Raw genomic sequence first — 229,635 nt, 5'->3', positions numbered from 1 at the left:
CCGGCTCGGGATCGACGGTGGTCAGGACGCCGTCGTGCCGCATGCCCTGGAGCAGATAGATCCCGGAGACGCCTGTCCCCGTACCGATCTCCGCGACCGCCTTCGCGTCGGCGGTGGCAGCGAGCAGGCGCAGCGCTGCGCCGGTGCCTGGCGACACCGAGGCGAGCCCTGACTCCCGGGACCGGTCACGGGCCCAGCGCAGTGCGTCGTCCTCGGCGACAAAGGCGTCGGCGAACGCCCAGCTCGTCTGCCGGTTGGCGGTAATGACCCTCTCCTGTCCCCGTAGTTGGCGCGACGCTGACTGTATCCGTTGCGCCCGGGAACCCGCTGATGGGACCGGGCGTTATGAAGGCGGGGGGAGTACATGGACCAGGGTCGGAAGCAGCACCCAAATTCGCGTAAAGATTCTTATCCGGAGCTAACGGGCGAGGTGGCTATGGTAGGGGCTCCGCTGGACACCACCAGAGCCGACAGGGGAGGTGCGGCTGCACCTGCGGATCGGAGAGGAGTGCTGAAGCGCTTCCTCAGGTCACCGGGTGAGCCGAGATCCGTGACCGACATTGCTGACCGTTCTCGCACAGCCGACTCCGCAACTACAGCGACCTTCGCATCGGATGCGGAATCGCAGGCGTGGACGCCTCCCACGTGGGAGGAGATCGTCAGCACGCACAGCGGTCGCGTCTACCGTCTCGCGTACCGCCTCACGGGCAACCAGCACGACGCCGAGGACCTCACACAGGAGGTCTTCGTCCGTGTCTTCCGCTCGCTGTCGACGTACACGCCGGGCACCTTCGAGGGCTGGCTGCACCGCATCACCACGAACCTCTTCCTGGACATGGTCCGCAGGAAGCAGCGCATCCGCTTCGACGCGCTCGGCGACGACGCGGCCGAGCGGCTGCCCAGCCGTGAGCCGTCCCCGCAGCAGGTCTTCAACGACACGCACTTCGACGCCGACGTCCAGCAGGCGCTGGACACCCTCGCACCCGAGTTCCGTGCCGCCGTGGTCCTGTGCGACATCGAGGGTCTGTCCTACGAGGAGATCGCCGCGACCCTGGGCGTCAAGCTCGGCACGGTCCGCAGCCGGATCCACCGTGGGCGCTCGCATCTGCGCAAGGCACTTCAGCACCGTTCCCCCGAGGCCCGTGCCGAACAGCGGACGCTGACGGCCGCGGTCGGTCTGGTAGGGGAGGTCGGAACGGCGTGAGTGGCTCCAGCCCGACCCCTGCAGAGCAGCACCTGGGGGACCGGCTCGCCGCGCTTGTCGACGGTGAGCTGAAACACGACGCCCGGGACCGTGTGCTCGCCCACCTGGCGACCTGCCCCAAGTGCAAGGCCGAAGCCGACGCCCAGCGACGGCTGAAGGACGTCTTCGCCCACACCGCACCACCGCCGCCCTCCGAGGGGCTGCTGGCGCGGCTCCAGGGCCTGCCCGCCGGACCGTCCGACGGTGACGACGGCAGGGACGGCCCGTTCGGCGGCGGACGCATGACCGAAGCCGTGTTCGGAGCGCTGAGTCCGTCCGCGGGTAGAACCGGCGACCCCCGCTCGGAGACGTTCGGATACGTCCCCGAGGGCGCGCATGCCGCGTTCCTCCCCGGAGGATCGAGCGGTTTCCGTATCCATGAAGTAGGACGTCAGGAAGCCGAACGCTCCCCTTGGCGCGGCCGCAGGTTCGCGTTCGCGGCGGCGAGTGCTGTCTCCTTCGCCGCGATCGCCCTCGGCGGCTCGCTGCCGCTGGACTCCTCCGTCCAGGCGAACCCCAGGGGAGGCGGCGCCGGGAACAGCGTGACGCCGCTGCGTGCCACCGCCGGCTCCGGCACGACGGGCGGCGGCACCTCGTCGACGTCCGCGCCCGGATCCGTCAGGAGCACGGAGTACGATCGCCGCCGCGCCGGGAGCAACGCCCAGGCCAGGTCCGAGAACCGTCCCATCGGCCTCTCGGATCCCGACATGGGGACCGCGACGGCCGCCCCGGACCCCGCCCTCGCCGTTCCGGCCGTGGTGAACTCCCTGTTCACAGCACCGTCGTTGATACGTCCGACGGGCTCGGCCTTCCAGCTCGCGTCCGCCGTCGGCATCCAGGCGAACGCAACACCGGCTCCCACGCACCTCATTGCCCCCACGCAGCCCGCGCAGTCCCTGACGACCCGGCGCTGACCGGGCACTGCGCGCGGATTCGCAAACCTGGTTGAATCTTCCGAGGGGTACCGCACAGGGGTGCCGCCGTGGTCGGCAGTTTGCGGGGAGAGCATGGACGACGGGAAGCCCACCGGACCCAAGGCGAAGTGGTGGAGCCGGCCCAGCGCGGGACGTGCCGCTCATGGCGAATCCGAGACGCAGCACCTCGCGCCGGTGCCGGTCGCGGCTTCCGGAACGGTCGCGGCATCCTCAGTGGGCGCGCAGTCGCAGACGGCGGCCGATCCCGTCGGCGCCGAGGCACCCGAGACCGGCGCCGGACCCGTCGCCGAACCCGCCGTCGCTCCGGTTGCCGAGCCCGTCACCGCACCGGTGCCCGAGCAGCAGCGTCCGCAGCCGCTGCACGAGCCGGACGTCTACAGCACGCCGCCGTACGGCGGACCGGGCCCCTGGGCGCCCGCCCCGCCCGTCCAGCGGCCTGCGCCGACTCCCGCGCAGGGCACGTCCGTACCTCCGCAGTACACGGCACCGCACGGCGCGGGGCAGGCCGCCGAGGGCGGTGCCTTCGCCCCGCCGGCGCACCAGCAGACGCCTCCCCCCGCGCCTGCGCACGCCCAGCCCGATGCGCCTGCGCAGGCCCCAGGTGCTCACCACCCGCACCCGCACGCCCAGCCCGATGCGCACCACCCGCAGTCGCAGACCCACGTCCCGCATCACCCGCAGCCGCAGGCTCACGGCACGCACCACGCGCAGGCCCAGCCCCAGGGTGCGCACCAGCAGCCCTCGTTGTGGCTCCAGTACGACCCGTGGAGCGCCCCCGGCGCCGCCCCGCTCAGCCACCCCGGTGAGCCCGCGAAGAAGCGCAGCCGTCGTGGTTCGCTGCTGGTGGGCGCCCTCGTCGTGGCGCTGCTCGCCGGCGGCATAGGCGGCGGGATCGGCGCGTACATCGAGCGCAACGGCGGTATCACCCAGGTCGAGTTGCAGCAGGCTCCCCGGGACAACGGCGACCGCGCGCCCGACAGCGTGGCCGGTATCGCCTCCAGCGCCCTGCCCAGTGTCGTCACCCTCCATGTGAGCGGCGGCGGCGAACAGGGCACCGGCACCGGCTTCGTCCTGGACGAGCAGGGCCACATCCTCACCAACAACCATGTCGTCGACCCGGCGGGCGCCGCCGGTGAGATCTCCGTCACGTTCAGCGGGGGCGAGACGGCCAAGGCGACCCTCGTCGGCAAGGACAGCGGCTACGACCTCGCCGTCGTCAAGGTCGCGGGTGTCTCCGGGCTCAAGCCCCTGCCGCTCGGCAACTCCGACAGCGTCCAGGTCGGCGACCCGGTCGTGGCCATCGGCGCCCCCTTCGACCTCCAGAACACGGTCACCTCCGGGATCATCAGCGCCAAGGAACGGCCGATCACCGCGGGCGGGGAGAAGGGCGACGGCAGTGACGTCAGCTATGTCGACGCCCTCCAGACCGACGCCCCCATAAATCCGGGCAACTCCGGCGGCCCGCTGGTGGACACCAAGGCCCGCGTCATCGGCATCAACAGCGCGATCCGCGCCGCCGACACGGCGGGCGCGGAAGGCGGCCAGGCCGGATCGATCGGCCTCGGCTTCGCCATCCCGATCAATCAGGGCAAGCGCGTCGCCGAGGAGCTGATCAACACCGGCAAGGCCACCCACCCGGTGATCGGCGTGAGCCTCGACATGAAGTACAGCGGCGACGGCGCGCGCGTGGGCGAGAAGGGCAAGGACGGTTCCGGGTCGGTCTCGGCCGGCGGTCCCGCGGCCAAGGCCGGCATCAAGGCCGGTGACGTGATCACCAAGGTCGACGGCCAGCGGGTGCACAGCGGCGAGGAGCTGATCGTCAAGATCCGTTCCCACCGCCCGGGCGACCGTCTGGAGCTGACCGTGGTCCGCGCCGGGAAGGAACGGACGATGACACTGACCCTCGGCTCCGCCGACGGCGCGTGACGCACGGAAGTTCCGCCGGGTACCGTGGTTCGGGCCCGGCACCCATCCGATCTGCGGGCCACAGAGAACACGAGGAGCAGCAGGGTGTTCAATGACATAGGCGCACTGGAGCTGGTCACGATCATCGTGCTCGCCGTGCTCGTCTTCGGACCCGACAAGCTGCCCAAGGTCATTCAGGACGTCACCCGCTTCATCCGCAAGATCCGCGAGTTCTCCGAGAGCGCCAAGGAGGACATCCGCACCGAACTGGGGCCGGAGTTCAAGGACTTCGAATTCGAGGACCTCAACCCGAAGACGTTCATCCGCAAGCAGCTGAACGAGAACGAGGACCTGAAGGAGCTCAAGGAGCTCCGCAGCTCCTTCGATCTCAAGAAAGAGATGAATGACGTCGCGGACGCGGTGAACGGCTCCGGCGCGGACCGTTCCGTGCCGGCCGCGGTCTCCCACGCCGACGGCTCCACGGGGGCCTCCTCCGGCACCCCCGACCTGCTGAAGAAGAGCGAAAAGGTCGATCAGGACGAGCGGCCGCCCTTCGACGCAGACGCCACCTGAGTACCGTCAATCCCTGCGAGCCGGGACAGGGTGGCTATTCTCTCCATCTGTCAGGACGCGAGGACGCCCGAGGGGGGCGGGTCCGCTCCGGACCTCGGACACAGAGGAGGCGGCCGGGTAGATGGAGACGACAAGTCGACCAGCGGCTCAGAGCACGGTCAGCGATTCCCCCGCTCCCGGTGCGCAGCGTACGACGGCACCGGAGGGCAAGGCGGGTGCCGCGGCCCGGCGCACGGTCGACGGATATCTGAAGGCACCGTTCCCCTGGTACGGACTGGACGAGGCCTTCACGGGCCCGCGTTGGCTGATGCAGGTCGGCGCGGCCGCTGACGGTACGGTCCAGCACGGCGCGATGGGGCACGGCGACGAGCCGTCGATACGCTCGGAGGCGGCCGGTACGGAGAAGGAACGCTTCGCGGTGGTCATCACCGTCGCGGCGAGCCCCGTACGCCGCAGCGGTGACGGCACGGGCGTCCTGGACGCCACCACGGTTTCCTCCGCGGCCTGGCTGGCCGGCTCGGGACTGCTGGCCCACACCTGGCCCGCCCAGCTGGACCACTCGCTGCGTGACGACTGGCTGGACCAGCAGACCGAGACCGCCTTCGAGCTGGCCGACGACATGAGCGGACCGGCCTGGTCCGCGCTCTCGCTGCCGGTCGACGGTGAGCCGACGCCCTTCCACTACCGCGAGTCGGAGTTCGGCTGGGTGCTGGCCGGTTCCACCCGGACAGGGGTGCACATCGGCGCGTACGGGCGCGGGATGAGCGCCTACGGTCTCGGCTTCTCGGCGGTCGGGGACCTGGCCTCGTACATCCCGTCCTGACGGCACCGGACGGGCTTGACAATCAAGCCCGTCCGGACGCGGGACCACGGGGCTCAGGCACCTCCCGCGGCGGGTGGGCCCGCCGTGGGACCACCCGGCGCCGGACGGCTCAGAACTTGTTCCGCGGGGTGATCCCCAGCGACATGCCCGACAGACCGCGCTGGCGGCCGCCCAGCTTGCCCGCGATCGCGCGCAGGGCGGAGCCCGCGGGGGAGTCGGGGTCGGTGAGCACGACGGGCTTGCCCTCGTCGCCGCCCTCACGCAGGCGCACGTCGATCGGAATCGAACCCAGCACCGGCACGGTCGCGCCCGTGGTCTTCGTCAGGCCCTCGGCGACCCGCTGGCCACCGCCGCTGCCGAAGACGTCGACCATCTCGTCGCAGTGCGGGCACGGCAGGCCCGACATGTTCTCGACGACGCCGACGATCTTCTGGTGGGTCTGGACGGCGATCGAGCCGGCCCGCTCGGCGACCTCCGCCGCGGCCTGCTGGGGGGTCGTCACCACCAGGATCTCCGCGTTCGGTACCAGCTGCGCCACCGAGATCGCGATGTCGCCGGTGCCCGGGGGCAGGTCGAGCAGCAGGACGTCCAGGTCGCCCCAGTACACGTCGGCGAGGAACTGCTGGAGCGCGCGGTGCAGCATCGGGCCGCGCCACACCACCGGGGCGTTGCCCGGGGTGAACATGCCGATCGAGATGACCTTCACGCCGTTCGCGGACGGCGGCATGATCATGTTCTCGACCTGGGTGGGACGGCCGTCGGCACCCAGCATCCGGGGCACCGAGTGACCGTAGATGTCGGCGTCCACGACACCGACCTTCAGGCCGTCGGCGGCCATCGCGGCCGCGAGGTTCACCGTCACGGAGGACTTGCCGACCCCGCCCTTGCCGGAGGCGACCGCGTACACCCTGGTCAGCGAGCCGGGCTGGGCGAACGGCACCTCACGCTCGGCCGTACCGCCGCGCAGCGACGACGCGAGATCGCGCCGCTGCTCGTCGCTCATCACATCCAGCGTGACGTCGACGCGCGTGACGCCGTCGAGGCGGGCGACCGCGTCCGTCACGTTCTTGGTGATCGTCTCGCGCATCGGGCAGCCGGAGACGGTGAGGTACACCGTGACCGCGACCGCGCCGTCCGCCTCGATCCCGACTGATTTGACCATGCCGAGTTCGGTGATCGGTCGGTTGATCTCGGGGTCGTTCACCGTCGCCAGTGCCTCAAGCACCGCGTCTTCCGTAGCCATACCGATGATGGTACGGCGCTGACCACCACCGCCGGTAAGGCCGTCAGCGGTCGCTTTCGTCACGCCCCGAGGCGCGCTCGTACGGGAATACGGCGCGATGCTCCTCCATCTCCTTCACGAGGTCCTGGAGTTCCGAGCGGATCCAGTCGCGGGTGGCCACCTCGCCGAGGCCCATGCGCAGCGCGGCGATCTCCCGGGTGAGGTACTCGGTGTCCGCGATCGACCGCTCGTTCTGCTTGCGGTCCTGCTCGTGGGTGACCCGGTCACGGTCGTCCTGGCGGTTCTGCGCCAGCAGGATCAGGGGAGCGGCGTACGACGCCTGGAGCGACAGCATCAGGGTCAGGAAGATGAAGGGGTACTCGTCGAAGCGCAGACCGGCGGGCGCGCTGACGTTCCACACCACCCACATGATGATGATCACCGTCATCCAGACGATGAACCGTCCCGTGCCCAGGAAGCGGGCGATCCGCTCGGAGAACCGGCCGAAGGCCTCCGGGTCGTACTCCGGCAGCAGAGTGCGCCGCGGCGCGCGGGGCTGATCGAGCCGGACCCGCGGGCGGGGCGCGGCGCTCGCTCCCGACGGCAGCCGCTCCCTCGTGTCGCCGCGCTCTCCCGGACCGCTCTCGCCGCCGCTACCCATGGGCGGACTCCTCGAACTCCGTCTCCCGCCAGTCCTCCGGCAGCAGATGGTCCAGGACGTCGTCGACGGTCACCGCTCCGAGCAGCGAGCCGCCCTCGTCGACGACCGGCGCCGCGACCATGTTGTACGCCGCGAGATAGCTGGTGACCGCCGGCAGCGGGGTGCCCGGCGAGAGCGGCGGCAGATCGCTGTCGACGAGGGAACTGACCAGGGTGAACGGCGGGTCCCGCAGCAGCCGCTGGAAGTGGACGGTGCCGAGGTACTTGCCCGTCGGCGTCTCGTCCGGCGGGCGGCACACATACACCTGCGCGGCGAGCGCGGGGGAGAGGTCCTGCTGGCGTACCCGCGCCAGGGCGTCGGCGACCGTCGCGTCCGGCCGCAGCACGATCGGTTCCGTGGTCATCAGACCGCCGGCCGTGTGCTCCTCGTACGACAGCAGGCGGCGCACATCGGCGGCGTCGTCCGGCCGCATCAGGGTGAGCAGGCGCTCCTGGTCCTCCTCGGGCAGCTCGGAGAGCAGGTCGGCCGCGTCGTCCGGGTCCATGGCCTCCAGCACGTCGGCGGCCCGCTCCTCCTTGAGCTTGCCGAGGATCTCGATCTGGTCGTCGTCCGGCAGCTCCTCCAGCACGTCGGCCAGCCGGTCGTCGTCGAGGGCGGCGGCGACCTCCGCGCGCCGTTTCGGCGACAGGTGGTGCAGCACATTGGCGAGGTCGGCCGGGCGCATCCGCTCGAAGGTGGCGACCAGGCTCTCGGCGCCCTGCGCGTCCTCGTCGAGCGAGAAGCCGGTCACCGCCGACCACTCGACGGTCAGGGTCTCACCCCTGCGCCGCAGTGCCCCCGCCCTGCCCCTGCGGACGAACGCCTTGTCGATCTCCCAGTCGCGGCGGGCCGGCAGCTGCTGGATCGAGACGTCGAGGACGGTGACCTCCTCGCCGCTGTCCACCAGCTGTACGCGGCGGTCGAGCAGTTCACCGAGCACCAGCCGCTCCGTGGGCCGCTGCTCGAACCGGCGCACGTTCAGTACGCCGGTGGTGATGACCTGGCCCGACTCCACACCGGTGACGCGGGTCATCGGGAGGAAGATCCGGCGGCGGCTGAGCACCTCGACGACCAGACCGAGCAGCCGCGGCGGCCGCCGCCCCACCCGCAGCATCGCGACGAGGTCGCGCACCCGGCCCACCTGGTCGCCCTGCGGGTCGAAGACGGGCACACCCGCGAGATGGGACACGAAGATCCGAGGGGCGCCTGCCACCGTCTCCGCCCTCCTCACTCGCCGGATTTTGCCGGGAATTGCCGCTGATCGTGGGCTTCAGGCTAGCCCGTACCGATGCGTGCCGCCCCTGGCCGACGTCCGTACGGCTCCCTGCGGAGCGGCCCGCTCCGCACGGGTACGCTGCCGTCTGCCACCCATGACAAGCAGATGAGAGGCAGTGCGCCGGTGACTCTTCTCCCCCCGGTTCCTCAGGCTCGCAGGGCCGCGCTCGCCGTGGCGATGTGCGCCGGACTGGCCGTGGCGCTCACGGCATGTGGAGGCGAGGACCCGGACGCGGGGACCAACGGAATCGGCAAGCTCTCCGCCGCCGAGATCGAGACAAAGGCGAAGACCGCGGCCGACGCCGCGACGGCCGTACGGCTGTCGGGCACCCTCGTCAGCAAGGGCGGCACCTACAAGCTGAACATGCGGCTCAAGCACGACGGCGGCACCGGCTCCGTCACCTCGAAGGACAACACCTTCGAACTGCTGCGGATCGGCAAGGCGCTCTATCTGAAGGCCGACGCGGGTTTCTGGAACCCCGAGGACGGCAAGGGAGACGCGAAGCCGGGCGAGAGTGACGACGAGGCGGCGGACAAGCTCGACGACAAGTATGTGAAGGTCCCCGAGGGCGACCCCGCGTACAACCAGTTCCGCGGCTTCACGGACATGGACGTCCTGCTGGATGGGCTGCTCGGCATGCAGGGCGAGCTGAGCAAGGGCGACCGTACGAAGGTCGGCGGTGTCCGCGCGATCAAGGTGACGGCGGGGGAGGGCGCGGGCGGCACGCTCGACGTCTCCCTGGAGGGCGAGCCCTATCCCCTTCAGTTCGCGCGGGCCGGCGGGGCCGGTGTGCTGACGCTCGGGGACTGGGGCAAGGACTTCACGCTGAAGGCGCCGTCGAAGGAGGAGACGGTCGACTACGGCGGCCAGCTCCCGAAGACGAACAGCCAGTCGGGATCGTCCGGCGGCTGAGGCCGGGACGGCCGGCGGCCGGGCCCCGAGCCGCTGGGGCTCAGGCAGCCGGGGGCAGGGCTTCAGCGGGACGGATGCGGCCCCGGCGCCCCCAGCAGCTCTCAGCCGCGCTTCTTCTTACGGCCGACCAGCAGTCGCGGAAGTCCGGCAGGCGCCGGACGGCGGGTCGTCGCCGGCGTGGGGAGCGGCGGCTCGGCCAGCGAGGTGGACCCCAGGTCCGTGGTCGCGGCACGCGGTTCGAGTCGCAGGACACGGCACTCGCGCGCCCACCGCTCCGTCATCACCTCCGCGTCCGGCGCGTTCAGCCGCTTGCCCTTGAGCTCGGCGACCGCCGCTTCCCACGCCGGCGCGTGCGGCTCCAGCTCGGACACCGCGGCCGTCCACACGACGAGCCGTCCGCCCTTGTCCTTGCTGCGCACGGTGACCTCGGCCATACCGCCGTCCACCAGTTGCGGCAGCGGCTGCTCGCCGGGCCCGTCGCCCACGAGATGCAGGGCGCCCTCGTGCCACACGTGCCAGAGCGCCCGCGCGGGACCTCCGCCCCGGACCCAGACGAGGCCCGACTTCTTGGTGGCTTCCTCGACGAGCGCCTGGTCGGGGAGTGCGACGTCCCCGGTGGAGCGGGCGGAAGGTTCGGTCATGCGCGCAGCCTATCTACAGCCAGCCGTTGCGCTTCAGGGTGCGGTGGATGACGAGACAGACGCCGATGATGCCCGTCATCACCATCGCGTAGCCGTACTTCCAGTGCAGCTCCGGCATGTGGTCGAAGTTCATGCCGTACACCCCGCAGACCGCCGTCGGCACGGCGATGATCGCCGCCCATGAGGTGATCTTGCGCATGTCCTCGTTCTGGGCGACCGTCGCCTGCGCCAGATTGGCCTGGAGGATCGAGTTGAGCAGCTCGTCGAAGCCGATGACCTCTTCCTGCACCCGGGCGAGGTGGTCGGCGACGTCACGGAAGTACTTCTGGATGTCCGGGTCGATCAGCCGCATCGGCCGCTCGCTGAGCAGCTGCATCGGCCGCAGCAGCGGCGACACGGCCCTCTTGAACTCCAGCACCTCGCGCTTGAGCTGGTAGATCCGTCCCGGGTCGCTGCCGCGCGGGCTGCCCTTGTCGGGAGCCGAGAAGACATCGATCTCGACCTCGTCGATGTCGTCCTGCATCGCGCCCGCGACCGCGATGTACCCGTCGACGACATGGTCGGCGATGGCGTGCAGCACCGACGAGGGGCCCTTCGCCAGCAGCTCGGCGTCCTTCTGAAGACCGTGGCGCAGCGCCCGCAGCGAGCCCTTGCCGCCGTGCCGGACGGTGATGACGAAGTCCCGGCCGGTGAAGCACATGACCTCGCCGGTCTCCACGACCTCGCTGGTCGCGGTGAGTTCGGCGTGCTCGACGTAGTGGATCGTCTTGAAGACGGTGAAGAGCGTGTCGTCGTACCGCTCCAGCTTGGGCCGCTGGTGGGCGTGGACCGCGTCCTCGACGGCGAGGGGGTGCAGTCCGAACTCGGCCGCGATACCGGCGAATTCGGCCTCGGTCGGCTCGTGCAGCCCGATCCAGGCGAAGCCGCCGCCCTCCCGCACACGGAGCATGGCCTCGTGCGGCGTCTGGCAGGCGTCGGTCTCCAGCCGCCTCCCGTCGCGGTAGACCGCGCAGTCGACCACGGCGCTGGAGGCGGAGGGGTCCCGCGTGGTGTCGTACGTGTTGTACGGGGCGTTGCTCTTGCGCAGGGACGGACGGACCGCGGCGCGCAGGTCACGGATCATCGACATGGCTTGCTCCTTCACGGAGAGGCCGTCGGCGAGTGGCGTGGCACAGCCCGGAATGGGGACGTGATGCGTACGTCCGCAAAGCGGGCGGCACCGCGTGGTCGCGGTGACGGCGTTCGCTACAGACAGGCAAAAACGAAGTGCTCTTCCGTCGTGCGAAGTGCCGTGGGGCCGCTGCGGTGAGGCCTCAGATCACCCAGGAGACGCTGGTCGCCGGGGAGACACACGGTGCGGAAGGGCGGTTGGTACTGCACGATCGACTTCGATCCACCGCAGCCCCACCTCCTCCGGCCGGTCCCCCGTGAGGGACAGTCATGACGTCGGGGACTGGAGAGCACGCTTCTGCGTGCCGTCCCTGACCAGCGGCCAAGACTAGCAGTCACCTCAGGGTCAATCCCTGGTTTTGCCCGTTCCATACGCGCTTTATGCTCGCCGCATGGGAGAAGTTCTTGATCTGGTCGAGGCCCGGTTGCGTACGGCACTCGGTGAGCCGGACGCCCGCGCGGCGGTGACGTTCCTGGGTACGGACCGAATCGAGGTGCTGAGGTTCCGGAGCGAGGACCACGACGGAGGGGACGTCGTGCGATACGCCACACTCGGCATGTCCGCCCATCCGATGACCGATCCCACGGCCGCGCTGGCCGACCCGGTGAAGGGTCCGCGCGCCGAGTTGATCCTCTCCGTCAGGGCCGGGCTCGCCGACGCCGACAAGGCCCTGCGGCCCCTCGCTGTGCTCGCCGCGTCCCCCCAGGTCGAGGGCGTCGTCGTGGCGCCCGGCGCCTCGCTGGACGTCGGTGAACCGCTGTGGACCTCGGCGGCCTTCAGCTCGGTGCTGGTGGCCGAGCCCGGGGGGCTCGTCGAGGATCTCGAACTGGCCGACCCCATGGACCCGGTGCGTTTCCTGCCGCTGCTGCCGATGACCTCGAACGAGGCGGCCTGGAAGCGGGTGCACGGGGCGCAGGAACTCCAGGAGCGGTGGCTGACGCACGGTACGGACCTGCGCGATCCGCTGCGCAGGTCCGTACCGCTGGACTGAACCCCGCTACCGCACACCCTTTCTGAGTTGCTGTCAGGCAGGGTGTTCCGGGAGCCGGACGATGTCGGCCGTCAGTTGGCGAAGACCGTGACGCCGTCCTGGGTGGCGTGCACCGGCTGGAGTTCCTCCGCCGTGTGGCTGAGGGACGTGCGCCGCACCCACACGATGCCCGCGCCGATCACCGCCGAGACCGCGGCCACCACGAACGGGATGTGGATGTCGGTCCATTCCTCGATCTTGGGCGCGAAGTAGGGCGCCGCGGCCGCGGCGAACCAGCGGACGAAGTTGTATCCGGCGCTGGCCACCGGTCGCGGCGCGTCCGAGACACCGAGCGCCAGCTCGGTGAAGACGGTGTTGTTCAGGCCGATGAAGGCACCGGAGACGATCGTGCCGACGACGGCCGCGGTGTGGCTGCCGTATCCGAGCATCACGAGGTCCGCGGCGAGCAGCAGCAGCGAGCCGCCCAGCACCTTGAGCGAGCCGAAGCGCCGCTGGAGCCGCGGCGCGACCAGCACCGAGAAGACCGCGAGCAGCACGCCCCAGGCGAAGAACACCCCTCCGGACTTGTACGGGCTCATGTTCAGCACGAACGGCGTGAAGGCCAGCACCGTGAAGAACGCGTAGTTGTAGAAGAACGCCGACGCCGCGGCGGACGCGAGCCCGCCGTGGCCGAGTGCCTTGACGGGGTCGAGCAGCGATGTCTTGCGGGCCGGTATGGGCTGCTCCTTCAGGAACGCCGCGATGCACAGGAATCCGACGGCCATCAGGGCGGCGGTGCCGAAGAACGGGTAGCGCCAGCTGGCGTCGCCGAGCACCGCTCCGAGCAGCGGTCCGCAGGCCATGCCGAGGCCGAGCGCCGACTCGTACAGCAGGATCGCCGCCGCGCTGCCGCCGGCGGCGGCACCGACGATGACGGCGAGCGAGGTCGAGACGAAGAGGGCGTTGCCGAGCCCCCAGCCGGCCCGGAAGCCGACCAGTTCGCCGACCGTACCGGAGGTCCCGGACAGGGCGGCGAAGACGATGACGAGCGTCAGCCCCGCGAGCAGGGTCTTGCGGCCGCCGATACGGCTGGAGACGAAACCGGTCACCAGCATGGCGACGGCGGTGATGAGGAAGTATGAGGTGAACAGGAGCGACACCTGGCTGGGCGTCGCCTCCAGGCCCTTGGCGATGGACGGCAGGATCGGGTCCACCAGGCCGATGCCCATGAAGGCCACCACCGATGCGCCCGCCGTCGCCCAGACGGCCTTGGGCTGGCGCAGGATGCTGGGCGCTCCCTCGTCGAACGGATCCTCTCCACGCATGGACAGCTCCTCTGCAAGCTTCTCGAGTAGATCGTTGTGCAGTACACATAATAGGTTAGCCAGCCTAATGAATGCAAGATGCATCTACTTTTACCGGGTGGAAGCTCACGCCGAGCCGGTGATCGTCCTTGACGGCAGGTCTGCCGGGTAGGACCGTTGGGCTGTATGAGGGGCGAACCCAGTTGCCCGAAGTGCGGTGGCCGGGTCAGGGCGCCCGGTCTCTTCGCCGACTCCTGGCAGTGCGATGTGCACGGCACGGTGCACCCGCTGCAGCCGGTGATACCGCCCAGTGTCGAGGCCCTGGGTGTGGTGGTGCACCGTGCGAAGGTCCCCGTCTGGATGCCGTGGCCGTTGCCCGTCGGCTGGCTCTTCAGCGGCGTGGCCTACGCCGGCGACGACCGCAGCGGAGGGCGGGCAACCGCCGTCGCCTGTTCCGGACCGGGCCCGCTCGGGGGGCTGGGTGAACTGATCCTCGTCGCCGAGGAGTTGGGCGTCGGACTCGGAGCGCGCTACGCCGGGGTCGACGGTCCCGACCCGGGCCACTACATCAGCGTGGAGAAGCCCCCGCAGGCCAAGGTGCTCGCTGCCGGACGGCCGACGCCGCTGTGGCACGTCGCCGGGGCGCCCGACGACCGGGCCGTCTTCGCGGGCGAGGCGCGGGGGCTGTGGCTCTGGGCGATCGTCTGGCCGGAGCAGACCGGGCTGCTGATGTACGACGAGTTGGTCCTCACCGATCTGCGGGACGCGGGCGCGGAAGTGGAACTGCTGCCGTGCGGTGCCCTGTCGCCGCGGCTTCTGTCGTGAACCCGTGGGTCGTGGGAGCGCGGCCCGCGGAAGGCTGACGCCGGGGTGCGGGCCGCCCCGCACCCGTCCTGAGGCTGTTCGTCTGCCCGATACACTGGACCGTCCCCTGTCCGCCCACCGCCCCTGGAGCCTCGCGTCGTGCGCATCGATCTGCACACCCACTCCACGGCGTCGGACGGCACGGACACCCCGGCCGAACTGGTCCGCAAGGCCGCTGCCGCCGGACTGGACGTGGTCGCACTCACCGACCACGACAGCACCCGCGGGCACGCCGAGGCGATCGCCGCGCTCCACGCGCTCCCCGAGGCGGGGCTGACCCTGGTCACCGGCGCCGAGATCTCCTGCGCCCTCGACGGGGTCAGCCTGCATCTGCTGGCGTACCTCTTCGACCCGGACGAGCCGGATCTGCTGCGCGAGCGCGAGCTCGTACGCGACGACCGGGTGCCGCGTGCCCGGGCGATGGTCACCAAGCTCCAGGAGCTCGGCGTACCCGTCGAGTGGGATCTCGTGGCGCGGATCGCCGGAGAGGGTTCCGTCGGGCGACCGCACATCGCCTCCGCGCTCGTCGAACTCGGTGTCGTGCCGACCGTCTCGGACGCCTTCACCCCCGAGTGGATCGCCGACGGCGGCCGTGCGCACATCACCAAGCACGAACTGGACCCCTTCAGGGCGATCCGGCTGGTCAAGGCCGCCGGGGGAGTGGCCGTCTTCGCGCACCCCGCAGCCGCCCAGCGCGGCCGTACGGTGCCGGAGAAGGCGATAGCCGAACTGGCCGCCGCCGGTCTCGACGGCATCGAGGTCGACCACATGGACCACGACGAGCCCACGCGCGTACGGCTGCGCGGTCTCGCCGCCGAGCTGGGGCTGCTGACCACCGGATCGAGCGACTACCACGGCAGCCGCAAGACCTGCGAGCTCGGCGAGTTCACGACCGACCCGGAGATCTACGGCGAGATCACCCGGCGGGCGACCGGTGCTTTCCCCGTGCCCGGCACCGGCGGAGTGCGCCTCTAGGCTCTGCCGCTCTTCGTCGTCTTCTGTCGCACGGAGTGTGCTGCGCCGCGCGCGCCGACCGGCTCGCCCCGCGCAGACCTCTCCCTGCCTTCCCTTCTGTTCCACCCCTCTTCCCGCTAGGCCTCACCGTGTTCGACGTTGCCGTTTTCGGCTCCCTCTTCCTGACCCTCTTCGTGATCATGGATCCCCCCGGGATCACCCCGATCTTCCTCGCCCTCACCTCCGGGCGGCCCGCCAAGGTCCAGCGCCGGATGGCGTGGCAGGCGGTCGCCGTGGCCTTCGGTGTGATCACCGTCTTCGGCATCCTGGGGCAGCAGATCCTGGACTATCTGCATGTCTCCGTTCCCGCGCTGATGATCGCGGGCGGTCTGCTCCTGCTGCTCATCGCGCTCGACCTGCTGACCGGGAAGACGGACGAACCGCAGCAGACCAAGGACGTCAATGTCGCGCTCGTACCGCTCGGCATGCCGCTGCTGGCCGGGCCCGGCGCGATCGTCTCGGTGATTCTCGCCGTGCAGCACGCGAACGGGGCGTCCCAGCAGGTCTCGGTGTGGGCGGCCATTGTCGCCATGCACGTGGTGCTGTGGCTGACCATGCGCTACTCGCTGGTGATCATCCGGCTGATCAAGGACGGCGGTGTCGTCCTGGTGACGCGGCTGGCGGGCATGATGCTCTCCGCGATCGCCGTGCAGCAGATCATCAACGGCATCACCCAGGTCATCCAGAGCTCCTGAGGCGCCCCCGCACGCACCGTGCACCGGCAGCCCCCGGACACACCTGCGCCCCCGTACGGATCATCCGTACGGGGGCGCTGCGTCGTCGGTACTGCTCCGGCCCTGCTGTCGGTCTTACAGGGCCGCGGTTTCTGCCGGGCGGATGTAGATGCGCTGACCAGTTGCTGCGGCCTGCTGCACGATCCGGTTGACGGAGGCGGCGTCCACGACGGTGCTGTCCACGGCGGTGCCGGTGACGTCGTCGAGTCGCATGATTTCGAAGCGCATGGCTTCTCCCTTCGTCTGATCCTCCTGCTGGAGAACTACTGGCGACGGATACCCGTCTGTGTTCGTTCGTGTTCTGTACGTCTACAACCATCGTGCACCCTTCAAACATTCCCTACGCTAAGGAAAATTTTCGGATGCCTAACTACTGGCAGGTACGGGCGGGCCCACGGACAATGAGTCCCGTATGAACGACGCAGAGATCAACGAGATCGGCGCCCGCCTGGAGCGCACCAACGAGCTGCTCCTTCGCATGCTCGCCGAGGTCGCCAAGACCCCGTCCACACATGCCATCTTCGTCGACGCGGGTTACGTCTATGCTGCGGCCGGGTTGCTTGTGGCGGGCACCGAGGACCGGCGCTCCTTCGACCTGGACGCGGAAGGGCTCATCGAGGCCTTCATCGACAAGGCCCGCACGATCTTCGCCGACAGCCGGCTGCTGCGCGTCTACTGGTACGACGGCGCCCGCAGACGGATCCACACCGCGGAGCAGCAGTCGATCGCCGAGCTCCCGGACGTCAAGGTGCGGCTGGGCAATCTCAACGCCAACAACCAGCAGAAGGGCGTCGACTCCCTCATCCGTACGGACCTGGAGTCGCTCGCACGCCACCGCGCGATCAGTGACGCGGCCCTGGTGGGCGGTGACGAGGACCTCGTGTCGGCGGTCGAAGCGGCGCAGGGCTACGGCGCACGCGTTCATCTGTGGGGTATCGAGGCCTCCGACGGACGCAATCAGGCCGAGCCGCTGCTCTGGGAGGTGGACAGTCAGCGGACCTTCGATCTGGACTTCTGCCGGCCCTACATCACCCGCCGCCCCGTCACGACGTACGAGAACGAAGGGGCGCCGCCGCCCTCACGCGACGAGGTGCGGTTCGTCGGGGCCCAGATCGCGGCGACCTGGCTGGCCGAACGCGGCCGGGAGCCCATGGCCGAGCTGCTGCCGGGCCACCCCTATCTGCCCGGCCCCGTGGACCAGGACCTGCTGATCGAGGCCGAGCGGGTGCTCCAGCGGTCGCTGCGTGGGCATGCGGTGCTGAGGCGGGCGCTGCGGGACGGGTTCTGGCAGCACCTTCAGTCCCAGTACTGAAGCCGCGGGCCGCGGTCCTTTCAGTACCGACTCCTCTCGGCACCGAGTCCCCTCAGTACCGAGTCCTTCAGTACCGGGTCCCCTCAGCACCGGGTTCCCTCAGTGCCGGTCCCAGAAGGCCCTGATCGCCGCCGCGGTCTCCTGCGGGCGGTCGGTGTTGGGGGAGTGATCGGCCCCCGCGATGACCGTCCGGTGCGCGCCGAGCCGCTCCGCCATCGCGTCGAGGAGGAGTACGGGCCAGGCGTCGTCGGTCTCCCCGCTCAGCACATGCTTGGGGAGCGTTCGCAGGGCGGCCAGTTCGTCCACCCGGTCGGGCTCACCGGTCAGCTGACCACCCGTGGCGATCAGTTGCAGCGGGTTGTTGCTCAGCCAGCGGTGTCGCAGGTCCTCGCCGTTCTTCGGGTCGGTGTCCGTGTCGACCGGAGGGTCGAGCGTCCGCATCGCCTCCCAGACCTCCTCCATCCGCATGACCGCGAGCGCGTCGCTGAGCAGCTTCACCCGTTCCCGCTGCCCGGAGCTGATCCGCGCGGGCCCGGAGGACATCAGCGTGAGGGTGCGGAAGGGGGAGGGGTCCAGCAGCACGGCGGCCCGGGCGATCTGTCCGCCGAGCGAGTGGCCGAGGAGATGCAGGGAGCCGTCGCCGGCGTCCCCGTCGCGGACGGCCTCCGCCTGGGCGAGCACATCGCGCGCCAGTGCCTCCTGTGCGTAGGCCTCCTGCTCGGCGGGCCCCTCGCTCTCGTACTGGCCGCGGCCGTCGACGGAGACCACGCGGTAGCCGGCGGAGGTGAGGGGCTCCAGAAGGACGATGAAGTCCTCCTTGCTCCCCGTGAAGCCGGGCAGCAGGAGAGCCGTGCCCTTGACCGTGTCGCCGTCCGGCCGGGCGTCGAGGACGGCGAAGTCCCCGCGGGAGGTGGCGAGGACGGTGGACCGGGCGCAGGGCGGCGGGACGAAAGTGGGGGGCCGGCTCATGCGACGAGGTTAACTGCGGCGGGTGCCGGGCGCGTTGCGGGGGCATATCGGCCGGCTTCCGCGCGGACGACCGGAGAACGCCGACGGCCCGGCCCCCTCAAGGGGCCGGGCCGTACGGAGCGGGCTGGGTCAGCTCTCGGGCTGAGCGGCCTTCCGGGTGCGGGTGCGACGGCGCGGGGCCGCGGCCTCCTCGACCGGAGCCTCGGCCGCGACGGCGGTCGCCTTCGCCGCACGGGTGCGGCGGGGCTTGACCTCGGCCTCGGCCGTCTCCACGGCTGCCGCCGTGTCCACGGCCTTCGCCGCGCGGGTGCGACGCCGCGGCTTGGCCTCGGCCTCAGGCGCCGCGGCGGTCGCGACGTCCTCGACGGCGGTGGCCTTCGCCGCACGGGTGCGGCGGGGCTTGACCTCGGCCTCGGTCGTCTCCACGGCCTCGACCGTGTCCACCGCCTTCACGGCGCGGGAGCGGCGGCGACGCGGCTTGGTCTCCGCCTCGGCCTCCGGCTGGGCCTCGGGGACCGTGGTGACCGGCGTGAGGACCTGCTCGACGGACTCCGCCGGCGCGCCCACACGGGTACGACGACGACGCCTCGGGGTGCGGGCCTCCGTGGACTGCTCCGAGGGAGCCGCCGCCGGAGCCGACGCGGAGAGGGCCTCGTCCGCCGTCGCGGGCTCGCCGGCCCTCGTACGACGGCGCTGGCGCGGGGTCCGGGTGCGCGGCGGGCGCTCCTCGGTGACCGTGGCCGTCGCGGCGGACCTGCGGGAACGCCCGCCGGTCTCGCCCAGGTCCTCGACCTCTTCCGCCGCGAGACCGGCGCGGGTGCGCTCGGCGCGGGGGAGGACGCCCTTCGTGCCCGCCGGAATACCCAGCTCCTCGAACAGGTGCGGGGACGTGGAGTACGTCTCCGGCGGGTCCGGGAACCCCAGGTCCAGCGCCTTGTTGATCAGCTGCCAGCGGGGGATGTCGTCCCAGTCCACGAGCGTGACGGCCGTACCCTTCGCGCCCGCGCGGCCGGTGCGGCCGATGCGGTGGAGGTAGGTCTTCTCGTCCTCGGGCGACTGGTAGTTGATGACATGCGTCACGCCCTCGACGTCGATACCGCGAGCGGCGACGTCGGTGCAGACGAGGACGTCCACCTTGCCGTTGCGGAACGCCCGGAGCGCCTGCTCACGCGCGCCCTGACCCAGGTCGCCGTGGACCGCGCCGGAGGCGAAGCCACGACGGGCCAGCTGCTCGGCGATGTCCGCGGCCGTGCGCTTGGTGCGGCAGAAGATCATCGCCAGACCCCGGCCGTCGGCCTGGAGGATCCGGGAGACGAGCTCCGGCTTGTCCATGGAGTGCGCGCGGTAGATCCGCTGCGTGGTGTTCGCCACGGTCGCGCCCGCGTCGTCCGGCGAGGTGGCGCTGATGTGGGTGGGCTGCGACATGTAGCGACGGGCGAGACCGATGACCGCACCCGGCATGGTCGCCGAGAACAGCATCGTCTGGCGCTTCGCCGGCAGCTGCTGGATGATCTTCTCGACGTCGGGCAGGAAGCCCAGGTCGAGCATCTCGTCGGCCTCGTCGAGCACGAGCGCCCGTACGTGGGAGAGATCGAGCTTCTTCTGGCCGGCCAGGTCGAGCAGCCGTCCGGGGGTGCCGACGATCACGTCGACGCCCTTCCTGAGGGCCTCGACCTGCGGCTCGTAGGCACGGCCGCCGTAGATGGCGAGAACGCGGACGTTACGCACCTTGCCGGCGGTCAGCAGGTCGTTCGTGACCTGCGTGCACAGCTCGCGGGTGGGAACCACCACGAGCGCCTGGGGGGCGTCGGTGAGCTGCTCGGGCTTCGCCCGGCCGGCCTCGACGTCCGCGGGGACGGTGACGCGCTCCAGCAGCGGCAGGCCGAAACCGAGCGTCTTGCCGGTGCCGGTCTTGGCCTGGCCGATGACGTCGGTGCCGGAGAGCGCGACGGGGAGCGTCATCTCCTGGATGGGGAACGGGGACAGGATGCCGACGGCTTCGAGGGCCTCGGCGGTCTCGGGAAGGATCCCAAGATCCCGGAAAGTCGTAGTCAGGGTGCTGCCTCTTCTGTGAGACGCGGCGCGAGGCGAACGAAGGGGGTCGTACCGCACCGGGGTACTGGGCCGGCCGTGGGTTGGCCGGATGGTGCGGGACCACTGCCATCGCTCGAGCGTCGTACCGCTGAGGGGGCCCCTCATCTGCGGTCATGCGCGATTCTGCGCACGGTCCGCGCGGAGGGCGGTCGGTTCGGAGCCGATCGTGCCACCGACCGGGCATCCACAAGGGGTCAGAGGGAAGTGAAACCCTCAGTCAAACACTGCGATCGCCCACCGAGTACGCAAAACGCTCAGCAGGCGCATTACCACTGTACCCCGGATTCGCGCATGTGTGTTGGGTGAATTCACGGGAACCGGGATCGCGGCATGGCTGACCAGCCCCTTACGCCCCTTGTGGGGCGGGCTATTGTGCGCTCCATGGAGACGCCTGACAACGCCACTGAACACACCGGAATCGCCGCCCAGGACTGGGCCACGGCGTCCGCCGACCCGCAGTACCGCGCCGCCGTGGTGGATCTGCTCGGAGCGCTCGCGTACGGCGAGCTCGCGGCCTTCGAGCGGCTTGCCGAGGACGCGAAGCTCGCGCCCACGCTCGGCGACAAGGCGGAGCTGGCGAAGATGGCGTCCGCGGAGTTCCACCACTTCGAGCAGCTGCGTGGCCGGCTGACGGCCGTCGAGGCCGAGCCGACCGCGGCCATGGAGCCCTTCGCCCAGGCCCTGGACGACTTCCACCGCCAGACGGCACCGTCCGACTGGCTGGAAGGCCTGGTCAAGGCGTACGTCGGCGACTCGATCGCCTCCGACTTCTACCGGGAGGTCGCGGCCCACCTGGACTCCGACACCCGCGCGCTCGTGCTCGCCGTCCTCGACGACACGGGCCACGGCAACTTCGCCGTCGAGAAGGTGCGTGCCGCCATCGAGGCCGATCCCCGCGTCGGCGGCCGGCTCGCGCTGTGGGCGCGGCGTCTGATGGGGGAGGCGCTCTCGCAGGCGCAGCGAGTGGTGGCGGACCGCGACGCGCTCTCCACGATGCTCGTCGGCGGTGTCGCGGACGGCTTCGATCTGGCGGCGGTGGGCGAGATGTTCTCCCGGATCACCAAGGCGCACACCAAGCGGATGGCGGCGCTGGGTCTCGCGGCCTGACGTGTCGGACATCACCGCTTCCGGGGCGGCCGGCCGGATCCGGCCGCCCGCCCGCGTTCCCTCAGAGAGGGAAAGCGCGACGAAGCCTTCGTCCTGACGGCCGGATCAGCAGCGAGAGCAGTACGGCCGCGATCAGCACGGAGCCGACGAGGGTGGCCGGCAGATGGCCGGGGCCGAGCGCGGCGTGCGTCACATAGGCACCGAAGAGGGCGCCGAGCGGACCCGAGGTGAAGACCACGCGGCGGGCCGGAAGGCGGTCGGACAGATGACGGTCGGCGGCCCACGCGAGGGCGAGTCCGAGCAGAACCGAACCGAGCGCTTCCATCAACACTGCTGATCACCTCGCGGACGTCGGTACGGGCTACGCGGTCGTAGCCCGTCCTACCCGGCGACCATGTGGAACAACCCTCCGCGAGGGGCTGATGAGCAGGCAGTGGGAAGGGCCCGGCGGGAATCCCGCCGGGCCCTTCCCACTCGTCCTGCCGGTGGACGGCGACGCTCTAGAGCGCGCCGAACCCCACCCGCCGTGCCGCCGGTTCGCCGATCTCGACGTAGGCGATACGGTCGGCCGGCACCAGGACCTTGCGACCCTTGTCGTCCGAGAGGCTGAGCAGCTGCGCCTTGCCGGCCAGCGCGTCTCCCACGGCGCGCTCGACGTCCTCGGCGGACTGCCCGCTCTCCAGAACGATCTCCCGGGGCGCGTGCTGCACGCCGATCTTGACCTCCACGGCTATGTCCCTCCGAACGGTCAGTGAGGTGCGCGGTCAGCCGCGCCGTACGCAGCACACACTAGCCCGGCGAGCGGACCGGGCAGACGCCGTCGGTGAACGCCAGGAGCGAACACCCTCCGTCCGCCTGCCGGTGGCGCTCCGCGCTCAGTGCTGCTCCGCGCCGTGCAGCGGGAATCCCGCGATGCCGCGCCAGGCCAGTGAGGTCAGCAGCTGCACCGCCGTGTCCCGCGGGATGTCGGACGCGCTGGCGAGCCAGTACCGGGCCACGACCTGCGAGACACCGCCGAGGCCGACGGCGAGCAGCATCGACTCGTCCTTCGACAGACCGGTGTCCTCGGCGATCACGTCCGAGATGGCCTCGGCGCACTGGAGCGAGACGCGCTCGACGCGCTCACGCACCGCGGGCTCGTTGGTCAGGTCCGATTCGAAGACCAGCCGGAAGGCGCCGCCCTCGTCCTCGACGTAGGCGAAGTAGGCGTCCATGGTGGCCGCGACGCGCTGCTTGTTGTCCGACGTCGACGCGAGCGCCGTACGGACCGCGAGCAGCAGCGATTCGCAGTGCTGGTCGAGCAGCGCGAGATAGAGCTCGAGCTTGCCCGGGAAGTGCTGGTAGAGCACGGGCTTGCTGACGCCCGCCCGCTCGGCGATGTCGTCCATGGCGGCCGCGTGGTAGCCCTGGGCGACGAAAACTTCCTGGGCGGCGCCCAGGAGCTGGTTCCTGCGGGCTCGGCGTGGCAGACGCGTGCCTCGCGGGCGCGCCGCCTCTGTCTGCTCGATGGCTGTCACGCCGCCTCCCAAAATCGTTCCGTGCGCGCTGTGCGCCGCGCCGCCATCGTACTTTTGGGTAACCCGGCTGTGCGTGCTGCGGACGCAGAATTTCACGGACCGGACAGTCGCGGTAGCTCCCTATTCGGGGGCAAAGAGGGTCACCTCACCGGTAGTCGTCCTCGTCGAGGGGGACGACACGGGCCTGTTCCGCCGCATCGGCCTCGTTCACCTCCTCCACCGGGCCCAGCCCGGGGCGCGGCAGTGGATCATCGGTGTCATCGGTGTCATCTGGGTTCACCGGCGTGTACTGCTCCGCTGCGTCGGCCTCGGGGACCTCCTCGTCCAGTTCCGGAACCTCGTCGTCTCCGAACGTTTCCGGTTCGGTCGGGTCGTCGGACATGGGGCACCGCTTTCCCTGGAGAGGTGCTTTCCTACGAGCCTAGGAGTTACTTCTGGGCAGCGCTATGCGGTGTGTGACGCCGAACACATGAACCACGGTGTGATCGTCTCGTAACATTGCCCGCATGTCTTCGACCGAGCTTCCGGGCGTTCAGGCCGTCGCAGCCGCGGCGGACCCCAAGGTCGCGGCCGTGCGGGTGGCGGACGGGGAGAAACTCCGCTCCGTCTCCCTGCCCGGGCTCACCCTCACCGTGAGATCCCGGCCGCCGGCGCGCACCGGGCTGCCGCCTGCCCTGTACGTGCACGGGCTGGGCGGCTCCTCGCAGAACTGGTCGGGCCTGATGCCGCTGCTCGAGGACGTCGTGGACGGCGAGGCGCTCGACCTGCCCGGCTTCGGGGACTCACCGCCGCCGGACGACGGCAACTACTCGGTGACCGGGCATGCCCGCGCGGTCATCCGCCACCTCGACGCCTCCGCCCGGGGCCCGGTGCACCTCATCGGCAATTCACTCGGCGGAGCGGTCTCCACCCGCGTCGCGGCCGTGCGACCCGACCTTGTGCGCACCCTCACACTCGTCTCGCCCGCGCTGCCCGAACTGCGGGTGCAGCGCTCCGCGGTGCCCACCGCCCTGCTCGCCCTGCCGGGCGTGGCGGGGCTGTTCAGGCGCCTGTCGAAGGACTGGACGGCCGAACAGCGCACCAGGGGTGTGATGGCGCTCTGCTACGGAGACCCCACCCGCGTCTCCGACGAAGCGCTGCACAACGCGGTGGAGGAGATGGAGCGCCGCGTACAACTGCCGTACTTCTGGGACGCGATGGCCCGCTCGGCGCGCGGTATCGTCGACGCCTACACGCTCGGCGGCCAGCACGGACTGTGGCGGCAGGCGGAGCGGGTCCTCGCGCCGACCCTTCTGGTGTACGGCGGACGGGACCAGCTCGTGTCCTACCGCATGGCCCGCAGGGCGGCGGCGGCTTTCCGCGACTCCCGGCTGCTGACTCTGCCGGACGCGGGACACGTTGCCATGATGGAGTACCCGGAGACGGTCGCCCAGGCCGTTCGGGAACTGCTCGACGACTGCGGTAGGAGCTGATCCGGGGCCGTGGGACGACACAGCCGTAAGGGCCCCGCACCCAAGGGCTCAGGTCCGGACCGCGGGTCCGGCGCATACGACAGCGGTGCCTACGACACCGGCGAACTGGAGCCCGTGCCATCGGGTCCCGGCGGCGGACGGCGCAGGCGTAGCCTGTCCGGGACCGACCACGCGCCCGCGGGCCACGGGTCGGCGCAGACGCGCGGCGGACACCCCGAGCAGCGTGAGGCCGGCGGCGGCTGGGGCGGCCCGCAGGACTACGGCACCCGGCAGGGCGCTGCCGGCGCGCAGCGCCCGCAGTCCTTTCCGCGTACGGCGACGGCCGCCCGCATCCCCGGCCCGCGCCGGGACTTCGTCGAGGCCTTCGACGAGCCGCAGCACGGCGGGAGCCAGGACGCCTACGCCTCCGTCACCACCTGGGGCGACGCGTACGACCAGGACACCGGGGCGGGGCCGGTGGACGCCGGGACCCCCGACGAGGAGCGGCCCAAGGGCGGCAAGGGGCGCACCTTCACCGGGATCGCCGCGGCCGCGGTGACCACGGTCCTCGCCGTGGTGGTGGCCGGCCAGGTCGCCTCCGACGGGTCCGACAAGGCCGGTGCCGCCGCCTCCGGTGAGCAGCGGGACGACGACGGCCCGGCCTCGCGCTCCCAGAACCGGCAACTGCCGCCGCCCGCCGAGCAGGCGAAGCCCGCGGCGCCCGTCACGTACGCGCAGTTGATGGCCACGCAATTCCAGATGGACCCGAAGCTCACCGCCGACGGCTCGTTCGAGGCGGTGCCGGGCCTCCAGAAGGCGCCCGGCAAGGGGCGCAAGATCCGCTATCGGGTGGACATCGAGAAGGGACTCGGCCTGGACGGCGCGCTGTTCGCCGGAGCGGTGCAGCGGACCCTGAACGACAAGCGGAGCTGGGCGCACGGCGGCGCGATGACCTTCGAGCGGATCTCGTCCGGCAAGCCGGACTTCGTCATCACCCTCGCGAGCCCGGGCACCACCGACGTCTGGTGCGCCAAGTCGGATCTGGACACCTCGGTCGACAACGTCAGCTGCGACTCGGCCTCGACCGAGCGCGTGATGATCAATGCCTACCGGTGGGCGCAGGGTTCGTCGACGTACGGCGCGAAGGCGATGTTCCCGTATCGCCAGATGCTCATCAATCACGAGGTCGGACACCGCCTCGGACACGGCCATGTGAACTGCCGGACCGCCGGAGAGCTCGCGCCGGTGATGCAGCAGCAGACCAAGTCGCTGAATGTCGACGGGGTCAAGTGCCGGCCCAACCCCTGGGTGCATCCCGGCGGTTGAGCGCGCGGCGGCCGTGGCACGCCCGGCGCCCCGCGGTGAGAGCTGGCCGCAGCCTGACTCTCGGTTATGGAAAGCCCTTGTAGCGCGACGGAACGCTACCGGGGTGTGAAAGTTACGTGTATTCACCCCTTCCAGTGGCGCGACGGACAACCGTCCGTCGCGCCACCCGCATACCGGCTTACCGTCGTCCCGCTGTGAGTCGCCGTACCAACGGCGGCCGCCCACAAGGGAGATCGGGGGTGCGTTCGTGCGGATCGGACTGCTTACGGACGGTGGTTATCCGTATGCGACGGGTGAGTCCAGGCTGTGGTGCGACCGGCTCGTGCGCGGGCTCGCACAGCACGACTTCGACGTCTACGCCCTCAGCCGCAGCGCCCAGCAGGTGGAACAGGGCTGGATCCAGCTCCCTCCCCAGGTGCGGCGGGTCCGCACCGCCCCGCTGTGGGCCCCCGAGGACGACGGGCACACCTATGGACGCCGTGACCGGCGGCGCTTCCTCGGCCACTTCAAGGAGCTCGCCGCCGCCGTCTGCGCGGACGGCGACGATCACCGCGAGGCCTTCGCCGAAGGGCTGTACGGCCTGGCCGACCTCGCCCGCGAGCGCGGCGGACTCTATTCGGCCCTCCGCTCGGAGGTCGCCGTGCGCGTCCTCGAATCCGCCTGCCGCGCGCCCGGCGCACGCCGTACCGTGCACGCCGCCACCGTGCCCGACTACCTCATGTTCGCCGACGAGCTGGAGCGCACCCTGCGCCCGCTCTCCCTCGACTGGTACGGCGACGACGGCCTTGGAACCGTCGACCTCTGCCACGCCGCGTCCGGCGGATCCGCGGCCCTGCCCGGCCTGTTGGCCAAACGCTTCTTCGGGGTTCCGCTGCTGGTCACCGAGTACGGCGTCCATCTGCGCGCGCACTATCTTTCCGCCGACGGCGCCGAACTGAGCGCCCCCGTACGCGCCCTGCTCGCCGCGTTCCAGCGACGGCTCGCCGCCGAGGTATACGCCCAGGCCTCCGTGATCACCCCCGGCAACGCCCACGCCCGGCGCTGGCAGGAGAAGTGCGGCGCCGACCGGGCCAGGCTGCGCACCGTCCATCCCGGTATGGAGGCGGACCGGTTCGCCGCCGTGGGGGAGGGGGCCGACAGCGGCGACCCGCACACCCTCGTGTGGATCGGCCGTATCGAGCCCGCCAAGGACCTCATCGCGCTGCTGCACGCCTTCGCCGAGGTGCGCAAGGCCGAACCGCAGGCGCGGCTGCGGCTGTTCGGGGCGCCGGTGCACGGAGCCGAGGCCGCCACCTATCTCGCCCACTGCCAGGCCCTGGCCGCGCAGCTGTTCCCCGACGAGGCGGCCGACGCGCACGCCGTCGGCGACAACCCCGTCTCCTTCGAGGAGATCGGCGGACCCGAGGCGCCGGAACTCGCCGACGCCTATGCGACCGGCGGCGTGGTCGTGCTCTCCAGCGTCGTCGAGGGCTTTCCGATCAGCCTGGTCGAGGCGATGTTCTGCGGGCGGGCGACCGTCTCCACCGACGTCGGTGCGGTCGTCGAAGTCATCGGCGGCACCGGCCTGGTGGTGCCGCCGCGCAACCCGAGGGCGCTCGCGGACGCCTGTATCGCGCTGCTGCGCGACCCGGAGCGCAGGGAGCGGCTGGGCGCCGCGGCGCGCGCCCGGGCGCTGGAGCTCTTCACCGTCGAGCAGAACCTCGCGGCATTTCGCGGCATTTACCTGGAGCTCATCTCCCACTCGCCGGTCCGGCGCGAGGCCGTCGACGAGGACGGCGCACCCGTCCCCTTCGGCCACCCCGCCGAGGCACATATGCAGGGCCGATGGACCGGCCGGGCGGCAGGACCCGGCACCGCGTCGGGCCCGGAATCCGGCACCGCGTCCCGCTCCGCAGCGGACGGCCGCACCGCTCCCGGCGCCGCGCACCGCAAGGCGCCCCGGTGGGCCGACGGCCCGAGGACCGGTCATGTCGCCCCGGCGGCCGCCGACATCCCCACCCCCGCGAAGGAGGCACGCGCATGACCACCCCCCGCGTCACCGACAGCGCGCACGCCGAAGACCCCTCCCCACTGGACGGACTCGCCTTCGACGACCCCCGTACACCCGCCGACGCCGACGGCTGGGACACCACGTCCGACGCGCTGCTCAGCCGGCCCGCGGTCTGGGAGGACGAGCCGGCGAAAACGGCTCCGCGCACCCCGGCCACCCCGCGCCGGGGACCCGCGGATCCGGTGAAGGCCCTCATGCACCGGCACCGGGAGCTCTGCGAGCGGGCCGTCGACCCGCTGGAGATCGCCGCCGGTCTCGAGGCGCACGGCGTCACCGACCGCACCGCCGCCCGGTTCCGACACCGTGACGTCTTCTCGCTCGCCGAGGAGCTGTACGCACGGGTCCCCAGGGGCGAGGCACAGACACCGGCCCGTCCCGGACGCGGCCTGCCCCGCCCGGCCGCCGCGGGCTTCTCCCTCGTCCTGCTCACCCTGCTGCCGGGCGCCCTGTGTGCACTGGCCGTCGCCGGTCTGCGACCTCTGGAGGGCGCCCCGCGGACCGCGGCCACCGTCACCGGCGCGGTCGCGGTCACCGTCGCCCTCTCCCTCTGTCTGCGGCGCGGCCCGCTGCGCGCCCAGCGGCGCACGGTCCCGGCCCTGCGCCTGTGGACCCTCTGGCTGCTGGCCTACGCCGCCTACGGGGCGGACCTCCCGACGAGGATCATGAACGGCGGTGGCGAGGCGGCACCGGCCCTGAGCGCGGGCCCCCTCGTCGGCCTCGCCCTCGCCGTCGCCCCCGCGGCCTGGTGCGCGCACCTCTTCTCCGTCCAGGCGCGGCGCCGGCTCGACGGCAGCCGGGGCCTGGAGGAGTTCGCTGCCGGAGTGCGGCCCCTGCTGCTCGGCGTCGTCGCGCTGTACGCCGGCGCTCTGACCGCGCTGCTCGCCGTCACCCGCCTCGCCCTCCCGTACGACGATCTCGCCGCCGCGGTCGCACTCGGCATCCTGCTGTTCCTGGCCCGGCTGCTCGTCGTCCACCACTTTCCCGCAGCGGCAGCCACCGGACTCGCGGCGGCCTGTGCCGTCGAGGCCGCCGCGATCCTGCTCCTGCTCGCCGGGCGGCTGCCCGGCTGCGGCTTCCTGGCGACCCCGGTCGAGGCGGCCGTGACCGCCTGGGGCGCTTCCGCCGTACCGGCCGCGGCCTGCGCGGCGGCCGCGGCCGGACTGCTGGCCCACGCCACCGCGGCCCTGTCCCGGGCATCCGCCCACACCGCATGACAGACCTCCCGGCCTCCCGCGGCGCCGACACCACGGGCGTATCCAGCACCCTCAGCGACAGCAACACCTCGAAGGAGAACCCGACATGACCCCCCAACCCCCAGTCCCGGCCCGTCGGCACAGAAAGGCCGCGCGATGAGGGTGCTGCTGCTCGGAGCCAACGGATTCCTCGGCCGCTTCGTCGCCGACCGGCTGCTCGCCGACCCCGCCGTCCATCTCACCGCGCTCGGCCGCGGGGACGACGCCGATGTGCGCTTCGACCTCGCCGGAGGCAGCCCGGGCGCCCTGACCCGCTTCCTGGGCGCGGTCCACCCCGGCGTCGTCATCAACTGCGCCGGCGCCACCCGCGGCGGTGCCCGCGATCTGACCCGGTACAACACCGTCGCCGTGGCCACCGTCTGCGAGGCCCTGCGCCGCAGCGGCTGCGGGGCCCGGCTCGTCCAGCTCGGCTGCGCCTCCGAGTACGGGCCCTCTCAGCAGGGGTCCTCGACCGCCGAGGACGCGATTCCGCGGCCCGGCGGCCCCTACGGCGTGAGCAAGCTCGCCGCCACCGAACTGGTCCTGGGTGCCGGTCTGGACGCCGTCGTGCTGCGCGTCTTCTCACCCGTCGGGCCCGGCACCCCGGCGGGTTCCCCGCTCGGCCGTCTCGCCGAGGCGATGCGCCGTGCCATGCAGTCCGGCGACGGGGAGCTCAAGCTCAGCGGCCTCGGCGTGCAGCGCGACTTCGTCGACGTGCGGGACGTGGCACGGGCCGTGCACGCGGCCTCCCTCTCGGCCGCGCAGGGCATCGTCAACATCGGCACGGGCCGCTCCGTACGGCTGCGCGACGCGGCCGCCGTGCTGGCCAGGGTCGCGGGATACAGCGGTGCGCTGCACGAGCTCGACGCCCCCACCGGCCGGCCGGGCATCGGGGCGCCGCGTTCCGAGGCGATGATGGATCACCTCTCCGCCCCCGTGCCGTATCCGGACGGTTGTGGCAGCTGGCAGCAGGCGGACGTCCGCACGGCCCGCGACCGGCTCGGCTGGCGCCCCCGTATCAATCTCGAGGAATCGCTCGCCGACATCTGGATGGAGGCGGCATGTCGCATCTGACGACCACCGGCTCCCAGCTCTCGGCCACCGGCGCGGAGAGACTCGGCGTCGGTGTCCCCGGCTACGCCCACCCCCTGCTCGCTCCCGCCGAGTGGGCCGAACTGACCCGGCCCGGAGCCCCCTTGCACTGGGTCGTGCTCAATGTCGCCAACGGGCCGGGCTCCCGTCCCGACCCGCACTGCCTCGCGGCCGCGGGCCGGCTGAACAACGCCGGTGTGCGCGTTCTCGGCCATCTCGACATGGCCCACGGCTCGCGCGCCTTCGGTGATCTCGTCGCGGACGCGCACCACTACCTCGAGTGGTACCGCGTCGGCGGCTTCATCCTGGACCGCTGCCCGACGGACCGCGCCGACCTGCTCCAGGTCAGGCGGACGACCGCGACACTGGAGGCGGTGCTCGACGGCGGACACCTGGTCCTCGGGCACGGCGCGCACCCGCACCCGGGATACGCGGATGCGGCCGATCAGCTGGTCACCTTCAGCGGGCCGTGGACGGACTACCGCTGGTCACAGGTGGCGGAGTGGACGGCGGACCACCCGCCGGAGCGCTTCGTCCACTTCGTCCACGGTGTGCCGCGCACCCATCTGGAGGAGGCCACCCGGATCGCCCGCTGGCAGGGCGCGGGGACGATCTTCTTCACCGACAGGACGGATCGCGTCGTCCCCTCCGACGGTGCGCACCGCGGCGAACGCAAGGGGCAGATCGGTCCATTCGAGACACTGCCCGGTTACTGGGACGAAATCGTCTCGCAGATCGGACGTGGTGTCTCGGAATGAGAAGGCGCGTGGCAGTGTTACGGGGAGAACAACCGTACTGACTCAACGACGCAACGGAGTCCCCGTGTCGCTGCCACCCCTGGTCGAGCCAGCTGCTGAGCTCACCGTCGACGAGGTCCGCAGGTACTCCCGCCACCTGATCATCCCGGATGTCGGGATGGACGGGCAGAAGCGGCTGAAGAACGCCAAGGTGCTGTGTGTCGGCGCCGGCGGCCTGGGCTCGCCGGCCCTGATGTACCTGGCCGCGGCCGGTGTCGGCACGCTCGGCATCGTGGAGTTCGACGAGGTCGACGAGTCGAACCTGCAGCGTCAGATCATCCACAGCCAGGCGGACATCGGCCGCTCCAAGGCCGTGTCCGCGAAGGACACCGTCCTCGGCATCAACCCGTACGTGAACGTGATCCTCCACGAAGAGCGGCTCGAGGCCGAGAACGTGATGGACATCTTCAGCCAGTACGACCTGATCGTCGACGGCACCGACAACTTCGCGACCCGGTACCTGGTCAACGACGCGTGCGTCCTGCTGAACAAGCCGTACGTCTGGGGCTCCATCTACCGTTTCGACGGCCAGGCCTCCGTCTTCTGGTCCGAGCACGGACCCTGCTACCGCTGCCTCTACCCCGAGCCCCCGCCGCCGGGCATGGTCCCGAGCTGCGCCGAGGGCGGCGTGCTGGGCGTCCTGTGCGCGTCCATCGGGTCCATCCAGGTCAACGAGGCAATCAAGCTTCTCGCCGGCATCGGTGAGCCGCTCGTCGGCCGGCTGATGATCTACGACGCGCTGGAGATGCAGTACCGCCAGGTCAAGGTCCGCAAGGACCCGGACTGCGCGGTCTGCGGCGAGAACCCCACCGTCACCGAGCTCATCGACTACGAGGCCTTCTGCGGTGTCGTGTCCGAGGAGGCGCAGGAAGCGGCTGCCGGTTCGACGATCACTCCCAAGCAGCTCAAGGAGTGGATCGACGACGGTGAGAGCATCGAGATCATCGACGTTCGTGAGGTCAACGAGTACGAGATCGTCTCGATCCCGGGCGCGAAGCTGATCCCGAAGAACGAGTTCCTGATGGGTACCGCGCTGGAGAGCCTGCCGCAGGACAAGAAGATCGTCCTGCATTGCAAGACAGGTGTCCGCAGTGCGGAAGTTCTCGCCGTTCTCAAGTCCGCGGGCTTCGCGGACGCGGTGCACGTGGGCGGCGGCGTGATCGGCTGGGTCAACCAGATCGAGCCGGACAAGCCCGTCTACTGACAGTGCTTCGCAGGGCCCCGGACCGGCAACGGTCCGGGGCTTTGTCGTGTGCCACGGAGGGCGGCCCGGGGCCCGGGCTCAGGAGCAGGTCTTGCCGTTCGCCGGCACCGTGCCCTCCAGGAGATAGGCGTCGATCGTGTCCGTCACGCACGCCCCGTTGCCGTACGCGCCGTGCCCCTCGCCCTTGTTGGTGACCAGCACGCCGACGCCCGCACCGAGCTCGTCCGCCATGCGCTGCGCCCCCTCGTACGGGGTCGCCGGGTCGCCCGTGGTGCCGACGACCAGGATCGGGGCCGCCCCCTTCGCCGCGACCTCCGGCGTCTCGGACTCGCCCGCCACCGGCCAGTCCGCGCACCAGCCCGCCAGATCCCACGCCAGATACGGCCCGAACACCGGTGACACGGCAGTGAATTCGGCGAGATGACGGGACCTGACCTCGGCGGCGGTCGCCCGGCCCGTGGTGTCGGCGCACGATATGGCGCGCTGCGCATGGTCCTGCGCGGTGTACGACCCGTCCGCGTCCCGGCCGTTGTACGACTCGGCCAGAGCCAGCAGCCGGGTGCCGTCACCGCTCTCCGCGTCGTTCAACGCCTGCGTCAGCGACGGCCACTGCTCCTCGGAGTACAGCGGCAGGATGATGCCGGTGAGCGCGAGACCTTCGGTGAGGGTGCGGCCCTTGTCGGTGGGCAGCGGCTCGCGGTCCAGCTCGGCCAGCAGTCGCACCACCCGCGCGGTGCCCTCCTTCGTGCCTGTGCCGCGGCTGGTGAAGTAGTTGTCCAGGGCGCGCTGGAAGCCGAGCGTCTGGTTGCGGGCATGCCCCACATAGTCGGCGGCGGGGTCCACGACGGCGTCGAGGACGAGCCGTCCGACCCGGGAGGGGAACAAGTGGGCGTAGACGCCTCCGAGTTCGGTGCCGTACGAGAAGCCGAGGTAGTGCAGCTTGTCGTCGCCGAGCACCTGGCGGATCAGATCCATGTCGCGCGCGGCGTTGGCCGTGCCGACATGCGGCAGCACCGTGCCCGACCTCTTGGCGCAGCCCGCGCCGAAGGCGGTCGAGTCCGCGATGAACGCCTTCTCCTCGGCGGCGGTGTCCGGGGTGGAGTCCATCCGGAACGCGGCCTCAGCCTGCTTGCTGTCCCGGCAGATCACGGCGGAGCTCTCCGCGACCCCGCGCGGATCGAAGCCGACCAGGTCGTAGCGCTCGTGCAGAGTCCCGAAACCTGCCGCCGCCTTCGGCAGCGCGGCCACGCCCGAGCCGCCGGGGCCGCCGAAGTTGAACAGCAGCGAGCCGATCCGTCGCGAGGAGTGCTTCGCCTCGGAGCGGATCACGGCGATGCCGATGGTGGCGCCTGCCGGCTTCCGGTAGTCGAGCGGTGCTTTGAGAGTGGCGCACTTCCACTCGCCGCCCGGAGCCTGCGCCGCGCTGCCGTCCGCCTGTCTCGGGGCCTTGCACCTCTTCCAGTCCGGCCTCTGGCCGGTGAGCGAGGCGGGCAGGCCGGCTCTCCCGGGGTCCGAGGCGGCCGGTGCGTCCGCGGACGGCCGCGCACCGTTCTTCCCGTCCGTCTTCCCGTCGCCCTCGCCCGAACCGCTGCCGCAGCCCGCAGCTGTCACGGCCAGCAGCAGCACCGCGGCGACCAGGGCCCCCACCCGTACCCGTTCGATCATGCGTGCCCCCCAGGCTCCGACGACGGATTTCGCCATCCTAGGCGGCGGCCCGCCGGCCCACGCGGGCCTGTGGACAACCCCGGAGGCCGCCGGTCCGGGGCGCTCCTGGTGGGGTCCTAGCTGCACACCGTCCCTGAGGCGGGCGCCTTCCCCTGGAGGAGATAGGCGTCCACGGCCTTCTTCACACATGCGCTGTTGCTGTTGTACGCGCCGTGCCCCTCGCCCCGGTACGTCAGCTCGATGCCCACGCCCTTGCCCAGCGCGTTCACCATCGCCCGCGCACCTTCGTACGGGGTGGCCGGGTCGCCGGTGTTGCCGATGACGACGATGGGTGCGGAACCGGGTGCGGAGACGTCCGGGTGGGTCCACTGGCCGGGCACCGGCCACTCGGTGCAGGCCATCATTCCCCAGCCCAGATAGTCACCGAACACGGCGGACGCCGTGCGGAACTCCGGCAGTGCGGCCTTCGTCCGGTCCAACGAGTAACGCTCCTTGGAGTCCACGCAGTTGATGGCCGCGTTGGCCGCCTGGATGTTGCTGTAGTGGCCGTCGTCGCTGCGGCCGTTCATGGCGTCCGACAGTGCGAGCAGCAGCGCGCCGTCACCACCGTCGGCCTCGTCGAGCCCTTGTTCCAGCAGCTCCCAGTACTCCTTGGAGTACAGCGCCTGCGCGATGCCGTTCGTGGCCTGCGACTGCGTCAGCATCCGGTCCCCGCTGCCCGGAATCGGCTTCTTGTCGAGCCGCTGCTGCAATTGAATGATCCCGTCCTCGACCTCTTTCACGGTCGAGCCGGGCAGCAGGCACTCGTCGCCGCGGTCCACACAGTTCTTGGCGAAGTTGTCGAGCGCGAGCTGGAAACCCTTGGCCTGGCCGAGCGAGCTCTGCTGCGAGTCCTTGGTCGGGTCGACCACGGCGTCGAAGACCGCCCGCCCGACGTTCTTGGGGAACAGGTGCGCGTACACGCCGCCGAGTTCGGTGCCGTACGAGATCCCGAAGTAGTGCAGCTTGGCGTCGCCGAGCACCTGGCGCATCAGGTCCATGTCGCGCGCGGCGTTGACGGTGCCGACGTGGGGGAGTTCGTCGCCGGAGTTCTTCTCGCAGGCGCCCGCGAAGGATTTCAGGTTGTCCGTGAACGCTGTCACCTCGGCCGGGTCGTCGGGCGTCGAGTCCGAGGCGAAGTACGCGTCGAGCTGCTTGTCGTCCTCGCACTCCACGGGCACGCTGCGGCCGACGCCGCGCGGGTCGAAACTCACCAGGTCGTAGCGGGTGCGCAGACTTGCGTAGTCCGTGGACGCGGGCGGCAGGGTGGCGACACCGGAACCTCCGGGGCCACCGAAGTTGAAGATCAGGGAGCCGATGCGGTTGTTCTGGTCGAGCGCGGTGGCACGGATCAGGGCGATCTCGATGGTCTCGCCGTCCGGCTCGGCGTAGTCGAGGGGCGCGTCCATGAAGGAGCACTCCCAGTTCGTGCCCCCGGGCAGCGGCGACGGCGCGGGTCCACCGCCCTCGGCCTCGGAGGGGGCAGGGCACTTCTGCCAGTCCAGCGTCTGGGAGGCGAGGTCCTTCGCCCCGGAGGAGCCGGTGTCCTTCTCCTTGTCACCGCCGTCGGAACAGCCGGCGACGAACAGCACGGCGAGGGACGCTGCGAGGGCGGCGGCGCGCAGGCCGGAAGAAGAGGTCGGCATGCGGCCATGGTGCTCCGCAACCCCCCACGCCGCCCGTGCGCAGGCCCAAGCGGGTGATTTTTCCGGGGAGGACGTGATGGCGACGATCGGGGGGTCACTTTTCACGGGTGCGCAGCCTTGCGGCCCTCACCCGTCGGGACTGACGCGCGCGAAGCGGGGCCACTCTCAGGCTCGGCGCCGTGAGGGGCTGATGCTCGCGAACGAGGCCAATTCCAGCCCGTCCGGCGTTTGCACCGTATGCGACCGGCAGGCGCATACGGACCTTGCCCGTCGGGGGCTGATGCTCGCGAACGAGGCCAATTCCAGCCTGTCCGGCGTTTGAGGACACGGCCCGCGACCGGCTGGGCGCGTCCCACCCCTGCTCGTCAGGGGCTGACGCCTGCGAACAGGGCCAATCCCAGCCCGTCCGGCGCTTGAGGACACGGCCGCAGGCCGTGCCCCGTCCGCGACCGGCAGGCGCATACGGACCTTGCCCGTCAGGGGCTGACGCGCGCGAAGCGGGGCCAATCTCAGCCCGTCCGGCGCTTGAGGACACGGCCGCAGGCCGTGCCCCGCCCGCCACCGGCAGGCGCATACGGACCTTGCCCGTCAGGGGCTGACGCGCGCGAAGCGGGGCCAATCTCAGCCCGTCCGGCGCTTGAGGACACGGCCGCAGGCCGTGCCCCGCCCGCCACCGGCAGGCGCATACGGCCCTCGCCCGTCGGCGCTGACACATGCGAACGAGCGCAACCAACCCACCCGGCCGTCCGCCCAGGACAGCACCGGCCGCCGGACGCCCCCGGCCTACAACGCTCCCTTGCGGGTCAGGTGGTTGAACGCGAACCACCCCGGCAGCACCGGCAACCACAGCGTCAGCATCCGGTACAGCAGCACCGCCGGTGCCGCGACCTCCTTCGGGACGCCCGCCACGATCAGACCGAAGGTGAGCGCGCCCTCGACCGCGCCGACACCGCCGGGCGTCGGCGCCGCCGACCCGAGCGCGTTGCCCGCGAGGAACACGACGGCGATGCTCGCGTAGCTCAGCGGCTGCGCGCCGTTGCCGAAGGCCCGGATCGACGCGTCCAGGCACATCACGAACACACCGGTCAGCAGCAGCATCCCGCCGATGCCGGTGATCAGCTTCATCGGCCGCTGGAGTACGTCGAGCATGCGCGGCACCACGCCCGCGAACAGCGACCGCAGCCGCGTCGAGACGAACTTCCGCAGGAACGGGATCGCGGTCACCACCAGCACCAGCACGGCGACCGTCAGCAGGCCCGCGATCACCGTCCTGGACGGGCTGAGCGAGGCCGTCTTTTCCGTGCCGGTGAGGTAGCCGAAGGACAGCAGCAGCAGGATGTGCGCACCGAGCCCGAACAGCTGGGACGCGCCGACACTCGCCACCGCGAGCCCCGGACGTACCCCCGAGCGCTGGAGGAAGCGGGTGTTCAGCGCGACGCCGCCGACCGCCGCCGGAGCGACGATCTTGACGAACGAACCGGCGACCTGGGCGACCACGGTCCGCAGGAAGGGCACCCGCTCGGGCACGAAGCCCAGCAGGCTCATCGCCGCAGCGATGTAGCTGAGGGCGGAGAAGGCGACCGCGGCCGCCACCCAGCCCCAGTGCGCCCGGCCGAACACGGTGCCGAAGTCGATGCCGGCGAGCTGCGAGAGCAGGAAGTACGCGGCCACCGCGCCGGCGATCATGCTGACGAGGGTGCGCGGCCGGATGCGTTCGAGGCGTACCGGTTCGACCGGCGCCTGCGGCCTGATCAGCAGCACCTGGCGGCGGATCTGGGAGAGCAGGTCCTCCTCGCGCACCTCGTCCATGGCTTCGTCCATGGCCCGCTTGTCGGCCTGCTTCTCGGCCCGCTCGGTCTTGCGCACCGCCTTGCGGTCGTCGGCCGCCGGCCCCTCGGCCGCTTCGGTACGGGCTCGTTTGGCGGCCGCGGAGGCCTCCAGCACGGCGTCCCGCTCCCGCTGCGAGCGCTCCCGCGCGAGTCTGCGCAGCGTCGCCCGGGTCGAGCGGCTCAGGGCGATCGGCTGGAGCAGCGGCAGACAGTCGGCGACCGTGTCGGGACCGAGGATCTCGACGGCGGTGGCCACCGCGCGCTCGGCACCCACCCGCAGTCCGATGGTGGTCAGCAACTGCGCGATGTCCATGCGCAGCACCATGTCGCCCGCCGCGATCTCGCCGCCGCGCAGATCGGTGATGATCACCTTGCCGGAACGATCCACCAGAATGGCGTCGCCGGTGAGCCTGCGGTGCGCGATACGGCGCGACATGAGCGCCTTCACCTGCCGCCAGGCGCCGCGCGCCACGTCGTCGGTGATCTCGTCGTCGTCCATGGCGTCCAGTGAGCGGCCGCCCAGGTGCTCGTACACGAGCATCACGGCATCGGGACCGAGCTCGGACGTGGCGATCAGCTTGGGGGCGTTGGCTCCGGCGGCGATGGCGGCGTAGGCGAGCAGCGCCTCCTGCTCCAGTGCCTGGCGCAGCGACGGGTTCGAGCGGCGGGTGGTGATGGAACGCAGTGTCAGCCGCCGCCACACCCGGTAGAAGAAGCCCTGTGCCTGCTGCTCGCGGTCGACGACGGTGACGTCGAGCGGCGCGCCCTCCTCCAGGGTCACCAGATACCGGCGGCCGCGGTCGCCCTGCTCGGCGGGGCTGCCGCCGATGGGACGCAGGGGGGAGGAGTCGGGGACGTCCTCGGCCCGCATCGCGTTGACCGGGCGGAAACCGACATGGCGTAGACCGGCCATCAACGTCTGGCCGGTCGGGCGGACGTTCGGTGAGCCGACCGCGTAGAGCGTTCCGTACGCGACGGTCCAGCCGAGCAGGACGGTCAGGATGATCGAGAACGGGGTGGTGTACCCGGCGACCAGCATCGCGAAGGCGTCGAGCAGCAGCACCACCCACAGCACGACACGCCATCTGGGTCTGCGCGACATGCCGACCGCGGTCATGTACGCGATGACGGGGGCGAGATACCCGTGCACCGGGTCGGTGAGCCCGCCGTCCGTCTGTGTCTGGGTGAGGGCGTCCTGGAGCGTGCCCGGCGCGCCCCGGGCGACCCAGAGGTCCGTGGCGAGCGTGACGCCGTGCGCGAGGACGGCCGCGAGGACACCGTCGGCGATCCGCAGTCCGTCCCGTTTGATCAGGCGCTCGATCGCGAAGGCGACCGGCACCAGCAGGACGGCGATGCTGGAGACGAGTCCGGCGATCTTGACCAGCAGGTCGGGTGCCTGGCCGGTGCCCTTGTTGATGTCCTGTTCGAGACCGGACGTGGTGCCGTGGGCGAAGGCGGCGACGGCGAGCACCACGGCGATCAGGAGGATGCCGATGAGTAGGCGCATCAGGTCGGAGGGGCGGTGCACACGGGCGGCGAGCAGCGGTTCGTCGCCGGAGACCCGGTCGATGCTGGCGACGTCGGTGACATCGCCGGCGGCGTCCGCCTTCGTCGGCGCGGTCTTCGCGCCCTCGGCGGTCTTCGCGCCCTCGGCGGTCTTCGCGCCGTCCGCGGTCTTCGCGCCGTCCGTGGTCTTCGAGGTTTCCTTCGCGCCTGCGGCGGACGACCCGCCCGCGGACCCGGTGGTGGCCTTGTCGCCGGCGGTCCGGCCGGAGTCCTGCGAGGCGGGCGGAACGGGTGCGTCCGGGCGCGACCCGGCATCAGGGGTGCTTGCTGCCTTGCCAGGCTGCACGCCCTGCTCCTCGGTCGTCTCGGTCTCTTCTTGATCTCGTATCACCAGTCACCGCCCGCACGATGGTGGCACGCCCCGCCGACAGAGGGGGGCATCAGGGTGTATTGCGGGGTCGGGAGGTGCGTGAGATACGTCCCTTTGCCGCCTGAAACACGCTCGGCACCCCATGCGCCCCTCGGCCTCCGCGCCCTGCGTTGTCGGTGGGGTGCGGCAGGATGGACCGGATGGAAGAGCTGCCGGAGTACGCGGAGCGGGTCCTGGAGGTCGCCGAGCTGATCCCGCCGGGCCGGGTCATGACGTACGGCGATGTCGCCGAGTGGCTCGGCGAGGGTGGCCCCCGCCAGGTCGGCAGGGTCATGGCGCTGTACGGCGGATCCGTGCCCTGGTGGCGTGTGGTCCGTGCCGACGGCATGCTGCTGCCCGGCCACGAGCTGCGCGCTCTCGCGCAGTACCGGACCGAGGGCACACCGCTCCGGGAAGCCCCACGCAGCGCCGAGGGGCATGTGCCGCGCCTCGACATGAGGCGCGCGCGGTGGGACGGCGGCGATGGCGACGGCGCTCACATATGACAGCTTCCGCCATCCGGCGTCCGGACGTGCGGTCCAAGGACTGTCCGGAGTACGTCGCGCACGGGGAGTATGCGCCGAATCCGGCGTTCTTCCGGTACACGCCGGACTCGCTGCGTCGCCGCCGCGCGCTGGCGTAGCGTCTCCAGGGCGCGGCACGAACCGCTCCATCAGCACCAGCACACCCACCAGGACCGGCGATCCACGTGAGCTCCTCCTCCACCACCGGGCGTACGCCGTACCCGCAACAGGTACGGCAGGGGGTCCCCCCACGCCCGCAGGGGCTCAGGGGGAGGACCCCGGGCGCCTACCGACTGGTGCGTACCCCGCCGGGCGCCGCGGATCCCCCTCTCCTGGACGCAACCCAGCGGGCCGTGGTTGACCACGATCACGGTCCGCTGCTCGTTCTCGCTGGTCCGGGGACCGGAAAGACCACGACCCTGGTCGAGGCGGTCGCCGCGCGGGTGGCCAAGGGAGCCGACCCGGAACGCATCCTGGTGCTCACCTTCAGCCGCAGGGCCGCGGTCGAACTGCGGGACAGGATGGCGGTGCGGCTCGGCGGCGCACAGGGTCCGCAGGCCACGACGTTCCACTCCTTCTGCTACGCCCTGGTCCGCGCGCACCAGGACGCCGACCTGTTCTCCGAGCCGCTGCGCCTGCTGTCGGGTCCCGAACAGGACGTCGCCGTGCGCGAGCTGCTGGCGGGCCAGATCGACCTGGAGGGGGAGGGCCTGGCGCGGCATCAGTGGCCGGACGATCTGCGGGCGTGCCTGACGACGCGCGGCTTCGCCGACGAGGTCCGCGCGGTGCTGGCCCGCAGCCGCGAACTGGGCCTCGGACCGGACTCCCTGGCCCGCTTCGCCGCGCGCACCGGACGGCCCGACTGGCGGGCGGCGGCGTCCTTCCTCGCCGAGTACCTCGACGTCCTCGATATGCAGGGCGTCCTCGACTACGCGGAACTGGTGCACAGGGCGGTGCTGCTCGCGGAACGGACCGCCTCTCCGTACGACTTCCCGTACGACGCCGTGTTCGTCGACGAGTACCAGGACACCGACCCGTCCCAGGTGCGGCTGTTGCAGGCGCTGGCGGGCGGCGGCCGGACGCTGGTCGCGTTCGGCGACCCGGACCAGTCGATCTACGCGTTCCGCGGCGCGGACGTGAACGGCATCCTCGACTTCCCGGACGCGTTCCGGCACGCGGACGCCGGCCCCGCGGGGGTCGCGGTCCTCACGACCTCCCGCCGCAGCGGTGAGTCGCTGCTGGAGGCGACCCGGCTGCTGACCCGCCGGATGCCGCTGACGAGGCTGCCCTCCGACAAGGTGCGGGCGCACCGCGATCTGTCCGCCGTCCGTGAGGGCGGGACGGTGGAGGCGTACACCTTCCCGACGGCGTCCACGGAAGTGGAGAACATCGCGGACATCCTCCGCCGTGCCCATCTGGAGGACGGCGTCCCCTGGTCCGACATGGCGGTGCTGGTCCGTGCCGGTGACCGCACGATCCCCTCGATCCGGCGTGCCCTGACGTCGGCGGGCGTGCCTCTGGAAGTCGACGGCGCGGACGTCCCGCTGCGCCACGAGCCGGCGGTGTCGCCGCTGCTGACGGCACTGAGGGCGGTGGCGACGGCGGCCACCGCGCATCCGGCGGCGCGGCCCTCCGCCGGGACGGAGGCCGAGCAGTCGGAGGCGACGGGGGCGGTGACCCCGGAGGACGCCCCGGATGCGGCGGCAACGTCGGTGACCCCGGAGGACGCCCCGGATGCGGCGGCCACGCCGGCGAACCCGGAGGACGGCCCGGACGCAGCAGACGCGATCACGCCCCCGGACGACGCCGACTCCGCCGACGCCCCTGATGACGCGGTCCCCGAGAGCTCGAGCGCCGCCCCCGCCCCCTGGCTCGACACCGAGACCGCCCTCACCCTTCTCGCCTCTCCCCTCGGCGGCATGGACGCCGCCGACCTCCGACGGCTCGGACGAGCCCTGCGGGACGAGGAGCGCGCCGCCGGGAACAAGCTTCCACCTCCCTCCGACCTCCTCCTCGCCCGCGCACTCGCCGAGCCGGAACGCCTCGTCGCCCACGACCCCTCGTACGCCCGCGGTGCCCAGCGTCTCGGCGGTCTCCTGCGCACCGCGCGTGAGCTGCTCGAAGGCGGCGGCACCGCCGAAGAGGCCCTCTGGGAGCTGTGGGACGGCACCCCCTGGCCCCAGCGTCTCGAACGCGCCGCCCTGCGCGGCGGTCCCGGCGGCCGCAACGCCGATCGCGACCTCGACGCCGTGTGCGCGCTCTTCGACACCGCGGCACGCGCCGAGGAACGCACCGGCGGCCGCGGCGCCCTCAACTTCATCGAGGAGATCGAGGCCCAGGACATAGCGGCCGACACGCTCTCGAAACGGGAAGTGCGGCCCGATGCCGTCCGTCTGATGACCGCGCACCGTTCCAAGGGCCTCGAATGGAGCCTCGTCGTCGTGGCCGGCGTCCAGGAGGGACTGTGGCCGGACCTCCGCCGCCGTGGCTCGCTCCTGGAGGCGGACCGCATCGGACGGGACGGTCTCGCCGAGCCGCTGACGCCGGGCGCCCTCCTCGCCGAGGAGCGCCGGCTCTTCTACGTGGCCGCCACCCGGGCCCGCGACCGGCTCGTCGTCACGGCGGTCAAGGCGCCCGCCGACGACGGAGATCAGCCCTCCCGGTTCCTGACCGAGCTCGGAGCCGAGCCGAAGGATGTCACCGGCCGTCCCCGCCGTCCCCTCGCCGTCTCCGCGCTCGTCGCCGAACTGCGTGCCACGACCGTCGACCCCGACGCGTCCCCCGCGCTGAGGGACGCCGCGGCCCGCAGGCTCGCCCGCCTCGCCGCCCTCGCCGACGACGAGGGGCAGCCGCTCGTCCCCGCCGCTCACCCCTACCGCTGGTGGGGCCTGTACGAGCCCACCCACAGCCGCCTCCCCCTGCGCGACCGCAACGAGCCGGTCACGCTCTCCGGAAGTGCCCTGGACCAGCTCGCCAACACCTGTGCCCTCCAGTGGTTCCTGGGCCGTGAGGTGAAGGCGGACGCTCCCGCCACCGCCGCCCAGGGATTCGGCAACGTCGTCCACGTACTCGCCGACGAGGTGGCCTCCGGGCGTACCCCCGCCGACCTCGCCGTCCTGATGGAGCGGCTCGATTCGGTCTGGGACGCGCTCGTCTTCGACGCACCCTGGAAGTCGCAGCAGGAGAAGCAGCACGCGCGCGTGGCCCTCGAACGGTTCCTGCGCTGGCATGTGATGGACCGCGGCGGCCGCGTCCCCGCCGCGACGGAACACGACTTCGACGTGACGCTGGAGGCCGGTGAGTACGAGGTACGCATCCGCGGTTCCATGGACCGCGTGGAGCAGGACGCCGAAGGGCGTGCGTACGTCGTCGACTTCAAGACCGGCAAGCAGACGCCCACCAAGGACGAGGTCGCCCACCACCCCCAACTCGCCGTGTACCAGCTCGCCGTGCGGGAGGGGGCGCTCGACGACGCCTTCGACGGCCGCCGACCCGAGCCCGGCGGTGCCGAACTCGTCCAGCTGCGGCAGGCGGCACCCAAGAAGGAGGGCGGCGAGGCCCTGCCCAGAATCCAGGCGCAGGAAGCGCTGACGGGGGAGTGGGTCGGCGACCTGCTCGCCACGGCCGCGGGCCGCGTCCTCGACGAGCGCTTCACCCCGTCCGCCGGGCAGCACTGCACCCACTGCGCGTTCCGCGCCTCGTGCAGCGCGCAGCCGGAAGGCCGCCAGACAGTCGAATGACGGGGTGTTGTGGCCCATGCCACACGATCCGCGTGCATCCATTGGCTGTCGGCAGGTGTCGCCCAAGGGGCGAGACATCAACGGGGTTCAGAGGAGAAGCAGATGGCGGCACGACGTACGTTCCTGGTTTCGGTAGCGGTCTGCGCGACCGTGATCGCCGGGCTGACGGGCTGTTCGAAGGACGGCGACGGCAAGAGCGACGGCAACTCGGGCGCGAAGAAGGAAGCCGCGGCCACGCCGAAGGCTCCGGCGGACCCCTTCGTCGGGCTCACCGCCGACAAGATCAGCGACAAGGCGATCGCCGCGACGAAGGCCGCCGGCTCGCTGCGCATGGCCGGGCGGGTCAAGAGCGACGGTGAGGAAGGGGACATCGACGTCACGGCCGACTCCCAGGGCTCCTGCAAGGGCACGATGGGCCCTGACGGCAACTCTCTCGAGCTCGTCCAGCTGAACGAGGTCCTGTACATGAAGGGCGACGAGGACTTCTACCGGGCGCAGTTGACCGGGAGCGAGATGCCGAAGGCCGAGGCCGACGCCGCGGTGGAGCTGATGAAGGGCCGCTGGCTGAAGATGCCCGCGGAGTCCGCCGGCGAGATGGGGGGCGCCTGCGATGTGAAGACCATGATCAGCGACATGGACGAGGAGAAGTCGGACCGACAGGGCATGACCAAGGGCCCTGACGCCGACGTGAACGGCGTGCCCGCCGTGACCCTCGTGAAGAAGAAGACCGGCGGCGAGACGCTCACGATGTACGTGGCCAAGGAGGGCAAGCCCTACCTTCTCAAGGTCGTGGTGGTCGGTGGAGACGAGCCCGGCACGATGACGTTCTCCGACTACGACAAGCCGGTGAAGGTCACGGCCCCGCCGGCCGACCAGGTCGTCGACCTGGACAAGCTGGACAAGCTGGGCTGAGCGGACGCGGGCACCGGAGTCGGCTCCGGTCCGGCCGCTGAGACTCGACGCCTGCGCGGCGCCCGGCAGGGGCCCGAGGTCAGGAACGCCGATGCCTGACGGCTGATGCCTGATGCCTGATGCCTGATGCCTGATGCCTGACGGCTCCGGGCACGGACGCCCGAGCCCGCGGAGAGCCGGTGGGGACCACTGCTGTCAGTGGTCCCCACTAGCCTCTCTGGAGTGAACGCCCGCATCACCGATCCCGAGCAGCTCAAGGAGCTCCTCGGCATCCCCTTCACCCCGGAGCAGACGGCCTGCATCACGGCACCGCCCGCCCCGCAGGTCATCGTGGCCGGAGCCGGGTCGGGGAAGACGACGGTGATGGCCGCCCGGGTGGTGTGGCTCGTGGGCACCGGCCAGGTCGCGCCGGAGCAGGTCCTCGGCCTCACGTTCACGAACAAGGCGGCGGGGGAGCTCGCCGAGCGGGTCCGTACCGCTCTCGTACGGGCAGGGGTGACCGACCCCGACGTCATCGACCCGGACCACCCCCCGGGCGAGCCGCGCATCTCCACCTACCATGCCTTCGCCGGACAGCTCCTGGCCGACCACGGGCTGCGGATAGGCCTGGAGCCGACCGCCCGACTGCTCGCCGACGCCACCCGCTACCAACTCGCCGCCCGCGTACTGCGCGAGGCGCCCGGTCCCTACCCCTCGCTGACCCGGTCGTTCCCCTCGCTGGTCAGCGATCTGCTGGCGCTCGACGCGGAGCTCGCGGAGCATCTGGTGCCTCCGGAACAGCTCGGTTCGTACGACTCCGAGCTGCTGCGCACCCTCGACGGCGTCCGGCTGAGCAACGCCGAGCTGCGCAAGGTGCCCGAGGCCGCGGCCGCGCGCCGTGAACTGCTCGACCTCACCGTCCGCTACCGGGAGGCCAAGCGCTCCCGTGAGCTGCTCGACTTCGGCGACCAGATCGCCCTCTCGGCCGAGCTCGCCCTCACCCGCCCCGAGGTGGGTGCGATCCTGCGGGACGAGTTCCGGGTCGTCCTGCTCGACGAGTACCAGGACACCTCCGTCGCCCAACGGCTGCTGCTGTCCGGACTGTTCGGCCAGGGCACCGGTCATGCCGTGACCGCGGTCGGCGACCCCTGCCAGGCCATCTACGGATGGCGCGGAGCGTCGGTGGCCAACCTCGACGACTTCCCCTCCCACTTCGCGCACGCCGACTCCCGTCCCGCCACGCGGTTCTCGCTCAGCGAGAACCGCCGCAGCGGCGGCCGGCTGCTGCACCTGGCCAACAATCTGGCGACGCCGCTGCGCGCCATGCACGAGGGCGTCGAGGCGCTGCGGGCCGCGCCCGGTGCCGAGCGCGACGGCATGGTGCGCTGTGCACTGCTGGCGACCCACGAGGAGGAGATCGCGTGGCTCGCCGACTCGATCGCCCACCTCGTGCGTACGGGCAAGGAGCCCGGTGAGATCGCCGTCCTGTGCCGGACCGCGGGCGACTTCCCCGAGATCCAGGCCGCGCTGGTCGCACGCGACGTCCCCGTCGAGGTCGTCGGCCTGTCCGGGCTGCTCCATCTGCCCGAGGTGGCCGACCTGGTCGCGGTGTGCGAAGTCCTCCAGGACCCGGGGGCGAACGCCTCGCTGGTACGGCTGCTCACGGGCCCCCGCTGGCGGATCGGCCCCCGGGACCTGGCTCTGCTGGGCCGCCGGGCCCGGCTGCTCGTGCACCGTGCCCGCGCCGACGGGACGGACCCGGACGAGCGGCTGGCGGCGGCGGTCGAGGGCACGGACCCGGCCGAGGTCATCTCGCTCGCGGACGCCCTGGACACGTTCCTCGAATCGGCCGACGGCGACGACGAGCTGGCCTTCTCCGCCGAGGCACGGGTCCGCTTCGCCCGTCTCGCGACCGAACTGCGCGATCTGCGGCGCTCGTTGGCCGACCCCCTGATGGACGTCCTGCACCGCGTCCTCGGCACGACCGGCCTCGAGGTCGAACTGTCCGCGTCCCCGCACGCCCTGGCCGCCCGGCGCCGCGAGACCCTCTCCAACTTCCTCGACACAGCGGCACGTTTCGCGGCTCTGGACGGGGAGGCCTCCCTGCTGGCCTTTCTCGCCTTCCTGCGTACGGCCGTGCAGTACGAGAAGGGCCTGGACAACGCCCTGCCGGGCGGCGAGAACACCGTCAAGGTCCTGACCGCGCACAAGTCCAAGGGGCTGGAATGGGACGTCGTCGCGGTCCCCGGCCTGACCGCCAAGCACTTCCCGAACGACCAGGCGCGGGAGGCGTGGACCTCCCAGTCCAAGGTCCTGCCGCACGCCCTGCGCGGTGACGCGGACACCCTCCCGGACATCACGAGCTGGGACGCGGGTGGGCTGAAGGCATTCAAGGACGCCATGAAGGACCACCAGCACACCGAGGAACTGCGCCTCGGATACGTCACCTTCACCCGCCCCCGCACGATGCTGCTGGGCTCCGGCCACTGGTGGGGCCCGACGCAGAAGCGCCGGCGCGGCCCGTCGGCGTTCCTGCGGGCACTGCACGACCACTGCACCGAGGGCTTCGGCGAGATCGAGGTCTGGGCCGACGAACCGCCCGAGGACGCGGAGAACCCCTGCCTCGACACGACCGGGCCCGAGCGGGCCTGGCCCCTTCCGCTGGACCCCACGTCCCTGGCCCGGCGCCGGGCCGCGGCCGAGACGGTGCTGGCCCACCTCGACGCCGGACCGGAGCCCGAGCCCGAACCGGCCCCCGAGTCCTCCGACGACGAGTGGGCGCTGTGGGACGACGAGGAGGCGCCGTTCGACGACCCGGAGGACGAGCCGCACGCTCCCGAAGACTCGTACGCCCCCGACGACCCCTACGTCACGGACCACGCGTACGACCCGGACCACCGCGGTTCCGCCACGGCCCGCCCGCCCGCCGCACAGGAACCACCGGCGCCGTCCAAAGCCTCCGCAGCCGCGGCGGGTGCCCGCGGACCGGAGCTCTCACGAGCCGTGCCGCACCAGGCCGGCCCGCCGCCCGAGCGGCACGAGGACGCCGCCCGTCGCCCCTCCGATGACGTCCTCACCCCCGAGGACGCCCGCGCGGTCGCGTCCTGGGACCGCGACCTCGACGCACTCGCCGGGGAGCTCCGCCGCAGCCGCACCGGTGTGCGGGCGGTGCCCGTGCCCCCGTCGCTCACCGCATCCCAGCTCATGCGTCTGGCCGCCGACCCCGACGGCTTCGCTCAGGAGCTGGCCCGCCCCATGCCGCGTCCGCCCCAGCCCGCGGCCCGCAGGGGCACCCGGTTCCACGCCTGGGTGGAGTCCCGCTTCGAGGAGCTCCCGCTGCCCATGCTCGGCCCGGACGAACTCACGGGCGACGACACCGAGACACCGGAGATCGCGGACGAGCGCGACCTGGAAGCGCTCAAGGATGCCTTCGAGCGCACCCCGTACGCCCACCGCACGCCCTACCGCGTGGAGTCCCCGTTCCAGATCACCCTGGCCGGCCGCGTGATCAGGGGCCGTATCGACGCCGTCTACCGGCCCACCGGGACCGGCACCGACCACGCGTACGAGATCGTCGACTGGAAGACCAGCCGCAGCGGCACCGCCGACCCCCTCCAGCTGGCCGTCTACCGGCTGGCCTGGGCCGAGCAGCACGACCTGCCGCTGGAGGCGGTCGACGCCGCGTTCGTCTTCGTGCGCAGCGGCGAGGTCGTCCGGCCGCCGGACCTCCCGGACCGCGCGGCTCTGGAACGCATCCTGCTGGGCGAGACGGCGGAGGAACCGGCGGCCGAGGCCCGTTAGGCTCACCAGCATGAGCGACACCCCGGACAGCGTCGTCCGTACGTACATCCAGCAGCACCGCGCCGCCTTCCTCGACGACCTCGCGGAGTGGCTGCGCATCCCCTCCGTGTCGGCACAGCCCGACCGTGCCGCCGATGTACGACGCAGTGCCGACTGGCTCGCCGCCAAGCTCCTGGGGACCGGCTTCCCGGTCGCCGAGGTCTGGCCGACGGCCGGTGCACCCGCGGTGTTCGCCGAGTGGCCCGCCGGCGACCCGGACGCCCCGACCGTCCTCGTCTACGGACACCACGACGTCCAGCCCGCCACCCGCGAGGACGGCTGGCACTCCGATCCCTTCGAGCCGGTGACCGTCGACGGCCGGCTGTACGCACGCGGCGCGGCGGACGACAAGGGCCAGGTCTTCTTCCACACCCTGGGCGTCCGCGCCCACCTCGCCGCCACCGGACGCACCGCGCCCGCCGTCAACCTCAAGCTGCTGATCGAGGGTGAGGAGGAGTCGGGCTCCCCGCACTTCCGCGAGCTCGTGGAGGCCGAGGCCGCCCGCCTCGCCGCCGATGTCGTGATCGTCTCGGACACCGGAATGTGGTCCGAGGCCACCCCCACCGTCTGCACCGGCATGCGCGGCCTCGCGGACTGCGAGATCGAGCTGTACGGCCCCGACCAGGACATCCACTCCGGGTCGTTCGGCGGAGCGGTGCCCAACCCGGCGACGGTCGCTGCGCGGCTCGTGGCCGCGCTGCACGACGCCGACGAGCGGGTCACCGTGCCGGGCTTCTACGACGACATCACGCCCCTGACCGACGCCGAGCGGGAGCTCTTCGCCGAGCTGCCCTTCGACGAGGCGGCCTGGCTGAGGACGGCCAAGTCCCACGGCACGCTCGGCGAGGCCGGCTACTCCACCCTGGAACGCATCTGGGCCCGGCCGACCGCCGAGGTCAACGGCATCGGCGGCGGCTACCAGGGCCCCGGCGGCAAGACGATCATCCCCGCGTCGGCGCAGCTGAAGCTCACCTTCCGGCTGGTCGCGGGCCAGGATCCGGACAAGATCGAGGTGGCGGTCAGCCAGTGGCTCGCGTCCCAGGTCCCCGCCGGCATCCGCTACGACGTCACCTTCGGGGCATCGACCCGCCCCTGCCTCACCCCGCTGGACCACCCCGCCCTTCAGTCCGTCGCACGGGCCATGAGCCGGGCCTTCGACGGGCAGAAGATCCTCTTCACCCGTGAAGGCGGCTCGGGACCGGCGGCCGACCTCCAGGACGTCCTGGAGGCGCCCGTGCTCTTCCTGGGCATCTCCGTACCCTCCGACGGCTGGCACGCGCCCGACGAGAAGGTCGAGATCGACCTGCTGCTCAAGGGTGTGGAGACCACCGCGCACCTGTGGGGCGACCTCGCCGCCGCCCTCCGCTAACTGACACCCAATCCACTCGGGGGAGTTGGAAGAACCGTGAGCACCAACACTTTCGCCGGCGCCGGGGACCTGCCCATCGGTCTCACCGCACCGAGCGGCATCGACCGCGAGGCGCACCACCGTCTCGACGAGGCATGGCTGGCGGCGGCCTGGAGCCACCCGTCGACGCGTGTCTTCGTGGTCTCGGGCGGCCAGGTCCTGATCGACGAACGCGCGGACGGGCGTACCGAACTGGTGATGACCCCGGCCTTCGAGGCCCCCGTCACCGAGACCCACCGCTATTTCCTCGGTACCGACGAGGACGGCGTGAGCTACTTCGCGCTCCAGAAGGACGCGTTGCCGGGCCGGATCGACCAGTCGGCCCGGCCCGCCGGCCTGCGGGAGGCCGGTCTGCTGCTCTCCCCGCGGGACGCCGGTCTGATGGTCCACGCCGTCGCGCTGGAGAACTGGCAGCGGCTGCACCGGTTCTGCTCCCGCTGCGGCGAACGCACGGTCATCGCGGCCGCGGGCCACATCCGCCGCTGCCCGGCCTGCGGCGCCGAGCACTACCCGCGTACGGACCCGGCCGTGATCATGCTGGTCACGGACGAGGAGGACCGCGCTCTGCTCGGCCGCCAGGTGCACTGGCCGGAAGGCCGCTTCTCGACGCTCGCGGGGTTCGTGGAGCCGGGGGAGTCGATCGAGCAGTCGGTGCGCCGCGAGGTCTGGGAGGAGGCCGGCGTGACGGTCGGCGACGTCGAGTACATCGCCAGCCAGCCCTGGCCGTTCCCGTCGAGCCTGATGCTCGGCTTCATGGCCCGGGCGACCTCGTCCGAGATCAATGTCGACGGTGAGGAGATCCACGAGGCGCGCTGGTTCTCCCGCGAGGACCTGCGGGCCGCGTTCGAGTCCGGCGAGGTGCTGCCGCCGTACGGGATCTCCATCGCCGCCCGCCTGATCGAGCTCTGGTACGGCAAGCCGCTGCCGAAGCCGGGCAGCGCCAACTGAGGTGCCGCCGGGATCCCCGATCCCGGCGGCGGTCACCGTTGCCCGCGGTCCTCGCGCTTCTCACGGTCCTCAAGGTCCCGGCATGGCGACGCCCCCGCCCGACATCGTCGAGCGGGGGCGCGCACAGGCGTGTGCGGTCAGGCGCCGATCTTCTGCTTGACCTGCGCCAGCGAGGGGTTGGTCAGCGTCGAGCCGTCCGGGAAGAGCACGGTCGGCACCGTCTGGTTGCCGCCGTTGGCCTTCTCGACGAAGGCCGCGGAATCCGGGTCCTGCTCGATGTTGATCTCGGTGTAAGCGATGCCCTCACGGTCCATCTGGCCCTTGAGTCGACGGCAGTATCCGCACCACGTGGTGCTGTACATCGTCACAGTGCCCGGCATGGTCTCTCGCGCTCCTCTGTCTCGCTGACTGCGTCCCACTCACTGCGGTGCGTGGTCGCACGGCACTAGAACGTACGTGACCGGCCCGCCATTCCCGTATTAGTACGACCACGTCCGCTCCCCTGTGGACAAGCGCCGCACCCGCCTCTGCAGACCTGGCAGCATGGCGGGGTGACAGCAGCAACGCACTCCTCCCTTTTCCCGCAGGTGCCCGAGTCGGCCGACGCGGTGCTCGCCGGGCTCGACCCCGAGCAGCGCGAAGTGGCGACCTCCCTGCACGGCCCGGTGTGCGTGCTGGCAGGCGCCGGCACGGGCAAGACGCGCGCGATCACCCACCGCATCGCGTACGGGGTGCGCGCGGGCATTCTCCAGCCCGCGAGCGTGCTGGCCGTCACCTTCACCAACCGCGCAGCGGGCGAGATGCGGGGCCGGCTGCGCCAGCTCGGCGCCGGCGGGGTCCAGGCCCGCACCTTCCACTCCGCCGCCCTGCGCCAGCTCCAGTACTTCTGGCCCAAGGCGGTCGGCGGTGACATGCCACGGCTGCTGGACCGCAAGATCCAGCTGGTCGCCGAGGCGGCCGCGCGCTGCCGCATCCGGCTGGACCGCAACGAACTGCGCGACGTGACGAGCGAGATCGAGTGGGCGAAGGTCACCCAGACCGTCCCCGCGGACTATCCGGCCGCCGTCACGAAGTCCGTCCGCGACGCCCCCCGGGACCCGGCCGAAATCAGCCAGATCTACGCGATGTACGAGCAGCTCAAGCGTGACCGCTCGGCGATGGACTTCGAGGACGTCCTGCTGCTCACGGTCGGCATCCTCCAGGACCGCCACGACATCGCCGACCAGATCCGCCGCCAGTACCAGAACTTCGTGGTCGACGAGTACCAGGACGTCAGTCCGCTCCAGCAGCGGCTCCTCGACCTGTGGCTCGGCGAGCGGGACAGCCTGTGCGTGGTGGGAGACGCCAGCCAGACGATCTACTCCTTCACCGGGGCCACCCCGGACCACCTGCTGAACTTCCGCACCCGCCACCCCGGCGCGACCATGGTCAAACTGGTCCGCGACTACCGCTCGACTCCTCAGGTCGTCCACCTCGCCAACGGTCTGCTGAGCCAGGCCCGCGGCCGCGCCGCCGAGCACCGGCTCGAACTGATCTCCCAGCGCGAGACCGGCCCCGACCCGGCCTACGTGGAGTACGCGGACGAACCGGCCGAGGCCGAAGGCACCGCCCGCCGCATCCGCGACCTGATCGCCGCGGGCGTCCCGGCCGGCGAGATCGCGGTTCTCTACCGCGTCAACTCCCAGTCCGAGGTCTACGAACAGGCACTCGCCGACGCGGGCGTCCCCTACCAGCTGCGCGGCGCGGAGCGGTTCTTCGAGCGCCAGGAGGTCCGCGAAGCGGGTATCGCCCTGCGCGGCGCGGCACGCGCCGGCGGCAACGACTCCCTGCTCGACGACGCCGGGGACCTCCCCTCGCAGGTCAGGGCGGTGCTCTCGACCAAGAACTGGACGAGCGAACCACCCGCGGGCTCGGGCGCGGTGCGCGACCGCTGGGAGTCCCTGGCCGCCCTGGTCCGTCTTGCCGAGGACTACGTACGGGTGAAGCCGGAGGCGACACTCTCCGACCTGGTGACGGAACTGGACGAGCGGGCGGCCGCCCAGCACGCCCCCACCGTCCAGGGCGTGACCCTGGCCTCGCTGCACTCCGCCAAGGGCCTGGAGTGGGACGCGGTGTTCCTCGTCGGCCTCACCGAGGGCATGATGCCGATCACCTACGCCAAGACCGACGAACAGGTCGAGGAGGAGCGCCGGCTGCTCTACGTCGGGGTCACCCGTGCGCGGCTGCATCTGTCCCTGTCCTGGGCGCTCTCCCGGTCGCCCGGCGGCAGGGCCTCCCGTCGCCCGACCCGTTTCCTGAACGGCATGCGTCCGGGGTCGGTGGCCCCGGGTGCCCGCAGCGCGGGTGGCGGGGCCGGCGTCGAGCGCGGCGCGGGAGGCCGGCGCAAGCGGCGTGGTCCCGTGCTGTGCCGGGTGTGCGGCAAGACGCTCACCGATGCGGGCGAGATGAAGCTGATGCGTTGCGAGGACTGCCCCTCCGACATGGACGAGGCGCTGTACGAGCGGCTGCGCGAGTGGCGCTCGGACCAGGCGAAGGAGCTGGGCCAGCCGGCCTACTGCGTGTTCACCGACAAGACGCTGATGGCGATCGCCGAGGCCGTGCCGGGCGACGAGGGGGAGCTGGCCGGTATCTCCGGTGTCGGCGGACGCAAGCTGGAGCGTTTCGGCGCCGATGTCCTCGCCATCTGTGCAGGTCAAGAGCTTGGAGGAGTCGACGAGGAGGACTGATACAAACTCGTCGAAAAAATAGTTTGCGCGGGCCCCGGCAGGCCCCATAGGTTCTTAACCACGGGAACAGCGACTTCTCTGAAGCCCTGTTGTCGTGCTGTACTTATCCGAATACGCGTGATCGGCCCCGGCCGGTCCCCAAAACGCCGAGAGGAGGCGAATCCAGTGATCAGCATCGAGACCAGCTTCATCAGCACCGCCAAAATGACCGATCGCTCGGCCGCCTCCGCCTGCTCGCTCGGCTTCTCCGCGTCGTTCAACGGCACCGGTGTGTCCGGCTCCTCGGCCGCGCTTCCGGTGATCGGTCTGGGCGGAATCGCTCTGGGCGGACTCCCTGTCCGGGACCGCAATGAGCGACCGACCAAGGCACTGGCAGCAGATGTAGCAGCGGTGAAGGCCCAGGCCTATGCCTTTGCGGCGACCAGTGCCGAAACCAAGAAGCAGACGCAGCACCACACGATGTGGGCCTTCCGTGGGCTCGAACCCTGGAGTGATCCAGCCTGATTCAGATCAGGCCGGCGCCTTCAGGGCCGCGGAACCCCACCCGGGATCCGCGGCCCTTCTGTTTTCCCCGAACGGGGGAGCCGGAGCGAAGGGGCCTCGGGAACAGCAGCACCCGGTACCAGCCCCCCGGACCGAACCGGGGGACCGCCAACCGGCCAACAGGCCGGACCGACAAGACGAGGAACGACACCACCGTGCAACTCGAAGCGCACGCCCCGTCCGTACCGCCTTCCGAGATGATCCCCCCGCCCGCCCTCACGGAGGACTCCACCTTGACTCCGCTCACTGCGCTCACCGCGCTCGACGACGCCATCGAGAACCTCGGCGTACCCGTCCCCTGCCGTTCCTACGACCCGGAGGTCTTCTTCGCCGAGTCCCCCGCGGACGTCGAGTACGCCAAGTCCCTCTGCCGTACCTGCCCGCTGGTCGAGGCCTGCCTCGCCGGCGCCAAGGAGCGGCGTGAGCCGTGGGGCGTCTGGGGCGGCGAGCTGTTCATCCAGGGCGTCGTCGTGGCCCGCAAGCGGCCGCGTGGCCGCCCGCGCAAGAACCCGGTTGCGGCATGAACATCACCGGAACCATCGATCGCCCCCTGACGCACGATCCCCAGAAGCTGGCCCCCATGACCTCTTCCACGAGCGAGCCGTCCGGCTCCGCCACCCCAGACGTCACCACCATCGGCGCGACCGCCTCGCGTCAGAACAGGACCCGTGAGATGCAACTCATCCCAGAAGCCATGGCCCGTGCGCATATGCACGAGCGCCTGCTCGAAGCCGAGTCGGAACGCCAGGCCGTGCGCCTGGTCGCCGCCCGGCGGATGCAGCGCCGCGCCGAGCGCGTCTCGATGCGCGCCCGCCGTGCGCTCGCCATGGCCGTCATGCAGTGACAGCTGTCGGCACGTCACACCGTGACACCCACTGACCCGCGGGGGCCGGTCCGAACGGACCGGCCCCCGCGGTGCGTTCTTCCTGCGGCGGCTTCCGCACGGGGTTATCGTCACGTGGTGGACCAGCAGCAGACTCCGCAGCCGCAACAGCCGGGTGCCGAGAGCATCGAGTGTTCCCACTGCGGCAAGACCGCCGAGGGAACACCGCTCACCTGGACCTGCTCCGTGGAGAACGGTGTCCGTCGCTACTTCTGCGACGACTGCGCGCGCTCCCACCTCCGCGCGATCGAGGGCAGACTCGACTCCGAGTGGTGGTGAGACCGCCGCCGGGCCGCCCGCCGCCCACGTGCCGGCGCCGCCCACGTGCCTGCCGCCGCCGGGCCACCACCGTTCTGCCTCCCGCCGCCTACCGGTCGCTCAGGCCGGCGCCTCGATCGCGGCGCTGTCCTCGTCGTCCTCGGGAAGGAACCCCGGCAGCCAGGACTCCAGTTCGTCCCGCAGCCGCACGGTGGCGTTCAGCTGGCACAGCACACCGATGGTGCTCAGCGTCACCCGGTGTATCAGCAAGTAGGACGGCGGCAGATTGAGTTGCTTGCCCAGCTGGTGTGCGGGGGAGCGGATGTCGGCGATCCGCGCGGCCTGAGTTCGCATCCAGCTCCGGGTGAAGGTGAACTCCTCCGCCTCCGCGGGCTCGATGATCGGCACCAGATACTCGTGGACCGCTTCCGGGTCGAGCTCGATCTCGTCCTTGACGAAGCCCTCCGAGCGCAGCAGGTCGTACACCGCGTCGGCCTCGCCCTCCAGCGTCATCCGCAGGCAGTCGCCGATGGTCTGGGGCAGCCCGCCGGGCAGCCGGTCCACCGTGCCGAAGTCCAGCACGCCGAGCCGCCAGGTATCGCCCTCCTCGTCGGGGAGCAGCCGGAAGTTCCCCGGGTGCGGATCCGCGTGCAGCAGACCGGTGCGTGCCGGACCCGAGAACAGGAAACGCGCCAGCAGCTGTCCGGCCCGGTCCCGCTGCTCCTCCGTGCCGTTCGTGATCACTTCGGCCAGCGGGATGCCGTCGATCCACTCCGTCACCAGCACCTGGTCGGACTGGTGCACCACATCGGGCACGAGCACATCGGGATCGTCCGCGAACTCCGCCGCGTGCTCGCTCTGCGCCTGCGCCTCCAGCTCGTAGTCGAGTTCCTCGGAGACCCGGTCGCGCAGCTCGGTGATCAGGGGCTTGATGTCCATCCCCGGGATGAGCGGTCCGAGCAGCCGGGCAAACCGGCTGAGCTGTGTGAGATCGGAGAGCAGCGCTTCACCCGCTCCCGGGTACTGCACCTTCACCGCGACCTCACGGCCGTCGTGCCACACCGCGCGGTGCACCTGTCCGATCGACGCCGCGGCGGCGGGCTTGTCCTCGAAACTCAGGAAGAAGTCCCGCCAGTCCTCCCCGAGCCGCTCGGCGAGAACCGCGTGGACGGTGCGCGTCGGCATGGGCGGCGCGGCGTCCTGGAGCTTGGTGAGCGCCGCGCGGTAGGGGCCGGCGATGTCCTCGGGCAGCGCGGACTCGAAGACGGACATGGCCTGCCCGAACTTCATCGCCCCGCCCTTGAGCTCACCGAGCACCTTGAACAGCTGCTCCGCGGTGCGCTGTTGCAGCTCCTTGGCGACGATCTCGGCGGACTTGCCGCCGATCCGCTTTCCCAGGCCCCATGTGGCACGGCCGGCGAACCCCAGTGGTAGTGCCGCCAACTTGGCCGTCCGGGTGACCGCCTTACGCGGAAGATCAGACATGCGCCCCTCCAATTCCCCGACAGCAGCCGAGCCGCGTACGGCGGTTACCCGGCCATTGTCTCGTGCGACGGCCCGAAGTCCGAGGTGTGCTCCCTCTCACTCTTCCCATGTGCACCGCAGACGCAGTCGATGTGCGGCGAGATCCTCTCCGATCGCCAGTCCAGCAGCGGCAGCGAGGTCTCCCAGCGCGCTCCTGTACTGGTGGGCAGTTCTCCGTCGAGGAAGGACAGCGCATGCGCCGCCGTTGTCCCCGCCACCAGTGTGGCGAGTGCGACGTCACATGCCGGCACCGCCCCACTGCGACGGCCCGCCGAACGCCACTGTGCCAGGAGCCGTCGCCATCCGGGGTCATGGTCCGCCCGGTCCAGTTCGAGACATCCGGCACATGCCGTGCCGCCGGGCAGCACCAACGGCCCGACCACACCGGTCGCCTCGATCACACCGGCGTACAGATGCGGAGTGCCCGTGGCGATCCAGTCGGCGGCCCCGGCGGGGTCGGGTGCGTAGGCGGCGAGACCGTCGCGTAGGCACACGACGACCAGCGACAGGCCGGGCTCGGCGCCCCTGCCTCCTGCCGCGGAGTCTCCCCCTGCCGCCGGCGCGGACTGCGGCGTCGGTGCCGAGGCCGCCGACGACGCCGCGCGTGCCCGGCCCCTCTGCCGTGGTGGCGGGGCAGCGGCGGACCGCCGGACCAGCTGACGGGCCGTCGTGTCCCTTCTGCCGCCGACCGCGCCCGCCGACAGACCGCCCGGAGCGATGTCCCACGGTTCGGTGCATCCGCCGTCCAGCACCTCGATGCGTCCGACCCCGGCCGAGGAGAGCAGCGCGGCGACGGTCGCGCCGACGCGGCCCGCGCCCCGGACCTGGACGCGCATGGCCTGGCGAGCGGTCAGTCGCCGTATCCCACCTCCTGGTTCCGGATGGACCACGGAGAGCGTCGCCAGATCGGGACGCAGGCGGTCGAGGGCGCCCGTCCGCTTCCGTAAGGCATCGGCCTCCGGCCCGCCCGTCGTCGCGTCGTCGAGCAGTCCCGCCGTGCTCAGCCGTCTGACCAGTGCATCCACCTGCCCGTCCGGCATGCCCATCACCCGGGCCTCCTCACGCAGCAGCGGTAGCCCGCGGGTGCCGTCGAGCAGCTCCAGCAGAGCACCTGTCGCCGTGTCCACGGGCCCGACCACGACCGCGTGCGCCGGTGTCACCCCGAACTGCACGGTCTGCCGCTCCCGCCATGCCCGCCTCAGCGCCGGCTTCACCATCGGATGCATTTCCACTTCCCCCTCGATAACCGCGAACCGAAGAACCTTGCGGAGCGAGAACCCGAGACCGCCGGAACTCGCAGAACCGCTGGAACCGAGACCGCCGGAACCCGCAGAACCGCCAGAACCCGCAGAACCGCCAGAACCCGCAGAACCGTGAGTAACCGAAGAATGATCAAGAACGGCTCTCCGCTGATCCGTTGTCAGAATGCCCGGCCGCGTCGAAGGGTGTGAAAAGTTGTCCACAGGCTTGGGGTATTAGTCGTTCAAATGGTGCAGCCAAGGAGTGGATCAAGATCGAACCGTTCCGGAGGCGGGACTTCCCCCACCGGCAACGGGTAACGTCGGGGCGTGTCCGTCGACCCTTCCCCTCGCGTCGCTGGGGAGACACCACCGCGCAGTGCGGGAAGTCAACAGCGCAGCGTGCCAGGCCGCCCGTCCCGCGGATCGGGGACCAGCGCGGTCGAGGTCCGCAGGAGCGCGCGCCGCAGCAGAACGGTCTCCGCCTATCGGGAGGGCGACCGGACCATCGTCCTGATCCCCGCCCGGATGTCGGAGGCGGAGGAGCAGCGCTGGGTGGGTGTCATGCTCGACAAACTCGCCGCCCAGGAGAGCAAGCGGATCCTCGGTGACAGCGAACTCACCGAGCGTGCCGAGCGGTTGTCCGCCCAGTACTTCGACGGACGCGCAAGACCGACATCCGTGAGATGGGTGACGAATCAGAACACCCGCTGGGGCTCCTGCACCCCGGCCGAGGGCAGCATCCGCCTCTCGCACCGGCTGCAGGGCATGCCCGAGTACGTCGTCGACTATGTGCTCGTCCACGAACTCGCGCATCTCCTGGTGCCCGGTCACGGCCCGCGGTTCTGGCGGCTGCTGGAGGCGTATCCCCGGACCGAGCGCGCCCGGGGCTATCTCGAGGGCGTCGTGGCCGCCGACCGGCTGCCGCACCTGCCCGTCACCGGCGGGGAATGACCCCCGACCGGCCATGATCCCGTGTACCGAATGTGTCCCGGCCTGCGTCCGGACTTGGCTCAATGTCGGTTTGAGCCGTTAGCCTGACGCGACGTATTCACCTTCGGGATGGGGGACGGTCGTTACGCATGGCCAGGGAATTCCAACGCGGCCACAAGGCCAAGATCAGTGATCTCACGCCGGGAACGGATCTGTACGTAGGTGTGCAGATCGCGGCTCCTGGGCTGACCTTCGACATCAGCTGCTTCGGCCTCGACGCCAACGAGCAGCTCTCCGACGACCGGTACTTCATCTTCTTCAACCAGCCGAAGTCGCCCGAGGAGTCCGTTCAGCTGCTGGGCGCGCAGGCCGGTGACACCGAGTCCTTCCGCGTCACGCTCGACCGTATTCCGGCGAACATCCACAAGCTGTCCTTCACCGCGACGATCGACGGTGCCGGACAGATGTCGCAGGTCGGCCCGGGATACATCCGGATCGTCGCCGGCGGCGAAGAGGTCGTCCGGTATCCGTTCAACGGCTCGGAGTTCACCACCGAGCGCGCGGTGATGCTGGGCGACTTCTATCTGAAGGACGTCTGGCGTTTCGCCGCCATCGGTCAGGGCTTCGACGGCGGACTCGACGCCCTGCTGAAGAACTTCGGCGGCGAGGTCGCCGAGGAGCAGCCGTCGGCCCAGCAGCCCCAGGCCGCGCCGTCGTTCGGGCCGCCCGCCCAGGCGACGGCACCTCCGGCTTTCGGCGCACCCGCCGCCCCGCAGGCTCCGCAGCCCGCGCCGTCGTTCGGTGCACCGGCGGCGCAGGCCCCGGCTCCGGCGAACCCGCAGATGCATGCCGCGCCCACGGTCGCAGCACCGATGCCCCCACAGGGCACGATGCCGCCGTCCGCGCCGTCGCCGTACGGGCAGCCGCCTCAGCAGCCGCAGTTCGGACAGGTGCCGGGACAGCAGCCCGGGCAGATGCCGGGTCAGTTCCCGGGTCAGGCCCAGCCGCCCGGCGCGCCCGCGCCGTACGGCCAGCAGGCTCCCTACGGACAGCCCCAGGGGATGCCTCCGGGCGCGCCGCAGGGCGTCCCCCAGGGAGCCCCGCAGGGCGGTGCCGGCCTCCAGGCCGCGCTCCAGCCCTACCGTGAGACGGCCACCGGTCAGCGCTGGACCCCGCAGAATCAGCAGTTGATGCGGGTCGACCTCACCATGGGCGGGACGCCCGTCCTGGCCCGCCAGGGCAGCATGGTGATGTACCAGGGCAAGGTGGACTTCGGCCACAAGGGTGCGGGCTACGCGGGTCGTGTGATCGGCAATGCGACGGGCCAGGAGATGCAGCTGATGCGCTGTTCCGGCCGCGGCCAGGTCTTCCTCGCGGAGGAGGGCGCGCATCTGCACCCGATCGAGCTCCAGGGCGACGGCATCTGCGTCTCCGCGGAGAACGTCCTCGCCTTCGACGAGTCCCTCCAGTACGAGGTCCGTCGTATCGAGGGCCACGGCATCCCCGGCGGCGCGCTGTTCACCATGCAGTTCCAGGGCACCGGCACCGTCGTCGTGAAGACGCACGGCATCCCGGTCGTCCTGCCGGTCACGCCGACCACCTTCGCCGACTGCAATGCCGTCGTCGCTTGGTCGTCCGCGTCCCAGGTGATCCTCTCCAGCCAGGTCCGGCTGCGCCGCAACGCGTACCCGGGCCACAGCGGGGAGACGATCAACCTCCAGTTCCGGGGCGCCCCCGGCAACTTCATCGTCGTCCAGCCGTACGAGGTCTGAGGGAGCCCGAAGACATGAACCAGCAACTTGCGGGCTTCGCCCCGACTCCGATCACGGCCCGTATGGAGAACCACGGCCGGTCGATGCTCAAGGTCGCCATGGCCTCCGGCCAGGACCTGTACGCACGCACCGGCTCGATGGTCGCCTACGAGGGCTTCGTCCAGTACGAGCCCAACCCGCCCGGCGTCCGCCAGGTCGCCTCCCAGTGGGTGACCGGCGAGGGCGCGCCCATCATGAAGTGCTCCGGCGACGGGCTGCTCTATCTCGCCGACTACGGCGCCGATGTGGTCGTCATCAATCTCAACAACGACTCCCTCTCGGTCAACGGCACCAATCTGCTCGCCTTCGACGCGCACCTCCAGTGGGGCGTCGAGCGGGTCAAGGGCCTGGCCAAGTTCGCCGGCCAGGGCCTGTGGAACGTGGAGATCGCGGGCACCGGCTGGGTCGCGCTGACCTCCCGCGGCACGCCGATCGTCGTCGACTGCGGCCGTGGCGAGGACGAGACGTACGTCGACCCGGACGCCCTGGTCGCGTGGTCCCCGAACCTCAAGGTGAAGGGCAAGCGCAGTTTCAAGGCCTCCTCCCTCGTCGGACGGGGCAGCGGCGAGGCGTACCAGATGGCCTTCTCGGGCCAGGGCATCGTCGTCGTACAGCCGAGCGAGGACAGCACGGACCGCCTGCGGGTCCGGGGCTGAGGGGGAGCGAACACATCATGCAGAGCCCACTTTTCAACCACGCCGAACAGCAGTCCCAGGAGCGCTACGTCGTCCAGAACCCGCAGCTGCTGCGGGTCGCGCTCACCGGGCAGGACGACGTTCTCGCCCGCAAGGGCGCGATGGTCGCCTACCAGGGGCTGATGGATTTCGACGGTGAGTACCAGAGCGGTCAGCAGCGCCGCGCCCGCGCCAACACCGGCGAGGGCCTGGATCTTATGCGCTGTTCCGGACAGGGCACCGTCTACCTCGCGAACCTCGCGCAGTACATCCACGTCGTCGACGTCGACCAGGAGGGCATGACGGTCGACAGCGCCTATGTCCTGGCGCTCGACTCGACGCTGCACACCGAGGTCATCGCGGTCGACAGCCAGTACGGGATCTCCGGTTCGGGCAAGTACCAGCTCAACATCTCCGGCCGGGGCAAGGTCGCACTCATGACCTCGGGTCAGCCGCTGATGATGCAGGTCACGCCGGACAAGTACGTCAATGTCGACGCCGACGCGATCGTCGCCTGGTCGTCGGGTCTGCGCGTCCAGATGCAGTCCCAGACGCATTCCTCGGGCGTACGGCGCCGGCGCGGCAACACCGGCGAGGGCTGGGAACTCAACTTCCTCGGTCAGGGCTTCGCCCTGGTGCAGCCGAGCGAGGTCATGCCGCCGCAGAACGCGGAGATCGGCCAGGGCGTGCGCGCCCAGTTCGGTGCGGGCCAGCACGGCTCCCACGCCCAGAACCAGAACAACGCCTGGAACTGAGCAGCGCCGCGGCGCAGATGCATCGTGCCGCGTGCACGTAAGGGGCGGCCTCCCTGGAGGCCGCCCCTTACCCGTACCTGCCTCGCAGAATCGTGCGGGCCTACAGCGCGGCCCGCGTCCGCTCCACCAGACGGACGACCGACTCGTCGGCCACGTCCGGTACCTCGGCGTAGGCGAACCAGCGCAGATCCAGCGACTCGTCGCTGATCGCCTCCACGGCTCCGGTGGGAGCCAGTGCCGCGTACTGGACGTCCAGATGCCAGTTGCAGGGCGAAGGAATCGCATGGCGGTCCAGGCGGACCGGGCCGCCGGGAAGCAGCGTCAGACCGTCGATCCCGGACTCCTCGGTGGCCTCCCGCAGCGCTGCCGAGGCGAGCGTCGTGTCACCGGGCTCGCAGTGGCCGCCCATCTGGAGCCACATACCGAGCTTCTTGTGCAGTGTCAGCAGCACTCGCTCGCTCTCCGGGTCGACGACCAGCGCGCTTGCCGTCACATGACCCGCCTGGCAGGCCTTCCACATTCCGTCCGGGTGCGTGTCCAGATGGTCCAGGTAGAGCCCGCGCAGCTCCTCCTGGTCCTCGTAGCTCTTCAGTACGAGGACGGCGTCGTCGTACAGGCTCACCGGTCGGAGTCGTCCTTGCCGTTCGTGCCGCTGTCCGGACCCTGGTCCTCCGGGCCCTTGCCGTCCGTGCCCTTGGTGTCGGGGGCGTCCGTCGGGCCGGTGCCGCTCGTGCCGGCGTCGCCCTTGGTCGCCGCCTCACCGAGCATCTTGTCCAGCTCCGAGAAGTCGAGCTGCTCGCGGTGGACGAAGCCGTCCGGGTCGTCCAGATCCGATGCCGTCGGCAGCATGTCCGGGTGCTCCCACAGGGCGTCCCGGCCGTCCACGCCCCGTGCGTCCGTGAGCGAGGCCCAGAGCCGGGAGGCGTCCCGCAGCCGCCGGGGCCGCAGCTGGAGACCGATCAGCGTCGCGAAGGTCTGCTCCGCGGGGCCGCCGGACGCACGCCGCCTGCGCAGCGTCTCGCGCAGAGCGCTCGCCGAGGTCAGCCGGGACGAGGCCGCCTCGTGGACCACCGCGTCCACCCAGCCCTCGACCAGCGCGAGTGCCGTCTCCAGACGGGCCAGTGCCGCCTTCTGCTGCGGGGTGTCCTCCGGCTGGAACATGCCCTGCTGGAGAGCCTCCTGCAGCTGCTCCGGGTTGCTCGGGTCGAACTGGCCGACCACGTCCTCCAGCTTGCTGGTGTCGACCTTGATCCCGCGGGCGTACCCCTCGACGGCGCCGAACAGATGCGAGCGAAGCCATGGCACATGAGCGAAGAGCCGCTGGTGGGCGGCCTCGCGCAGGGCCAGATACAGCCGCACCTCGTCCTTCGACACTCCGAGGTCCTTGCCGAGCGCCGCGACGTTCAACGGGAGCAGCGCGGCCTTGCCGGCGGGGCCGAGCGGCAGACCGATGTCCGTGGACCCGACCACCTCACCGGCCAGGACACCGACGGCCTGCCCGATCTGCTGGCCGAACATCGCTCCACCCATGGAGCGCATCATCCCCAGCAGCGGGCCCGCCATGGCCTGCATCTCCTCGGGCAGCACATCGCCCATGGCCAGGCCGACGCGCTCGGCGACCGGGTCGACGAGCTGCTTCCACGCCGGAAGCGTCGCCTCCACCCACTCGGCACGGCTCCAGGCGACGGCCGTGCTCGCGCCGGAGGGCAGCGAGGTCGCGCCGTCCAGCCAGAGGTCGGCCAGACGCACGGCCTCCTCGACCGCGGTCCGCTCGGCGGGACCCACGCTCTCGTCCTTGGTGCCGTCCGGCGTGCCCTGGGAGACCGTCTGGCGCGCGATCTGCTGCGCCATGTCCCAGTTCACCGGTCCGCCCTCGTAGCTCAGCATCTGCCCGAGCTGCTGGAAGGCCGCACCCAGATCGTTCGGATTCAGGGAGCCGAACATGGCCGCGAACGGATTGTCGCCGCCGTCGCCGCCGAATCCGAAGGGATTGGAGGCCTGCCCGCCCTGGCCACCGCCGGCGGGATCCTTCTTCTTGCCTTCGTCGCCGTTCTCCGGCTCCTCCGGCGGAAGGCCGAATCCGAATGGGGTGTCACTCACGGGTTTCCTCGGCTCGTAGGGCCGCCGGCTCCGGGCCGACGGCGAATGCCCGACAACACCACCAGCGTAGACATCCGCGCCGCATATGGGCTCGGTGCTCCGCCGACTCGTGGGCTGCGGCAGGATGGACGCCACCTGGTACGTACGTGTCATTCGCTTACGTACTGAAGACAACCGCTGGAGACGCCTGGTGAGTTCCCCAGATCCGCAGGTTCGCGGAGCGCGAAACCGCTCAACCCCGACCCCGGGCGAGGGGCCCTCAGGCCGGGGCCCCGTCGTCGCGGTGACCGGCGCCGCCACCGGCATCGGCGAACTGCTCGCCCGGCGGCTGGCCGACTCCGCCGAGGTCAAGCAGGTCGTCGCGATCGACGAGCGCAGGGGCGAGGTCGCCGAGGCGCAGTGGCACATCCTCGACGTGCGCGACCCCGCCATCGCGGAGAAGCTGCGCGGCGCCGACGTGGTGGTGCACCTGGCCCTCGATCTCGATCTGGATTCCGACGCGGCGGCCCGCACCGCCTACAACGTGCGCGGCACCCAGACCGTGCTCACCGCGGCAGCCGCCGCCGGTGTGCACCGGGTCGTGCTCTGTACGTCCGCCATGGTCTACGGGGCACTGCCCGACAACGACATCCCGCTGTCGGAGGACGCCGAGCTGCGCGCCACCGCGGAGGCCACCGGCGTCGGAGACCTCATGGAGATCGAGCGGCTCGCCCGCCGGGCTCCACGTGCGCACCCCGGGCTCAATGTCACGGTGGTAAGACCCGCGGTCCTGGTGGGCGGTACTGACACCGCCCTCACCCGCTACTTCGAGTCGCCGCGTCTCCTCGTGGTCGCCGGATCGCGTCCCACCTGGCAGTTCTGCCACGTCGACGACCTGGTGAGCGCGCTGGAGTACGCCGCCCTGGAGAAGGTGGACGGCGAGCTCGCGGTCGGCTGCGACGGCTGGCTGGAGCAGGAGGAGGTCGAGGAGCTCAGCGGCATCCGCCGCATGGAGCTGCCCTCGGCCGTCGCCCTGGGCGCCGCCGCCCGGCTGCACCGGATCGGTCTCACCCCGTCCCCGGCGGGCGATCTGGCGTACACGATGCACCCCTGGGTCGTCAGCGTGAGCCGGCTGCACGACGCGGGCTGGCGTCCGCGGTGGACCAACGAGGAGGTCTTGGCGGCGCTGCTCGAAGAGGTGGAGGGCCGGCACACGGTCGTGGGCCGCAGGCTCGGCCGCAAGGACGCGACCGCGGCGGGTGCCGCCGGTGCGACGGTCGCCCTGCTCGGCACGGCCGCGCTGGTCCGCCGGGCCCGCAAAGCGCGCCGCCGGCTGTAGGAGGCTCCAAGGCGGGGCTCGCCCGGCCGGTCGATCGGGCTATTCCGCGATGTCAGTGGCATGCGGCACGATGGCCGGCATGGCACGTACGCACGAGCACCCCGGCGAGCAGGCGGCACCGGACCCGGTCCGCCTTCTCGCGATCCGCGACACCCCGCTCTCCGTCGACGAGGTCTTCGCGGCCGTCGGTGACGACGCCTCGGGCGGCACCGCGCTGTTCGTCGGCACCGTGCGCAATCACGACGGCGGATCCGACGTGGACACCCTGGGGTACTCCTGCCATCCCTCGGCCGAGGCCGAGATGCGCCGGATCGCGGACCAGGTCGTCGCCCGCTTCCCGGTGCGGGCGCTGGCCGCGGTGCACCGGGTCGGGGATCTCGCCATCGGGGACCTCGCGGTCGTCGTCGCGGTGTCCTGCCCGCATCGCGGGGAGGCGTTCGAGGCGTGCCGCAAGCTGATCGACGACCTCAAGCACGAGGTGCCGATCTGGAAGCACCAGAAGTTCTCCGACGGCACCGAGGAGTGGGTGGGCGCGTAGGCCTGCCGGTTCCTGATCTGCCCGGACCCGGGATGGTGCCGCCCCTTCGGCGAGCGGCCGGACCCGGGATGGTGCCGCCCCTTCCGTGAGCGGCCGGACCCGGGTTTCGTGCCGCCCCCTTCCGTGAGCCGTCCTGCCCCGGCGTGGAGCCCTCGATCACGGGTACCCGACAAGCGGCAGCGGGGCGGTCACGACGGCATGGCACGCGGGGCTTCCCGGATCGTTCTCGGCGCCCGGCCGAAACCCGCGAGAAGCCCAAGCGGCCCGATTTGCGTAACCGCCACCCTGCCGTGAGCGTTGAACTGGCAGATGGCTAATCTGCTGATCATTCAGTTGCTTTCGATCATGGGGTAGGGAGGTCGTGATGGCAGCACTCGCCTGGTTGTTGATTCCGCTGTTCGCTGCCGTCGGTGCTGCGATATGGGGAGGCTGGGCCCAGCGGAACCGGACAACCGGTGACGTGGCCGAGCTCGCCGGCTACGCGCGGTTCCGCGACGCGATGGAAAAAGCGGGCACCGGCAGAGATGCCGCCTGACGCAGTCCTGACTCACACGCCGTCCGTGCGCAGAGGCCCTTCTGCCCCGTACGGACCGGCCCCGGCGGTGCGCTGACAGGCGCGTCCCGTACTGTCGTTCCATGCCACGCCGCACCGCGACGATGCTCGCCTCCACCCTCGTTCTGATCGCACTTCTGTGCGCCGGGGTGTTCATCAAAGTGCCGTATTCGGAGATGTCGCCCGGCCCCACCGTCAACACGCTCGGCGAGGCGCGCGGTGAGCCGGTTCTGGCGATCTCCGGCCGCAAGACCTACCCGACGACCGGTCATCTCAACATGACGACGGTCCGGGTCACCGGTGCGGACTACAACATGAACTTCGTCGAGGCCGTCTACGGCTGGCTGGCCCACGACAACGTGGTCGTTCCGCACGACACGCTCTACCCGGACGGCAAGACGGAAGAGCAGTCGACACAGGAGAACGCCGAGGAATTCACCCAGTCGCAGGAGAGCGCGAAGGTTGCCGCGCTGAAGCAGCTGAAGATCCCCGTGAAGTCGCGGGTCGTCGTCTCCACGGTCATCAAGGACACGCCCTCCGAGGACCGGCTGCACGCCGGCGACGTGATCCGCGCCGTGGACGGCGCCGCCGTCGAGCAGCCGGCCGACGTCGCCAAGCTGGTCACCAAGCACAAGCCCGGCGAGAAGGTCGTCTTCACGATCGTCCCGGCGAAGGCCGCTGCCGCCGCCGAGAAGGCGGGCAAGGAGCCGGACGCCACCGAGAAGGTCACGATCACCACGACCACGTCGGACACCGGCAACCGCGCGATCGTGGGTATCCAGGCGGGGACCGACCACACGTTCCCGTTCACGGTCGACATCAACCTCGCCGATGTGGGCGGCCCCAGCGCCGGTCTGATGTTCGCGCTGGGCATCGTCGACAAGCTCACTCCCGGAAACCTCACCGGCGGCAAGTTCGTCGCGGGCACCGGCACCATCGACGACCAGGGCAAGGTCGGTCCCATCGGTGGCATCGAGATGAAGCTGGTGGGCGCCCGCAACGCGGGTGCGGAGTACTTCCTGACGCCGAACGACAACTGCGCGTCGGCCGCCTCTGACATCCCCGACGGGCTGACCCTCGTGAAGGTCAACACCATCGAGGACGCCGCGAAGTCGCTGGAGAAGATCAGGTCGGGCAGCACGGCAGGGCTGCCGAGCTGCACCACTGGCTGAGCAGGGCTGCCGAGCGGCCCGACCGGCTGAGCACCGGGGCCCGGCGTCCGACGGCAACGCGGCGAGCGCGCGCCGAGCGACGGACCCCGGACCCTCAGGCCTCGAACGTCGCCGACAGCGCGTCCGCCAGACCCGGCACCAGGTCCGAACCCGTCAACACCTCGGTCGCCGAGTCCTTCTCGCGGAGCCGCAGCGCAGACTCACGGGCACCGTCACGGAGCACCGCCACGGTCATGCGCACCTCCTGGCGGGCCGGGTGAGAAGCCACCCACTTGGTGAGGGCGGCGTCGTCGAGACCTTCGGGTACCGAGGCCTCCGCCGACGCGGGAAGCATCTGGCGCTCCACGGTCAGCGCGCAGCCGGCCACCGCGTCCGGCCACGCGATCGTGCCGAGGAACTCGTCCAGGGGAGTGCCGGGCGGAATCTCGTCCTGCTCGATCGGGGTCAGGGGAGCGCCGGCCTTGTCGCCGTCGAGTCCGAGCTGGCCCGCGAGGCCGGGCTCCTGGGTGCGCAGCTGTGCGGTGTCGACGAGGGCGAAAAGCCTCGCCGGCCGGTCCCAGCCGAGGCCGGAGGCGTACTCGTCGATTTCGAGCACGGCGCGGGTCAGTGGGCTGGCGGCCATCGGGGGGCCGGAGGAAGAACTATTGGGCATGCCCAATATCCTGCCTCCTTCCGGGCCCGATACGGGAACTAGGTAAAGCCTCAGTAAGTTGCAGTAGTGGGCTCTACGATCGCGGGGCCCGTTTCACACGACCGCGAACTTCGAGGTGCGCACGTTGGCTTTCCAGATGCCGGACCGCGGCGGAGGCCCGACCGGGCCACGGATCAGAGTGGGCCGGCCGTCCCGGCGCGTCCGCACCCTGCTCATGACACTGGCCGTGCTGGCCGTGCTGGCCATGGCGTTCGTCATGTTCGCCGGGTTCTGGACGGACTGGCTCTGGTACCGCTCAGTCCACTACTCCTCGGTGTTCACCACCACTCTGTGGACCAAGATCGGGCTGTTCGCCGTCTTCGGTCTGCTCATGGCGGGAGCTGTCGGGCTGAACATCTGGCTCGCGCACCGGCTGCGCCCGCCGCTCAGCGCGATGTCGCTGGAGCAGCAGAGCCTCGACCGCTACCGGATGAGCATCGCCCCGTACAAGAAGTGGGTGCTCCTCGCGATCACCGCTCTGGTCGGGCTGATCGCCGGAGCGTCCGCCACCGGTCAGTGGCGCACCTGGCTGATGTGGGTCAACGGCGTGCCCTTCGGTCAGAAGGACCCGCAGTTCAAGATGGACGTGTCGTTCTACGCGTTCGACCTGCCCTGGTACCGCTTCCTGCTCGGCTTCGGCTTCGCGGCCGCCGTGCTCTCGCTGATCGCCGCCGCGCTGACCCACTATCTGTACGGCGGGCTGCGCATCACCAGCCCCGGAGCCCGGGCGACCGCGGCGGCCACCGGCCACCTCTCGGTGCTGCTCGGTGTCTTCGTCTCGCTGAAGGCCGTGGCGTACTGGCTCGACCGGTACGGCCTCGCGGTGAAGTCCAGTGACTTCAAGGCCACGGGGAACTGGACAGGCCTGCGGTACGTGGACGCCAACGCCTATCTCCCGGCGAAGACGATCCTCTTCTGCATCGCGGTCATCTGTGCCCTGCTCTTCTTCGCGACGCTCTGGCGGCGGACGTGGCAGCTGCCCGTCATCGGCTTCGGCCTGATGGTTCTGTCCGCGATCCTCATCGGCGGTCTCTACCCGGCGATCGTGCAGAAGTTCCAGGTCCAGCCGAACGAGCAGGCCAAGGAAAGTCCGTACATCAAGAAGAACATCGATGCCACGCGCGAGGCGTACGGCATCGACAGCGCCAAGCCCGAGGACTACGAGGGCAAGGGCAACCCGCAGCGGAAGGCGCAGCAGCGCGAAGCGGCCACGTCGGCGGCGAGTTACCGCGTCGTCGACTCCAACGTCGTCTCGCCCGCCTTCCAGCAGCTCCAGCAGGAGCGCAAGTACTACCAGTTCCCCGCGACGCTGGACGTCGACCGGTACACCGGCTCCGACGGCAAGCCGCAGGACACGGTCATCGGTCTGCGCGAGCTCAACATCACGGGCATCCCGAAGAGCAACTGGATCAACGACCACTTCACCTACACCCATGGCTACGGCGCGATCTCGGCCAAGGGCACCAGCGTGATCACCGATCCGAACCAGGGCACCGTCGGCTCACCGGACTTCACCGAGGCCGGCATGCCCACCAAGGGCCAGCTCGGGAAGTACGAGCAGCGGATCTACTACGGCGAGAAGACCGAGCAGTACTCGATCGTGGGCGGTCCGCAGAAGGAGCTCGACTACGAGGCCAGCGTCGGCCCCACCAAGTACACGAGCTACCAGGGCAAGAGCGGCGTCAGCCTCTCCAACCCGCTGAACCGCGCCGCGTACGCGGTGGCCTTCAGCGAGCCGCAGATCCTGTACTCGGGTGCTGTCGGGGAGGGTTCGCGGATTCTCTACAACCGCACCCCCAAGGAGCGCGTCGAGGCGGTGGCCCCCTGGCTGACGATCGACGGCGACGCCTACCCGGCGGTCGTCGACGGCCGTATCCAGTGGATTGTCGACGCGTACACCACGACCAACGGCTACCCGTACGCCTCGCGTACGACGCTCGGCGACACCACGACCGACTCGCTGACCACCAACCAGCGCGCGGTCGTCGCCCAGCAGAACCAGGTCAACTACATCCGGAACTCGGTGAAGGCGACCGTCGACGCGTACGACGGCTCGGTCAAGCTGTTCCAGTGGGACACCGAGGACCCCGTCCTGAAGACCTGGATGAAGGCCTTCCCCGGCACGGTGAAGTCCAAGGCCGACATCTCGCCCGCGCTCAAGGCTCATCTGCGCTACCCGCAGGACATGTTCAAGGTCCAGCGCGAGCTGCTCACCCGGTACCACGTCACGGAGCCCGAGCAGTTCTACAGCGGCAGTGATGCCTGGCAGGTGCCGGACGACCCGACGAACAAGGACACCAGCGCGGTCCCGCCGTACTACCTGAGCCTGAAGATGCCCGGGGAATCGGCGCAGAAGTTCTCGCTGACGACGACGTTCACTCCGGCCGGGCGCCCCAACCTGGGTGCGTTCATGGCCGTCGACGCCGACGCCACGAGCAAGGGCTACGGCTCGATCAGACTGCTGAGAGTGACCTCGACCGTCCAGGGTCCGACACAGGTGCAGAGTGAGCTGAACGGTGTGCCCGAAGTGGCCACGTTCGTACGGGACCTCAGAGGTACCGACTCGGACATCGAGTACGGAAATCTGCTGACGGTGCCGCTCGACGGCGGGTTCCTCTACATCGAGCCGGTGTACGCCCGAGGCGGCAGCGCGAACTATCCGCTGCTGAAGAAGGTGGCCGTCGCGTACGGCGGAGGCAAACCGGTCTTCAAGGACAGCCTGACGGAGGCGCTCGACGCGGTCTTCGCACAGGAAGGCGCCGAGCCGCCACCGACGACGACGCCACCGACACCACCGGGAGACGGCACCACCAAGCCGCCGCCGGCGACCGGTGACGCCGCGCTCAAGGGCGCCATCGCCGACGTGCTGAAGGCGCACCAGGACGCCGAGGCCGCGCTGGCGAAGACGCCGAAGGACTGGGAGGCGTACGGCAGGGCCCAGGAGGACCTGGACGCGGCGCTGCAGCGGCTGAACGCGGCTCAGGGCAAGCCGAGTCCCAGCCCGTCCCCGTAGCTGCTGAACAGGCAACACTCCGCGTCGTGATAGTGTTTCAACACAACGACGCGGGGTGGAGCAGCTCGGTAGCTCGCTGGGCTCATAACCCAGAGGTCGCAGGTTCAAATCCTGTCCCCGCTACTGAAACGAAGAGGGCCCGGATCCTTTTGAGGATCCGGGCCCTCTTCGCGCGTATGTGCTGCCGGTGGGAACTGGGCGCGCCGGGGGGCGAGTTGGCCGTCAACGTGTTTGACTTATCTCTCTGTGGGCATGTCGACAAAACGCTGAAGTGACCTTACTGGCTGCGGTATACCAGGTGTACGCGGGTTGCAGGTGGTGCGACGATGGAATTTATGGGGGACAGGGCAACTCTGTTGGAGACAGGGCGGTTTGTGCAGCAGCATGCCGGTAACGCGGCAGATGTGATCAGCGCTGCCGACGCCGCGGACACTCCTGCCGCGAGCCAGATCGACGGCGTGGGCGCCACTGAGGGTGCCGACTCCGTGGAGAGCGCCGGGGCCGAGGAGCGATACCGCCGTGCGGCGGAGAGCGGCGACACCGCGTCGATGAGCGTGCTCGGCGCGCTGCTGATGCGCCGTGGCGACCTCGACGGTGCCGAGCCCTATCTGCGGGCCGCCACCTCCGAGGGCGACCGTGCGGCCGCCAACAACCTGGGTGTCCTGCTCCACCAGCGCGGCTACGCGGACGAGGCGGCCGGCTGGTGGCGCATCGCCGCCGTCGCCGGCTCGGCCGCCGCGGCGCACGCCCTCGGGCGCCACTTCCGCGAGCGCGGTGACGAGCCCGCCGCCGAATACTGGCTGCGCCAGTCCGCCGAGCAGGGCCACGCCCTGGGGGCGTACGCACTCGCCGATCTGCTGGAGCACCGCAGCGACGTGGGCGCCGAGCGCTGGCTGCGTGCCGCCGCCGAGCAGGGCCATCGTGAAGCGGCCTACCGGCTCGCCCGTGCGCTGGAGCGCCGGGCGGCGGACGAGGCACGCGCCGGCGGGGACGCGGGCCTCCTGGTCGTCCGCACGGACGGAGATGCGGCCGGCGAGGGCGCCTGCGCGCCTCCCGGCGGCCGGGGCCGTGACACCGGTGCGCCCTCCGGCCGCGCCGGTCCCGAGGACCAGGCGGGCCCGGAGCCCACCGTCCTGGACGAGGCCGCCCAGTGGTACCGGCAGGCCGCCGCCCGGGGACACCGCAGAGCCGCGCTGCACCTCGGCGCGATCCTCGAGAAGCGCGGAGAGCTGAAGGAGGCGGGCCGCTGGTACCTCACCTCGGCGAAGGACGGCGAGGCGCGTGCCGCGTGCGCGCTCGGCTTCCTGCTGCGTGACGCCGGTGACGAGGAGAGCGCCGCCGTCTGGTGGCTGCGCGCTGCCCAGGAGGGCGACGGCAACGCCGCCAACGCCCTGGGCGCCCTGCACGCCGCCCGCGGCGAGCAGCAGACCGCCGAGCGCTGGTACCGCGCCGCCATGGACGCGGGCGACGTCAACGGCGCCTACAACCTCGGGCTGCTCTGCGCCGCCCAGGACCGCACCGCTCAGGCCGAGCAGTGGTACCGCCGCGCCGCCTACGCGGGGCACCGGGAGGCCGCCAACGCGCTCGCCGTGCTGCTGCTGCAGTCCGGTGACGCCACGGGCGCCGAGCCGTGGTTCTCCAAGGCGGCCGAGGCCGGCAGCGTGGACGCCGCCTTCAATCTGGGCATCCTCCACGTCGGCCGGGACGACGACCGTACGGCCCTGCTCTGGTACGCCAGGGCCGCGGCCGCGGGTCACACCGAGGCGGCGCTCCAGGTCGGCATAGCGCTGCTCCGCGACGGCGACGACCGGGCCGCCGAGCGGCATCTGCGGTGTGCGGCCGGCGGCGGCAGCGCCGAGGCGGCCTTCCGGCTCGCGACGCTGCTGGACTCCCGTCAGCCGCCGCCGGGCGCACCGGCGCTCGGCGAGCCGCCGGCGGAGAAGACCGAGTGCGAGGAGTGGTACGAGCGTGCCGCCGAGCAGGGGCACCGCCGTGCTCAGGTGCGGGTCGGCATGCTGGCCGCCGCCCGCGGCGACATGGCGGAGGCGGACCGCTGGTACCGCGAGGCCGCCGAGGCGGGCAGCCGCAACGGCGCCTTCAACCTCGGGCTGCTCCTCGCCCGTGAGGGCAACGAGCGCGAGGCGGCCCTGTGGTGGACCCGGGCAGCGCGCGCGGGACACGGCCGGGCGGCACTACGCCTGGCCCTGCTCGCCGCGCGCCGGGGTGAGCTCACCGAGGGCCAGCGCTGGTGCGCGCGGGCCGTCGAGCTGGGTCCGGCCGAGGTGGCGGAGCGTGCGGCCCGGCTGCGGGACGCGCTGCACCAGGAGCTCACCGCGTAACGGAGCTCACTCCGCACGGGCGCCAATGGATTTGCTCTGGTCAGTGGGCTGACGTAATGTTGTGTTCACCGACGCGGGGTGGAGCAGCTCGGTAGCTCGCTGGGCTCATAACCCAGAGGTCGCAGGTTCAAATCCTGTCCCCGCTACTGAAACCGAAGGCCCGGATCCTGATGGATCCGGGCCTTCGGTCTGTCCGGGCTTCGATTCTTCAACGGTCGGCTTCGGTCGGGCCGCCCGTCGTCTCGCACGGTTCCGTCTGTCCGGGGCCGGTGTAGTGGATGCGGATGCCCTCCTCGCCCCTCGCGTGCTCGGGCCGCAGGACGAGGTGCTCGTCGTAGTCGCCGCCGCTCTGCCGGCGGTAGGGAATCGGGTCGGTGTCCGGAAGGGCGACGAGCCGTTCGCGCAGCCGCTCGGCGGCGGCCTCGTACTCGGGACCCGACAGACACACCGTGCCGTTGACGACCAGGGGCGGGACCACGGACATGCCGGTGTACCAGAGGGTGCCGTGCAGGATCGGGAACAGGACGTCGTTGATGTCGCCGTGGATGCCCCGCGGCCCGGTGGTGGCGGCGTTGGCGCCGACCGTGGTCACCACCAGCGCGCGGCGGCCGGACAGCCCGCCGTCCCCGTAGCGCATCGCCCGGCCCGTGGCCGGGTCCGGCACGCCCTGGGCGAAGCCCTGGACGAACAGCCGGTCGAACCAGCCCTTGAGGATGGCCGGCATGCCGAACCACCACAGGGGGAACTGCACGACCAGCGTGTCCGCCCACAGCAGCTTGGCCTGCTCCTGGCGGATGTCCTCACTCAGCGTGCCGGTCTCCAGGGCGCGCTGGGACTCGGTGAGCACATCGAGGCGCTTGTCCGGGTCGTGGGCGAAGTCACCGTGGTCGACCACGGGATTCCAGCCCATCACGTAGAGATCCGACTCGACGACCTCGTGCCCCCGCTCACGCAGCACCGCGACGCCTTCGTCGCGCAGTGCCCCGTTCAGCGAGCGCGGGTCGGGGTGGGCGGACACCCAGAGCACGCGCACGACCGATCACTCCCTCCACTGCGATGTGCGCCCGTCGCGCACACGTCGCTGGTGTGTCTGCCCGGGCGGAGGGGGCTGAATCCGGTCGGCGGGACGGGGCCCGGTCAACGGGTCGTGGGGGACGGGCGCGGACAGCGGAAAGCCCCGGCACTCTCGGGTGCCGGGGCTCTCGACGTCGTACGACTACGCCGCCGCGCAGTTCGGGCAGGTGCCGCGGTAGGTCACCTCGACGTCCGAGACCGTGAAGCCGAAGCGCTCGGAGTCGGGCAGGTCCGCCAGCGGGTTGCCGGCGGGGTGCACGTCGCGGATGGCGCCGCAGCGGGCGCAGACGAGGTGCTGGTGGGGCTGGTGGGCATTCGGGTCGTACCGCTTGGCGCGGTGGTCCGTGGAGACTTCCAGGACCTCGCCGAGGGTCACGAGCTCACCGAGCGTGTTGTAGACCGTCGCCCGCGAGATCTCGGGCAGCCTCTTCACCGCCCGCGCGTGGACCTCGTCGGCGGTCAGATGCACATGCTCGCCGTCGAGGACCTCTGCCACGACACGCCGCTGGGCGGTCATCCGCCAGCCGCGTCCGCGAAGCCGTTCAAGAAGGTCACTCATAGGAACAGCCTAACAGTGGCTCGTCCCAGGTCCCGACCGAGTGTGAACTTGGATATCTACTTGACTTGGACAAAGTCCATTGTAGGGTCGGATCCAGAATCGTTGAGGGACAGGACTGGCAGGAATGACGCAGGAGGCGCACGTGACGCAGGGACCGCTCACCACGGAGGCCGGGGCTCCGGTCGCCGACAACCAGAACAGCGAGACGGCGGGCGTCGGCGGTCCCGTTCTGGTCCAGGACCAGGCGCTGCTCGAGAAGCTCGCGCACTTCAACCGTGAGCGCATTCCGGAGCGCATCGTCCACGCGCGGGGCGCCGGCGCGTACGGCACCTTCACGCTCACCCGCGATGTCTCGCGGTGGACGCGTGCGAAGTTCCTCTCCGAGGTCGGCAAGCAGACCGAGACGTTCCTGCGGTTCTCGACCGTCGCGGGCAACCTCGGCTCGGCCGACGCGGTGCGTGACCCCCGCGGCTTCGCGCTGAAGTTCTACACCGAGGAGGGCAACTACGACCTCGTCGGCAACAACACCCCGGTGTTCTTCATCAAGGACGCCATCAAGTTCCCGGACTTCATCCACACCCAGAAGCGCGACCCGTACACGGGCAGCCAGGAAGCGGACAACGTCTGGGACTTCTGGGGTCTGAGCCCGGAGTCGACGCACCAGGTCACCTGGCTCTTCGGTGACCGCGGCATCCCGGCCACCCTGCGCCACATGAACGGCTACGGCTCGCACACCTTCCAGTGGAACAACGAGGCCGGCGAGGTCTTCTGGGTCAAGTACCACTTCAAGACGGACCAGGGGATCAGGAACCTCACCACCGACGAGGCCAACCGCCTCTCCGGTGTGGACCCGGACAGCCACCAGCGTGACCTGCGCGAGTCCATCGAGCGCGGTGACTTCCCGTCGTGGACGGTGCAGGTCCAGATCATGCCGGCGGCCGAGGCGGCGACCTACCGCTTCAATCCGTTCGACCTCACCAAGGTGTGGCCGCACGAGGACTACCCGCCGATCGAGATCGGCAAGCTGGAGCTCAACCGCAACCCGGAGAACATCTTCGCCGAGGTCGAGCAGTCCATCTTCAGCCCCGCCCATTTCGTGCCGGGCATCGGTCCCTCCCCGGACAAGATGCTCCAGGGCCGTCTCTTCGCGTACGGCGACGCCCACCGCTACCGCGTCGGCATCAACGCCGACCACCTGCCGGTGAACCGCCCGCACGCCACCGAGGCGCGGACGAACAGCCGTGACGGCTTCCTGTACGACGGCCGCCACAAGGGTGCGAAGAACTACGAGCCGAACAGCTTCGGCGGCCCGTTCCAGACGGACCGTCCGCTGTGGGTCTCCACCCCGGTCGGCGGCGGCACCGGCAACCACGAGGCGCCCCGCCACGCCGAGGACGACGACTTCGTGCAGGCGGGCAATCTCTACCGCCTGATGTCGGAGGACGAGAGGACCCGCCTGATCGAGAACCTCTCGCAGTTCATCGCGAAGGTGTCGCGCGACGACATCGCGGAGCGGGCGGTCGACAACTTCCGCAAGGCGGACGGTGACTTCGGCAAGCGGCTGGAGGCCGCGGTCCAGGCCCTTCGCGGCTGACCGGCGGCTGCCGAGGAAAGAGGGCCGGATCCCTGTCCAGGGGGTCCGGCCCTCTTGTGTGCGCACCGGTCGCCCGGCATTGCGTGCGTCATGCGTCAGTGGCTGCCGGACCCTGGCGTTCCTCGATCGCCCGGGCGTCAGGTCCTGGGCGGTTCAGCCGACGAGTGTGGAGTGGTGCCGCCGGGCCGGGGCCCAGCAGCGGATGATGTCGCGGACCGACACGATGCCGACGGGCCCGCCGTCGCCGTCCATCACGATCAGATGCCGGAAGCCGCCGTGCGACATGGCCTCCGCGGCTTCCTCCAGGGTCCAGGACGGCGCGGCGAAAACGACGTCGGTGGTGGTGTGGGTGCCGGCGGTCTCCTGGTCGGGGTCCTGGCCCTTGCCCACCGCTACGAGAATGTCGCGCTCGGTCAGAATGCCCAGGCCGTCGGCGTCGGTGTCGAGGACGACCGCCGCGCCGACGCGGCGTGCGGCCATCAACCGGGCCGCCTGGCGGAGTGTGTGCGTGGGTCCGATGGTGAGGACCACCGTGCTCATGGCGTCACGGACGAGCATGAATGGAGCCACCTCCTTGGTGATCGGCAGTTCGGGAACCGATTCACAAGTTCACAAGTGGGGGGACTCTCAGAGTCGCAGTCTTGGGGGACCGCAGCAAGGGGGCGGGCGCGGCGCATTCCCCGGCGCCCGGACACCGCCGGGGAAGGGTGGATGCGCCTGCCACCGCCGGTCGGCGGTACGGCCCACGGTGCCGCCGACGGCCTGATGCCGCCGCCCGCTCAGCGGGTGACGGTGACCGTCAGTAGCGCTGGTTGAGGTATCCGAGCAGTTCCTCGTGGAGCAGTCCGTTGGACGCGGCCGCGTTCCCGCTGTGCGGGCCGCGGCGTCCGTCCAGGCCGGTGAAGGAGCCGCCGGCCTCCTGGACGACGATCGCGGTGGCGGCCATGTCCCACAGCGACAGCTCCGGCTCCGCGCAGATGTCCACCGAACCCTCGGCCACCATCATGTACGGCCAGAAGTCGCCGTAGCCGCGGGTGCGCCAGCAGGCGCGGGTCAGATCCATGAAGCCGTCCAGCCGCCCCTGCTCCTCCCAGCCGCTGAGGGAGGAGTACGCGAAGGAGGCGTCCGAAATGCTGCCGACCCGGCTGACGTGGAGCCTGGTGGCCTGGCTCAGGCTGCGCCCGGTGTAGGCGCCACCACCCTGGGCGGCCCACCAGCGGCGGCCGAGCGCCGGGGCCGAGACCACGCCGACGACCGGCTGGAAGCCGCCCTCGCCCTGGACCATCAGCGAGATCAGCGTCGCCCAGACCGGGACGCCGCGGACGTAGTTCTTGGTGCCGTCGATGGGGTCGATCACCCAGCGGCGCGGGCCCGTGCCCTCGATGCCGTACTCCTCGCCGAGGATCGCGTCACGCGGCCGCGCTCTCTTCAGCTGCCCGCGGATCAGTTCCTCCGCCGCCTTGTCGGCCTCGGTCACCGGGGTCATGTCCGGCTTCGTCTCGACCTTGAGGTCGAGGGCCTTGAACCGGTCCATGGTCGCGGCGTCGGCGGCGTCGGCGAGGACATGGGCGAGGCGCAGATCGTCGTGGTAGTCGGGCATGGTCGTCACTCTATCGGGGCTCATCCGGCCTCCCGGGGGCGCCTGTTCGCCCCGGCTCTTGACAGTGCATGGAGGCGCGTCAACTCTGAGCGCAGTGCCGTACCGCACGGTGGGCGCCCGGTCGGGGCGCCGCCCGGCCTGGGAGGCGATGATGCCTACAGCGCGAGAGTCCCTGCTGAACGCCGCGCTCGCCGCGCTTGCCGAGCTGCCGTGGTCGGGGGTGCGGATGGTGGACGTCGCCTCCGCCGCGGGGGTCTCGCGGCAGACCCTCTACAACGAGTTCGGCAGCAAGGACGGGCTGGCCCGTGCGCTGGCACGGCGGGAGGCCGACACCTATCTGTACGGCGTGGACCAGCTGCTGGCCGAACGGACGGCCCCCGTCGACCGGCTGGCCGCCGTGGCCGAGTGGACGGTCGGCGAGGCGCGGTCGAGACCGTTGCTGCGTGCGCTGCTCACCGGCTGCTGGGGCGAGCGTCTGCCCGTTCCCCGGCCCGCCCGCCGCGATGCGCCCGCGGCCGGCGTCCCCGCCCAGCGCCGCGCGGACGCCGGGCTTCCGGCCCCCTCGGACGTGGTGACGGAGGTACGGGACAGATCGCAGGCCGCACTGGAATCCGAGCGGCCCCAGGGGCGGACGGCGGAGGAGTCGGCCGCGCTCGCGCAGCGCTGCGAGCTGGCGGTGCGGCTCGCGTTCTCCTATGTCGTCGCGCCCGCCGGTGAGGGCGTGGGGCAGCTGGTCCGTACGGCCGTGGCCGGCGTCAGTGTCCCGACCCCGACAGCTGGAGACCGATGACACCGACGATCACCAGGGTGATCGAGACGATCTTCAACGTGGAGACCAAGTCGTCCAGGAAGACCATGCCGTAGATCGCGGTCCCCGCCGCTCCGATGCCCGTCCACACCGCGTACGCCGGACCGACGTCCAGCTTCCGCAGGGCCAGGGTCAGCAGACCGAAGCTGCCCAGCGCGAAGCAGGCGAACGCGATCGTCGGCCAGAGCCGGGTGAATCCGTGCGAGAGCTTGAGACAGACCGCGAATCCCGTCTCCAGGATCCCGGCGACCACCACCAGCAGCCACGCCATGGTCTGTGCCTCCGCAACGCTCGGTGACTGCTCGGTAGGACGTGATGCGATTATGCCCTTACCAGGACCGACAGGCGGCAAACGTGCGCCGGTCAGTCGCCCTCGCGTCGCTCCCGGGTGGCGAGCAGTCGCCGCAGGGAGTACAGCCTGGCCGGGTCCGCGTGGCCCTCGGCGACCCACTCGTCCAGCGCGCAGTCCGGCTCGTCGTGGCTGCATGCCCGCGGACAGCCCTCCGTCCCCGGCACGAGATCCGGGAAGGCGAGGATCACCCGGGACGGGTCGACGTGGTGCAGACCGAACGACCGCACACCGGGGGTGTCGATCACCCAGCCGCCCTCCTTGTCGTTGAGCGGCAGGGCGAGGGCCGAGGTGGTGGTGTGCCGGCCGCGGCCGGTGACCGCGTTGACCAGGCCGGTGCTCCGCCGGCGCTCCTTCGGCACCAGAGCGTTGACCAGCGTCGTCTTGCCCACGCCGGAGTGGCCGACGAACGCGGTGGTGCGGCCGGAGAGGTGTTCGTGCACGCGCTCCGCGGCGACGCCGTCGACGAACTCGTCGCGCGTGGTGACCACATGGGGGACACCCAGCGCCCCGTACATCTCCAGCAGTTCGTCCGGCGACGCCAGGTCGGACTTGGTGAGGACCAGGAGCGGGGTGAGCCCGCCGTCGTACGCGGCGACCAGGCAGCGGTCGATGAGACGCGGGCGCGGTTCGGGGTCGGCGAGGGCGGTCACGATGGCCAGCTGGTCGGCGTTGGCCACGACCACGCGCTCATAGGGATCGTCGTCGTCGGCCGTACGGCGGAGGACGGACTTCCGCTTCTCGATCCGCACGATGCGCGCGAGGGTGTCCTTGTCCCCGGACAGATCGCCGACGATGCCGACCCGGTCACCCACGACAGCGGCCTTGCGGCCGAGCTCCCGGGCCTTCATGGCGTGGACGATCCGGTCCTCGACGAGGCAGGTGAGCCGCCCGCGGTCGACGGTGAGGACCATGCCCTCGACGGCGTCCTCGTGCTTGGGGCGGATGTTGGTCCGCGGCCGGTTGCCCTTGCGGTTCGGGCGGACGCGGATGTCGTCCTCGTCGGGGTTCTTGCCGTAGCGCCGCATGTCCTCAGGCCCCGAGCATTCCGGCCCACATCCGCGGGAAGTCGGGCAAGGTCTTCGCGGTCGTCGCCACGTTCTCGATCTGCACGCCCTCGACGGCGAGGCCGATGATCGATCCGGCCGTCGCCATCCGGTGGTCGTCGTAGGTGTGGAACACACCGCCGTGCAGCGGGCGGGGGCGGATGTGCAGCCCGTCCTCCGTCTCGGTGACGTCACCGCCGAGTTCGTTGATCTCCTTGGTGAGAGCGGCCAGACGGTCCGTCTCGTGGAGGCGCAGATGCGCCACGCCGCGCAGTGTGGAGGGGGAGTCCGCGAGGGCTGCGACGGCCGCGATGCCCGGGGTCAGCTCGCCCACCTCGCCGAGATCGACGTCGATGCCGTGGATGCGGCCCGTGCCGGTCAGGGTGAGACCGGCGTCGGTCAGCGCGCAGGAACCGCCCATCTCGGTGAAGATCTCGCGCAGCGCGTCGCCGGGCTGGGTGGTGCGCTCGGGCCAGTCCGGAACGGTCACCCGGCCGCCGGTGATGAGCGCGGCCGCCAGGAACGGCTGCGCGTTCGACAGATCGGGCTCGACGGTGAGGTCACGGCCCAGCAGGGCCGAGGGGGAGACCCGCCAGACATTGGGCTCGCCGCCGGTCTCCGGCTCGTCGACCTGGGCGCCGACGGCACGCAGCATGTCGACGGTCATCCGGATGTGCGGCATCGACGGCAGACGTGCGCCGATGTGCCGCACCTCCACACCCTGGTTGAAGCGCGGGGCGGAGAGCAGCAGCGCCGAGACGAACTGCGAGGAGGAGGAGGCGTCGATCTCGACGGAGCCGCCGTCCAGTGCGCCGCCGCCGTGCACGGTCATCGGGAGCGCGCCGCGGCCGTCGTCGTCGATACGGGCGCCGAGCACCCGCAGGGCGTCGATCACGCCGTTCAGCGGGCGCTCGTAGGAGCGGGGGTCACCGTCGAACCGGATCGGGCCGGAGGCGAGGGAGGCGACGGGCGGGAGGAAGCGCATCACCGTGCCGGCATTGCCGACGTCGACGGTGGCCGGGCCGTGCAGACCGGCGGGGATCACGCGCCAGGCCTCGCCCTCGCTGTCGTGCACGCCGGTGACGGTGGAGCTGGAGGACACCGTCTCCTCGATGCCGACACCGAGGGCGCGCAGGGCGTCGGCCATCAGCAGGCTGTCGCGCGAACGCAGCGGGCGGCGCAGCCAGCCCGGCTCGGCGGCGAGAGCGGCCAGCACCAGAGCGCGGTTGGTGACCGATTTGGAACCGGGCACGGTCACCGTCGCTTCGACGGCTCCGGTCGCGAACGGGGCGGGCCAGAGGGCAGGGTGCACGGAAGCTTCGGTCATGGCCTTCACTTTAATGGCTCCGCGCGAACCCCGATCTTGATCAAATGCGGCGAAACCGGGGCGTAATCGATCAGTGGTAAAGGGCTTCGGCGAGTGTTCGCCATGTGCTCACAGACCCAGCAGCCACCGGCCGCCGCCGATCAGTGAACACAGGGACACCGCGTGGAAGAGGAACAGCCACAGGGCGGGCGGTACATGGGTCAGCCGGGCGAGTTGATCGGCGTCGGAGTCCGGCGCCCCGCCGTGCCGGCGCTTGGACTGGAGCTCGAAGGCCGGCCGTACGCCGCCGAGCAGCAGGAACCACACGGCCGCATAGGCGAACGCGGCCTGCACCTCGGGCTCCGTGAGCCAGGAGACGAGCAGGAAAGCGGCACCCGTGAGGATGACGGTGACCGCTCCGTAGACGTTGCGGATCATCACCAGCATGGCCAGCAGCAGCGCCGTGGACACCCACAGCAGCAGGGTGATGTGGTGCGCGGCCAGCAGCCAGGCGCCGCCGAGGCCCAGCAGAGGAGGGGCGGTGTAGCCGGCCGCCGCGGTGAGGATCATGCCGAGGCCGGTGGGCTTGCCGCGGCTCACCGTCAGACCGCTGGTGTCCGAGTGCAGCCGGATGCCGTCCAGTTTGCGGCCGGTGAGCAGGGCGACGAGCCCGTGGCCGCCCTCGTGGGCGATCGTCACGGCGTTCCGGGAGACGCGCCAGACGGGATGCGGCAGCACCACGGCGAGGGCGAGGACCGCGGTGCCGATGACCAGCCACCGGTCCGGTGCGGGCTGGGACCCGAAGACGCGGTCCCAGAGATCACCTATGGACGCGCTGCTGAGCGGCGAAAGGTATTCGGTGCTGACCATTTCTGGGGCGGCTCCTCGGGCGGCGGTCGGGAGTGGCAGTCTGGCACTTATGTGCGGACGGTATGCAGCCAGTCGTAGACCCGAGGACCTCACCGGACTCTTCGAGGTCGAGAAGTGGGAGCCGAAGGAGACCCTGGCTCCCGATTTCAATGTCGCCCCGACCAAAGAGGTCTACGCGATTCTCGAACGCCCTCTGAAAGACGCGGAGGACCCCCGCCCGGTTCGCCAGCTCCGCACGCTGAAGTGGGGGCTCGTGCCGTCCTGGGCGAAGACGCCCGAGGGCGGGGCCCGGATGATCAACGCCCGGGCGGAGACCGTGCACGAGAAGCCGTCGTTCCGCAGGCCCTTCGTCTCGCGCCGCTGCATCCTGCCGGCCGACGGCTATTACGAGTGGGTGACCGCGGCCGAGGAACGGCAGCTGGAGGAGCAGGGAAAGAAGAAGCGGCCGAGGAAGCAGCCGTACTTCGTGACCCCCGCCGACGGCTCCGTGTTCGCCATGGCCGGTCTGTACGAGTTCTGGCGCGACAGCACCCTGCCCGACGACCATCCCCAGGCGTGGTGGGTGACCTGCTCGGTGATCACCACGGAGGCCGAGACGGGACCGCTCGGCGTCGCACCCGCCGAAGGACCGCGCTCGCTGTCCGACATCCACCCCCGGATGCCGCTGATGCTCACGCCGGACCGGTGGGACGCCTGGCTGGACCCGTCCCGGACGGACGTGGACGAGCTGAAGTCACTGCTCCAGCCGCCGGCGGAGGGCCTGATGCGGGCCTACCCGGTGACGACGGCCGTCAGCAATGTGCGCAACAACGGGCCGGAACTGCTGGAAGAACTCGCGGCGCCGCAGGAGAGCACGCTGTTCTGACCCCGCGCGGCCCAAGATGGCTGCGTGAAGAACAACGAGATCGTCGAAACCCCGGCCGGGGACGCCCGTGTCACCTGGTACGCGGCCGAGGACGCCACCACCGTGCTGGCCCTCGGCCACGGGGCAGGCGGCGGCATCGGTGCCCGGGACCTCCAGGGAATCGCCGCCGCGCTGCCCGCCGACGGGGTCACCGTCGCTTTGGTGGAGCAGCCCTGGCGGGTGGCGGGGAAGAAGCTCGCGCCCGCGCCCAAGACCCTCGACGTCGGCTGGCGGGCCCTGTGGCCGGCCCTCGCCGCACCCGGACTGCCCGTCGTCGCCGGCGGGCGCAGCGCCGGTGCGCGGGTGGCCTGCCGGACCGCGCGGGAGCTCGGGGCCGCCGCGGTCCTCGCCCTCAGCTTTCCGCTGCACCCGCCCGGCAGGCCCGAGAAGTCACGGGCCGAAGAACTCCTCGGGGCCGGGGTGCCGACACTCGTCGTCCAGGGCGGCAACGACCCCTTCGGAAGGCCCCGCGAATTCCCGGACGGTGCGTACGAGCTGGTCGCGGTGGAGCACGCGGATCACGGCTTCGCCGTCGCCAAGAGCGCCGGAATCGCCGAGGAGGAGACCGTGACAACCATCACGGACGCGGTGCGCGCCTGGCTGGGACGGCTGCGGGAATGACCAGGGGCCCGGCTCTGTTGTGCGGGATGTCTGTACGTCAGTACCGGAGCATGGAGTAGGGAGTCCGTCGCATGGGTTCGACCATCTGCCCGAGCCGCAGGCACGCCGCTGACCTGGAGTGGACCGTGCTCTCGGCAGGCAAGAACGCCCCCGTTCGGGCGGCGGGCGGAGTGGATCGGCAGGAGCCGGCAACCGAAGGTCGACTATTCTCCGATTCGAGCGGGTCCGCATTCGGCCTCGCCACAGCGTTGGAGGAGGTGGGTCCGGTCACTGGGACCGACGCAGGGACCGACGACGGCCAGGCGGCACAGCCGGAAGAGACGCCCACGGAGCGCAACGCCCGTTTCGAGCGTGACGCCCTCGGCTTCCTCGACCAGATGTACTCCGCCGCCCTGCGCATGACGCGCAATCCGGCCGATGCCGAGGATCTCGTGCAGGAGACGTATGCCAAGGCGTACGGGTCCTTCCACCAGTTCCGTGAGGGGACCAACCTCAAGGCGTGGATGTACCGGATTCTCACGAACACCTTCATCAACTCGTACCGCAAGAAGCAGCGCGAGCCCCAGCGCAGTGCCGCCGAGGAGATCGAGGACTGGCAGCTGGCGCGCGCCGAGTCGCACATGTCGACGGGACTGCGCTCCGCCGAGTCGCAGGCTCTCGACCACCTCCCCGACTCGGACGTGAAGGCCGCACTGCAGGCCATTCCCGAGGAGTTCCGTATCGCGGTCTATCTCGCAGACGTCGAGGGCTTTGCGTACAAGGAGATCGCGGACATCATGGGAACACCCATCGGGACGGTGATGTCCCGCCTGCACCGGGGCCGTCGTCAACTGCGCGGCATGCTCGAGGACTACGCACGTGAGCGCGGACTCGTCCCGGCCGGTGCGGGGGAGTCGAACGAAGCGAAAGGCTCGGGCTCATGAGCTGCGGAGAGCCGCACGAGACGGACTGCTCAGAGGTCCTGGACCATCTCTACGAGTTTCTCGACCGAGAGATGCCCGACAGCGACTGCACCAAGTTCGAGGTCCACTTCGAGGAGTGCTCCCCGTGCCTGGAGAAGTACGGGCTCGAGCAGGCCGTGAAGAAGCTGGTCAAGCGCTGCTGCGGGCATGACGACGTGCCCACGGACCTGCGCGCCAAGGTCATGGGCCGGATCGATCTCATCCGTTCGGGACAGGCCGTTCCCGAGCAGGACGTGACGGTCGCGGGCAGCGAGCTGCCGGGCCTCGCCCCGGAGTAGTTCAGGACGCCGCAGCAGCCGGAAGGTGCGCCACGAGACGCGTGGCGCACCTTTTTCATGGGCGGATGCCTCACGCGCCGGCTTCCGCGGGCGGTGCTTCCCGCGCGGGTGTCATGGGCGCGGGTGGTTCAAGCGCGGGTGTGATGGGCGCGGGTGGTTCACGCGCCGGTGTCATGGGCGGGTGCTGCACGCGCCGGTGCCGTGCTTCCGAGCCCGGGCCGTCGTGCTCCCGCGTCACCCGTCCGTGCGAAAGGTGGCCAACGCCCCGCCGTGTCTCCTCCAACTCGCTAGCCTTGCGCTCGATTTGGGAGGGGGCGGAGCGGTGAGGTCCGTACCGGCATCGGCACGTGCGTACATTCTGGCCGCCCTGCTCGGCGCCGTGGCCTGCGTCCTGCCCGCGCTGCGGCAGGACGTCCCTGGCGGCTGGCGGGCCGTCGGCCTGCTCGCCGGGCTCTACGCCGTCTGCGAACTGCCCGCCCGCTGCCGCTACCTCGGCAGCTCGGTGCCTGTAGCGGCCGGCTCCTTCTTCCCGGTGCTGCTCGCTGCCGCGTTCCTGCTGCCCCCGGCGCACGCCGCGCTGGTCGCCGTGCCCGGCGCCCTGCTGGGACGGGTCGACCTGCGGCCGACGGGCCTGCGGCGGATCTGGCGGGCCGCCCAGCTCACCCTCGCCACCTGGAGCGCCGCCCAGGTCTATGTGCTGCTCGGCGGCGAACACGTCCTGCGCGCACCCGACTTTCCCCAGGCACTCCTGACGGCCGCCGGCGGCGCGCTCGCCTTCTGCCTCACCGTCACCGTTCTCGACGGTGGCATCCTCGCGACCGCGGAGCGGCTGGCCCTGCGCACCGCGTGGCGCGGCCCGGCGCTGCGCTCCCTCGTGCCGCATCTGGTGCACGGGCTGGCCGGGCTGATGATGGCGGTGCTGTGGGCGAGTCCGTACGGGCCGCTGTCCGCGCTCTTCGTGCTGCTGCCGATGTACATCTCCTGCTGGATCTTCGCGCAGTACCACCGCGAGCGCGCGGCCCACCAGGCCACCATCCGCGCCCTGGTGCAGGCCGTCGACCTGAAGGACAAGTACACCCGCGGGCACAGCGAGCGGGTGGGACGGGCCTCGGCCCTCATCGCGCGCGAACTCGACATGGACGAGGAGCGCCTGGAGGTGCTCCGGTTCGCCGGGATCCTCCACGACGTGGGCAAGCTGGGCGTGCCCACCCGGGTGCTGCGCAAGGACGGCCCCCTCACTCCGGACGAGCGGCGGGTCATCGAACTGCACCCCGAGTACGGACACGAGATGGTGCGCGGCATCGGGTTCCTCGGCGAGGCGCGGGCCGCGATCCTGCACCACCACGAGCGGCTCGACGGAAGCGGCTACCCCTACGGGCTCTCCGGCCGGCAGATTCCCGAGTTCGCCCGTGTCGTCGCCGTGGCGGACGCCTTCGACGCGATGACCTCGACCCGTTCCTACCGGCGGGCCCGGCCCGTGCCGGCGGCGCTGGAGGAACTACGGCGGTGCGCGGGCACCCAGTTCGACCCGCAGATGGTCCGCGCCCTGGCCCGCGCGCTGGAGCGGCACGGCTGGGAGACGGCCGTCACCTCGGACGAGCCCGGTCCGCCGGGCGCGCGGCCCCCGCGGGCAGGCATCCCGCCGCAGCCGGCCGTGATCCCTGCCCGACGCCGCGCCAACCGCACTCCCGGCGGCGGGGTGTGACGCCGGGGACCGGCGCCGTGCGCGTCGTTCACGGCGCCGCCGCCACACTGACCTGCGCCGGTCTGGCGTGGACCTTCTGGGCCGGTCTGGAGCAGCCCGGCTATGCCCTGGCCTTCGGCGCGCTCATCGTTATCGGCGAACTCGCCCGCTGGGGCGCGGGGCCGGGAGAGCGGGAACCCGCGCCGATCGGGGCCGCCGGGGCGCTCGCGTACGCCCTGCTCGGGGAGTGCGCGGGCAGGGACACCACCCACGGCGTCCTCCAGGTGGTCGCCGTCGTCGTGGCGGCCGCGCTCGTGGGGGCCGTCCTCCATGTGGCGCGCGGACGCGGGCCCGCACTGGACCATGTCGCCCGCCGGGTGCTCACCGTCGGGTTCGCCGCCGTCTGTTTCCAGCCGCTCTACAACTCGGGCGAGCTGGAGCGACGGCTCGGTCAGGGCCCGTACTACGCCCTCTTCCTGCTCGTGCTGCTGCTCCTGACGGCCCTGTGCGACGCCGTGCTCGCCGCGGTGATGCTGCGCGCCCGCACCGGCTTCCCGTACGGGCCGCTGCTGCGCGACGAGCTGCGGGCGATCATCGGCATAGGATCCGCCGTCTGCGCCACCGGGGCCGTCATGGCGCTCGCCGTCGCCGTCGCCGGGCTGTGGGCGCTGCCCGTCTTCTGTGTGCCCCTCCTGCTTACCCAGCTGTCCTTCCGGCGCTACGCGGCCGTCAGGACCACCTACCGGCAGACCATCGCCTCACTCGCGCGGGCGACCGAGATCGCCGGATACACCCGGCCGGGCCATGCGCGCCGGGTCGCCTCCCTCTCCACCGCCGTCGGGCGGGAGCTGGGGCTCACCGGAGGCGATCTGACCGTTCTGGAGTACGCGGCGCTGATGCACGACATCGGCCAGCTCTCCCTCGTGGATCCCGTGCCGGACGGGGCCACCACCCTCCTGCCCGTGCCCGAACAGCGCCGCATAGCGCTTCTCGGCGGAGCCGTCGTCCGCCAGACCGGAGTTCCGTCCGCCGTCGCCGTCGTCGTGGAGCGCCAGGCCGACCCGTACCGCGAACAGCCGCTTCCCGCCCGGATCGTCCGGGCCGTCAACGCATACGACGATCTGACCGGGGGAAGCGGACGCTCCGCGGGCGGGGCCCTCGGGGCACTCGAACGGCTCCGCCTCGGTACCGGACAGGACTATCAGCCGGAGGTGGTCGAATCACTTGCCAGAGTCCTGGCGAGAGGCGGTCTGACCCCCGCCCCACCTGGGTAACCCATGGGTAATGAGCCAGCCTCCGACCGGGCATGGTTGGATGCAAATGAGGACACACAAGCAGCGTGCGGGGGCATTGACCCGAGCGACCGGCAGGCGGGAATCGTGAGGATCTTCGGGAAGGTACGGCATCGGCCCTCCGCCTCGTGGCGGCAGGCCACCGACCGCGCGTTCACGCTGATCGGCGACGGCCGGTACGAGGACGCGGGCGCACTGCTGACACGAGCGGCGGACCTCGAGCCCTGGCTCTCCGAGTCCTGGTTCAACCTCGCCCTGCTGCACAAGTTCCGGCACGACTGGGAGCAGGCCAGGGCCGCCGGTCTGCGCGCGGTCGCCCTGCTGGACAAGGAGGCCGGGGCCCCCGACTGGTGGAACGTCGGCATCGCGGCCACCGCCCTCCAGGACTGGCCGCTCGCCCGCCGCGCCTGGCAGGCGTACGGACTGAAGGTACCCGGCAGCCCCACCCGGGCCGGTGCCACCGGCGCGGCCGCGGCGAACGGCGAACCGGTCGGCATGGACCTCGGCAGCGCCGCCGTACGGCTGTCGCCCGAGGGCGAGGCCGAAGTGGTGTGGGGCCGCAGGCTCGACCCGGCCCGGATAGAGGTGCTGTCGATCCCGCTGCCCTCCTCCGGCCGCCGCTGGGGCGAGGTCGTCCTGCACGACGGTGTGCCGAACGGCGAGCGGACCACGTCCGCGGGCCCGTCCTACCCCGTCTTCGACGAGATCGAGCTCTGGGCGCCTTCTCCCGTGCCCACCTGGGTGGTGCTGCTGGAGGCGGCCACCGAGGCCGACCGGGACGCCCTGGAGCAGCTGGCGTCCGACGCCGGATTCGCCGCCGAGGACTGGTCCTCGTCGGTACGACTGTTGTGCCGGGCCTGTTCCGAGAGCCGGATGCCCAGCGCCGAGGGCGAGGGTGAGCACCTCGACCCGCACGATCACAGCGAGCCCGGCCATCCCGGCCCGCTCGGCCATCGCACGGCCGGCGATCTGTGGTCGCCGGAGCGCGAGTGCGGCATCGCCGCCCCCGCCGGACTGGTGCGCGGACTGCTCGACGGGTGGGTCGCGGACAGCCCGGACACCCGCGAGTGGCGGGATCTCGAGGAAGTCTGCTGACGCCTGCCCGTAGGCTGTACGGACACAGAGTGACCGGCCACCGGGCTCGCATCGGGTATTGAGGAAGGCGTACGGCTGACATGGCGTCGCAGCAGGAGACGGACCAGCAGGTCAACGATGGTTTCGTCGTGGACACGGAGGACTGCGAGGCACGTGAGCTCGCCCATCGCGAGCGGGGCACCTCGCGCCCGATCACGGTCGTCGGCAACCCCGTCCTCCACACGGAGTGCAAGGACGTCACCGCCTTCGACGACAAGCTCGCCTCGCTGATCGACGACATGTTCGCGAGCCAGCGCACCGCCGAGGGCGTCGGCCTGGCCGCCAACCAGATCGGCGTGGACCAGAAGGTCTTCGTCTACGACTGCCCCGACGACGACGGTGTGCGGCACGTCGGTGTGGTCTGCAACCCGGTCCTGGAGGAGCTGCCGCCGGAGCTGCGCGTCCTCGACGACGCCAACGAGGGCTGCCTCTCCGTCCCGACCGCCTATGCCTCGCTGGCCCGCCCCGACTACGCGGTGGTGCGCGGCCAGGACGCCCAGGGCAACCCGATCAAGGTGCGTGGCACGGGCTACTTCGCGCGCTGCCTCCAGCACGAGACGGACCACCTGTACGGCTACCTCTACATCGACCGGCTCTCCAAGCGGGAGCGCAAGGACGCGCTGCGGCAGATGGCCGAGGGCACGCCGCGCTACCCGGTCGTGCCCAACGAGTGAGCCGTCAGGCGACGGTGCGCACCGGGCCGCGGAACGTGCGGCGGTAGGCGTTCGGCGTGGTGCCGAGGGTGCGCAGGAAGTGGTGGCGCAGTGCCGCCGCGTTGCCGAACCCGGACCGTCCCGCGATCGTGTCCACCGTGTCGTCCGTCGACTCCAGCAACTCCTGCGACAGCAGCACCCGCTGTCGCAGCAGCCAGCGGTAGGGCGTCGTCCCGGTCTCCTGCTGGAAGCGGCGGGCGAAGGTCCGCGGTGACATGTGGGCACGCTCCGCGAGCTGTTCCACGGTCATCTCGCGGTCCAGGTGCCGTTCCATCCAGGCGAGGACATCGCCGACCGTGTCGCACCGGGTCCGCGGCAGCGGGCGTTCGATGTACTGCGCCTGGCCGCCGTCGCGATGCGGCGGCACCACCATCCGCCGGGCGATGTGGTTGGCGACTTCCGGGCCGTGCTCCTGGCGCACCACATGGAGGCAGGCGTCGATCGCCGCGGCGGTGCCGGCCGAGGTGATGACCGAACCCTCGTCCACGTACAGCACGTCGGGGTCGACGACGGCCAGCGGATGGCGCTCGGCCAGGATGCCGGTGTGGCGCCAGTGGGTGGTGCAGCGGCGTCCGTCGAGCAGTCCCGCGGCGCCGAGGACGAAGGCGCCCGTGCAGACGCTGATCACCCGGGCGCCCCGGTCGACCGCGCGGCGCAGCGCGTCCAGCAACTCCTCCGGGTAGTCCCGGGTCGGGTAGTCGCCGCCGGTGGGGACGGCGATCAGATCCGCGTCCTCCAGCCGCTCCAGGCCGTGCTGTGTGGTGATGCTGAACCCGGCGTGCGTGTGCAGCGTGGGTCCCGCGGCGGAGACCACGGCGAAGTCGTAGACGGGCATGCCGTCCTCGCTGCGGTCGAGGCCGAACACCTCGCTGATCACGCCGAGTTCGAAGGGATGCACGCCCTCCAGGAGGACGGCGGCCACGTTTTTCAGCATGGCCCCAGTGTGGCAGTAATTCGATGGTTCATGACAGTCCTGCCACTGACTTCTTTGCCGTCCGAGGACGACAGTGGAGGACATGAACGCATTCCTGGAGTACCTGTTCGTGATCGCCCTGTTCGCACTGATCACTCTTCCGTCCCTGGTGGGGCATGCCAGGGACCGTGCCGTCGACCGTCAGCTGCGGGAGGCCGCGGGACGCCTGGAGTCCGGGCGTCGCGCGGCCGCCAGCACCGCCGGGGCCCACGGCCGGCGCCCCGCACCCCGGCTTCACCAGGGGCGGGGCGCGACTGGGGCAAGGCGGCCTAGTCGGAAGTCGACCTGCCGGCTGACCCTAGAAGTCGTCGTCGAAGCCGACCGAGCCCTCGACCGCCACCTGGTAGGCGGACGGACGGCGCTCGAAGAAGTTCGTCAGCTCCTGGACACCCTGCAACTCCATGAAGGAGAACGGGTTCTCCGACCCGTACACCGGCGCGAAGCCCAGCCGGGTGAGCCGCTGGTCGGCGACGCACTGGAGGTATTCGCGCATGGACTCGGTGTTCATGCCCGGCAGACCGTCGCCGCACAGGTCACGGCCGAACTGCAGCTCCGCCTCGACCGCCTCCTTCAGCATGTCGGTGACCTGCTGACGCAGCGCGTCGTCGAAGAGCTCCGGCTCCTCCTTGCGGACCGTGTCCACCACCTCGAAGGCGAAGTTCATGTGCATGGTCTCGTCGCGGAACACCCAGTTGGTGCCGGTGGCGAGGCCGTGCAGCAGCCCGCGGGAGCGGAACCAGTAGACGTACGCGAACGCGCCGTAGAAGAACAGCCCCTCGATGCACGCCGCGAAGCAGATCAGGTTCAGCAGGAAGCGCCGGCGGTCGGCCTGCGTCTCCAGCCGGTCGATCTTCTCCACCGAGTCCATCCACCGGAAGCAGAACTGCGCCTTCTCGCGGATGGAGGGGATCTCCTCGACCGCGTCGAACGCGGCCGCGCGGTCGTCCGGGTCGGGGAGGTAGGTGTCCAGCAGCGTCAGATAGAACTGGACGTGCACCGCCTCCTCGAAGAGCTGACGGCTCAGATACAGCCGCGCCTCGGGGGAGTTGATGTGCTTGTAGAGCGTGAGCACCAGGTTGTTGGAGACGATCGAGTCACCCGTTGCGAAGAACGCGACCAGCCGGCCGATCATGTGCTGCTCACCCGGGGACAGCTTGGCCAGGTCGGACACGTCGGAGTGGAGGTCGACCTCCTCCACGGTCCAGGTGTTCTTGATCGCGTCACGGTAGCGCTCGTAGAAGTCCGGGTAGCGCATCGGACGCAGGGTCAGCTCGAATCCCGGGTCGAGCAGGTTCTTCTCGGGAGCACTCATTACTGGCAGGCCTCGCAGGACTCGGGGTTCTCCAGGGAGCAGGCGACCGCGTCGGTCTCCGGCGTCGCCTGTACGGGGATGGGGGCCGCGGTCGCGGCTCCGGAGCCGGCCGCACGGGCGATCCGGGTCGCGGGGCGCGAGCGCAGGTAGTACGTGGTCTTCAGGCCCTGCTTCCAGGCGTAGGCGTACATCGAGCTGAGCTTCCCGATGGTCGGCGTCTCCAGGAACAGGTTCAGCGACTGCGACTGGTCGAGGAACGGGGTGCGGGCCGCGGCCATGTCGATCAGACCGCGCTGCGGGATCTCCCACGCCGTGCGGTACAGCTCGCGCACATCGGCCGGGATCCAGCTGAAGCCCTGCACCGAACCGCTGGACTCGCGCAGCGCCTCACGGGACTGTGCGTCCCACACGCCGAGCCGCTTCAGCTCTTCCACCAGGTAGGCGTTGACCTGGAGGAATTCGCCGCTGAGCGTCTCACGCTTGAAGAGGTTGGAGACCTGCGGCTCGATGCACTCGTAGACGCCCGCGATGGAGGCGATCGTCGCCGTCGGGGCGATGGCGAGGAGCAGCGAGTTGCGCATCCCGGTCGTGGCGATACGTTCCCGCAGGGCGGCCCAGCGCTCGGGCCAGTTGAGCTCGACACCGTAGTGGTCGGGGTGCAGCACACCGCGCGCGGTACGGGTCTTCTCCCAGGCGGGCAGCGGGCCGTTGCGCTCCGCGAGGGCGGCGGACGCCTCGTACGCGGCGAGCATGATGCGCTCGGCGATGCGGGTCGACAGGGCGCGGGCGGCGGGGGAGTCGAACGGCATCCGCAGCTTGAAGAAGACGTCCTGCAGGCCCATCGCGCCCAGGCCCACCGGACGCCACTTGGCGTTGGAGCGGCCGGCCTGCTCGGTCGGGTAGAAGTTGATGTCGACGACGCGGTCGAGGAAGGTGACGGCGGTCCGGACGGCTTCGTCCAGGCGCTCCCAGTCGATCCCTTCACCGGCGCCTTCCGCCAGGACGAACGCGCCGAGGTTCACCGAGCCGAGGTTGCAGACGGCCGTCTCGCCGTCGTCCGTCACCTCCAGGATCTCGGTGCACAGGTTCGACGAGTGCACGGTGTGGCCGGGCTCGGCGGTCTGGTTGGCCGTGCGGTTGGAGGAGTCCTTGAAGGTCATCCAGCCGTTGCCGGTCTGCGCGAGCGTGCGCATCATCCGGCCGTACAGCTCACGCGCGGGCATGGTCTTGCGGGCCAGGCCCTTCGCCTCGGCGTCGCGGTACGCCGCGTCGAACGCGTCGCCCCACAGGTCGACGAGCTCGGGGACGTCGGCGGGCGAGAACAGCGACCACGGGGCGTCGGCGTCGACACGGCGCATGAACTCGTCGGGAATCCAGTGCGCGAGGTTCAGATTGTGCGTACGCCGGGCGTCCTCGCCGGTGTTGTCGCGCAGCTCCAGGAACTCCTCGATGTCCGCGTGCCAGGTCTCCAGGTAGACGGCGGCCGCGCCCTTGCGGCGTCCGCCCTGGTTCACCGCCGCGACCGAGGCGTCGAGGGTCTTCAGGAACGGCACGATGCCGTTGGAGTGGCCGTTGGTGCCCCGGATCAGGGAACCGCGGGCGCGGATGCGGGAGTACGACAGCCCGATGCCGCCGGCGTGCTTGGAGAGCCGGGCGACCTGGTGGTACCGGTCGTAGATCGAGTCCAGTTCGTCCGCCGGCGAGTCCAGCAGATAGCAGGAGGACATCTGCGGGTGGCGGGTGCCGGAGTTGAACAGCGTGGGGGAGGAGGGGAGGTAGTCGAGGCGGCTCATCAGGCCGTAGAGGTCGGCCACCTCGTCCAGCGCGCGCACGCTGTCGTCCTCGGCGAGACCACAGGCGACCCGCAGCATGAAGTGCTGGGGCGTCTCGATCACCTGACGGGTGATCGGATGCCGGAGCAGATAGCGGCTGTAGAGGGTGCGCAGGCCGAAGTAGCCGAAACGGTCGTCCGCCTCGGTGTCGATGAGGGTGTCCAGGCGGTCCGCGTGCAGCGTGACGAACGCGGCGGTCCGGTCGGCGATCAGACCCTCGGTGTGTCCGACCGCGACGGAGGCGGAGAAGGACACGGCGCCCTGGCCCGACGCCTCTTCGGCGATCGTCCGGGTCAACAGGCGGGCGGCGAGCCGGGAGTAGGCGGGGTCCTCGGAGATCAGACCCGCGGCGGCGTCGGTGGCGAGCCCACGGAGCTCGGCCATGTCCGAACCGGCGTGCCGCCCCCGCAGCGCGGCGGCGGCGACGCGGCCCGGGTCGGTGTCGGGCAGATCAGCGGTGAGGTCGGTCAGGATCCGCAACAGCGCGGTCCCTGGGCCGTCCTCGAGCTGCTCGGCGATGCCTGCTGCCGGATCGGCTGGCGCGATGGTCACGTGGTGCTCTCCCTCGCTCGGCTCTGGGCCGTCGGAGGGAGGCGGGGCCGTCGGGCAGTACGCGCCCAGGGCAGGGCAGCACTCCGTACGGCGTCCACCGGCCCAACCGCGAGGCCCGGACGTCTCGGCACCCGGATCGGTCGAACCGGATGCACCGTCGGCAGGTCTTCGGACTCTCGGGTACGACAAAGCGCACCACATCACACCGTTGCGGGACAGTTCCGGATTCGCACCGGATTCCCCTGCGGCGACAGCGAGGTCGAGCATACATGTGGGGGCCGCCAGTTGCGGCACCCCCCACATGTTGTGTCGGGGCGCCGTGCGGGAGTTGTGGCATTGCGCCGCTGATCCCGGCCGGTGCGGCCCTTGGGACGCCCCGGCGGGGGCCCGGTCCGGCCCGTGGGCGCACGGTTTCACGGCGAAGGGCCGCCGCATTCCCGGGGGAACGCGACGGCCCTTCAGGGGCCCTTCAGGGTCAGCAGCAGCGGAAGCCCTCGCGCGGATCGGCTTCACGTGCGTCCGTACGGCTGCGCTCGAAAGCGCGGCGGCTCATCACCTCGGCGTCCGGGTCGCAGCCGCGGGCGTGGGCGACGTACCGGTCGTAGGCCGATTCGCCGGTGAACTCCCTGACGTACCACCGGATCCGGCCGAAGACGTGGCGGGCCCTCGCCGTGGTGCTCATGCCGAACCGCTCCTTGCGGGAACGTTCTCCTCGGCGGTTGCCATCTCGGCCCTCTCCTCCTGGGTGGGGATCAGTCCGGCCGGTGCGACGATCTTCGACTCGGTGTACGGAACCTCCGACAGCTTCACGCTCTCGGGGTGCCGGATCGCGTTGTAGCAGACGCGTCCCGCGTCCACGATGACCACGATGATGAGGATCGCGAAGAGAGCCGTGAGCGCTCCGTCGACCGTGGAGTTGGTGACCACGGTGTGCATGTCGTCCATGGACTTGGCGGGAGGCAGGATCTTGCCCTCGTCGATGGCTGACTGGTAGACGTCCCGCTGGGTGAAGAAGCCCACGCGTGGGTCGCCGGAGAATATCTTCTGCCAGCTCGCGGTGAGGGTGACGGCGGCGTCCCAGGCGAGCGGTACGGCCGTGACCCAGGCCCACTTGAGCCGACCGGACTTCACCAGCAGCGTGGTGCACACGGCGAGTGCCACGGCGGCGAGCAGCTGGTTGGCGATGCCGAACAGCGGGAAGAGCTGGTTGATGCCGCCCAGCGGGTCATGCACGCCGACCCAGAGGAAGTAGCCCCAGCCGCCCACGACGGCCGCGCTGGCGAACCAGACGCCGGGCCTCCAGCTGACCTGACGGAACGGCTTGTAGACGTTGCCGAGCATGTCCTGGAGCATGAAGCGCCCGACCCGGGTGCCCGCGTCCACCGTGGTGAGGATGAACAGCGCCTCGAACATGATCGCGAAGTGGTACCAGAAGGCCTTCAGCCCGGCGCCGCCGACCACGGACGAGAAGATGTCCGACATACCGAGCGCGAACGTCGGCGCGCCGCCGGTCCGCGACAGCAGGCTGGACTCCTCGACGTCCTTGGCCGCCTGGGCCAGTTGGTCGGGTGTGATCGTGAAGCCGAGATTGGCGACGGCCTGGGACGCCGTCTCGACCGTGGGACCGATGACACCGGCCGGTGAGTTGACCGCGAAGTAGAGACCCGGGTCGATGATGCAGGCCGTGATCATCGCCATGATCGCGACGAACGACTCCGTCAGCATCGCGCCGTAGCCGATCATCCGGATCTGCGTTTCCTTCTGGACCATCTTCGGGGTGGTGCCCGAGGAGACCAGGGAGTGGAAGCCGGAGAGCGCGCCGCAGGCGATGGTGATGAACACGAAGGGGAACATCGATCCGGCGAACACCGGGCCGTCGCCCCGGCTCGCGAACTCGGTGACCGCGTCCATCTTCAGGGTCGGCAGCGCTATCACCACGCCGAGGGCCAGCAGCACGATGGTGCCGACCTTCATGAAGGTGGAGAGGTAGTCGCGAGGTGCCAGCAGCATCCACACCGGCAGCACCGACGCGAGGAAGCCGTAGACGATCATCCAGATGACCAGCGTGCCGGCCTCCAGGGTGAAGGTCTCCGCGAGCGAGGACTCCGCCACCCAGCCGCCCGAGACGATGGCGAGCAGCAGCAGCGCCACACCGATGACCGAGACCTCGGTGACTCTGCCGGGCCGCAGCAGCCGCAGATACACGCCCATGAAGAGGGCGATCGGGATGGTCATGGCGATCGAGAAGACGCCCCAGGGCGAGTCCGCCAGCGCGTTGACGATGACCAGTGCCAGCACCGCCAGCAGGATGATCATGATGGCGAACACCGCGATCAGCGCGGCGGCTCCGCCGAAGGGTCCTATCTCGTCACGGGCGATCTGGCCGAGCGAACGGCCGTCCCGGCGTGTGGAGAAGAAGAGCGTGACCATGTCCTGGACGGCGCCGGCGAAGATGACGCCCGCGACGATCCAGATCGTGCCCGGCAGATATCCCATCTGGGCGGCGAGCACCGGGCCGACCAGTGGTCCGGCGCCGGCGACCGCGGCGAAGTGGTGCCCGAAGAGCACGCGCCGGTCGGTGGGGTGGAAGTCGATTCCGTTGTCGAGGCGTTCGGCCGGGGTGGCTCGGGTCTTGTCGACCTTCAGCACCCGGTTGGCAATGAAGCGGGAGTAGAAGCGGTACGCGATCGCATACGAACCCAGCGCCGCCGCCAGCATCCATGCGGCGGAGATCTCCTCGCCCCGGGAGAGTGCCAGCACAGCCCATCCCGATGCCCCCACCAGGGCCACCAGCCCCCAGATGGCGATGGACCGCGGGGTGAGCTTCCGGGATGACGTCGGTGCGGTATTCGGTGGTGTGGGTTCTGGCATGGCGGGTCGTCCCCTCACTGTTCACCTGCATTTTTAATGCGCAGGAAATCTAAAGGAACGTCTCGACGCGAGTCACCCCCGTCCGCATATCGGTACGGCAACGGCGACGAATTCGCACCGTTTTCGTCGGCATTCCGCACCGGTTCTCCTTCGTCCCTCCGCCGGCTCTGTGCGCGGACAGCACAAAGCCCCGGAGGCGAGGCCTCCGGGGCGTGCTGCCGGGCGCCGTACTGCCCGGGGGGTCAGTCGGTCGGCCGCCGCAGGCGGGCCACGAACTTGTACCGGTCGCCGCGGTAGACCGACCGCACCCACTCGACGGGTTCGCCCTGCGCGTCCAGCGAGTGGCGCGAGAGCATCAGCATCGGCAGGCCCACGTCGGTGCCCAGCAGACCGGCCTCGCGCGGGGTCGCCAGCGAGGTCTCGATCGTCTCCTCGGCCTCGGCGAGATGGACGTCGTACACCTCCGCCAGCGCCGTGTAGAGCGAGGTGTACTTCACCAGGCTGCGGCGCAGCGCGGGGAAGCGCTTGGCCGAGAGGTGGGTGGTCTCGATCGCCATCGGCTCACCGCTGGCGAGCCGCAGACGCTCGATGCGCAGCACGCGGCCGCCCGTCGAGATGTCCAGCAGTCCGGCGAGCGTGTCGTCGGCCGTCACATAGCCGATGTCGAGCAGTTGGGACGTCGGCTCCAGGCCCTGGGCCTTCATGTCCTCGGTGTACGAGGTGAGCTGGAGGGCCTGCGACACCTTGGGCTTGGCCACGAACGTGCCCTTGCCCTGGATGCGTTCGAGCCTGCCCTCGACGACCAGTTCCTGAAGCGCCTGACGCACCGTGGTGCGCGAGGTGTCGAACTCGGCCGCGAGCGTGCGCTCCGGCGGCACCGGGGTGCCGGGCGGCAGCGTCTCCGTCATGTCGAGCAAGTGGCGCTTGAGCCGGTAGTACTTGGGCACGCGTGCGGTCCGGGTCTGTGCCCCGCCCTCGGTCTCCGCTCCCACCCCGTCCGTGGTCATGGCCCGCCTTCCCGACTCCTGCGCTGCTGCCGTCACCGGCTCCTCCGTCTGTCGCGGCTCACATGGTGGCACGGTCCGGTCACGGGTCGTCGCCCTCCCTCAGGTGTCGGTCCGATAACGGACCCGACTGCCCTTCTTATACACCCTTGACACCCCTAAAGGTCTAGGCCAAGCTCCGGGTACTGGTCTAAACCATTAAAGACCAGGTCCCAGCCCCACGGGCAGACCTGAGCACTGTCTCTCTGCGTGTTGTGCGACTCCCGGGCGGTGGGGGGGAAAATCTTGCATCCCTTGAGGAGGGTGGCGTGAAGCGCAAGCTCATAGCTGCAGTGGGTGTGGCGGCCATGGCGGCTTCGGTCGCGGCGTGTGGCTCCGGCGACAGCGAGTCCGCGAAGGACCCGAAGGACCGCAAAGGCACGCTGACCGTCTGGCTGATGACGGACGCTCAGTCCACCTGGCCCGAGCTGGTCAAGGACGTCAACACGCAGTTCGCCGCGAAGTACCCGGGCGTGAAGGTCAACGTCCAGTACCAGCAGTGGGGCGACAAGACCAAGAAGCTCGACGCCGCCCTCGCCGGAGACAAGTTCCCCGACGTGGTCGAACTGGGCAACACCGAGACCATGACGTACATCCTCAACGGGGCGGTCGGCGAGATCGACCCGAAGAAGTACGAGAACTCGGACACCTGGATCAAGGGTCTGAAGGACACCTGTACCTACGAGGGCAAGCTCTACTGCGTGCCCTACTACGCCGGTGCGCGTGTCGCCATCTTCAACAAGGACATGTTCAAGGCGGGCGCCGGCTCCGACGCGCTGCCCACCACCGAGGCCGAGCTCACCGCCGCCCTCGACAAGGTCCAGGCGAAGTACGGCAAGGACAAGGCCTTCTCGCCGCTCTACCTGCCGGGCCGCTACTGGTACGCCGCCATGTCCTACGTCGCCGCGTACGGCGGCGAGATCGCCACGTACGACGACGGCTCGAAGGAGTGGAAGGCCTCGCTCTCCACTCCGGAGGCGCAGAAGGGCATCCAGCACTTCGTCGACCTGGTCAAGAAGTACAACCACGGCGACAAGACCAAGGACGAGCAGGACCACGCCAACGTCATGGCCAACGAGAAGACCGCTCTTCTCTACGGCAACGGCTGGGAGGCCGGCAGCGTCGTCGACAGCGCCGCCAACGGCAACCCCAAGCTGAAGGACAAGATCGGCACCGCCGGTATGCCGGGTCCCGACGGCAAGGCGCTTCCGTCCTTCATCGGCGGCTCCGACCTCGCCACCATCTCCAAGTCCAAGAACCAGGACCTGGGCGAGGAGTGGATCTCGCTGTTCACCAGCGAGAAGTCCGAGGCCGTGCTCGCCTCGAAGAACATCCTTCCGAACAACACCAAGCAGCTCGAGCCGCTGAAGGCGAAGCCGGAGACCGCGCCGATCGCCAACGCCGTGCCGGACGCCTGGTTCACCCCGATCGCCCCGGGCTGGTCCGCGATCGAGAAGAAGGAAATCCTCGAGCTGATGCTGCTCGACATCATCAAGGGCAAGTCGGTCGCGGACGCCACGAAGGCGGCCGACGCGGAGATCGACAAGCTGATCAACGAGAAGTCCTGATCACTTGATCGCCCAGCGGGAGCGGCGGGCCGACGGCCCACCGCTCCCGCCCTCCGGTATCCGGTCCGAGCGGAAGGGCGGAGCACAGTGAGTGCCGCCGACACGAAAGCAGCCGATCCGGCGGTGCCCGTCCAGCGGCACCCCGAAGAACCAGGCTCCCCGCCACGGAAGGGCGGACGGCCGCCGCGCAAGGCCGGCGCGCTGCTGCCGTATCTGCTGATAGCCCCGGCGTTCGTGGCGATCGCCGCGGTCTTCGCCTGGCCCCTGGTCAAGACGGTCATCATGTCCTTCCAGGACGTCGGCCGCCGTGAGCTGTGGACCGGGGAACCGCCCCCGTGGGTCGGGTTCGACAAGTTCACCGAGATCCTCGGCGACGGCGAGTTCTGGGACGTGGTCCTGCGGACCGTCGTCTTCATGGCCGCCTGCGTCATCGCCACCATGGGCGTCGGTCTGCTGCTGGCCCAGACGATGCAGCGGATGTCGCCGTGGGTACGGATGCTGCTCACCGCGGGGCTCGTGGCCGCCTGGTCGATGCCCCTGCTGGTCGCCACCTCGATCTTCCGGTGGTTCGCCGACTCCGACTACGGAGTGGTGAACATGATCCTGTCGAAGTACCTCGGCCTCGACTTCCAGGGTCACAACTGGTTCCTCGACCCCAAGCAGGGCTTCGTCATCATCGGGGCCGTCGTCGTCTGGGGAGCGATCCCCTTCGTGGCGATCACCCTCTACGCCGCGCTCACCCAGGTGCCCCGCGAACTGGAGGAGGCGGCCGCGCTCGACGGTGCGGGCGCCTTCGGTGTGTTCCGCTTCGTCACCTGGCCCGTCATCAAGCCGGTCTTCCAGATGGTGGCGACCCTCTCGGTGATCTGGGACTTCAACGTCTTCGGCCAGATCTTCCTGATGCGTGGCAACAAGCCGGAGCCCGAGTACGCCGTTCTGGGCATCTACTCCTTCGACAAGGCCTTCGAGTCCAACTCGTTCAGCCAGGGCGCTGCCATCTCGCTGATCACGGTTCTGCTGCTGTCCGGCGTCGCCGTGTACTACCTGCGCCAGCTGCTCAAGATCGGAGAGGTCGAATGAGCGCCACCACCTCCACCAGGGCCGCGTACCGCCCGGACCGCAAGAAGCACCGGCTCGCCTACAACATCGTGGGCCTTCTCGCCTTCGTCGCCATGGCGTTCCCGGTGTACTGGCTCGTCATCAGCGCCCTTCGGCCCAATCACGAGATCCGCAGCTACGACCAGACGCTCTGGCCCTCGTCGGTCACCTTCGACAACTTCAAGCGGGCCATCGACGCGCCCAACTTCGGCACGGCCATCCAGTCGAGCCTCATCATCTGCCTGACCGCCGTCGTCGGCGCGATGATCATCTCCACGATCGCCGCGTTCGCCATCGCCCGCTTCAAGTTCGCCGGCCGCAAGACCTTCATGATCGTGCTGCTCGCGGTCCAGCTGCTGCCGCCGACGGCGATGCTGATCCCCATCTACATCCAGCTCAACGATCTGGGTGCGCTCAACGAGTACTGGGGCGTCATCGTCATCTACCTGGTCTCCACCCTGCCCTTCGCCACCTGGATGATCCGCGGCTTCGTGATCAACATCCCGAAGGAGCTGGAGGAGTCCGCGATGGTGGACGGGTGCACCAGGATGGGTGCCTTCTGGCGGGTCGTCTTTCCGCTGGTCGCGCCGGGCCTGGCGGCCGCCTCCATCTACTCGCTCATCAACGCGTGGAACGAGTACCTGCTGGCGTACGTCGTGCTCCAGGACAACGACAAGTACACCCTCAACGTGTGGCTGATGAACTTCACCACCTCGCGAGGCGTGGACTACGGCGCCCTGATGGCTGCCTCGACGCTCATCGCCATTCCGGTCGTCGCCTTCTTCATGATGGTCCAGAAGAAGATGGCGGCAGGCCTCACCTCAGGTGCAGTGAAGGGATAACGCCCGCCATGACCACACTCGTACGTGGATCCTCGGACACCCTCACCCGTGACGCACTCGCCGTCCTCCAGCCCGGATTCCTCGGCACCACCGCCCCCGAATGGCTGCTCCGGCAGATCGGTGAAGGGCTCTCGGCCGTCGGGCTGTTCGGCCGCAACATCGTCACCCCGGAGCAACTGACGGCGCTCACCGCGCAGTTGCGGGCCGAGCGGGACGACGTCCTCGTCGCGATCGACGAGGAGGGCGGTGACGTCACCCGGCTCGAGGTGCGCACCGGGTCGTCCTTCCCCGGCAACTACGCGCTCGGCTCGGTGGACGACACCGGCCTCACCCGCGACGTCGCCCGGGAACTCGGCCGCCGGCTCGCCGAGTGCGGGGTCGACCTCAACTGGGCGCCGTCCGCCGACGTCAACGCCAACCCCGACAATCCGGTGATCGGTGTGCGGTCCTTCGGCGCGGATGCCGCGCTGGCCGCCCGGCACACCGTCGCGTACGTCGAGGGCCTCCAGGCCGCCGGTGTCGCCGCCTGCGTCAAGCACTTCCCCGGACACGGCGACACCAACGTGGACTCGCACCACGCGCTGCCGCGAATCGATGTGGGTCTCGACACGCTGCACGCCCGTGACCTGCTGCCTTTCCGCGCGGCCATCGCGGCGGGTTCCAAAGCGGTGATGAGCGCGCATATCCTGCTACCCGCGCTCGACCCGAAGCGCCCGGCAACACTGAGCCCGCAGATCCTCACCGGTCTGCTGCGCGAAGAGTTGGGCTTCCAGGGGCTGATCGTCACCGATGGCATGGAGATGAACGCCATCGCGTCGACGTACGGCATCGAGCGCGGCTCCGTGCTGGCGATCGCCGCCGGTGCCGACGCGATCTGTGTCGGTGGCGGCCTCGCCGACGAGGGGACCGTACTGCGCCTGCGCGACGCGCTGGTCACGGCGGTACGGGACGGCGAACTGCCCGAAGAGCGGCTGGCCGACGCGGCCGCGCGGGTGCGCGCCCTCGCCGACTGGACACGACGGGCCAGGGGGGCAGGAGGGAGCCGGGCGCGGCTCCCACCCCGGCGCAGCCGGGGGGCGGGACCGCGCCCGGCAACGACGTCGGACTGATCGCGGCGCGGCGGGCGGTGAAGGTGTCCGCCGGCGAACTGCCGTACCGGCCCGTCACCGAGGCGCCCTACGTCGCCGCGTTCACTCCGGTCGCCAACATCGCCGTCGGCGACGAGACGCCGTGGGGTGTCGCCTCCGAACTGGCCGCGCTGCTGCCGGGCACCACCACCGACACCTACGGCGACACGTCCGGAACGACCGTATTGGTGGCAAATGTGCTGGGTATGGCGGCGGACCGTAGGATCGTCGCTGTAGTACGCGACGTTCACCGCCACCCCTGGATGGCGGATGCGCTGGACGCACTCGTCGAGGCCCGGCCGGACACGGTCGTGGTCGAGATGGGCGTCGACCGCGCGCAGCCGAGGGGTGCCCTGCACATCGCGACCCATGGCGCCGCCCGCGTCTGCGGACGGGCCGCCGCGGAGGTCATCACCGGCAGGGCGGCCGGGGCCTGACCGACGCGGACCGTGCCGGGGCCCGTGGGGCAGTGCCCCCACGGGCCCCGGCGCAAGGATTGCCACAGGAGGCACCCAGCATGTCCGCCACGCATCCGGCCGGTCGGAGCGAGCGTCCGGGCCGGATCATGTCCGGCGAGATGGCAGAGCAGCCCGCGGTGCTGCGGCGCATTCTGGAGCAGGGTGCGCCGCACATCCGCGACGTGGCGTCGGCGATCGCGGCGAAGAGCCCGCGGTTCGTGCTGCTGACGGCGCGCGGCACGTCGGACAACGCGGCGCTGTACGCGAAGTACCTGCTGGAGATCCAGCTGGGACTGCCGTGCGGACTGTCGTCCATGTCGACGACGACCGCGTACGGCGCGCGGCCGGATCTGACCGATGTGCTGGTGGTGACGGTCAGCCAGTCCGGCGGTTCGCCGGACCTGGTGGCGTCCACGAAGGCGGCCCGCGAGGCCGGCGCGATCACACTCGCCGTGACCAACAACCCCGACTCCCCGCTTGCGGCGGTGTCGGAGTTCCACATCGACATCCTCGCCGGCCCCGAGAAGGCGCTCCCGGCGACGAAGACGTACACGGCCTCGCTGCTGGCGCTCTACCTGTTCGTGGAAGGCCTGCGGGGCGGCGACGGGGCGGCCGCGAAGGCGCTGCCCGACCTCGCGGCCCAGGTGCTGGCCCGCGAGGACGAGGTACGGCAGCTGGCGTCCCGCTACCGGTTCGCCGAGCGCATGGTCATCACCTCGCGCGGCTACGGCTACCCCACCGCGAAGGAGGCCGCGCTGAAGCTCATGGAGACGAGCTACATCCCCGCGCTGTCCTACTCGGGTGCGGATCTGCTCCACGGCCCCCTGGCGATGGTGGACAACATCTCACCGGTGATCGCGGTGGTGACCGACGGCCGGGGCGGCGAAGCGCTCCAGCCGGTCCTCGACCGGCTCCGCGGCCGTGGCGCGGACCTGATGGTGATCGGCCCGGTCCCGCAGGTCTCGGCGGCCTCCGCGGGCTTCACGCTCCCCACGCAGGGCGTCCCGGAAGAGCTCCAGCCGATCCTGGAGATCCTGCCGCTCCAGCGGCTGGCGTACGAGGTGACGATCGCGCGGGGTCAGGACCCGGACGCACCGAGGGCGCTGGCGAAGGTGACGGAGACGCGCTGAGGGCTCTGTGCCCCCCCAGTCCCGAGGAGGGCCGGCCGAGGGCCGGTGGCGATGCCGCCGGCCCCTGAAGGGCCTCCGCGATCGCGCATCAGCCGCGAGAACAGTCCCGGAAACACCCGCGGGCCGCGGCGCCTGACGGGACCCTCAGCCCGTCCGGCACCGCAGCCCGGAGCTTCTCGGCCGGTGGGTGTGCGGTCCCACGCGGCCGTGTGAGAGGTCCCGGCGCAGTCAGGGCAGAGAGCGCCGTGCCCTCGCTCCACCCTCCTGTGCGGGGAGGGCGGAAGCTTTATCAGTTCATTGTGGACTAGACCATTCTAGGATGTCCATCCATCTGCAGAGCATAGTTCTTGGCCCATCCTCCACCATGACCGGTCGTTTTCCGGCCCGGGCGCCGAGGTCTGTTCGAAACCCGCACTCCGCACCGCGGGTACGCTCGCACCTGTGCCCTCCATGAACGACCTCGTACGCCAGCACACAGCCCTGAGTGAATCCGACCTCGAGTGGCTGCATCTGCTGGTCTCGGAGTGGCAGCTGCTCTCCGACCTCTCTTTCGCCGACCTCGTCCTGTGGGTGCCCACCCGCGACGGTACGCGCTATGTGTCCGTCGCCCAGATGCGGCCGAACACCGGCCCCACCTCGTACCAGGACGACATGGTCGGCCATCTCGTTCCCCGCGGCCGGCGGCCACTGCTGGACGCCGCGCTCGACGAGGGCAGGATCGTGCGCGAGGGCGACCCGGAGTGGCGCGAGGAGGTGCCGGTACGGGTCGAGTCCATCCCCGTCCGGCGCGAGGGCCGGGTTCTCGGCGTCATCGCACGCAACACGAATCTGCTGACCGTGCGGACCCCGAGCCGGCTGGAGCTCACCTACCTCCAGTCCGCGTCCGACCTCGCCCAGATGATCGCCGCAGGATCGTTCCCCTTCCCCGGCCAGCAGGTCGACATGGACGCCTCCCCGCGGGTCGGCGACGGCCTCATCCGGCTCGACGCGGACGGCGTCGTCCAGTACGCCAGCCCCAACGGTCTCTCCGCGTACCACCGTCTCGGCCTCGCGTCCGATCTCGTCGGGCACCACCTCGGCCAGACGACCGCCGAACTCGCGCCCTCCCGTGGCCCCGTCGACGAGGCCCTGGTCAAACTGGCCAGCGGCTACGCCCCCCGGGAGACCGAGGTCGAGGGGAACGGCGGGGTCATCCAGCTGCGCGCCATTCCGCTCAAGCCGAAGGGCACCCGCATCGGGTCGCTCGTCCTGCTGCGCGACGTCACGGAACTGCGACGCCGCGAGCGCGAGTTGATCACGAAGGACGCCACCATCCGGGAGATCCACCACCGGGTGAAGAACAACCTCCAGACGGTCGCCGCCCTGTTGCGGCTCCAGGCGCGCCGGATGGACTCCGTGCGCGGCCGCGAAGCGCTGAACGAGGCGGTGCGGCGCGTCGGTTCCATCGCCATCGTCCACGAGACGCTGTCGCAGAACCTGGACGAGCGCGTGGAGTTCGACGAGATCGCCGATCGCGTCATCGCGATGGTCGCCGAGATCTCCCCGGGCAAGGTCGAGTGCCGCCGTACCGGCCGCTTCGGCATCCTCGACGCCGAGGTGGCCACCCCGCTGGCCATGGTGCTCACGGAGATCCTGCAGAACGCCCTGGAGCACGCCTATCCGGCGGGCGGACACGGCTCGGTCGAGGTGTCGGCCGTACGCGGCGACCAGCGGGTCGACAGCCGGCTGCTCATCACCGTCCAGGACGACGGCTGCGGGCTGCCCGAGGGCTTCGACGCGCAGCGGACCGGCAACCTCGGTCTCCAGATCGTCCGGACGCTGGTGGAAGGCGAGTTGGGCGGCACCTTCGACATGGTGCCGGTGCCCGCACCGGGCCGAGGGACGCGGGTCGTGCTCGACATACCGGTCCAGGCGCACAAGTAGCAACCGGATCACGGCAGTCGGGCGGGGCCGCGGGCAAGGCCGGGGCGCCCGTCACAGCAGCGAGCCCCGGACCGTAATCGATACGGTCCGGGGCTCGAATGCTGTTGGGTCTACTGCTGCGCGCTGCGGCTCGGGGGCGGGGTATGCGTACGCTCTGTACGTGCCGCCGGGCTCAGGCTCGTAGCGGTGGCGATCAGGCGCTTGCGTTACGCGCCCGGTTGCGAGCGGCGCGGCGCTTCATTGCGCGGCGCTCGTCCTCGCTGAGGCCACCCCAGACGCCGGAGTCCTGGCCGGACTCGAGCGCCCACTGCAGACACTGCTCCATGACGGGGCAGCGACGGCAGACGGCCTTGGCTTCCTCGATCTGCAGCAGCGCAGGACCGGTGTTGCCGATGGGGAAGAAGAGCTCGGGGTCTTCCTCGCGGCAAACGGCGTTGTGACGCCAGTCCATGGCTGCTACCTCTCCTTGGTATTACATGCACGTTGCTTGTGAATGTGAACGCTTTCACGAATCCCCCCGCAACGGAAGGGCCGACCGCCGGACGAACCGGCGTGGTCCTGAGGTTTTGGGAGGGGTTCTGGCGGTCTGTGGGGGCCGATCCTGCGGGCCGTCCCGATCGCCATGTAGAGATTCGCAAACCTCGGCTGCGGATACAACCCCTTCCGGAAAGTTTTTTTTGATTCCTCGGTGTCGACTAGGTCACAGCCGTACTTCTATGGGGTGGAGCCCAGCCCATACGTTCGAGATAAAGGCGGTTCGGGCCTTCCACTCACACAATCACACGCAGTGCACGGCGTACGCCTGTGAACGTCACGCTGGTGCGCAGTCCCAGGTGGTCGCCGTCCATCTGGAAGGGCAGTGGAACCTTGGATTTCAAGGTGAAGTCCGTCAGGTCGTGCAGTGTGACCGCGTGCTTACCGTGCGGACCGCGCTCGGGGCTCGACGTCAGCAGCTGGGTCGCATAACGAGCCATGGCGGGGGTGGACATCTTGGACAGCGCGAGCACGTCCAGCGCGGTGTCGAAGGAGGCCTCCGGGGACGCGTACACCGGACGATTGCCCAGGTAGGTCCAGGGGGAGGTGTTGCAGATTATGGAGAGCACGAGGTCGCTGACGGGGTCCGCGCCGGGGCGCTCCAGGGTGATCAGCCCGTGCCGGCGGTGGGGGTCGTCGAGGAACTGGCGGGCCACCTGGCGCAGATACAGGGCGTGCGTCGACCGCTTGCCGCGCTCCCTCTGCTGTTCGACCCGGCCGACCACTCCGGCGTCGAAACCGAGCCCGGCGCAGAAGGTGAACCACCGCGCGGGTGCCGCCTCGTCCTCGGTCCCCGGCGTGCCGGAGGCGAGCCCCAGTCCTACGGTGCGCTCGCTCTGGTCACTCAGCGCATCCAGGATCGCGCCGGTGGCCTCCACGGCGTCGTTCGGCAGGCCGAGCGCGCGGGCGAAGACATTGGTGGATCCGCCGGGGACGACGGCGAGACGGGGGAGACGGTCCGGGTCGGGGCCGCGGTGCAGCAGACCGTTGACGACCTCGTTCACCGTGCCGTCGCCGCCGAGGGCGACGACCATGTCGATGTCGTCCGAATCGGCCGCCCGGCGCCCGAGGTCGCGGGCGTGGCCGCGGTACTCGGTCGTGACCGCCTCTATCTTCATCTCGCTGGCGAGAGCGTGGATCAGGACGTCACGAGTGCGGGCACTGGTGGTGGTTGCTGCCGGATTGACCACGAGGAGTGCGCGCATGCGATGCAGAGTACCTACCGTGCGGTACCTGGCCCAGTCCGGGACCTGGGGGCGGGCTACCCTGCTGGGGTGAGCACCGACCAGACCCCCCGCCCCGTCCGCCTGACCGCCGCTGCCGCGGTGTCCGGCCTCGAAGGGCTGGCACTTGTCGCGGGCGGTGTCTATCTGCTCGTCATGGGCCTCCTCGGCCGGCCGGACAGCCCCACGCAGGCGGAGATGGGCGGTGTGACACTCATCGCACTCGGCGCGATCCCGCTGATCGCCGCCCGCGGACTGCTGCGGCTGCGCAGCTGGAGCCGGGGCCCCGCGCTGATCACCCACCTCATGGCGCTGATCCCGGCCTGGACGCTGCTGCGTTCCTCCGGCGCGCTGATCCCGCTCGGCATCGTGACCGCGATCGTCGCGGTGGCCGGTCTGGTGCTGCTGGTCAACCCGGCGACCACGGAAGCCCTCGGCATCCGCGGCCCGGGCGCCCACGACGCCTCGTAGGCGGCCCGCACGACCGAGTGCGGCTCTGCTACTCCTCGACGAGCAGCCGCTCCCGCAGCTGCGCGAGGGTGCGGGCCAGCAGCCGCGAGACGTGCATCTGGGAGATGCCGACCTCCTGCGCGATCTGCGACTGGGTCATGTTGCCGAAGAACCGCAGCAGCAGGATGCGCTTCTCCCGCGGCGGGAGATCCTCCAGCAGCGGCTTCAGCGACTCGCGGTACTCGACACCTTCCAGCGCCTCGTCCTCGGCGCCGAGGGTGTCCGCGACGGCGGGCGACTCGTCGTCGGTGTCGGGGACGTCCAGGGACAGCGTGGAGTACGCGTTCGCCGACTCCAGGCCCTCCAGGACCTCCTCCTCCGAGATGCCCAGACGCTCGGCGAGCTCGTGGACCGTCGGGGAGCGGCCGTGCTGCTGGGAGAGTTCGGCGGTCGCCGTGGTCAGGGCGAGCCTCAGCTCCTGAAGCCGGCGCGGGACGCGGACCGCCCAGCCCTTGTCCCGGAAGTGGCGCTTGATCTCACCGACGACCGTCGGCGTCGCGTAGGTCGAGAACTCGACACCACGATCCGGGTCGAACCGGTCCACCGACTTGATCAGACCGATCGTCGCGACCTGGGTGAGGTCGTCCAGCGGCTCACCGCGGTTGCGGAAGCGCCGCGCCAGGTGCTCGACCAGCGGCAGATGCATGCGCACCAGCTGGTTGCGCAGGGCCGCCCGCTCCGAGGAGCCGTCGGGCAGCTTGCGAAGCTCGATGAACATCGCCCGCGCCCCGCTGCGGTCATGTGGATCGTGGTGCTGCTGCTCGTGCACGTGCTCGCTCATATGGGCCGCCCGCTCTGCCTGCGCCTGCTCCGCCGCGTCCAAAAGGCCGTCCACCGGGTGCGGCCGCGCCTGCTGCTCCGGGATGCCGTGCACCGCGGGTGGCTCGTTCCGCACCGGACCGTCCCCGTTCCTCACGCCGGCCCGGGTCCCGCGCCGCGCTGTTTGTACAGGCTGATGGAGACCGTACGGTCGTCGGCGACCGAGGAGTCGACCTTGCCGGCCAGTGCGGAGAGCACCGTCCAGGCGAAGGTGTCGCGCTCCGGCGCCCGGCCGTCGGTCGTCGGCGCCGAGACCGTGACCTCGAGCGAGTCGTCGACCAGGCGGAACACACAGCTGAGGACGGAGCCGGGAACCGCCTGCTGCAGCAGGATCGCGCACGCCTCGTCGACCGCGATCCGCAGATCCTCGATCTCGTCGAGGGTGAAGTCCAAGCGCGCTGCGAGACCGGCCGTCGCCGTACGCAGCACGGACAGATAGGCACCCGCAGCGGGCAGCCGGACTTCCACGAAGTCCTGAGTCCCGGGCTCGCCTGCGATCTGGGACACCCTCACCTCCAAGGTGGCACAAGCTCTTTCGGGGCCGCGGGAGAAAGATCCCGAAGCCGTGGCTACGCAATCAGAACGCAGCCGGTACTGGCCCGGCGACGCTATCGCGATCCATGGTGCCCTGTCGCCGGACCCCCACTCGAGGGCCGTCACTCATGGTAAGCATATGACCACACACAGTGGCTAGAGGTCTGCGGGCCCAATTGTGAGGAACCGGCGGAGGGTTGACGTACCCAGGCTTCAGACGATCGAACCGTCCACGAAGCACCACCGCCAGTTCTCTCCCGGCTCGAAACTGCGCATCACCGGATGGCCCGTCTCCGCGAAATGTGCCGACGCGTGGCGCATCGGCGAGGAGTCGCAGCACCCCACATGCCCACAGGTCAGGCAGAGTCGCAGGTGCACGGGATGGGTGCCGCCCGCATCGCACTCCGCGCAGGTGTCGGTCAGCGCGGCCGGTGCGGGGACGGGCAGTTCTGCTGCATGCGCACACTCGCTCATGATTGCCAGATTACGGCGGTGGGTGCCGGACGAGGCGTGGACGGACCGAGGGACGGCGAGAGATGGACGTATTGCCACTGGTGGCGCTGATCGCGGGCAGCGCCGCGATCGCCGGGCTGGCCCGCAGGTCGCCCGTACCCGTACCCCTGCTGCTCGTGGCGGCGGGGCTGATCTGCGCGTACCTGCCCGGAGTCCCGGACTACACGCTCGATCCGCACATCGTGCTCCCGCTGGTGCTGCCGCCGTTGCTGCACAAGGCGGCGGTCGACAGTTCCTACCTCGATCTGAAGGCCAACATCCGGCCCGTCGCGCTGCTCTCGGTCGGCTATGTGCTCTTCGCGACGCTCGTGGTGGGGTACCTCGCCTATCTGCTGGTGCCCGACCTGCCCCTGACGGCGGCGCTGGTCCTCGGGGCCGTGATCGCTCCGCCGGACGCGGTGGCCGCCACCGCGATCGCCCGCCGGCTCGGGCTGCCGAACCGCATCACCACGATCCTCCAGGGCGAGTCCCTGGTGAACGACGCCACCGCGATCACCGCGTTCAAGGTGGCGCTGGCCGCCGCCGTGGGCGAAGGAGCGAGCTGGGCGGGCGGCATCGGGGAATTCGCCCTGGCCTCGCTCGGCGGCATCGCCGTCGGCCTGCTGCTGATGGTGCCGCTCCACTGGCTGCGGACGCATCTGAAGGAAGCGCTGCTGCAGAACACGCTGTCGTTGCTCATCCCCTTCGTCGCCTACGCGGCGGCCGAGCACGTCCACGCCTCCGGCGTCCTCGCCGTGGTCGTCGTGGCGCTCTACCTCGGGCACCGCTCGTGGCAGGTCGACTTCGAGACGCGGCTCCAGGAGGACGCCGTGTGGCGGATGATCGCCTTCATCCTGGAGTCCGCCGTGTTCGCGCTGATCGGACTGCAACTGCCGTACGTCCTGGACGGCCTCGGCAACTACGGGGTGGGCGAGTCCCTCTGGTACGCCTTCGCGGTCTTCGTCTGCGTGGTGGTGGTGCGGTACGTCTGGGTCTTCCCGGGGACGTATCTGCCGCGGCTGTTGTCCTCACGCGTCCGGGAGCGGGAACCGGACACCGACTGGAAATCGCCCGTGATCGTCGGCTGGGCCGGGATGCGCGGGGTCGTCTCCATGGCGATCGCCTTCTCGATCCCGCTGACCACGGCCGACGGCGAGGCCTTCCCTGCGCGCAACCTCGTGCTGTTCCTGACCTTCACGACGGTCATCGGCACGCTCGTGGTGCAGGGGCTGACCCTGCCGGTCCTGATCCGCAAGCTGAAGCTGCCGCAGCGCGACACCTATGCCGAGACGCTCGCCGAGGCCCAGGCCCAGAACGAGGCCTCCGAGGCGGCGGACCGGCGGCTCGACGAACTGCTCGACGACAGTGCCAACGCACTGCCCCAGCCGCTGGAGGAACGACTGCGCACGGTCCTGGAGCGCCGGCGGAACTCCGTCTGGGAGCGGCTCGGCGCGGTGAACGAAGCGACCGGGGAGTCGGCGGACGACACCTACCGCAGGCTCGCCCGGCAGATGATCGGAGCGGAGCGCGAGGTCTTCGTGCAGCTGCGGGACGAGCGGCGGATCGACGACGAGATGATGCGGACGCTGCTGCGGCGGCTGGATCTGGAGGAGGCGGCGGCGTACCGCGAGGAGGCCGGATAGAGCTGTCGGGAGGACGGGGCCGGGCCGGGTCAGGGCGCTTCCGAGGGCTCGGGGGAGTCCGGCCGGCCCGTCACCACGGCGGCGATGGTGGTGCCCGGCGGGAACGCACCCTCGGCGGCCAGGGTGGCCAGACCGTAGAGCATTTTGGCCACATACAGCCGCTCGACCGGCAGTCCGTGGCGCGCCTCGAACTCATCGGCGAACGCATCCAGCCCGGGAGTGGAGCGCGCGTATCCGCCGCAGTGGAAGCGCTCGTCGAGCGTCCAGTCGCCGGTGCGGCCACCGAAGGCCTCCCGCTGGAGACGCGCCGTCTCCCCGGCGAGGAACCCGCCCCGCAGGACGGGGAAGCCGATGGCGCGCTGCCGCGGCGCGAGGCCCGCGGCGAGGCCGGCGAGCGTTCCTCCGGTGCCGCAGGCGACGGCGACCACGTCCGCCAGCTGCCGGAGTTCGTGTCCGAGGGCTGTGCAGCCGCGTGCGGCGAGAGCGTTGCTGCCGCCCTCGGGCACGAGGTAGAAGTCGTCCGCGGCGTCCAGGTGGTGTGCCGGTCCATCGGCCCGCGCCTCCGCCGCTGCTCCCAGGATCCGGGCCAGCACCTGGGGGTCGTTCTTCGACCGGTAGGTGGTGCGGTCCACGAACACCAGGAGCATGCCGTCCGCCGCGCACTGCGCGAGGGACGGGTTGAGCGGCCGGGACGCCAGTTCGTCGCCGCGGACCACGCCGACCGTGGGGAAGCCCAGCAGCCGGCCGGCGGCGGCCGTCGCCCGCAGATGGTTGGAGTAGGCGCCGCCGAAGGTCAGCAGCGGGCGGCCCGCGGCCGCCCGCAGATTCGGCGCCAGTTTGCGCCACTTGTTGCCCGGCAGGTCGGGGTGGATCAGATCGTCGCGCTTGAGCAGCAGGCGTATGCCGTGCCGGGAGAAACGCTCGTCCTCGACCGGCTGCAGCGGCGACGGCAGACGGGGCCGCAGGGCGGCGGTGAGGTCGAGCGCTTCCGGTGGCACACGGCCATTGTCACTTCAGGCGTTCGGTGATGCGTTCCCGCATGGCCTTCATGGTGAAGCCGCGCGGGTCGATCTTGCCCGGCTGCCATTCGAGGTGACCGATCACCGACCGTGAGTTCCAGCCGTGGTGGCGGCAGACGGCGGCCGCCGCCTTCTCGATCGCCTCCAGCTGGACGGCCGGCCAGGGGTCCTTGCCGTCGCCCAGGTTCTCGCACTCGAAGCCGTAGAAGTGGCGGTTCCCGTCGGTGTTCGCCTCGTTGTCGGCGGGGAGTGCCTTCTCCGCTATCACGGCGCGCAGGACGTCGTCGTCGCCCAGGCCCGCGTGGTTGGCGCGGCCGTAGCCGACGAGATGGACCTTGCCGTCCTTGGCGATGACACCGTGGCACAGCGGGCCGGGCAGGGATGCGTAGCCGTCGCGGCAGATACGGACGGTGTTCGCGGTGCCCTTGGTGACCGTGTGGTGGATCATCACGCCGTGCACCGGGCCCCACGGGCCCTTGTGGTTGCGGTTGTGCGTGCGCCATTCGCCGACCTGGACGACTGTCAGTCCCTCGTCGCGTAAGGCGTCGAGGAACCTGCTCGCGGACATGGGTGCGGCCATCGGTGGAGCTCCCTGGGGTGGGGGATGGGGATGGTGGGTGTGGGGGATGGTGGGGGATGGTGGGGGTGGTGGACGCCGGATGCGTCGTACCGGGCTTCTACCCGAACTCCCGCGGCCGGACCACTTGTTCGGGCGGTGATCGAGCCGATCCGGTCACCGGACCGGACGACCGGCTTCCGCCCCATGTGCCCCACTGGGGGATAAGTAGTCCCATCCGTTTGTGTAATGGCGGCAGCACTCTGCGTACTGAAAGGCTTTCTCTCGCAGGTCAGACCATGATCGAGAGGGAGTCCTAATGTCGGTTGGTTCGGTTGGCTCTGTCGGCGACGAGGTCCGTGAGCAGCACACGCCGAAGCAGCAGAGCCTCGGTACGGCCGCCGCGCGGAACCTTGCGACCACCACCAAGTCGGTGCCGCAGATGCAGGAGATCACCTCTCGGTGGCTGCTGCGCATGCTGCCCTGGGTGCAGGTGCAGGGTGGCACCTACCGGGTGAACCGCCGCCTGAGCTACTCCGTGGGCGACGGGCGCGTGACGTTTGTGCAGACCGGCGACCGCGTGTCGGTCATCCCGGCGGAGCTGGGCGAGCTGCCGGCCCTCCGGGAGTACGGCGAGGAGTCGGTGCTGGCCGAGCTGGCGAACCGCTGCGAGCAGCGGGAGTTCGCGGCGGGCGAGGTGGTGGCCCCGGCGGGGTCGGCCGCCGACCGTGTCTACCTCCTGGCGCACGGCCGGGTGGAGCAGATCGGCACCGGGCCCTACGGCGACGAGGCGGTGCTCGGAGTCCTCGCCGACGGCGCCTACTTCGGCGAGCAGTCCCTGGTGGACCGCGACGCCACCTGGGACTACACCGCCCGCGCCGCCACCGCCTGTACGGTCCTGGTGCTGACCCGGGACGACGTGCTGAACCTCGCGGAGCGCGCCGACTCGCTCCGCGCCCATCTGGCGGGGCTCGCCGCACTTCCGCATCAGCGGACGAACAAGTACGGCGAGGCCGCGATCGACCTGTCCGCGGGCCATGTCGGCGAAGCCCTCGTCCCGCACACCTTCGTGGACTACGAGGGTGCGCCGCGCGAGTACGAACTGAGCGTCGCCCAGACGGTGCTGAAGGTGCACAGCCGGGTCGCCGACCTCTACAACCAGCCGATGAACCAGACCGAGCAGCAGTTGCGGCTCACCGTGGAGGCGCTGCGCGAGCGCCAGGAGGACGAGCTCATCAACAACCGGGACTTCGGTCTCCTGGCCAACTGCGACTACGGACAGCGCCTCCAGCCGCACGACGGCGCGCCCAGCCCGGACGACATGGACGAACTGCTGTCGCGCCGGCGCGGTTCGAAGATGTTCCTCGCCCACCCACGCGCCATCGCCGCCTTCGGGCGTGAGTGCAACCGGCGCGGGCTCGTCCCGGACAGTGTCGAGGTCGCCGGCCACCATCTGCCGGCCTGGCGGGGTGTCCCGATCTTCCCGTGCAACAAGATCCCGGTCACCGAGGCCAGGACCACCTCGATCATCTGTATGCGTACCGGCGAGGCCGAACAGGGAGTCATCGGCCTTCAGCAGTCCGGCATCCCGGACGAGATCGAGCCGAGTCTGTCCGTGCGCTTCATGGGCATCGACGAGCAGGCGATCATCTCCTACCTCGTCACGGCCTACTACTCGGCAGCGGTGCTGGTGCCCGACGCCCTCGGCGTCCTGGAGAACGTGGAGGTGAGCCGCTGGAGGTGACCCGGCCGGCGGCCGGGAGTGCGCCTGCTACCCGCGCTCCCGGCCGCCCTCCTCGGAGCGGAGCAACCGGCCGCAACCTCGCACCGGATCCCCGAAAGGACCGCACAGTTGACCATGTCGGAGGCCGTCGAGGGCCGTGAGGCCATCGCCCTTCTGGACCGCACCCGCGAGGTCGTCGATCCCCAACTACGAGCAGCCATCGACTCCCTGCCCGGCTCCCTGCGCCGGGTCGCGATGTACCACTTCGGCTGGGAGCACGCGGATGGAACCCCGGCCGCGGGATCCACCGGCAAGGCCATCCGGCCGGCGCTCGTCCTCGCCGCCACCAGGGCACTCGGGGGGAACCAGCGCCTCGCCGTGCCGGCCGCGGCAGCCGTCGAGCTGGCGCACAACTTCACACTGCTCCACGACGATGTCATCGACGAGGACCCGACCCGAAGACACCGCCCCACCGCCTGGACCGTCTTCGGCACCCCCGACGCGATCATCGCGGGTGACGCCATGTTCGCCGTCGCGCTGCGTCTGCTCGCCGAGGACCACCATCCGGCGTCCGCGGCTGCGTCCCGGCGGCTCGCGGACTGTGTGATCGAGCTGTGCGCAGGACAGCAGGCGGACTGTGCCTTCGAGGAGCGTGCGCCGAACGACGTGTCCCTCGACGAGTGCCTCGAGATGGCGACCGCCAAGACCGGGGCGCTGCTGGGGTGCGCCTGCGCGCTCGGAGCCCTGTACGCCGGAGCGGGGGAGGAGGAGACCGCAGCCATGGACGCGTTCGGCAGGGAGGCCGGCCTCGCGTTCCAGTTGATCGACGATCTCATCGGCATCTGGGGCGACCCCGACCGGACGGGGAAACCGGCGGGTGCCGATCTGGCCGCGCACAAGAAGTCGCTGCCGGTGGTGGCCGCCCTGACCTCCGGCACCGCCGCCGGGGCGGAACTGGCCGAGCTGTACCGGGGACCCATGAACGCCGCGACGGTGCGCCGGGCCGCCGAGGCGGTAGACCGGGCCGGGGGCCGGGACTGGGCGCAGTTGCAGGCAGCCGACCGGATGGCCCGCGCCGTCCATGAGCTCTCCCGGGCGGTGCCCGATCTGGGGGCCGCGGGGGATCTGCTGGCCCTGGCCGAATTCGTCACCCGTCGTACCCGTTGAGGGCCCCCACTCACCGACCATGGAGGCGGGTTGACCGAAGGCGACATGGACGCGACGCGGGGGCGAGAGGCGGAGACCGATGAGCGTGGAGGTACGGCAGGCGACGGTGGAGGACCGCGAGGAACTCGTCCACCTCATCCATGAGGCGTTCCGGGACGATCCGGTGAGCCGGTGGGTCTTCCCGGACCCGGCCGAGCTCCACCGGGCCCACGCCCCCTTCCTGGCGGTGTTTCTCGACCTTGCCCTCGCGGTGGGCCGGGTCGATGTCACCGAGGACGGCTCGGCCTCGGCCCTCTGGTTCCCGCGCAAGCCCGGGGCCGCGGGGGAGGGGGACGTCGACGACGAAACGGGGGCCCGGCTGATGGCGATCGCCGGACGGAGCCGCGCCCGGGCGGAGACGGTCGGCCGGCTGACGGACGAGGTCCATCCGCACGACCGGTCCCACGAGTACCTCCAGCTGATCGCTGTCTCGCCGCAGCACCAGGGGCAGGGCCGGGGGACGGCGCTGCTGGCCCCCGCACTGGAGCGCTGCGACCGGGACGGAGTTCCCGCCTATCTGGAGGCGAGCAACCCGGGCAGCAGAAGGCTGTACGAGCGGCTGGGCTTCACCTTCACGGGCACGGCGGTGCACCTGCCGGACGGCCCGGTGATGTGGCCGATGTGGCGGGAGCCGCGGGGCCGTTGAAGTCCGCGGTGCCGTTCGGGCCCGCCGGATCCGGGAGGGGAAAAGCCCTTGCTGGACCACTATGATTGAAGCACTATGAGTGGAGTGGTTCGCCAGGTCCCGGCGGATCCTCCACGACCGAAGGTGATTCTGTCTTGCGCAAGCTGAGCTATTTCATCGCGGCGTCGATCGACGGCTTCATCGGAGCCCCGGACGGCAGCGGCGAGTGCTTCATGCAGTACGTGGCCGGGGACTTCCTGGAGTACCTCAGGACGGAAGCCCCGGACACCCTGCCCACCGCCGGCCGTCAGGCGCTCGGTGTCGACGACGTCCCGAACACCGAGTACGACACGATCATCCAGGGGCGGGGCAGCTACGACCTCGCGCTCCAAGCCAAGATCACCAGCCCGTACGCCCATCTGCGGGAGTACGTGGCGTCCCGCAGCATCACCGAGTCGCCCGACCCGCATGTGGAGATCGTCTCCGGGGACGTCGCCGCCAAGGTCCGGGAGCTCAAGCAGGAGGAGGGCCTCGGGATCTACCTCTGCGGTGGTGCCGATCTCGCCGGTCAGCTCAGGGAGGAGGTCGACGAGCTCGTCATCAAGACCTATCCGGTGGCGCTCGGCACCGGCATGCCCATGTTCGCTGCGGATTTCCGGGTCGACGCGTTCACGCTCGACTCCGTGCGCGCATTCGACAACGGCGTCCTCGTCAGGAGGTACCTCAGGAAGCGCTGACCGCCGGGTGTCCTGTCCGTCCGTACCGCCATATCCTGGAGATATGGGCAGCGAAGGACGTCGGACCGTCCGCAGCCCGCAGACCGAGCACCGATGCCCGGCGTGCGGACAGCCTGTCGGTACCGTGACGAAGCGACGCAAGACTCTCGGGGCGTACGTCCCCTTCTGGGGCCCAGGCCCCTGCCACAATCCCGACTGCGCGCAGAGCGCCGAATCCGGGGGCGAGCGGCCGGGTGACCCGCCCGGCCGGGCCGTCGACACCGCCTGAGGAGCCCCGGCCCGGTCCCTGAGGCATCCCTGCTGTTCGGCGGCGGGTGCGGTACCGCTACAGTCCGCGCCATGTCATCGGAGTCGACGGAAGTCTGGGCGGGCTGGTACCGCGACCGGCAGGGCGCGGAAGCGGTATCGATCGCGGCGCACGAACGGCAACTGCGCACGCGCATCAGGGGTGTTGAGTACGAAGGGGCGACGTTCGCCGCCCTGCGAGCCGTCGGGGGCGAGGCGTTGCTGTCCTCGTGCGTGCTGGAGTGGGACATACCGCTGCCCGTGTACACGGCCGGCGCCGTCCAGCGGGCCACACTCAGCTGCCTGCTGACGCTCGGCGAGCCGAAGCCGGGAGGGTTCCTCGACCGCTCGGACCTCAATCTGACCCTGCACTACGGAGGGACGGCGTACGAGTCCGGAGTGGCCAGCGGCGACTTCGATGAGGCGTTCGGCCGCATCCGCGAGCAGCTTCCGCCGGGCGCGGAGCTGGGGGCGCACGCAGCGGTCGGGGCCTGAGCCGCGGGCGCACACCCGCAGCGGGACCGGAACACCGGCCGGAGCTCCGGGCCCGGTCAAGGCCTGAGCCGCACCGGGCTCAGCGCAGGCCCTCCCAGCCCCAGCGAGGGGTGGGGCCCGGATCTCCCAGATCCGTGCCCGGCGGCTCGGCCGACACATCACGGGCGATCTTCGTGCCCCACTCGAAGTACTCCAGCACCCGGCGGCGCAGCAGCTCGTCGTCGGGGAGCTCCTTGTCCACCGCTGCGGTCATCAGCTCCATCCAGCGCAGCCGCTGCTCCTCGGTGATCCGCAGGCCCAGATGGGCGCGGAGCAGGGACTGATGGCCGCCCAGTTCGCCGGTGAAGCGGGCGGGCCCGTCGAAGATCTCGGCCAGCCACACCGCGACATGCTCGATGTGGGTGGTCGTGAAGCCGGCGAAGACGGGGGCGAGCAGCGGATCCGCCAGGACGGCCTCGTAGAAGGTGTTGCTCAGTCGCCGCAAGGTCTCGGTGCCGCCCACGGCCTCGTAGAGCGTCCCGGTGCGCTCACTCGGATCGGTCATGGCGCAACCCTAGGTGTGAAACAGCGGAGGGGCGCCCTGCCACTTGTCGCAGGACGCCCCTCGTGTCGCGGTCCGCCCCTGCGGCTGGGGCGGGTGTCAGCGCGTCAGGAGACCTTGGCGATCGCTGCCGCCAGGCCGTTCGCCCACAGGGCGTTCACCCGCGCGCGCTCCGCGGCATTCGGGTTGGCGTTCTGGCAGGACGTGCCGGGACCGCCGCCCGACATCAGTTCGCTGCACGGGCCCGAGTAGTGGTCCGGCAGGCCGAGCACGTGCCCGGTCTCGTGGGCCGTGACCCGGGTCGAGTTGTACTGCTGGTTCTGGCGGTAGTCGAGGAAGATGTAGCCGCGGCCGTGGCCGTCGGTGCTCGCGTACGAGCCGCGGGAGTCATTGCCCTCGTAGTACCGGAAGTCCGGGCTGCTGCCTTCCTGGAGCCGGACGTTGGTGACCGAGCTGTTCCAGATCTGGGTGCTGCGGGATATCTGCGAGCGGAAGGTCGGTGCGCTGGAGGCGTTGTAGACGACGGTCACGGCCTGCGCGCCCGGGTTGGCGGCGCGCTTCTCGGCCACGGACTTGACGACCGCGTCGAAGAACGCCTTGGTCGCCTTGGCGTCCTCGGAGGATCCTTCGTAGGCGGCGTACGACGTGTGCGCGGTGGCCGCAGGGGAGTTGGCCGTCGTCGCAGCGGTCGCGGGCACGGCGGAGAGCGCGGCCGCGAGGCCGAGTCCGACTGCCGTGGAGAGTACGGTTCTCAGGTGACGCATGGGGGGCTCCTACTCGTCCTATGAACGGGTTCGGTGCGTCAGAGTGTCGGGGAGCCGCCCCCTCGTGCGGATGATGTCAACTGCCGATAACTCCGGGGCATCACCTGTCCTGTCCGTCCCCTGTGCCCGAACTATGTGTCTGGTGTGGCAGTTGGTGCCGCCCTACTCTCGGGACATGGAGCTCGAGGTGAGGCACCTCCGCGCCCTGTGCGCGATTGCGGACACGGGCAGCCTGCACAAGGCAGCCCGACAACTGGGCGTCAGTCAGCCGTCTTTGACGACCCAGCTGCGGCGTATCGAGAACTCCCTCGGCGCGGAGCTGTTCTCCCGTGAACGCTCCGGCTGCCGGCCCACCCCGCTGGGCCGCGCCGTCCTGAGCAGGGCCCGCCCCCTGGTGGCCGAAATGGCGGCCCTGGTCGTCGAGGCCAGAGCCGCGGCGGGCAGAGCCGGCGGCCCCCGGTTACGGATCGGATCCACCGCGAGCCGTGCGCTCGCCGGCTGGCTTCGAAGACTCAGGCAGCGGCTGCCCGGCACGGACATCTCGCTGCATGTCGACGTCTCCGCGAACGCCCTGCTCAGGATGGTCGCCGCGGGTCAGCTCGATGTCGCTTTCGTGCACGAGGTGGAGGGCTGTCCGCTGCAGGTGCCTGACGGACTGTCGGTACGCGTCCTGGTCGAGCGCGAACCGCAGTTCATCTCCATGGCACGTGATCATCCGGCCGCCGCGACTCCCGTGGTCGAGCTCGCCGATCTGGCCGAAGACCGATGGATCGTCGACCCCACGGTGGACGGCGAATGGGACGGGCTGCGCAGGGTCCTCGGGCGGCCGGGCTCAACCCGCGTGTCCTGCACGGGGATTACCACACGGCCGCCTCCCTGATAGCGGTCGGCGAGGCGGTCGCCCCCTGTCAGCCCACCTCGGGGCCGCGCGACGACATGGCGATCCGCCCCCTCCGCGGAGACCCCCTGGCGGTACGGCTGTTGCTGTTCTCGCTGCCCGGTGCGTACGAGCTCTACGAGGCCGTGTATGCCGATCTGGAGAGCGCCTACCGCGAGGCGGCGTCCCGGGCGGCCACCTACCGGCACTGGCTGCTGCGGAACAACAGCCCGCTCCTGCCGGCGCCCGTGACCTGCGTGCCCTGAAACCGGGCGGGCGGGAGCGGCGACGGGATGCGCGGCCCGGCTCGGAATGGCGCCCGGCTCGGCCCGTCGGAAGCAGGCTCAGCTGGACACGAGCCGGCTGTGCCGGACACGAGCCGGCTGTGCCGGACACGAACCCGCTTCAGAGGTCCGGGCGGCTGGCTCGGAGCAGGCGCCGGGCTCAGCAGCTCGCGAACCGGTTCAGCTCGTCGCGAGCAGGGAACGCGCCTGTTCGCGCGCGGCGCCGAGCGCGTCGGGGAAGACGTTCAGGCCGTGCGCCACGAGTGCGCCCTCGTGCAGCAGCATCAGAGTGCGGCCGAGGGTGTCGGGGTCCTTGGCCCCGGCATCCCGGGCCAGGTCGGTGAAGAGCCCGAGCATCCACGCCTTCTGGCCGGTGATGAGCGGGAACGCGGGATGCGCAGGATCGCTGATCTCTGCATGGGCGTTGACCATGCTGCAGCCGCGCGTGCTGTGCTCGCCCGCCCACACGCGGGAGGCGTCGAAGACGGCCAGGACGCGGGCGTCCGGTTCCGGCCCGGCCCCGTTCAGGCGCTCGGCGAGGAAGGCCCGCCACTGTTCGTCGCGCGCCGCCAGGTACTCCACGACGATCTGGTCCTTGGAGCCGAACCGGTCGTAGAGGGTCTTCTTGGTCACCCCCGCCTCGGCGGCGATCAGGTCGACGCCGACCGCGTGGATGCCGCGTTCGTAGAAGAGACGTGAGGCGGCGTCCAGCGCGCGGCGGGCGCCCGGGGTCATGGCGATGCGGTGCGGGGCCGTGGTGCTGCTCATGCCGTCGAGTATACCGATCTGTATAGTGGAAGAGGTAGACCGATCTGTATACCTGCTTCCCGGGCGGTGCGACCGACATGAACGTCCTGCTCTCCGCGGCCTTCGTCCTCTGCTGGAGCTCCGGCTTCATCGGGGCCAAACTCGGCGCGGGCAGTGCCGACGCCGTGACGGTCCTGATGTGGCGGTTCCTGCCGCTGGCCCTCGTCCTCGCCCTGGTCTCGGCGCTCGTCGCCCGCGCGTCCTGGCGCGGCCTCACGGCCCGGGACGTCCTGCGGCAGACCGTGATCGGAGCCCTGTCGCAGAGCGGCTATCTGCTCACCGTCTACGCGGCGATCCAGCTCGGCGTCTCCAGCGGCACCACCGCGCTGATCGACGGCACCCAGCCGCTGGTCGCGGGCGCGCTCGCGGGGCCGCTGCTGCGGCAGTACGTCTCGCGCCGGCAGTGGCTCGGTCTCTGGCTGGGCATTTCCGGCGTCACCGTCGTCACCCTCGCAGACGCCTCGGCGGTGCACGGCGTCCCGCCCTGGGCGTACGCGGTCCCGTTCGCCGGGATGCTCTCCCTGGTCGCGGCCACGTTCCTGGAGGGCCGCACCCGCACGCCCGTCGCCCCCTCGGTCGCCATGACCGTCCACTGCGCCACCAGTGCGGTCGTCTTCACCGCTCTCGCGGCCGCCTTCGGGGCGACGGCACCGCCCGCCGAGGGCTCGTTCTGGCTGGCGGTCGGCTGGCTGGTGGTGCTCTCCACCTTCGGCGGATACGGGCTGTACTGGCTGGTGCTGCGTCGCTCCGGGGTCACCCGGGTGAACACACTGATGTTCCTGATGGCGCCGGTGACGGCGGTCTGGGGCGCGCTGATGTTCGGTGAGCCGTTCGGGCTGCAGACCGGGCTCGGCCTCGCGCTCGCGCTCGTGGCGGTCGTCGTCGTGCACCGCGGCGAGCGGCCGGTCAGGACGCGGGGGTCGAGCGCTCGTAGCGCCGCGCCAGCTCCCGTAGATGAGCGAGCAGCTCAGGGGGGCCGGTGACGTCGAAGTCGTGGCCCAGCATGCCGAGATACACGCCCAGCGTCTCGACGGAGTCCGCGCCGGTGTCGAGGACGCACGTGGAGTCGTCGAGCGCCTCGACCACCCCGACAGCCGGATTGATGCGTTCGGCGACGGCCTCCGCCGGGGCGTGCACGGTGACCCGGGCGCGGTGGCGCCAGCCGGCCGCCGAGACGCGCCGAGCGACGTAGGTCGCCGCATCGCCGCCGTCGGGCAGTTCGCGCGGCGCGAACCGGGGTCCCGTGGGAGTTCGCGGCTGGATCCGGTCCACCCGGAAGGTGCGCCAGTCCCCGCGCTCCACGTCCCACGCCACCAGATACCAGCGCCGCCCCCAGGAGACCACCCGGTGCGGTTCGGTCACCCGGCGGGACGCCGAACCGTCGTGGGCGCGGTAGTCGAACCGCAGCCGCTCGCGGTCCCGGCAGGCGGCCGTCAGGACCGTCAGTACATCGGCGTCCACGGCCGGCCGCGGCTGGTCGGCCGGGACCGGCACCGTGTACGTCTGCAGCGTCTGCACCCGCCGGCGCAGCCGTGCGGGGAGAACCTGCTCCAGCTTCGCCAGCGCCCGCAGCGACGTCTCCTCCATGCCCGAGAGCGCGCCCTGAGCGACCGTGCGCAGCGCGATCGTCACCGCGACCGCCTCCTCGTCGTCCAGCAGCAGCGGGGGCATCGCGGTGCCCGCCGCGAGCCGATAACCGCCGGCCGGGCCACGGGTGGCGTCGACGGGATAACCGAGTTCGCGGAGCCGGTCGATGTCGTTGCGCACCGTACGGCCGCTCACCCCCAGCCGCTCGGCCAGTTCGGTGCCCGGCCACTCACGGGCCGTCTGGAGCAGGGACAGCAGACGCAGCAGTCGTGCGGAGGTTTCCAGCATGAAGTCGAGACTGCCAGCAATTCAGGAACCGAACGTGCCTAATCGCCTTCTACCGTTCTGTTCATGGACACCGACACCTCCGCACAGATCCGCCCCTTCCGCATCGAGATCCCGCAGGCCGACATCGACGACCTGCGCGACCGGCTGCGCCGCACCCGCTGGGGCGCCGAGGTCCCGGGCACCGGCTGGAGCCGCGGCGTGCCGGCCGGCTATCTGCAAGGGCTCGCCGAGTACTGGGCCGAGAACTACGACTGGCGGGCGGCCGAGAAGGCGCTCAACGAGTTCCCGCAGTTCATCGCCGAGGTCGACGGGCAGAACATCCACTTCCTGCATGTGCGCTCCGAGAACCCGGACGCCACACCGCTGCTGCTGATGCACGATTGGCCCGCCTCGATCATCGAGTACGTCGAGGTGATCCGTCCGCTGTCCGAGGACTTCCACGTCGTCGTCGCGAGTACGCCCGGCGTGGGCTTCTCCGGTCCGCTCAGCGCGCCGGGATGGAACAACGGCCGCATCGCCGCCGCGTACACCGAGCTCATGTCCCTTCTCGGGTACGGGCGTTACGGCGTTCAGGGCACCGGCGGCGGCGCCTGGATCGCGACCGAGATGGGCCGGCAGGCGCCGGACCGAGTCATCGGCATCCACGTCAACGGCTTCATCGTCTTCCCGTCCGACGACCCCGCCGACTTCGAGGGTCTGACCGAAGCCGAACAGGGCCGCCTCGCCCGGCTCCAGAACTTCCGTGACGACATGATGGGCTTCAACGTCATCCAGTCGACCCGCCCGCACACCCTGGCCCACGGACTGCACGACTCGCCGGTCGGTCAACTGGCCTGGATCGTCGAGAAGTTCAAGGAGTGGACGGACGCCGAGAAGGACCTGCCCGAGGACGCGGTCGGTCGCGACCACCTGCTCACCAACGTGAGTCTGTACTGGTTCACGGCCACCGCGGGCTCGTCGGCGAACCTCTACTACGAGTCGGCTCACGACCCGGCGGCGTGGGCCCCCAAGGAGCGCGGGACCGTACCGACAGGAGTCGCGGTGGCGCTCACCACCGACATCGCCATCCGCCGTTTCGCCGAGCGCGAGCACAACATCACGTACTGGTCGGAGCTGGAGCGCGGCGGCAACTTCCTTCCCCTGGAGCAGCCGGACCTCTTCACCCAGGACGTACGTGACTTCTTCCGTTCCCTGGACTGAACCGCCACCGCGGGCCGGGGCTCCGGTCCGGGCCCGCGGAGTGTCGGTGGCGCCCTGCAGGATGACGCCATGACCGATCCGGAGAAGGGGGTCCGCCTGCGGCGGGGGCGCTGACGCTGCCGGCCGTCGGGCGGGGCAGCGTCGCGGTGATGTTCCGCGCACAGGTCCCGGTACGAGGCGGTCCGCAGCAAGAGGCCGGACACACGGCCGATCGGGCAGCCCCTCCGGGAGGCTGCCCCATCGCTGTGCTGCTACATCTTCAGGAACTGGCTCCGGGCATTCTGCGTGAGCTCATCCTGCTTCGTGACGAGAACGAAGGTTGTGTACTGGCCGCTCGTGGCGCGGAACGTGGGTGCGGTGAACACCTTGTTGGTCGTGGCCGCCGTCGGGCACGCGTGGGCCTTGCGCGACATGATCTTGCGGTCGCCCGCCCGAACGGCCGTGATGATGATCTGGCAGCCCTTCGGAGTCTTCCAGTGTGTGTTCTTGGTGAACTTGGCGGAGGGGGCCACGACGCCCGCGGAGGCCTTCTTGATGCAAGGCGTCACGGACATCTGAGCCCTGGGGTTGCGGGGGTCGGGCGACGCGTAGTAGGTCCAGCACCCGCCGTTTGCCGCAGCGTGAGCCGCGGGAGCCGTAGCAACCGTCGAAGCGGCGATTCCAGCCGCGCCCAGGATGCATGCGGCCATTCGAGAAAACTTACGCAAGAGTGAACTCCCCTTTTGTTTCCCGCCCTGAAGGCGGTGGTCACGAGGGACCCTAGGGGAGTTGATCAATACCTGTCATGTGATCATCCATGATCTGAGGAGATCTTGAGGTCGCGGGAGGCGGGGCCGCACCACCGCTCCCGATCGTGTGCGCCCCGGGAGACGAACGACCGCACCCGGCCCCCAGGACGGGGAGCCGGGTGCGGCAGGAGCGCGAAGCGATCCGACGGATCGGATCAAGCCTTCTTGGTCTCCCAGAAGATCTTGTCGATCTGGGCGATGTAGTCCAGCGCCTTCTGGCCCGTCGCCGGGTCCGTCGAGCCCTTGGCGGTCGACAGCGCCTTGAGCGCGTCGTTCACCAGCTGGTGCAGCTCCGGGTACTTCTCGAAGTGCGGCGGCTTGAAGTAGTCGCTCCAGAGCACCGAGACGTGGTGCTTCGCGAGCTCGGCTCGCTGCTCCTTGATGACCGTGGCGCGGGCCCGGAAGTGCGGGTCCTCGTTGGCCTGGTACTTCTCCTGGACGGCCTTGACCGACTCGGCCTCGATGCGGGCCTGGGCCGGGTCGTAGACACCGCAAGGCAGGTCGCAGTGGGCGCTGACCTTCACCTTGGGGGCAAACAGGCGGGAAAGCATTGAGCTGTCCTTCCTCGTGATCGTCTTCTCAGGTGGGACATTACTCCGTGAGAGACCTGTTTTCGCGAGTGCCCCCTAGGGCTTAGGACAAAAGTCCAGGGTCAGTATGGGACTGGTGGCCGAACATACCGAGGGGCTCGGAGGTGGCGGATGAGTGAGCAGGGGCGGGAGCCGAGAGCGCCGTTCGGGGTGGCCGAAGTGACGGGGCCGTCCATGTATCCGACGCTCAGGCACGGCGATCAACTGCTGGTGCACTACGGCGCCGAGGTGAAGCCCGGGGACATCGCCGTGCTGCGCCATCCCCTCCAGCAGGATCTGCTCATCGTGAAGCGGCTGGTGGAGTGGCGCGAGGACGGCTGGTGGGTGCTGGGGGACAACCCGGGGGCCGAGGGCGACAGCCGGGTGTTCGGATCGGTGCCCCACGAACTGCTGCTGGGACGGGTGCGGGGGAGATACCGCCCGCTCGCGGAGGATCAGCGATCCGCCCGCGGGCTCGCCTCCTGGGCGCTCTCCGCGGTACGTCCCGTACTCTCCGACCGCTCGGTCTCCAGGCGCTTGCGGGCGCGGTAGGCGGCCACGTTGGCACGGGTCGCGCAGCGGTCCGAGCAGTAGCGCCGGGAGCGGTTGGTGGAGGTGTCGAGGTAGGCGTTGCGGCAGGGCAGCGCCTGGCACAGGCCGAGCCGGTCGACCCCGTACTCCGTGAGGTGGAACGCCAGACCCATCGCGGCGATCGCGGCGTATCCGGCGGTCGCGTTCGACGGGTGGTCGGCCAGGTGCATGTGCCACTTCGGGCGGCCGTCGTCGTCCCGGAAATCGTGGCCGGAGATCTGCGGGCTGACCGGAAACTCCAGCAGCAGCGAGTTCAGCAGGTCGACGGCTCCCGTCTCGTCGCCGCCGTCGGCCGCCGTGAAGACCGCCCGCAGCCGGCCCCGCACGGAACGGAACCGGGTGACGTCCGCGTCGGTCGCGCGGCGCGCGGACTGTGTGGACTCGCCGAACAGTTCCCGTACGGCGTCCACCGAGGTGAGGGAGTCCTTGTTACGGGCCGGCTCCTCGGTGTTGACCAGGCGCACGGCGTAGTCCGAGTAATAGGCCAGTTCCACTTGTAGTCCTTACCGCGGCGGTCTAGGGTCTGCGTAACAGCTGATGCTGCTTCGAGGGTATTACGGACGGGAGGTTTCCGGTGTCGGAGACAGTGACGAGCAAGGGTGCGGGCACCGACTGGCAGGCCTGGCAGGAGAGCTGGGACCGCCAGCAGGAGTGGTACATGCCCGACCGCGAGGAGCGGTTCCGGATCATGCTGGACATGGTCGAGGCCACGGTGGGCCCCGAACCACGAGTGCTGGACCTCGCGTGCGGTACGGGAAGTATTACGGACCGGGTCCTCAAGCGGTTCCCGAAGGCCACCAGCACGGGTGTCGACCTGGACCCAGCGCTGTTGACCATCGCCCGGGGCTCCTTCGCCGCCGACGACCGCGTCACCTTCGTCACCGCCGATCTGACCGACCCCGACTGGACGTCGCACCTGCCGTACGACGCGTACGACGCCGTGCTCACCGCGACCGCCCTGCACTGGCTGCGCAGCGGACCGCTCGCCACCCTCTACGGGCAGCTCGCCTCGCTCGTGCGCACGGACGGCGTCTTCATGAACGCCGACCACATGATCGACCGCACCACCCCGCGTATCAACGCCGTCGAGCGCGCCCACCGGCACGTCCAGATGGAGCGAGCCAAGGAATCCGGAGCGGTCGACTGGGCCGAATGGTGGGCCCTGGCCGGTCAGGACCCCGTCCTGGCGGAGCCCACCGCCCGCCGGTACGAGATCTACGGCGAGCACGCGGACGGCGAGACCCCCTCGGCCCGGTGGCACGCCGAGACGCTGCGCACGGCCGGCTTCGGCGAGGCCCGCCCGGTCTGGTGCTCACCCTCCGACACCCTGCTGCTCGCGCTGAAGTGACCCGGCTGCCGGGGCGCTGACGCGCAACGCACGGGAGGGCGGTACGGACCAGGTCCGTACCGCCCTCCCGTCTGACGACTCCTGTACCGGCGCCGTCCGGAGAACCTGCTAGAGCACCTTCGACAGGAACGACTTCGTCCGGTCGTGCTGCGGGTTCGTCAGGACCTCGCGGGGATGGCCGGACTCGACCACCACACCGTCGTCCATGAAGACCAGCGCGTCGCCGACCTCACGGGCGAAGCCCATCTCGTGCGTCACGACGATCATCGTCATGCCGTCCTCGGCGAGACCCCGCATGACGTCCAGCACGTCGCCGACCAGCTCCGGGTCGAGCGCGGAGGTCGGCTCGTCGAAGAGCATCAGCTTCGGCTCCATCGCCAGCGCACGGGCGATCGCCACCCGCTGCTGCTGGCCGCCGGAGAGCTGCGAGGGGTAGTTCCCGGCCTTGTCGGCCAGGCCCACGCGGTCCAGCAGCCGCTCGGCGCGCGCCCGGGCCACGGCCCTCGACTCGCCCTTGACCTGGATCGGCGCCTCCATGACGTTCGCGATGGCCGTCATGTGCGGGAACAGGTTGAAGCGCTGGAAGACCATGCCGATGTCCCGGCGTTTCACAGCGACTTCGCTGTCCTTGAGCTCGTAGAGCTTGTCGCCCTTCTGGCGATAGCCGACCAGCTCGCCGTCGACGGACAGCCGGCCGGCGTTGATCTTCTCCAGGTGATTGATGCACCGCAGGAAGGTCGACTTGCCGGAGCCGGACGGACCGATCAGGCAGAAGACCTCACGCGGCGCGACCTCGAGGTCGATTCCCTTCAGGACTTCGACGGATCCGAAGGACTTGTGGACGCCTTCCGCCTTGACCATGGGGTTCATGACGAAACTCCCTTCGGGCGGCGGAACGAGAACACGGTGGTCCTGACCTTCTGCCAGGGGGTGAGGGGAAGGCTGCGGCTCGAACCGCGTGCGTAGTACCGCTCGAGGTAGTACTGACCGACACTGAGGATCGACGTCATGATCAGGTACCACGCTGCGGCCAGGAAGAGCATTTCCACCGGCGCACCGGAGGTCTGGCCGATGTCCTGGGCCTGGCGCAGCAGTTCGTAGTACTGCACAGCCGCTACCAGCGAGGTCGTCTTCAGCATGTTGATGACCTCGTTGCCCGTCGGTGGCACGATCACCCGCATCGCCTGCGGGATCACCACCCGGCGCAGGGTCTTGCCGTGGCTCATGCCGAGTGCATGCGAGGCCTCGGTCTGACCTTCGTCGACCGACAGGAGGCCGGCACGGCAGATCTCGGCCATGTACGCGGCCTCGTTGAGTCCCAGGCCCAGCAGCGCCGTCAGCAGCGGCGTCATGAAGTCCGACCACTCGTCCTTGTAGAACGGGCCGAGATTCACGTACTCGAAGACGAGACCGAGGTTGAACCAGACGAACAACTGGACCAGGACCGGGGTGCCCCGGAAGAACCAGATGTAGAACCAGGCGATCGATGAAGTCACCGGGTTGTGGGAGAGCCGCATCACCGCAAGGACGATGCCGCCGACGATGCCGATGGCCATGGACAGCACGGTCAGAAGCAGTGTCTGACCCATGCCGTCGACGATGCGCTCGTCGAAGAAGTAGTCGGGGACGGCGCCCCAGTTGATCTTGCCTTGGGAGAAGGCATAGACGATCGCGGCGAATGCGGCGATCGCGAGGACGGCGGTCACGTAGCGGCCGTAGTGCCGGACCGGGATGGCCTTGATGGCCTCCGGTCCGGCGGACGGCACGGCGTCCGCCGGATCCGTCTTCTTGATGTCAGTCACGGGGTGCCTTTCAGTACCGACGCGGTCGTCTGCCGGTCAGGAACCGCCGTTGACCTTGGCTTCGGTGACCATTCCAGCACTGACGCCCCACTTGTCCATGACCTTCTTGTACTCGCCGTTCTTGATGATCGCGTCCATGGCGGCCTTGAGGGCATCGCGCAGCTCCTCGTTGCCCTTGGCGACCGCGATGCCGTACGGGGCGGCCTCGACCTGCTCGCCCACGAGCTGGAAGTCCTTGCCGCCACCAGAGGTCTTCACGGCGTAGGCCGCGACCGGGTAGTCGGAGGAACCGGCGTCGGCACCGCCGGCCCGCAGACGGGTCTGGGCCTGCTGGTCATTATCGAAGGCCTCGATGGCGATCGCACCCTTGCCGCCCTCCGTACACTTCTTCGACTCGGCCTTGGCCAGGTCTTCGGAGACGGTGCCGCGCTGCACGACGATCTTCTTGCCGCACAGGTCCGACCAGGAGGCGATGCCCTTGTCGGCGCCCTTCTTGGTGTAGATCGAGACGCCGGCGCTGAAGTAGTCGACGAAGTCGACACCCTCGCCGACCTTCTTGCCGGTCGCGGAGTCGACACCGTCCTGACGGTCCTTGGTGTCGGTCATCGCCGACATCGCGATGTCGTACCGCTTGGCCCGCAGGCCAGTGATCAGCGTGTCGAAGGTGCCGTTCTCGAACTGGAACGTCACACCGAGCTGCTTGCCCATGGCGGCGGCGAGGTCCGGGTCGATACCTGCCGTCTTGCCGGCGCCGTCCTTGAACTCCACCGGCGGGTACGCGATGTCCGAACCGACCTTGATGACGCCCTTGTCGCGGATCGACTGCGGAAGCTTGTCGGCGAGCGGGGCCGCGCTCGTCTGGGTGGAGTCGCTACCCGAATCGCTGCCTGTCTGGTCACCGCAGGCGGTGAGGAGCAGCGCGCCCGCGACCGCGATGGCGCCGACCGCGGCGATCCGGGTCCTGGCGGCGGTCGTACGACGAGTGGTGCTTGCGGTCATGATCGGGGTCCTCCGGCGGGTGAGGGAAGTGCCATTTCAGCGGTCGTGCACTCATCTTCGAGTGTCGCCACCTTGTGTGTTTTCGGCATCTTGCCATTCGGACTAGCCCATTCAGGGGGCCACGCATGTCAAAATCGGGTAACGGGACACCCCCGACCCCCTCCCGGGCCGGTACATCACGACCGGACCATTCACGGGAATACCTGCTTCCGACCGGAAGATCTGCGGCTCGTAGCCTGCTACGGGCGGCATTCAGGGCGCGTAGCTGACGTGTCCTGACATTCGGCGACGAGTCGTGTCAGCAACTGGATACCGACTCGTCGCCGGTGCTCCTGGTCAGGTAAGAAGGACGCTTACACCCCTCATCCGGGGCTCAGGGCGCGTGTGCGGCGCGCCCGCGCGTATGTACCTCCCCCCGCCGGAGCGGGCCAACCGCCGAGGCAGGGCACGTACGCGGTGCCCGCCCACCCCTCCTCAACCAGGAGTGGAAACCCTCAACTGATGAAGACTTAAGGGGTCAAACACATGGCAGCGGAGATCGTCAATCCTCGCAGCGACAGCGGTTCGGAGAGTGCTCCCGAAGAGCCCTTCGATCCGGCCTTCGCGCTGCATCGCGGCGGCAAGATGGCCATCCAGGCCACCGTGCCGGTGCGGGACAAGGACGACCTGTCCCTCGCGTACACACCCGGCGTCGCCAAGGTGTGCAGCGCGATCGCCGAGCAGCCCGAGCTCGTCCACGACTACACCTGGAAGTCCCAGGTCGTCGCCGTCGTGACGGACGGGACCGCGGTGCTCGGTCTCGGCGACATCGGCCCGGAAGCCTCTCTTCCGGTGATGGAGGGGAAAGCGATCCTCTTCAAGCAGTTCGGCGGCGTGGACGCGGTCCCGATCGCGCTCGCCACGACCGACACGGACGAGATCGTCGAGACCGTCGTGCGCCTGGCGCCCTCTTTCGGCGGAGTGAACCTCGAGGACATCTCGGCGCCCCGCTGCTTCGAGATCGAGCGCAAGCTCCAGGAGCGCCTGGACATCCCCGTCTTCCACGACGACCAGCACGGCACGGCGGTCGTCACCCTCGCGGCCCTGCGGAACGCGGCGAAGCTGACCGGGCGCGGCCTGGGCGAGCTGCGCGCCGTGATCTCCGGCGCGGGCGCGGCCGGGGTGGCCATCGCGAAGTTCCTGCTGGAGGCCGGCCTCGGGGATGTGGCGGTCGCCGACCGCAAGGGCATCGTCAGCCGTGACCGCCAGGACCTGAACTCCGTCAAGCGTGAGCTCGCGGAGATCACCAACAAGGCCGGGCTGAGCGGCTCCCTGGAGACCGCGCTGGCCGGCGCGGACGTCTTCATCGGCGTCTCCGGCGGGACCGTGCCCGAGGCGGCCGTCGCTTCGATGGCCCCCGGCGCGTACGTCTTCGCCATGGCCAACCCGAACCCGGAGGTCCACCCCGACGTCGCGCACAAGTACGCGGCCGTCGTGGCGACCGGTCGCAGCGACTTCCCGAACCAGATCAACAACGTGCTGGCCTTCCCGGGGATCTTCGCGGGCGCACTCCAGGTGCGGGCGTCGCGGATCACCGAGGGCATGAAGATCGCCGCGGCGAACGCGCTGGCCGACGTCGTGGGCGACCAGCTCGCCGCCGACTACGTCATCCCGTCGCCGTTCGACGAGCGGGTCGCTCCCGCGGTGACGGCGGCGGTCGCGGCGGCGGCGCGCGCCGAGGGTGTCGCACGGCGCTGACCACCTGACCACCCGGCCGGTCTCCGGCCGCGGGCGTACGGGCTACGGGCCGTGCCGCGCTCCGAGAGGGGTGCGGCACGGCCCGCAGGCGTTCACGCGCGGCGTGGCCCCCGTTCCGGCGGGCTTCCGCGGAATCGCCCCCCGTGCGCCGATTCCTTCGGGCCTTTCGGCCGTACGGGTGCCCAACGGGTGCGGGCCGACGTCACCGTGGCCGGGGCGGCGCGGTGCGTGTCACACCGTTGTGTGGTTCCGCCGCGTCGTGCCGCCGCCCTAAGGTCAAGGTCATGTTCGCCGCCTACGCCGCCCGCATCGACCGTGACGCCCCGTTGAACGGCCTCGAACTGGGTGAACGCCCCGCGCCCGAGGCCCGTCCCGGCTGGACCACCGTCACCGTCAAAGCCGCCTCCCTCAACCACCACGACCTCTGGTCGCTCCGGGGCGTCGGCCTCGCCGAGGACAAGCTGCCGATGATCCTCGGCTGCGATGCCGCCGGCATCGACGCCGACGGCAACGAGGTGGTCGTCCACTCCGTGATCGGGCAGACAGGTCACGGCGTCGGCCCCGACGAGCCGCGCTCGATCCTGACCGAGCGCTACCAGGGCACCTTCGCCGAGCAGGTCTCCGTCCCGGCCTGGAACGTGCTGCCCAAGCCGAAGGAACTGACCTTCGAGCAGGCGGCCTGCCTCCCGACCGCCTGGCTCACCGCCTACCGCATGCTCTTCACCAACGCCGGTGTCCGGCCCGGTGATTCGGTCCTCGTCCAGGGCGCGGGCGGTGGCGTCGCCACTGCCGCGATCGCGCTCGGCAAGGCGGCGGGCCTGCGGGTGTACGCCACCAGCCGCGACGAGGCCAAGCGCAAGCGCGCCGTCGAACTGGGCGCCGAGGAGGCGTACGAGCCGGGCGCGCGACTGCCCCGGCGCGTGGATGCCGTCATCGAGACGGTCGGCGCCGCGACCTGGTCCCACTCGGTCAAGTCGCTGCGCCCGGGCGGCACCCTGGTGATCTCCGGCGCGACGAGCGGCGACCGCCCCTCGCACGCCGAACTCACCCGGATCTTCTTCCTGGAGCTCAAGGTGGTCGGCTCGACGATGGGCTCCAAGGACGAACTGGAAGACCTCCTTTCCTTCTGTGCGGCGACCGGTCTGCGTCCGGTGATCGACGAGGTCCTGCCCCTGGACCGGGCCCGTGAGGGGTTCGAGCGGATGGCCGGCGGCGACCTCTTCGGGAAGATCGTGCTGACGCCCTCTTGATGGACCGTCAGGTGTGCTGATGGGATCCGCCCCATGCGCGCACGCCGAACGATCCGGACACTGATCGGCTGCCTCCTCCTGTCGGTGGCGGGGATCCCGGTCCCCGCCGCGGCCGCCGGTCCGCCCGCGGACGTGGGCGCCGGTCCGCCCGCGGCGTCCTCGGGTGGACCGGCGCTTGTCTCCTCCTCCTTGGGTGCCGTGGGTGCCGTGGGTGCCTCCGCCCCCGTGGGTGCCTCCGCCACCTCGGGCGCCGTGGGCCCGAGTGGTATTCCGCCGCTTCTGGACGACCGGGGGCGGACCCTCACGCTGCGAGGCTGGAACGTCGAGGACAAGGCCGGCCGCGGAGACCAGGCCCTGAAGGCGATCACGGAGAAGCACTTCCGTGATCTGCGGGCGAACGGCTTCAACTTCGCCCGTCTGATGGTCTTCTGGGACGATCTCGAACCCCGCCGCGGCCACTACAGCGCGGAGTATCTGCGCAGGATCGAGCGGGTGCTCGACTGGGCCCGCGCCCATGGCATCCAGGTGCTGATCGACGCCCACCAGGACGTCTTCGGTCCCGCCTTCGGTCACCGCGGGATCCCCGCCTGGGCGACCCGCACCGACGGCCTCCCCTTCACCCCGCATCCCGACGACTGGTTCGCCGAGTACTTCGAACCCGCCGTGCAGCGCGCGTTCACCCATCTCTACGAGGACGACGATCTGCGCCGGGCCCAGGCGCAGATGTGGCGCGTCCTCGCCGGCCGGTTGGGGGACCACCCGGCCGTCTTCGGCTACGACCTGATCAACGAGCCCATGGGGGAACTCCGGCAGGGCGAGGATCTCCCCACGGCGGCCCGCCGGATCGAACGCGATCAGCTGACGCCGATGTACAACCGCCTCGCGGACGCGGTGCGTTCGGTGGACGACGAGAGCCGTCTCTTCATCGAGCCGACGCCGATCGTCGGCGAGGGGGTACCGACCGGCCTCGGGCGGATAGGCGCCCCCGGGGTCGTCTACGCACCGCACTTCTACAACGCCGCGATGGAGGCGGGCGCGGACTACGACCCCTCGGCGGGCTGGATCGAGTCGTACGAGACGGCCGTCACCGTCTACCCCCGTACGTACGGCGTACCGGTGGTGGTGGGGGAGTGGGGCCCCCTCAACAACTCCCTTCCGAACATGGGGCGCTTCTACCGTGACGCCCTGACTTCCCTGAACCGCTACAGCTCGGGCTGGGCGGGTTACGTCTGGTGCTACGGCGGCGGGTACTGCGCGCTGGACGAACGCGGCCGCTTCCGCACGAACAAGGAGCAGACGGCGGCCCCCTATGCCGCCGCGGTCGCGGGCCGCGTGATCTCCGACGCGCACGACCCCGGGCTCGTCCCCGGCCTTGCCCCCGGGCAGGACCCCGGCCTTGTCTCCGGGCAGGACCCCGGGATCGATCCCGGGCTCGGGACCTATCGGCTGACGTACCGGGCGTCGATGCGGCCCGGCACGACGGAGATCTCGCTGCCGCCGAGCGCGTCCGAACGGCGGATCTCCGTGACCGGACCGGCTGTCGCCGACATCCGCACCGCCGTGGCCGGCCGGTCGCACCGGGTGCGTGTCGCAGCCCTCCCCGGCGCGCGCATCACCGTCTCCGTCACTCCTGTCGGACGACGATGAAGTCCCCGCATCGGCTCTCGCCCTCCGCCAGCGCCTTGCCCAGCCGGCGCAGATGCCCGGGCGTCAGCTGGAGCGGCGGTTCGTCCGGCTGATACGTGGTGCCCCGGGGATAGTCGTGGTCGGGGACGGTCGTCATCTCTATGTGGCAGCCGAGCACATGGGTGACCGGTCTCGTCTCGCAGAAGGCGATCAGGCGGTCCACGGTCGTGGCGAAGGCGGCTGTGTCCTCGACGTACACCCGGCCCGGGTAGAGCGAGTCGCCGGTGAACAGCAGCCCGGTGTACCGGTCGTGGAAGACCACGGCCGCCTCCTGGTGGCCGGGGCCGGGCAGCAGATCCAGCACCCGGCCGCCCAGATCCAGCTCCACCTGCCCGTCCGGCCAGTCCCGGAAGCCGAAGAACTCCCGCACCTCGGCCAGCGACGGCCCCACGATCTCCGTGTGCGGGCGGTCCGCGAACTGAAGATCACCCGCGATGTGGTCGCCGTGCCCATGGGTGTGGGCGACGACCAGTCCGTACGGCGCGCTTCCCGGGGTGCGGGGATGGCGGGACAGCCAGCCCTCGATCAGCTCGTCGACGGTCGCGCGCAGCGGGAAGTGGGCGGGGTCGGCGGTCGCGCCGGAGTCCAGCAGCAGCGCGCGTTCGTTCCCGAACAGCAGGAAGAGGAACGGGGCTTCGAAGTGCACCGACTTGTTCTGCCGCAGGATCGCGGTGTGCTCGCCGTACGCATGCACCTGTATCTCCGGAGCGGGGTCGTGCTTCGGAGAGGGCCAGCCGGCATGCCAGGGGACGTCGAGGGTGCCGGCCACGGGTGAGGACGTGCGGAAATCGATCACGAGACCACGGTACGGCGGACGGTTGTCAACCTGGGTTGACTGTGGACAACTGTCAATGTAGGTTGACAGTCATGACGGATGCAACGGATCTCGCCGAACGGGCGGGCGACCGGGACCCCCGGGTCGGGCTGCGAGCGGTGGCCGCCCTGCGGCGGCTTCTCGAACAGCTCGAGGCCGTGCAGGTGCGCAGCGCCCGCAACCAGGGCTGGTCGTGGCAGGAGATCGCCGCCGAGCTGGGTGTCAGCCGGCAGGCCGTACACAAGAAATACGGGAGGCAGTGATGTTCGAGCGCTTCACCCGCGACGCGCGGGAGGTCGTCACCAACTCCGTGGCGCGTGCGGAGAAGGCGGACGCGGCCTCCGTCACCGAGGAACATGTGCTGCTCGCGCTGCTGGACCAGCAGGGCACGAAGGCCGCGTTCGCCTTCTCCGCGCTCGGCGTCACGGACCGGCGGGCCTCGGTCGAGACGGCCCTCGCCGAAGGACGGCGCCGGGGCGGCCTCTCCAACGCGGACGTCGAGGCGCTGGCGGGGTTCGGCGTCGACGTGGGCGAGATCGTTGCGCGCGTGGAGGAGGCGCACGGGCCGGGCGCCCTGCAGGCGTCGAAGAGGTCGAAGTCCTGGTGGTCCGGGCACCGGCCGTTCACGCCCGCGGCGAAGGAGGTGCTGGTCAAGTCGCTGCGCATCGCGACGGGCCGGGGTGACCGGGCGATCGGCGGCGAGCATCTGCTGCTGGCGCTGACGTCGGGGCCGGGGGTGGTGTCGGAGGTGCTGGCGGACCACGGGGTGACGTACCAGTCACTGGAGAGGGTGCTGTTCCCGGTCCGCGCGTAGGGGTCTGGGCGGTGGTGGCTGAGCCCCTTCTTCGGCCCGGGCCCTTGTTCGCTGCGGGGCGTTGTGGTGCGGCCGGTTGTTCGGCTCGGGCCCTTGTGGCTCGGGCCGAGGTTCTTGTGGCGCGGCCGCTTGTTCGGTGCGGGTGCTTGTGGCTCGGCCTCAAGGTGGTTGTGGCGACGGCCGGTTGTGCGGTTGCTGTCCCGGTGCCGTTCCGGGGTCATGTCCGGGACTGCGGTCCTCACCGCGCTTCGCGCGAGTTGCGGGCGCTTTGACGTCCCGGACACGACCCCTGCACGTCCCCGTCCCTGAACGCGGCCAGGGCGGTACGCCCCTCGTCTCACCCCACGCTCGCAGTGCACCCCGGTCCACGGGTCCTCGTCCCGGACGGACGGAGGGTCGCGGGGACGGCGGGAGGGGGGCGGGGGCGCAGGAGGGGGGTGTCCGGACGTCAAAGCTTCAGCAACTCGCGCGAAGCGCGGTGAGAAAGCAGTCCGGACACCCCCCTCCGGAGAACCCGAACCCCGCACCCACCACCAACCGGGCGCAGCCGCACCACAAGGACCCGCACCACAAGGACCCGCACCACAAGGACCCGCACCACAAGGACCCGCACCACAAGGACCCGCACCACAAGAACCCGCGCCGGACAAGAACCCGCACCACAACAGGGCCGCACCACAAGCACCCGCGCCGGACAAGAACCCGCAGCACAAGGCCCCTCACAAAGGGACCCGCACCGTCACTTCCGCCGCAGCACCGCCGCCACATGTGCCGCCGCCGTCGACAAGTGGCGTCGCGCCTCGCGCAGTTGCGCGTCCGTCACCCCGTTGTCCCGCGCCGCGTCCCGGATGTCGTCGCGGAAGCGATCCAGCAGGCGGTCCAGGTCGCGGGCCGGTTCGCCCGTCGTCTCCGTCCCCGACGGCCACTCGGGATCGACCTGCACACTCTCGGCCTGCGGAGCGTCATCCGGTACCGACTCCGTCGGCTCCCGTTCCGGCTTGCCGTACGGCCACCCGCCCCCGCGCGCCAGCCCGCCGAGCTGGGTCGTGAGCTCCGAGAGCCCTTCCCGTACGCCCGTCGGCCAGTCGCCCCGCGTGAAGTGGTCCTGCATCTGGTCCTGGACCTGCTTGGCGATCCGCTGCATTTCCCGGCGGGCCGTCTCCTGCGCCTCCTTGGCCTGGCGCCGTGCCTGCTGGGCGTCCTCGCGGGCCCGGCGCGACTCGTCCTTTGCCCGGCGTGCCTGCTCCTGCCACTCGTGGGTGACCTTGCGCAGTTCCTCCTTCGCCGAGCGCCAGGCGGCCGCCTCGCCCTTCTCCGTGCCGGAGGACTGGCGCGTCTGGGACGCCGCCGCGCGCATGTCGCTGCGCAGCTTCCCCGCCGCGCCGCGTACGTCGTCGCGGATCTCCGCCGCCAGTTCGGACACGGACTCGCGGATCTCCAGCTCCAGGTCGGCCAGTTCACCGCTGCGGCCGGCCAGTTCCTCGCGGCCCGCGTCGGTGATCGAGTAGACCTTGCGGCCGCCCTCGGTGGCGTGGGTGACCAGGCCCTCGGCCTCCAGTTTGGCGAGCCGGGGGTACACGGTGCCCGCCGAGGGTGCGTAGAGGCCCTGGAAGCGCTCCTCGAGGAGACGGATCACCTCGTAGCCGTGGCGCGGGGCCTCATCCAGGAGCTTCAGCAGGTACAGGCGCAGACGGCCGTGGGCGAAGACAGGCGGCATGTCAGAGCACCTTTCCGGTCGGGGCGGCCTCGTACGGTTCGTCGTCCTCGGGTGGCCGGCGCAGCAGGGCGATGGAGCCGGAGGCGGTCGTGGCCCGGAGCGTGCCGGTGCCCGCGCCGAGCGTGCCGGTAATCTTCTTCGCGCCCCACTGGCCGCTGACCCGGAGGTCGTCGAAGGCGTTGGACACGGCACCGCTCGCGGTGTTGGCCTCGACCTGCGCGTCCGTGGGATGCGGCAGCCGGATGGCGACCTCGCCGGAGACGGTCGTGAGCTTGATGTCGGTCGGCTTCGGCACTCCGTCCGCGTCGAGCACGGTGAGGTCGACGACCATGTCGCCGCTGACGGACTCGGCCCGGACGGAGGAGCCCGCGCCCTCGATGACGGTCAGATCACCGGACACGGAGTTGTAGCGGAGGCCGCCGGTCACCGAGTGGGCCTCCAGGTTCCCGGAGACACTCTCGGCGTGGACGTCCCCGGAGAGCCGCACTAGTGTGGTGTCCCCGCTGACGCCCCGCACGGACGTCGCTCCCTTGATGCCGGAGACGACGGCTCCCGCGCCGACGACGCCGACCTCGACCCGCGCCCGGGAGGGCACGGCGAGGGAGACGACCGCCTTGCGGTGCCAGCCCTTGGGGTCGAGCCACTTGAGGAAGCCCTTCCAGGGCAGATCCTCGTACGCGACCGTGAGCGTGGAGCCCTCGTGGGTCACGATCAGCGGGGGGCCTTCGATCTCGCTGATCTCGAGGCGGGCGGAACCTTCGTCCGTGCCCACGACGTTCACCGTTCCGTTGACGATGCGCACATTGAGCGCCGTCACGGGCTCGTCGAAGGTGAGCTTCCTCGGCTCGGAGACTGCCCACGTCGAATCTGTCATGACCTGACCTCCCAGGGCGGTCCGCGACGCAACATATCGCGTCTTCTGGTCGATACGATATATCGCGAGATCGGGATGTCAAGCGCCTGTGCGAAGCCGGCTGAAGGCGCGCCTGACGGGCCATGAGGCGTCAAAAGTGGGCAAAGTGCCCTAGCGTGAGTCGCATGAACGCGACACCCGTGGGGGCGCTGCTGTTGTGCCGGACCGACCCCTCCGCCGTACGGCCGGCCGCCCAGTTGTTGCGCGAGCAGCAGCTCCTCGTCGCGGCCGGTGACGACTGGAGCGTCCTTGTCCCCGACGGAACACCCTGGCAGCAGGCCGGCGAGCCGGTCGACCAGGTGCTCGGCGGCTGGGCCTCGGCCGTCGCCATCGGTACGAACCGGCCGGCCCTCGCCGTGTGGTGGGACGGCGACCGGGCCGGCTTCACACTCGCGTCCGGTTTCCGCAGGCCCGTGGGGTACGTGTGGCTGGCGGACGGGACGCCGGTGGGCGAGGACGAGGCGATGCGGACCTTCGCCGCTCGGCTCGGGCTGGATCCCGTCCTCGATGTGCAGGCGCTGGAGCCGCTGACGCTGCCGGACCCCGTCGCGGACGCCCAGTCGCGGCTGTTCGGCCTGCTCGCGGTGCTGGCCAGGGCGGGTCTCGATCTGCCCGAGGGGCTCGCGCCGGGTGAGCCTGCCGAGCGGCTCCGGTCCGTCGCGCGGGCGATCGGCGCGGAGACCGTGGAGTGGTCGGGCTGGCGCGACGCGGTTCGGGCGGAGTTCCATGCCGTCGAGGAGGGCGTGCTCGGCCACAGACGGCCGGGTCCGACGGTGCGTGTGGTGGGCCTGGTCGAGATGGCCGCGGGCCTGCCCCTCGTGGCGTGGGGGCTGCGGCGGGGGAGCGGCGGCTGGCTGGTGGCCGGGGCCGTGCTGATCACGCACGGGGCGCTGGCGCTGACGTACGACCGGATCCGCGAGCAGCCGCACACCCCGCCCCGGTAACCCCGCACCCGGCGCCGTACCGCCCGTACCGTGCGAGCGCTACGGGGTCGCTGTCACGACCGCCCGGCTACTCGTCCTCGTCCTCGTCGTCCAGGCGCGCCAGCCACGTCGCGAGGCGCTCCACCGGGACCTCGAAGTCGGGATTGAGGTCGACGAACGTACGCAACTGCTCGGCGAGCCACTCGAAGGTGACCTCCTCCTCGCCGCGCCGCTTCTCCAGCTCCTCGATACCGCGATCGGTGAAGTACAAGACATGCTCCTGGGACGGATGGGGGACTACCTCCTCAGATTACGGCGACTTCCCGCTCTCCCCCGCAACCGGACGGGCCGGTAACGTCGTCGCCCTTCGCACAGCGCCCAACTGCACCGGCACAAGGCCGAGTCGGCCGTCAGAACGGGGGAGCCGTGAACGGACGCATCCAGCGCATCGAACTTCCCGGGGGAGCCGTCGTGCTCGCCCGGCTCTCCACCGCGGGCGGGGGGTACGGCGAGGACGACGAGGACGTCGGCTTCGTGGAGAACGCCACCGCCAAGGTGCGGCAGCTCCACGAGCTGATCACCGAGGTCGGGGCATCCGTCCTGGAGGCCGCGGCGGCGGCTCGTCCCGACGAGGCGAGCGTCTCCTTCGGCGTCGAGCTGACCGCCAAGTCCGGCGTCGCGCTCGCCGTGCTCGCCGCGGGCGAGGCCAAGGCATCCGTGCAGGTCACGCTCACCTGGCAGCTCAAGGACCAGCCCACGCAGCCCGCCCCGGCCACTCCCGCCGGCTCCCACGTACCCGCCCCCGCGCCGCCCGCCCCGCCGCCCCCTCCCGCCGGCGCGCACCCACCCGCCCCCGCCACACCGCCGCCGCCCCCGGTACCGCATGAGTGACACCGAGTCCGACTCCGTCATCGACGCCCTCACCCGTGCCGCGACCGTCCACTTCTCCTCGGCGCGCGAGGGCGAGAGCGCCATGTGGGGCAGCGGCTTCTTCGTCGCGCCCGGCTGGGTGCTGACCTGCGCGCACGTGCTCGCGCCGCATCTGCGGGGCGATCGCGGACGCGTCTTCCGGCTCGGCGGCAGCGAGGTCAACGACGGCGAACCGCTGGAGGCCCGGCTCGACCGCTGGCTCCTCGACGGTGAGCCGCGCTCCGAGCAGCGGGTGCCCGTCGAGCAGGACCTCGCCCTCGTCCGGCTGCTGGATCCGGACGTCGAGCACGAGTGCGTCTGGCTCACCGACCGCACGGACTATCCCGGCGGGCAGGGTGTCGTCCAGGGCTACCGGCCGGAGCATCAGGAGGAAGGCTCCGCCCCCGTCGTACGCAGGGCCGCGCGCTGGAAGGCGACCGCCTGGATCAACGGCTTCGACGACGACTACGGCATGCGCTTCCGGCCCGAGGCGGAGTTCCCCAAGGGCGGCTCCGGATCGCCCGTTCTCGACGCCCACACGGGCGCCGTCGTCGGCGTGCTGAAATCCCGCAGGGCGGGCCGGGACGGCGGTATGGCCATCGCGGCCACCGCCCTGCGCCGGTTCGGCCCCGCCTATCAGGCGCTGATGGCCGCGCACGACCGCTGGCACGGCCAGTCGCCGAAGGTCGGGGGACACAACTGGATCGAGCGCCAGCACCAGTTGCCGGGCGCGGGCGTGCACACCGGCGGCGACCAGTGGAGCCCCCGCGACCGGCGCGAGGCGCTGTTCCTGCTGTCGGGGGTGCGCCCGCCCGACGGCATCCGGCCCGTCGTCGAACTCGCCAAGAAGGCACGTGGCGGTGTCGCCTCCCCGCCCGGCCAGCTGCTCCCGCACGCCTGGCGCGACGGACACGGCCTGCTGTACGAGGCGGGGCAGCCCGTCGCCGCCATCGCCGCGCTGCACTACCTCCAGCTGGTCGTGGAGTACGAACGCAGCCGCGGCGGTGACCCCGCGCAGCTCGCCGACTGGGTGGCGCACCGGCTCCAGGACGTCCCGCGGATCGTGCACACCGTCGTCACCCAGGCCACGCTGCCGCCCCGGCTCGTCCCCGCCCGCGGCCCGGACGGCCGGGACGGGGCCGTGGTCCGCTACCCGGGACCCGGCGACGGCTCGACCGTCGTCATCGTCGAGCTGGATCCGGTGTGCGACGCCCCGACGGCCCGGTTCTACTGGCGCATCCGTGTCGATGACGGCCAGGACGTCAACGAACCGCTGCACGAGGAGCAGACCGGCGACGGTGTCCCGCCCGAACAGCTCGTACGCCGGCTGCGCGGACCGCTGGACGAGGTCTTCGCGTCGGTGGACGCCCCCGGTGCACCCGCACCGCTCGAAGTCGCCCTGCCCGTCGACCATTTCGACACCGCCGTGCACCGCTGGCAGCTCACCGAGATGGCGCGGCTGCACCATCCTGCGTATATCGGTGTACGGCGGATGGTGGTGCTGCGTGACCTTCTGAGACGAGGCAGACCGGACGGCACCTGGCGGGCCCGCTGGGAGGCGACGGTGGCCGCCGGGGCGCTGACCGCCGTCCGTACGCCACCGCCGCGGCAGGTCCCACGGGCCCGCCACTTCGCGGACATGCCGCCGTCCGCGGTGCCCGTCCTGTGCAGACCCGCAGGCAGCGGCGTCGGACGCCGCGCGATCGGGCTTGCGCTGGACGCCGGGCACGGCGTCGCGCTGTGGCACACCGACGGTCATCCCGAGCACGGCTGCACCGAGTTCTGCGAGGAGATGCACGACGGCGCGGCCGCGCTCCTCGCGCAGACGGCGGGCGCACGTGAGCTGCCCGACCGGTTGCGCCGTATCAGGGACGACATCAGCGGATCGAGGAACGGCGGACACTGGGCGGAGGGGGTGGCCATGCTGTACGACGACCCGACCCGGCCGCTGCCCGCCGACGACAACGGACCGGTGGACTCCCCATGAGGAGCGGCACCGGAGCAATGGGACGGCGGGTCGCTGGGTACATACCCGGCGTGGTCCGCCACGGTGCCCACCGGCCGCCGACGAGGAGCGAGCGATGGACGACTGGCTGATCTACCGAGGTGTCGGTGCACCGGATCCCGACCGGATCCGCCGGCTGCCGCCGCCCCCGCCCTGGCGCGCCTTCTCCGGCGAGCCGCTGCCCGATCCGCCGCCCCCCGTGGACAGTTCGTCCACACGGCGGCTCGGCGCACGTGTCGAGGCGCCGGGTGCCCAGGACGCCGAAGCGCTCGAACTGATCAACGCCGCCCTCTACCTGCGCCGGCCGCTCCTCGTCACCGGCGAGCCCGGCTCCGGCAAGTCCACGCTCGCGCACTCCGTCGCGTACGAACTGGGCCTCGGCCGCGTGCTCCAGTGGCCCGTCGTCAGCCGCACCGAGCTCAAGGACGGTCTCTACACCTACGACGCCATCGGCCGGCTCCACGACGCCCAGCTCGCCGAGCGCCACTCCGACGACATCGGCCGGTACATCCGGCTCGGGCCGCTCGGCACCGCGCTGCTGCCGTCCGAGCGGCCGCGGGTACTGCTCATCGACGAACTCGACAAGAGCGACATCGACCTGCCGAACGATCTGCTGAACGTGGTGGAGGAAGGGGAGTTCGCCCTTCCGGAGCTGGAGCGGATGGCCGACCGGCCGGGCCACGGCGAGGTCCGGGTGCTCTCCGACGACGGCCGCCGGGTGCCCGTCCGGGACGGCCGGGTGCGCTGCGCCGCCTTCCCGTTCGTCGTGATGACCAGCAACGGCGAGCGCGACTTCCCCGCCCCGCTGCTGCGCCGCTGCATCCATCTGCACCTCGATCCGCCGCGTGACGAGCGGCTCGCCGCCATGGTGCAGGCCCACTTCGGTGCCGGTGCCGACGAGCGGAACCTCGATCTGATCGGCCGGTTCACCCGCGAGGACGGCGACGGCGAACTGCGCCCCACCGACCAGCTGCTCAACGCGATCTACCTCACCCAGCACGCCGTGCAGGCGGAGCCCGGGCGGCGGGACGAGGTCGCCGAACTGCTGATACGCCCGCTCGACATCCGGCAGCGGTGAAGCCGTGCACTCCGCGGCCCTGACCGCGCTCGTGGCGCGGCTGCGCGAGGCGGAACTGAAGCCGACCGCCGAGGAGCTGGCGGACGCGCTGTGGCTGTCGCGGTACGTACCCGCGGCCCGGGCCGGCACGGCCGAAGCACCCGGCCCCACGCTGCCGTCCGGATCTGCCGACCCGCCGTCCGCCGGCCCCCCGGAGCAGCCGGCCGTCTCCTCGCCCGGAACCCGCCCTCCTGCGCGGCCCGCAACCGGTCTGTACGGGCCCGCCCAGCCGGACACCGTCGCCGGGTCCCTGCCGGAGGGGGCCGCGCGCAGCGTCCCGGTCCCGGCTCCCACGGCGCTGCCCGACACCCTTGATCTCCAGCGTTCCCTGCGCCCGCTGCAGCACTACCGTCCGCCCATGCGGCTCATCCGCCGGGAGCTCGACGAGATCGCGACCGCGGACCGGGCCGCCGAGACCGGCCTGGTGGTGCCCGTGCTCCGCACGGTCCGACGGCGTCAGGCCCGCCTCGCCCTCGTGATGGACGAGTCGTCGTCGAACGTCGTGTGGAGCACCGCACTCGAAGAGCTGCGGGAGCTCTGCGAGCGTGCCGGGGCGTTCCGCGAGGTGGCCGTGCACCGCCTCGGCGAGCACCGGCCCGTACCGGCCCAGCTCGGCGATCCCACCGGGCGGCAGCTGACCGTGGTGCTCAGTGACTGCGCGGGTCCGCTGTGGCGCAGCGGCCGGATGCAGCGACTGCTGCACATCTGGGCGTCGACCGCGCCCGTCGCCGTCGTCCAGCCGCTGCCGCAGCGGATGTGGGGGCGTACGCATCTGCCCGCACGGCCGGGACTGCTGCAACGGCGCGAAGGGCCGGCGGGGCGGCTGGAGTTCACTCCGCGGCTCGGTGCGCCCGGCCCGGCGGACGGCATCCCGGTCCCCGTTCTCGCGCTGCGCCGCTCCTCCTTCGAGGCCTGGACCCGTCTGATCGCGGGCGCGACCGGGCAGTCCATGAACGCCGCGGCCGCGCTGGTCCTGCCCCGCCACGAACCCGCCGCCGTCCGCCCCCGCGCGGCCCGGCGCATCGACCCCGCCGAACGGGTGCGGGCCTTCCGCAGAACCGCGTCGCCCGCCGCAGCCCAGCTCGCGGTCTATCTGTCGGCCGTTCCCCTGGTGCTGCCGGTGATGCAGCTCGTCCAGCGCGCGATGCTCGTCCGCAGCGGCCCGGACGTCCTGGCGGAGGTGCTGCTGAGCGGGCTGCTGCGGAGGGACCCCGAGGAGACGGCGGCCACCACGGGCCCGCAGGAGGGCGGCCCGGCGTACGCCTTCCTCGACGGCGTCCGCGAGGAACTCCTCGGCCAACTGGGGGCCAGCAGCGCGTCGCTGGTGCTCAAGCACTGCTCGGAGTACGTCGCCTCCCGCTACGGACGCACCGTGCGCAACTTCCCCGCAATGGCCTCCGCCTTCCTCGCCGGATCGGTGGATCCGCACCCGCCGGCCCCGGCCGCCGGTGACAACCGCGGCCTGTGGGCCTTCGCCCAGGTCTCCACCCAGGTGCTGCGCCGCCTCGGCGGCCCCCAGCCCGCCGTGACCCCGGGGCCGACGACGGAGGGCCCCGCGGCGCTCGTCGCGAAGGCCCGCAGCTGCCTGGCCCACTTCGGCCAGTACGGCACCGTACGGGACCTGGACGCGGCGATCAGGCTGCTCGGCTCGGCGACCCAGGCGGAGCGGCGGACCGGTGAACGGGCCGCGCTCTACGGCGAACTGGCCGAGGCGCTGCTGCGCCGCTGGCTGGTGCGCCCGCTGCCGGAGGACCTGCCCGAGGCCCTGGAGGCGGCGCAGAACGCGATCTCCGGCGGGGCTCGGGCCTACCTCACGCTGGCGCAGGTCCTGGAGGCGATGGCGGAGGAGGTGTCCGCGGGCAGGCTCAGCCCCAAGCTGATGCCCGAATGGGTATGGGTGCAGGCGGGCCCGGCCGGTGACGACACCGACCTGGTGGCCGCCGTGCTGCTGTCGACCGCCGACAGCAGCCTCGCCGAACTCACCGGTGACCCGGCGCCGTGGGACACACCGGCCGCTCTCGTGCAGGCGGCCGCGTCCGCCAGGATCCGGGTGCTGCGACGGCTGGCCGTGACCGGCGCGCCCTACGGGCTGCGCGGACCGATCGGGCCCGAGGGCTTCTTCACCGAGTGCCTGCACACCGCGCTCGGCGTCGCGGAACTGCTGCTGGAGGGCGAGCGCCGGGAATCGGCCCTGCTGCTGCGCGGCGGGCTCCTCCTCGACCTGGCCCGCCACCACCGGGGCGAGGGCCCGGTCCCGCGCGTGGCCGGCGACCACGACCTCGCCGCCTCACGCACCTTCGCGGAACAGGCGGACGAGGACCTGCACGCGGGCATCGACGCCATCGACTGGGAGAGCGTCGAGCAGAGCGATTTGTGCTGCGCCTGGCTGGACTACGCCGACGCCATCGAGTTCGCCCACGAACACCTCGACGACGACGCCCGGCTGCGTATCCTCCAGGCCCTCGACCAGGCACGCCAGCACACCGGCCGGGACGAGGAGACCCAGGCGGACATCCTGCTGCGAATGGCCCGGGTGCTGGAGCAGCGGTATGTGTCCACCGGTGGCTGGGCCCACCGTGATTCCGCGGTCGCGGCCTGGACCGAGGCGCTGCCTCTGCTGCCGTGGCGTGACCCGAGCCGTGCGCTCGTCCTCACCTCCCTCGGCCGCCAGTTGACCGAGCGGGGCGTGGACAAGGACGCCCGGGCCGACATCCAGGCGGCCGTACGGGCGCTGCGTGGCGCCATCGAGGAGACCCGGCCCAGCGACCCCGAACTCCCGCGCCGCCGCGCCCTGCTGGGGCTCGCCTACATCGAACGGTTCCGCGCGGAGGGCACGGTCGCCGACCTCCACGAGGCGGACTGGGCGCTCGGCGCGGCGGCCCGGGCGGCGACCGACCCCGAACTCGCCGCACACGCCTGGTGGCACCGCGCGGTGGCGGCCGCCCTGCTGTCCGGGCGTACGGCGTCCGCGCACCCGCTCCACCGCGACGCCGTCGCCCACGGCCGGCGGGCACTCGCGGAGGCCGGCCCGGTGATGTTCGACCAGTTGGTCAACGCCCAGTGGCTGCGGGCGGGCCGGCTGGAGCGCACCGCCGGTCCCGAGCGCGCTCTGGAGGAGCACCGGGCAGTGGTCGCGGTGCTGGCGCGGGTCCGGCCGGCGGACGCGCCGCATGTGGAGCCGTTCCTGCGGGAGATCGAGCGGCTCGAAGACGGCGGATAGGAACGCCGGAGGGCCCGGACCGCATCGGGTGATGCGGTCCGGGCCCTCCGTGCGGAACCGGTCCCGACGACTAGGCGTCGAAGACCTCGTCGACCAGCTGCTGCTGCTCCGCCTGGTGGCGCTTGGCCGAGCCGACCGCCGGGGACGAGCCGTGCGGACGCGAGATGCGGCGCAGACGCTCGCCGTGCGGGATGTCCGCACCGACGGCCAGGTCCAGGTGGTCGATCAGGTTCAGCGCGATGAACGGCCACGCACCCTGGTTCGCCGGCTCCTCCTGCGCCCAGAGGTACTTCTCGGCGTTCGGGAACTTGGCGATCTCTGCCTGGAGCTCCTTGCCCGGCAGCGGGTACAGCCGCTCCAGACGCAGGATCGCGGTGTCCGTGACGCCGCGCTTGACCCGCTCGGCCTCCAGGTCGTAGTAGACCTTGCCGGAGCAGAAGACGACCTTGCGGACCGCGTTCGGGTCCACCGACTCGTCGCCGATCACCGGGCGGAAGCCGCCGTTGACGAACTCCTCCGCCTTCGACGCCGCGGCCTTCAGACGCAGCATCGACTTCGGCGTGAAGACGATCAGCGGCTTGTGGTGCGGGTTGTGGACCTGCCAGCGCAGCAGGTGGAAGTAGTTCGACGGCAGGGTCGGCATCGCGACCGTCATGTTGTTCTGCGCGCACATCTGGAGGAAGCGCTCGGGGCGCGCGGAGCTGTGGTCCGGGCCCTGGCCCTCGTAGCCGTGCGGCAGCAGCAGCGTGACGCCGGAGGTCTGGCCCCACTTCTGCTCGGCGGAGGAGATGAACTCGTCGACGACGGTCTGCGCGCCGTTGACGAAGTCACCGAACTGCGCCTCCCACATGACCAGCGCGTCCGGGCGGGCCAGCGAGTAGCCGTACTCGAAGCCCATCGCCGCGTACTCGCTGAGCAGTGAGTCGTAGACGTTGTAGCGGGCCTGGTCCTCGGAGAGGTAGAGCAGCGGGGTGTAGTCCTCGCCGGTCTCCTGGTCCACCAGCACCGCGTGGCGCTGGCCGAACGTGCCGCGGCGGGTGTCCTGACCGGACAGCCGGACCGTGGTGCCCTCCATCAGCAGCGAGCCGATGGCGAGCGTCTCGCCCATGCCCCAGTCGATGGTGCCGTCCTCGACCGACGCCGCACGGCGCTGCATCTGCGGCATCAGCCGCGGGTGCACGGTGACGTGGTCGGGGATGTTGACCTGGGACTCGGCGATCCGCTTCACGACCTCCTGGGAGACCGCGGTGGTGAGGGCCACCGGGAACTCGGCCTGCGCGTCCGGGACATGCGCCGGGGCCGGCAGGCTGGTCGCCTCGCGGACCTCCGCGAAGACCTTCTCCAGCTGGCCCTGGAAGTCCTGGAGCGCCTGCTCCGCCTCTTCCAGCGTGATGTCGCCCCGGCCGATCAGCGACTCGGTGTAGAGCTTGCGCACCGAACGCTTCTTGTCGATCAGGTTGTACATCTGCGGGTTGGTGAACTGCGGGTTGTCGCCCTCGTTGTGACCGCGGCGGCGGTAGCAGATGAGGTCGATCACGACGTCCTTGTTGAACGTCTGGCGGAACTCGAAGGCGAGCCGCGCGACGCGGACCACGGCCTCCGGGTCGTCGCCGTTCACGTGGAAGATCGGCGCCTCGATCATGCGGGCCACGTCGGTCGCGTACATCGACGAACGCGACGACTCCGGGGCGGCGGTGAAGCCGACCTGGTTGTTGATGACGATGTGGACCGTGCCGCCGGTGCGGTAGCCGCGCAGCTGCGACATGTTCAGCGTCTCGGCGACGACACCCTGGCCGGCGAAGGCCGCGTCACCGTGCAGGGCGACCGGCAGGACCGTGAAGTCCGTGCCGCCCTTGTTGATGACGTCCTGCTTGGCGCGTGCGACACCCTCCAGCACCGGGTCGACCGCCTCCAAGTGGGAGGGGTTGGCGACGAGCGAGACCTTGATCTGCTCGCCGTCCAGACCGGTGAAGGTGCCGTTGGCGCCCAGGTGGTACTTCACGTCGCCGGAGCCGTGCATCGACTTCGGGTCGAGGTTGCCCTCGAACTCCCGGAAGATCTGCGCGTACGACTTGCCGACGATGTTCGCGAGCACGTTCAGCCGGCCGCGGTGGGCCATGCCGATGACGACCTCGTCCAGGCGGGACTCGGCGGCGGAGTCGATGACCGCGTCGAGCAGCGGGATGACGGACTCGCCGCCCTCCAGCGAGAACCGCTTCTGACCGACGTACTTGGTCTGCAGGAACGTCTCGAACGCCTCGGCGGCGTTGAGCCGGCGCAGGATCCGCAGCTGCTCCTCGCGCTCGGGCTTGGTGTGCCCGCGCTCGACGCGGTCCTGGATCCACTTGCGCTGCTTCGGGTCCTGGATGTGCATGAACTCGATGCCGGTGGTGCGGCAGTACGAGTCGCGCAGGACGCCGAGGATGTCGCGCAGCTTCATCATCGACTTGCCGGAGAAGCCGCCGACCGCGAACTCGCGCTCCAGGTCCCACAGCGTGAGCCCGTGCTCGGTGATGTCCAGGTCGGGGTGCTTGCGCTGGCGGTACTCCAGCGGGTCGGTGTCGGCCATGACGTGGCCGCGGACCCGGTAGGAGTGGATCAGCTCGAAGACCCGGGCGGCCTTGGTGACGTCGTCGTCGTGGCTGGCGTCGATGTCCTTGAACCAGCGGACCGGCTCGTAGGGGATGCGCAGCGCCTGGAAGATGTCGTCGTAGAAGCCCTGCTCGCCGAGCAGGAAGTTGGCGACGACCCGCAGGAACTCGCCGGAGGCGGCGCCCTGGATGACCCGGTGGTCGTACGTGCTGGTGAGGGTCATCACCTTGGAGATGCCCAGGCGGTTCAGGGTGTCCTGCGAGGTGCCCTGGAACTCGGCCGGGTAGTCCATGGAGCCGACGCCCATGATGACCGACTGCCCGGGCATCAGACGCGGCACCGAGTGGACGGTGCCGAGGCCGCCGGGGTTGGTCAGCGAGACGGTGACGCCGGTGAAGTCGTCCATCGTCAGCTTGTTGTTCCGGGCGCGGCGGACGATGTCCTCGTACGCCTGCCAGAACTCGAAGAAGTTGAGCGTCTCGGCCTTCTTGATGGCCGCGACGACCAGCTGGCGGTCGCCGTTCGGCTTCACCAGGTCGATGGCGAGGCCGAAGTTCACGTGCTCCGGCTTGACCAGGGTGGGCTTGCCGTCCTTCTCCGCGAAGGAGTAGTTCATCGACGGCATGGCCTTGAGGGCCTGCACCATCGCGTACCCGATGAGGTGGGTGAAGGAGACCTTCCCGCCCCGGGCGCGCTTGAGGTGGTTGTTGATGACGATGCGGTTGTCGAAGAGCAGCTTCACCGGGACCGCGCGCACGGACGTGGCCGTCGGCAGTTCCAGCGAGGCGTTCATGTTCTTCGCAACGGCGGCCGAGGGGCCGCGCAGCGTCACGTACTCGGGTCCCGAGGGGGCCTCGGTGTCCGGTGCGGCCTTCGCGGCCTCCGCCTTGGCGGGTGCGGCCTTCGCCGGCGCGGCCTTGGCCGGAGCGGGCTGCGCCGCCTTGGGCGCGGCGGCCGGGGCCGCCTTCGCCGCGGGAGCGGCCTGGGCCGGTGCGGCGGGCTGCGCGGACGGGGCCTTCGCGGCGGGTGCGGCCTGCGGAGCGGCGCTCACGCCGTTCGCTGCGGCACTGCCGGTCTGACCGGCGGTACCCGCAGCCCCCGCGGCTGCGGTACCGGGCTGCGCGGGAGCAGCGTCCGCGGCCGTGCTTCCGTCGGAGGGCTTCGCCGCCGTGGCGGCAGAGCTGCCGCCGCCAGGCTTGTAGTCGGCGAAGAAGTCCCACCAGGCGCGGTCGACGGAATTGGGGTCCTGGAGGTACTGCTGGTAGATCTCGTCGACGAGCCACTCATTGGGCCCGAATGCGGCGGCAGGGTTCTCGCCCTGCGCGCCTTGGTCGGTCGAGATGCTCGAGTTACTGGGGGACTGAGACGACACGGCGGCAACCGCCCTCTTCCGCTTCACAAGGTGATGGACAGCGGGAATTAAGGCTACGCCTCCCTGGCCGGGAGATGCAGGCCGGGCTGGTCATCGTCGCGCAAGTCACACCGAAAGGCGGGTTTCGGGGCTGACAATGGCGGGAAACAAGCACGGTTCGACCGCGCCACGGGTCGGCGACACCGTGGCCGTGGCCCTCCGGCCCGCCGTAGGAACGGCCGCGCGGGCCCGTCCTCACAGAACATCACGCTGAACAGCCGGTTCCGGTTCGAACCCTACGTCAACCGCGTGGCGACGGGATTCCCGGAAGGGTGACCCGGATCCGGCAGCCGCGGGCGGATTCGGCCACGCCGATGCGCCCGCCGTGCAGATCCACCGCCCAGCGCGCGATGGCCAGGCCCAGACCCGTACCGCCGTCGCTGCCCTTGCCGTGCGGGGCCAGGATGCTGCCCCGGTTGAACCGCTCGAAGACCCGGTGGCGCTCCTGCTCGGGAATGCCCGGGCCCTCGTCGACCACTTCCAGGTCCAGCGACTCCGGCTGGGCGCCGCGCCGCGCCCGGACCGTCACCCGGCCGTGCGGCGGCGAGTGCTTCACCGCGTTGTCGATCAGATTGGCGACCACCTGGTGCAGCCGCTCGGCGTCCGCGTGCGCGGTCAGCTCGGGCGGTGAGACGTCCAGATGGAGATGCACGTCGGTACGGGTGTGGTTGCCCGAGCCCGAGGCCACGCGGCGATGGGCGGCGGCCAGGTTGGCCTCCTTCAGCACCCCGGAGAGATACGGCCACACCTCGAAACGCCGGGCCCGCAGGGGCACGACCCCGTTGTCCAGCCGGGACAGGTCCAGCAACGTCTCGACCAGCCGGCCCAGCCGCTCGGTCTGCTTCAGCGCCGTGCGCATCGTCTCGGGATCGGCCGCGGACACCCCGTCGACCACGTTCTCCAGGACGGCCCGCAGCGCGGCGATGGGGGTCCGCAGCTCGTGCGAGACATTGGCGACCAGCTCCTTGCGGTGCCGGTCCACCGCCTCCAGGTCGTCCGCCATGCGGTTGATCGTCGAGGCGAGGTCGCCGAGCTCGTCACGGCGGTCGGCGCCGCTCACCCGGCGGGTGTAGTCACCGTGCGATATGCCCTTGGCCACGGTGTTCATCTCGTCCAGCGGCGCGGTCAGGCCGTGCGCCACGAACTGGGTGATCAGCAGCGTGGCTATCACCGAGAAGACCGTGATGAAGCGCAGCTCGGTCTGTGTGCGCAGGGCGACGACGAGCAGCCCCGTGGTGATGAAGACCGAGACGACGACGAGCGCGCCGAGCTTGGTCTTGATCGAGATCGACAGGGAGGCGGACCGCAGCCGGTTCAGCCGGTCGGGGCGGCCGGGCGGCTCGTCCCGGAGGCGGCGCCTCATGGGGCAGGCGTCTCCAGGGCGTATCCGACGCCGTGCACCGTACGGATCCGCTCGGCGCCGATCTTCCGGCGCAGCGCCTTGATGTGGCTGTCGACGGTGCGGGTGCCCGAGGCGTCGGCCCAGTCCCACACCTCCGCGAGAAGCTGCTCGCGGGACAGGACGGCGCGCGGGGTGTTCGCGAGGCACACCAGCAGATCGAACTCGGTGGGCGTCAGGTGCACGTCGTCACCGCGGACACGTACGCGGCGCTGGGCGTGGTCGACCTCCAGCTCGCCGAGACGCAGGATCCCGCTGCGCGGTGTCACCGCGGCGAGCGCGGCACGCTCCACCCGGCGCAGGAGCACATGTACCCGGGCCGCCAGCTCACGCATCGAGAACGGCTTGGTCATGTAGTCGTCGGCGCCGACGCCCAGCCCGACGAGCATGTCGGTCTCGTCGTCGCGGGCCGTGAGCATCAGCACCGGTACCGGGCGCTGCGCCTGGACCCTGCGGCAGACCTCGAGACCGTCGAAGCCCGGAAGCATCACGTCGAGGACCATCAGGTCGGGCTGCCAGGCCTCGGCCGCGTCGACGGCGGCGGGGCCGTCGGAGGCCGTCTGGACGAGAAAGCCCTCGGCCCGCAGCCTGGCGGCGATGGCGTCCACGATGGTCGAGTCGTCCTCGACCACCAGCACCCGGCGCTGAGCGCCTGGCGTGGCCGCGACGCCGTTGTGCGTGGTGTGTGTCTGCTCCATCGCCCGCCCCTGTACGCGTTCTCGCGAGTTGCATCTGGTTATTTGATCCGGTGTGTAGGTGAGCAGCGTAAAGGCAGTCACGGCGTCCCGGCTACGCAGGGCTGACGGCGAGATGGACCACGTCAGGTACGCCTCGGGCAAGGCGGATCTCTTCGGTTCTTACCCCGGTGAATCCGGCATTCCGCAACGCATCCTCAAAAGCCGGAGACGGCTGGGCCGACCACACGGCCAGTACTCCACCGGGCGTCAACCGGGCCTGGCAGGCGGCGAGTCCGTCCGGGGAGTAGAGGTTCTCGTTGTCGTCGGTGACGGTCCAGTCGGGTCCGTTGTCGATGTCCAGGCACAGGGCGTCGTAGTGATCGGCGGACTCCCGCAGATGCGTGAGGAGGTCCGTGTGCAGGATCACGCAACGGGGATCGCCGAGTGCCCCGCCGGAGATCCGGGCGAGCGGTCCCGTGCGGTGCCAGTCGATGACCGCTTGCTCGCGCTCGACCACCGTGATCCGGCGCCAACGGGGGTCGGCGGCGGCGTGGGCCAGCGAGAAGCCGACCCCGAGCCCGCCGATGAGCAGGGCGGACGGATGTTTGCCATTGGCCGTGAGCGCCTCGCTCGCAGCGTCCACCAGCAGCCGTTCGGAGCGTCCGTCGGAGGTGTCCATCAGGAAGCACCCGTTGGCGATGATCTCGTGATGCTCCCCGCGCTGCCGCAGCACGATCTCTCCGTAGGGCCCCTCGCGCCGGTCGAGGGTGACGGGAGTTTCGGCGTCGGCGTGCAGCGGCATGGCAGTACCTCCGGATGGCTGGCCGTCGATGGCGTCGACCATGCTTGCGGGACGGCGCGACCGGGACAAACCGATATTCCGGAGCGCGGGCCCGAGGGGCTCCTGCCCCGTGCAGGCGCCCGCACGCGTGCGGTGTTCGCGCCGACGGCGAACACGCGCGTCACGGCGGGGCCCGGCGGCCGGGTGCGCGGCCCGCGACGCACGGACGAGGGCGGAGGTTGCCTCGTGTGGCGTACGTCATAGACGCGGGTCACGCTGATCGCATTGGGTGGGGTTTTGTTCGGGGGCTTGGCGAAAGGGGCCTCACGCCGTGCATCAGCACACGAAGGGCGACCGGACCAGGCGCGACCGGACCAGCGCGGGCGACGGAGCCGCGCGCCCCCGCACCACGCCGGTCCAGGCTCATGGAGGCCGTACCGATCCGGTGCTCGGGGAGCAGGCCGCGCTCACGGAGCTGCTCCCCGCGATTCCGGCGCAGCGGACCGGGCCCGTACGCGCCGCACAGCCTGCCGCCGTGCCCTTTCCGGCCGCCGGCCCTCTGCGGACGCCCCGGTGGCGGCAGGCTCTGCGGCTGCTGCCCACTCCGACCGGCACTCCCTTCACCTTCGGCTATCTCCTCGTCCTGCTCGCGACCTCCCTCTTCGCCCGCTACGGGGACCCCGCCACCGTCTCCGCGCTGTTGCACGGATCCAGCACCGATGTCGCCCATCTGGCGGACAGGCCGCTGCTGGTTCTCGGCGCGAGCGCGTTGTGGATCGCCGGCGGTCTGGCGTCCCCGTACGCCATCGCCTTCGTCGTCGTGCTGACCGCGCTGGAACGCCGCATAGGCGGTCCGCGCACCGCTCTCGTCTTTCTCGTCGGCCATGTCGGCGCGACCCTGGCGACCGAGGTCCCGGTCGGTATATCCGTGGCGGCCGGTCATCTGCCCGCCACCTCGCTGCACCGGCTCGACTACGGCATCAGCTTCGGGCTGATGGCGAGCATCGGCGCGCTCGCCGGACTGCTGAGCCCCGTCCTGCGGGTCACGGTCCTCGGCTTCGTCTCGATAATGCTTCTGCAGGATCTGCTCGCCTTCACGGACCCGCTCACCGACTGGGGCCATCCGCTCGCCCTGCTCGCCGGTCTCGCCTGCTGGCCCGCCGTCCGCCGCTGGGCGGGACGCACCGCGGGCCGTACGCCGGTGCCGGTCTGATCCGGGCGGCCCGTACGCCGGTCCCGGTCTGATCCCGGCGGCCCGTACGCCGGTCCGGTCCGGTCCGGGCCGTACGCCGGTCCCGGTCCGGCAACCGGACCCGGGTGCCGGCCCTACCGCTCGGGCAGGGCCGCGATCACCTCGCGCAGCCTCGGCACCTCGGCGGTGTCGTCCGTCGTGACCGTGTGGCCGGCGTGGGTGATCCGGTAGGTGAATCCGTCCATGACGGGGCTCCCGGTCGCCGTGCTCGGCAGCCGGGCGAAGTCGGCCCTCTTCAGGGCCCCGCGCAGTTCGGCCAGCTCCGCCGGGCTCATCCGGCCGGAACGTTCCGCCCCGGTCTTCGACGTCGTCGTGTAGGTGCCGTCCTCGCGGACCACGAGTCGGTTGTGCACACCGGCGATCCCGCCCGTGACCGTCATCGCGACCAGCTGCCGTCCGGCGGCCGGGGGTGGCGGGGCGGGCGCCGACGAAGCGGGCGGCGGTGAGGGCTGCGGAGGCGGAGAGGTCCGCGCAGGAGGGGCCGGCGCAGAAGAAGCGGACGGCGGTGAGGCGGAAGAAGGCGAAGAGGCCGGCGAACTCTGCGGGCCGCCCGTGCCGTCCGTGCCGTCCCCGGCTCCCGTGTCCCCGCCCTGCCCGCACCCCGCCGCGAAGGCCATGACGAGCACCGCCGCCACTGCCCCCGCCGTGCCGCGCCCGAGACGTGTCATCGGCCGCACACCTCCCTCGGATCGCTCCGCCGGCGTCCGGTGCTCCGCTCGGGAGGGCTGAGCTCCGGCCGTGGTCCGTCGCCGCAGTATGGGCGACCCGGCGGTCCCGTCGAGGGCGATTCGGCTGAGAAGCGCCCTGCCTGTCCGCTGCCCTCTCCCTCACCTGGAGGGCTGATCGCTGAGAGCGAACAGAGGCCGGGGAACATCTGCGGCCCCTCATGCATTGAGTCGACATAGCTCAACTTCACTGCCTAAGGGGAGATCATGGCTTTGACGTCCACACCACTCACCCTGCCCGTGCTGCCGCTCGATGACGAGGTCGTGCTGCCCGGAATGGTGGTGCCTCTGGACCTTTCCGACACCGACGTACGCGCCGCGGTGGAGGCCGCACAGGCCGCTGCCCGCTCCAGTGGGGCAAGCAAGCCACAGGTGCTTCTTGTTCCTCGGATCGACGGCCAGTACGCCGCCACTGGCGTGCTCGGCACCGTCGAACAGGTCGGCCGGCTCTCCGACGGCGACCCCGGTGCCCTGATCCGCGGCCGCGGCCGTGTGAAGATCGGCGCGGGCACCACCGGCCCCGGCGCCGCTCTGTGGATCGAGGGCACCCGGATCGAGGAGACCGTTCCCGACCCGCTGCCCGGACAGGTCACCGACCTGGTCAAGGAGTACAAGGCTCTTGCCACGGACTGGCTGAAGAAGCGCGGCGCCTGGCAGGTCGTGGACCGTGTCCAGCAGATCGACGACGTCTCGCAGCTCGCGGACAATTCCGGCTACTCGCCTTTCCTGACCACCGCCCAGAAGATCGAACTGCTCGACACCGCCGACCCGGTGGCCCGCCTCAAGCTCGCCACCGAGCAGCTGCGCGAGCACCTGGCCGAGCAGGATGTCGCCGAGTCCATCGCCAAGGACGTCCAGGAGGGCGTCGACAAGCAGCAGCGCGAGTTCCTGCTGCGCCGGCAGCTCGAAGCCGTGCGCAAGGAGCTGCGTGAGCTCGACGGCGACGGCGCCGAGGACGAGTCCGACGACTACCGGGCCCGTGTCGAGGCCGCCGACCTGCCCGAGAAGGTCCGCGAAGCGGCCCTCAAGGAGGTCGAGAAGCTGGAGCGGTCCAGCGACCAGAGCCCGGAGGGCTCCTGGATCCGGACCTGGCTCGACACCGTGCTCGAACTGCCGTGGAACGAGACGACCGAGGACGCGTACGACATCCAGGGCGCCAAGGCGATCCTGGACGCCGAACACGCGGGCCTTCAGGACGTCAAGGAGCGGATCACCGAATACCTGGCGGTGCGCAAGCGCCGCGCCGACCGAGGACTCGGTGTGGTCGGCGGACGGCGTGGCGGCGCGGTGCTGGCACTCGTCGGCCCGCCCGGCGTCGGCAAGACCTCGCTCGGCGAGTCCGTCGCACACGCGATGGGACGCAAGTTCGTCCGGGTCGCGCTCGGCGGCGTACGCGACGAGGCGGAGATCCGCGGCCACCGGCGCACCTACGTGGGCGCGCTGCCCGGCCGGATCGTCCGCGCCATCAAGGAGGCCGGGTCGATGAACCCGGTGGTCCTGCTGGACGAGATCGACAAGGTCGGCTCGGACTTCCGGGGCGACCCGGCGGCCGCGCTGCTCGAAGTCCTGGACCCGGCGCAGAACCACACGTTCCGCGACCACTACCTGGAGGTCGAACTCGACCTGTCCGACGTGGTGTTCCTCGCCACGGCGAACGTCCTGGAGGCCATCCCGGAGGCCCTGCTCGACCGTATGGAGCTGGTCCGGCTGGACGGCTACACCGAGGACGAGAAGGTCGTCATCGCCAGGGACCACCTGCTGCCGCGTCAGCTGGAGCGGGCGGGCCTGGAGCCCGGCGAGGTCGTCCTGGAGGACTCGGCACTGCGCAAGCTGGCCGCCGAGTACACCCGTGAGGCGGGCGTGCGGAACCTGGAGCGCTCGGTGGCCAGGCTGCTGCGCAAGGTGGCGGCCCAGCACGAACTGGGTGAGCGGGAACTGCCGTTCACCGTCGGCTCCGAGCAGCTGCGCGCACTGGTCGGACGGCCGCACCACGTGCCCGAGGCCGCGCAGGACCCGGCCGAGCGCCGTACCGCGGTGCCCGGTGTGGCCACCGGTCTCGCCGTCACCGGCGCGGGCGGCGACGTGCTCTTCGTCGAGGCGTCGCTGGCCGACCCGGAGACGGGCGGCTCCGGACTGACCCTGACCGGTCAGCTCGGTGACGTGATGAAGGAGTCGGCGCAGATCGCGCTGAGCTTCCTCCGCTCGCACGGCGCCGAACTGGAGCTGCCGGTCGCCGACCTGAAGGACCGGGGTGTGCACATCCACTTCCCGGCGGGCGCGGTCCCCAAGGACGGCCCGAGTGCCGGCATCACGATGACGACGGCGCTGGCGTCGCTGCTCTCCGGACGGCTGGTGCGTACGGACGTGGCGATGACCGGTGAGGTGTCGCTGACCGGACGGGTGCTGCCGATCGGCGGTCTGAAGCAGAAGCTGCTGGCCGCTCACCGGGCGGGTACGACGACGGTCGTGATCCCGAAGCGGAACGAGGCCGACCTGGACGACGTCCCGGCCGAGATCCTCGAGAAGCTGGAGGTGCACCCGGTGACGGATGTCCGGCAGGTGCTGGAGATCGCGCTGGCCCCGGCGGAGGTCGCCGTGACCGTGGCGGCCTGACGGAAGTCCGGTGACGCGGGAGCCCCGGGCGGAGGGAACACCCCTTCGCCCGGGGCTCCGTGCTGTCCGCCCGTCCCCGTGATCTAGGCCTTCGCCGCCTTGTCGTACAGCCTGCGGGCGTCCGCGGTGAAGCGGACCGCCGTCGACTCGCGGTCCGTCTGTCCGCCGCTGGTCACGCCGATGATCCGGCCCGGGTGTTCGGCGTCGCGGTAGTCGGCGAGCCAGGGACCGCCGCTCGTGCCGTCCCAGAATCCGGCGCACTCCATCCGCACCGACACGTCCAGCTCCGGGTCCTGCCGGGTGTCGGTGGTGCAGGAGATGGGCCGGTTCTGCGGGTTGTGCTCCGCGTTGGGGTAGCCGACGACGGTCACCCGGCGCTCGGCCGGGGAGGCCCAGTCGGCGGGGGTGCCGCCCACGACGTCCTGGACGTCGCGGCCCTTCGCATCGGGTTCGAGCGTGAGGAAGGCGTAGTCGACGGCATCCGAGGCGTCGGTGTTCCTGCGCCAGCGGTCGTCGACCTGGATGGCGCGGACCTTCCACCGCCCGTGGGGCGCCTTGCCCTTGCCCGGGCCGGTGAAGCCGGGCGCGAAGGTGACGTTCTCCATGTAGCTGCCGTACTCGAAGACGCAGTGGGCCGCGGTGGCGACGACATTGCCCCGCGGGCTGTCCACGACGCTCGCGGAGCAGTAGTGCACGCCGTCCTCGTCGAGCAGCACCCCGGCAGAGGCGGGCCCGGCGAACGGCGCCGCCGACGACTGCGGCGAGGGCCCCGGCGGCAGGGGCGGGGGACCGCCATCCGTGTCGGGAGTGGCCGAGACCGGACCACCGCATGCCGTCACGGCCGTGAGCAGCGCGGCGGCCGGCCACCTCGGCAGCCTCTTCGGGAGAGCGAACCACGTCATCCGGCCATCTTGCCCGCCGACGGCGGTGAGTCCAGTGATCACCCGAGAGCCGGTGATCACACTCCCCGGGCCTCTCTCACCGTGTCGGTCCGCGCCGGCCTCGGCTCCGTCAGTCCAGCCAGCCCCGCAACGTCGCCTGCGCGCCCGCCTGGAAGCGGGTCTCCGCGCCCAGCGTCGCCAGTAAATGGCTGATTCTGCGGCGGGCGGTGTGCACATGGACCCCGAGTCGGCGGGCGATCGCCTCGTCCTTGAGGCCGGCCGCGAGCAGACCGAGGAGTTCCTTCTGCGCCTTCGGGAGTGTGCAGTCCTCGCCGTCCGGGCCGCCGAGGGGCGTGGCGCGTTCCCAGACCGTCTCGAAGAGGGGGACCAGCGCGTTGTGCAGCAGGGCGTCGCCGATGACCAGGGCGGTGGCCCTCGGGTCCGCCGCGTCGGTCGGCGGGAGCAGGGTGATCCGGCGGTCCACACAGATCAGTTTGGTGGGGACGGCGGTCGTGACCCGGGCCCGCAGGCCCCGTTCGACCAGTCCGGCCACCGAGCCCATTCGGCCCGGTGTCGCGAGTCCGTCCCGGTCCAGGACGGTCCGTACCTCGATCCCGCGGTCGAGGAGTGCTTCGATCCCGAGCCCGGACCGCCCGGCACTGCCGTCGCGCGGGCCCTTCACATATGGCGGGCGGTCGAGGATCGCGACCTCGCGCTCCGCCGACGCCAGCAGGTACTCCGCCCGTTCGCCGATCGCCCGCGGACCCGTCACCACCTCGATCCCGCCCTCCGGGGCGGTGGGTGAGCCGGACATCAGCCGTCCGGCGATCCGGTCCGCGGTCATACGTAATCGCTCCAGCTCGGCCGAGCGAAGATGCAGTTCGGCCTGGCGGCGGTGGATGAGCGTACGGATCGCGGCGGCGGGCGCCGCAGGGTGCGGCAGCGCGCCGTCCCCGTCGGCCGGGACGGCCAGCCCGTGTTCGACGAGATGCCCGAGCGCCACGTCGAGACGGTCGCGCGGCAGTCCCAGGAGACGGGCCAGCTCCTCCGCTTGGAGTCCCCGTTCCTTGAGCAGTGCTTCGTAGGTGCGTTCCTCGGCGGCCCCCAGGCCGAGGGTCTGCAGTTCCCCCTCGCTCATGCATCGGATTCTCACCTTGTCTTCACGGGCCACACAAGTGTGCGTGTCCACTTGTCAACACGTCGACCACATTGATCGGTTGGCGCCTCACAGGTTGCATGGCCATGACCACCTTTACGGCTTGACCAGCACGTGGGAGGGGTACGAACTGTGCGCATGGCCAGAACAAGCACACGGAGACCGGGAGTTACCAGGGGGACCGGTCTCGCCGCGCTGCTCGGCGCGGCAGGGCTGCTGCTGACGGCGGTACCGGCTCAGGCGGCCACCCCGCCGGCCGCCGCACCGCCCGCCGACGTCCTGCCGGGGGCAGGCACGGCCACCCCGTCGCTCGTCGACGGCATCAGAGAGGCGGCGGACGCCAAGGCGAGCCCCGCGGACGCGGCCCGTGGCCATCTGGACGCCAAGGAGAGCCGCTACCGGATCGCGGACGCCCGGCGCGACCTCGCTCCGGTCGCGACCGTCGAGCGCGGCAAGGAAGAAACCGTACGGCTCCAGCAGAAGCACCATGGGATACCGGTGTTCGGCGGGCAGTACGTCGTCCGCATGGAGCACCAGGCCGGCAAGCGGGTCGTCACCGGCACCTCCGGCAAGTACTTCACCGGTCTGAAGACCGGCACCCAGGCCACGGTGAGCAACGAGACCGCCGTGCGACGGGCGGTCGCCGCGACGGCGGCCCGGCTCGGCGGCAAGACGCTCAGCAAGGCGGACGCCATCCGCGCCAAGGGCGCCCAGTCCGCCCGCGCCGCCGCTCTCACCGGCTCGGTCGCGGGCCTCGTGGTGATCCCCCGGGGCGAGGGCGTCCTCGCCCACCAGGTGACCGTGCGCGGCACGAACCCCACCACCGGTGAACCCGTGCTCCAGCAGGTCTTCATCGACGCCCGCGCCGGCTATCCGGTCCTGCAGTTCAGCAGCATCAAGACACTGGCCGAGCAGCGCAACGGCGCGTCGGGCACGGCCCCCAGGGCGGCCGCGCGAGGAGCCGGCTCCGCCACGGCGGACGCGATCCCCGGCTCCGAGGGCACGGGCGTCAAGCTGGACGGGACCAAGGTCGGCCTGAATCTCGTCTTCGACGGGAACGCCGCCAAGTACCTGATGAGCGACACCGAGCGCATGGCGGCCGGCAGCAAGAACACGCTGACCACCTGGGACGCCCGGCAACTGGACGTCAATGACGTCCTGGGCGTCTGGCCCGGCGGCATCAAGGAGTTCGCCGACCCGTCGAAGGACGTCGGCAAGGAGGCCACCGACGCCGGCGCGGTCGACGCGCACTGGGCCGCCGGCCGGGTCTACGACTACTACCGCGACGCCCACGGCCGCGACAGCCTCGACGGCCGCGGGATGACGGTCAACTCCCTCGTCGGCGTCACCAGCTTCGGCTTCCCGTACGTCAACGCCTTCTGGGACGGCCAGAAGATGGTCTACGGCGGCGGCGACGAGGAGTACAAGCCGCTCTCCGCCGACCTCGACGTCGTCGGCCACGAGATGACCCACGGCGTCGTGGAGAACACCGCCAACCTGGTCTACGCGGGCCAGTCCGGCGCTCTCAACGAGGCCATCGCCGACTACTTCGGCAACGCCATCGACCTGGCCGCGTCCGGCGCCTCCATGGACGACCCGGACTCGGGTCTGATCGGCGAGGACCTCTGCCGTACGGCGGCGCCCCGCGCCTGTGCGCTGCGCGACCTCAACGACGGTGCGAACACCTCGAAGAACTTCCTCGGGGTCACCTACTCCACCGACAACGGCGGAGTGCACCTCAACTCCACGATCTTCTCCGGTGCGTTGTGGGACCTGCGCCAGGACGTGGGCGGCGAACTCGCCGACCGGATCGTCTACAAGGCGCTCGCGGAGTACCTGACCCCCCTTGACGGCTTCACCGACGGCCGCAACGCCGTCCTCGCCGCCGCCAAGGACCTGGGCGTCAACGCCAAGCAGCTGAACGCCGTGAAGCGTTCCTTCAACGCCCACGGCATCGTGGCGGGCTGGGAGGACGCCCTCGGCGTCGACTCCGACCAGCTGCTGGGCAAGATCAACACCACCGGCACCGGCGCCCAGGCGGGCGGCGGCCAGTGGGTCGTCTCGCAGTCCAACGACGAGGGCTCCGAGCCGTACTCGGTCTACACGGGCCGCACCGACGGCAAGGGCGCGGCGAAGCTGGTCAGCCCGAACGACGGCCGCTACCACGTCTACCCGGCCACCGACGGCAAGACCGTCGTGTGGGCGGCGTACGGCACCACCAGCCTGGACATCCTGTCCCGGCCGGTCGCCGGCGGGCCGATCAAGAAGCTCTACACCTCGTTCAGCGACATCAGCGGACTGCGGGTGGAGAACGGTGTCGTCGTCTTCGAGACGTCCGGCATCTTCGGCGACCGCCATGTCAGCTATCTGCGTCCCGGGGACACCCGGCCCACGCTCGTCGACGGCGGCGGCTTCGACATCCTGACCGCCCTGCCGGCGATCAGGAACGGAAAGCTCTCCTACGCCAAGCTGTATCCGACCCCGGACGACTACAAGCTCGGCGTCGAGATCCTCGACCTGAAGACCGGCAAGGCGGCCCTGGCCCAGCAGCTCGGCGAGCCGCAGATCCTCGGCCAGACCGGGGTGAACGCGACCCACGCCTTCTGGCTCGTGGACGAGAACCTGAACGACGAGGGTCAGATGGGCATCCGCCGGTCTGCGCTGGACGGCACCGGCACGGTCGACATCAGTGCGGAGCGCAAGCCGAAGGCGCTGGTCTCCTTCGACCTCACGGTCTCCGACACCGCCGTCACGGTGAACAGCCAGCTGCCCGACCTGGCGCTGCGCAACGAGACGCTGCCGAAGATCTGGCAGCTGACCACCGACGGCTCACAGCAGGACCGGCTGTCCTGCAACCGCGGTGAGCAGATCTCCCCGGCCGCGGTCTCCGGCCGCCAGGTGGTCTGGATCGACGGCACCACCGGCTGGACCGACCTGGTCACCCGGGACCGTCCCGCGGGTCAGTGCGGCTGACCTGCTCGCACGGATGACATGAGGGACTGAGGGACCCCCGGCGCCCGTGCGCCGGGGGTCCCGTCCGGTCCGCCACAATGGAGTGATGAACACGACGTCCCGGCCGGCCGGGAACGGCGAGCTGAGGGCGGACTGCGGGAACTGCTTCGGGCTGTGCTGTGTGGCCCTGCCCTTCACCCGGTCCGCGGACTTCGCGCTGGACAAGGACGCCGGTACCCCCTGCCCCAACCTCGCCGCCGACTTCCGCTGCGGCATCCACACCCGGCTGCGGCCGAGCGGCTTCACCGGCTGCACGGTCTATGACTGCTTCGGCGCCGGGCAGAAGGTCTCCCTGTCGACCTTCGGCGGCAAGGACTGGAGGTCGGCCCCCGACACGGCCGCACAGATGTTCGCGGTGTTCCCCGTCGTCCGTCAGCTCCACGAGCTGCTCTGGTACCTGAACGAGGCGCTCGGCCTGGAGCCGGCCCGCTCCCTGCACGGCGAGATCCGGAGCCTGCTGGCGGAGACCGAGGCGCTCACCGAGCTGGGACCCGACGCCCTCGGGGAACTGGACGTGGCGGCACACCGGCAGCGGGTCAACGTGGTCCTGCTGCGCACCAGCGAGCTGGTACGGGCCGGAGCGGGCCGCCGGAAGAAGGACCGCAGGGGAGCGGACCTGATGGGCGCCCGGCTCAGGGGTGCGGACCTGCGGGGAGCGAGCCTGCGCGGCGCGTATCTCATCGCCGCCGACCTCGGCTGCGCCGATCTGCGCCTCGCCGACCTGATCGGGGCGGACCTGCGGGACGCGGACCTGTCGGGGGCGGACCTGACCGGCAGCTTCTTCGTCACCCAGCCGCAGCTGAACGCGGCCCGGGGCGACGCCACCACCAGGCTGCCGGGAACGCTGGACCGCCCCGCGCACTGGTCCTGAGACCAGGGGAACACGCGGGGCGGTGCGGGTCGCAGGGCCGTACCGGCGGTTGCCGGACGGTACAGGGGTCAGCCGTTCGCGAGGGCCACGACCCGGTCGAAGTCCCCGTTGAACCGGTCGTGGTCGCCCACGGTCGGTCCGGACGAGGTGTACTGCCACATGGTGTGGGTGCCCCAGCCTGCGGGGAGGGTGCCGGGGGTGGTGTTGTAGCGCGCGATCCACAGCGGATTGCTCGCGCCGAAGCCGGCGTAGTTGCCGGTGCACTGGGTCCACCAGGTGGTGGCGGTGTAGATCACCGCGTCCCGGCCGGTCAGGACCCTGTAGCGGTTCAGGAAGTCCCCGATCCAGGTCACCATGCCTGCCGGGGACTTGCCGTAGCAGGCGTCGCCGTAGGGATTCCACTCGATGTCCAGCGCGCCGGGGAGGGTGCGGCCGTCCTGCGACCACCCGCCTCCGTTGCTGACGAAGTAGTCGGCCTGGGCGGCACCGGTCGTCTTGTCGGGCGTGGCGAAGTGGTACGTGCCGCGGATCATTCCGATGTCGTACGAACCGCCGTACTGCTGGGTGAAGTAGGGGTTCCGGTAGTAGGTGCCCTCGGTGGCCTTGACGTAGGCCCACTTCACACCGCTGCTCCACAGCGTCGGCCAGTCGACGTTGCCCTGGTGGCTGGAGACGTCGACGCCTTCCGACTGGGCGGCGCGGCTGCTGCGCGGCAGTCCTCCCTGGCCGTCGTGCTCGATGACGCCCATGCCCAGGTAGGCGGAGCCCCGAGGGGGGACGTCGTCGGCGCCGGCGGTGCCGGGGAAGGTGAAGAGGAGGGAAAGGACAGCGAGGAGTGCGCCGGACACTGCGATGAGGGAGCGGCGGGATCTCCTCGCGGGGCGGAGGGGAACGGTCGTTCCGGATCTTTGCACGGGCACCAGCGTGCCTCCGAAGACCTCGGTGGGGGGACCCGAGGACGAGCCGGCAAGGGCCCGGCTCAGCCCTACGGTGTGGACATGCCATGCGGAAAGCTACGCACGTAGACCGGCCCGGAGGATGAGGGGTGGGGAGCTGCCATCGGTCTACGCCTGCGAAATACTGACGGAGCGGCGAACGTGTGAATCGCTGAGAGAAAATCCGGGATCAGGAAGCGCGCGAGGGGTGCTGACGTGCACAAAAGCGGTACGAGCGGGGAAGCGGGCCCGCAGGCCGGAAACGGCGTGGACCACGAATTCCTGTCTCTGGAGCGGGAGTTGGCGGTCTTTCTGCGCCGGGCGCGGGCGTCCTCCGGCGAGATGGCCCGCGAGGTCCACCCCGAACTGGAGCCCGCTGCCTACGGTCTGCTCGTCCGGCTCGACGAGACGGGGCCGCAGCGCGCGACCGATCTCGCGGTGTACTTCGGCGTCGGCAAGGCGACCATGAGCCGGCAGTTGCACGCGCTGGAGGAGCTCGGGCTGGTGACCCGCGAGCCCGATCCCGCCGACGGCCGCGCGTCACTCGTCCGGCTCACCGAAGAAGGTCTCGCGCGGTTCCGCCGAGTGAGGGACGCCCGCCGGGACCGCTACGTCCGCAAGCTCGCGGGCTGGGACCGCGGCGAGATCGCGGAGCTGGCGAGGCTGCTCCATCAGCTGAACGCGCGGGCGGAGAGCTAGATTTCGTCCTCGGCCGCTCGGCCGATGGGATGACCGGCCGGCGCCGAACGGGTGGCCGGTCCCCGCTGCCGGAGGACGGCCCGGGCCCGTCGCCCCCGGCCGCCGAACGGGTGGCGGGGGCCGTGATGCCTGCCGGCGCCGAACGGGTGGCCTGCCGCTGCTGCTTGCCGCGGCCGAACGGGTGGCCTTCCGAGGCTGCCTGAAGCGGCCGAACGAGTGGCGGGCCCACGCTGCCTGAGCGGACGACGAGTGGCGGGCCCCGCTCGCCGTCCGGCGGCTCGACCCGGGCGTATCGGCCCGGCCCCGCCGTATCGGACCGGCGCCCCGACCCGGGCGCATCGGACCGGCGGCCCCGACTCCGGCGCATCGGACCCTCGGCCCGCCCCCGCTCAGAACTCGGCGAAAACCACCGCCGCGTCGTCGTGCAGCTTCCAGCGGATCACTTCCGTACGCTCCTCCGCCGCCGCCTCGATGGTCCGGACCCGGTCGATCAGGCCCTGCGGTCCCTCCTTGCGCAGCAGCGCCACGCACTCGGTCCAGCTCCCCTCGGCGAACATGTCGACCCACCGGGAGGCGCCGTCCGTCAGCGCGGCCACCGCGCGGACCTCGGACCGGGGCGTCCGGCCGGTCACCGCGCGGGCGGCCACGGCCGGGTCGGCCGCGGCGGTGAAGAACCCGCCCTCCGCATTGCGCAGGAGGTCCGCCGTGGCGTGCGTCCGCAGCTGTTCCCGCGGCAGCCGGTCGATGCGGTCGTCCAGCACGGCCCGCACCTGGCCGTCGGGCGACTCCAGCAGCAGCGCCGAGTCGGAGAGCACCAGATGCTCGACGTCGTCCCGCGGGCCGCCCCAGCGCACCATCACCACGGTGGCCTGCGGTGTGCGCACGTGAGAAAGGTCACAGGTGTCGCGGTGGGCGTCGGCGGTGCGCCGGATTGCCGCCGAGAGCGCATCGGCCAGTGTCATATCCCGGAGCGAACCGGACAGTTCGATCAGCGCGCCGCCGAGCCGTGCGGTGAACCAGGGCACCCCGTGCACACATCCGAAGCCCGACACCGGCGGGGTCACACCGTCCAGCACCACCAGCGTTCCCCCCTGGCCCGAGGCAGGAAGGGCGACCGACGCCCAGTCCTCGTTGGGGCGTTCGGGCGAGCCGGGTGCGGTCGCGAGTTCGATACGCATGATCCCCAGTCTGCACGACTCGTTCACCATGCCTGCACCACTGCCGAAATGCCCCGTACCGGCAGGTCAGGGCATGTTCCTCGATGACGGGCGGCCCGGCGGCGAAGCTGCGGGCGCGCATCCTGCCAAAGCCCGGCCGGAAGATCCAGCCGACCGCCCGGAGAGGGGTGATCCGGCGACCGGCGCGAGTTGTTTGCCAACTCCCGATTGCTGTTCACTCGTTCAGGTGGCGGAGCGGCCGATGCGCGCATCCCTCCCAGGAGCACTGCAATGGTCTGAAGCCGTGCAGGGGGCGGGAACTCGCGTGTGACCGGTCGTCATCTCTGCTGCAAGGGCGGACAAGTCAAGCAGGATTGCGAGCACCGGTGCAGAAGAAGCGGCCTCAGGCCCCCCTGGTCCCTGAGACGTTCCCGGCACAGGAGACCTCGCCGGACCCTGTCGCGCGCGGCCGCACGAAGCGGGTGCGCAACCGGCTGGTCGCGGGCGTCGCCGTCGTCGGCCTCGTCGTCATCGCCGCGGGCACGCCCGGCATCCTGAACGCCTCCGCCGAACTGACCGAGTCCCAGCGCCTCGTCACCCTCGCCGGCCTCAACCGCGAGGCCGTCACCCTCGCCCACTCGCTCGCCGACGAGCGCGACGAGGTCACCTCGTACATCGCGGCCGGACGCGAGGCCCAGAAGGGCGAGGAGAAGGACCGGCGGGTCGTCTCCGACAGCACGAGCGCCCGCGTCGACCGGCAGATCGACGAGATCGGCAGTCTCATCTCCGGCGACCACGCCGGACTGCGGCGTGAACTGGCCGCCGTGCCCTCCGTGCGCCGCACCGCCCTGACGGGCAAGGGCACCGCCACCGAGGCCCACCGCGCGTACTCCGCCGTCATCGCCCATCTGCACGCGGTCGCCGACGAACTCACCGAGAAGACCCCGCCGCGCGCCTGGGGGGCATCCCGGACCGCGTCCGGCGGCGACACCCGGGCGCCCGCCGAACTCGGGCTCGCGGTCGAGCAGGCGTCCGCCACCCGCGGGCTGCTGCTCGCCGCGCTCGCCGTGCCGGGCAAGGGCACCACCGAGACCATCGACCCGATCACCGGGCTGCCCGTCCAGGAGGAGGAGGCCGACGCGCCGGGCGACGCCCTGCGCAACGGCCTGAGCGGCGCGGCCCAGCAGGCCCGCGTACGCGAACTCGCCGCGCTCGCCGACTTCGACCAGGCCGCCGGCAAGGGCGCCCGCGATTCGCTGGCGGCCACCGTCACCGGACCCGAGATCAAGACCGCCGAGGGCTATCTCGCCCGGCTGACGGACCAGCCGGTGCTCTCCAAGGGAGAGCGCAAGTCCGACCACGAGAAGGTCGAGGCCTCGCTGACCGCCCGCATCGAGCAGATGCGCAGCGTCGAGTCCTCCCTCGCCTCCGGCCGGATCACCAGCTTCGAGAAGCTGCGGGACGACGACGTCACCGCCCTGGAACTCCAGATCGCCCTCGTCGGCGGTCTGCTGATCCTCGCCATCGGCGTCTCCTCGGCCGTCGCGCGCACCCTCACCCGGCCGCTCGCCGTCCTGCGCATCGGCGCGGCCCGCCTCGCGGCGGCCCCCGAGGTGGAGGAGCCCGTACGCTTCACCGGCCGCAACGACGAGTTCGCCCAGGTCGTACGGTCCCTCAACACCCTGCACGGCAAGCTGAGCGACCTCTCCCTGCGCGCCGAGCGGCTGGAGGGCGACCGCGGCGACCTGGCCGGTGCACGCGACGAACTGGCCGCCGAACTCGCCACCGGCCGCGCCGAACTGCAGCAGCGCACCGAGGAGCTGACCGCCGAACTCACCCGGCTGCGCGCGACGATCGACCACACCTTCGTCAACCTCTCGCTGCGCACCCTCGGCCTCGTGGAGCGTCAGCTCGGCGTGATCGAGAAGCTGGAGGACCGCGAGCAGGACCCGGAGCGGCTCGCCACCCTCTTCAAGCTCGACCACATGGCCACCGTGATGCGCCGGCACAGCGAGAACCTCCTGGTCCTCGCCGGCGCCGAACACGGCCACGCGAACCCCGGCCCCGTGCCCCTCGTCGACGTGCTGCGCGCGGCCGTGAGCGAGATCGAGCGGTACGAGCGGGTGGTCATCCAGTCGCTGCCGCCGCACGCCCAGGTCGCCGGCTTCGCCGCCGACGACCTCAGCCATCTGGTCGCCGAACTGCTGGAGAACGCCACCTCCTTCTCCCCGCCGGACGCGCAGGTCGAGCTCTCGGGCTGGCTGCTGGAGAGCGGCGAGGTGATGCTCTCCGTGCAGGACAGCGGCATAGGGATGACCGGTGGCCGGCTCGCCGAACTCAACGCGCGGCTGGACGACCCCGAGGGGTTCGAGACCCGTCCGGGCAAGGACGGCGACGGCCTCGGGCTGCGGGTCGCCGGTCTGCTGGCCGCACGCCACGGCGTACGGGTCCAGCTGCGGGAGCTGAAGCAGGGCGGCATCACCGCGGTCGTCGTGCTGTCCAGGGGGCTGCTGCCCAAGGAGCCGCCGGCCGAGCAGCACACCGCGAGGACGGCGGGCGCCACGCCCGCGGTCCAGCAGCCGGGTTCGGTCGCCGAGGCCAACTCCAACGCCCTGCCCAGCAGTCCGCGACAGCTCGCCCACGACGCCGACCCGCTGGTGGCGGCCGCGGAGGCCTCCGTCCGGGCGGCCGAGGCGGAGGCGGAGACGCACGAGCGCACGCCCGACGGGGAGCCGGAGACCGCCGGGACGGACCAGGCGACGTTCGAGATGCGCCTGCCGGAGACGGCGGAGCCCGCGGCGCAGGCACCGTCCCCGGTTCCCGCCCAGGCTCCTGCCGAGACCCAGGACCGGACCCAGGCGCGGCCCGCCGAGCCCGAGGCCCGGCCGCGGCCGGAGCCCGCCGGTGACCGGCCCGCGCCCGTCTGGGACCGCGTCACCGACAAGGGCCTGCCCAAGCGGACGCCCAAGGTCGTCCAGCCCGCCACCACGCCCGGCGAGCGCACCGGCAGCGTCGATGCCGACGCCCTGCGCCGCAGGCTCGGCGGCTTCCAGCAGGCGGCCGAGGAGGGCCGCCGCGATGCGCAGGCGGAGATCGAGCGCACCGCACCACGGACAACAACAGAAGATGCGGGGGACACAGTCGAGGAGGCACGCAGTTGACTGCGACCGGGACGTTCGGCCTGAGCAGTGAAGCCCGCAATCTGCACTGGTTGCTGGGCAATCTCGTGGAAGAGGTGCCGGGCGTGCGCTCGGTCGCCGTCGTCTCGTCGGACGGACTGCTGCTCCTGTCCTCCGACCCGGCACAGAACGCCGCCTCCGCCGCGGCCCCCCGCCGGGAGGGTCCGCGGGGCTCCAGCGCCGACCTCGCCACCATCGTGTCGGGCATCGGCAGCCTCACCATCGGCGCCGCCCGGCTGATGGACGGCGGCGGTGTGAAACAGACCATGGTCGCCATGGAGGAGGCCAGCGTCTTCGTCATGTCGATCAGCGACGGCTCGCTGCTCGGCGTCCAGGCCGACGCCGACTCCGACATGTCCGTCGTCGCCTACCACATGGGCATGTTCGTCGGCCGCGCCGGACACGTCCTCACCCCCGAACTCCGCAGCGAACTGCGCCAGTCGTTGGAGGGCTCCCAGTGACGTCCGCCCGCAAACTTCCGGTGCGCGGCGAGAACCGCCGCCCCGCCCGCGTACGCCCGTACTCCCTCACCGGAGGCCGCACCCGCTTCGGCCATGTGCTGCTCGTCGAGACCTTCGTCGCGGCGCTGGAGGCCCCCGCCGAACGCAGACAGCTGCCCCAGGGCGCCCTGTCCTCGCGCGTCATGCCCGAGCTCCAGGCCATCGTCGAGCTGTGCCGCCGTATGCGTACCGTCGCCGAGATCTCGGCGATCCTCAAGATGCCACTGGGCGTTGTCCGGGTCCTTCTCAGTGACCTCGCCGACCAGGGAAAGATCCGTGTGTACGGCACCGGGCACGGGCCCGGACGGCCCGAACGCGCACTGCTCGAAAGGGTGCTGAGTGGACTCCGCCGCCTCTGACACGCTGCCCTCCCCGACCGCTCCGACCGTCCCGGAGCCGGCGACCGGTCCGCCGCCGGCCGCCGACGAGGGCCTCAAGGCCTGGCAGCTCGACCACACCCGTGCCCCCACCGCCACCAAGGTCGTGGTCGCGGGCGGCTTCGGCGCGGGCAAGACGACCTTCGTCGGCGCGGTCTCCGAGATCACACCTCTGCAGACCGAGGCGCTGATGACGGCGGCGAGCGAGGAGACCGACGACCTCACCTCGACGCCCGACAAGACGACCACCACCGTCGCCATGGACTTCGGCCGGATCACGCTGGACGACGACCTCGTCCTGTACGTGTTCGGGACACCCGGCCAGCAGCGCTTCTGGTTCATGTGGGACGACCTGGTGCGCGGTGCGATCGGGGCGATCGTCCTCGCCGACACCCGAAGGCTCCAGGACTGCTTCCCGGCGCTCGACTACTTCGAGAGCAGCGGCCTGCCGTACATCGTGGCCGTCAACCACTTCGAGGGTTCCGAGCTGTTCGAGGCCGAGGACGTGCGGGAGGCCCTGACGGTCCCCGCGCACGTGCCGGTTGTGATCATGGATGCACGCAGCCGGATCACCGTGATCGAATCGCTGCTCGCGCTGGTCGCCCACGCGCTCGAAGCAACCCCCGAACAGTCCTGACAGACGAAAGAGACTCCCCGATGCGGAAGATACTCATAGTCGGAGCCGGCCAGTCCGGTCTCCAGCTCGCCCTCGGCCTGCAGTCGCAGGGCTACGAGGTCACCCTGATGTCCAACCGCACGGCCGACGAGATCCGCTCCGGCCGGGTCATGTCGACGCAGTGCATGTTCCACACCGCGCTCCAGCACGAGCGTGATCTGGGCATCAACTTCTGGGAGTCCCAGGCCCCGCGCATCGAGGGCCTCGGCGTCTCCGTCGCGGGACCCGAGTCCCAGCGGGTGATCGACTGGGTGGGCAAGCTGGACGGCATCGCCCAGTCCGTCGACCAGCGGGTGAAGATGGCCGGCTGGATGGAGACGTTCGCCCAGCGCGGCGGACAGCTCGTCATCCACGGTGCGGCCGTCTCCGACCTGGACTTCTTCTCGCGCACCTACGACCTGGTGCTGGTCTCGGCGGGCAAGGGCGAACTGGTCTCGATGTTCGGCCGGGACGCCTCCCGCTCCCCGTACGACGCCCCGCAGCGGGCGCTCGCCGTCGCCTATGTGCACGGCCTCGGCCCGCGCCCCGAGCACCCCGACTTCGACGCGGTGCGCTGCAACCTGATCCCCGGCGTCGGCGAGCTCTTCGTGATGCCGACCTTCACCACCAGCGGTCGGGCGGACATCCTCTTCTGGGAGGGCATCCCCGGCGGCCCGCTCGACGCCTTCCAGGGCGTCAAGGACCCGGCCGAGCACCTCTCCCTGACGCTCGAACTCATGGAGAAGTTCACGCCGTGGGAGTACGCGCGGGCCACGAAGGTCGAACTGACCGACGCGGGCGGCACGCTCTCCGGCCGGTACGCCCCGACCGTGCGCAATCCGATCGGCCGGCTGCCCGGGGGCGGCCTGGTCCTCGGTGTCGCGGACGTGGTCGTCGCCAACGACCCGATCACCGGCCAGGGCTCGAACTCGGCGTCCAAGTGCGCGGCCGCGTACCTCTCCTCGATCGTCGAGCACGGCGACAAGCCGTTCGACGAGGCCTGGATGCAGTCCGCCTTCGACCGCTACTGGGACACGGCCCAGCACGTCACCAAGTGGACGAACGCCATGCTCGGCGTCCCGCCGGAGCACGTGCTCAACCTGATCGGCGCCGCGGGGCAGATGCAGCCCGTGGCCGACCGGTTCGCCAACGGCTTCAACAACCCGGCGGACTTCGAGAACTTCTTCTTCGACCCCGCGCTCACCGAGGCCTATCTGGCCGAGGTCGCCGGGGCCTCCGGGGCTCCCGCCTCCGAGTAGCCGGTGTCCGGCCCCGCCGTGGCGCCCTCCGGGAGCCGCGGCGGGGTGTACTCCTCCAGCGGGCTGCCCTTCGGGTCGGGCCGCACCGCGCCCAGCAACGGGTTCGCCGCGATGGGGGAGACCTTCACCGTGGCCCCGGGACGCGGCGCCTGGACCACCATGCCGTCGCCCAGATACAGGGCCACATGGGTGGCCCCGGGGAAGTAGATCACCAGATCACCCGGGCGCAGCGAGCGCAGCGGGACCTTGGGGAGTTCCTCCCACTGGTCCTGGCTGGTACGCGGAATGGTGCGTCCCGCCGCCGCCCAGGCCTCGGAGGTCAGCCCCGAGCAGTCGTACGAAGCGGGACCCTCCGCGCCCCACAGATACGGCTTGCCGATCTGCTCCACCGCGTACCGCAGCGCCTTGCCGCCCTCCTCGGTCGGCATCCGCTTCCCGTCGAGAACCCCGGAGTCGAGGATCTTCTCCTGCGCCTCGGCGGTGTCCGACTCCTCCAGCGCGGTCAGTGCGGCGACCTCCTCGGGGGAGAGCGAGGCGAGCATCTCCTCGACGGCCTTCAGCCGGACGGCCGCCCTGTCGCGGGCCCGCTTCTGCCGGGCGGCGAGCGTCTGCTCCTTGTCGAGCGCCGCGCGGGAGGCCGCCGCGAGCGCGGACGCGCGCCGGGCGCCCCTCTCCAGCCGGTCGGTGGTCGCCAGCCGGTCGGCGGCCGCGCGTTCCATCAGATGGTCCTCGTCCAGGGCGTGCTGGGGGTCGCGGGCGAGGAGGAGCCGGACGTAGGCGGAGAGTTCGGAGCGGCCCTGGTACTGCTCGCGGGCGAGGCGCCCGGCGTCGCCGCGGCTGTCGGCGAGGGCGTTGCGGGCCGTGGCGAGCTCACGGCCGAGGGCGGCGGTCCGGGCCTGCTGGGCCCTGAGCTGCTCCTCGGTGGCGTTGTACGCCTCGCCGGCCTCCTCGGCCTGGAGGTACAGCGTCCGGAGCCGGGTGAGCATCTGGGGGACGGTGGCGGGCCGGGCAGCCGCGCTCCCGGAGGTGCCGGCCGCCTCGTCGCTGCCGGACTCCGGTCCGCCGGTCTCCTCCACCGGCTCCTCGCCGGTCCCGTCCTCCTGACCGGTGACGGCGTCGGCCGCGTGCCCACCCGGCGGTTCCGGTACGGGCTCCGCCGCGGCCGGTACCGCCGCGATCACCGTCGCCGCGGCCAGGGCCGCCGTACAGACCGTGCGCAGCAACCTGCCTGACACTTCATCACCTCCGGCTGCGGGGTGGGCATTCCGCCCCACAGCCGATCGTGCGAGCGCACAAGCCGGAGCGCGCCGCGAGTGGTCGATTCAGCGCAATACCGTCATCCGTCGAGGGGGAGTGCGCGCGTCCTACGGCGTGTCGGACCGGCGGCCGGGCTTCGACCAGGGCCACTTCAGTTCACGGCGTTCCTTGCCGCCCGGTGCGTACTCGTACTTCCAGCCCCGCTGGAGACCGAGCCGCTTGGTGTAGCCGGAAGGGACACGCCGGTACGTGTGCACCGTCGGCGGGGCGCCGTCGTCGTCCGGCACGGGGACCTCGTACCACTTCGGCGGATGTCCGGTCGGTCCCACCAGGATCGGCAGTACCCGACCGTCCAGCGGCCCGCCCACGAAGGGGGTGTTCTCACTTCTCACCCGGTCAGTGTCTCCCGGACCTCCGGCCCGTCCGTCACCGGGCGCGCCACGGCGCGGCCCGCACCCGTGGGAGCGCGGCCGGGGCCCCGTCCGGCGGACACGGAGCACTGTTTCGGCCGGATCCCCGTACCTGACTCATTGACAGGCCAAATCCCCCGCGGCTACTTTCGGCCCAGGCCGAAACAGCCGGGCTCCCGTCGCTTCCCTTCTCAGCAGGCCTTCCGGAGGCCCCCATGAAGACAGGCTTCACGCGCGCCACCGCTCCTCTCGCTCTGTTCATGCTCGCCGCCTCTCTCTCCGCGTGCGGGGGCGGCGGCTCGGGCTCCGACTCGGACGGCGTCACCGTCTGGATGTACCCGGTGATCGCCGACCCCAAGGCCAACGCGGCCTACTGGGACGGAATCGAGAAGGCCTTCGAGAAATCGGCACCGGGCACCGAGCTCACCGTCGAGCAGCAGCCGTGGGACAACCGCGACCAGAAGATCGCCACCGCGTTCGGCGGCGGCAAGGGCCCGGACGTCGTCCTGCTCACACCGGACCAGATCCCGCAGTTCTCCGCCGGCGGCGCCATCACGCCCGTGGACGCGGCGCTGAAGAACAGCACCGACAAGTTCCTGCCCGCGACCCTGGCCGCGATGAAGCAGGACGGGAAGATCTACGGCGCGCCGATCTACCAGACCGTCACCACCACGGTCTACAACAAGAAACTGCTCGCCTCGGCGGGTATCGCCACCCCGCCCGGCACCTGGGACGAGATCAAGGCGGCCGCCCCCAAGCTCAAGCAGAAGGGCGTCGCCATACTGGACTACTCGGCGAGCCCCGAGGCCTCGCTGAACCTGAACTTCTACCCGCTGCTGTGGCAGGCCGGCGGCACCGTGTTCGACGAGTCCGGCAAGAAGGCGGCGTTCAACAGCGCCGCCGGTGTCGAGGCGCTCACCTTCCTCACCGACCTGTGGAAGGCCGGCTCGGTCCCCAAGTCCGCGATGACGAACACCAACCTCCTCGCCGACCACGCGCTCGGCAAGCAGGAGGCGGCCATGGGCTTCTCCGTCGTGCTCGCCGACGCCGAACTGGCCGCCAAGACCTGGGGAGCGGACAACGTCGTCGTGGGCGCCCCGCTCAAGGGCCCCGCCAAGGAGATCGCCTTCGGCATCCCCGGTGCCCTGAGCGTCAACGCCAAGTCGAAGAATGTGGACGGTGCGCAGAAGTTCCTGGAGTTCATGACCCAGCCGGAGCAGATCCAGTCGCTCGGCAAGGCCAGCGGCTACTTCTCGCCCCGTACGGACGTCAGCGTGCCGAACACTTCGCCGTACGCGAAGCAGTACCAGGCGGCGCTCGCGGCGGTCTCGCCCGGTGAGCCCAACCCCGCGGCCCGCCAGCTGATGGGTCTGCTCGCACCGGAGATCCAGGCGGCGCTGACCGGGAAGAAGAGCCCCAAGGAAGCGCTGGACGACGCGGCGAAGGCGGCCGACGACCTGCTGGCACGGCAGCGTTGAGCGAGGCGGCCACGGGCAAGGCCCTCCCGCGCACCACCGAAGCGCACGAGAGCGTCGCGCCCCGGCCCGGACGGCGTCAGGGGCGGCGGCGCGAGGCTCTCGTGGGCTTCGCGTTCATCGCCCCGATGCTGGTGCTGTTCATCGTCTTCCGGTTCGGGCCGACGATCGGCGCCGCCTTCCTCTCGCTCACCGACTACCGGCTCAGCGGCGAGTGGGAGTTCATCGGCGCCCGGAACTACACCCGGCTGTTCGGCGACGCCCTGTTCTGGGAGAGCCTCGGCGTCACCGCGATCTACACCGCGGTCTACGTCCCGATGACGGTGCTCCTCGCCCTCGGCACGGCCGTGCTGCTGCACCGCACGGTCTGGATGCGGGGCTTCTTCCGCGGGGTGTTCTTCCTGCCGTACGTCACCAGCATCGTGCTGGCCGCCGTCATCTGGAAGTGGATCTACGAGGTCGACGACGGCCTGCTGAACGCCGCGCTCGGCGCAATCTCACTGGGACCCGTGGACTTCCTCGGCGACGATAACCTCGTCCTGCCCTCCATCGCCGCCACGGCGGCCTGGAAGGGCTTCGGTTACACCATGCTGATCCTGCTGGCCGGGCTCCAGTCCATCCCCCGTGAGGTGACCGAGGCGGCCACCGTCGACGGCGCGAGCGCCTGGCAGCGCTTCCGCTGGGTGACGCTGCCGATGCTGCGGCCGGTGCTGTTCTTCGTCCTCGTCATCGAGGCGATCCAGGCCTTCCAGGTCTTCGACGCGATGTACGTGATGACCGGCGGCGGCCCCGTCCGCGCCAGCTACTCGCTCGTCTACTTTCTCTACGACTCGGGCTTCAAGTACTTCGACTTCGGCTACGCCAGCGCGGTCGGCCTGATGCTCTTCGTCGTGGTCCTGGTCTTCTCGCTCATCCAGCGCCGGCTCATCGGCAGAGAGGTGGACTGATGGGCCGCCTGAGACTGCCCGTGCTGCTGGTCCTGGTCGCCTTCGTCACCATGGCGCCCTTCGCGGTCATGGTGCTCGTCGCGTTCGCCCCGCCGGAGGGCTCGACGCTGCCCGGGGCCCTGGACATCACCCGCGCCACCTGGCAGAACTTCACCGACGTCCTGGAGGGTGCCGACGTCACCCAGTGGGCGGTGAACTCGCTGATCTACTCACTCGTGTCGGTCGTGCTCATCCTGCTGTTCTCGTCGATGGCCGGGTACGCCTTCGCCAAGAAGCGCTTCCCCGGCCGCGAGGTGCTGTTCTGGGCGTTCCTGGCCACCCTGATGGTGCCGTTCCAGGCGACGCTGATCCCGTACTACATCCTGGTGTCGAAGATGGGCGGGGTGGACACCTACTGGGGACTGATCGTGCCGACGCTCGCGAACTCCCAGGCGGTGTTCCTGATGCGGCAGTTCATGTACCAGCTGCCCGACGAGCTGTTCGAGGCCGCGAAGATCGACGGGGCGTCGGAGTGGCGCATCTACACCACCATCGTGATCCCGCTGATCCGGCCGATCCTCGCCACCCTCGGTGTCTTCGTCTTCCTGTGGCACTGGAACGACTTCCTCTGGCCTCTCGTCATCGGCCAGTCCTCGGACATGCGCACCCTCACGGTGGGGCTCGCCACGCTCGCCGGCCAGGACGTCACCATCAACCAGATCATGGCCGGAGCGACGATCACGGTGATCCCCTGTCTGCTCGTCTTCGGGCTGCTCCAGCGCTATCTGACGGACTCGATCGCCACCTCCGGCCTCAAGTCGTGACCGTCATCGACATCAACCGGATGCTCGGTCCGCTGCCGTACGACGAGGTGGCGAGCCGGGAACCGGAGGGACTGGCCGCGGAGCTCGACCGTCTGCACATCGACAGCGCTTGTGTGGTGCACACGCACGCCGTGTACGGCGACCCCCGGGACGGCAACGCTTCTCTTTCGGCGGTGAAGGGGCCGCGACTGCGGCCGGTGCCCGTGCTGATCCCCGGCCCGCTCGGCACCGGGGACGTTCCCGCCGGGCGGCTGGTGCGGCTGTGCCCCGGCGAACACCGCTGGTCCCTCACCGGCGAGCACTCCCTCGTGCTCGCGGCGGAACTGGCGGGCAGGCGCGCCACCGTCCTGCTCGCCTGGGAGACGGTGAGCGCCGCCGAGGTGCGGCGGTTCGCCGACGCGTGCCCGACCCTGCGGATCGTCCTCACCGGCACCGGCTACCGCAGCCTGCGGGAGCTCGCCGAACTCATGGACGTCCACGAGGAGCTGTCCGTGGACACCTCCACCCTCGCCGGGCACCTTCAGGTCGAATGGTTCGCCGCGCGCTACGGCGCCCGGCGCGTCCTCTTCGGCACGGGCGCCCCGGTCACCGACGACGCCGGACCGCGCTACCAACTGGACACCCTGGACCTGCCGAAGACCGACACGGCCCTCATCGCCGGCGGCAACGCCCTGCGGCTGCTGGGCGAGCACCCGTGAGCGTGATCGACGCGCACGGCCACCTCGGCCGGTGGCCCGCGTTCGCCGTCACTGACGGCTCCGCGCGGAGCCTGCTGGCCGTGATGGACCGCTGCGGCGTCACCACCGCCTGTGTCTCGCACCTCCTCGCGGTGGGCCCCGACGCCCGTGCCGGCAACGCCCTCCTGCTCGCGGAACTCGCCCGCCACCCCGGCCGCCTGCTCGGCTACGCCGTCTTCAACCCGCACGACCCCGAAGCCCCCGAGCGGCTGCGGGACCTGCTCGAAGCCCCCGGCGTCATCGGCGTCAAGCTCCACCCCGAGGTCCACGAACTCCCGCTCGACCACGCCGCGTACGCGCCTGCCTTCGAGATCGCCGCCGGGCGCGGGCGCATCGTCCTCGCGCACAGTCAGTACCGCTCCGCCTGGTCCGACCCTGCCCGGTTCGCGGCCGTCGCACCCCGCTACCCGGAACTGCCCCTGCTGATGGGCCACTCGGGCCTGTGGACCGACGGCTTCGCGCCCGCCGCCGAAGCGGCCGCCCGCTGCCCGAGCATCGTCCTGGAGACCTGCGGCTCCCGGATGACCGCACGCCATCTCGTCCGGCTGGTCGCCGAGGCGGGCGCCGAACGCATCGCCTTCGGCTCCGACGCCGTCTTCCTCGATCTGCGCGTAGGACTCGGGCGCGTACTGCTCGCCGGCCTCGCGGCCGCCGACCGGCAGCAGATCCTGCACGGCACGATGAACCGGCTGCTCCAGGGGCTGCGATGACACCCGTACGCACCGAGGGCTGGCCGCAGTGGCCACCGCCGGCCACCGACGAGCAGCGCGAACGGCTGATGCGGGTCCTCGACGGCGGCCGCTGGGGAGCGACCGCGGGCCACGGCGACGACTCCCTGGTGGCGCGGTTCGCGGCGGATTTCGCCGCCGGTGTCGGCGCCGCCCACGGGGTCTGCACGGTGAACGGGACCGTGGCGCTCTTCCTCGCGCTGCGGGCCCTCGGCGTACGGCCCGGGGACGAAGTGATCGTGCCCGCCTACACGTTCGTGGCCACGGCCACAGCCGTCGTCCTCGCCGGGGCGGCGCCCGTCGTCGCCGATGTCACCGACACCCTGCACCTCGATCCGTCGTCCCTGGCAGGGCTGGCCGGCCCGCGGACCAGGGCCGTCGTGCCGGTGCACCTGGCCGGCGCACCCGCGGACACCGAGGCGCTGAGGGCCGCCGCCGAGCACCACGGTCTCGCCGTGGTGGAGGACGCGGCCCAGGCCCACGGCGCCCGTCGGCACGGACGCCCCGCGGGGACGCTCGGCGACGCGGCCTGCTTCAGCTTTCAGTCAAGCAAGGCGATGACCGCGGGGGAGGGCGGCATCGTCGTCACCGACGACCGCCGGGTGTACGAACGCCTCTGGGCGCTGCACAACGTCGGACGCCGTGCCGACGACGGTTGGTACGAACACCCGGAGCTGGGCTGGAACCTGCGGATGACGGAGTTCCAGGCGGCCGTCCTCGGCCCCCAGCTCCCGCTGCTGGAGGGCCAGATCGACCATCGCGAGGCCCGGGCGGCCACGCTCGCCCGGGCGCTGGACGACGTCGAAGGACTCTCGCCCCTGCCCGAGCCCGCCGGGACGACGCGGCACACCCGGCACCTGGCCCTGCTGCGCTACGAGGCGGCCGCGTTCGGCGGCCACCCCAAGGCGGTCTTCCTGGCCGCGATGAACGCCGAGGGAGTGCCGCTGGACACCGGGTACCGCTCCCTCACCCGGGAGCCCTCCCTGACCCCCTACGCCGTGCGGACCCGTCCCTGCCCGGTCGCCGAGGCGGCCGAGGACTCGGTGGTCTGGGTGCGTCAGCCGATGCTGATGGCGGACGACGCGGCCATGGCGGACATCGCACAGGCCGCGCTGGTGGTCCAGCACGCCTTCAGACGACGGCCGCTCAGGCATTGAGCCGGGTGTGCACCGAGGCGCTCAGGCGTTGAGCCGCGGGAGCACCTCGGTGCCGAACGCCTCGATCGCGCCCAGCGCGTCCTTCTGCGGCATCCCCGGCGGCTGGATGCGCAGCACCACCCCGTCCGCGCCCATCTCGCCGTACGCCCCCAGCCGCTGCACGCACTGCTCCACCGAGCCGATCACCGAACGGGCCTCGATGTCGTCCCACTGCTGGGCGTAGCGCGCCGCGTCCGCCGAGGTGCGCTTCCAGTCGCCGTACGCGTCGTACAGCTCCCGCAGCGGCGCCTCGAGAGCCCCGCGGGCCTGCTGCGAGGTGGCCGCGGCGAAACCCTCGCGGCAGACGATGACCTCGGAGCCCAGGCTCGCCGCACCGCGCGGGTACGAGCGGTACTCCGCGATCTTCTCGGGCAGTTCGGAGTCCAGTTCGTTGAAGGACGTCGTCCAGCCGTCGCACATCCGGGCCGTGCGCTCCAGAACCGCCGAGACCCGACCGCCGTTCCAGATCCGCGGGCGCGGCGACTGCACCGGCCGCGGGGACAGGAACGCCTTGTCGAGCGAGGTCCAGCGGCCTTCGTGGCTGACCTCGTCCTCGGTCCACAGCCGGGTCACCAGTTCCAGGCTCTCCTCGAACCGGGAGACACGCTCGCCCGGCCGGGTGCCGTACAGCGCGAACTCCTCCGGCCGGTAGCCGAGGACGAATCCGGCCGTGAGCCGCCCGCCCGAGAGCACGTCGATGTGCGCCAGCGTCTCGGCGAGCCACACGGGCTGGTAGACGGGCGCGATGAGCCCCGCGGTGGCGAGCCCGATCCGCTCGGTGTGCGCGGCGAGATACGCCAGTGAGGTGACGGCCTCGTGGTATCCGGGCCGGTGCAGATGGCGCTCGCCGAGCACCACCCAGTCGAAACCCGCCTGCTCGGCCAGCCGGACCTGCTCCACCGCATCGGCGAGCCGGGGCCGGTCCGCCTGGTCCGCGTAGAGATTGACGTACAGACCGAGACGCATGGGGCGCTGGGACATTCTGGCTCGCCTTTCCTTTACGGTCCGGGCCGTAAAGGCTAGCGTGTCGGGAACGACCGCAACAGACGGGAGAGACCGCCCATGTCTGCGACCCAGACCCTGGTGCGCGGACTGCGCGGCACCGTGGTGCCGGCAGTGGCGACACCCATGGATCCCCGGGGAGTCGTGGACCTCGGTGCGCTGCGCGGCTACGCGGAGCGGATCGCGGCCGCACGCATCGGAGGCGTCGCCGTCTGGGCGCACACCGGCCGCGGTCTGTATCTCTCCGAACCGGACCGCGCGGACGTCCTGCGCGTCTGGCGGGAGACGGTCGACGGACCGATCGTGGCAGGCGTGGGGGTGCCACGATCGGTCCGCGCCACCACCCTTCGGGAGGCGTGGGACGCCACCGTCACCATGGCCGTGCAGGCGGCCGGACTGGGCGCCGACGCGGTCATGGTCTATCCGCTGGCACAGTTCGCCGAACGCCCCGAGGGCGAGCGGGAGGCGGTACGCCTGCACGAGCGGGTGGCCGAGGCCTGCGGGCTGCCCGTGCTCGGCTTCTTCCTCCACGGCGAGGCCGGGGGCTACCCCTATCCGCCGTCCCTGATCCGCCGGCTGCTGGCCCTCCCGTCGGCCGTCGGCGTCAAGCTCGCCACCCTGGACCGCGCGATGGCCTGCCAGGACGCGATCCGCGCGGCCGAGGGCAGCGGAAAGCTCGTCGTGACCGGCGAGGACCGGATGTTCGGCCCGTCCCTGATGTGGGGCGCCGACTCGGCCCTGGTCGGCATCGCCGCGGCGCGCGTGGGTCTGACGACCGCGGTCCTGGACGCCTGGACGGCGGGCGACCACACCGCGTTCGTCCGCGCGTCGGGCCGCCTCGACCGTTTCGCCGAGGCCACGTTCACCGCCCCGATCGAGGGCTATGTGCAGCGGATGCTGTGGGCGGCGGTGTGGGAGGGCCTGCTCCCCGAGTCGGCGGCGCACGACCCGTACGGGCCGCGGCTGCCGGAGTCGGAGCGGACGGCGGTCATCAGGTGCCTGGAGTCCCTCTCGGAGGAGAAGGACTGAGGGCTGTCCTCACCGCACCGCACCGCACCGACCCTCGCCCGTTCGGTTGCACCTCGCCCGTTCGGTCGCACCCGGCCCCTGCCGGCCGCGCCGGCCCGGTCGGGCTGCCCAGCCCCGTCCAGCCGCACCCGCCCGGCTACCGCGCGGTGGCCACGGCCGGGCGCAGCTCCGGGAAGAGCGTCAGCGCGTTGCGCCACAGCACCATCTCCCGCTCCTCCTCCGAGAAGCCCGCATCCCGGATCACGCCCAGCGACCAGCACGGATCGATCAGCGTCGCGTCCGTGCCGAACAGCATCCGCTCCACCGGCACCCCCGCCTCCCGCGCGTAGGCCACCCGTCCCGCGTCCGCCGCCGTACGGCAGTGCTCCAGATACAGCCGGTCGCAGCCCGCCGCCGCGTGCGCGGCCTCACGCCATGCGTCCCCGCCCGCATGACCCATGATCACCCGCAGTCCCGGGCGCTCCGCCAGGAGTTCGGGCAGCAGGGTCACCTCGCGGCCCCAGGTGTGCAGCAGCAGCGGTACGCCCGCGTCCGCGACCACGTCGAAGGCCTCCGCCATCTCACGGGTCCCCGGCAGCCGCCCCGGGTAGTGGGTGTGGATCTTCGCCCCGACGAACAGCCCGGTGCCCAGGCACCGCTTGAGGTCCGCCGCGCTCTCCTCGATCCGGTTCGGGTTCACCACCGCGTACCCCCGCAGCCGCGGCCGGGTCTCCAGGACCTCCCGCAGGGCCGCGTTCCCGGCGACCGCGTCGAGGACCACCGCCTCCGACGCCGACACCAGCTGGACGTCGATTCCGTAGCGGTCCATCTGGCGCAGGTTGTTGTCCGCGTCGCCGCAGGTCAGATGGAACTGCCAGCGGCCCACATGCGCATGCACATCGATGATCGGCATCAGACGAGCAACTCCTCGATGTTCTTGGTGGAGATCGCGGCACGGTCGTCGTCGGAGATGTCCGCGTAGCGCAGCCGCAGCGTCAGGGGCGAGATGTCCATGAAGGGCGTGCGCGAGCCGAAGACCAGATGGCGGGAGCCCACCTGGTCGACGACGCGCTCGATCGAGTCGCAGCCGGACAGCAGACGCGTGGTGACCCGGAACCCCGGCTCGTCACGGGCCATCAGCAGGAAGTCCGCCAGCAGATACGCGTGCAGATCCAGGAAGATCACCTCCGCGCCCCGGTCGGCGAGCACCGGGCCGAAGCGGCGCGGGTCGCCGTCGTGCAGGAGCACCATCCCGCGCTCCAGGGCCAGCTTCACCACCCGCCGGTAGCCCGGGAAGCCGGGCTCGGCCGCCTGCTCGACGGTGAACAGCCGCAGGAACCGGACCCCGTCGGCGGCCAGTTCGTCCAGCCGCTCCTCTGCGGTGAGCGCGTCCCGGACGTCGACCGTGCCGACGGGCAGCAGCTCCGGGCAGTCCGCGAGATCGCGCACCGTCTCGGCGTTGCCCGCGCCGTCGTGGAAGAGGGGTCCCCGCGTGGAGAGCGCCAGCGCACCGGCGACGGGGGAGCGGTCCAGGATCGCGCGCACCTGCGCGAGCCCGAGGTCCCGCTCGTGCCGCGGCCAGGGCCCGTACAGCACATCCACGTCCCAGCCGATGTGCTCCGCCGGTGTCGGATGCAGCCACTCGTACGTCTGTGTCGCGTTCATCGTGCTCCCACCTCGCACAGGGCCCGCGCGATGCGGTCCACGTCGTCTTCGGTGTACGCCTCGTTCCACGGGAGCACGAGCAGCGTACGGTCGATCAGCTCCTCCGCCCGGAGGCACAGGCCCGGCGGATACCCGGGCACGGCCGGGTTGGCGTACAGCGGCCGTTCCAGGTAGCCGGGAACCGACGGGATGCCCAGATCCAGGAGCCGCTTGCTCCAGCGGGCGTTGTCGTCGACCAGGAGCGGCACCACCCACCAGGCGTGGCCCTCCCGGCGCTCCGGCAACCGGCAGTCCCGCAGGCCGTCGATCGCCGCGGCCAGCTGCCCGGCCCGCCGGCGCCGTCGGGACACCACGTCCGCGACCTTGCCCAGCTGGGCCCGCGCGACCGCGGCGACGAGTTCCGGCATCCGGTAGTTGAGGCCCATCGTGCGGTGGATACGGCCCTCGGTGCGGTCCCAGCCCTTGTCCATGAACAGCCGCATCCCGCGGGCGAGCTCCGGGTCGTCGGTGACGGCCAGTCCGCCGTCGCCCGCGGTGATGTGCTTGAACTGCTGGAGGCTGAAGCAGGCGATGTCGCCGAGGGTGCCGAGCAGCCGGCCCTCCTCGTCCTCGCCGAGCCAGGCCTGGGCGCAGTCCTCGATGAGCACGAGCCCGTGCCGGTCGCAGATCGCGCGCAGCGCGACGATGTCCGCCGCGGCGCCGAAGAGATGGACGGCGATGACCGCCTTGGTGCGGGGGGTGATGGCCGCCTCGACCGCCGCCGGGTCCAGATTGCCGTCCTCGGCCCGTACGTCGGCGAACACCACCCGCGCGCCCTGGGCCATGACGGGAGCCACCGTGCCGAAGTCCGAGATGGGCGTGGTGATGATCTCGTCGCCCGGCCCGGCCCCGGCCGCCGCTACCGCCAGATGCAGGGAGGCAGTACCCGAACTGCAGGCCACGGCCTCCCGCCGGGAGTACAGGTGCGACATCTCCGCTTCCAGGGAGCGTGCTTCACTTCCGAAGGAGCTGCACAGCACCGCGGAGTCGAGGACCCGCAGCACCGCGGCCCGTTCCTCCTCGCCGAAGGTGCGGCCGCGCGGATCGAGATCTGTGGGCAGTGGCATTTCCCGTTCGGGCATCGGGGCACTATCCTCTCCGCAAGTGTGCGGTTATGGCCTGGGCCGAAATTAGGGCCGTGGGTTGGTGGGCGTCAACCTCCGGCTGAATGTGTCGTACCCCCTCCAACCACTCCAGCAGAACGGAGACCGGCCGATGGCTCTCACGGTCGGCGTCATCGGTCCCGAGGACCTGGTCCACAAGGTGGTCGCGGTCGGCGGCGCGTCGGGCGCCGAGCGTCTCGTGCCCCTCGCGTACCGGCACGAGGACGAGACCCTCGGTATGGTCGCCCGCGCCCAGGCGGAGGCCGACGCCCTGCTGTTCACCGGCGTCGTCCCGCACACCCTCGCCGCGGCGGCCGGCCTGCTGGACCGGCCCGCGATGTACGTCCCGTACAACGGCGCGACCCTGCTGCGCGCCCTGGTGGAGCTGCTCCGCCTCGGCCACGACGTCTCCCGCATCTCCATCGACACCCTGCGCCGCAGCGAGGTCATGGAGACGCTGACGGAGGCCAAACTGCCCACCGAGCATGTGCACGTCCTGCCCTACCGGCCGGGGCTGACCTCGCAGGACCTCGCCGACTTCCATCTGAACGCACGCGACAAGAAGCAGACACGCGTCGCCATCACCTGCCTCGGTTCGGCGTTCCACCTCCTCGAGCACGAGCTGCACGCGGTCCGGCTCGCGCCCTCGCGCCATTCCATACGTTCCACGCTCCAGGCGCTGGTCCTCGCCACCGCCGGAGCGCACAGCGGCGACGCCCAGATCGCCCTCGGCATCATCGATCTGCCCGCGGACGACCGGGAACTCGCCGCCGACCTGCGGGTGCTCGGCGGAAGTCTCGCCGGGCTGCCGGACGGCGCACGGCTGGTCGTCACCACCCGCGGGGTCCTGGAAGAGGTCAGCGAGGAGTTCACCCGCCTCCCCTTCCTCGCCGATCTCGCGGCACGGCACGGCACCGCCCACGTCGGATTCGGTCTCGGACGCACCGCCGCGGAGGCGGAGTCCCTGGCCAGACGGGCCGTCAACCGGGCCCGCTCGGTGGGCGCGGTCGCCGGAGTCGTCTCCATGACCGACGATGTCGACATCGTCATCGACGCGGAACGCACCCCGCCCGTGAGCCCCGCGACGGGTCCGGAGAGCACGGCGACGCTGGCCCGCCGCGTCGGACTCAACCCGAGGACGCTGGACCGGCTGCGGGAACTGGCCGCCGAGGAAGAGGAGGACGGCATCACCGCGCACCGCGTCGCCGAACACCTCTCCGTCCAGCAACGCACCGCCCGCCGCATCCTCAAGCGACTCGAACGCGCGGGGGTGGCGGTCCCCACCGGCAGCCGGCAACTGGGTCAGACCGGCCGCCCTCCGATCGTCTACCGCGTACGCCTCTGAGCCCGCGCTTACGGCCCGGGCCGTAAACCGAAGGAGCCGTGCTTGAAGATCGCCTCGGTCCACACGCGCGTCGTCAGGGCCCCCTATCGACGCCCCTTCGTCATCAGCAGCGGCACCAGCCCCGAACTCGTCAGCCTCGTCGTCGAGGTGCGCACGGCCGACGGTCTGTCCGGCTTCGGCGAGGCCTCCCCGATGACCGCCTACACCGGCGAGACCCTCGCCGGACTCGAAGCCGCGCTCACCGACCACGCGGCGCCCGTGCTCATCGGCCGTGATCCCCGCGATCTGGCCGGGGCGCACCAGGCCATGGACGGCGCGATCCGCGGCCAGCACCTCGCCAAGGCCGCGCTGGACATCGCCCTGCACGACCTCTCCGCGCGCGCCGCCGGCCGGCCGGTCCATCTGCTGCTCGGCGGCTGCGTCCGGCCGCGCGTGCCCACCACCTGGGTGGTCGGGCTCGGCACCGTCGACGAGATGGTGAAGGAGGCGGCGGAGTACGCGGCCCGGGGCTTCACCCACATCAAGGTCAAGGGCGGCGAGGACCCGGACCTCGACGTCCAGCTGGTGCGCCTCGTACGCGAGGTGCTGCCGGACACGGCCGAGCTCTGCCTCGACGCCAACGAGGGCTACGACCCCGGCACCGCGGGCCGTACCGTCGCCCGGCTGGCCGACGCCGGACTCGATCTGGTCGAACAGCCGCTGCCGCGCTGGGACCTGACGGGCATGGCGGGGCTGAGGAGCAGCGGCGGGGTACGGGTGATGGCCGACGAGAGCATGCAGTCGCTGCACGACGCGATGGAGATCGTGCGGCGGGGCGCGGCCGACGTCCTCAACATCAAGATCCTCAAGGTGGGCGGTCTGCACCGGGCCCGGCAGATCGCGGCGCTCGCGGAGGCGGCGGGGCTGTCGGTGAAGCTCGGCACGATGCCGGAGCTGGGCGTGGCGACCCTGGCGGCGGCCCATCTGGCGGCGTCGCTGCCGCACGCCACGGTCCCGGCGGACCTGGTGGGACCGCTCCTGGTCTCGGAGGAGCCCTTGGCCCCGACGGCGTTCGCCCACACCGCGGACCAGGGCTGGCTGGCGATCCCCACCACTCCTGGCCTGGGGCACGACCTGTAGGAACGCCGGGCAGGTTCCTACCCGGGGCGGGGTGTTCCGGGCCGGCTACAGCAGGCGCGTCGCGTCGTCCATCACCGGGACGACCCGGCGCGCCAGTATCCCCACCGGTCCCTCCGCCCGCTCCAGACCCAGCAGCGCCGTCACCGCCCCCGCGGTCTCCGTGTCCGTCGCCGCCGTCGCCGTCAGCAGCGCGATCAAGTGGTCGATCAGCCAGTCCCGCAGCTCCTGGGCGGCGGGCTGCTTTCCCTCGTCCAGCCAGATCAGCGACGCGGCCTCGACCGCCGCGATCCACGTCCGCACCATCATCCGCAGCCGCGCGCCCGGCCGGTCCACGCCGAGGTGGACGAGGATCTGCTCGGCGGCGGCCCGCCGCACCTCGTCCACGATCGCCGTCGTACGCGAGGTCTCGGCCACGCTGCCGCCGCGAAGCAGCGCGCTGAACCCCGCGTCGTGTTCGTCGACGAACGCGAGATAGCGGTCCAGCACCCGTGAGAGCCGCTCCGTCGGCGGCCCGGACGGCGGTTCGGTGAAGCACAGCTCCAGCTCGTCGGCCGCCGAGCGCAGGGCCGCCTCGTACAACTGCGGTTTCCCTCCCGGGAAGTAGCGGTAGACGAGGGGCCGGGACACCCCGGCCGCCTCGGCCACGTCGTCGAGCGAGATCTCGCCCGGCGGCTGGTGCGCGAAGAGGGTGAGGGCCGCCGCCAGGAGCTGCCTGCGGCGTTCCTCGACGCTGAGCCGTCGGTACGCACGGGTCGCCGGAGCGGGACTGGTCATGCTCGCAGCGTAACCGCACGGCTCCGGCGGCAGGCGGCGAGCGGGGAAGCCCGGCACGGGCCCGGCCGCCTGTCCGGCGGCCGGTGGCACGATGCGGCCGGCCCGCGTGGCCGGGCCGTCGACACCGTCCGCCCGTGCGGCCGGGCGGCCGTCGACTACGCCAGCAGGCCCGAGCTCTTCCACAGCCTCCGCCCCGGCCCCCTCAGCACGCCGATGTCGTCCAGGAAGTCCGTGAGCCGCTTGGCGCCCGACTGCATCACCTCGCGACGGTGGCCGCTCGCCTTCACCTGCGCCACGGCCTCACGTCGGTCGAGACCGACGTTCGTGTAGACCTGCGGATTGATGAAGCAGACGGAGAACACCTTGGCCGCCTCGCCGCAGCTGAGCCGGGTGAACTCCTGCTCCCAGCGCGGCGCGGTCACCATCTGGCGCCGCAACTCCTCGCGGGCGTAGCGGACATGGCGGGCCTCTTCCACCACATGGATACGGGTGACACCACGCACCAGGGTCTGGACCCGCTCGTCCGGGAACGTGAGGCGCTGCATCCAGTCGAGGATCTCCTCGCCGAGCAGGGTCGCCGCGAACGAACCGGGTGTCGTCGACACGGTCTTCAGGACGCGGGCGAGATTGTGGTAGACCCGCGGCACCGGGTAGGCGGGTGCTCCGCCCTTCTGGATCATCCGGGCGAACATCATCGAATGCCGGCACTCGTCCGCGATCTCGGTGAGCGCGTACCGCACATGGTTGCTGGTCACGGACTTGTCGTAGATGTGCCGCACCAGCAGCTGCATCAGGATGATCTCGAACCAGATGCCCAGCGAGGCCAGCGAGGCGGCCTCGTGCCTGGCCAGGTCCATCCGCTGGTCCTCGGACATCTTCCGCCACAGCGGGGTGTCGTACAGCGACACCAGCTCCGGCGGCCAGAACCACTTGTCGTCCTCGACGGGGGAGTCCCAGTCGAGCTCCTTGTCGGGGTCGAAAGAGTGCTTGGCGGAGGACTCGAGCAGGCGCTCGGCGACCTGTTCACGGTCCCTCAGAGGGCCGAGTGCATCGCGCAGCAGCCGCAAGTCGCGTTCGGTCACGGTCGTCATGGCAGTTATGAGACTCCTTGTCAGTAAGCTCGTCAATCCCTTGCGCACGACTTGTTGACTCTTCGTCTACCAACGTGTGAGCCTGCCAAGTGGCCTTCGGTATACGGGATATGAGGCGAAGGAGTCGCCGGTGTCGACGTACGACCGCTACACGAACGCCCCTGAAAGCCTCCAATGGCAGGTCCCGGCCTCGGGCGCCGCCCGCTTCAGCTGGGAGTACGACGACGGCCGCGACCGTCTTCTCGCCCTGTACCAGAAGGGCAAGGACAAGCAGTGGGACGGCGCCAAGCGCATCGACTGGGACCTCGAGGTCGATCCGTACGACCCGCTCGGCACCCCCGACGAGGCGCTCACCCTCTACGGATCGCGCCACTGGGCGAAGCTCACCGAGAAGGACAAGGGCGAGCTGCGGAAGCACTACACCTCCTGGCAGTTCAGCCAGTTCCTGCACGGCGAGCAGGGCGCGATGGTGTGCGCCGCGCGCATCGTCGAGTCGGTGCCCGATCTGGACGCCAAGTTCTACTCCGCCACCCAGACCATGGACGAGGCCCGGCACGCCGAGATCTACGGGCGCTTCCTGCACGAGAAGGTCGGGATGCTGTACCCGGTCAACGACAACCTCCAGGGGCTGCTCGGCGACACCCTGCGCGACTCGCGCTGGGACATGCCCTACCTCGGCATGCAGGTCCTCATCGAGGGGCTCGCCCTCGCCGCGTTCGGCCTGCTCCGCGACACCACCGACAAGCCGCTGCCCAAGCAGATCCTGGCGTACGTCATGCAGGACGAGGCGCGGCACGTGGCGTTCGGGCGGATGGCGCTGCGCGACTACTACAAGCAGCTCAGCGACGCGGAACTGCGCGAGCGCGAGGAGTTCGTGATCGAGGGCTGCTACCTGATGCGCAATCGCCTCAGCGGTGTCGAGGTCCTGGAGAACTTCGGCATCCCCCGGCAGGAGGCCGCCGAGCTCTCCGAACAGTCCGAGTTCCTCCAGCTGTTCCGCAAGCTGCTGTTCAGCAGGATCGTGCCGTGTGTGAAGGACATCGGTCTGTGGGGCGAGCGGCTGCAGAAGGCGTACCTGGACATGGGCGTCTTCGAGATGGGTGACGCCAACCTCGACCTGCTGATGACCCAGGACGAGGAGATCGCGGAGCAGCTGGACCGCGAACGGTTCGCGGAGGAGGATCGGGCCAGGGTGGCGGAGGTCGAGGAGGCGATCGCGGAGGGCGGGACCGCCGGTCCTTGACCGTGCCGTTCCGGGAGGCACCGGGCCGTCGGCCGGTGTTCCGGGCGGGCGTACGCTTCCCGCGCGGATGACCTGCCGGTTGAACCGGGACCGCCGGCCGGCCGTACTCCTAGCCGGCGGCCCGACCTCCCGAGCCCGGTCCGCCGTGCCACCACCGCGCTTCGCACGGAAGGACCTTCGGGTGTCGCTCTTCACGCGCTCTCGTCAGCTGCTGCACAAGGACGCGGCGAACAGCGAGGGGGACCCGGCGCCGACGGCGGGTGACGCTGCCGCGGATGCCCCGGCCGACGCCGACGCGGAGGACACCGCGGCAGCCGACCCCGACCCTCAAGCGGAGGGCACCGCGGCAGCCGACCCCGAGGCCGCCGCCGACCCCGAGCCCGCCGCCGACCCGGACGCCGCCGACCCGGAGGCCGCCGCCGACCCCGAATCGGCCCCGGCCGGCGGGCGGAGGAACCCGGGTATCGCCCGCGCCCGCTCGTCGACGACGACCGTGCTCGCCGCCCTGCTGGTGTTCGCCGCGCTCGTCGTCCCCAATGAACTCACCCGCGTCACACCCGCCTCCTTCACCCGCATACCCGTCGAGGCGATCTTCGGCGCCGCCCTGCTGCTGGTCCTGCCGACGCGGGCGCGACGGGTGACGGCGGTCGTCGCCGGGGTGTGCCTCGGTCTCGTGACCATCCTGAACCTGCTGGACATGGGGTTCTACTCGGTGCTCGACCGGCCGTTCGACCTCGTACTGGACTGGATCCTGTTCGACGACGCGAAGGCGTTCCTCCAGGACTCGGTCGGCACCGCCGGTGCGATCGGCGCCGTCGTCGTGGTCATCGCCCTGGTCATCGCCGTCCTCGTCCTCATCACGCTGGCGGTCGTCCGGCTGACCCGGCTCGTCGCCGAGCACAGCGCGGTGGCCACCCGTTCCGTCCTGGTGGCCGGGACCGTCTGGGTCGCCTGCATGGCGCTCGGGATACAGAACGTCGGCGTCCCCGTCGCCTCCCTGGCCACGGCCGACCTCGCCAAGCACCGCCTGTACACGGTGCGTGCGGGCATCGAGGACGAGCGGGCGTTCGCCAGGGAGGCGGCCGTCGACAGGTTCGCCGACACCCCCGCCGACCAGCTGCTGACCGGACTGCGCGGCAAGGACGTCATCTTCGCGTTCATCGAGAGCTACGGCCGCAGCGCCATCGAGGACCCGGCGATGGCGCCGCAGATGAACGAAACCCTCGCCGAGGGCACCGACCGGCTGAAGGCGGCCGGGTTCTCCGCACGGAGCGGCTTCCTCACCTCGCCCACGTTCGGCGGCGGCAGCTGGCTGGCCCACTCCACCTTCATGTCGGGCCTGTGGGTCAAGAACCAGCAGCGGTACCGCAGTGTCACCTCCAGCGACCACCTCTCGCTCACCGGCGCCTTCCAGCGCTCCGACGCCTGGCGGACGGTCGGCATCATGCCGGGCGTCACCCGCTCGTGGCCGGAGGGGAAGTTCTACGGCCTGGACACCGTCTACGACTCCCGCGAGCTCGGCTACGAGGGCCCGAAGTTCAGCTGGGCGCCCGTTCCCGACCAGTACAGCCTGTCGGCCTTCGAGCGTCTGGAGAACAGCAAGCCGGGCCGCAAGCCGCTGATGAGCGAGATCATCCTCGTCTCCAGCCACAACCCCTGGGCGCCCATCCCCAAGTCGATCGGGTGGGACGAGATCGGTGACGGCTCGGTCTACCAGTCCATCAGCAAGGACGGGAAGGACCCCAAGGAGGTCTGGAAGGACCCCGACCAGGTGCGTACCGAGTACCGGCGCTCCATCGAGTACTCGGTGAACAGCCTGGTCTCGTACGTGGCGAAGTACGGCGACAAGGACACCGTGCTGGTCTTCCTCGGCGACCACCAGCCCGCGAAGATCGTCACCGGTGAGAACGCCGGCCGGGACGTGCCGATCTCGATCGTCGCCCACGACCCCGCGGTCCTCGACAAGATCGCCGGCTGGGGCTGGCACGAGGGCCTCAAGCCGTCCCCGGACGCGCCGGTCTGGCCGATGGACACGTTCCGCGACCGCTTCCTGACGGCGTACGGCCCGCGGCCCGCTGCTCCGGCGACTCCACCGGCGCGCTAACGCGGCGGCTCGGCACGAGCCGGGCTGTACGCCGGGTTCAGTCGCCCGGGTTCGCCGCGCTGGGCATCTGGGCCGGTCGGATCACTGCCGGCAGCCGTTCCTCCGCCGCCACCGCCATCTCGACCAGCGCCACGTCCGCCCCGCGCGCCGCGACCAGTTGGAGGCCCACCGGGCAGCCGTCGTCCGTGAAGCCCGCCGGGACACTCGCCGCCGGATGGCCGCTGAGGTTGAACGCCCAGGTCAGCCCCGTGGAGTAGGTGTCGCCCGGGCCGTCGTGGCCGTGGGGGCGGTTCGGGGTCGCGGGGGTCAGCAGTACGTCGGTCCGGGCGAACAGGGCGTCCAGGCGGCGGTCGTTCTCCGCGCGGACCGCCGCACCGGCTGCCGGGCGGCCGCCCCGGACCGCCTGCCAGGCGTCCCGCGGGTCGAGGAGGTGGAGGGGGCTCCGGTCCAGGCGTACCACTCCGGTCGTCTCCAGCAGCCCGGCCGCCGCCCGTGCCACCGACTCCACCTCCGGGTCCGTCCGTGCGAATCCCAGGTCCGGTGACCAGCGCGCCCGCAGCGGCAGGACCGGGCGCACCTCCTCGTACGGGCCGAGCACCGCCCGCAGACAGGTCCGTGCCTCCGCGGCCGTCGGGGTGAGCACACCCGCCGAGGCGAGACCGGTACGGTCGGGCGACGGCAGCAGGCCGTTCGTCGTCTTCAGCCCGAACACCCCGCACCAGGCCGCCGGGATACGTACCGACCCGGCGCCGTCGCTGCCCGTGGCGAGAGCGGCCATGCCCGTCGCGACCGCCACCGCCGCACCCGCCGAGGAGCCGCCGGGCGTGCGGTCCGCCCGGTACGGGTTGAGTGTCCGGCCGTGCCGGCCGAGGCCCCAGGTCTGCCAATACGTGCCCGGCCCCGGCACCGCCGTCGATCCGACCGGCACGGCGCCCGCCGCGATCAGCCGACGGGCCGCATGCGCGCGGATGCCGGCCGGCCCCTTCACCGCGAACGGAACTCCCGCCAGCGCCCCCGCCGGATCGGGCTCCCGGCTCAGCGCCCGCTCCGGCCACACGTCGAGGAAGGCGCAGACCTGCGGGTCCAGCCGTTCGATCCGCTCCAGAGCGCGGGCCACCGTCATCGGATCAGTCTCGCAGGGCCGCCTCCATGACGGCGCGCGCGATGGGAGCCGCGCTGCCGCCGCCGCTGATGGCCCCGCGTACCCCCGTGGCGTCCTCGACGACCACCGCGACCGCGACCGCGGGCTGGGTGGCGCCGCGCGCCTGCGCCCAGGAGATGAACCAGGCGTACGGCGTACCCGAGTTGCCGAGACCGTGCTGCGCCGTGCCTGTCTTGCCGCCGACCCTCGCCCCCTTGATCGCGGCCTTCCCGCCGGTGCCGTCCTCCACCACGCGCACCATCAGCCGCTGCAACTCGCGTGCCGTGGAGGGGGACATCGCCTGGTGGTACGAACGCTGGTCGGTCTGCGAGAGCGTCCGGCCGCCGGGGGTCGTCACCCGCTCCACGAGATGGGGCTGCTTGAGGTCCCCGCCGTTGGCGACGGCCGCCGAGACCATCGCCATCTGGAGCGGTGTCGCGGTGGTGTTGAACTGCCCGATCGACGACAGCGCCAGCTGGTCCACGGTCATCCGCTTGTCGAAGTTCGAGGGGGCCACCCCGGAGGGGATGCGCAGCTTGCGGTCGTTGAAGCCGAACCTGGAGACCGTGTCCAGCATTCCGGCCATCCCGATCTTCACGCCGATGGCCGCCATCACCGAGTTGCACGACCACTGGATCGCGTAGGCGAGCGAGGCGTTGCCGCAGTCCTTCGTCACGTTGGGCAGCGTGGTGCGGGTGCCCGGCAGGATGTACGGGTCGGGCGTACCGGTCGGCGCGTCGACATCGGCGACCACCCCCGCGTCCAGCGCCGCCGCCGCGGTCACGATCTTGAACGCGGAGCCGGGCGGATACGTCTGCCGGATCGCCCGGTTCAGCATCGGCTGTGTGTACTCGGCGTTGAGCCGTGCCCACGCGTATGTCGTCGACATGCCCGTGCCCGAGAGCTCGCCGGGGTCGTACGACGGGCTGCTGACCAGCGCGAGAATCCTGCCGGTCGACGGTTCGAGCGCGGCGACGGCGCCCCGCTTGCCGCCGAGTCCCCGGTACGCGGCCTCCTGCATCGAGGGCTTGATGGTGGTGACGACATGGCCGCCGGACCGCCGGTGGCCACTCACGTCGTTCCAGAACGGGAACGCGGTGAGCAGCGGGTCCGAGCCGGAGAGCACCGTGTCCTCCGCGTTCTCCAGGAGGGTGGTGCCGTATGTCTGCGAGGAGAAGCCGGTCACCGGCGCGTACAGCGGGCCCTGGGGATAGGTGCGTTCGAAGCGGAGCTGCTGGCCGGTGTCCTCGTTGCCGGTGACGGGTCTGCCGCCGACCAGGATGTCGCCGCGCGGCCCGTCGTAACGGCCGATCGCCGTGCGGCGGTTCGCCGGGTTGTCGTCCAGCGAGCCGGACGCGACGAGCTGCACTCGTGCGGCGTTGATCAGCAGGGCGAGCAGCAGCAGGAAGCAGAGGCCGGCCGCGCGGCGGATGTAGCGGATCACCTGTCCTCCTTCAGGGCCGGGACGAGGACCTCGGTGTCGGCCGGTTCCGGGCTCGGCCTGCGGGCCGAGTCGCTGACCCGGATCAGCAGCGCCACGATGACCCAGTTGGTGACGACGGACGAACCGCCCTGCGCCAGGAAGGGCATGGCCATGCCGGTGAGCGGGATCAGCCCCATCACTCCGCCCGCGATGACGAAGACCTGGAGGGCGATGATCGAGGCGAGCCCCACCGCCAGCAGCCGTCCGAACGGGTCGCGCAGACAGAGCCCGGCCTGGAAGCCGCGCGCCACCATCAGCGCGTAGAGCATCAGGATCCCGGTGAGGCCGACCAGTCCGAGTTCCTCGCCCGCGGTGGCGAGGATGAAGTCGGACTTCGTCGCGAACCCGATGAGCGTGGAGTGGCCGAGGCCGAGGCCGGTGCCGAGCATCCCGCCCGCGGCGAAGGCGAACAGCGACTGGGCGACCTGGCTGGGGCCCTGGCCGGCCTCGATGGTCGCGAACGGGTCGAGCCAGTCCTGGACCCGGCCGTGCACATGGGGTTCGAGCAGACCGACCGCGACCGCCCCGGCCGCCGCGAGCGTCAGACCCACCGCGATCCAGCCGGTCCGGCCGGTGGCCACGTACAGCATGATCACGAAGAGCCCGAAGAAGAGCAGCGAGGTGCCGAGGTCTCGTTCCAGCACGAGCACGGCCACGCTGATCAGCCAGATCGCGACGACGGGACCGAGTACCCGGCCGGTGGGGAGCTGCATCCGCCAGATCCGGCGTCCGGTGCTGGCGAGCGTGGTGTGGTTGGCGGCGAGGTAGGCCGCGAAGAAGACGGCGAGCAGGATCTTCGCGAACTCGCCCGGCTGGAAGGACAGTCCGCCGATACGGATCCAGATCCGGGCGCCGTTCACCGCGGGGAAGAAGATCGGCACCAGCATCAGGGCGAGCGCGGCGGCGACCGAGACGTAGGCGTAGCGCTGGAGGAGCCGGTGGTCGCGCAGCATGAGGACCACGGTGATGAAGAGGGCGACTCCGAGCGTGGACCAGATCAGCTGGACGGGCGCGGCGATGTCGTGCGGCGTCTCCTGGTCGAGCCGGTAGATGAGCACCAGGCCCAGGCCGTTGAGGAGGACCGCGATGGGCAGCAACAGCGGATCGGCGCACGGGGCGCGGAACCGCACGGCGAGGTGGGCCACAAGCGCGAGGACGCCGAGGCCGGCGCCGTAGCGCAGGACGTCGTGCGGTACGGCGTTGTGGCGGGCGAGCCCCACCGCCGCATAGCCGAAGACGCTGATGAGGACGGCGCCCACCAGGAGCGAGAGCTCGACGCCCCGCCGCCGGGGAAGACGCGGGGCGGGCGGGGGAGCCTCCGCCGTCGTTGCGGTCATGCCACGCAACGTAGCAAGACGCAAGTCTTATGTCCCTTTATGTCAATAGTGTGCCGATGAGGAGTCGACGGATCGTCACCTCTCGTCCTCCGGGGCGAGGTCGGGGGAGTCGTCGTCGAACCGCACGTACTCGGGCAGCGTCAGCCGGGCAGCCGCGCCGCCCTCGGGCGCGTTCGTGAAGCGCAACTCCGCCCCGATCGCGGCCGACTGGCCGACCGCGATGGTCAGCCCGAGTCCGTGCCCCTTGCTGCCGCCCTCGGTGCGGAACCGCGCGGGACCGTGCGCCCGCAGATACTCGGGATAGCCCGGGCCGTGGTCGATGACGGTCACCACCGGGCCGTCCACGGTCAGCACCACCGGCGGCCTCCCGTGCCGGTGGGCGTTGGAGACGAGATTGCCGAGCACGCGTTCGAGCCTGCGGCGGTCGGTCTCGACCGCCGCGTCCCGTACGACCCGCACCTCGGTGTCCGTCCCCGACAGCCGCACCACGCGCTCGGCCAGCCGCGCCAGTTGATGCACCTCCAGGTCCACCGTCTCGCTGCCCGCGTCCAGCCGGGAGATCTCCAGCAGGTCCTCGGTCAGCGAGCGCATCGCGCGCACCCGGTCCCGCACCATCTCGGCCGGGCGGCCCTCGGGCAGCAGCTCGGCCGCCGCGGTCAGCCCGGTCAGCGGGGTCCGCAGCTCGTGCGCCACGTCCGCGGTGAACCGCTGCTCGCTCTGCAGTTTTCCCTGGAGCGAGGAAGCCATCGTGTCCAGCGCGCCGGAGACCGTCGCCACCTCGTCCTGCCGGCGCGAAGGGTCCTCGGTGCGCGGGTCGTTGACCCGGGCGTCGAGGTCGCCCGCGCTGATCCGCCGCGCCACCTGTGCGGTCAGATGCAGCCGGCGCGTGACCCGGGTGACGGCGAACGCGCCGACCAGCAGCGTGGCCCCGATGGCCAGCCCTGACGAGCCCACGATCGCCCGGTCCAGGCCGTCGATGGTGCTCGCGCTCTGGGTGTAGTCGACGCGTACGGCGATGGCCCGGCCGTCCGCGGGCCCCGCGGCCCACATGGTCGGGTGCCCCTCGAAGCTGCTCACCACCGTGCCGCGCTTCCCGCCGACGGCGACATCGCGCAACGCCACCGGCAGGCCGGGGGGATCCACGCCCGCGTACCGGGGCAGGGGAGCGCCGCCCTCGTACGCCGCGGTGGCCTCCGTCAGCCGGTCCAGTGCCTTCCCGCGGGACTCCTCCACCGTCTGCCGGGTGACCGCGGCGTGCACCAGCGCGCCCAGCAGCGCCGCGAGCGCACAGCACATCACGGTGATGAAGACCGCGGCCTTCCAGGTGAGGGTCGCGGTCCAGCGGGGCAGTCGCGGCGTTCTCACGGCCCGGCCGCCGGACGCCTCGGCGCGACGGAGGGCGGCGGAGTGGCGGAGGGCGACGGTGTGACGCGGACGATCTCGTCGCTGGTCGCCAGCATCGCGTTCTGTCGGGCGTCCCAGGACCACGCCGTGCGGTACTCGTACCCGGGGATGCCGGCGGAGACCGAACGCAGCACGAGGTCCCGGCCGGCCAGCTCCACGTTCACCAACTGGTCGTACGTGGCCATGATCCGGATCAGGGCGCCCTTGTCGGGCATGTAGCAGCGCACCGCCGTCTGCTGCTGCGGCAGGGTGATGCCGACGATCAGCTCGTCCTGCCCGTCACCGGTCAGATCGCGGTAGTAGGGCGGGAGCACCGGGCAGGACGCGGGTTTCGCCTCGCAGCCGCGGAGCTGGGCGACCGTCTCCTGGTAGCGGTCGTCGGCGCCGGTGAAGGTGCTCGGCTTGGCGGCGGCTTCGGCGAGCAGGACCGTCACCGGGTCGAGTGCGCGCACCCCGCCGGCCGGGACCGTGATGCCGGGGACCCGTTCGGTGTCGGTCTCGCCGTAGTCGTTGGGCGGCGAGGTGACGGGCGCGAGACCGGGCCACAGCCGCACGGGCCCGACGGCCGTGGGGGTGGCGCCGGCGATCTCCAGCCGGCCCTCGTCGCCGCATCCCGACAGCAGTGCGGCGGTGGCCGCCGTCAGCAGCGCGGCGTACAGCAGGCGGGGCGGGCGCACGGGACTCCTCGGACAGTCGGTCTTCCCGTAGACCTTATTCGTAGGGAAGTCCTTTTTGTCCACCGGCCGGGCGGTCGCGCACCGCCGGCCGGAGCGCACCGGTGGGGCAGGGTGAGGGATGCCTCGCGCCCGGCGGGGGCGTGACCCCGGCCGGTACGGGCTGTGACCCCGGCGCCGCTACGGGCAGTGGCCTCAGCGCTGGTACGGGTTCTGCTGCCCCGGCTGCGCCTGCGGCTGGGCCTGGGGCGCTCCGCCCTGCGGGCCCGCGGCCTGTGCCAGCAGCTGGTCGGCCTGCTCCTTGGTGATCTTCTGCTCCATGCCGCAGAACGTGCACTGCGTGGCGTACTTCGTCGACACCGGGAACAGCGGCACGAAGAACAGCGTGAACTTGGTGACCCGCTTGCGGAGCGTGTGCGCCGACGGGTTGCCGCAGTGCCCGCACACCAGCGTCAGTATCGCCAGCTGGAAGATGTAGCCCTTGGTTCCGAAAATGATCATGTTGCCGGTCCCTCCCTCGTCAGCGCCCGCCGGCACAGGGCCAGCAGCTTCTCATCCGTAAAGATGTCATGGCTGCCGTACCCGCCGTCCATCGACTGGTGCCGCCGGACGGACGAGATCTCCGTACGCAGCGTCCGCTCCACCTCGTCCGCCACCGGCTCCGAGGACCCCTCCGCGAGGTCCGCGAGGCATGCGGCGATCGCGGGGCGCGTGCCCGGAAGGGTCTCCCAGGCCGCCCGCAGCACGGGCCACGCACGGTGCGCGTCGCCCGTCACCCGCCACAGGGCGATCGCCGCGTCCGTCCGGGCCCACGGATCGGGTGCCCGCGACAGTCCGGCCAGCGCGGGGGCGGCCGCCGCCGCTTCGCTCCCCACTGCGCCGAGTGCCGCGGCCGCCGCGCGCCGGACGGCGAGTTCACTCGCCGACAGGGCCGTACGCAGGACCGGAAGGACCTCCCGCGCGCCCGGCTCCACCGCCCACAGCGCCGCCGCGGTCTGCACGGCGAAGGCGCCCGAACTCTCGCCCCCGGCCAGCAGTCCCCGCAGATCCGGCGCGGCCGCACGGGCCGCGGGACCGAAGGCGGTCAGCGCCCGCAGCGCCTGCTCGACGACCCACTCCTTGCGGTACCGGGGCGCCCCGCGCAGCACCCGCAGCACCTCCGGCAGCGCGTCGGCCGCCCGCAGCGCCGTCAGTCCGTACAGCAGCGGGCCCGCCAGGTCGTGGAGCCGCTCGTCCAGATCCAGCGCGCCGAGCCGGCGGCGCAGCGCGGGCACGAGCGGCAGGGCCTTCTCGCCCAGATGGCCCAGCACATGTCCGAGGTTCTGCGGTGCCTCGTCCAGCTCCAGCAGCCGCGCCAGCACCGGCACCGCCCGCCGGTCGCCGACGCGCGCGAGGGTCATGACGACACTGCCGAGCATGGGCGGCCCGCCGGGCCACTCCTGCACCCAGCCGGCCGGGTCCGCCTCGACCCGCTCCGCCAGCGCGTCCGCCGCGGGCGCGGCCAGGCCGAACAGCTCCCCGAGCGCGAGCACCGCGGCGTCCGCCAGCCGCGGTTCGGGATCACTGAGCTGCTCGCCCATGAGCCCCACCAGCTCGCCGTACTCCCCGCGCCGGGTCCGCAGCAGAGCGCCGCTCATCCGTACCGCATCGGTCCGCTGCCCCCAGTCGGGGCTGCACAACTGGTCCGTCAGCAGCGCAGTCCGGTCCTCGACCCGGTCACCCAGACCGGAGTGGAGGGTCCGCAGCAGGTCCGCCGTCCAGGGAGCGTGCCGGCCCGCCGTCTCCGACTCGCGGCGCTCGCGCAGCTGCCCCAGCAACGTCGGTGTCGACGGCCGCTCGGGCGCCGAGGAGGCGGGCACCGGTTCGGCGCGCAGCTCCCGCAGCAGGCCCGTCACGTCGGTCACCACATCGGGCGGCAGGGCGTCCGGGGCGCAGCGGGCGAGCTGGGCCAGAGCGGCCAGCCGGACCCCCGCGCCGTACGTCGCCCGGGTCAGCCCGGTCAGCCACTCGACCACCTCGGATGCCAGACGGCCGTGCCGCAGCGCTATCCGGCCCGCCGCCTCCACACAGGCGAAGCGGACCTCGGCGTCCTCTTCCGCGGCCAGGCGCCGGCGCAACAGCCCGAGCACCAGCTCCGGGTCACCGTGCAGAGTGGCGAGCGCGAGGGGCGCGGCGAGCCGCACCCCGCGGTCCCCGGAGTCGATGTGCGCGAGAAAGACGTCGGCGCCCGCGGTCACGGCCGACGCCGCCATCGCGTAGTTCGCCGCGTACTCGAACTCCTCGTCCTCCGGGTCCAGTTCGTCGTCGCCGTCGAGATCGATGCCGCCGATGCTGGTCAGCAGCTCGACGACGCCACCGCGGTCCTCGACGGACGGATCGCCGACCAGCTCCAGAAGGAAGGGGATGCAAGCGAGCGTCGAGTCGTACACATCGCCCTGGTGGTGCACCGCGCCGTACATCCCGTCGAGCGCCGACTCCCGCTCCGCGGGGTCCGGGGACGCCAGCCCGTACAACAGGGCCGGCACGTCGTCCGCCGGACCGTAGGCATGCTCCAGTGACGCCCAGTCGACGTCGTTGATTCCCCCGAACACGCCTGCCCCCCTCCCAAGAACGTGCGCTTGGGGAGAGTGTGCACCACCGCTCCGGCATCGCGGGGTTATTGCCCCGAAGGCCCCGGGGCTGTTCCCATGGTCCGGGGGTGATGGCATGACCGCGCTGCGCGTCACACCAGCACACAGGGAAGGCCGGGACCGGCTGTACGTCAGCCTTCCCGACGGTCGCAACGTCGCCTGGTTCGACCGTGACGCCGGGCGGATCAGCCTGGTCGCGACCGAGTACCGGGACGGGGTGCTCGCGGCTCTCGCGCCCTATGTGACAGGGGACTTCACCATCGGGCCCCCACCCGTGCCCACCTCCGCCGACCTCGCCAGGCTCTCCCTCCATCCCGACGACGACCTGGCACCCAACCGCTCCGGCGAGAGCCTCCTCACGGACCTGGACCGCGGCCCCGCCTCGGGCAGCCGCTTCCGCCAGGACCCGCGCCTGGCGCAGCTCGACGCCGACCGGCTGCTCGGCGACGCCCTGGAACGCCTGGAGTCGGTGGGATGGCGCGTCCTGCACTCGGTACCGCTGCCCGGCGCCGACCGCATCGACCATCTGCTGCTCGGGCCGGCCGGCGCGCTGGCCGTGCACACCCTGCCCGCCCGGAAGCAGCGGGTACGTGTCGCCGACCCGATGGTCCGCGCCGGCCGCGGACAGCCCGTCCCGCTGCTGCGCACCACCCGCCGCCGGGCCGAGCGCGCCTCGCTGGCCCTGACCGCGGCCGTACGGCCGGTGCTCGCCGTGGTCGGGGCGGCGCGGCTGGACGTCCTGCCCACACCGCCCGACGTGAGGATTCTTCGCGAGACGGAGGTGCCCGCGCTGGCCAGGCTCGGCGGGGTGCTGAAGCCCGCGGACATCGAGGCGCTGTACGCGACGGCGCGCGACCGCCGCACGTGGCTGCGGGCCTGACGGGACAGCTGGGGCGGGGTACGTGACGGCCGCGTGGGGCAGCGGCCGGTCCGGGCGGATCAGGCGGGACACCGCCCCGGGCCCTGATCGGGCGCCCTCAGCCGGACGTTCCCGGAAGGTCCCCGTCCCCGTCGGTGTCCGGGGGAAGGCGCAGCCGCAGCACCGTGGTGGTCGCGTGACGCGTGGTCCGCTGCTCCACCTCGGCGCTCAGCCCTGCCGCCACCGGCTGGTACGCGACCTCGCCGAGACCGGCCGCCATCGCCACGGGCGCCTCGCCCGGCACGGGGGAATCGCCGGAGCCGGTGGCGGACGCCGTCGTCGCGGCCGTTCCCGGCAGCGCGGCGGCCGCCTGGACCCGCAGTGCCGGTGTCAGCGGGCTGGAGACCACGGGGGTGTCGTCGTCGGGCAGGACCAGCACCAGAGCGTGCGGCCGGGACCGCGCCCCGGTGAATCCGACGACCACCGCGTCGTGCGCCGACGTGTGCCGCAGCTTCAACCACGCGCGCGTGCCGCTGCGGTACGTCTGGTCCAGCCGTTTGATCACCAGCCCCTCGACGCCGATCCCGGGCAGCGAGTCGTACCAGGTCGCGGCCTCGTCGGCGTCGAGCGTCATCGGCACGGCCTGGAGCGGCGGTCCGAGTGTCCCGAGCACAGTGACCAGCCGGCGCCGTCTCTTCTCGTACGCGGATCGCCGCAGGTCCGCGCCGTCCTCGGCCAGCAGATCGAAGGCCGCGTACGAGGCGGGAAGCCGGCGCGCAAGAGCGGGAGCCCGCCCCGGGGTTGCGGCCGCGCGCTTCTGCACGGCGGCGAAGTCGGTCCGCCCCTTCGACCAGACGACGACCTCGCCGTCCAGCACCGTCCCCTCCGGCAACTGCCGTGCGGCGGCGGCCAGATCGGGGAACGCGTCCGTGATGATCCGCCCGGAGCGCGCCTGGAGCAGGACCTTCTCGGCGGTACGGAAGATCACCATCCGATGGCCGTCGAACTTCGGCTCGTACGCCAGCCGCCCCCCACGCGGCAGCGCGCTCACCGACTCGGCGAGCATCACCTTCAGCGGCGGGTGCGGCATGTTCACGGCAGCGGCCTCGCCTGCCCGGGATCGGTCAGCGGGGCGAGCAGATCGCCGTACCTCTGAAGACGCGGTGCCATGTCACTCATCCGGAAGGTCAGCTCCTGCCCCGCCTCCACCTCCTCCCAGGTGACGGGCGCCGACACGGTCGGCTCGGCCCGGGCCCGCAGGGTGTAGGGGGCGGCGGTCGTCTTCGCGGCGGCGTTCTGGCTGTGGTCGACGAAGACCTTCCCGGGCCGCAGATTGCGTGCCATCCGGTACAGGGCCAGCCGGGGCAGCGCGGCCTCCGCCTCGACCGCCAGGCTCTTCGCGTACGCCGACACCTCCTCCGACGGGGTCGGCCGCACGGGCACCAGGACATGCAGCCCCTTGGACCCCGAGGTCTTCACGTACGCCTCGAACCCGTCCTCCGCCAGCCGCTCCCGCAGCCACAGCGCCACGGTGCGGCACTCCTCGACCGTGGCGGGGGCGCCGGGGTCGAGATCGAAGACCATCCGGTCGGCGACGGCCGGTGCGTCCTGCGTCCACTGGGGCGTGTGGAACTCCACGACCAGATTCGCCGCCCAGACGAGTGACGGCAGGTCGGCGACGACGACCTGCCGGGCGTTCTTGTCGTCGGAGCGCGGCACCGGGGCGGTCCGTACCCACGATGGCGTACCGGGCGGCGGATTCTTCGTGAAGAACATCTGCCCGTCCGGGCCGTCCGGGTACCTGAGGAAGGAGACCGGCCGGTCGCAGATGTGGGGCAGCATCGCCTCCGCCGTCGAGGCGTAGTAGTGCAGCAGCTCTGCCTTGGTCGTCCCGGTGGCGGGGTGGATGACCTTCTCCAGGTTGCTCAGCGCCAGGCGCCGCCCCTCCACCTCTGTGATCGGCGTCATACGATGAGAATCCCACGATTCCCGGAATTTCGGATGAAAGGGATCAAGCGTGCGATCCATCTGGAACGGGGCCATCTCCTTCGGCTTGGTCAGCATCCCCGTGAAGCTGATGAACGCCACGGAGAACCACTCCATCTCCTTCCGCCAGATCCACGCCGCCGACGGCGGCCGGATCCGCTACCGCAAGGTCTGCGAGCTGGAGGAGAAGGAGGTGCCCAACGACGAGATCGGCAAGGGGTACGAGACCGAGGAGGGCTCGGTCATCCCGATCGCGGACGAGGACCTGGCCAAGCTCCCGCTCCCGACGGCGAAGACGATCGAGATCGTGGCCTTCGTGCCGGGGGCGGCGGTCGACCCGTTGCAGATCGACGCGGCCTACTACCTCTCGGCCAACGGCGGCCCGGCCGTCAAGCCGTACACAGTGCTGCGCGAGGCCCTCAAGCGCAGCCAGAAGGTCGCCCTCGCCAAGTTCGCCCTCCGCGGCCGGGAGCGGCTCGGGATGCTGCGCGTCGTCGATGACGTGATCGCCATGCACGGCCTGTTGTGGCCGGACGAGATCCGTTCGCCGGACGAGGTGGCACCGGAGGGGAACGTCACGGTCCGCGAGGCCGAACTCGACCTGGCGGACGCCCTGATGGACACCCTCGGCGAGGTCGACATGGACTCGCTGCACGACCACTACCGGGAAGCGGTCGAGGAGATGATCGCGGCCAAGGCCCAGGGCGCCGAGCTGCCCGCGCCGGCCGAGGGCGAGGACGGCGGCGGCCAGGTCATCGACCTGATGGCGGCGCTGGAGAGCAGCGTGCGGGCCGCGAAGAACGCGCAGGGCGGGGACGCCGGCACGGACACGGGCGAGCACGCCGAGGTCACCCCGATCAAGGGCCGCAAGAAGACGGCCGCCTCGAAGGCGGCGGCGAAGAAGACCACCGCGAAGAAGACCACCGCGAAGACCACCGCGTCGAAGACGGCGGCGGGCAAGCAGGCGACGTCGGGGACGGCGAAGAAGGCGACCGCGACGAAGGCGCCGACGAAGACGGCGACGAAGGCGGCGGGCAAGAAGGCCACATCAGGGGCGACGAAGAAGACGGCCGCGGCGAAGACGGCGGCGAAGAAGACGGCCAAGGCCTCGCCGAAGAAGCGCGCCTCGGCGTGAGGGGCCACCGGTCGGCTCCCCGGGCCCCGAAGGGGTGGTCGCCGTTTCCGGTCCTGCCGTCCCGAGGGGACCGATGCCCGCCATGGGGTCCCGGCACGGGCCCGCGCCCTGCCACCATCACCCCATGACCGACCTCGAAGGCTTCTGGTCCGCGTCCCGCGCCCCCCTCTCCTTCAAGCTCCTCTTCACCGCCTCCGGCCGCGGCTGGGTCGAGTACGGCCGTGAGGGCGAGTACGCGTCCAACACCGAGTTCACCTGGTCGACCTCCTCGCCCACCCGTCTGGAGCTCGTCTACGGCGACTGCCGTGAGACGGAGGACGGGGACATGCGGATCACCTGGCCCGCGGACGAGCACACGGCCCACGAGTTCGCCGTCACCCGCCAGGACGACGGCACCCTGGCCCTGACGCTTGCGCCGCCGCTCAAGAGTGTCGCGGTGTTCACGCGGCAGCAGCGGTAACCGCGGCAGCCGCACGCCCGGCGAAGCCCCCGGCTCCCGCGCGCCCGGCGAAGTCCTCGCTCCTGCACGCGCCGCGAGCACCCAGCTCCTGCACGCGCCGCGAGCACCCAGCTCCCGTGGGCCCGGCGAACCCCCAGCTCCCGTACGCCTGGCGAAGCCTCGGCTCCCGTACGCGCCGCGAAGCACCCCCGCACCTGCCGCCGCCCGCCTCGCGAAACCCCCCTCGCTCCCGTACGCACCGCGATGCCCTCGCTTCCGCTACACCCGGCGAAGCCCTCTAACCCGTACGCACCGCGAAGCCCCCGCCCCGCTGCCGCCCGCCTCGCTCGCGAAAGCACCCCGCGCCCGCCCCCTCGAACCCCGCGCGTGCGTGCCCACGCCCGCCCACCCCCGTACGGCCACTCGCCGCACGCATCCCGTCACTCCACGAATTCCACCCCGTCTCAAACCATCCCAAATCGCCGCCGGCTTGTGAGCCGCCCCATAGGACCCACGTCACTTACTAAGCGCGGTAGTGGTGGCGTCCTGCGCGCTCGACCGCAGGCGCCCCCCACCCGATCTCACATGGGACATATCTGCGTAGTTCGGTAGTACGTCACATCTTTGCGTCCACCGCCGGGCGCCGTTAACCATGGCTGACGTTCCGGGGAGCCGAGTGCCGGACCGGGCGAAACCCGCCCGTCCGACCGCACCGGCCCACGCTGCGGAGTCCGACTCCGCTCCAGCCGTACCGACCCCCCGGTCGGCCTCCCCGCACGTCCCCCATGGAGAGGTACATCCGCATGACCACGCACATGAAGTCCAGCACCGGCCGTATCGCCCGCCTTCGCAAGTTCTCGGTCGCGGGCATAGCCACCGCCGGTGCCGCGGCTGCCGCGCTCACGGTGATGCCCTCGGCCGCCCACGCCGCCGAGCCGGTCTCCGCGAGCGCCTCCACCGCCTCCGTCGCCGCGGTCAAGGCCAAGGCGGACGCCAAGGCCGACGCCCACGCGGCCAAGAAGGCCAAGGCGAAGAAGAAGACGTACGCGAACAACCTCGACGGCTGGATCAAGGAGTCGCTGGCCATCATGAAGGCCAAGGACATCCCCGGCAGCTACGAGGGCCTGCACCGCAACATCATGCGCGAGTCCGGCGGTGACCCGAAGGCCGAGAACGGCTGGGACATCAACGCCCAGAACGGCACGCCGTCCAAGGGTCTGCTCCAGGTGATCCAGCCCACGTTCGACGCCTACCACGTCAAGGGCACCCCGCACGAGCTGACCGACCCGGTCGCCAACATCACCGCTGCCGCCAACTACGCCGCCGACAAGTACGGCTCGATCGACAACGTCGACTCCGCGTACTGAGTCAGCCGCGTCACAGGCGCAGCGCACCCGCCGCACGAGCGACCACCGGCGTACCACTGCCGGTGAGCGCCTGACGGTGGCAGCAGCACCCGCCGCACGAGCGACCACCGGCACACCCACAGCCGGTGAGCGCCTGACGGCGAACGAAGGCCGGTGGCGACTGCCGGAACACCCGGGCAGCGCCACCCGATTGACGACGGCCAGGCCGACAAGGCCCGGCCGGCGTAGGACGGACGGACAGGCATGCCGCACGAGAGCGGAGAACCGCACCAGCCCTCCGGGCCCGGCGCCCCCACGCCGGACCCGTACGGACCGGGCAAGGTGTACCGCTCTCGGGGCAGGGCACGGCACCGGGCTCGGCGGAGGTCACTGCGGATCGCCGCCTGGACCGCCCTCGGTGTCGTGGCAGTCGGAGGCGGCGGCCTGGCCTACCTCTACTCGCAGCTCAACGGCAACATCCAGGGCACCGACATCAACGCGGCCCTGGGCAAGGACCGTCCCGGCGGGCAGCGCAACGGCTCGATGGACATCCTGCTGCTCGGCTCCGACTCGCGGGCGGGTACGCACGGCCAGTACGGCTCGGGCGTCACCGGCGCCCGGTCGGACACGGCGATGGTGCTGCACGTCGACAAGACCCACAAGAAGGCGAGTGTCGTCAGCGTCCCGCGCGACACCGTCGTGGAGCGTCCCGCGTGCGCCAAGCCCGGCGGCGGCACGGCCCCGGCCGAACACCGGGCGATGTTCAACGAGTCCTACCAGGCGGGCGGACCGGCCTGCACCGTCAAGACGGTGGAGAAGATGTCCGGCGTCCGCATGGACCACTACCTCGAAGTCGACTTCAAGGGCTTCACCAAGCTCATCGACGAGCTCGGCGGCGTGAACGTCACGACCAGCAAGGCCATCAAGGATGACAGCAGCCACCTGTCCCTGCCGGCCGGCAAGCACACACTCAAGGGCGAGCAGGCGCTGGAGCTCGTCCGCACCCGTCACGCGGTGAGCGACGGCAGTGACCTCGGCCGCATCCAGCTCCAGCAGACGTTCATCAAGGCGCTGCTGCACCGCGTCGACTCCATCGGCCTGGCGAGCGACCCCACCAAGCTCTACGACCTGGCCGACACCGCGACCCGCACGGTCAGCGCGGACTCGGACCTGGCATCCGCGACGAAGCTGCTCGGGCTTGCGAAGGACCTCAAGGGCATCAAGCCGGACCGGATGAACATGGTCACCCTGCCCGTGACGTACGACCCCAAGGATCCCGGCCGCGTCGTCCCGCTGAAGAAGGCGTCCCACCAGGTGTGGGACGCCCTGCGCGAGGACCGCCCGATCCCCGGGTCGGCGGCGGACAACTCGGTCGGCGATCGCGGCGACGCCCCGGTGAAGGCCGGCACCTGACCTTCCCCGGGCGCCGGTGCGCGCCTGAATGCTGACGGAACGACAGGAACCGTTCCGAAGTGACGCCCGTCACAACGGCATGAGGTCACCCTTCACCGCACTCCGCACCCTCGGAGCGCTCGCCGCGCTGTCGGCGCTCGTACTGGTCACTGCCTGCGGGCAGGAAATGAACACGAACCGCGCGGCGCCGGGCTCGGCATCGGAGTCGGACGCGAACCGGCCCAACCGGCCCCAGCAGTACGCCGTCACGGCGGTGGTCCTCGCGAACGCCTCGCACGGCCCGCAGATATGTCACGTGGCGCGGATGATGATGCCCCCGACGTGCAGCGGTCCCGACGTCGTCGGCTGGGACTGGGACGCCGTCACGTCCCAGTCGGTACGCGGTATCCGGTGGGGCACGTACCACCTCACCGGTATCTGGGACGGCAAACGCCTCACCCTGACCGAGCCGGCGAAGAACCTCCGCCCGGGCGACAAGCCCCGCGGCGGCGCGGACGACAGGGACTTCAGGACTCCGTGCAAGGCACCTCCGGGCGGCTGGAAGCCGGTCGACCGGTCCAAGGTCTCGCACGCCGCCGAGCAGCGTCTCCAGGAACTCCTCGAACAGGACCCGGAGTACGGAGGTCACTGGATCTCCTATCCCGCAGGGCTCAGGGGCGGGCAGACCGTCACCGTGGTCACCTTCACCGGCGACCTCCCCGGTAACGAACGACAGATCCGCACGACCTGGGGCGGCCCGCTCTGCCTGCTGACCGTCGAGCGCTCCCAGCAGGAACTCCTCACGGTGCGTGAGGACTTGGTGAAGCGGATGAGCGCGGGAACCCCTGGCTATCTGGGTGTGGGATCGGACCCTGTGAACAACCGGGTACGGCTGTACGTCACGGTCCCGAGCGACCATATGCAGCGGGAGCTCGACCGCCGCTACGGCAAGGGCGCAGTCGGACTCTCGCCGTGGCTGCACCCGAAGGCGCTTCCCGGGACGGCCTCTGGCCGCTGACGCCGGCGCGCACCACGGTCACAGACCCCAGCAGTCTCCTCCGCTCCGCGGGAACCGTCCCCACCGGCCCGCCGCGTGATGTCCTCATGTCACCACGGGCACGCACGCCACCCAGATCACCAGCAAGACCCTGTGGAACCATGGACCTTGTCGGATCGATGTGGAGAGTTCCAACCCGGGCGGGCGACCGGGCCAGTTGCACTTCCAGGACCAGCGCAACAAGGGCGCGAAGTACCAGTACGGATTCGAGACCGGGAATTCGAGGGCCTTCCGCGCAGAGTGGAGAAGGCCATCGGGAGCAACCCGGGGTTCATCGCAGGCATCAGAAAGGGACTCGCCGCGCTCGGCGAAGGATAGATGTGCGAAGCAATTCCCGGATGAAGGCGCTCCTGGAGGAAACGGATCTCGGGAAGCTGGGATCCCAGGACATCCCTCCGATGTTCCGTGAGGTCGTGGAACGCGGATGGTCCACGACGGCCGGCGGGGCCCGTGTGCTGACCGATCTGCGTCCACAGGGCCCGGCCGAATACTTCGACCGGCTCGCGGAGGAAACCACGGTCAACGGCCGGGGAATGGCCGACTACGACCTCCCCACCGCGGCTCACGAGCGCACGCCCCTTCTGCTGCGGCGCTGCCTGGCGTACATCTGCGCCTGTCTGCGGGCGGCGGAGAAGGAATTCGGGGACAGCGGGGTGAAGGGATACCTCTCCCTGTCCTTCGCCGACACCGAGGACGCGCTCCTCACAGCCAATGTCACCTTCTGCACACCGCTGCCCGACGTTCCTGCCTACATCGCGGATCTCGAGCACGTGGAGAACGAAGCGGTGGCGGAGATCTCCGTGGAGGACTGCCGGCTCTGGTCATGAGGAGGCCAGGGCTGGGGATCGGTCTTCTCAGTCCTGCGACGCGGGGTGCAGGAGGGCGCGCAGATACCGGCGCCGGTACCAGCGCTGCGCGATCAGAAGCACCGGGAAGACAGTCCGCCACGGACCCGCGGGAGCGCGGCCGGTCAGCGACCGCAGCGTCAGGGTGACCCGCCCGTCGGGGTCGCGGCCCACCACGAAGGCCTCCTCTCCGGACACCGGATGGCCGGGCAGCGTGCCGTAGGCGAAGCCGCACCTGTCGGCCGTGTCCACGACGGCGACCACCCGCACCGGCTCATGCACGGCCACCGGCCCCCACGCCGCCGTGATCCGGTACTCGGCCCCCTCGACGACCCGCTCACCGGCGCCCACGAGCGGAGTGACCCGGAAGCCGCTACGGCGCTTGACGCCCCACCGCAGCACGGCATCGGCGGCGGCGCGCCAGTCGCTGTCGCCATGCCCGATGACCACCGTTCGTTCATAGCGGCGGCAGCCCGGGATTCCCGTGGTCCAGGTGCCGTCGCCGGGAGTGGTCGCACCGGCGGGAGCGTAGGTGAGGTGGCGACTGCCCGCCGGTCTGTCCGGTCTGTCCGAGGGCATGACGGGCTCCTGTTGCGACGGGTGGGCTGACGGCCGACCGCTGAGCCTAGTGGGCTGGGATCCCGCCATCGGGCGCCGGGCCGGTGGTACCCACGCACCCCACGGCCGGCATCCGACGGCATCAGCGGCCGGCCGTACCCGCCTCAACCGCTGACGGTCACGGCCTGTACGGGGCAGCTACGAGCAGCCTCCTTCAGCAGCGAGTCCCCGTCCCCGCCCTCACGGCCGGGCAGCACGACTCCGTACCCGTCGTCGTCCTGGGTGAAGACCGCGGGCGCGGTCAGAGCACACATGCCCGAGCCGATGCACTTGTCGCTGTCGATGCTCACTCTGGTGGTCACAAGCTCGTCCCTTCGAGTTCGGTGCGCACGAGGCCTCGTACGGGAGGAGTGGTTCCCTGACGGGGCCGCCGGGCAGGCACTACGTCGCGCGCATCACCCGGTCGGGTGCAGCGCCGGCGGGGGCGAACCCCCACCGGCGCACCGAAGCCGGACCCGGTTACGCCGGGTCGATGCGGTGGATGGCGCCACCGATGTCGAGGACGTACAGCTCGCCGCAGCCGTCCTGCACGAAGGAGATGACCTCACCGCCACTGACGCCGAGGTCGCTCTCGCCGGTCACCTTGCCGTCCTTCATCTGCAGGGCGCGGACGGTGCCGTCGCAGTAGTCGCTGAAGAGGTACTGCCCCTTCAGCGCCGGGATCGCCTTGCCGCGGTAGACGAATCCACCGGTCACCGAGCAGCCCAGCCCGTTACGGCCGTACTCGTGGACGGGCGGCACATGGTTCGCCGGCTCGGTCCCACCGCGGAAGGGATGGGTGCCCTCCATCTCGGACCATCCGTAGTTCTCGCCGCCCCTGCTGCTCGCCGGGGCCCAGTCGATCTCCTCCCACTCGCTCTGGCCGACATCGCCGACGACCATGTCGCCGGTGCCGGCGTCGAAGGAGAACCGCCACGGGTTGCGCAGCCCGTACGCCCAGATCTCGTCCTTCGCGTTCGGGTCACCCACGAACGGATTGTCGGCCGGGATCGCGTACGGCTTGGCGCCCCTCGGGTCGATCCGCACGATCTTGCCGAGCAGGGTGCCGAGGTTCTGCCCGTAGTCGTGCGGGTCCCCGCCCGAGCCGCCGTCCCCGAAGGCGATGTAGAGGTAGCCGTCGGGCCCGAACTTGATGTCACCACCGTTGTGGTTGGCGTACGGCTGCGTCTGGGTGAGGACGGTGCGCCGGGTGTTCTTCTGTATCTTGCCGTTCCGCACGGCGAACTCGTCGATGGTGCTGGTGCCTTCGAGGTTCGTGTACGAGATGTAGAAGTACGCGAACCGCTTGTCGAACGCGATACCCAGCAGCCCGCGTTCCCCGTCGACGGTGGTCTCCGCGGTGATGTCGAGCACGGGCGCGCCGAGCCCTCTGCTGTCCAGAACCCGTACGGTCCCGGCCCGCTCGGCAATCCACACGGTCCCACCGGGCCCGGCGGCACCGGCGATCGGATTCTTCGCGGTGGCCACGTGCTCGAGAGCGACCGCGGCCGCCTTCGACGGGGCTTTCGGCGGTGCTTTCGGCGGGGCGGCGGACTCGTCGGCGGAAGCAGTGGACAAGGCGAGGGAAGCAACAAGACAGATGGTGCCGATAATCGCGGAGCTTCGGGTGCGAACGTTCACCGTGACCCTCCTGAAGGCGGCGCATGGGAGTTCACCCGGCTGCTGGGCAGAGTGGTGCGTGGGGGTAGGGGGGTGCCCGCGCCAGCACGCAACCTGGGTGGGGGGGGATGGTGTGCCACTGGCCGGGGACGAGACTACTGGGACGGGAGGGTGTTGGCCTAGACCAATGCGGCACCTGTGTGGGGGAGTTGGGCCCGGGTACGGGCGCTCGGCAGGTGGTGGACCGGGCCGTTCGCGGGGCGGCTGTGGCCACAAGCGGCACTTGTCTCCGGAGGGATGACCGCTGGAGCTCGGCCGTCGGGGAGTCGCCACCGGGGGATCGAAGACCTGCTGCGAGGGGACCAGTGATCGCGGCCGGGCCATGGTGATCCATACTCCGGGCGTGGACATATCCGACGACGGCCGGAAGCTCGACCCTGAGTGGATCGAGGCCGGCAACAACATAAGTGGCAGCCTGCGCGGCTGTCGTGACGCCTCGTCTGTGGCGGAGCGCTTCGTGAGAGCCGGCTGGAGGTCGAGGTCGTCATCCTGGTACGCGTACGAGCTGGAGACCAGCTGGTGCCAGGTGGAGATCGAACCCATCGACGCGTCGGACCTCTTGCTGAACGGCGTCGTGGACCCGCGTCGCTTCGACGAACTGGCCGACCTGCTCACCCGCTTTGGGCTGCGGTACGGCTTGGAGCTCTCGGCGGCCGACGGGGGGATGGTCCGCGAGGTTCGGGGGTGACCTGGTGGAGGGCAACTGGGCGGGCATGGGGCTGGTTGGGGGCGTGCGCCGTTTCCGGCTGATGGCATGGGGCGATGGGCCGTGATCCGGGCGCGAAGAGGCGACGGCACCTGTCATACGGTCGGTGCGGGTGGCACACGGCTGCACGAGAGGAGGACCCGGGCCTTGCGCTTCCGTTGGGCACTTCATGGGAAGTGACCCCGCAGAACTCGAACCTGCACACACGGCTCCGGAGGGGGCTTCAGCCTAAGGCGTCTGCGCAGGTCACGGGCATCTTGCCCATCGGTTATCGATCACCCGTCCACGGATAGTCCACAAGCCGCGATCACCTCGCATCAGTGGCACAGAAACCCGATGAGCATTCGCCAGCTCGCCTGCTATGGATCACAGGACTCGACGACTATTGCCGTCTGAGATCCTCGACACAGTCAAGCTCAGATCACGCCTTAAAAACCATCACTTTGGGCGAGACGGCTAGCCGACATGCTGATCACCGGGCCGAAAGTCAGGACTCCTTGACCTCCCTCGTCGTGGTACGAGGGTTGGGAACCGAGTTCTGGTCCGCGGCCTTCCCCTTTCCGTCCAGCCCGAGGGACTGCTTAATGTTCTCGAAGTCGACGACCGGGGTGCCGATCCTGGCCACCGTGTGCCCGTGCGAGGTCAGCATGGCCTCGGCGAACGGGCTGTCCAGCGTGGCGACGCGGGTCCACGAGCGGACCTCTGCCAAGGGAACAGACTGCACGATCTCGAAGTCGACCAAGAGGTCCGGGATGTCGAGGTACTTGGGCAAAATCCGGTAACGGGCGTTGTTGTCGCGGAACATCTCCAGAGCCGCGTTCCGCTCCCGGCTCCCCTTGACGGGGGATCCGGCCTCGATCCAACGAGCGATCAAGGGTGCTTCGCTCAACGGAACCGCCTTGGCGATACGCACGTACTCGGCCTTGGCCGCTCGATTGCCGCCGCTGGGCAAGTCCTCGTAGAGGTCGCATGCAGGCGTGAGGACGACCCACCAGCCGTCCTGGGGATCCCGCAGAACGTCTGCGGCGGTCACGTGTTTCGTGACCGGTGGCATCAAGTACATCCGCGCGGTCGACGCGTGTCCCATCACACGGTCCTCGGAGGAACCGAGCACTGCTCCGAGGGCCTCGACCGCGTTCTCCTTCAGCCAGGCTGCGAGGCGGTGCACGAGGACGGGGGTGATCTGGCTACGGTCAACAGCCCCGAGCCGGTCCCAGTTCGGGGCGATCTCGTCCCGCAGGAATCCGCGTACTTGCTCGTCCACGAGGGCGGTGATGTGCCGGGTGAGGACCGGGACACCGGACTCAAGTCCCTCCCGTATCGCAGCGACGGCGTCGTCCAAGCGATTCTTCGGGACCACCTGGATGAGCGGTGGCTGCGCCAGGTCGCTTACCTGCTCCGCGAGGCCGGTGCAGAAGACGACCGGCACCCAGCGGGTCTTGGCAATCCGGTCGTGCAGTTCACGGCCCTGCAGGTTGGGATGCGCGGTGGAGCCACGCCGTGTCGCGTCCCTGACATCCAGAACAACCAGATCGAACGCCTGAGTCTCCAGCAGGCGTTCAGCTTCGTCGAAATCGTTCTCTACGTGAATGTCGAGCGTTCCGAGGTCCGAGAGCTCCTCCACCAGCATCTCGGACAGTTCCTCCGCGATGTCCACCTCGTCCTCGACGATCAAGATTCGGTACACCGCGCCCCCGTCCGTCACCCAACTCTCCTTCGCAGTTTTGCCCTGAACGTGGCTCCGGCGAGGGGCCCTGGCGTAACCAGGGCCAAGGAGCCGTCGTAGAAGTCCTTCACGACGCTGCCGGCGATGCTGAGGCCCAGACCAATGCCGTCCTCCTTGTCGCTGAAGTACGTGTCGAAGATCATTTCTTGGATCTCCTCACGCACTCCGGGACCGCTGTCGCTCACGTCGATTTCGACCTCGCCCTCGGGCGTCCGCCTCGTCTCGATGAGGATGGCGCGCTCCTTCCCCTCGGGCAGGGTGGAGAGCCAGTAGATCGAGTTCCCTACGAGGTTGTGGACCACCTGGGAGATGTCACCGGGGTCAGCCGTCACTGTCACGTCCTCGCCGCTGACGGTGACGGTGATGCCGTGCTTCTCGAGCGTGCCCTCGTGGACCGCGACGGCCTCGTCGATCGCGGTTTGGAGGGAAAGAGTGCGGGGACGGCCTCGCCGCCTGCCGCTCAGCGGCTCGACGCGGGTGAAGAGCCGGTCCAGAGCCTGTTCCTGCGCGGTGAGGTCGACGTGCATCCTCGCGAGAGCGGAGGCGAGCTGTTCGTCCTCCTCGCGCTTGCGGCCCGCCAGCTTGTTCAGCCGGCGGAGGACGTAGGCGATGCGGGTCAGTGCCGTTCGACCGTCGTGCAGTACGACGTCGACCAGCGCTCCCAGAGTCGCGAGGCGGGAGAACTGCGAGAGGACCTCCTGAACCTTCTCGACGCTCTCGTCGATCGTTTCCTGAGCCTCCTCCAGTGCGCGGCTCAACTCGGTGTCGTCCGGGTACTTTGAGTTGACGACGTCCCGGACGGGCGAGAGCGTGAAGTTCTGGAACAGGCCGTGGCGGTCGCTTCCAGCACCGGATGGGGTGTCCACCGTAATCGGATCCGACTCGCGGCTCTCTCGCTTCGGACGGCGCAGCCCGTAGCGCCAGGTCTCGAGTCGGCTCACGGCCTGGGTCAGGACGCCCTTCAGGTCCTCGTATTCCGGAGAGTCGATGAGCCCTTCCCGGTGCGACCGGTCCCGAAGCCCGGGGTTGCCGTCCGCCGATATGTACACGAAACCCGCGACCTGGTTGTTGGAGAACCGCATGGTGGGGTTGTTCACACGGCGGAGGTCGAAGCCCAGCCAGTCGAAGTCGACCTCGCCGAAGGGCTGCACCCGGAAGCCGTCCCGGTAGAGGGCGACACCGCTGTTGTCCTTGATCAGCTTACGGACCTCGGTGATGTTGCGGGCCCCGAGGTCGATGTTGAGCATCTCCTTGAGGGACGCCGAGTCGAGGTCCCAGGTACGGAGGTCGAGCTTCAGGCGACCGCACTTGGGTGCCCTCCCATGCGACGGGAAGAGGTACTGGTTCAGGGTCTCCGACTGCCCGGACGTCAGGTTGGTCATGGTCAGGTCGGCGAGACCGTTTTCGTCGATGGTCCCTATGAGGCGGTAGTGCGGATGCGCCAGAGCTTCGCTGGCCCCGACGAAACCGGTGTGGTGGTCCAACGGCCCAGTCGGAAGGGAGAGGTAGATCGCGAACTCCGGCTGGTCGGGTACGTCCAGCTCCGCAGGAGGGGGAGGAGGGAGGAGTCGGGACAGGGACCGCTTCAGGCTCTCCACCGACTCGGCCCCCCAGTCCTGCCGAAGCCCTTCGAGCCGGACGAGGGTGCCGTGAGAGCCCATCCATGCGCCCTGCTTCTCGCTTGTGCGGAAAGCAGTTGTCACCTCGTCGAAGAGGCGACGCGCTTGGCCGTTGTCAGCGAACACCTCGGGAGCGCCCACGTTCCACTGGACCGGCACCTGGTCGAGGTAGGCGTTCTCGGCGGCGAAGTCACTCCAGTCGAGCCGGATGTTCACCTCGGGGCCGCCGGCCTTGCGACTCCTGATCGCGGTCACGGCGCCGAGGCGGGCTGCGGAGAAGCGCCCGATCCCCTTTGCACCAAGAACGCGTCGCCCGAACTGCTCACTGCGCGGAGCACGGTGCCGAAACGGTGTGGCAATCTCCATCCAGGTGTCCCGGACGGTCTCGGGGGACATGCCGTGTCCGTCGTCCCACACCTCGATGGAACCGTAGCCCTCCTCCAACGGCCCGTTGAACCTGATCACAACCAGGCTGGCATCGGCGTCGTAGGCGTTCTTGACCAGCTCGGTGAGCGCCACCCGCTCGTTGCTGATCAGTTCCTCGCCGAGTGTGCTCATCAGGCGCGCACGGGGACGTAGGAACGTCTGTGTGTTCTCGGAGTCCACGCTCGCCCCTCTGACCGCTTCGTACCCGCACCCCCGCCCGAGGAGCACCAGCTGCGATCTTAACGGCGGGGAGGGCTCTGGAAACGCTGCTCAGAATATTTGGGGCAGTACGTGCCGGGGCAGCGGTCCACTGTGGTTGCGGCACCCGGCGAAAGGGGCGCAGCCCCTGTGCTCGAACGTGTCTTCTGGTTCGGGGGTTCGTTGAGACAGGTGACGTTCGTGGACGTATCGCAACCGGAACGGGGGAGTCCCGAGGAGGGGCCCAAGGGGTGTCCTCTAACATGGGGTGGCTCAAGAGTAGAACACTGCTTCAAGTTACCAATGGGACACGGTGAGTGAACGGCAGTGTTCACCAGGCAGGTCACCCGCGTGACAGACGAGGCTTTGCGGCGGCGTGGACCGGCCGGAAGCCTTGCCTCCGCAGCGTCGTGCGTGATCTCCTGGAGGTCGTTCAGGTCGTCAGGTACGGAGGAGTGGGTCGTGGCGAAGGAGAAGGGGGCAAAAAGCACGTATGGCGTGCCCCTGGAGCGGAGCGACTACCTCAAACTGGACAAGCACAGGCACCACTGTGAGCCGGACGATTTCAGGAAATGGGTCCAGTCCGGTTACGGAAAAGATAAACGCCTGGCTGTCGACCTCTTCTCGGGTGCCGGCGGGCTGAGCCTGGGCCTTGAACGGGCCGGATGGACCACCGCCGCAGCCGTGGACTTCGATGAGCGGGCTCGCGAGACTCATGCAGCGAACTTCCCGGGAATGAGTCTCTGTCTCGACCTCGGGGACGACGTCCAGCGAGGCGAATTTGTCCAGCGAATTCTGGACTCCGGCGCCGAGATCGACATCGTGGCGGGAGGCCCCCCCTGCCAGCCGTTTAGTCGTGCCGGACGAAGCAAGATCCGGCACCTAGTCGAGTACCACAACCGTGACCCACACGATCTCCGTAAGGAACTCTGGCGCGCCTATGTCGATGTGGTGGAGCGGCTCCTGCCACGTGTCGTCCTCATGGAGAACGTCCCTGACATGGGACTCGGCGATGACTTCAGCGTAATCCGCATTATTGAGGAAATGCTGGAGAGTCTTGGGTACGTGACGCAGGTGCGTCTCGTGGATGCGTGGAACTATCGCGTGCCGCAGCACAGGAAGCGTCTGATCCTCCTCGCACGTAGAGACGGTGGCGGCTTCGGCTGGGGCAAGCCGAAGAAACTGACCACCCTTCGGGACGCCATCGGCGACCTTCCTGCACTCAATCCAGAGCCTTTGAAAGCGGTAGGTGCCCGAGTCGGCGACTACGACGAGCAGGAGGAGCCGAAGCTCTCTTCCTTCGCCAAGGAGATGCGCAGAAGGGCCGATAAGGGTGTAATTCACGACCACATGACGCGGCGGGTTCGTACCGACGACTTCAGGATCTTCACGGTCATGGATTCCAAAACCCTCTACTCCGAGCTTGAAGAGAAACTGGAAGAGGACGAGAAGAATTTCCAGAGGTACGACGCGGAGCAATTCACCGACAAGTACAAGAAGTTGGACTGGAATGAATTGAGCCGCACTATCACCGCGCACATCGCCAAGGACGGTTACTGGTACATCCATCCTGAAGAGGCGCGAACGCTGACCGTGCGTGAAGCCGCGAGGATCCAGACCTTCCCGGACCGCTTTCGGTTCGCGGGTACGCGGAGCGACGCCTTCCGCCAGATTGGCAACGCGGTTCCCCCACTGTTGGGCGAAGCCGCGGCCCGGGTTCTCCTGCCGCAAGATGTTCCCACCGGGGACGAGGCCGCGGACAAGTGGCCGAAGGTACGTGAGGAACTGACTCGCTGGGCCAGGGAGCAGCGTGCGGGCAGGCAGTGGTACCAGTTCCCCGGTGGCCGGAAGATGAAGCCGCTCGGGGCTCTTGTCATGGCGGTGCTTTCAGGAAGCAAGCTGCACCCGAAGCAGCTCTCCGACGTGATGGACGAGGTCGCTGGACACAAGGAACTGACGCAGGACGTCTATCTCGCCCTCGTGAACGCGGCGCCGACAGCAGCACTCCGCAAGCGTCTGGAGGACAGGCTCAGTCCGGTCGTCGACAAGCCCGAGGTCTGGATGAACGCGGATTCGGTTCTTGATCACAGCAAGGTGATGGGACTCAAGCCGGCTGAGCTCGCCTTGTTCAGGCTGCTGGCCGGCGGCGACATAATGCTGGTCGGCCAGAGTGCGTTGCGGGTGGCTGCGAGGGTTCAGCAGAACGAATCGCACCTGACCAACCGACTGACCGAGGGTCGGCTCAACCTCATCAAGCTTCTCGGCGCTGGCCGTGACGCACCGGTGCGCATGGCCGCCATCAGGTTTATCGGCGAGAACCTGTGTCGTGACAAGCAGCCCGTCTGTGGAAGCTGCCCGCTGAGCGACTACTGCCCGACCCGTCCGCAGGAGGACGCAGGAAGCGCAGCCACCTTCGACGCGGCGCTGACTGCAGGCTGACAGTGTTCAGTCAGGAGAACAGGGACGCTGTGCCTTTGCGTCAGCCCTAACCTCGCATTCCCACGTGCGCACAACTGTCCATCCGGCCTTTGTGTAACGGCAGTCCCAGCCTGTCCCGGGAGTGCCGCGCTCACGTCGTCTCGTGGTCGTGGTCGACAGGCACGGGCTGGAATCCATGCCGCAGAGCCTCCTCGTAGACCTCCATCGCCTGCCTGGCCTGGGTCCCCGTGACCTGTCGCCCCTGGGACAGACGCTGCGCGACACGGTCGGCGAGCTGCCGGTCCACGGCGCGCAGAACCCGGCCTTCGCGGGACCAGTCCGCGAGAGCCTGCCACTCCTCGCTGGGGATGTCCTCGACGGCGGCTTCGGCCTCGTCGGACTCGGTGCTCTCGGGGGAGGCGATCTCGAAGGGCTCGGCCGTGAGTTCGGCGGCCAGTGCGTCGGGGAGCGCCCACGGGATGCGGGACACCTCGTCCCAGCAGTCGGGCTTCTTCGCCCACTCCGACACGTGCCGGTCGCCGGAGATCACCGTCTCCATGATCAAGGGACAGAGTTCGTCGAGGGCGTCCCTCAGGGCATCCGTGGTGCCCTGCTCGTTCCAGATCCTGTCGAGGTCGATCCGCTTCTCGGCGGCGAACGAAAGCCGGGCGACCGTGTAGGTCGTGATCAGCCGTTTGTGGCTGCCGGCCGAGTGCGTACGGGCGATCCGGTCGGCAGCCTGGAAGAGGAGGGCCGTGGCTATAGCGCGCTTGCAGTACTGCACGTCCACTACGGGATCGGACTTCTCGATCCGCTCCATGAAGTGGGCGAAGTTCTTCTGGGCGCCGCGGCTCACCCAGTACGGGAGCTGTTCCCAGGAGTGCACGAAGGTGGCCAGGTCGGACTTGCTGAATCTCTGCCGCGTCGGCGTGATCAGCTTGAACTTGCGCTGGGCCGCGCGGGTTTCGTACTCGGCGGACTTGTCGGTGTACTGGCCCCGTGCCCGCTCGTAGAACCATCGCGTCTCCTGGCCGCTGCCATCGGCAGCAGGAGCCCACAGGCTGCGGGAGACACGCTCGAAGGCCACGTGGAACTCGTGGTTCGAACTGAAGTCGACCAACGTCACCTTGTTCTGGGTGTTGGAGTACTGGGAGATCTTCGGAACGATCTCGGACAGGTACGCAGGATCGACGATGGTGAGCTTCATCTGCACGTGGACCCCGTCTAGGTCCCGCTTGTCACGGGTCAGGACGTGGTGCAGCGAGGCGGTGGTCTGGCCGCCGTTGACGATCTGGAGGCCGGTCATGCTCCTGATGGCGACAGGGCTTCCGGCCTCGTCAGTCTCGAAGTCCACGTCCGAGGCGGTGGCGGTCACACCGTTGTTGTAGGCGAGGAACTTGCCCGGGGCGTTCAGCAGGGTGTCGCGGATGCCCTTGTTCACGGCACCGCGGGTCTGGAGGAAGGACCGGACGTTGAGTTCGAGCAGCCGGGTTCGGTGCTCCTTGTACAGCTCGGCCAACTGTCGGCCGGGAATCACGGCCAAGACGACCGAGTAGTTCGGTTCGTCGCTGTGAGCCGCCAGACAGGGAAGGGGACGCTCGAAGGTGACCTTGATGGGCTCGCCGATGCTCCCGGAGGTCTCGTGCCTGTGGAGCCGCGCGAGGTCCCAGAGCTCGTAGGCGACCGGGACTCCCTCGAACTCCGTGGGCTCCGGGGCGCTCGTCGTGCTGACCCGGTTGCTGAGCAGGAAGAGGCGGATCTTCGGAACGTTCGACAGCGCCTTCTCCACGCCGACGCACATGTCATGCACGTCGGTGTTGTCCTCCTGGTTGGGGCGGATGGCCCGATGCTTGCCCAGGAACGCGAACAGCCTGCGGAAGAGCCTGTCGGACTCGGCCTTGGTCAGCTTGCTACTCGACGGGGTCAGGTTGAAGTCCGTTGTGTACAGGTCGAGGCTGGACCCGTCCTCGGGCAGGCCGTAGCCGTAGATCTCCAGTCCGCGGGAGGAGTGGTACGCGAGTGCCGCGTCGGTGACGACACCGGCTTCCTCAAGGATCTCGAGCACGTGCTGGGTGAACGTGTTCGGGATCGAGCCGCCCTCGGCGTCCGCCAGCGCCTGGATGTCGGTGACCAGCGCGCGGGAGTACTCGTGCAGGTCGTGCTCAGCCATGGATTCCTCGGATCAGGTTGACCAGTGTTTCGGCGGTCACGCTGTGGGTGGCCAGGGCCGACACGTCGATGGTGTAGGTGCAGTTACCGACCCCGGGCGGCAGTTCGGCCTCGACGATCCGGGGAAAACCCTCCCCGACCATCCAGAACTCGCTGCGACGTAGGGTGTAGCGATCATGATCGTAGAGGTCCCGTTGGTTCGGCAGATAGCCGGCCTGGACCAGCAGGCTCTCGAAGCGCTGTGAGGCGGACGGTGAGGTCAGACGGGCCCGTATCTCGTCCACCAAGGCGTTCAGACTCTTGCCGAGCCCCCGCTGCCGGTCGTCGAGGACGACATGGGCCAGTACGAGAGGCGTCGAGTCGGCCGTGTCCAGCTGCCGCTCGCTCGCGATCTGGACTCTCCGGGGAGCGCGGGCTGTGGACGCCTTCACCTCGACTGCGGCGCCGGGCAGCTGGAAGTCCTGGTTCGTCTGTCGTGGACCGGTCCAGGAGCTGACAGCCGCTTGCTGGTCCACAGCCGGAAGCACGTACTCCAGGAGGAAGTGCAGTTCGCCGAAGAGGCCGCACCGAGCCTGTCGGGACAGACCATCGCGCGACACGGAGCGCAGCAGCTGCTGCCAACGGACGTAGCGGCGAACCGCGGCCTCCGCCGCCGTCTCGGTGGTCGGTGCGTCCCGCACAACCTCTGCGATGTCGGAGACGAGAGGGGTGAACACCTCGGTGAGTTCGTCGTCGGTGAGCATGACCTGGAGCTCGTAGTGGTTGCCGGACACCGACGACAGGTTCAGCTGCAGTCCACGGGTCGCCGGCAGTTCATGGATCTCCTGACGTACGGTGTCGGCGGTCCTGGCGTCGGTGCCGAGCAGCAGCATGCGCCGGAGGGCGGGGTGCGTCACCGACACCTGGATGTTGTGCGGGGAGTCGGGGTGGAGCCGCCGGGTGGACCTGCCCGGGGTCTGCTGGTGGGCCTCCAGCTCCTGCCACACACTCTCGTCGATCACTCTTCGTCCTCGAAGTCGTCGAACTCCATGTCCTGCTTGAACCAGATGTCGTTCACCACGTACTCGGTCTTCAACTGGTGGCGGGAGAACGGGAAGCTGATGGCGAACCCGACCAGCGGTGCAACCGGCTCGGCGTTCCCCGACGACTTGGCCACCTCGGCAGGGCTGAGGGGATACAGCAGAAGCAACGGCTGGTCAGAGCGACGTTGGTGACGCAGAGGCCGGCCGCGGGGGGCGTCCGGATCGAGCGGTTCGCCCTTCCTGTTGAGCTTCCCCTTCGCGGCGTCCTTCGTGGCCTTCAGCGCCCGGTCGTACTGTTCCTCGGTCAGATCGCAGAGCTCGTCGGCAGGGCTGAGGACGCGCTTGATCGTGTAGCGGCCGGGAACCACCTCCGAGGACTTGGAGTGGCTGCGCGTGATGAGGCCGATGGAATGGCCCGCGATCTCGGCCGGCGCACCCTCGGGCAGTCGGCTGGCGAGGCGGATCGTCCAGTTGCCGAGCTCACCCTGCCTGGCGCACTGGCGCACGTACTCTGCGATGAAGGCCGGCCGCACCCGCTGAGCCTGCCGGTCGGTGAGGTAGGAGTCGAGGAAACCCTCGGTGACGTCCGAGGCCGCGACGCCACTCCAGGTGATGCTCCCGCTCCGCTCGTCCACGTTCCCTGCTGAGAGCGCGTCGAGGCGCGCAGCGAACGACTCGAGGAGGTCGTAGTTCTTACGAACCACTTTCTCGGAGAGGTCGAAGATGGTCGTCTCAGGAAGCTCACCGGAGTAGCTGAGGCGGACACGCGTGCCCTGCCTCATCTTGTTGGAGGCCGTGATGCCGAGGCCGAGCGACGAGGTCCTGACCTTGAGACCGTACTCGCGGGGGGTCAGCCCCACCGCGGACATCTCCTCGACGTCGCGCCGGAGTTCGTCGGTGGCCGCGGTGATCTCCGCGTACTGGCGCTGCAGCGTACGTGTCGTGTACAGCCTGCACAGGTCCTCGTAGCGGGGACGGTAGCCGAACCAACGGCCCATCTGCAGCAGGGTGTCGTACGTCTTGGAGGCACGCAGGTAGTAGCTGACCGACAGCCCCTCGAGGGTCAGACCGCGAGAGAGCTTCTCGCCGCCTACGGCGATGACCGACAGGCCGGTCTCCCGGCGCTCGTAGTACTGGAGGGCGTCCTTCGCCGCACCGTTTACGGCCATGACGGTGATCTTCGCGAGGGCGGCGTGGAGATGGGGTTCGACGTCCTCCCAGTCAAGCCTGTCCCCAGCCATGTCCTCGGTACAGGGGAAGAAGTCCTCCTCCCAGAGCTGCCGCAGGTCTTCCTCGAGTTCTTCACGGGCACTGCTGAACCGGTCCTGGAGAACATCGAGGAGCAGACGCGCGTGTGCGTCGATCTGGTCGCAGACCTGCTGCTGTACGGCCGTGAAGCGGGTCACGTGCACCAGCATGGAGTTGTGCACGGCAACCTGCCCCCGCGCTCGACGTGCCGCGCAGGTCAGGACAAAGGACCGAATGGCTCGCTGCAGCGACTCGGGCAGGAAGTCGGGAACCTGATGGTAGGACTTGTGCTTGTCCGGCACCCAGAGGTCTGTGTCCTTGATGTGCCTTATCAGTGGCAGCGGCTCGATGTCCTCCTCGTCGCCGTCGGTCTGCAGACCGAAGAGACGCTCGGGACCGAGGTAGTTGGACGGTGCCCGCAGGGTGCGGATGAAACTTTCCGGGAAGAGGTCAGGGCCCAGCTCGTCGTGGTCCGTGTCGGGGCTGATGTAGATGTTCGCGAAGGGGGTCGCGGTGTAGCCGACGTAGGACGCCTTCGTGAAGCTGTTGACCAACCGCCTGATGGCCTTGTTGATCGCCGACGGGTTGGTGTCGGGGTCTTTGGAGGTGTTCACCCCGGCGTTGTCGGCTTCGTCGTCGATCACGAACAAGGGGAGGTCGGGAACGACCATCCTGCCGGTCTCCGGGTCCTCCACGCCGTGGTTGTCGATCACCCAGTCCCGCAGGTTGTCGATGATCCGCCGGTTCTTCTTGACCACGAGGACCACCGGGACACTGCCCACAGGCACGTTCGCGGAGACCGCCGTCTTGCGGGCGAAGTCCCCCTTCTCGTGACTGGTGGTGAGCGACGCGGCCTTAAGTCGCTTGCCGTGATGCGACATCGCGCCAACACCGATATGACGATGCGCGTCGTCGTCCGAGCGGAACTGATACTGGGTGTCGAACCCGAGGAGGCCTTCGTCGATACGGAGCTGGGTCTGGCTGCGCAGGTCGTTGTGGATCCCTGCGAACACCACAATGAGCCGGTAGCCGGCGTCGGCTGCCTTCGCGGCAAGCCCGATGAACTGCCCCGTCTTACCGGACTGAACCTGTCCGATCACGAGCCCGGTCCGGCGCCAGATGCCTTCCCGCCGAGGATCTTCCAGCTCACCTAGAACGTCGTCGGTGCTCTGGTCGAGGCGACGCACGACCTGCGTCGGGAGCTTGGACACGCTCAGCAGGTAGCGCCGGTAGCGGTCCCAGAACTCCCACTTCCGGTCTGCCTTCGCGTCGGCGAGCCATGGCACGTGGCCCTCGTCGTTCGTCATCGCGGAGGAATCAGCCTGGAACACGGAAGCACGGGCCTCGAGCACCTTCCGCACCTGGTCCCGCTCCACGCTGATCCCCTGGGCAGCGAGGATGCTGACCGCGGTGTTCACGGCGAAGTCCACCTCGGCCGGCGTTGCCTGGCGGTCACCTGGCAGGAGCAGCAACGCGGTCTGCTCGGCCTTCTCGAGACTGTCTTCGGGGGTGGTGCTCACAGCGTCCTCCAGCGGCCGGGTCGGTTGAGAGTGGGGTCTACCAGGTGGGTCAGGAGTTCCAGAAACCTTGTTGCTCGTCGAAAGGAGGCATGGAACTGAGTACACCCCGGGCATCCTCAGGAGAGCGGCCCTGTCCAAGGAGTGCTTCGTACACCCGGCGGGCGATGTCGACGGTCTCCGGAGCAGCCGGCCCCGGACCACCGAAGGGTTCGGGGTCGTCGACCGTGTCGGTCTCGTGGAGCATGCGGAGTGCCGTGACCGGGACCGTCTCCTCAAGGAGGCGGATCATCGAGCGGACGACGTCCGGATTGCCGCCCTGGCCGTCCACCGCTGCCTTCACCAACGGGTGCTTTCTGTTGATGCGCAGAACGATCCGGCCGTCGTGGCGCTTCACGTTCCAGGCGAACTTCAGGGGGTCACCGTGCGCCCGCGAGACCACCTGACCACGCTGTCGTGCGGAACGGGAGGCCGCCTCGCGGGTGTACCTGGCGATCCTCTCCAAGTGACGACGCAAGGAGACGGGGGGAACCACGTTCGCCTTGCGCACGTCCACGCCCCAGTCGGCGTCGGCCTCCGCAGGGATGTCCACGGCGATCCGCGCGAGGTTGTACTTCTCCTCGCGCCGCAGGCCGCGGATTCCCAACCAGTCACCGGCCAGGATCAGGCGGTCACGACGGTAGACGTAAAACCCCTGCTGCCCCAGCCACCCCCTCTGCCCAGCAGCCGACTCGTACTCGGCCTCCGATAGACGCTGTGCCGTCGGGAGGACGAAGGGCTCCACGCGCACCGACTCCGATCCCAGCGGCAGAGGCTCCCAAGGGATCCGCTGTACCGACGGGTGCGTGGACAGGAACGGGTCCCATGGGGAGAGGTCGGAGCCCCGCACCCGGATCCGGCACCGGGCCGGACGCTTCAGGAAGCGGGCGAAGACCATCGAGAGGTGGGCTTCGGTACGTTCCGCCTCCGCATAGAACT

General features: G+C 70.6%; 199 protein-coding genes, 2 tRNA genes, 2 pseudogenes and 1 riboswitch (2 of these 204 only partly in view). Of the genes and pseudogenes, 110 read left to right on the top strand and 93 right to left on the bottom strand.

The genetic code is table 11. The features are described 5' to 3' along the window. Positions 1-307, bottom strand: partial view of an O-methyltransferase gene (locus RPQ07_RS12990; protein WP_313948879.1) — the 5' end (the start) only. The gene continues 371 nt to the left of window position 1, outside the view; only the first 307 of its 678 coding nucleotides appear in the window; its start codon is at positions 305-307; its stop codon lies off the left edge, out of view. A gap of 129 nt (positions 308-436) precedes the next feature. Between RPQ07_RS12990 and sigE the strand changes: the two genes are divergently transcribed. From sigE to RPQ07_RS12965, 5 genes are all read left to right on the top strand, one after another. After that, positions 437-1,204, top strand: a complete 768-nt coding sequence (sigE, locus tag RPQ07_RS12985) for an RNA polymerase sigma factor SigE (protein ID WP_313944284.1) — start codon at positions 437-439, stop codon at positions 1,202-1,204. Beyond that, positions 1,201-2,157 (top strand): anti-sigma factor family protein, encoded by a 957-nt coding sequence (locus RPQ07_RS12980; protein WP_313944283.1) that lies wholly within the window; start codon positions 1,201-1,203, stop codon positions 2,155-2,157. Before sigE ends, RPQ07_RS12980 begins: the two co-directional genes overlap by 4 nt. Positions 2,158-2,250: 93 nt before the next feature. Then, complete coding sequence (locus RPQ07_RS12975) at positions 2,251-4,104, top strand: S1C family serine protease (protein WP_313944282.1); 1,854 nt, start codon at positions 2,251-2,253, stop codon at positions 4,102-4,104. Between the two features lie 84 nt (positions 4,105-4,188). Next, positions 4,189-4,656 (top strand): sec-independent translocase, encoded by a 468-nt coding sequence (locus RPQ07_RS12970; RefSeq protein ID WP_313944281.1) that lies wholly within the window; start codon positions 4,189-4,191, stop codon positions 4,654-4,656. Between the two features lie 121 nt (positions 4,657-4,777). Beyond that, positions 4,778-5,479, top strand: coding sequence for a hypothetical protein (locus tag RPQ07_RS12965; RefSeq protein WP_313944280.1), 702 nt, complete (start codon positions 4,778-4,780; stop codon positions 5,477-5,479). A gap of 109 nt (positions 5,480-5,588) precedes the next feature. On the opposite strand, the gene RPQ07_RS12960 is transcribed toward RPQ07_RS12965, so the two are convergent. Genes RPQ07_RS12960 through RPQ07_RS12950 form a run of 3 tightly spaced genes read right to left on the bottom strand, consistent with a single transcriptional unit; the run spans position 5,589 to position 8,614 of the window. Next, a complete protein-coding gene (locus RPQ07_RS12960; protein WP_313944279.1) occupies positions 5,589-6,722 on the bottom strand; it encodes an Mrp/NBP35 family ATP-binding protein in 1,134 nt (377 codons plus the stop codon). Positions 6,723-6,765: 43 nt separating this feature from the next. Next, positions 6,766-7,362 carry a DUF1003 domain-containing protein gene (locus RPQ07_RS12955; RefSeq protein ID WP_313944278.1) on the bottom strand — a complete coding sequence of 199 codons (597 nt, stop codon included), beginning with the start codon at positions 7,360-7,362 and terminating at the stop codon, positions 6,766-6,768. After that, positions 7,355-8,614 carry a magnesium transporter MgtE N-terminal domain-containing protein gene (locus RPQ07_RS12950; protein WP_313944277.1) on the bottom strand — a complete coding sequence of 420 codons (1,260 nt, stop codon included), beginning with the start codon at positions 8,612-8,614 and terminating at the stop codon, positions 7,355-7,357. The genes RPQ07_RS12955 and RPQ07_RS12950 overlap by 8 nt, the downstream gene beginning before the upstream one ends. A 186-nt stretch (positions 8,615-8,800) precedes the next feature. Between RPQ07_RS12950 and RPQ07_RS12945 the strand changes: the two genes are divergently transcribed. After that, positions 8,801-9,589, top strand: a complete 789-nt coding sequence (locus RPQ07_RS12945) for a hypothetical protein (RefSeq protein ID WP_313944276.1) — start codon at positions 8,801-8,803, stop codon at positions 9,587-9,589. A 101-nt stretch (positions 9,590-9,690) separates the two neighbouring features. Here the strand turns inward: RPQ07_RS12945 and RPQ07_RS12940 are convergent, their stop codons facing one another. Beyond that, positions 9,691-10,230, bottom strand: coding sequence for a hypothetical protein (locus RPQ07_RS12940; protein WP_313944275.1), 540 nt, complete (start codon positions 10,228-10,230; stop codon positions 9,691-9,693). A gap of 13 nt (positions 10,231-10,243) precedes the next feature. After that, the gene (locus RPQ07_RS12935) at positions 10,244-11,359 is read right to left on the bottom strand and encodes a magnesium and cobalt transport protein CorA (protein WP_313944274.1); all 1,116 of its coding nucleotides are present in this window, start codon (positions 11,357-11,359) and stop codon (positions 10,244-10,246) included. A 433-nt stretch (positions 11,360-11,792) separates the two neighbouring features. Here RPQ07_RS12935 and RPQ07_RS12930 point away from each other — a divergent pair, with 433 nt between their 5' ends. Continuing rightward, positions 11,793-12,392, top strand: a complete 600-nt coding sequence (locus RPQ07_RS12930; RefSeq protein WP_313944273.1) for a suppressor of fused domain protein — start codon at positions 11,793-11,795, stop codon at positions 12,390-12,392. A 71-nt stretch (positions 12,393-12,463) separates the two neighbouring features. On the opposite strand, the gene RPQ07_RS12925 is transcribed toward RPQ07_RS12930, so the two are convergent. Next, positions 12,464-13,696: an MFS transporter gene (locus RPQ07_RS12925; protein ID WP_313944272.1), complete on the bottom strand. Its 1,233-nt coding sequence runs from the start codon at positions 13,694-13,696 to the stop codon at positions 12,464-12,466. Positions 13,697-13,861: 165 nt separating this feature from the next. Here RPQ07_RS12925 and RPQ07_RS12920 point away from each other — a divergent pair, with 165 nt between their 5' ends. From RPQ07_RS12920 to RPQ07_RS12910, 3 genes are all read left to right on the top strand, one after another. Next, entirely contained in the window at positions 13,862-14,500 is a 639-nt protein-coding gene (locus RPQ07_RS12920) for a DUF6758 family protein (RefSeq protein ID WP_313944271.1), read from the top strand. A 138-nt stretch (positions 14,501-14,638) separates the two neighbouring features. Further along, complete coding sequence (locus RPQ07_RS12915) at positions 14,639-15,514, top strand: PHP domain-containing protein (protein WP_313944270.1); 876 nt, start codon at positions 14,639-14,641, stop codon at positions 15,512-15,514. Positions 15,515-15,642: 128 nt separating this feature from the next. Beyond that, complete coding sequence (locus RPQ07_RS12910; RefSeq protein ID WP_313944269.1) at positions 15,643-16,248, top strand: MarC family protein; 606 nt, start codon at positions 15,643-15,645, stop codon at positions 16,246-16,248. 114 nt (positions 16,249-16,362) lie between these two features. On the opposite strand, the gene RPQ07_RS12905 is transcribed toward RPQ07_RS12910, so the two are convergent. Next, positions 16,363-16,515 (bottom strand): hypothetical protein, encoded by a 153-nt coding sequence (locus RPQ07_RS12905; RefSeq protein ID WP_313944268.1) that lies wholly within the window; start codon positions 16,513-16,515, stop codon positions 16,363-16,365. 184 nt (positions 16,516-16,699) lie between these two features. Here RPQ07_RS12905 and RPQ07_RS12900 point away from each other — a divergent pair, with 184 nt between their 5' ends. Continuing rightward, positions 16,700-17,599, top strand: coding sequence for an NYN domain-containing protein (locus RPQ07_RS12900; protein ID WP_313944267.1), 900 nt, complete (start codon positions 16,700-16,702; stop codon positions 17,597-17,599). Positions 17,600-17,698: 99 nt separating this feature from the next. Here the strand turns inward: RPQ07_RS12900 and RPQ07_RS12895 are convergent, their stop codons facing one another. Together RPQ07_RS12895 and RPQ07_RS12890 are read right to left on the bottom strand one after the other, a co-directional pair. Beyond that, on the bottom strand, positions 17,699-18,568 hold the full coding sequence (locus RPQ07_RS12895; RefSeq protein WP_313944266.1) for an alpha/beta hydrolase: 870 nt from the start codon (positions 18,566-18,568) through the stop codon (positions 17,699-17,701). 129 nt (positions 18,569-18,697) lie between these two features. Beyond that, on the bottom strand, positions 18,698-20,767 hold the full coding sequence (locus RPQ07_RS12890; RefSeq protein ID WP_413777734.1) for a DEAD/DEAH box helicase: 2,070 nt from the start codon (positions 20,765-20,767) through the stop codon (positions 18,698-18,700). Positions 20,768-21,043: 276 nt separating this feature from the next. On the opposite strand from RPQ07_RS12890, the gene RPQ07_RS12885 reads away from it, so the two are divergent. Further along, positions 21,044-21,769, top strand: a complete 726-nt coding sequence (locus tag RPQ07_RS12885) for a ferritin-like fold-containing protein (protein WP_313944264.1) — start codon at positions 21,044-21,046, stop codon at positions 21,767-21,769. A gap of 61 nt (positions 21,770-21,830) precedes the next feature. Here the strand turns inward: RPQ07_RS12885 and RPQ07_RS12880 are convergent, their stop codons facing one another. The 4 genes from RPQ07_RS12880 to RPQ07_RS12865 all read right to left on the bottom strand — a co-directional run bounded on the left by RPQ07_RS12880 (position 21,831) and on the right by RPQ07_RS12865 (position 23,668). Next, on the bottom strand, positions 21,831-22,100 hold the full coding sequence (locus RPQ07_RS12880; RefSeq protein WP_313944263.1) for a hypothetical protein: 270 nt from the start codon (positions 22,098-22,100) through the stop codon (positions 21,831-21,833). A gap of 169 nt (positions 22,101-22,269) precedes the next feature. Further along, positions 22,270-22,497 carry a DUF3107 domain-containing protein gene (locus RPQ07_RS12875; RefSeq protein WP_313944262.1) on the bottom strand — a complete coding sequence of 76 codons (228 nt, stop codon included), beginning with the start codon at positions 22,495-22,497 and terminating at the stop codon, positions 22,270-22,272. A gap of 147 nt (positions 22,498-22,644) precedes the next feature. Further along, positions 22,645-23,286, bottom strand: a complete 642-nt coding sequence (locus tag RPQ07_RS12870) for a TetR/AcrR family transcriptional regulator (RefSeq protein WP_313944261.1) — start codon at positions 23,284-23,286, stop codon at positions 22,645-22,647. A gap of 145 nt (positions 23,287-23,431) precedes the next feature. Then, positions 23,432-23,668: a hypothetical protein gene (locus RPQ07_RS12865; RefSeq protein WP_313944260.1), complete on the bottom strand. Its 237-nt coding sequence runs from the start codon at positions 23,666-23,668 to the stop codon at positions 23,432-23,434. A gap of 124 nt (positions 23,669-23,792) precedes the next feature. On the opposite strand from RPQ07_RS12865, the gene RPQ07_RS12860 reads away from it, so the two are divergent. From RPQ07_RS12860 to moeZ, 7 genes are all read left to right on the top strand, one after another. Beyond that, complete coding sequence (locus RPQ07_RS12860) at positions 23,793-24,758, top strand: alpha/beta hydrolase (protein WP_313944259.1); 966 nt, start codon at positions 23,793-23,795, stop codon at positions 24,756-24,758. A 9-nt stretch (positions 24,759-24,767) separates the two neighbouring features. Next, complete coding sequence (locus tag RPQ07_RS12855; protein WP_313944258.1) at positions 24,768-26,063, top strand: DUF3152 domain-containing protein; 1,296 nt, start codon at positions 24,768-24,770, stop codon at positions 26,061-26,063. Between the two features lie 247 nt (positions 26,064-26,310). After that, on the top strand, positions 26,311-28,086 hold the full coding sequence (gene pelF, locus RPQ07_RS12850) for a GT4 family glycosyltransferase PelF (protein ID WP_313944257.1): 1,776 nt from the start codon (positions 26,311-26,313) through the stop codon (positions 28,084-28,086). After that, a complete protein-coding gene (locus tag RPQ07_RS12845) occupies positions 28,083-29,327 on the top strand; it encodes a hypothetical protein (protein ID WP_313944256.1) in 1,245 nt (414 codons plus the stop codon). Before pelF ends, RPQ07_RS12845 begins: the two co-directional genes overlap by 4 nt. A 135-nt stretch (positions 29,328-29,462) precedes the next feature. Then, positions 29,463-30,419 carry an NAD-dependent epimerase/dehydratase family protein gene (locus tag RPQ07_RS12840; RefSeq protein WP_313944255.1) on the top strand — a complete coding sequence of 319 codons (957 nt, stop codon included), beginning with the start codon at positions 29,463-29,465 and terminating at the stop codon, positions 30,417-30,419. Next, complete coding sequence (locus RPQ07_RS12835; RefSeq protein WP_313944254.1) at positions 30,407-31,195, top strand: spherulation-specific family 4 protein; 789 nt, start codon at positions 30,407-30,409, stop codon at positions 31,193-31,195. The genes RPQ07_RS12840 and RPQ07_RS12835 overlap by 13 nt, the downstream gene beginning before the upstream one ends. Positions 31,196-31,259: 64 nt before the next feature. Beyond that, on the top strand, positions 31,260-32,438 hold the full coding sequence (gene moeZ / locus RPQ07_RS12830; protein WP_313944253.1) for an adenylyltransferase/sulfurtransferase MoeZ: 1,179 nt from the start codon (positions 31,260-31,262) through the stop codon (positions 32,436-32,438). 78 nt (positions 32,439-32,516) lie between these two features. Here the strand turns inward: moeZ and RPQ07_RS12825 are convergent, their stop codons facing one another. The 3 genes from RPQ07_RS12825 to RPQ07_RS12815 form a co-directional block, all read right to left on the bottom strand. Then, positions 32,517-34,103: an alpha/beta hydrolase gene (locus RPQ07_RS12825; RefSeq protein WP_313944252.1), complete on the bottom strand. Its 1,587-nt coding sequence runs from the start codon at positions 34,101-34,103 to the stop codon at positions 32,517-32,519. 116 nt (positions 34,104-34,219) lie between these two features. Beyond that, positions 34,220-35,788 (bottom strand): alpha/beta hydrolase, encoded by a 1,569-nt coding sequence (locus tag RPQ07_RS12820; protein ID WP_313944251.1) that lies wholly within the window; start codon positions 35,786-35,788, stop codon positions 34,220-34,222. Positions 35,789-36,571: 783 nt separating this feature from the next. After that, complete coding sequence (locus RPQ07_RS12815; RefSeq protein WP_313944250.1) at positions 36,572-39,469, bottom strand: lysylphosphatidylglycerol synthase domain-containing protein; 2,898 nt, start codon at positions 39,467-39,469, stop codon at positions 36,572-36,574. A gap of 215 nt (positions 39,470-39,684) precedes the next feature. On the opposite strand from RPQ07_RS12815, the gene RPQ07_RS12810 reads away from it, so the two are divergent. The 6 genes from RPQ07_RS12810 (at position 39,685) to nudC (ending at position 50,883) form a co-directional block, all read left to right on the top strand. Next, entirely contained in the window at positions 39,685-40,038 is a 354-nt protein-coding gene (locus RPQ07_RS12810) for an MGMT family protein (RefSeq protein ID WP_384430160.1), read from the top strand. Between the two features lie 203 nt (positions 40,039-40,241). Then, positions 40,242-43,796 carry an ATP-dependent DNA helicase gene (locus RPQ07_RS12805; protein WP_313944248.1) on the top strand — a complete coding sequence of 1,185 codons (3,555 nt, stop codon included), beginning with the start codon at positions 40,242-40,244 and terminating at the stop codon, positions 43,794-43,796. Positions 43,797-43,898: 102 nt separating this feature from the next. After that, the gene (locus RPQ07_RS12800) at positions 43,899-44,708 is read left to right on the top strand and encodes a hypothetical protein (RefSeq protein WP_313944247.1); all 810 of its coding nucleotides are present in this window, start codon (positions 43,899-43,901) and stop codon (positions 44,706-44,708) included. Positions 44,709-44,930: 222 nt separating this feature from the next. Next, positions 44,931-48,488 carry an ATP-dependent DNA helicase gene (locus tag RPQ07_RS12795; RefSeq protein WP_313944246.1) on the top strand — a complete coding sequence of 1,186 codons (3,558 nt, stop codon included), beginning with the start codon at positions 44,931-44,933 and terminating at the stop codon, positions 48,486-48,488. A gap of 10 nt (positions 48,489-48,498) precedes the next feature. Next, the gene (locus RPQ07_RS12790) at positions 48,499-49,896 is read left to right on the top strand and encodes a dipeptidase (RefSeq protein ID WP_313944245.1); all 1,398 of its coding nucleotides are present in this window, start codon (positions 48,499-48,501) and stop codon (positions 49,894-49,896) included. A 36-nt stretch (positions 49,897-49,932) separates the two neighbouring features. Continuing rightward, positions 49,933-50,883, top strand: coding sequence for an NAD(+) diphosphatase (nudC, locus tag RPQ07_RS12785; RefSeq protein ID WP_313944244.1), 951 nt, complete (start codon positions 49,933-49,935; stop codon positions 50,881-50,883). A 137-nt stretch (positions 50,884-51,020) separates the two neighbouring features. On the opposite strand, the gene RPQ07_RS12780 is transcribed toward nudC, so the two are convergent. Next, positions 51,021-51,263 carry a mycoredoxin gene (locus RPQ07_RS12780; RefSeq protein ID WP_313944243.1) on the bottom strand — a complete coding sequence of 81 codons (243 nt, stop codon included), beginning with the start codon at positions 51,261-51,263 and terminating at the stop codon, positions 51,021-51,023. A 171-nt stretch (positions 51,264-51,434) separates the two neighbouring features. Here RPQ07_RS12780 and RPQ07_RS12775 point away from each other — a divergent pair, with 171 nt between their 5' ends. The 5 genes from RPQ07_RS12775 (at position 51,435) to RPQ07_RS12755 (ending at position 55,314) form a co-directional block, all read left to right on the top strand. Then, positions 51,435-53,609 (top strand): ATP-dependent DNA helicase UvrD2, encoded by a 2,175-nt coding sequence (locus tag RPQ07_RS12775; protein ID WP_313944242.1) that lies wholly within the window; start codon positions 51,435-51,437, stop codon positions 53,607-53,609. Between the two features lie 165 nt (positions 53,610-53,774). Continuing rightward, positions 53,775-54,113, top strand: coding sequence for a hypothetical protein (locus RPQ07_RS12770; RefSeq protein ID WP_313944241.1), 339 nt, complete (start codon positions 53,775-53,777; stop codon positions 54,111-54,113). Positions 54,114-54,307: 194 nt separating this feature from the next. Beyond that, positions 54,308-54,676: a WhiB family transcriptional regulator gene (locus RPQ07_RS12765; RefSeq protein ID WP_313944240.1), complete on the top strand. Its 369-nt coding sequence runs from the start codon at positions 54,308-54,310 to the stop codon at positions 54,674-54,676. After that, positions 54,673-54,996: a hypothetical protein gene (locus RPQ07_RS12760; protein WP_313944239.1), complete on the top strand. Its 324-nt coding sequence runs from the start codon at positions 54,673-54,675 to the stop codon at positions 54,994-54,996. Before RPQ07_RS12765 ends, RPQ07_RS12760 begins: the two co-directional genes overlap by 4 nt. A gap of 117 nt (positions 54,997-55,113) precedes the next feature. Then, a complete protein-coding gene (locus RPQ07_RS12755; RefSeq protein ID WP_313944238.1) occupies positions 55,114-55,314 on the top strand; it encodes a hypothetical protein in 201 nt (66 codons plus the stop codon). A 99-nt stretch (positions 55,315-55,413) separates the two neighbouring features. Here the strand turns inward: RPQ07_RS12755 and RPQ07_RS12750 are convergent, their stop codons facing one another. Continuing rightward, the gene (locus RPQ07_RS12750) at positions 55,414-56,778 is read right to left on the bottom strand and encodes an AarF/ABC1/UbiB kinase family protein (RefSeq protein WP_313944237.1); all 1,365 of its coding nucleotides are present in this window, start codon (positions 56,776-56,778) and stop codon (positions 55,414-55,416) included. Positions 56,779-56,822: 44 nt separating this feature from the next. After that, complete coding sequence (locus RPQ07_RS12745; protein ID WP_313948878.1) at positions 56,823-58,043, bottom strand: ThiF family adenylyltransferase; 1,221 nt, start codon at positions 58,041-58,043, stop codon at positions 56,823-56,825. 342 nt (positions 58,044-58,385) lie between these two features. On the opposite strand from RPQ07_RS12745, the gene RPQ07_RS12740 reads away from it, so the two are divergent. The 4 genes from RPQ07_RS12740 (at position 58,386) to RPQ07_RS12725 (ending at position 62,228) form a co-directional block, all read left to right on the top strand. Beyond that, positions 58,386-59,009 carry a M48 family metallopeptidase gene (locus RPQ07_RS12740; protein ID WP_313944236.1) on the top strand — a complete coding sequence of 208 codons (624 nt, stop codon included), beginning with the start codon at positions 58,386-58,388 and terminating at the stop codon, positions 59,007-59,009. 128 nt (positions 59,010-59,137) lie between these two features. Next, complete coding sequence (locus RPQ07_RS12735) at positions 59,138-60,760, top strand: TerD family protein (protein ID WP_313944235.1); 1,623 nt, start codon at positions 59,138-59,140, stop codon at positions 60,758-60,760. A gap of 14 nt (positions 60,761-60,774) precedes the next feature. Continuing rightward, entirely contained in the window at positions 60,775-61,455 is a 681-nt protein-coding gene (locus RPQ07_RS12730; protein ID WP_313944234.1) for an AIM24 family protein, read from the top strand. 17 nt (positions 61,456-61,472) lie between these two features. Further along, on the top strand, positions 61,473-62,228 hold the full coding sequence (locus RPQ07_RS12725) for an AIM24 family protein (protein WP_313944233.1): 756 nt from the start codon (positions 61,473-61,475) through the stop codon (positions 62,226-62,228). A 100-nt stretch (positions 62,229-62,328) separates the two neighbouring features. Here RPQ07_RS12725 and RPQ07_RS12720 read toward each other — a convergent pair whose 3' ends face one another. Then, entirely contained in the window at positions 62,329-62,850 is a 522-nt protein-coding gene (locus tag RPQ07_RS12720) for an NUDIX hydrolase (protein ID WP_313944232.1), read from the bottom strand. Next, on the bottom strand, positions 62,847-64,328 hold the full coding sequence (locus tag RPQ07_RS12715) for a zinc-dependent metalloprotease (RefSeq protein ID WP_313944231.1): 1,482 nt from the start codon (positions 64,326-64,328) through the stop codon (positions 62,847-62,849). Before RPQ07_RS12715 ends, RPQ07_RS12720 begins: the two co-directional genes overlap by 4 nt. Before the next feature lie 190 nt (positions 64,329-64,518). Here RPQ07_RS12715 and RPQ07_RS12710 point away from each other — a divergent pair, with 190 nt between their 5' ends. The 4 genes from RPQ07_RS12710 to RPQ07_RS12695 all read left to right on the top strand — a co-directional run bounded on the left by RPQ07_RS12710 (position 64,519) and on the right by RPQ07_RS12695 (position 67,909). Continuing rightward, positions 64,519-65,646: an SDR family oxidoreductase gene (locus tag RPQ07_RS12710; protein ID WP_313944230.1), complete on the top strand. Its 1,128-nt coding sequence runs from the start codon at positions 64,519-64,521 to the stop codon at positions 65,644-65,646. Between the two features lie 79 nt (positions 65,647-65,725). Continuing rightward, complete coding sequence (locus RPQ07_RS12705) at positions 65,726-66,184, top strand: molybdenum cofactor biosynthesis protein MoaE (RefSeq protein ID WP_313944229.1); 459 nt, start codon at positions 65,726-65,728, stop codon at positions 66,182-66,184. A gap of 364 nt (positions 66,185-66,548) precedes the next feature. Beyond that, positions 66,549-66,719 carry a hypothetical protein gene (locus tag RPQ07_RS12700; RefSeq protein ID WP_313944228.1) on the top strand — a complete coding sequence of 57 codons (171 nt, stop codon included), beginning with the start codon at positions 66,549-66,551 and terminating at the stop codon, positions 66,717-66,719. Positions 66,720-66,820: 101 nt separating this feature from the next. Then, the gene (locus tag RPQ07_RS12695; RefSeq protein ID WP_313944227.1) at positions 66,821-67,909 is read left to right on the top strand and encodes a PDZ domain-containing protein; all 1,089 of its coding nucleotides are present in this window, start codon (positions 66,821-66,823) and stop codon (positions 67,907-67,909) included. Positions 67,910-68,003: 94 nt separating this feature from the next. On the opposite strand, the gene RPQ07_RS12690 is transcribed toward RPQ07_RS12695, so the two are convergent. Further along, on the bottom strand, positions 68,004-68,561 hold the full coding sequence (locus tag RPQ07_RS12690) for a PPA1309 family protein (RefSeq protein WP_313944226.1): 558 nt from the start codon (positions 68,559-68,561) through the stop codon (positions 68,004-68,006). 136 nt (positions 68,562-68,697) lie between these two features. Between RPQ07_RS12690 and RPQ07_RS12685 the strand changes: the two genes are divergently transcribed. From RPQ07_RS12685 to RPQ07_RS12670, 4 genes are all read left to right on the top strand, one after another. After that, on the top strand, positions 68,698-71,613 hold the full coding sequence (locus RPQ07_RS12685) for a UPF0182 family protein (RefSeq protein WP_313948877.1): 2,916 nt from the start codon (positions 68,698-68,700) through the stop codon (positions 71,611-71,613). A 49-nt stretch (positions 71,614-71,662) separates the two neighbouring features. Beyond that, a tRNA-Met gene (locus tag RPQ07_RS12680) sits at positions 71,663-71,736 on the top strand. Positions 71,737-71,939: 203 nt separating this feature from the next. Further along, complete coding sequence (locus RPQ07_RS12675; RefSeq protein WP_313944225.1) at positions 71,940-73,952, top strand: sel1 repeat family protein; 2,013 nt, start codon at positions 71,940-71,942, stop codon at positions 73,950-73,952. Between the two features lie 72 nt (positions 73,953-74,024). After that, positions 74,025-74,098, top strand: a tRNA-Met gene (locus RPQ07_RS12670). Between the two features lie 62 nt (positions 74,099-74,160). Here the strand turns inward: RPQ07_RS12670 and RPQ07_RS12665 are convergent. Together RPQ07_RS12665 and RPQ07_RS12660 are read right to left on the bottom strand one after the other, a co-directional pair. Further along, complete coding sequence (locus tag RPQ07_RS12665) at positions 74,161-74,985, bottom strand: NAD(P)H-dependent oxidoreductase (protein WP_313944224.1); 825 nt, start codon at positions 74,983-74,985, stop codon at positions 74,161-74,163. A 183-nt stretch (positions 74,986-75,168) separates the two neighbouring features. Next, positions 75,169-75,585, bottom strand: coding sequence for a Fur family transcriptional regulator (locus RPQ07_RS12660; RefSeq protein WP_313944223.1), 417 nt, complete (start codon positions 75,583-75,585; stop codon positions 75,169-75,171). 124 nt (positions 75,586-75,709) lie between these two features. Here RPQ07_RS12660 and RPQ07_RS12655 point away from each other — a divergent pair, with 124 nt between their 5' ends. Next, positions 75,710-77,179, top strand: a complete 1,470-nt coding sequence (locus RPQ07_RS12655) for a catalase (RefSeq protein WP_313944222.1) — start codon at positions 75,710-75,712, stop codon at positions 77,177-77,179. Between the two features lie 153 nt (positions 77,180-77,332). On the opposite strand, the gene RPQ07_RS12650 is transcribed toward RPQ07_RS12655, so the two are convergent. Both RPQ07_RS12650 and hisN read right to left on the bottom strand, forming a co-directional pair. Further along, positions 77,333-77,737, bottom strand: a complete 405-nt coding sequence (locus RPQ07_RS12650) for a cyclic nucleotide-binding/CBS domain-containing protein (protein ID WP_313944221.1) — start codon at positions 77,735-77,737, stop codon at positions 77,333-77,335. Positions 77,738-77,978: 241 nt separating this feature from the next. After that, on the bottom strand, positions 77,979-78,779 hold the full coding sequence (gene hisN, locus RPQ07_RS12645) for a histidinol-phosphatase (RefSeq protein WP_313948876.1): 801 nt from the start codon (positions 78,777-78,779) through the stop codon (positions 77,979-77,981). A 151-nt stretch (positions 78,780-78,930) separates the two neighbouring features. On the opposite strand from hisN, the gene RPQ07_RS12640 reads away from it, so the two are divergent. Next, on the top strand, positions 78,931-79,569 hold the full coding sequence (locus RPQ07_RS12640) for a TetR/AcrR family transcriptional regulator (protein ID WP_313944220.1): 639 nt from the start codon (positions 78,931-78,933) through the stop codon (positions 79,567-79,569). Here RPQ07_RS12640 and RPQ07_RS12635 read toward each other — a convergent pair. The 4 genes from RPQ07_RS12635 to RPQ07_RS12620 all read right to left on the bottom strand — a co-directional run bounded on the left by RPQ07_RS12635 (position 79,535) and on the right by RPQ07_RS12620 (position 83,158). After that, positions 79,535-79,858 carry a multidrug efflux SMR transporter gene (locus tag RPQ07_RS12635; RefSeq protein ID WP_313944219.1) on the bottom strand — a complete coding sequence of 108 codons (324 nt, stop codon included), beginning with the start codon at positions 79,856-79,858 and terminating at the stop codon, positions 79,535-79,537. The two genes, RPQ07_RS12640 and RPQ07_RS12635, sit on opposite strands and share 35 nt — an antisense overlap. Positions 79,859-79,950: 92 nt before the next feature. Then, positions 79,951-80,964 (bottom strand): ribosome small subunit-dependent GTPase A, encoded by a 1,014-nt coding sequence (gene rsgA / locus RPQ07_RS12630; protein WP_313944218.1) that lies wholly within the window; start codon positions 80,962-80,964, stop codon positions 79,951-79,953. Between the two features lie 4 nt (positions 80,965-80,968). After that, positions 80,969-82,309: a 3-phosphoshikimate 1-carboxyvinyltransferase gene (aroA, locus tag RPQ07_RS12625; protein ID WP_313944217.1), complete on the bottom strand. Its 1,341-nt coding sequence runs from the start codon at positions 82,307-82,309 to the stop codon at positions 80,969-80,971. Positions 82,310-82,417: 108 nt separating this feature from the next. Then, complete coding sequence (locus tag RPQ07_RS12620) at positions 82,418-83,158, bottom strand: M50 family metallopeptidase (protein ID WP_313944216.1); 741 nt, start codon at positions 83,156-83,158, stop codon at positions 82,418-82,420. A gap of 49 nt (positions 83,159-83,207) precedes the next feature. Here RPQ07_RS12620 and RPQ07_RS12615 point away from each other — a divergent pair, with 49 nt between their 5' ends. The 8 genes from RPQ07_RS12615 to def all read left to right on the top strand — a co-directional run bounded on the left by RPQ07_RS12615 (position 83,208) and on the right by def (position 90,707). Continuing rightward, a complete protein-coding gene (locus tag RPQ07_RS12615) occupies positions 83,208-84,023 on the top strand; it encodes an SOS response-associated peptidase (RefSeq protein WP_313944215.1) in 816 nt (271 codons plus the stop codon). Positions 84,024-84,047: 24 nt separating this feature from the next. After that, positions 84,048-84,683, top strand: coding sequence for an alpha/beta family hydrolase (locus RPQ07_RS12610; RefSeq protein ID WP_313944214.1), 636 nt, complete (start codon positions 84,048-84,050; stop codon positions 84,681-84,683). 257 nt (positions 84,684-84,940) lie between these two features. Continuing rightward, positions 84,941-85,606, top strand: a complete 666-nt coding sequence (locus tag RPQ07_RS12605) for a sigma-70 family RNA polymerase sigma factor (protein WP_313944213.1) — start codon at positions 84,941-84,943, stop codon at positions 85,604-85,606. Continuing rightward, on the top strand, positions 85,603-85,923 hold the full coding sequence (gene rsrA, locus RPQ07_RS12600) for a mycothiol system anti-sigma-R factor (protein ID WP_313944212.1): 321 nt from the start codon (positions 85,603-85,605) through the stop codon (positions 85,921-85,923). The genes RPQ07_RS12605 and rsrA overlap by 4 nt, the downstream gene beginning before the upstream one ends. 322 nt (positions 85,924-86,245) lie before the next feature. Continuing rightward, positions 86,246-87,628, top strand: a complete 1,383-nt coding sequence (locus tag RPQ07_RS12595; RefSeq protein WP_313944211.1) for an HD-GYP domain-containing protein — start codon at positions 86,246-86,248, stop codon at positions 87,626-87,628. Continuing rightward, positions 87,625-88,881: an HD-GYP domain-containing protein gene (locus RPQ07_RS12590; RefSeq protein WP_413777733.1), complete on the top strand. Its 1,257-nt coding sequence runs from the start codon at positions 87,625-87,627 to the stop codon at positions 88,879-88,881. Before RPQ07_RS12595 ends, RPQ07_RS12590 begins: the two co-directional genes overlap by 4 nt. A 105-nt stretch (positions 88,882-88,986) precedes the next feature. After that, positions 88,987-89,994, top strand: coding sequence for a hypothetical protein (locus tag RPQ07_RS12585; RefSeq protein WP_313944209.1), 1,008 nt, complete (start codon positions 88,987-88,989; stop codon positions 89,992-89,994). An 80-nt stretch (positions 89,995-90,074) separates the two neighbouring features. Further along, entirely contained in the window at positions 90,075-90,707 is a 633-nt protein-coding gene (def, locus tag RPQ07_RS12580) for a peptide deformylase (RefSeq protein ID WP_313944208.1), read from the top strand. Positions 90,708-90,711: 4 nt separating this feature from the next. Here the strand turns inward: def and RPQ07_RS12575 are convergent, their stop codons facing one another. From RPQ07_RS12575 to RPQ07_RS12550, 6 genes are all read right to left on the bottom strand, one after another. Next, positions 90,712-91,680 (bottom strand): GlxA family transcriptional regulator, encoded by a 969-nt coding sequence (locus RPQ07_RS12575; protein WP_313944207.1) that lies wholly within the window; start codon positions 91,678-91,680, stop codon positions 90,712-90,714. Between the two features lie 337 nt (positions 91,681-92,017). Continuing rightward, entirely contained in the window at positions 92,018-93,031 is a 1,014-nt protein-coding gene (locus RPQ07_RS12570; protein WP_313944206.1) for a ribonucleotide-diphosphate reductase subunit beta, read from the bottom strand. Continuing rightward, complete coding sequence (locus RPQ07_RS12565) at positions 93,031-95,415, bottom strand: ribonucleoside-diphosphate reductase subunit alpha (RefSeq protein WP_313944205.1); 2,385 nt, start codon at positions 95,413-95,415, stop codon at positions 93,031-93,033. The genes RPQ07_RS12570 and RPQ07_RS12565 overlap by 1 nt, the downstream gene beginning before the upstream one ends. A gap of 141 nt (positions 95,416-95,556) precedes the next feature. Beyond that, positions 95,557-95,699: riboswitch (cobalamin riboswitch) on the bottom strand. A 191-nt stretch (positions 95,700-95,890) separates the two neighbouring features. Beyond that, complete coding sequence (locus RPQ07_RS12560) at positions 95,891-96,097, bottom strand: YbdD/YjiX family protein (protein ID WP_313944204.1); 207 nt, start codon at positions 96,095-96,097, stop codon at positions 95,891-95,893. Next, positions 96,094-98,286, bottom strand: coding sequence for a carbon starvation CstA family protein (locus RPQ07_RS12555; protein ID WP_313944203.1), 2,193 nt, complete (start codon positions 98,284-98,286; stop codon positions 96,094-96,096). The genes RPQ07_RS12560 and RPQ07_RS12555 overlap by 4 nt, the downstream gene beginning before the upstream one ends. 242 nt (positions 98,287-98,528) lie before the next feature. Beyond that, positions 98,529-99,293, bottom strand: coding sequence for a GntR family transcriptional regulator (locus tag RPQ07_RS12550; RefSeq protein WP_313948875.1), 765 nt, complete (start codon positions 99,291-99,293; stop codon positions 98,529-98,531). 305 nt (positions 99,294-99,598) lie between these two features. Between RPQ07_RS12550 and RPQ07_RS12545 the strand changes: the two genes are divergently transcribed. The 6 genes and pseudogenes from RPQ07_RS12545 (at position 99,599) to RPQ07_RS12520 (ending at position 107,475) form a co-directional block, all read left to right on the top strand. Beyond that, positions 99,599-100,897 (top strand): sugar ABC transporter substrate-binding protein, encoded by a 1,299-nt coding sequence (locus RPQ07_RS12545; protein ID WP_313944202.1) that lies wholly within the window; start codon positions 99,599-99,601, stop codon positions 100,895-100,897. 87 nt (positions 100,898-100,984) lie between these two features. Continuing rightward, positions 100,985-101,977, top strand: a complete 993-nt coding sequence (locus RPQ07_RS12540; protein ID WP_313944201.1) for a sugar ABC transporter permease — start codon at positions 100,985-100,987, stop codon at positions 101,975-101,977. Next, positions 101,974-102,837, top strand: coding sequence for a carbohydrate ABC transporter permease (locus RPQ07_RS12535; RefSeq protein ID WP_313944200.1), 864 nt, complete (start codon positions 101,974-101,976; stop codon positions 102,835-102,837). The genes RPQ07_RS12540 and RPQ07_RS12535 overlap by 4 nt, the downstream gene beginning before the upstream one ends. A gap of 8 nt (positions 102,838-102,845) precedes the next feature. Next, positions 102,846-104,401, top strand: a pseudogene (locus RPQ07_RS12530) (glycoside hydrolase family 3 protein). A gap of 80 nt (positions 104,402-104,481) precedes the next feature. Further along, positions 104,482-105,552 carry an SIS domain-containing protein gene (locus tag RPQ07_RS12525; protein WP_313944199.1) on the top strand — a complete coding sequence of 357 codons (1,071 nt, stop codon included), beginning with the start codon at positions 104,482-104,484 and terminating at the stop codon, positions 105,550-105,552. A 450-nt stretch (positions 105,553-106,002) separates the two neighbouring features. Then, positions 106,003-107,475, top strand: coding sequence for a PAS domain-containing sensor histidine kinase (locus tag RPQ07_RS12520; protein WP_313948874.1), 1,473 nt, complete (start codon positions 106,003-106,005; stop codon positions 107,473-107,475). A gap of 193 nt (positions 107,476-107,668) precedes the next feature. On the opposite strand, the gene RPQ07_RS12515 is transcribed toward RPQ07_RS12520, so the two are convergent. Both RPQ07_RS12515 and RPQ07_RS12510 read right to left on the bottom strand, forming a co-directional pair. After that, complete coding sequence (locus RPQ07_RS12515; RefSeq protein ID WP_003953983.1) at positions 107,669-107,926, bottom strand: WhiB family transcriptional regulator; 258 nt, start codon at positions 107,924-107,926, stop codon at positions 107,669-107,671. A 319-nt stretch (positions 107,927-108,245) separates the two neighbouring features. Continuing rightward, positions 108,246-109,214 (bottom strand): diacylglycerol/lipid kinase family protein, encoded by a 969-nt coding sequence (locus RPQ07_RS12510; RefSeq protein WP_313944198.1) that lies wholly within the window; start codon positions 109,212-109,214, stop codon positions 108,246-108,248. 69 nt (positions 109,215-109,283) lie between these two features. Here RPQ07_RS12510 and RPQ07_RS12505 point away from each other — a divergent pair, with 69 nt between their 5' ends. Further along, on the top strand, positions 109,284-109,703 hold the full coding sequence (locus RPQ07_RS12505) for a hypothetical protein (RefSeq protein ID WP_313944197.1): 420 nt from the start codon (positions 109,284-109,286) through the stop codon (positions 109,701-109,703). 28 nt (positions 109,704-109,731) lie between these two features. On the opposite strand, the gene RPQ07_RS12500 is transcribed toward RPQ07_RS12505, so the two are convergent. The 3 genes from RPQ07_RS12500 to RPQ07_RS12490 form a co-directional block, all read right to left on the bottom strand. After that, positions 109,732-110,637, bottom strand: coding sequence for an RNA polymerase sigma factor SigF (locus RPQ07_RS12500; RefSeq protein ID WP_313944196.1), 906 nt, complete (start codon positions 110,635-110,637; stop codon positions 109,732-109,734). Between the two features lie 17 nt (positions 110,638-110,654). Next, entirely contained in the window at positions 110,655-111,068 is a 414-nt protein-coding gene (locus RPQ07_RS12495; RefSeq protein WP_018845530.1) for an anti-sigma regulatory factor, read from the bottom strand. 240 nt (positions 111,069-111,308) lie between these two features. Then, complete coding sequence (locus tag RPQ07_RS12490; protein ID WP_313944195.1) at positions 111,309-111,569, bottom strand: UBP-type zinc finger domain-containing protein; 261 nt, start codon at positions 111,567-111,569, stop codon at positions 111,309-111,311. Positions 111,570-111,631: 62 nt separating this feature from the next. Here RPQ07_RS12490 and RPQ07_RS12485 point away from each other — a divergent pair, with 62 nt between their 5' ends. Then, complete coding sequence (locus RPQ07_RS12485; RefSeq protein ID WP_313944194.1) at positions 111,632-113,230, top strand: Na+/H+ antiporter; 1,599 nt, start codon at positions 111,632-111,634, stop codon at positions 113,228-113,230. Positions 113,231-113,259: 29 nt separating this feature from the next. Here RPQ07_RS12485 and RPQ07_RS12480 read toward each other — a convergent pair whose 3' ends face one another. Both RPQ07_RS12480 and RPQ07_RS12475 read right to left on the bottom strand, forming a co-directional pair. Next, positions 113,260-114,228: a 1-aminocyclopropane-1-carboxylate deaminase/D-cysteine desulfhydrase gene (locus tag RPQ07_RS12480; protein ID WP_313944193.1), complete on the bottom strand. Its 969-nt coding sequence runs from the start codon at positions 114,226-114,228 to the stop codon at positions 113,260-113,262. A 10-nt stretch (positions 114,229-114,238) separates the two neighbouring features. Then, positions 114,239-114,829 carry an N-acetylmuramoyl-L-alanine amidase gene (locus tag RPQ07_RS12475; RefSeq protein ID WP_313944192.1) on the bottom strand — a complete coding sequence of 197 codons (591 nt, stop codon included), beginning with the start codon at positions 114,827-114,829 and terminating at the stop codon, positions 114,239-114,241. A gap of 295 nt (positions 114,830-115,124) precedes the next feature. On the opposite strand from RPQ07_RS12475, the gene RPQ07_RS12470 reads away from it, so the two are divergent. The 5 genes from RPQ07_RS12470 (at position 115,125) to RPQ07_RS12445 (ending at position 119,876) form a co-directional block, all read left to right on the top strand. Then, positions 115,125-116,549 carry a family 2B encapsulin nanocompartment shell protein gene (locus tag RPQ07_RS12470; protein WP_313944191.1) on the top strand — a complete coding sequence of 475 codons (1,425 nt, stop codon included), beginning with the start codon at positions 115,125-115,127 and terminating at the stop codon, positions 116,547-116,549. Positions 116,550-116,663: 114 nt separating this feature from the next. Next, entirely contained in the window at positions 116,664-117,695 is a 1,032-nt protein-coding gene (locus RPQ07_RS12465; protein WP_313948873.1) for a family 2 encapsulin nanocompartment cargo protein polyprenyl transferase, read from the top strand. A 79-nt stretch (positions 117,696-117,774) separates the two neighbouring features. Then, positions 117,775-118,380 carry a GNAT family N-acetyltransferase gene (locus RPQ07_RS12460; RefSeq protein ID WP_313944190.1) on the top strand — a complete coding sequence of 202 codons (606 nt, stop codon included), beginning with the start codon at positions 117,775-117,777 and terminating at the stop codon, positions 118,378-118,380. Positions 118,381-118,514: 134 nt separating this feature from the next. Beyond that, positions 118,515-119,096 (top strand): dihydrofolate reductase family protein, encoded by a 582-nt coding sequence (locus tag RPQ07_RS12455; RefSeq protein WP_313944189.1) that lies wholly within the window; start codon positions 118,515-118,517, stop codon positions 119,094-119,096. A 339-nt stretch (positions 119,097-119,435) separates the two neighbouring features. After that, a complete protein-coding gene (locus RPQ07_RS12445) occupies positions 119,436-119,876 on the top strand; it encodes a DUF6304 family protein (protein ID WP_313944187.1) in 441 nt (146 codons plus the stop codon). A 79-nt stretch (positions 119,877-119,955) separates the two neighbouring features. Here the strand turns inward: RPQ07_RS12445 and RPQ07_RS12440 are convergent, their stop codons facing one another. After that, complete coding sequence (locus RPQ07_RS12440; protein ID WP_313944186.1) at positions 119,956-120,420, bottom strand: group II truncated hemoglobin; 465 nt, start codon at positions 120,418-120,420, stop codon at positions 119,956-119,958. A gap of 104 nt (positions 120,421-120,524) precedes the next feature. Next, positions 120,525-121,181: a snapalysin gene (snpA, locus tag RPQ07_RS12435; RefSeq protein ID WP_313944185.1), complete on the bottom strand. Its 657-nt coding sequence runs from the start codon at positions 121,179-121,181 to the stop codon at positions 120,525-120,527. Between the two features lie 175 nt (positions 121,182-121,356). On the opposite strand from snpA, the pseudogene RPQ07_RS12430 reads away from it, so the two are divergent. Continuing rightward, positions 121,357-122,324: pseudogene (locus RPQ07_RS12430) on the top strand (LysR family transcriptional regulator). A gap of 198 nt (positions 122,325-122,522) precedes the next feature. Here RPQ07_RS12430 and RPQ07_RS12425 read toward each other — a convergent pair. Beyond that, entirely contained in the window at positions 122,523-123,110 is a 588-nt protein-coding gene (locus RPQ07_RS12425) for a TetR/AcrR family transcriptional regulator (protein WP_313944184.1), read from the bottom strand. 77 nt (positions 123,111-123,187) lie between these two features. Between RPQ07_RS12425 and RPQ07_RS12420 the strand changes: the two genes are divergently transcribed. Then, entirely contained in the window at positions 123,188-124,132 is a 945-nt protein-coding gene (locus RPQ07_RS12420) for a DMT family transporter (RefSeq protein ID WP_313944183.1), read from the top strand. Here RPQ07_RS12420 and RPQ07_RS12415 read toward each other — a convergent pair. Next, positions 124,056-125,024, bottom strand: coding sequence for a YafY family protein (locus RPQ07_RS12415; protein ID WP_313944182.1), 969 nt, complete (start codon positions 125,022-125,024; stop codon positions 124,056-124,058). The genes RPQ07_RS12420 and RPQ07_RS12415 overlap by 77 nt on opposite strands. A gap of 63 nt (positions 125,025-125,087) precedes the next feature. Between RPQ07_RS12415 and RPQ07_RS12410 the strand changes: the two genes are divergently transcribed. Next, positions 125,088-126,224 carry an epoxide hydrolase gene (locus RPQ07_RS12410; RefSeq protein ID WP_313944181.1) on the top strand — a complete coding sequence of 379 codons (1,137 nt, stop codon included), beginning with the start codon at positions 125,088-125,090 and terminating at the stop codon, positions 126,222-126,224. 251 nt (positions 126,225-126,475) lie between these two features. Here RPQ07_RS12410 and RPQ07_RS12405 read toward each other — a convergent pair whose 3' ends face one another. Further along, a complete protein-coding gene (locus tag RPQ07_RS12405) occupies positions 126,476-126,913 on the bottom strand; it encodes a hypothetical protein (protein ID WP_313944180.1) in 438 nt (145 codons plus the stop codon). Positions 126,914-127,167: 254 nt separating this feature from the next. Beyond that, a complete protein-coding gene (gene sodN, locus RPQ07_RS12400) occupies positions 127,168-127,563 on the bottom strand; it encodes a superoxide dismutase, Ni (RefSeq protein ID WP_313944179.1) in 396 nt (131 codons plus the stop codon). A gap of 150 nt (positions 127,564-127,713) precedes the next feature. Between sodN and sodX the strand changes: the two genes are divergently transcribed. After that, positions 127,714-128,133 (top strand): nickel-type superoxide dismutase maturation protease, encoded by a 420-nt coding sequence (gene sodX / locus RPQ07_RS12395; protein WP_313944178.1) that lies wholly within the window; start codon positions 127,714-127,716, stop codon positions 128,131-128,133. Here the strand turns inward: sodX and RPQ07_RS12390 are convergent. Next, complete coding sequence (locus RPQ07_RS12390; protein WP_313944177.1) at positions 128,037-128,666, bottom strand: CGNR zinc finger domain-containing protein; 630 nt, start codon at positions 128,664-128,666, stop codon at positions 128,037-128,039. The two genes, sodX and RPQ07_RS12390, sit on opposite strands and share 97 nt — an antisense overlap. Before the next feature lie 164 nt (positions 128,667-128,830). Here RPQ07_RS12390 and RPQ07_RS12385 point away from each other — a divergent pair, with 164 nt between their 5' ends. After that, entirely contained in the window at positions 128,831-129,520 is a 690-nt protein-coding gene (locus RPQ07_RS12385; protein ID WP_313948872.1) for a class I SAM-dependent methyltransferase, read from the top strand. A gap of 108 nt (positions 129,521-129,628) precedes the next feature. Here RPQ07_RS12385 and RPQ07_RS12380 read toward each other — a convergent pair whose 3' ends face one another. The 3 genes from RPQ07_RS12380 to RPQ07_RS12370 are packed head-to-tail and all read right to left on the bottom strand — an operon-like array spanning position 129,629 to position 132,321. After that, on the bottom strand, positions 129,629-130,390 hold the full coding sequence (locus RPQ07_RS12380) for an amino acid ABC transporter ATP-binding protein (protein ID WP_313944176.1): 762 nt from the start codon (positions 130,388-130,390) through the stop codon (positions 129,629-129,631). Next, entirely contained in the window at positions 130,387-131,322 is a 936-nt protein-coding gene (locus RPQ07_RS12375; protein WP_313944175.1) for an amino acid ABC transporter permease, read from the bottom strand. The genes RPQ07_RS12380 and RPQ07_RS12375 overlap by 4 nt, the downstream gene beginning before the upstream one ends. Positions 131,323-131,358: 36 nt before the next feature. After that, the gene (locus RPQ07_RS12370) at positions 131,359-132,321 is read right to left on the bottom strand and encodes an ABC transporter substrate-binding protein (RefSeq protein ID WP_313944174.1); all 963 of its coding nucleotides are present in this window, start codon (positions 132,319-132,321) and stop codon (positions 131,359-131,361) included. Positions 132,322-132,846: 525 nt separating this feature from the next. Between RPQ07_RS12370 and RPQ07_RS12365 the strand changes: the two genes are divergently transcribed. The 3 genes from RPQ07_RS12365 (at position 132,847) to RPQ07_RS12355 (ending at position 136,955) form a co-directional block, all read left to right on the top strand. After that, positions 132,847-134,058 (top strand): NADP-dependent malic enzyme, encoded by a 1,212-nt coding sequence (locus tag RPQ07_RS12365; RefSeq protein WP_313944173.1) that lies wholly within the window; start codon positions 132,847-132,849, stop codon positions 134,056-134,058. A gap of 284 nt (positions 134,059-134,342) precedes the next feature. Beyond that, entirely contained in the window at positions 134,343-135,308 is a 966-nt protein-coding gene (locus tag RPQ07_RS12360) for a zinc-binding dehydrogenase (RefSeq protein WP_313944172.1), read from the top strand. 33 nt (positions 135,309-135,341) lie between these two features. After that, the gene (locus RPQ07_RS12355; RefSeq protein WP_313944171.1) at positions 135,342-136,955 is read left to right on the top strand and encodes a glycoside hydrolase family 5 protein; all 1,614 of its coding nucleotides are present in this window, start codon (positions 135,342-135,344) and stop codon (positions 136,953-136,955) included. On the opposite strand, the gene RPQ07_RS12350 is transcribed toward RPQ07_RS12355, so the two are convergent. Continuing rightward, complete coding sequence (locus RPQ07_RS12350) at positions 136,933-137,790, bottom strand: MBL fold metallo-hydrolase (RefSeq protein ID WP_313944170.1); 858 nt, start codon at positions 137,788-137,790, stop codon at positions 136,933-136,935. The genes RPQ07_RS12355 and RPQ07_RS12350 overlap by 23 nt on opposite strands. A 71-nt stretch (positions 137,791-137,861) precedes the next feature. Here RPQ07_RS12350 and RPQ07_RS12345 point away from each other — a divergent pair, with 71 nt between their 5' ends. After that, positions 137,862-138,071, top strand: coding sequence for a helix-turn-helix domain-containing protein (locus RPQ07_RS12345; RefSeq protein ID WP_037851906.1), 210 nt, complete (start codon positions 137,862-137,864; stop codon positions 138,069-138,071). Then, entirely contained in the window at positions 138,071-138,622 is a 552-nt protein-coding gene (locus tag RPQ07_RS12340) for a Clp protease N-terminal domain-containing protein (RefSeq protein ID WP_313944169.1), read from the top strand. Before RPQ07_RS12345 ends, RPQ07_RS12340 begins: the two co-directional genes overlap by 1 nt. A 739-nt stretch (positions 138,623-139,361) precedes the next feature. On the opposite strand, the gene RPQ07_RS12335 is transcribed toward RPQ07_RS12340, so the two are convergent. Next, on the bottom strand, positions 139,362-140,339 hold the full coding sequence (locus RPQ07_RS12335) for a PadR family transcriptional regulator (protein ID WP_313944168.1): 978 nt from the start codon (positions 140,337-140,339) through the stop codon (positions 139,362-139,364). Position 140,340: 1 nt separating this feature from the next. Further along, positions 140,341-141,213 (bottom strand): DUF4097 family beta strand repeat-containing protein, encoded by an 873-nt coding sequence (locus RPQ07_RS12330; protein WP_313944167.1) that lies wholly within the window; start codon positions 141,211-141,213, stop codon positions 140,341-140,343. A 164-nt stretch (positions 141,214-141,377) separates the two neighbouring features. Here RPQ07_RS12330 and RPQ07_RS12325 point away from each other — a divergent pair, with 164 nt between their 5' ends. Continuing rightward, positions 141,378-142,196: a hypothetical protein gene (locus RPQ07_RS12325; RefSeq protein ID WP_313944166.1), complete on the top strand. Its 819-nt coding sequence runs from the start codon at positions 141,378-141,380 to the stop codon at positions 142,194-142,196. A gap of 67 nt (positions 142,197-142,263) precedes the next feature. Here the strand turns inward: RPQ07_RS12325 and RPQ07_RS12320 are convergent, their stop codons facing one another. Beyond that, on the bottom strand, positions 142,264-142,446 hold the full coding sequence (locus RPQ07_RS12320) for a DUF6104 family protein (RefSeq protein WP_003961784.1): 183 nt from the start codon (positions 142,444-142,446) through the stop codon (positions 142,264-142,266). Positions 142,447-142,601: 155 nt separating this feature from the next. Between RPQ07_RS12320 and RPQ07_RS12315 the strand changes: the two genes are divergently transcribed. The 4 genes from RPQ07_RS12315 to RPQ07_RS12300 all read left to right on the top strand — a co-directional run bounded on the left by RPQ07_RS12315 (position 142,602) and on the right by RPQ07_RS12300 (position 149,426). Continuing rightward, positions 142,602-143,066, top strand: coding sequence for a CU044_2847 family protein (locus RPQ07_RS12315; protein WP_313944165.1), 465 nt, complete (start codon positions 142,602-142,604; stop codon positions 143,064-143,066). Further along, a complete protein-coding gene (locus RPQ07_RS12310; RefSeq protein ID WP_313944164.1) occupies positions 143,059-145,071 on the top strand; it encodes a trypsin-like peptidase domain-containing protein in 2,013 nt (670 codons plus the stop codon). The genes RPQ07_RS12315 and RPQ07_RS12310 overlap by 8 nt, the downstream gene beginning before the upstream one ends. 94 nt (positions 145,072-145,165) lie before the next feature. Beyond that, on the top strand, positions 145,166-146,167 hold the full coding sequence (locus RPQ07_RS12305) for a MoxR family ATPase (protein WP_313944163.1): 1,002 nt from the start codon (positions 145,166-145,168) through the stop codon (positions 146,165-146,167). A 4-nt stretch (positions 146,168-146,171) separates the two neighbouring features. Next, entirely contained in the window at positions 146,172-149,426 is a 3,255-nt protein-coding gene (locus tag RPQ07_RS12300; protein WP_313944162.1) for an SAV_2336 N-terminal domain-related protein, read from the top strand. A 70-nt stretch (positions 149,427-149,496) separates the two neighbouring features. Here the strand turns inward: RPQ07_RS12300 and RPQ07_RS12295 are convergent, their stop codons facing one another. The 4 genes from RPQ07_RS12295 to RPQ07_RS12280 all read right to left on the bottom strand — a co-directional run bounded on the left by RPQ07_RS12295 (position 149,497) and on the right by RPQ07_RS12280 (position 156,307). Beyond that, positions 149,497-153,390, bottom strand: coding sequence for a multifunctional oxoglutarate decarboxylase/oxoglutarate dehydrogenase thiamine pyrophosphate-binding subunit/dihydrolipoyllysine-residue succinyltransferase subunit (locus RPQ07_RS12295; protein ID WP_313944161.1), 3,894 nt, complete (start codon positions 153,388-153,390; stop codon positions 149,497-149,499). Between the two features lie 280 nt (positions 153,391-153,670). Beyond that, complete coding sequence (locus tag RPQ07_RS12290) at positions 153,671-154,792, bottom strand: HAMP domain-containing sensor histidine kinase (RefSeq protein WP_313944160.1); 1,122 nt, start codon at positions 154,790-154,792, stop codon at positions 153,671-153,673. After that, the gene (locus tag RPQ07_RS12285; protein WP_313944159.1) at positions 154,789-155,526 is read right to left on the bottom strand and encodes a response regulator transcription factor; all 738 of its coding nucleotides are present in this window, start codon (positions 155,524-155,526) and stop codon (positions 154,789-154,791) included. Before RPQ07_RS12285 ends, RPQ07_RS12290 begins: the two co-directional genes overlap by 4 nt. Before the next feature lie 91 nt (positions 155,527-155,617). Beyond that, the gene (locus tag RPQ07_RS12280; protein ID WP_313944158.1) at positions 155,618-156,307 is read right to left on the bottom strand and encodes a spermidine synthase; all 690 of its coding nucleotides are present in this window, start codon (positions 156,305-156,307) and stop codon (positions 155,618-155,620) included. 310 nt (positions 156,308-156,617) lie between these two features. Here RPQ07_RS12280 and RPQ07_RS12275 point away from each other — a divergent pair, with 310 nt between their 5' ends. Next, the gene (locus tag RPQ07_RS12275; RefSeq protein ID WP_413777732.1) at positions 156,618-157,499 is read left to right on the top strand and encodes a rhomboid-like protein; all 882 of its coding nucleotides are present in this window, start codon (positions 156,618-156,620) and stop codon (positions 157,497-157,499) included. A gap of 113 nt (positions 157,500-157,612) precedes the next feature. Here RPQ07_RS12275 and RPQ07_RS12270 read toward each other — a convergent pair whose 3' ends face one another. After that, positions 157,613-157,918 (bottom strand): protealysin inhibitor emfourin, encoded by a 306-nt coding sequence (locus RPQ07_RS12270; RefSeq protein ID WP_313944157.1) that lies wholly within the window; start codon positions 157,916-157,918, stop codon positions 157,613-157,615. Between the two features lie 552 nt (positions 157,919-158,470). On the opposite strand from RPQ07_RS12270, the gene lon reads away from it, so the two are divergent. Further along, positions 158,471-160,876: an endopeptidase La gene (gene lon / locus RPQ07_RS12265; RefSeq protein WP_313944156.1), complete on the top strand. Its 2,406-nt coding sequence runs from the start codon at positions 158,471-158,473 to the stop codon at positions 160,874-160,876. A gap of 83 nt (positions 160,877-160,959) precedes the next feature. Here lon and RPQ07_RS12260 read toward each other — a convergent pair whose 3' ends face one another. Together RPQ07_RS12260 and RPQ07_RS12255 are read right to left on the bottom strand one after the other, a co-directional pair. After that, entirely contained in the window at positions 160,960-161,778 is an 819-nt protein-coding gene (locus RPQ07_RS12260; protein WP_313944155.1) for a trypsin-like serine peptidase, read from the bottom strand. Between the two features lie 109 nt (positions 161,779-161,887). Next, positions 161,888-162,895, bottom strand: coding sequence for a helix-turn-helix domain-containing protein (locus RPQ07_RS12255; protein ID WP_313944154.1), 1,008 nt, complete (start codon positions 162,893-162,895; stop codon positions 161,888-161,890). A 156-nt stretch (positions 162,896-163,051) separates the two neighbouring features. Here RPQ07_RS12255 and RPQ07_RS12250 point away from each other — a divergent pair, with 156 nt between their 5' ends. Together RPQ07_RS12250 and RPQ07_RS12245 are read left to right on the top strand one after the other, a co-directional pair. Beyond that, the gene (locus RPQ07_RS12250) at positions 163,052-165,886 is read left to right on the top strand and encodes a M4 family metallopeptidase (RefSeq protein ID WP_313944153.1); all 2,835 of its coding nucleotides are present in this window, start codon (positions 163,052-163,054) and stop codon (positions 165,884-165,886) included. A gap of 85 nt (positions 165,887-165,971) precedes the next feature. Continuing rightward, the gene (locus RPQ07_RS12245) at positions 165,972-166,796 is read left to right on the top strand and encodes a pentapeptide repeat-containing protein (RefSeq protein WP_313944152.1); all 825 of its coding nucleotides are present in this window, start codon (positions 165,972-165,974) and stop codon (positions 166,794-166,796) included. Positions 166,797-166,864: 68 nt separating this feature from the next. Here RPQ07_RS12245 and RPQ07_RS12240 read toward each other — a convergent pair whose 3' ends face one another. Next, positions 166,865-167,716: a lysozyme gene (locus RPQ07_RS12240; protein ID WP_313944151.1), complete on the bottom strand. Its 852-nt coding sequence runs from the start codon at positions 167,714-167,716 to the stop codon at positions 166,865-166,867. A 231-nt stretch (positions 167,717-167,947) separates the two neighbouring features. Between RPQ07_RS12240 and RPQ07_RS12235 the strand changes: the two genes are divergently transcribed. Then, the gene (locus RPQ07_RS12235) at positions 167,948-168,430 is read left to right on the top strand and encodes a MarR family winged helix-turn-helix transcriptional regulator (protein ID WP_313944150.1); all 483 of its coding nucleotides are present in this window, start codon (positions 167,948-167,950) and stop codon (positions 168,428-168,430) included. A 389-nt stretch (positions 168,431-168,819) separates the two neighbouring features. On the opposite strand, the gene RPQ07_RS12230 is transcribed toward RPQ07_RS12235, so the two are convergent. Then, a complete protein-coding gene (locus RPQ07_RS12230) occupies positions 168,820-169,608 on the bottom strand; it encodes a protein phosphatase 2C domain-containing protein (protein WP_313944149.1) in 789 nt (262 codons plus the stop codon). Between the two features lie 365 nt (positions 169,609-169,973). Between RPQ07_RS12230 and RPQ07_RS12225 the strand changes: the two genes are divergently transcribed. Genes RPQ07_RS12225 through RPQ07_RS12205 form a run of 5 tightly spaced genes read left to right on the top strand, consistent with a single transcriptional unit; the run spans position 169,974 to position 175,557 of the window. Then, the gene (locus tag RPQ07_RS12225; RefSeq protein WP_413777731.1) at positions 169,974-172,748 is read left to right on the top strand and encodes a nitrate- and nitrite sensing domain-containing protein; all 2,775 of its coding nucleotides are present in this window, start codon (positions 169,974-169,976) and stop codon (positions 172,746-172,748) included. Beyond that, complete coding sequence (locus RPQ07_RS12220) at positions 172,745-173,227, top strand: roadblock/LC7 domain-containing protein (protein ID WP_313944148.1); 483 nt, start codon at positions 172,745-172,747, stop codon at positions 173,225-173,227. The genes RPQ07_RS12225 and RPQ07_RS12220 overlap by 4 nt, the downstream gene beginning before the upstream one ends. Next, positions 173,224-173,625 (top strand): DUF742 domain-containing protein, encoded by a 402-nt coding sequence (locus RPQ07_RS12215; RefSeq protein WP_313944147.1) that lies wholly within the window; start codon positions 173,224-173,226, stop codon positions 173,623-173,625. Before RPQ07_RS12220 ends, RPQ07_RS12215 begins: the two co-directional genes overlap by 4 nt. Then, positions 173,606-174,280, top strand: coding sequence for a GTP-binding protein (locus RPQ07_RS12210; protein ID WP_413777730.1), 675 nt, complete (start codon positions 173,606-173,608; stop codon positions 174,278-174,280). The genes RPQ07_RS12215 and RPQ07_RS12210 overlap by 20 nt, the downstream gene beginning before the upstream one ends. 20 nt (positions 174,281-174,300) lie before the next feature. After that, positions 174,301-175,557 (top strand): styrene monooxygenase/indole monooxygenase family protein, encoded by a 1,257-nt coding sequence (locus RPQ07_RS12205; RefSeq protein WP_313944146.1) that lies wholly within the window; start codon positions 174,301-174,303, stop codon positions 175,555-175,557. On the opposite strand, the gene RPQ07_RS12200 is transcribed toward RPQ07_RS12205, so the two are convergent. Further along, the gene (locus RPQ07_RS12200) at positions 175,509-176,792 is read right to left on the bottom strand and encodes a C40 family peptidase (RefSeq protein WP_313944145.1); all 1,284 of its coding nucleotides are present in this window, start codon (positions 176,790-176,792) and stop codon (positions 175,509-175,511) included. The two genes, RPQ07_RS12205 and RPQ07_RS12200, sit on opposite strands and share 49 nt — an antisense overlap. Before the next feature lie 129 nt (positions 176,793-176,921). Further along, positions 176,922-177,206: a hypothetical protein gene (locus RPQ07_RS12195; RefSeq protein ID WP_313944144.1), complete on the bottom strand. Its 285-nt coding sequence runs from the start codon at positions 177,204-177,206 to the stop codon at positions 176,922-176,924. 233 nt (positions 177,207-177,439) lie between these two features. Here RPQ07_RS12195 and RPQ07_RS12190 point away from each other — a divergent pair, with 233 nt between their 5' ends. The 6 genes from RPQ07_RS12190 to RPQ07_RS12165 are packed head-to-tail and all read left to right on the top strand — an operon-like array spanning position 177,440 to position 183,071. After that, positions 177,440-178,702 carry a sugar ABC transporter substrate-binding protein gene (locus tag RPQ07_RS12190; protein ID WP_313944143.1) on the top strand — a complete coding sequence of 421 codons (1,263 nt, stop codon included), beginning with the start codon at positions 177,440-177,442 and terminating at the stop codon, positions 178,700-178,702. Then, the gene (locus RPQ07_RS12185) at positions 178,699-179,646 is read left to right on the top strand and encodes a carbohydrate ABC transporter permease (protein ID WP_413777729.1); all 948 of its coding nucleotides are present in this window, start codon (positions 178,699-178,701) and stop codon (positions 179,644-179,646) included. The genes RPQ07_RS12190 and RPQ07_RS12185 overlap by 4 nt, the downstream gene beginning before the upstream one ends. Continuing rightward, positions 179,646-180,449, top strand: coding sequence for a carbohydrate ABC transporter permease (locus tag RPQ07_RS12180; protein ID WP_313944142.1), 804 nt, complete (start codon positions 179,646-179,648; stop codon positions 180,447-180,449). Before RPQ07_RS12185 ends, RPQ07_RS12180 begins: the two co-directional genes overlap by 1 nt. After that, a complete protein-coding gene (locus RPQ07_RS12175) occupies positions 180,446-181,147 on the top strand; it encodes an amidohydrolase family protein (protein WP_313944141.1) in 702 nt (233 codons plus the stop codon). The genes RPQ07_RS12180 and RPQ07_RS12175 overlap by 4 nt, the downstream gene beginning before the upstream one ends. After that, a complete protein-coding gene (locus tag RPQ07_RS12170; protein ID WP_313944140.1) occupies positions 181,144-181,896 on the top strand; it encodes an amidohydrolase family protein in 753 nt (250 codons plus the stop codon). Before RPQ07_RS12175 ends, RPQ07_RS12170 begins: the two co-directional genes overlap by 4 nt. Continuing rightward, entirely contained in the window at positions 181,893-183,071 is a 1,179-nt protein-coding gene (locus RPQ07_RS12165) for a DegT/DnrJ/EryC1/StrS family aminotransferase (RefSeq protein WP_313944139.1), read from the top strand. Before RPQ07_RS12170 ends, RPQ07_RS12165 begins: the two co-directional genes overlap by 4 nt. 21 nt (positions 183,072-183,092) lie before the next feature. On the opposite strand, the gene RPQ07_RS12160 is transcribed toward RPQ07_RS12165, so the two are convergent. Next, positions 183,093-184,091 carry an LLM class flavin-dependent oxidoreductase gene (locus tag RPQ07_RS12160; protein ID WP_313944138.1) on the bottom strand — a complete coding sequence of 333 codons (999 nt, stop codon included), beginning with the start codon at positions 184,089-184,091 and terminating at the stop codon, positions 183,093-183,095. Between the two features lie 81 nt (positions 184,092-184,172). On the opposite strand from RPQ07_RS12160, the gene RPQ07_RS12155 reads away from it, so the two are divergent. Further along, entirely contained in the window at positions 184,173-185,141 is a 969-nt protein-coding gene (locus RPQ07_RS12155; RefSeq protein WP_313944137.1) for a dihydrodipicolinate synthase family protein, read from the top strand. Positions 185,142-185,277: 136 nt separating this feature from the next. On the opposite strand, the gene RPQ07_RS12150 is transcribed toward RPQ07_RS12155, so the two are convergent. Genes RPQ07_RS12150 through RPQ07_RS12140 form a run of 3 tightly spaced genes read right to left on the bottom strand, consistent with a single transcriptional unit; the run spans position 185,278 to position 187,906 of the window. Next, positions 185,278-186,033 (bottom strand): amidohydrolase family protein, encoded by a 756-nt coding sequence (locus RPQ07_RS12150; protein ID WP_313944136.1) that lies wholly within the window; start codon positions 186,031-186,033, stop codon positions 185,278-185,280. After that, positions 186,033-186,785, bottom strand: a complete 753-nt coding sequence (locus RPQ07_RS12145; protein ID WP_313944135.1) for a hypothetical protein — start codon at positions 186,783-186,785, stop codon at positions 186,033-186,035. The genes RPQ07_RS12150 and RPQ07_RS12145 overlap by 1 nt, the downstream gene beginning before the upstream one ends. Further along, the gene (locus RPQ07_RS12140; protein WP_313944134.1) at positions 186,782-187,906 is read right to left on the bottom strand and encodes a DegT/DnrJ/EryC1/StrS family aminotransferase; all 1,125 of its coding nucleotides are present in this window, start codon (positions 187,904-187,906) and stop codon (positions 186,782-186,784) included. Before RPQ07_RS12140 ends, RPQ07_RS12145 begins: the two co-directional genes overlap by 4 nt. 133 nt (positions 187,907-188,039) lie before the next feature. On the opposite strand from RPQ07_RS12140, the gene RPQ07_RS12135 reads away from it, so the two are divergent. After that, positions 188,040-189,272: a hypothetical protein gene (locus RPQ07_RS12135; protein WP_313944133.1), complete on the top strand. Its 1,233-nt coding sequence runs from the start codon at positions 188,040-188,042 to the stop codon at positions 189,270-189,272. Between the two features lie 42 nt (positions 189,273-189,314). Next, positions 189,315-190,391: a mandelate racemase/muconate lactonizing enzyme family protein gene (locus RPQ07_RS12130; protein ID WP_313944132.1), complete on the top strand. Its 1,077-nt coding sequence runs from the start codon at positions 189,315-189,317 to the stop codon at positions 190,389-190,391. 45 nt (positions 190,392-190,436) lie between these two features. Here RPQ07_RS12130 and RPQ07_RS12125 read toward each other — a convergent pair whose 3' ends face one another. Beyond that, positions 190,437-191,165: a TetR/AcrR family transcriptional regulator gene (locus RPQ07_RS12125; protein ID WP_313944131.1), complete on the bottom strand. Its 729-nt coding sequence runs from the start codon at positions 191,163-191,165 to the stop codon at positions 190,437-190,439. A 155-nt stretch (positions 191,166-191,320) separates the two neighbouring features. Continuing rightward, positions 191,321-192,256 carry a diiron oxygenase gene (locus RPQ07_RS12120; protein ID WP_313944130.1) on the bottom strand — a complete coding sequence of 312 codons (936 nt, stop codon included), beginning with the start codon at positions 192,254-192,256 and terminating at the stop codon, positions 191,321-191,323. A gap of 130 nt (positions 192,257-192,386) precedes the next feature. Between RPQ07_RS12120 and RPQ07_RS12115 the strand changes: the two genes are divergently transcribed. Beyond that, positions 192,387-193,499, top strand: a complete 1,113-nt coding sequence (locus RPQ07_RS12115; protein WP_313944129.1) for a ferritin-like domain-containing protein — start codon at positions 192,387-192,389, stop codon at positions 193,497-193,499. A gap of 181 nt (positions 193,500-193,680) precedes the next feature. After that, positions 193,681-195,603 (top strand): sulfatase, encoded by a 1,923-nt coding sequence (locus tag RPQ07_RS12110; protein WP_313944128.1) that lies wholly within the window; start codon positions 193,681-193,683, stop codon positions 195,601-195,603. Between the two features lie 37 nt (positions 195,604-195,640). Here the strand turns inward: RPQ07_RS12110 and RPQ07_RS12105 are convergent, their stop codons facing one another. The 7 genes from RPQ07_RS12105 to RPQ07_RS12075 form a co-directional block, all read right to left on the bottom strand. After that, positions 195,641-196,726 (bottom strand): amidase family protein, encoded by a 1,086-nt coding sequence (locus RPQ07_RS12105; RefSeq protein ID WP_313944127.1) that lies wholly within the window; start codon positions 196,724-196,726, stop codon positions 195,641-195,643. Between the two features lie 4 nt (positions 196,727-196,730). Further along, positions 196,731-198,188: a penicillin-binding transpeptidase domain-containing protein gene (locus RPQ07_RS12100; RefSeq protein WP_313944126.1), complete on the bottom strand. Its 1,458-nt coding sequence runs from the start codon at positions 198,186-198,188 to the stop codon at positions 196,731-196,733. After that, positions 198,185-199,564: an FtsW/RodA/SpoVE family cell cycle protein gene (locus tag RPQ07_RS12095; RefSeq protein ID WP_313944125.1), complete on the bottom strand. Its 1,380-nt coding sequence runs from the start codon at positions 199,562-199,564 to the stop codon at positions 198,185-198,187. Before RPQ07_RS12095 ends, RPQ07_RS12100 begins: the two co-directional genes overlap by 4 nt. 75 nt (positions 199,565-199,639) lie before the next feature. Then, positions 199,640-200,929 (bottom strand): HAMP domain-containing sensor histidine kinase, encoded by a 1,290-nt coding sequence (locus RPQ07_RS12090; RefSeq protein WP_313944124.1) that lies wholly within the window; start codon positions 200,927-200,929, stop codon positions 199,640-199,642. Next, complete coding sequence (locus RPQ07_RS12085) at positions 200,926-201,645, bottom strand: hypothetical protein (RefSeq protein ID WP_313944123.1); 720 nt, start codon at positions 201,643-201,645, stop codon at positions 200,926-200,928. The genes RPQ07_RS12090 and RPQ07_RS12085 overlap by 4 nt, the downstream gene beginning before the upstream one ends. 192 nt (positions 201,646-201,837) lie before the next feature. Beyond that, the gene (locus RPQ07_RS12080; protein ID WP_313944122.1) at positions 201,838-202,143 is read right to left on the bottom strand and encodes a zinc-ribbon domain-containing protein; all 306 of its coding nucleotides are present in this window, start codon (positions 202,141-202,143) and stop codon (positions 201,838-201,840) included. After that, on the bottom strand, positions 202,140-204,233 hold the full coding sequence (locus RPQ07_RS12075; RefSeq protein WP_313944121.1) for a HEAT repeat domain-containing protein: 2,094 nt from the start codon (positions 204,231-204,233) through the stop codon (positions 202,140-202,142). The genes RPQ07_RS12080 and RPQ07_RS12075 overlap by 4 nt, the downstream gene beginning before the upstream one ends. Before the next feature lie 115 nt (positions 204,234-204,348). Between RPQ07_RS12075 and RPQ07_RS12070 the strand changes: the two genes are divergently transcribed. Then, positions 204,349-205,152 (top strand): nuclease-related domain-containing protein, encoded by an 804-nt coding sequence (locus RPQ07_RS12070; RefSeq protein ID WP_313944120.1) that lies wholly within the window; start codon positions 204,349-204,351, stop codon positions 205,150-205,152. A 97-nt stretch (positions 205,153-205,249) separates the two neighbouring features. On the opposite strand, the gene RPQ07_RS12065 is transcribed toward RPQ07_RS12070, so the two are convergent. Together RPQ07_RS12065 and ligD are read right to left on the bottom strand one after the other, a co-directional pair. Next, complete coding sequence (locus RPQ07_RS12065) at positions 205,250-206,221, bottom strand: RNA ligase family protein (protein WP_313948867.1); 972 nt, start codon at positions 206,219-206,221, stop codon at positions 205,250-205,252. 2 nt (positions 206,222-206,223) lie between these two features. Then, positions 206,224-207,099, bottom strand: a complete 876-nt coding sequence (gene ligD, locus RPQ07_RS12060; RefSeq protein ID WP_313944119.1) for a non-homologous end-joining DNA ligase — start codon at positions 207,097-207,099, stop codon at positions 206,224-206,226. Between the two features lie 49 nt (positions 207,100-207,148). Here ligD and RPQ07_RS12055 point away from each other — a divergent pair, with 49 nt between their 5' ends. From RPQ07_RS12055 to RPQ07_RS12030, 6 genes are all read left to right on the top strand, one after another. Beyond that, the gene (locus RPQ07_RS12055) at positions 207,149-208,252 is read left to right on the top strand and encodes a Ku protein (protein ID WP_313944118.1); all 1,104 of its coding nucleotides are present in this window, start codon (positions 207,149-207,151) and stop codon (positions 208,250-208,252) included. Between the two features lie 124 nt (positions 208,253-208,376). Next, positions 208,377-208,712 (top strand): hypothetical protein, encoded by a 336-nt coding sequence (locus RPQ07_RS12050; protein WP_313944117.1) that lies wholly within the window; start codon positions 208,377-208,379, stop codon positions 208,710-208,712. 782 nt (positions 208,713-209,494) lie between these two features. Beyond that, on the top strand, positions 209,495-210,058 hold the full coding sequence (locus RPQ07_RS12045) for a transglycosylase SLT domain-containing protein (RefSeq protein WP_313944116.1): 564 nt from the start codon (positions 209,495-209,497) through the stop codon (positions 210,056-210,058). A 243-nt stretch (positions 210,059-210,301) separates the two neighbouring features. After that, positions 210,302-211,450 (top strand): LCP family protein, encoded by a 1,149-nt coding sequence (locus tag RPQ07_RS12040; RefSeq protein ID WP_313944115.1) that lies wholly within the window; start codon positions 210,302-210,304, stop codon positions 211,448-211,450. Between the two features lie 79 nt (positions 211,451-211,529). Continuing rightward, complete coding sequence (locus tag RPQ07_RS12035) at positions 211,530-212,447, top strand: hypothetical protein (RefSeq protein WP_313944114.1); 918 nt, start codon at positions 211,530-211,532, stop codon at positions 212,445-212,447. A 359-nt stretch (positions 212,448-212,806) separates the two neighbouring features. Continuing rightward, entirely contained in the window at positions 212,807-213,313 is a 507-nt protein-coding gene (locus RPQ07_RS12030; protein WP_313944113.1) for a hypothetical protein, read from the top strand. Between the two features lie 27 nt (positions 213,314-213,340). Here the strand turns inward: RPQ07_RS12030 and RPQ07_RS12025 are convergent, their stop codons facing one another. From RPQ07_RS12025 to RPQ07_RS12015, 3 genes are all read right to left on the bottom strand, one after another. Next, on the bottom strand, positions 213,341-213,910 hold the full coding sequence (locus tag RPQ07_RS12025; RefSeq protein ID WP_313944112.1) for a DUF1990 domain-containing protein: 570 nt from the start codon (positions 213,908-213,910) through the stop codon (positions 213,341-213,343). Between the two features lie 143 nt (positions 213,911-214,053). Then, positions 214,054-214,251 carry a ferredoxin gene (locus tag RPQ07_RS12020; protein WP_313944111.1) on the bottom strand — a complete coding sequence of 66 codons (198 nt, stop codon included), beginning with the start codon at positions 214,249-214,251 and terminating at the stop codon, positions 214,054-214,056. A 157-nt stretch (positions 214,252-214,408) separates the two neighbouring features. Beyond that, positions 214,409-215,569 carry a PQQ-dependent sugar dehydrogenase gene (locus tag RPQ07_RS12015; protein WP_313944110.1) on the bottom strand — a complete coding sequence of 387 codons (1,161 nt, stop codon included), beginning with the start codon at positions 215,567-215,569 and terminating at the stop codon, positions 214,409-214,411. A gap of 382 nt (positions 215,570-215,951) precedes the next feature. Here RPQ07_RS12015 and RPQ07_RS12010 point away from each other — a divergent pair, with 382 nt between their 5' ends. After that, positions 215,952-216,296, top strand: a complete 345-nt coding sequence (locus RPQ07_RS12010) for a hypothetical protein (RefSeq protein ID WP_313944109.1) — start codon at positions 215,952-215,954, stop codon at positions 216,294-216,296. 505 nt (positions 216,297-216,801) lie between these two features. On the opposite strand, the gene RPQ07_RS12005 is transcribed toward RPQ07_RS12010, so the two are convergent. Together RPQ07_RS12005 and RPQ07_RS12000 are read right to left on the bottom strand one after the other, a co-directional pair. Next, the gene (locus RPQ07_RS12005) at positions 216,802-218,019 is read right to left on the bottom strand and encodes a hypothetical protein (RefSeq protein ID WP_313944108.1); all 1,218 of its coding nucleotides are present in this window, start codon (positions 218,017-218,019) and stop codon (positions 216,802-216,804) included. Further along, a complete protein-coding gene (locus tag RPQ07_RS12000) occupies positions 218,016-220,265 on the bottom strand; it encodes a sensor histidine kinase (protein ID WP_313944107.1) in 2,250 nt (749 codons plus the stop codon). The genes RPQ07_RS12005 and RPQ07_RS12000 overlap by 4 nt, the downstream gene beginning before the upstream one ends. A 480-nt stretch (positions 220,266-220,745) precedes the next feature. Here RPQ07_RS12000 and RPQ07_RS11995 point away from each other — a divergent pair, with 480 nt between their 5' ends. Then, on the top strand, positions 220,746-222,722 hold the full coding sequence (locus tag RPQ07_RS11995; RefSeq protein ID WP_313944106.1) for a DNA cytosine methyltransferase: 1,977 nt from the start codon (positions 220,746-220,748) through the stop codon (positions 222,720-222,722). A 130-nt stretch (positions 222,723-222,852) separates the two neighbouring features. Here RPQ07_RS11995 and RPQ07_RS11990 read toward each other — a convergent pair whose 3' ends face one another. The 4 genes in view from RPQ07_RS11990 to RPQ07_RS11975 are tightly spaced (at most 49 nt apart) and all read right to left on the bottom strand, a layout consistent with a single transcriptional unit that may run on beyond the window. After that, complete coding sequence (locus RPQ07_RS11990) at positions 222,853-224,871, bottom strand: AIPR family protein (protein ID WP_313944105.1); 2,019 nt, start codon at positions 224,869-224,871, stop codon at positions 222,853-222,855. After that, positions 224,864-225,871, bottom strand: a complete 1,008-nt coding sequence (locus RPQ07_RS11985; RefSeq protein WP_313944104.1) for a PD-(D/E)XK motif protein — start codon at positions 225,869-225,871, stop codon at positions 224,864-224,866. Before RPQ07_RS11985 ends, RPQ07_RS11990 begins: the two co-directional genes overlap by 8 nt. Further along, positions 225,868-228,660: a Z1 domain-containing protein gene (locus RPQ07_RS11980; protein WP_313944103.1), complete on the bottom strand. Its 2,793-nt coding sequence runs from the start codon at positions 228,658-228,660 to the stop codon at positions 225,868-225,870. Before RPQ07_RS11980 ends, RPQ07_RS11985 begins: the two co-directional genes overlap by 4 nt. 49 nt (positions 228,661-228,709) lie before the next feature. Continuing rightward, positions 228,710-229,635, bottom strand: the 3' portion of a protein-coding gene (locus RPQ07_RS11975) for an ATP-binding protein (RefSeq protein ID WP_313944102.1). Its footprint extends 550 nt past the window's final position; the window shows 926 of its 1,476 coding nt (coding positions 551-1,476); the start codon falls outside the window, past its right edge; it ends in the stop codon at positions 228,710-228,712.

Origin of the sequence: Streptomyces sp. AM8-1-1 (genome assembly GCF_032229325.1) — a bacterium.
Classification (GTDB): domain Bacteria; phylum Actinomycetota; class Actinomycetes; order Streptomycetales; family Streptomycetaceae; genus Streptomyces; species Streptomyces achmelvichensis.
This window is presented reverse-complemented; position numbering and strand designations above follow the sequence as displayed.

What these genes read in the sequence shown, in the direction of transcription:
- sigE (WP_313944284.1), top strand. Translation starts at nt 437, where the DNA reads ATGGTAGGGGCTCCGCTGGACACCACCAGAGCCGACAGGGGAGGTGCG.
- RPQ07_RS12975 (WP_313944282.1), top strand. Translation starts at nt 2,251, where the DNA reads ATGGACGACGGGAAGCCCACCGGACCCAAGGCGAAGTGGTGGAGCCGG.
- RPQ07_RS12965 (WP_313944280.1), top strand. Translation starts at nt 4,778, where the DNA reads ATGGAGACGACAAGTCGACCAGCGGCTCAGAGCACGGTCAGCGATTCC.
- RPQ07_RS12960 (WP_313944279.1), bottom strand. Translation starts at nt 6,722, where the DNA reads ATGGCTACGGAAGACGCGGTGCTTGAGGCACTGGCGACGGTGAACGAC.
- RPQ07_RS12955 (WP_313944278.1), bottom strand. Translation starts at nt 7,362, where the DNA reads ATGGGTAGCGGCGGCGAGAGCGGTCCGGGAGAGCGCGGCGACACGAGG.
- RPQ07_RS12940 (WP_313944275.1), bottom strand. Translation starts at nt 10,230, where the DNA reads ATGACCGAACCTTCCGCCCGCTCCACCGGGGACGTCGCACTCCCCGAC.
- RPQ07_RS12935 (WP_313944274.1), bottom strand. Translation starts at nt 11,359, where the DNA reads ATGTCGATGATCCGTGACCTGCGCGCCGCGGTCCGTCCGTCCCTGCGC.
- RPQ07_RS12930 (WP_313944273.1), top strand. Translation starts at nt 11,793, where the DNA reads ATGGGAGAAGTTCTTGATCTGGTCGAGGCCCGGTTGCGTACGGCACTC.
- RPQ07_RS12925 (WP_313944272.1), bottom strand. Translation starts at nt 13,696, where the DNA reads ATGCGTGGAGAGGATCCGTTCGACGAGGGAGCGCCCAGCATCCTGCGC.
- RPQ07_RS12920 (WP_313944271.1), top strand. Translation starts at nt 13,862, where the DNA reads ATGAGGGGCGAACCCAGTTGCCCGAAGTGCGGTGGCCGGGTCAGGGCG.
- RPQ07_RS12905 (WP_313944268.1), bottom strand. Translation starts at nt 16,515, where the DNA reads ATGCGCTTCGAAATCATGCGACTCGACGACGTCACCGGCACCGCCGTG.
- RPQ07_RS12900 (WP_313944267.1), top strand. Translation starts at nt 16,700, where the DNA reads ATGAACGACGCAGAGATCAACGAGATCGGCGCCCGCCTGGAGCGCACC.
- RPQ07_RS12895 (WP_313944266.1), bottom strand. Translation starts at nt 18,568, where the DNA reads ATGAGCCGGCCCCCCACTTTCGTCCCGCCGCCCTGCGCCCGGTCCACC.
- RPQ07_RS12890 (WP_413777734.1), bottom strand. Translation starts at nt 20,767, where the DNA reads ATGAGGGGCCCCCTCAGCGGTACGACGCTCGAGCGATGGCAGTGGTCC.
- RPQ07_RS12885 (WP_313944264.1), top strand. Translation starts at nt 21,044, where the DNA reads ATGGAGACGCCTGACAACGCCACTGAACACACCGGAATCGCCGCCCAG.
- RPQ07_RS12865 (WP_313944260.1), bottom strand. Translation starts at nt 23,668, where the DNA reads ATGTCCGACGACCCGACCGAACCGGAAACGTTCGGAGACGACGAGGTT.
- RPQ07_RS12860 (WP_313944259.1), top strand. Translation starts at nt 23,793, where the DNA reads ATGTCTTCGACCGAGCTTCCGGGCGTTCAGGCCGTCGCAGCCGCGGCG.
- RPQ07_RS12845 (WP_313944256.1), top strand. Translation starts at nt 28,083, where the DNA reads ATGACCACCCCCCGCGTCACCGACAGCGCGCACGCCGAAGACCCCTCC.
- RPQ07_RS12840 (WP_313944255.1), top strand. Translation starts at nt 29,463, where the DNA reads ATGAGGGTGCTGCTGCTCGGAGCCAACGGATTCCTCGGCCGCTTCGTC.
- RPQ07_RS12835 (WP_313944254.1), top strand. Translation starts at nt 30,407, where the DNA reads ATGTCGCATCTGACGACCACCGGCTCCCAGCTCTCGGCCACCGGCGCG.
- RPQ07_RS12825 (WP_313944252.1), bottom strand. Translation starts at nt 34,103, where the DNA reads ATGATCGAACGGGTACGGGTGGGGGCCCTGGTCGCCGCGGTGCTGCTG.
- RPQ07_RS12820 (WP_313944251.1), bottom strand. Translation starts at nt 35,788, where the DNA reads ATGCCGACCTCTTCTTCCGGCCTGCGCGCCGCCGCCCTCGCAGCGTCC.
- RPQ07_RS12810 (WP_384430160.1), top strand. Translation starts at nt 39,685, where the DNA reads ATGGACCGGATGGAAGAGCTGCCGGAGTACGCGGAGCGGGTCCTGGAG.
- RPQ07_RS12800 (WP_313944247.1), top strand. Translation starts at nt 43,899, where the DNA reads ATGGCGGCACGACGTACGTTCCTGGTTTCGGTAGCGGTCTGCGCGACC.
- RPQ07_RS12790 (WP_313944245.1), top strand. Translation starts at nt 48,499, where the DNA reads ATGAGCGACACCCCGGACAGCGTCGTCCGTACGTACATCCAGCAGCAC.
- RPQ07_RS12780 (WP_313944243.1), bottom strand. Translation starts at nt 51,263, where the DNA reads ATGCCGGGCACTGTGACGATGTACAGCACCACGTGGTGCGGATACTGC.
- RPQ07_RS12760 (WP_313944239.1), top strand. Translation starts at nt 54,673, where the DNA reads ATGAACATCACCGGAACCATCGATCGCCCCCTGACGCACGATCCCCAG.
- RPQ07_RS12750 (WP_313944237.1), bottom strand. Translation starts at nt 56,778, where the DNA reads ATGTCTGATCTTCCGCGTAAGGCGGTCACCCGGACGGCCAAGTTGGCG.
- RPQ07_RS12745 (WP_313948878.1), bottom strand. Translation starts at nt 58,043, where the DNA reads ATGCATCCGATGGTGAAGCCGGCGCTGAGGCGGGCATGGCGGGAGCGG.
- RPQ07_RS12735 (WP_313944235.1), top strand. Translation starts at nt 59,138, where the DNA reads ATGGCCAGGGAATTCCAACGCGGCCACAAGGCCAAGATCAGTGATCTC.
- RPQ07_RS12730 (WP_313944234.1), top strand. Translation starts at nt 60,775, where the DNA reads ATGAACCAGCAACTTGCGGGCTTCGCCCCGACTCCGATCACGGCCCGT.
- RPQ07_RS12725 (WP_313944233.1), top strand. Translation starts at nt 61,473, where the DNA reads ATGCAGAGCCCACTTTTCAACCACGCCGAACAGCAGTCCCAGGAGCGC.
- RPQ07_RS12705 (WP_313944229.1), top strand. Translation starts at nt 65,726, where the DNA reads ATGGCACGTACGCACGAGCACCCCGGCGAGCAGGCGGCACCGGACCCG.
- RPQ07_RS12700 (WP_313944228.1), top strand. Translation starts at nt 66,549, where the DNA reads ATGGCAGCACTCGCCTGGTTGTTGATTCCGCTGTTCGCTGCCGTCGGT.
- RPQ07_RS12695 (WP_313944227.1), top strand. Translation starts at nt 66,821, where the DNA reads ATGCCACGCCGCACCGCGACGATGCTCGCCTCCACCCTCGTTCTGATC.
- RPQ07_RS12690 (WP_313944226.1), bottom strand. Translation starts at nt 68,561, where the DNA reads ATGCCCAATAGTTCTTCCTCCGGCCCCCCGATGGCCGCCAGCCCACTG.
- RPQ07_RS12685 (WP_313948877.1), top strand. Translation starts at nt 68,698, where the DNA reads ATGCCGGACCGCGGCGGAGGCCCGACCGGGCCACGGATCAGAGTGGGC.
- RPQ07_RS12675 (WP_313944225.1), top strand. Translation starts at nt 71,940, where the DNA reads ATGGAATTTATGGGGGACAGGGCAACTCTGTTGGAGACAGGGCGGTTT.
- RPQ07_RS12660 (WP_313944223.1), bottom strand. Translation starts at nt 75,585, where the DNA reads ATGAGTGACCTTCTTGAACGGCTTCGCGGACGCGGCTGGCGGATGACC.
- RPQ07_RS12655 (WP_313944222.1), top strand. Translation starts at nt 75,710, where the DNA reads ATGACGCAGGAGGCGCACGTGACGCAGGGACCGCTCACCACGGAGGCC.
- RPQ07_RS12650 (WP_313944221.1), bottom strand. Translation starts at nt 77,737, where the DNA reads ATGCTCGTCCGTGACGCCATGAGCACGGTGGTCCTCACCATCGGACCC.
- hisN (WP_313948876.1), bottom strand. Translation starts at nt 78,779, where the DNA reads ATGCCCGACTACCACGACGATCTGCGCCTCGCCCATGTCCTCGCCGAC.
- RPQ07_RS12640 (WP_313944220.1), top strand. Translation starts at nt 78,931, where the DNA reads ATGCCTACAGCGCGAGAGTCCCTGCTGAACGCCGCGCTCGCCGCGCTT.
- RPQ07_RS12635 (WP_313944219.1), bottom strand. Translation starts at nt 79,858, where the DNA reads ATGGCGTGGCTGCTGGTGGTGGTCGCCGGGATCCTGGAGACGGGATTC.
- rsgA (WP_313944218.1), bottom strand. Translation starts at nt 80,964, where the DNA reads ATGCGGCGCTACGGCAAGAACCCCGACGAGGACGACATCCGCGTCCGC.
- aroA (WP_313944217.1), bottom strand. Translation starts at nt 82,309, where the DNA reads ATGACCGAAGCTTCCGTGCACCCTGCCCTCTGGCCCGCCCCGTTCGCG.
- RPQ07_RS12620 (WP_313944216.1), bottom strand. Translation starts at nt 83,158, where the DNA reads ATGGTCAGCACCGAATACCTTTCGCCGCTCAGCAGCGCGTCCATAGGT.
- RPQ07_RS12615 (WP_313944215.1), top strand. Translation starts at nt 83,208, where the DNA reads ATGTGCGGACGGTATGCAGCCAGTCGTAGACCCGAGGACCTCACCGGA.
- rsrA (WP_313944212.1), top strand. Translation starts at nt 85,603, where the DNA reads ATGAGCTGCGGAGAGCCGCACGAGACGGACTGCTCAGAGGTCCTGGAC.
- def (WP_313944208.1), top strand. Translation starts at nt 90,075, where the DNA reads ATGGCGTCGCAGCAGGAGACGGACCAGCAGGTCAACGATGGTTTCGTC.
- RPQ07_RS12575 (WP_313944207.1), bottom strand. Translation starts at nt 91,680, where the DNA reads ATGCTGAAAAACGTGGCCGCCGTCCTCCTGGAGGGCGTGCATCCCTTC.
- RPQ07_RS12570 (WP_313944206.1), bottom strand. Translation starts at nt 93,031, where the DNA reads ATGAGTGCTCCCGAGAAGAACCTGCTCGACCCGGGATTCGAGCTGACC.
- RPQ07_RS12560 (WP_313944204.1), bottom strand. Translation starts at nt 96,097, where the DNA reads ATGAGCACCACGGCGAGGGCCCGCCACGTCTTCGGCCGGATCCGGTGG.
- RPQ07_RS12555 (WP_313944203.1), bottom strand. Translation starts at nt 98,286, where the DNA reads ATGCCAGAACCCACACCACCGAATACCGCACCGACGTCATCCCGGAAG.
- RPQ07_RS12550 (WP_313948875.1), bottom strand. Translation starts at nt 99,293, where the DNA reads ATGACCACGGACGGGGTGGGAGCGGAGACCGAGGGCGGGGCACAGACC.
- RPQ07_RS12535 (WP_313944200.1), top strand. Translation starts at nt 101,974, where the DNA reads ATGAGCGCCACCACCTCCACCAGGGCCGCGTACCGCCCGGACCGCAAG.
- RPQ07_RS12525 (WP_313944199.1), top strand. Translation starts at nt 104,482, where the DNA reads ATGTCCGCCACGCATCCGGCCGGTCGGAGCGAGCGTCCGGGCCGGATC.
- RPQ07_RS12520 (WP_313948874.1), top strand. Translation starts at nt 106,003, where the DNA reads ATGAACGACCTCGTACGCCAGCACACAGCCCTGAGTGAATCCGACCTC.
- RPQ07_RS12515 (WP_003953983.1), bottom strand. Translation starts at nt 107,926, where the DNA reads ATGGACTGGCGTCACAACGCCGTTTGCCGCGAGGAAGACCCCGAGCTC.
- RPQ07_RS12510 (WP_313944198.1), bottom strand. Translation starts at nt 109,214, where the DNA reads ATGCGCGCACTCCTCGTGGTCAATCCGGCAGCAACCACCACCAGTGCC.
- RPQ07_RS12490 (WP_313944195.1), bottom strand. Translation starts at nt 111,569, where the DNA reads ATGAGCGAGTGTGCGCATGCAGCAGAACTGCCCGTCCCCGCACCGGCC.
- RPQ07_RS12485 (WP_313944194.1), top strand. Translation starts at nt 111,632, where the DNA reads ATGGACGTATTGCCACTGGTGGCGCTGATCGCGGGCAGCGCCGCGATC.
- RPQ07_RS12475 (WP_313944192.1), bottom strand. Translation starts at nt 114,829, where the DNA reads ATGGCCGCACCCATGTCCGCGAGCAGGTTCCTCGACGCCTTACGCGAC.
- RPQ07_RS12470 (WP_313944191.1), top strand. Translation starts at nt 115,125, where the DNA reads ATGTCGGTTGGTTCGGTTGGCTCTGTCGGCGACGAGGTCCGTGAGCAG.
- RPQ07_RS12465 (WP_313948873.1), top strand. Translation starts at nt 116,664, where the DNA reads ATGTCGGAGGCCGTCGAGGGCCGTGAGGCCATCGCCCTTCTGGACCGC.
- RPQ07_RS12460 (WP_313944190.1), top strand. Translation starts at nt 117,775, where the DNA reads ATGAGCGTGGAGGTACGGCAGGCGACGGTGGAGGACCGCGAGGAACTC.
- RPQ07_RS12445 (WP_313944187.1), top strand. Translation starts at nt 119,436, where the DNA reads ATGTCATCGGAGTCGACGGAAGTCTGGGCGGGCTGGTACCGCGACCGG.
- RPQ07_RS12440 (WP_313944186.1), bottom strand. Translation starts at nt 120,420, where the DNA reads ATGACCGATCCGAGTGAGCGCACCGGGACGCTCTACGAGGCCGTGGGC.
- snpA (WP_313944185.1), bottom strand. Translation starts at nt 121,181, where the DNA reads ATGCGTCACCTGAGAACCGTACTCTCCACGGCAGTCGGACTCGGCCTC.
- RPQ07_RS12425 (WP_313944184.1), bottom strand. Translation starts at nt 123,110, where the DNA reads ATGAGCAGCACCACGGCCCCGCACCGCATCGCCATGACCCCGGGCGCC.
- RPQ07_RS12420 (WP_313944183.1), top strand. Translation starts at nt 123,188, where the DNA reads ATGAACGTCCTGCTCTCCGCGGCCTTCGTCCTCTGCTGGAGCTCCGGC.
- RPQ07_RS12415 (WP_313944182.1), bottom strand. Translation starts at nt 125,024, where the DNA reads ATGCTGGAAACCTCCGCACGACTGCTGCGTCTGCTGTCCCTGCTCCAG.
- RPQ07_RS12410 (WP_313944181.1), top strand. Translation starts at nt 125,088, where the DNA reads ATGGACACCGACACCTCCGCACAGATCCGCCCCTTCCGCATCGAGATC.
- RPQ07_RS12405 (WP_313944180.1), bottom strand. Translation starts at nt 126,913, where the DNA reads ATGGCCGCATGCATCCTGGGCGCGGCTGGAATCGCCGCTTCGACGGTT.
- sodN (WP_313944179.1), bottom strand. Translation starts at nt 127,563, where the DNA reads ATGCTTTCCCGCCTGTTTGCCCCCAAGGTGAAGGTCAGCGCCCACTGC.
- sodX (WP_313944178.1), top strand. Translation starts at nt 127,714, where the DNA reads ATGAGTGAGCAGGGGCGGGAGCCGAGAGCGCCGTTCGGGGTGGCCGAA.
- RPQ07_RS12385 (WP_313948872.1), top strand. Translation starts at nt 128,831, where the DNA reads ATGCCCGACCGCGAGGAGCGGTTCCGGATCATGCTGGACATGGTCGAG.
- RPQ07_RS12380 (WP_313944176.1), bottom strand. Translation starts at nt 130,390, where the DNA reads ATGAACCCCATGGTCAAGGCGGAAGGCGTCCACAAGTCCTTCGGATCC.
- RPQ07_RS12370 (WP_313944174.1), bottom strand. Translation starts at nt 132,321, where the DNA reads ATGACCGCAAGCACCACTCGTCGTACGACCGCCGCCAGGACCCGGATC.
- RPQ07_RS12365 (WP_313944173.1), top strand. Translation starts at nt 132,847, where the DNA reads ATGGCAGCGGAGATCGTCAATCCTCGCAGCGACAGCGGTTCGGAGAGT.
- RPQ07_RS12360 (WP_313944172.1), top strand. Translation starts at nt 134,343, where the DNA reads ATGTTCGCCGCCTACGCCGCCCGCATCGACCGTGACGCCCCGTTGAAC.
- RPQ07_RS12355 (WP_313944171.1), top strand. Translation starts at nt 135,342, where the DNA reads ATGCGCGCACGCCGAACGATCCGGACACTGATCGGCTGCCTCCTCCTG.
- RPQ07_RS12345 (WP_037851906.1), top strand. Translation starts at nt 137,862, where the DNA reads ATGACGGATGCAACGGATCTCGCCGAACGGGCGGGCGACCGGGACCCC.
- RPQ07_RS12340 (WP_313944169.1), top strand. Translation starts at nt 138,071, where the DNA reads ATGTTCGAGCGCTTCACCCGCGACGCGCGGGAGGTCGTCACCAACTCC.
- RPQ07_RS12335 (WP_313944168.1), bottom strand. Translation starts at nt 140,339, where the DNA reads ATGCCGCCTGTCTTCGCCCACGGCCGTCTGCGCCTGTACCTGCTGAAG.
- RPQ07_RS12330 (WP_313944167.1), bottom strand. Translation starts at nt 141,213, where the DNA reads ATGACAGATTCGACGTGGGCAGTCTCCGAGCCGAGGAAGCTCACCTTC.
- RPQ07_RS12325 (WP_313944166.1), top strand. Translation starts at nt 141,378, where the DNA reads ATGAACGCGACACCCGTGGGGGCGCTGCTGTTGTGCCGGACCGACCCC.
- RPQ07_RS12310 (WP_313944164.1), top strand. Translation starts at nt 143,059, where the DNA reads ATGAGTGACACCGAGTCCGACTCCGTCATCGACGCCCTCACCCGTGCC.
- RPQ07_RS12305 (WP_313944163.1), top strand. Translation starts at nt 145,166, where the DNA reads ATGGACGACTGGCTGATCTACCGAGGTGTCGGTGCACCGGATCCCGAC.
- RPQ07_RS12290 (WP_313944160.1), bottom strand. Translation starts at nt 154,792, where the DNA reads ATGAGGCGCCGCCTCCGGGACGAGCCGCCCGGCCGCCCCGACCGGCTG.
- RPQ07_RS12285 (WP_313944159.1), bottom strand. Translation starts at nt 155,526, where the DNA reads ATGGAGCAGACACACACCACGCACAACGGCGTCGCGGCCACGCCAGGC.
- RPQ07_RS12280 (WP_313944158.1), bottom strand. Translation starts at nt 156,307, where the DNA reads ATGCCGCTGCACGCCGACGCCGAAACTCCCGTCACCCTCGACCGGCGC.
- RPQ07_RS12270 (WP_313944157.1), bottom strand. Translation starts at nt 157,918, where the DNA reads ATGACGGTCACGGGCGGGATCGCCGGTGTGCACAACCGACTCGTGGTC.
- lon (WP_313944156.1), top strand. Translation starts at nt 158,471, where the DNA reads ATGGCTTTGACGTCCACACCACTCACCCTGCCCGTGCTGCCGCTCGAT.
- RPQ07_RS12260 (WP_313944155.1), bottom strand. Translation starts at nt 161,778, where the DNA reads ATGACGTGGTTCGCTCTCCCGAAGAGGCTGCCGAGGTGGCCGGCCGCC.
- RPQ07_RS12255 (WP_313944154.1), bottom strand. Translation starts at nt 162,895, where the DNA reads ATGAGCGAGGGGGAACTGCAGACCCTCGGCCTGGGGGCCGCCGAGGAA.
- RPQ07_RS12250 (WP_313944153.1), top strand. Translation starts at nt 163,052, where the DNA reads ATGGCCAGAACAAGCACACGGAGACCGGGAGTTACCAGGGGGACCGGT.
- RPQ07_RS12245 (WP_313944152.1), top strand. Translation starts at nt 165,972, where the DNA reads ATGAACACGACGTCCCGGCCGGCCGGGAACGGCGAGCTGAGGGCGGAC.
- RPQ07_RS12230 (WP_313944149.1), bottom strand. Translation starts at nt 169,608, where the DNA reads ATGCGTATCGAACTCGCGACCGCACCCGGCTCGCCCGAACGCCCCAAC.
- RPQ07_RS12205 (WP_313944146.1), top strand. Translation starts at nt 174,301, where the DNA reads ATGCGGAAGATACTCATAGTCGGAGCCGGCCAGTCCGGTCTCCAGCTC.
- RPQ07_RS12190 (WP_313944143.1), top strand. Translation starts at nt 177,440, where the DNA reads ATGAAGACAGGCTTCACGCGCGCCACCGCTCCTCTCGCTCTGTTCATG.
- RPQ07_RS12180 (WP_313944142.1), top strand. Translation starts at nt 179,646, where the DNA reads ATGGGCCGCCTGAGACTGCCCGTGCTGCTGGTCCTGGTCGCCTTCGTC.
- RPQ07_RS12165 (WP_313944139.1), top strand. Translation starts at nt 181,893, where the DNA reads ATGACACCCGTACGCACCGAGGGCTGGCCGCAGTGGCCACCGCCGGCC.
- RPQ07_RS12160 (WP_313944138.1), bottom strand. Translation starts at nt 184,091, where the DNA reads ATGTCCCAGCGCCCCATGCGTCTCGGTCTGTACGTCAATCTCTACGCG.
- RPQ07_RS12155 (WP_313944137.1), top strand. Translation starts at nt 184,173, where the DNA reads ATGTCTGCGACCCAGACCCTGGTGCGCGGACTGCGCGGCACCGTGGTG.
- RPQ07_RS12150 (WP_313944136.1), bottom strand. Translation starts at nt 186,033, where the DNA reads ATGCCGATCATCGATGTGCATGCGCATGTGGGCCGCTGGCAGTTCCAT.
- RPQ07_RS12145 (WP_313944135.1), bottom strand. Translation starts at nt 186,785, where the DNA reads ATGAACGCGACACAGACGTACGAGTGGCTGCATCCGACACCGGCGGAG.
- RPQ07_RS12140 (WP_313944134.1), bottom strand. Translation starts at nt 187,906, where the DNA reads ATGCCCGAACGGGAAATGCCACTGCCCACAGATCTCGATCCGCGCGGC.
- RPQ07_RS12135 (WP_313944133.1), top strand. Translation starts at nt 188,040, where the DNA reads ATGGCTCTCACGGTCGGCGTCATCGGTCCCGAGGACCTGGTCCACAAG.
- RPQ07_RS12125 (WP_313944131.1), bottom strand. Translation starts at nt 191,165, where the DNA reads ATGACCAGTCCCGCTCCGGCGACCCGTGCGTACCGACGGCTCAGCGTC.
- RPQ07_RS12120 (WP_313944130.1), bottom strand. Translation starts at nt 192,256, where the DNA reads ATGACGACCGTGACCGAACGCGACTTGCGGCTGCTGCGCGATGCACTC.
- RPQ07_RS12105 (WP_313944127.1), bottom strand. Translation starts at nt 196,726, where the DNA reads ATGACGGTGGCCCGCGCTCTGGAGCGGATCGAACGGCTGGACCCGCAG.
- RPQ07_RS12095 (WP_313944125.1), bottom strand. Translation starts at nt 199,564, where the DNA reads ATGACCGCAACGACGGCGGAGGCTCCCCCGCCCGCCCCGCGTCTTCCC.
- RPQ07_RS12080 (WP_313944122.1), bottom strand. Translation starts at nt 202,143, where the DNA reads ATGATCATTTTCGGAACCAAGGGCTACATCTTCCAGCTGGCGATACTG.
- RPQ07_RS12070 (WP_313944120.1), top strand. Translation starts at nt 204,349, where the DNA reads ATGACCGCGCTGCGCGTCACACCAGCACACAGGGAAGGCCGGGACCGG.
- RPQ07_RS12065 (WP_313948867.1), bottom strand. Translation starts at nt 206,221, where the DNA reads ATGCCGCACCCGCCGCTGAAGGTGATGCTCGCCGAGTCGGTGAGCGCG.
- ligD (WP_313944119.1), bottom strand. Translation starts at nt 207,099, where the DNA reads ATGACGCCGATCACAGAGGTGGAGGGGCGGCGCCTGGCGCTGAGCAAC.
- RPQ07_RS12050 (WP_313944117.1), top strand. Translation starts at nt 208,377, where the DNA reads ATGACCGACCTCGAAGGCTTCTGGTCCGCGTCCCGCGCCCCCCTCTCC.
- RPQ07_RS12045 (WP_313944116.1), top strand. Translation starts at nt 209,495, where the DNA reads ATGACCACGCACATGAAGTCCAGCACCGGCCGTATCGCCCGCCTTCGC.
- RPQ07_RS12040 (WP_313944115.1), top strand. Translation starts at nt 210,302, where the DNA reads ATGCCGCACGAGAGCGGAGAACCGCACCAGCCCTCCGGGCCCGGCGCC.
- RPQ07_RS12035 (WP_313944114.1), top strand. Translation starts at nt 211,530, where the DNA reads ATGAGGTCACCCTTCACCGCACTCCGCACCCTCGGAGCGCTCGCCGCG.
- RPQ07_RS12025 (WP_313944112.1), bottom strand. Translation starts at nt 213,910, where the DNA reads ATGCCCTCGGACAGACCGGACAGACCGGCGGGCAGTCGCCACCTCACC.
- RPQ07_RS11990 (WP_313944105.1), bottom strand. Translation starts at nt 224,871, where the DNA reads ATGGCTGAGCACGACCTGCACGAGTACTCCCGCGCGCTGGTCACCGAC.